128 protein-coding genes, 1 tRNA gene, 1 pseudogene and 1 riboswitch are annotated in these 168,411 nt (G+C 54.5%); of the genes and pseudogenes, 73 read left to right on the top strand and 57 right to left on the bottom strand.

Features of this window, described 5'->3' with window-relative positions; translation table 11 throughout:
• Positions 1-441 precede the first annotated feature (441 nt).
• The 3 genes from BR04_RS06465 to msrA all read left to right on the top strand — a co-directional run bounded on the left by BR04_RS06465 (position 442) and on the right by msrA (position 2,463).
• Positions 442-1,329 (top strand): AbiJ-NTD4 domain-containing protein, encoded by an 888-nt coding sequence (locus tag BR04_RS06465; RefSeq protein WP_496355186.1) that lies wholly within the window; start codon positions 442-444, stop codon positions 1,327-1,329.
• Between the two features lie 181 nt (positions 1,330-1,510).
• Positions 1,511-1,960 carry a peptide-methionine (R)-S-oxide reductase MsrB gene (msrB, locus tag BR04_RS06460; protein ID WP_496355185.1) on the top strand — a complete coding sequence of 150 codons (450 nt, stop codon included), beginning with the start codon at positions 1,511-1,513 and terminating at the stop codon, positions 1,958-1,960.
• Positions 1,957-2,463: a peptide-methionine (S)-S-oxide reductase MsrA gene (gene msrA / locus BR04_RS06455; RefSeq protein ID WP_496355184.1), complete on the top strand. Its 507-nt coding sequence runs from the start codon at positions 1,957-1,959 to the stop codon at positions 2,461-2,463. Before msrB ends, msrA begins: the two co-directional genes overlap by 4 nt.
• Before the next feature lie 191 nt (positions 2,464-2,654).
• Here the strand turns inward: msrA and BR04_RS06450 are convergent, their stop codons facing one another.
• A complete protein-coding gene (locus tag BR04_RS06450; protein ID WP_496355183.1) occupies positions 2,655-4,220 on the bottom strand; it encodes a sigma-54 interaction domain-containing protein in 1,566 nt (521 codons plus the stop codon).
• A gap of 247 nt (positions 4,221-4,467) precedes the next feature.
• On the opposite strand from BR04_RS06450, the gene BR04_RS06445 reads away from it, so the two are divergent.
• The 4 genes from BR04_RS06445 to BR04_RS06430 all read left to right on the top strand — a co-directional run bounded on the left by BR04_RS06445 (position 4,468) and on the right by BR04_RS06430 (position 10,748).
• Complete coding sequence (locus tag BR04_RS06445) at positions 4,468-4,920, top strand: hypothetical protein (protein ID WP_496355182.1); 453 nt, start codon at positions 4,468-4,470, stop codon at positions 4,918-4,920.
• A 138-nt stretch (positions 4,921-5,058) separates the two neighbouring features.
• Entirely contained in the window at positions 5,059-6,174 is a 1,116-nt protein-coding gene (locus BR04_RS06440; protein WP_496355181.1) for an efflux RND transporter periplasmic adaptor subunit, read from the top strand.
• A 21-nt stretch (positions 6,175-6,195) separates the two neighbouring features.
• Positions 6,196-9,228: an efflux RND transporter permease subunit gene (locus BR04_RS06435; protein ID WP_496355180.1), complete on the top strand. Its 3,033-nt coding sequence runs from the start codon at positions 6,196-6,198 to the stop codon at positions 9,226-9,228.
• 248 nt (positions 9,229-9,476) lie between these two features.
• Positions 9,477-10,748 carry a TolC family protein gene (locus BR04_RS06430; RefSeq protein ID WP_496355179.1) on the top strand — a complete coding sequence of 424 codons (1,272 nt, stop codon included), beginning with the start codon at positions 9,477-9,479 and terminating at the stop codon, positions 10,746-10,748.
• 132 nt (positions 10,749-10,880) lie between these two features.
• Here BR04_RS06430 and BR04_RS06425 read toward each other — a convergent pair whose 3' ends face one another.
• From BR04_RS06425 to BR04_RS06400, 6 genes are all read right to left on the bottom strand, one after another.
• The gene (locus tag BR04_RS06425) at positions 10,881-11,648 is read right to left on the bottom strand and encodes a 4'-phosphopantetheinyl transferase family protein (RefSeq protein WP_496355178.1); all 768 of its coding nucleotides are present in this window, start codon (positions 11,646-11,648) and stop codon (positions 10,881-10,883) included.
• Positions 11,649-11,730: 82 nt separating this feature from the next.
• Positions 11,731-13,938: a putative bifunctional diguanylate cyclase/phosphodiesterase gene (locus BR04_RS06420; RefSeq protein WP_496355177.1), complete on the bottom strand. Its 2,208-nt coding sequence runs from the start codon at positions 13,936-13,938 to the stop codon at positions 11,731-11,733.
• 91 nt (positions 13,939-14,029) lie between these two features.
• Complete coding sequence (locus BR04_RS06415) at positions 14,030-15,286, bottom strand: ATP-binding protein (RefSeq protein ID WP_496355176.1); 1,257 nt, start codon at positions 15,284-15,286, stop codon at positions 14,030-14,032.
• A 2-nt stretch (positions 15,287-15,288) separates the two neighbouring features.
• Entirely contained in the window at positions 15,289-18,063 is a 2,775-nt protein-coding gene (locus BR04_RS06410) for a TrlF family AAA-like ATPase (RefSeq protein ID WP_496355175.1), read from the bottom strand.
• A gap of 87 nt (positions 18,064-18,150) precedes the next feature.
• The gene (locus BR04_RS06405) at positions 18,151-20,253 is read right to left on the bottom strand and encodes a hybrid sensor histidine kinase/response regulator (RefSeq protein ID WP_496355174.1); all 2,103 of its coding nucleotides are present in this window, start codon (positions 20,251-20,253) and stop codon (positions 18,151-18,153) included.
• A 115-nt stretch (positions 20,254-20,368) separates the two neighbouring features.
• On the bottom strand, positions 20,369-21,058 hold the full coding sequence (locus tag BR04_RS06400; RefSeq protein ID WP_496355173.1) for a metal-dependent hydrolase: 690 nt from the start codon (positions 21,056-21,058) through the stop codon (positions 20,369-20,371).
• Between the two features lie 173 nt (positions 21,059-21,231).
• Between BR04_RS06400 and mnmL the strand changes: the two genes are divergently transcribed.
• Positions 21,232-22,158, top strand: a complete 927-nt coding sequence (gene mnmL / locus BR04_RS06395; protein ID WP_496355172.1) for a tRNA modification radical SAM protein MnmL/YtqA — start codon at positions 21,232-21,234, stop codon at positions 22,156-22,158.
• A 124-nt stretch (positions 22,159-22,282) separates the two neighbouring features.
• Positions 22,283-22,693 carry a rhodanese-like domain-containing protein gene (locus BR04_RS06390; protein WP_496355171.1) on the top strand — a complete coding sequence of 137 codons (411 nt, stop codon included), beginning with the start codon at positions 22,283-22,285 and terminating at the stop codon, positions 22,691-22,693.
• A gap of 52 nt (positions 22,694-22,745) precedes the next feature.
• Here BR04_RS06390 and BR04_RS06385 read toward each other — a convergent pair whose 3' ends face one another.
• The 4 genes from BR04_RS06385 to dnaJ all read right to left on the bottom strand — a co-directional run bounded on the left by BR04_RS06385 (position 22,746) and on the right by dnaJ (position 26,908).
• On the bottom strand, positions 22,746-23,693 hold the full coding sequence (locus tag BR04_RS06385; RefSeq protein WP_496355170.1) for a DMT family transporter: 948 nt from the start codon (positions 23,691-23,693) through the stop codon (positions 22,746-22,748).
• A gap of 71 nt (positions 23,694-23,764) precedes the next feature.
• Complete coding sequence (locus BR04_RS06380) at positions 23,765-25,204, bottom strand: aminotransferase-like domain-containing protein (RefSeq protein ID WP_496355169.1); 1,440 nt, start codon at positions 25,202-25,204, stop codon at positions 23,765-23,767.
• Between the two features lie 203 nt (positions 25,205-25,407).
• Complete coding sequence (gene queD, locus BR04_RS06375; RefSeq protein ID WP_496355168.1) at positions 25,408-25,809, bottom strand: 6-carboxytetrahydropterin synthase QueD; 402 nt, start codon at positions 25,807-25,809, stop codon at positions 25,408-25,410.
• Between the two features lies 1 nt (position 25,810).
• Entirely contained in the window at positions 25,811-26,908 is a 1,098-nt protein-coding gene (gene dnaJ, locus BR04_RS06370) for a molecular chaperone DnaJ (protein ID WP_496355167.1), read from the bottom strand.
• A 222-nt stretch (positions 26,909-27,130) separates the two neighbouring features.
• Between dnaJ and ubiE the strand changes: the two genes are divergently transcribed.
• On the top strand, positions 27,131-27,832 hold the full coding sequence (gene ubiE / locus BR04_RS06365; RefSeq protein WP_496355166.1) for a bifunctional demethylmenaquinone methyltransferase/2-methoxy-6-polyprenyl-1,4-benzoquinol methylase UbiE: 702 nt from the start codon (positions 27,131-27,133) through the stop codon (positions 27,830-27,832).
• Positions 27,833-27,895: 63 nt separating this feature from the next.
• Here ubiE and BR04_RS06360 read toward each other — a convergent pair whose 3' ends face one another.
• Entirely contained in the window at positions 27,896-28,231 is a 336-nt protein-coding gene (locus BR04_RS06360; RefSeq protein ID WP_496355165.1) for a hypothetical protein, read from the bottom strand.
• Between the two features lie 15 nt (positions 28,232-28,246).
• Here BR04_RS06360 and BR04_RS06355 point away from each other — a divergent pair, with 15 nt between their 5' ends.
• The 6 genes from BR04_RS06355 to purF all read left to right on the top strand — a co-directional run bounded on the left by BR04_RS06355 (position 28,247) and on the right by purF (position 39,447).
• A complete protein-coding gene (locus BR04_RS06355) occupies positions 28,247-29,377 on the top strand; it encodes a class II glutamine amidotransferase domain-containing protein (protein WP_496355164.1) in 1,131 nt (376 codons plus the stop codon).
• Entirely contained in the window at positions 29,341-30,975 is a 1,635-nt protein-coding gene (locus BR04_RS06350) for a glutamate synthase-related protein (protein WP_496355163.1), read from the top strand. Before BR04_RS06355 ends, BR04_RS06350 begins: the two co-directional genes overlap by 37 nt.
• A 9-nt stretch (positions 30,976-30,984) precedes the next feature.
• Complete coding sequence (locus BR04_RS06345) at positions 30,985-33,315, top strand: FAD-dependent oxidoreductase (RefSeq protein ID WP_496355162.1); 2,331 nt, start codon at positions 30,985-30,987, stop codon at positions 33,313-33,315.
• Positions 33,316-33,606: 291 nt separating this feature from the next.
• Positions 33,607-34,749: a glutamine-hydrolyzing carbamoyl-phosphate synthase small subunit gene (gene carA, locus BR04_RS06340; RefSeq protein ID WP_496355161.1), complete on the top strand. Its 1,143-nt coding sequence runs from the start codon at positions 33,607-33,609 to the stop codon at positions 34,747-34,749.
• A 52-nt stretch (positions 34,750-34,801) separates the two neighbouring features.
• Positions 34,802-38,029, top strand: coding sequence for a carbamoyl-phosphate synthase large subunit (gene carB, locus BR04_RS06335; RefSeq protein WP_496355160.1), 3,228 nt, complete (start codon positions 34,802-34,804; stop codon positions 38,027-38,029).
• Positions 38,030-38,040: 11 nt separating this feature from the next.
• On the top strand, positions 38,041-39,447 hold the full coding sequence (gene purF / locus BR04_RS06330; protein WP_496355159.1) for an amidophosphoribosyltransferase: 1,407 nt from the start codon (positions 38,041-38,043) through the stop codon (positions 39,445-39,447).
• 214 nt (positions 39,448-39,661) lie between these two features.
• Here purF and BR04_RS06325 read toward each other — a convergent pair whose 3' ends face one another.
• The 3 genes from BR04_RS06325 to BR04_RS06315 all read right to left on the bottom strand — a co-directional run bounded on the left by BR04_RS06325 (position 39,662) and on the right by BR04_RS06315 (position 45,225).
• The gene (locus tag BR04_RS06325; RefSeq protein ID WP_496355158.1) at positions 39,662-41,341 is read right to left on the bottom strand and encodes a GTPase; all 1,680 of its coding nucleotides are present in this window, start codon (positions 41,339-41,341) and stop codon (positions 39,662-39,664) included.
• Between the two features lie 9 nt (positions 41,342-41,350).
• Positions 41,351-43,813 carry a GTPase gene (locus BR04_RS06320; RefSeq protein ID WP_496355157.1) on the bottom strand — a complete coding sequence of 821 codons (2,463 nt, stop codon included), beginning with the start codon at positions 43,811-43,813 and terminating at the stop codon, positions 41,351-41,353.
• A 404-nt stretch (positions 43,814-44,217) separates the two neighbouring features.
• Positions 44,218-45,225, bottom strand: a complete 1,008-nt coding sequence (locus tag BR04_RS06315) for a helix-turn-helix transcriptional regulator (protein WP_496355156.1) — start codon at positions 45,223-45,225, stop codon at positions 44,218-44,220.
• Between the two features lie 524 nt (positions 45,226-45,749).
• On the opposite strand from BR04_RS06315, the pseudogene BR04_RS06310 reads away from it, so the two are divergent.
• A pseudogene (locus BR04_RS06310) lies at positions 45,750-45,931 on the top strand (amidophosphoribosyltransferase); the annotation flags it as partial.
• Between the two features lie 791 nt (positions 45,932-46,722).
• Here BR04_RS06310 and fic read toward each other — a convergent pair.
• Entirely contained in the window at positions 46,723-47,835 is a 1,113-nt protein-coding gene (fic, locus tag BR04_RS06305) for a protein adenylyltransferase Fic (RefSeq protein ID WP_496355155.1), read from the bottom strand.
• 271 nt (positions 47,836-48,106) lie between these two features.
• On the opposite strand from fic, the gene BR04_RS06300 reads away from it, so the two are divergent.
• The 7 genes from BR04_RS06300 (at position 48,107) to BR04_RS06270 (ending at position 54,819) form a co-directional block, all read left to right on the top strand.
• Complete coding sequence (locus BR04_RS06300; RefSeq protein ID WP_496355154.1) at positions 48,107-48,463, top strand: hypothetical protein; 357 nt, start codon at positions 48,107-48,109, stop codon at positions 48,461-48,463.
• 125 nt (positions 48,464-48,588) lie between these two features.
• The gene (locus BR04_RS06295) at positions 48,589-49,110 is read left to right on the top strand and encodes a cyclic nucleotide-binding domain-containing protein (RefSeq protein ID WP_496355153.1); all 522 of its coding nucleotides are present in this window, start codon (positions 48,589-48,591) and stop codon (positions 49,108-49,110) included.
• The gene (locus BR04_RS06290) at positions 49,107-50,102 is read left to right on the top strand and encodes a radical SAM protein (protein WP_496355152.1); all 996 of its coding nucleotides are present in this window, start codon (positions 49,107-49,109) and stop codon (positions 50,100-50,102) included. The genes BR04_RS06295 and BR04_RS06290 overlap by 4 nt, the downstream gene beginning before the upstream one ends.
• Before the next feature lie 310 nt (positions 50,103-50,412).
• Positions 50,413-50,694, top strand: a complete 282-nt coding sequence (locus BR04_RS06285; protein ID WP_496355151.1) for a FeoA family protein — start codon at positions 50,413-50,415, stop codon at positions 50,692-50,694.
• Positions 50,695-50,787: 93 nt separating this feature from the next.
• Positions 50,788-53,295, top strand: a complete 2,508-nt coding sequence (gene feoB, locus BR04_RS06280) for a ferrous iron transport protein B (RefSeq protein ID WP_496355150.1) — start codon at positions 50,788-50,790, stop codon at positions 53,293-53,295.
• 349 nt (positions 53,296-53,644) lie between these two features.
• Positions 53,645-53,962 carry a hypothetical protein gene (locus BR04_RS06275; RefSeq protein ID WP_496355148.1) on the top strand — a complete coding sequence of 106 codons (318 nt, stop codon included), beginning with the start codon at positions 53,645-53,647 and terminating at the stop codon, positions 53,960-53,962.
• Positions 53,963-54,096: 134 nt separating this feature from the next.
• Positions 54,097-54,819 (top strand): hypothetical protein, encoded by a 723-nt coding sequence (locus BR04_RS06270; RefSeq protein ID WP_496355147.1) that lies wholly within the window; start codon positions 54,097-54,099, stop codon positions 54,817-54,819.
• 128 nt (positions 54,820-54,947) lie between these two features.
• On the opposite strand, the gene BR04_RS06265 is transcribed toward BR04_RS06270, so the two are convergent.
• From BR04_RS06265 to BR04_RS06245, 5 genes are all read right to left on the bottom strand, one after another.
• On the bottom strand, positions 54,948-66,518 hold the full coding sequence (locus BR04_RS06265; protein ID WP_496355146.1) for an SDR family NAD(P)-dependent oxidoreductase: 11,571 nt from the start codon (positions 66,516-66,518) through the stop codon (positions 54,948-54,950).
• 488 nt (positions 66,519-67,006) lie between these two features.
• Positions 67,007-67,657, bottom strand: a complete 651-nt coding sequence (locus BR04_RS06260; protein ID WP_496355145.1) for a lysophospholipid acyltransferase family protein — start codon at positions 67,655-67,657, stop codon at positions 67,007-67,009.
• Positions 67,658-67,712: 55 nt separating this feature from the next.
• Positions 67,713-68,723, bottom strand: coding sequence for an MlaD family protein (locus tag BR04_RS06255; protein WP_496355144.1), 1,011 nt, complete (start codon positions 68,721-68,723; stop codon positions 67,713-67,715).
• 6 nt (positions 68,724-68,729) lie between these two features.
• Positions 68,730-69,428: a P-loop NTPase family protein gene (locus BR04_RS06250; RefSeq protein WP_496355143.1), complete on the bottom strand. Its 699-nt coding sequence runs from the start codon at positions 69,426-69,428 to the stop codon at positions 68,730-68,732.
• Positions 69,421-70,200, bottom strand: a complete 780-nt coding sequence (locus BR04_RS06245; RefSeq protein ID WP_496355142.1) for an ABC transporter permease — start codon at positions 70,198-70,200, stop codon at positions 69,421-69,423. Before BR04_RS06245 ends, BR04_RS06250 begins: the two co-directional genes overlap by 8 nt.
• 211 nt (positions 70,201-70,411) lie before the next feature.
• On the opposite strand from BR04_RS06245, the gene BR04_RS06240 reads away from it, so the two are divergent.
• Both BR04_RS06240 and BR04_RS06235 read left to right on the top strand, forming a co-directional pair.
• Entirely contained in the window at positions 70,412-71,917 is a 1,506-nt protein-coding gene (locus BR04_RS06240; RefSeq protein ID WP_496355141.1) for a SpoIID/LytB domain-containing protein, read from the top strand.
• 331 nt (positions 71,918-72,248) lie between these two features.
• Positions 72,249-72,956, top strand: a complete 708-nt coding sequence (locus BR04_RS06235; RefSeq protein WP_496355140.1) for a SinI family restriction endonuclease — start codon at positions 72,249-72,251, stop codon at positions 72,954-72,956.
• Between the two features lie 167 nt (positions 72,957-73,123).
• On the opposite strand, the gene BR04_RS06230 is transcribed toward BR04_RS06235, so the two are convergent.
• A complete protein-coding gene (locus BR04_RS06230; RefSeq protein ID WP_496355139.1) occupies positions 73,124-74,692 on the bottom strand; it encodes a DNA cytosine methyltransferase in 1,569 nt (522 codons plus the stop codon).
• Positions 74,693-74,848: 156 nt separating this feature from the next.
• On the bottom strand, positions 74,849-76,765 hold the full coding sequence (htpG, locus tag BR04_RS06225) for a molecular chaperone HtpG (RefSeq protein ID WP_496355138.1): 1,917 nt from the start codon (positions 76,763-76,765) through the stop codon (positions 74,849-74,851).
• A 300-nt stretch (positions 76,766-77,065) separates the two neighbouring features.
• Between htpG and BR04_RS06220 the strand changes: the two genes are divergently transcribed.
• From BR04_RS06220 to BR04_RS06200, 5 genes are all read left to right on the top strand, one after another.
• Positions 77,066-77,935: a radical SAM protein gene (locus BR04_RS06220; RefSeq protein WP_496355137.1), complete on the top strand. Its 870-nt coding sequence runs from the start codon at positions 77,066-77,068 to the stop codon at positions 77,933-77,935.
• 149 nt (positions 77,936-78,084) lie between these two features.
• Positions 78,085-80,088 (top strand): transketolase, encoded by a 2,004-nt coding sequence (tkt, locus tag BR04_RS06215; RefSeq protein WP_496355136.1) that lies wholly within the window; start codon positions 78,085-78,087, stop codon positions 80,086-80,088.
• 412 nt (positions 80,089-80,500) lie between these two features.
• Positions 80,501-82,132 (top strand): PAS domain-containing sensor histidine kinase, encoded by a 1,632-nt coding sequence (locus BR04_RS06210; protein WP_496355135.1) that lies wholly within the window; start codon positions 80,501-80,503, stop codon positions 82,130-82,132.
• The gene (locus BR04_RS06205; RefSeq protein ID WP_496355134.1) at positions 82,129-82,629 is read left to right on the top strand and encodes a response regulator; all 501 of its coding nucleotides are present in this window, start codon (positions 82,129-82,131) and stop codon (positions 82,627-82,629) included. Before BR04_RS06210 ends, BR04_RS06205 begins: the two co-directional genes overlap by 4 nt.
• Positions 82,630-82,647: 18 nt before the next feature.
• Entirely contained in the window at positions 82,648-84,246 is a 1,599-nt protein-coding gene (locus tag BR04_RS06200) for a response regulator (RefSeq protein ID WP_496355133.1), read from the top strand.
• Between the two features lie 182 nt (positions 84,247-84,428).
• On the opposite strand, the gene ahbB is transcribed toward BR04_RS06200, so the two are convergent.
• Positions 84,429-84,926 carry a siroheme decarboxylase subunit beta gene (gene ahbB / locus BR04_RS06195; RefSeq protein ID WP_496355132.1) on the bottom strand — a complete coding sequence of 166 codons (498 nt, stop codon included), beginning with the start codon at positions 84,924-84,926 and terminating at the stop codon, positions 84,429-84,431.
• A 19-nt stretch (positions 84,927-84,945) separates the two neighbouring features.
• Positions 84,946-85,764 (bottom strand): class I SAM-dependent methyltransferase, encoded by an 819-nt coding sequence (locus BR04_RS06190; RefSeq protein ID WP_496355131.1) that lies wholly within the window; start codon positions 85,762-85,764, stop codon positions 84,946-84,948.
• A 480-nt stretch (positions 85,765-86,244) separates the two neighbouring features.
• On the opposite strand from BR04_RS06190, the gene BR04_RS06185 reads away from it, so the two are divergent.
• Positions 86,245-88,020, top strand: coding sequence for a PHA/PHB synthase family protein (locus BR04_RS06185; RefSeq protein ID WP_496355130.1), 1,776 nt, complete (start codon positions 86,245-86,247; stop codon positions 88,018-88,020).
• Positions 88,021-88,118: 98 nt separating this feature from the next.
• Here the strand turns inward: BR04_RS06185 and BR04_RS06180 are convergent, their stop codons facing one another.
• On the bottom strand, positions 88,119-89,513 hold the full coding sequence (locus BR04_RS06180; protein WP_496355129.1) for a radical SAM family protein: 1,395 nt from the start codon (positions 89,511-89,513) through the stop codon (positions 88,119-88,121).
• Positions 89,514-89,692: 179 nt separating this feature from the next.
• Here BR04_RS06180 and BR04_RS06175 point away from each other — a divergent pair, with 179 nt between their 5' ends.
• Together BR04_RS06175 and pabB are read left to right on the top strand one after the other, a co-directional pair.
• Positions 89,693-90,262 (top strand): anthranilate synthase component II, encoded by a 570-nt coding sequence (locus tag BR04_RS06175; protein WP_496355128.1) that lies wholly within the window; start codon positions 89,693-89,695, stop codon positions 90,260-90,262.
• On the top strand, positions 90,259-92,493 hold the full coding sequence (gene pabB / locus BR04_RS06170; RefSeq protein WP_496355127.1) for an aminodeoxychorismate synthase component I: 2,235 nt from the start codon (positions 90,259-90,261) through the stop codon (positions 92,491-92,493). The genes BR04_RS06175 and pabB overlap by 4 nt, the downstream gene beginning before the upstream one ends.
• Positions 92,494-92,496: 3 nt before the next feature.
• On the opposite strand, the gene BR04_RS06165 is transcribed toward pabB, so the two are convergent.
• Positions 92,497-93,471 carry a pentapeptide repeat-containing protein gene (locus tag BR04_RS06165; protein WP_496355126.1) on the bottom strand — a complete coding sequence of 325 codons (975 nt, stop codon included), beginning with the start codon at positions 93,469-93,471 and terminating at the stop codon, positions 92,497-92,499.
• Positions 93,472-93,659: 188 nt separating this feature from the next.
• Between BR04_RS06165 and BR04_RS06160 the strand changes: the two genes are divergently transcribed.
• A complete protein-coding gene (locus BR04_RS06160; protein WP_496355125.1) occupies positions 93,660-93,992 on the top strand; it encodes a YhbY family RNA-binding protein in 333 nt (110 codons plus the stop codon).
• 77 nt (positions 93,993-94,069) lie between these two features.
• On the opposite strand, the gene BR04_RS06155 is transcribed toward BR04_RS06160, so the two are convergent.
• The 7 genes from BR04_RS06155 to BR04_RS06125 form a co-directional block, all read right to left on the bottom strand.
• Positions 94,070-94,654, bottom strand: coding sequence for a CBS domain-containing protein (locus BR04_RS06155; RefSeq protein WP_496355124.1), 585 nt, complete (start codon positions 94,652-94,654; stop codon positions 94,070-94,072).
• Between the two features lie 147 nt (positions 94,655-94,801).
• Entirely contained in the window at positions 94,802-94,954 is a 153-nt protein-coding gene (locus tag BR04_RS06150; RefSeq protein ID WP_496355123.1) for a hypothetical protein, read from the bottom strand.
• Between the two features lie 43 nt (positions 94,955-94,997).
• Positions 94,998-95,321 (bottom strand): hypothetical protein, encoded by a 324-nt coding sequence (locus BR04_RS06145; RefSeq protein ID WP_496355122.1) that lies wholly within the window; start codon positions 95,319-95,321, stop codon positions 94,998-95,000.
• Positions 95,322-95,530: 209 nt separating this feature from the next.
• On the bottom strand, positions 95,531-95,938 hold the full coding sequence (locus BR04_RS06140; RefSeq protein ID WP_496355121.1) for a hypothetical protein: 408 nt from the start codon (positions 95,936-95,938) through the stop codon (positions 95,531-95,533).
• Positions 95,939-96,002: 64 nt separating this feature from the next.
• Positions 96,003-96,509: a MogA/MoaB family molybdenum cofactor biosynthesis protein gene (locus BR04_RS06135; RefSeq protein WP_496355120.1), complete on the bottom strand. Its 507-nt coding sequence runs from the start codon at positions 96,507-96,509 to the stop codon at positions 96,003-96,005.
• A complete protein-coding gene (gene pyrR / locus BR04_RS06130; RefSeq protein ID WP_496355119.1) occupies positions 96,506-97,036 on the bottom strand; it encodes a bifunctional pyr operon transcriptional regulator/uracil phosphoribosyltransferase PyrR in 531 nt (176 codons plus the stop codon). The genes BR04_RS06135 and pyrR overlap by 4 nt, the downstream gene beginning before the upstream one ends.
• 136 nt (positions 97,037-97,172) lie before the next feature.
• Positions 97,173-97,706 carry a shikimate kinase gene (locus BR04_RS06125; RefSeq protein WP_496355118.1) on the bottom strand — a complete coding sequence of 178 codons (534 nt, stop codon included), beginning with the start codon at positions 97,704-97,706 and terminating at the stop codon, positions 97,173-97,175.
• Positions 97,707-98,343: 637 nt separating this feature from the next.
• Between BR04_RS06125 and BR04_RS06120 the strand changes: the two genes are divergently transcribed.
• The 3 genes from BR04_RS06120 (at position 98,344) to BR04_RS06110 (ending at position 100,312) form a co-directional block, all read left to right on the top strand.
• On the top strand, positions 98,344-98,931 hold the full coding sequence (locus BR04_RS06120; RefSeq protein WP_496355117.1) for a DUF4402 domain-containing protein: 588 nt from the start codon (positions 98,344-98,346) through the stop codon (positions 98,929-98,931).
• A gap of 88 nt (positions 98,932-99,019) precedes the next feature.
• The gene (locus BR04_RS06115) at positions 99,020-99,493 is read left to right on the top strand and encodes a hypothetical protein (RefSeq protein WP_496355116.1); all 474 of its coding nucleotides are present in this window, start codon (positions 99,020-99,022) and stop codon (positions 99,491-99,493) included.
• A gap of 21 nt (positions 99,494-99,514) precedes the next feature.
• On the top strand, positions 99,515-100,312 hold the full coding sequence (locus BR04_RS06110; RefSeq protein ID WP_496355115.1) for a fimbrial biogenesis chaperone: 798 nt from the start codon (positions 99,515-99,517) through the stop codon (positions 100,310-100,312).
• Positions 100,313-100,514: 202 nt separating this feature from the next.
• Here BR04_RS06110 and BR04_RS06105 read toward each other — a convergent pair whose 3' ends face one another.
• Positions 100,515-103,568, bottom strand: a complete 3,054-nt coding sequence (locus tag BR04_RS06105; RefSeq protein ID WP_496355114.1) for an SPOR domain-containing protein — start codon at positions 103,566-103,568, stop codon at positions 100,515-100,517.
• Between the two features lie 397 nt (positions 103,569-103,965).
• On the opposite strand from BR04_RS06105, the gene BR04_RS06100 reads away from it, so the two are divergent.
• The 15 genes from BR04_RS06100 to BR04_RS06030 all read left to right on the top strand — a co-directional run bounded on the left by BR04_RS06100 (position 103,966) and on the right by BR04_RS06030 (position 118,123).
• Positions 103,966-104,238, top strand: coding sequence for a hypothetical protein (locus BR04_RS06100; RefSeq protein ID WP_496355113.1), 273 nt, complete (start codon positions 103,966-103,968; stop codon positions 104,236-104,238).
• Between the two features lie 527 nt (positions 104,239-104,765).
• Complete coding sequence (locus tag BR04_RS06095; RefSeq protein ID WP_496355112.1) at positions 104,766-105,545, top strand: DUF3450 domain-containing protein; 780 nt, start codon at positions 104,766-104,768, stop codon at positions 105,543-105,545.
• A complete protein-coding gene (locus BR04_RS06090; RefSeq protein ID WP_496355111.1) occupies positions 105,542-106,981 on the top strand; it encodes a MotA/TolQ/ExbB proton channel family protein in 1,440 nt (479 codons plus the stop codon). The genes BR04_RS06095 and BR04_RS06090 overlap by 4 nt, the downstream gene beginning before the upstream one ends.
• An 8-nt stretch (positions 106,982-106,989) precedes the next feature.
• Complete coding sequence (locus BR04_RS06085; protein ID WP_496355110.1) at positions 106,990-107,574, top strand: MotA/TolQ/ExbB proton channel family protein; 585 nt, start codon at positions 106,990-106,992, stop codon at positions 107,572-107,574.
• Entirely contained in the window at positions 107,574-107,984 is a 411-nt protein-coding gene (locus tag BR04_RS06080; protein WP_496355109.1) for an ExbD/TolR family protein, read from the top strand. The genes BR04_RS06085 and BR04_RS06080 overlap by 1 nt, the downstream gene beginning before the upstream one ends.
• Positions 107,965-108,669 (top strand): energy transducer TonB, encoded by a 705-nt coding sequence (locus tag BR04_RS06075; protein WP_496355108.1) that lies wholly within the window; start codon positions 107,965-107,967, stop codon positions 108,667-108,669. Before BR04_RS06080 ends, BR04_RS06075 begins: the two co-directional genes overlap by 20 nt.
• Positions 108,666-109,880, top strand: coding sequence for a tetratricopeptide repeat protein (locus BR04_RS06070; RefSeq protein WP_496355107.1), 1,215 nt, complete (start codon positions 108,666-108,668; stop codon positions 109,878-109,880). The genes BR04_RS06075 and BR04_RS06070 overlap by 4 nt, the downstream gene beginning before the upstream one ends.
• A 370-nt stretch (positions 109,881-110,250) precedes the next feature.
• Positions 110,251-110,356: riboswitch (TPP riboswitch) on the top strand.
• 209 nt (positions 110,357-110,565) lie between these two features.
• Entirely contained in the window at positions 110,566-110,766 is a 201-nt protein-coding gene (thiS, locus tag BR04_RS06065) for a sulfur carrier protein ThiS (protein ID WP_496355106.1), read from the top strand.
• A 2-nt stretch (positions 110,767-110,768) separates the two neighbouring features.
• Positions 110,769-111,578, top strand: a complete 810-nt coding sequence (locus BR04_RS06060) for a thiazole synthase (protein WP_496355105.1) — start codon at positions 110,769-110,771, stop codon at positions 111,576-111,578.
• Between the two features lie 12 nt (positions 111,579-111,590).
• On the top strand, positions 111,591-112,697 hold the full coding sequence (thiH, locus tag BR04_RS06055) for a 2-iminoacetate synthase ThiH (protein ID WP_496355104.1): 1,107 nt from the start codon (positions 111,591-111,593) through the stop codon (positions 112,695-112,697).
• 23 nt (positions 112,698-112,720) lie between these two features.
• Positions 112,721-113,503 (top strand): sulfur carrier protein ThiS adenylyltransferase ThiF, encoded by a 783-nt coding sequence (gene thiF, locus BR04_RS06050; protein ID WP_496355103.1) that lies wholly within the window; start codon positions 112,721-112,723, stop codon positions 113,501-113,503.
• Positions 113,500-114,561: a thiamine phosphate synthase gene (gene thiE / locus BR04_RS06045; RefSeq protein WP_496355102.1), complete on the top strand. Its 1,062-nt coding sequence runs from the start codon at positions 113,500-113,502 to the stop codon at positions 114,559-114,561. Before thiF ends, thiE begins: the two co-directional genes overlap by 4 nt.
• A complete protein-coding gene (gene thiC / locus BR04_RS06040) occupies positions 114,558-115,862 on the top strand; it encodes a phosphomethylpyrimidine synthase ThiC (protein WP_496355101.1) in 1,305 nt (434 codons plus the stop codon). The genes thiE and thiC overlap by 4 nt, the downstream gene beginning before the upstream one ends.
• 49 nt (positions 115,863-115,911) lie before the next feature.
• Positions 115,912-116,301, top strand: a complete 390-nt coding sequence (locus BR04_RS06035) for an AraC family transcriptional regulator (protein ID WP_496355187.1) — start codon at positions 115,912-115,914, stop codon at positions 116,299-116,301.
• Between the two features lie 208 nt (positions 116,302-116,509).
• Positions 116,510-118,123, top strand: coding sequence for a C1 family peptidase (locus BR04_RS06030; protein ID WP_496355100.1), 1,614 nt, complete (start codon positions 116,510-116,512; stop codon positions 118,121-118,123).
• A gap of 116 nt (positions 118,124-118,239) precedes the next feature.
• Here the strand turns inward: BR04_RS06030 and BR04_RS06025 are convergent, their stop codons facing one another.
• Both BR04_RS06025 and BR04_RS06020 read right to left on the bottom strand, forming a co-directional pair.
• Entirely contained in the window at positions 118,240-119,580 is a 1,341-nt protein-coding gene (locus tag BR04_RS06025; RefSeq protein ID WP_496355099.1) for an FAD-dependent oxidoreductase, read from the bottom strand.
• Between the two features lie 127 nt (positions 119,581-119,707).
• Positions 119,708-121,405 carry an FAD-dependent oxidoreductase gene (locus tag BR04_RS06020; RefSeq protein WP_496355098.1) on the bottom strand — a complete coding sequence of 566 codons (1,698 nt, stop codon included), beginning with the start codon at positions 121,403-121,405 and terminating at the stop codon, positions 119,708-119,710.
• Positions 121,406-121,641: 236 nt separating this feature from the next.
• On the opposite strand from BR04_RS06020, the gene BR04_RS06015 reads away from it, so the two are divergent.
• Positions 121,642-122,325 carry a 4Fe-4S binding protein gene (locus BR04_RS06015; RefSeq protein ID WP_496355097.1) on the top strand — a complete coding sequence of 228 codons (684 nt, stop codon included), beginning with the start codon at positions 121,642-121,644 and terminating at the stop codon, positions 122,323-122,325.
• A gap of 79 nt (positions 122,326-122,404) precedes the next feature.
• Here the strand turns inward: BR04_RS06015 and BR04_RS06010 are convergent, their stop codons facing one another.
• The 3 genes from BR04_RS06010 to BR04_RS06000 all read right to left on the bottom strand — a co-directional run bounded on the left by BR04_RS06010 (position 122,405) and on the right by BR04_RS06000 (position 125,940).
• Positions 122,405-124,150, bottom strand: a complete 1,746-nt coding sequence (locus BR04_RS06010; RefSeq protein WP_496355096.1) for a DEAD/DEAH box helicase — start codon at positions 124,148-124,150, stop codon at positions 122,405-122,407.
• Between the two features lie 141 nt (positions 124,151-124,291).
• Entirely contained in the window at positions 124,292-124,834 is a 543-nt protein-coding gene (locus BR04_RS06005) for an isochorismatase family protein (protein ID WP_496355095.1), read from the bottom strand.
• A complete protein-coding gene (locus BR04_RS06000; protein WP_496355094.1) occupies positions 124,831-125,940 on the bottom strand; it encodes a M20 family metallopeptidase in 1,110 nt (369 codons plus the stop codon). Before BR04_RS06000 ends, BR04_RS06005 begins: the two co-directional genes overlap by 4 nt.
• A 372-nt stretch (positions 125,941-126,312) precedes the next feature.
• On the opposite strand from BR04_RS06000, the gene BR04_RS05995 reads away from it, so the two are divergent.
• From BR04_RS05995 to BR04_RS05960, 8 genes are all read left to right on the top strand, one after another.
• Positions 126,313-126,765, top strand: a complete 453-nt coding sequence (locus tag BR04_RS05995) for an Hsp20/alpha crystallin family protein (protein WP_496355093.1) — start codon at positions 126,313-126,315, stop codon at positions 126,763-126,765.
• A 251-nt stretch (positions 126,766-127,016) separates the two neighbouring features.
• The gene (dapF, locus tag BR04_RS05990; RefSeq protein WP_496355092.1) at positions 127,017-128,963 is read left to right on the top strand and encodes a diaminopimelate epimerase; all 1,947 of its coding nucleotides are present in this window, start codon (positions 127,017-127,019) and stop codon (positions 128,961-128,963) included.
• 8 nt (positions 128,964-128,971) lie between these two features.
• Positions 128,972-129,808 carry a purine-nucleoside phosphorylase gene (locus BR04_RS05985; protein ID WP_496355091.1) on the top strand — a complete coding sequence of 279 codons (837 nt, stop codon included), beginning with the start codon at positions 128,972-128,974 and terminating at the stop codon, positions 129,806-129,808.
• The gene (locus BR04_RS05980; RefSeq protein WP_496355090.1) at positions 129,808-131,118 is read left to right on the top strand and encodes an amidohydrolase; all 1,311 of its coding nucleotides are present in this window, start codon (positions 129,808-129,810) and stop codon (positions 131,116-131,118) included. The genes BR04_RS05985 and BR04_RS05980 overlap by 1 nt, the downstream gene beginning before the upstream one ends.
• Before the next feature lie 266 nt (positions 131,119-131,384).
• Positions 131,385-133,688 (top strand): response regulator, encoded by a 2,304-nt coding sequence (locus BR04_RS05975; protein ID WP_496355089.1) that lies wholly within the window; start codon positions 131,385-131,387, stop codon positions 133,686-133,688.
• A gap of 48 nt (positions 133,689-133,736) precedes the next feature.
• Entirely contained in the window at positions 133,737-135,455 is a 1,719-nt protein-coding gene (ade, locus tag BR04_RS05970) for an adenine deaminase (protein WP_496355088.1), read from the top strand.
• 395 nt (positions 135,456-135,850) lie between these two features.
• Positions 135,851-136,318: a cache domain-containing protein gene (locus BR04_RS05965; RefSeq protein ID WP_496355087.1), complete on the top strand. Its 468-nt coding sequence runs from the start codon at positions 135,851-135,853 to the stop codon at positions 136,316-136,318.
• 59 nt (positions 136,319-136,377) lie between these two features.
• On the top strand, positions 136,378-137,889 hold the full coding sequence (locus tag BR04_RS05960; protein WP_496355086.1) for a methyl-accepting chemotaxis protein: 1,512 nt from the start codon (positions 136,378-136,380) through the stop codon (positions 137,887-137,889).
• On the opposite strand, the gene thiL is transcribed toward BR04_RS05960, so the two are convergent.
• The 3 genes from thiL to lnt form a co-directional block, all read right to left on the bottom strand.
• Entirely contained in the window at positions 137,863-139,377 is a 1,515-nt protein-coding gene (thiL, locus tag BR04_RS05955; RefSeq protein WP_496355085.1) for a thiamine-phosphate kinase, read from the bottom strand. The two genes, BR04_RS05960 and thiL, sit on opposite strands and share 27 nt — an antisense overlap.
• Positions 139,374-140,487, bottom strand: a protein-coding gene (gene prfB / locus BR04_RS05950) for a peptide chain release factor 2 (RefSeq protein ID WP_496355084.1) whose coding sequence is annotated in 2 segments (ribosomal slippage) — positions 139,374-140,429 and positions 140,431-140,487 — 1,113 coding nt in all. Because the reading frame shifts where the segments join, the coding sequence is not laid out codon by codon here. Before prfB ends, thiL begins: the two co-directional genes overlap by 4 nt.
• A 2-nt stretch (positions 140,488-140,489) precedes the next feature.
• Complete coding sequence (gene lnt, locus BR04_RS05945) at positions 140,490-142,061, bottom strand: apolipoprotein N-acyltransferase (RefSeq protein ID WP_496355083.1); 1,572 nt, start codon at positions 142,059-142,061, stop codon at positions 140,490-140,492.
• 138 nt (positions 142,062-142,199) lie between these two features.
• Between lnt and BR04_RS05940 the strand changes: the two genes are divergently transcribed.
• Positions 142,200-142,508 (top strand): STAS domain-containing protein, encoded by a 309-nt coding sequence (locus BR04_RS05940; protein ID WP_496355082.1) that lies wholly within the window; start codon positions 142,200-142,202, stop codon positions 142,506-142,508.
• A 119-nt stretch (positions 142,509-142,627) separates the two neighbouring features.
• On the opposite strand, the gene BR04_RS05935 is transcribed toward BR04_RS05940, so the two are convergent.
• Together BR04_RS05935 and BR04_RS05930 are read right to left on the bottom strand one after the other, a co-directional pair.
• A tRNA-Pro gene (locus BR04_RS05935) sits at positions 142,628-142,704 on the bottom strand.
• Positions 142,705-142,875: 171 nt separating this feature from the next.
• The gene (locus tag BR04_RS05930; RefSeq protein WP_496355081.1) at positions 142,876-144,513 is read right to left on the bottom strand and encodes an ABC-F family ATP-binding cassette domain-containing protein; all 1,638 of its coding nucleotides are present in this window, start codon (positions 144,511-144,513) and stop codon (positions 142,876-142,878) included.
• Between the two features lie 297 nt (positions 144,514-144,810).
• Between BR04_RS05930 and BR04_RS05925 the strand changes: the two genes are divergently transcribed.
• From BR04_RS05925 to BR04_RS05905, 5 genes are all read left to right on the top strand, one after another.
• A complete protein-coding gene (locus tag BR04_RS05925) occupies positions 144,811-145,431 on the top strand; it encodes a 1-acyl-sn-glycerol-3-phosphate acyltransferase (protein WP_496355080.1) in 621 nt (206 codons plus the stop codon).
• Between the two features lie 90 nt (positions 145,432-145,521).
• Positions 145,522-147,138 carry a DUF6880 family protein gene (locus BR04_RS05920; RefSeq protein WP_496355079.1) on the top strand — a complete coding sequence of 539 codons (1,617 nt, stop codon included), beginning with the start codon at positions 145,522-145,524 and terminating at the stop codon, positions 147,136-147,138.
• A gap of 107 nt (positions 147,139-147,245) precedes the next feature.
• Positions 147,246-147,920 (top strand): YkgJ family cysteine cluster protein, encoded by a 675-nt coding sequence (locus tag BR04_RS05915; protein WP_496355078.1) that lies wholly within the window; start codon positions 147,246-147,248, stop codon positions 147,918-147,920.
• Positions 147,920-148,312, top strand: coding sequence for a hypothetical protein (locus tag BR04_RS05910; RefSeq protein ID WP_496355077.1), 393 nt, complete (start codon positions 147,920-147,922; stop codon positions 148,310-148,312). Before BR04_RS05915 ends, BR04_RS05910 begins: the two co-directional genes overlap by 1 nt.
• 80 nt (positions 148,313-148,392) lie before the next feature.
• Complete coding sequence (locus BR04_RS05905) at positions 148,393-149,193, top strand: 50S ribosomal protein L11 methyltransferase (protein WP_496355076.1); 801 nt, start codon at positions 148,393-148,395, stop codon at positions 149,191-149,193.
• A gap of 234 nt (positions 149,194-149,427) precedes the next feature.
• Here the strand turns inward: BR04_RS05905 and BR04_RS05900 are convergent, their stop codons facing one another.
• A complete protein-coding gene (locus BR04_RS05900) occupies positions 149,428-150,225 on the bottom strand; it encodes a rubredoxin-like domain-containing protein (protein ID WP_496355075.1) in 798 nt (265 codons plus the stop codon).
• 464 nt (positions 150,226-150,689) lie between these two features.
• On the opposite strand from BR04_RS05900, the gene BR04_RS05895 reads away from it, so the two are divergent.
• From BR04_RS05895 to BR04_RS05885, 3 genes are all read left to right on the top strand, one after another.
• Positions 150,690-150,956, top strand: a complete 267-nt coding sequence (locus BR04_RS05895) for a hypothetical protein (RefSeq protein WP_496355074.1) — start codon at positions 150,690-150,692, stop codon at positions 150,954-150,956.
• 271 nt (positions 150,957-151,227) lie between these two features.
• Positions 151,228-151,674, top strand: coding sequence for a hypothetical protein (locus BR04_RS05890; protein WP_496355073.1), 447 nt, complete (start codon positions 151,228-151,230; stop codon positions 151,672-151,674).
• Between the two features lie 228 nt (positions 151,675-151,902).
• Positions 151,903-152,367 carry a hypothetical protein gene (locus BR04_RS05885; RefSeq protein ID WP_496355072.1) on the top strand — a complete coding sequence of 155 codons (465 nt, stop codon included), beginning with the start codon at positions 151,903-151,905 and terminating at the stop codon, positions 152,365-152,367.
• Between the two features lie 266 nt (positions 152,368-152,633).
• On the opposite strand, the gene BR04_RS05880 is transcribed toward BR04_RS05885, so the two are convergent.
• The 6 genes from BR04_RS05880 to BR04_RS05855 are packed head-to-tail and all read right to left on the bottom strand — an operon-like array spanning position 152,634 to position 159,752.
• The gene (locus BR04_RS05880; RefSeq protein ID WP_496355071.1) at positions 152,634-154,412 is read right to left on the bottom strand and encodes a carbohydrate-binding domain-containing protein; all 1,779 of its coding nucleotides are present in this window, start codon (positions 154,410-154,412) and stop codon (positions 152,634-152,636) included.
• 41 nt (positions 154,413-154,453) lie between these two features.
• Positions 154,454-155,137, bottom strand: coding sequence for a DUF4956 domain-containing protein (locus tag BR04_RS05875; RefSeq protein WP_496355070.1), 684 nt, complete (start codon positions 155,135-155,137; stop codon positions 154,454-154,456).
• The gene (locus BR04_RS05870; protein WP_496355069.1) at positions 155,131-155,955 is read right to left on the bottom strand and encodes a polyphosphate polymerase domain-containing protein; all 825 of its coding nucleotides are present in this window, start codon (positions 155,953-155,955) and stop codon (positions 155,131-155,133) included. The genes BR04_RS05875 and BR04_RS05870 overlap by 7 nt, the downstream gene beginning before the upstream one ends.
• Positions 155,952-157,220, bottom strand: a complete 1,269-nt coding sequence (locus BR04_RS05865) for a TolC family protein (RefSeq protein WP_496355068.1) — start codon at positions 157,218-157,220, stop codon at positions 155,952-155,954. Before BR04_RS05865 ends, BR04_RS05870 begins: the two co-directional genes overlap by 4 nt.
• Entirely contained in the window at positions 157,217-159,232 is a 2,016-nt protein-coding gene (locus tag BR04_RS05860; RefSeq protein ID WP_496355067.1) for an HlyD family secretion protein, read from the bottom strand. The genes BR04_RS05865 and BR04_RS05860 overlap by 4 nt, the downstream gene beginning before the upstream one ends.
• 58 nt (positions 159,233-159,290) lie before the next feature.
• Positions 159,291-159,752 (bottom strand): hypothetical protein, encoded by a 462-nt coding sequence (locus BR04_RS05855; protein WP_496355066.1) that lies wholly within the window; start codon positions 159,750-159,752, stop codon positions 159,291-159,293.
• A 169-nt stretch (positions 159,753-159,921) separates the two neighbouring features.
• Between BR04_RS05855 and BR04_RS05850 the strand changes: the two genes are divergently transcribed.
• Both BR04_RS05850 and BR04_RS05845 read left to right on the top strand, forming a co-directional pair.
• On the top strand, positions 159,922-161,481 hold the full coding sequence (locus BR04_RS05850; RefSeq protein WP_496355065.1) for an ATP-binding protein: 1,560 nt from the start codon (positions 159,922-159,924) through the stop codon (positions 161,479-161,481).
• Between the two features lie 24 nt (positions 161,482-161,505).
• Positions 161,506-162,195, top strand: a complete 690-nt coding sequence (locus BR04_RS05845) for a response regulator (RefSeq protein WP_496355064.1) — start codon at positions 161,506-161,508, stop codon at positions 162,193-162,195.
• Between the two features lie 52 nt (positions 162,196-162,247).
• Here BR04_RS05845 and BR04_RS05840 read toward each other — a convergent pair whose 3' ends face one another.
• The 5 genes from BR04_RS05840 to BR04_RS05820 all read right to left on the bottom strand — a co-directional run bounded on the left by BR04_RS05840 (position 162,248) and on the right by BR04_RS05820 (position 168,278).
• A complete protein-coding gene (locus BR04_RS05840; protein WP_496355063.1) occupies positions 162,248-163,063 on the bottom strand; it encodes an EF-hand domain-containing protein in 816 nt (271 codons plus the stop codon).
• Between the two features lie 322 nt (positions 163,064-163,385).
• The gene (locus tag BR04_RS05835; protein WP_496355062.1) at positions 163,386-163,646 is read right to left on the bottom strand and encodes a hypothetical protein; all 261 of its coding nucleotides are present in this window, start codon (positions 163,644-163,646) and stop codon (positions 163,386-163,388) included.
• A 90-nt stretch (positions 163,647-163,736) separates the two neighbouring features.
• Positions 163,737-165,851 (bottom strand): dynamin family protein, encoded by a 2,115-nt coding sequence (locus BR04_RS05830; RefSeq protein WP_496355061.1) that lies wholly within the window; start codon positions 165,849-165,851, stop codon positions 163,737-163,739.
• 126 nt (positions 165,852-165,977) lie between these two features.
• Positions 165,978-167,054: an Lcl C-terminal domain-containing protein gene (locus BR04_RS05825; protein ID WP_496355060.1), complete on the bottom strand. Its 1,077-nt coding sequence runs from the start codon at positions 167,052-167,054 to the stop codon at positions 165,978-165,980.
• A 75-nt stretch (positions 167,055-167,129) separates the two neighbouring features.
• A complete protein-coding gene (locus tag BR04_RS05820) occupies positions 167,130-168,278 on the bottom strand; it encodes a dynamin family protein (protein ID WP_496355059.1) in 1,149 nt (382 codons plus the stop codon).
• Positions 168,279-168,411 lie beyond the last annotated feature (133 nt).

Here is a 168,411-nt window from a genome sequence, read left to right as displayed (position 1 = left end):
AGGATCGACGGACGGAGCTTCGGCCTCGGGGGCTGCCCCTTCAGTCGGGCAATTTCATCTTTGAGCCGGGAGATTTCTTCCTGCTGATTGTAAATGATCTCGATCAAAAGCATGATCGTGGGATTTTCGAGATCAGAGGCCGATAGTGATTTGAGTATGGCGTCGTGTGTTAACATGCTTCTTGCTTTATCAGATCAGGCTGAGAATGTTTAGCTTCTTTTACCAATGCCCGGACTTTTGGAGTAGTTACCCTTTTTCCATGTTTTGGCCTCTGATATCAGGATAAATGGAAACTTTGATTTTTTTCTTGATAGGCGGAGAAAGGCGGGATACGGTTTTCCATGTTTTACCCTTGAATACCAGAATAAACGGAAAATTATCCGGATATAGGGACGGATAACATAGAAAATTTTTACTTATTGCACTGTTGGGTGTCTACAAATGGAATATTTTAGCGATAAAGAAGGAAAAACAAAGGCACAGACTGTTGATTCTGTGACACCCGTAGCCTGGGGAGGGATTGTTGCTCTCATTCAAAGCCTGATATCAACCGGGGCTTTTGGCAAGCAATATCCTGAGATGTGTCCCGATGGAGAAGGTCCAACTGGAACAGATGAGCAGTCATTTAAACTTGCACTTAAAGCAGAGGTGCCAAATATCGAATGGCCGTTGAAAACTGAGGAAGGAGATCATTGGTCAAAAGAGCCTTGGGCACCCGAGACTCTGGTGGCTTTAGATTTGATTCAATTCTGTTACTATGCAGTAGCAAAACCTATACAAGGAGGCTATCACAGCTTCTTCCGTCATTACCATCTATCATTTGATGAAGAATCAGGGAAAGATTCTTTTCGGGATAAAATCAACACGATTTTTCGAAGAAATAGCATAGCATTTTGCTTAGAAAATGATGGTACCATAAAGCGAATAATCCCCAAAGAATTCAAAAAGATCGTTTCTACTCATATCCGAACGGGCGATAGCGTCTTGGACAGTATGTTTGATGACGCTCAAAAGAAAATATTAAATCCTGATACAAAAATTAGGAAAGAGGCCGTTGAACGTTTATGGGATTGCTGGGAGAGGACTAAAACACTTGAAAACCCATCAAACAAGAAAAATTCTATTTCGGCACTTTTAGATAAAACGTCTACTGATCCTAATACCAAGTCTATGCTGGAAGATGAGGCTCGCAAATTAACTGAGATTGGCAATACATTTCATATTCGTCATAGTGAGGTAACACAAATTGTAATTTCTAATAATAGCATAATCGATTATTTGTTTTACCGGCTATTTGCCTTTATTCAGATGCTATTATCATCGAGGTAAGAAGGGACACCCAACAAAAAAATGCACGTGACCGGGCGGGAGCGTGCAGTGATCGAAGGCAGTCTTTTTTCAATCACTTTCGTTTATTTACGGGTTTCGTGATTCGGCCCGGCCCGTGATTTTGGCGTTATATTTCAGGAGCACCCGTGAATACCCACAGCAGTCCATCAAGGAGGATCGAATGAATCCTTACAATAAATCCGATGCCGCCATCGCCGCCCTGACTCCGGAACAGTTCCGTGTGACCCAGCAAAACGGCACCGAGAAACCAGGATCGGGCGAGTACCTTGATAATACCGAGCCGGGTATCTATGTGGATGTCGTGTCGGGCGAACCACTGTTTGCGTCATCAGACAAGTTTGAGTCAGGTTGCGGTTGGCCAAGCTTTACCAAACCCATCGAGCCTGCGTATATTCATGAGCTACAGGATGTCAGCCATGGCATGGTGCGAACCGAAGTTCGCTCGGTTCATGGCGACAGCCACCTGGGGCACGTGTTTCCGGACGGCCCCAGGGATCGCGGTGGTTTGCGTTACTGCATCAATTCGGCTTCGCTGCGCTTCATCCATCGCAATGCCATGGAAGCAGCGGGCTATGGGGACTACCTCAATCAGGTGGAGGACAGGTCATGACACAGGAACGCGCTGTTCTGGCGGGCGGCTGCTTTTGGGGGATGCAGGATCTGTTTCGCAAGTTACCGGGGATTGAGGCCACCCGGGTGGGTTACACCGGCGGCGATGTCCCCAACGCCACCTACCGCAACCACGGCACCCACGCCGAGGCCCTTGAGATTCTTTTCGATCCGGAGAAAATTTCCTATCGCCGTATTCTGGAATTCTTTTTCCAGATACACGATCCCACAACCACTCACCGGCAGGGCAATGACCGGGGACCGTCCTACCGATCGGCAATTTACTATGTGAACGAGACGCAGAAGAAAGTTGCCCTTGACACCATCATGGATGTGAATGCCTCGGGATTATGGCCGGGCAAGGTGGTAACGGAACTCGAACCTGCAGGGGATTTCTGGGAAGCAGAGCCCGAGCATCAGGATTATCTTGTGCACTATCCCAACGGCTACACCTGCCATTACCCACGTCCGGACTGGATACTGCCAAAGCGCACGCGTGGGTGAACCGTTCAATCCTGACGGAGGGTGTATGGAGTTACAATCCTGTCAATTCCTCCACCACCTTCACCCCAAACCTTGAACAATCACATCCAGACATCTTTTCGCAGGCTTTCTTTATGCCCCGCCCCTCCTGAAAAAACCAGGCCCCGGATGAGTGAAGCCCCCCTTGTCCTTTTCAGCCCTGTCCGGAACTTTTACAAAGAACATCCCCCCCTTGCCTTCCCCAACGTCCCGCCTGCTTTGCCCTTTTGATAAATGCCCAGCCTGCGCATGCGGCTGCGGAGGGTATTGGGGTTGATGCCCAGCAGCTCCGCAGCCCCACCGGCTCCGTGAATCTGGCCACCTGAGTGTTCCAGCGCCTTCCGGATATGACGGACCGCCACCATGTCCAGGCTGGGAAAGGGCGTATCGCTGGCCACAGTTCCCGGCTCTTCGCCCATGGGCAGATCAAATATGACACGTCCTCCCCGGCTGCGGCTCTGGATCAAAGCACGTTCCACAATATTTTCAAGCTCCCGCACATTTCCCGGCCAGTGCCATCCACCGAGACGATTCATCTCCCCTTCCTGAACCTGAGGTGCCGGGTGAATTTTGAGATCCATGGATTTTTTTTTCAGAAAATAGCGAACCAGCTCGGGGATATCATTTTTACGGTACCGGAGGGGAGGAATGGTAATGGGGAAAATATTCAGCCGGAACCAGAGATCCTCCCGGAACTGGCCGGTCTGTATCCTTTTTTCCAGATTTCTGTGGGTGGCGGAGATGATCCGGACGTCCACGGGAATCATCTCGCTGCCTCCCACGCGCTCAATTTCTCTGTGCTGCAAGACCCGTAACAGCCGGATCTGGGCTGCGGGCGGCAGCTCACCAACCTCATCCAGAAAAAGGGTTCCCCCATGGGCGCGTTCAAACTTTCCCCTTTTACGGGAAAAGGCTCCGGTAAAGGCCCCTTTTTCATGTCCAAAAAGCTCTGAATCCATCAGACCTTCGGGAATAGCACCGCAGTTGACCTTGATAAAAGGCCCGTCACTGCGGGAAGAAGCCCCATGGATAGCATTGGCGATCACTTCCTTTCCCACCCCCGTTTCCCCCAGAAGCAAAACAGGACTGTCCAGCGAGGCCACCTGCACCACCATCTCCATCACCCCTTTCAGGCCGGAAGTGGAGCCGATGATGGCATCCCCTTTCAGGTGGCGTATTTCCTGGAATAAGGCCTTGTTTTCCTCATCCAGAGAATCCTTCAGCTGGATCAGTTCCTGATAATGGAGAGAATTGAACCATGCAAGGGAGAGGGGTTCCTGAATCTGGCGTATATAACCCGCATGGCCTTCATTGAATTCATTCCGGTTTTTACTGAGAAAAACCAGCATGCCGTTCCAGCTTGTCTCTATTTTCATGGGGACGACGATACAGGAAGAATTCCAGACTTCTGGATCAATTTCCAGCCAGCCCCGGCCGATGGGATCTGTTTCCGGGCCGTCCATAATCAAAATACCTGCCTCCAACGAAAACACTTCCTCAACATGGGACACCATATCCGGGTTCAGTTCCAGCTCTTGAAATACCCTAAATTTTTTGCCCAGAGACGCATGATCAAAAACCCTTATTACCTTTTGCTCACGCATATGACGTGTTGCAAAAACAGCTTCGACAGGCATAACCTTTACCAGCAGTTCAAGGAGCCTTTTCAGCGCTATACCAAAATCAAGGCTGCTGGAAATCCGCAGCACAGCTTCCCGGAAAAATTCATTATTATCCATCCCTCTCTCCATTGTTTTATTCAACAATGCAACATAGCTTTGTTAAATAAAATGACAATATTTGTTTTATTTAACAACAATTTTATACCTATCATTAAAAAATGCTGTTCTTTCTAATGCTTAGATGTGGCACGATTTTCGCTTCGGGTTTTGAAAGGTAGATTAAGATTCGTTCTTCACATGATCTATCCGTATCGCTCATGTTTCCCTAAAAACAAGTAGGGGCAAATCATTAAAGGAGAACACCATGAATACTTCCAAAAATTTACTCCTATTCGCCGGTGCAGCATGCTTTATTCTTTCAATATTTCAGATTGCAATTGGATTCTCACCTTCTTTAAGCCTTTATTTTGGAGCACCAGAATTTTTAATCAAAAGTACCAGCGCCTTAGTTATCACCAGCATAATTATTGGGGTAATCCTCGCTTTGTTCGGATTATACGCATTTTCAGGTGCAGGTAAATTTGTCAGGCTGCCGTGGTTAAAGCAAATACTTTTAGGTATTGGCATTCTTTTTCTATTAAGAAGTCTTCTGTTACTCCCTGAACTTCTTGTTGTTTTTAATGTTATCGAAAGTCCTGTGCCCGTTGTCCCAAGATTCATCACTTTCTCGGCAGGGGCATTTATCATTGGTTTTATCTTTATAAAAGGCACCATGGGTGAGTGGAGAACTCTCTCTGTAACAAGCGTAAACAAATAAAAAAATTAACTTCGAATCTGCACACTGGAATCCATACCAGTTCTCTTCAATGGGTGAGATATAAAGCCCATAGTGAAAAACCCGCACAGAGCTTTTTCATCTGTAGTGTTTTGATTTTTTTAATGAAAGGAAATCATTGTGATTTTTTTAAGAAGCAGTTTTTTTATCCTTTTCCTTGCCATCTGCGTCCTTGCGACGGGATGCAGCAGGGCAGAGGGTACCCCCAAAAATGAATCTTCCATGATCCCCCGGCCCGTACGCACCCAGATTCTTTCTGAACCGGACAAGGGGACAGAGCGGATTCTTCCGGGAATTGCCCGGTCTGCCGAGGAAACGGTTCTGTCCTTCCGGGTTTCCGGCCTGATCGTTACCTACACCGCAGAAACGGGAAAAGTCGTACAAAAGGGAGACATCATCGCCCGGATGGATGACCGGGACTTTACAGTCCGTCTCCGTCAGGCAGAAGCCAGACTTGTTGCCGCAGAAGCCAGAGCCAAAGAAGCGGAACAGCAGTTCCGGCGGCACGAGGCCCTTTTTAAAAAAGAGGCCATGGCCAAAGCGGAATTTGATAAAACCACCGCCCTTTATCACACCACACAGGCAGATCTTGATAACAGCAGGGCCAGTCTGAATGAGGCGAAAAACCAGCTGGCAGACACCCTCCTCCGCGCTCCCTTTGACGGTGTGATTCATGAAAAATTCGTGGAAAACCACCACCATGTGAATGCAGGTCAACCCGTTGCCAGTCTCATCAATCCAAACGCCATTGAAGTGGTGGTGGGGCTTCCCGCCTCCATGCTGGGGGATGTTGAAAAAATCACCGGTATCCGCTGCCAGTTTGCTTCTTTGCACGGCAGATCCTTTTCCGCCTTCATCAAAGAAATCGGGCAGCAGGCAGATAAGGGCAGCCGCACCTATCCCCTCCTGCTGACTCCGGAAAAACCGGAAGAAATCCGGCCGGGCATGACAGCGGAGGTGCGCCTTCACTTTGCAGGAGCCGCCAGTTACACCCTTCCCATGGCAGCACTGGTCCCCTTTCCCGGAGAGGATGCGGGTATTTTTATGGTGAAAGAAGGTCGGGTTTTCCTGAAACCCGTACAAACCGGCACGCTTTCCAGTCAGGGTATCACGGTCTACGGAATGTTACAGCAGGGAGACATCATCGTTACGGCTGGGGCCAGTTATCTGAAAGAAGGGCAGGCAGTCCGTCTTTTACCGGAACCCTCTTCAACCAATGTTGGCAGGCAACTGTAATATTTAAGGAGTCCCCCTTCCATGCGTATCTCTTCTTACTCTGTCCGCCACAAAAGCGTGATCTTTTTTTTCATCCTCTGTCTCAGCATCAGCGGTTTCATGGCCTATGAAAAACTTGGCAAGCTTGAAGATCCGGAATTCACCATCAAGACGGCCATCGTGGTAACTCCCTATCCCGGTGCTTCCCCCCATGAGGTTGAGCTGCAGGTGACCGACCTCATCGAGCAGGCAGCCCAGAGCACGGAGCATGTGGTGGAAATCCGGTCCGAATCCCGTGCAGGGCTTTCACTGGTCTATGTGGACGTGGACGAAAGCATGCGTTCCCATGCCATTTCCCATACATGGGAAAGTCTGAGGAAAAAAATCACTGCCATGCAGGCAGAACTCCCCCCCGGCGTTCTGCCTTCCACCGTACAGGATGACTACGGCGACATCTATGGGATTTTTGTGGCCCTTTCCGGAGAGGGGTACAGCGAAAAAGAACTTGCGGACTATGCGGATTATCTCCGGAGGGAACTGCTGAAAGTTGCGGATGTAAGCCGGATTCAGATTTACGGCGACCGGACGGAAACCATAGAAATCCTCATCCCCGAAGAGCAGATGGCCCTTCAGGGGATCCGGCCGGACATCCTCACCATGGCGCTTTCCCGGCAGAATACCGTGGTGGACAGCGGAGCGCTGGATTCCGGAACCCGGCGGGTCAGGCTGGAAACCACGGGAGTGCTGACCGACCTTTCCACCATTGAAAACCTGATCCTTCTGGGCATGGACGGCCGCACCTTTCGTCTGGGAGACATTGCCACCATCCAGCGAAGCTACCGGACTCCCAGGGAAAAGAGCCTCAGCATCAATGGAAAAACCGCCATCGGCATCACCATTTCTGCCAGACAGGGGGCCAATGTGGTGGCCATGGGCGAGGCCGTGAGGCTTCGGATGAATCAGCTCATGGCAGACATGCCCTTAGGCATGGAGCTGCATGATGTGTACTACCAGTCCGAATCCGTTCAGAAAGCCATTGGCAAATTCATGACCAGCCTGATTCAGTCCGTGGGTATCGTGGTTCTCGTTCTTCTTTTTGCCATGGGTGTGCGAAGCGGCCTCATCATTGCCTCCGGGCTGGTTCTTTCCATACTGGCCACCTTTCTCGTCATGCTGGCCTGGGGCATTGATCTGCAGCGGATCTCTCTGGCAGCGCTGATTCTTGTCATGGGTATGATCGTGGACAATGCCATTGTTGTGGTGGACGGCACCCTGACAAAACTGAATCAGGGCATGGACCGGGAATCTGCCGCTGTCCAGCCCGTGAAAGAAACGGCATGGCCCCTCCTTGGTGCCACAATCATTGCCGTGCTGGCTTTTTTTCCCATTTACATGGCCCCCTCCAATACAGGGGAGTATTGCGCCAGCCTCTTTCAGGTGGTGGCCATTTCCCTGCTGGTGAGCTGGGTGCTGGCCATTACCCAGACCCCTGCCTTTTGCCACCAGTTTTTAAAAAATCCTGCCCCTTTATCGCTGAAAAACGGGGAAATAGCCCCCCCTGAGTCCAGAGGATACAGACTCTACAGAAAATTTCTTTTTTTCTGCCTCCGCCACCGTTTCCTGACCCTGATCACCATGACGGGGGTTCTCCTGTCCGCCCTTGCTGCCTTCCAGCATGTGCCCCAGAACTTCTTTGCCGACTCCGACCGCGACATGTTCATGATAGACTTCTGGATGCCCGATGGCACCCGCACCGAAACGCTTGCCCATGAAATGGGACGTCTGGAGCAGCAGCTCACCACCATGCCGGAGATAGAAAGCTTTGCGGGTTTCATCGGTTCCGGACCCGTTCGCTACGAAGCTTCCCAAAATCCCGAACCTGCCACGGAACACTATGGTCACTTCCTTGTTCAGGTGAAAGATTACAGGGAGATTCCGGCAATCCGGACAAGTTTATACACATGGTTCAACGAAAACATTGCGGACGCCGCACCCAGAATCCGGCTATATCGCTCCGGCCCACCCGTTGATTTCAAGGTGGAAGCCCGCTTTACGGGGCCGGACCCGGCCATACTCAGGGATCTGGCTGATCAGGCAAAAGGCATCATGGAAGCCCACCCCAATGCCTATGATGTACGGGACGACTGGCGCAACCAGGTTCCGGTTTTATCCTCTTCCTTTAATCAGGCGGAAGGCCGCATGGCGGGTGTGGAGCGGACGGATCTCGGAGCCTCCATGCTCCGCCGCACGGACGGAGAACCCATGGGTGGCTTCCGGGACGGAAATGACATCCTGCCCATTCTCTTAAAAACCATCGCCTCTCCGGATGCTTCTCTGGAAGGCCTTCCTGTATGGGGCAGGGACACGGAATCCCGCCCCCTGCGTCAGGTGACAGGGGAGATGACCATTCAGTGGGAAAATCCTGTGATCCGCAGAATTGACCGCACAAGAGCCATTAAGGCCCAGTGTGACCCCATGGATATCACCGGAGAAAGCCTGAGAAAGGACATCGCCCCGGCCATCGAGGCCATCCCACTTCCTCCCGGCTACAGACTGGAATGGGCAGGGGACTACGACCTGTCCGTCAAAGGCCAGGAAAGCACCAACAAGTATCTGCCCTTATCCCTTTTTCTCATGGCCTGTATCCTTGTGCTGCTCTTCGGACAGCTCCGGCCCCTTCTGATCATCATGCTGACCCTTCCCCTTTCCGTCATCGGAATCGCCTTTGGGCTTCTTGTAACCCAGGAGACATTCGGCTTTCTTGCCATACTCGGCGTATACAGCCTCATTGGCATGCTCATCAAGAATGCCGTGGTGCTTCTGGATCAGATTCAACAGGAAATGGCCGCAGGCAAAGCACCCCTTCTGGCAGTGATGGATGCCTCCCTGAGCCGCCTCAGACCCGTGACCATGGCGGCTCTCACCACCATTCTGGGCATGATCCCCCTTTTGTCGGATCCCCTGTTCAGTTCCATGGCCGTTACCATCATGTCCGGCCTTCTGGTTGCAACGGTTTTAACCCTCATGGTGGTTCCGGTATTGTTTACGCTGCTGTATCGCATTAAAGCCACGTAGCCTGAAGACCCTATAGACTTTATATATTTTTGTTTTCACGGATATTTCTCATTCCCGGCCATCGTTTCTTCCCTGAAGCGGAAAAGCCGTCCACAGGGCTTTTTTCTCATCTCTTCCACCAGGAGAAGGGCCGGGGTGAGGGATCCTTCGGGCAGTATCCGCCCCGGAAACCGCCTGAAACCCTCTTCCGGCCATCCAGTAACCCAAAGGGCAGAAGGAATGGTTTCTGCCATGCCAAAGGATAAGATATGAAAATGATTCAGACAGGGGCCGTCCTGATCCTGCTCTCCCTGCTTCTTCCGGGGATGACGACCGCCAGCAGCTACGACCTTGGCCGGATTATGGAAGCCTCCCTTTCAAACCGGGATATTCTCCGCATGTATGAAATTTCCCGCCGTCAGGCCGAAGAAGGGGTGCGGGAAAGCCGGGCCGCCTTCATGCCCGGCGTGGATGCCAGCTACACGGCCAACCACCTTGAAGACAGCACCCTCTTTGAAAATGAGGAGAATGCTTCCTGGAAAATCGCCGCTCGCTGGAACCTCTTTGCAGGTTTCGGGGATCAGGCCGCTCTGGATACGGCCAGAAGGAAGGTGGAAGTACAAGAGGCCCTTATGGAGGGGTTGCGGCAGGATGTGCGTCTGGAAACTGCTCTGGCCTTTCTCGGTGTGTATCAGGCACTGGCCGAAAGGGAGGTGGCAGACCGTACACGCGCCCTTTACCGAAAAGAGTATGAGCAGGCCGGAACCCGCCATGGGGTAGGGGTGATCCGAAGGGCGGATTATCTCAAAATCAAAGTGGTTCTGGATGACGCGGAACAGTCCTGGACAAGGGCGGATGCTGCTGTGAACAAAGCCATGAACCAGCTTTCCCGAACATCGGGCCTTATCCTCACCCTTTCGGATCTGGATTTTTCAGACTTTCAGAACCTGCCCCGGCTGGAGGATGTCCACCTTCTTTCAGAACAGATGCGGCAGCGCCACAGCGAGCTGAAAATTCTGGATCTGAAAAGAACCATGGCAGAAGACAGCGTGCGCGTGGCCCAAAGTGCCTATCTGCCCAGAACGGATCTCGCCCTTTCCCATGGGCAGTCCGCTGACAACTACCAACTTTCCGACAATGTGGAAGAGGAAACCCGGCTGACCCTTTCCTTGTCCGTGAATCTCTTTGACGGCATGAGAAAACCGGCTCTGGTTCAGAAAAGCCGCCTTGAGACCCGCCGCATGGAACACGAAAGGCGGGAAATTCTCGACAATCTGGATGTGCAGCTCAAAAACCTGCTTCTGGACGCAGAAGTTGCTAAAAACAACCTCCATGTGGCCGAGGCCGGTATGGATGAGGCCGAAGAACATCTCAGGGTTACGGAGTACAGCTACAGGGAAGGGGTATCCACCACCACAGACCTTCTGGATGCCATCACCTACCTTTCAAGGGCCTGGGCGAACCGCATCACAGCCCGGACCACCTGTCAGGAAACCACCCTCCGGGTGCGCCACCTCGTGGCGGGGCTTGGGCAAGAATAAGGAAAGGCTTTCCTCTCCATGGGATTCAATGCATCCGGAAAGGCCTATCTCCTTCGCGTCTCTTCTTCAAAAAACGCGAAGGAAAATATCGAGGAGAAGCGGATTTCTTTGCCATATGGTTCCGCTGCGTTCTTACCTGCTTTCCACCTTCCCGTACAAAAGACTCAAAAGATACCCGCCTTCGATATCGCCTGTCCAGCAGGACACCCCCGCCACATCCTTTCCGTGAACCCGCATCCCTCCCGGCAGAATTTCAAGCCTTTTCAGGGGCAGATGAAAGCCCTGGCCCACAAGCTTCAGTCCCGCCTCCTTCAGTGTCCAGTGCCGGAGGATCTCCCGCTCCGGCTTTCCGGAAAGAAAGGCCCATTCCTCTTCGGAAAAGGCCATGCGCCTTAAAGCTTCTATGTCCCGCTTTTTGTCCGGCTCCAGATCCAGACCCAGCGCCCCCCTTTTTTCAAGGACGATGCCCGCCACGGCATAATCGCCGCCATGGCTGATGGAAAGGGTATAGTCCGGAAAGTCCGGCAGAAAAGGAACGCCTTTTTCCGTATTCTCCACCCCGATAAACGCCATCGGCCTGTCCGGGCATAAAAAAGTCTGCACGAGTTTTTTCACGGCCATACGGCCACAAAGCCACTCCATCTGCCGTTTGACAACGGCAAACCCCTGAAAACGGGCCTTCTCTTTTTCCGAAAACCCTTCAGGAAAGTGCTCTTCAGGAAGAAAAAGGGCTTTTTTCGTTTTAAGTGCATCCCAACTCCCCTCGTCGGGAAAAAGCCCTGCCAGCACCTCCGGAATAGAGATGAGATGCAGGGCCACGGGGAGAGGCGCCAGATGGAAGGGAAAGGCGGACAGGTTCAGGATCTGGGGATCGGCCTGGCAAAAAGCTCCGGATTTCATAGGCTCTGTTCTTCTTGGGGTATGTGCAGAATGGGGGAACATTCGCCAGCCCCCTGAAAAAAGGGACAGGCCGCGACGTTTCTCAGCGACACAGCAAAAAAAACTCGGATGCGGGCATGGGCCGGTAAAAGAAAAACCCCTGAAAAAGGTCACATCCCTTATCCCGAAGGTAGTCCAGCTGCTGGAGGGTTTCAACACCTTCGGCGACAATTTCAAAATCCAGCTGTCGTCCCAGGGTAAGAATGGTCTGGGTAATACTGGCATGACGCGTGTTGTCGGGCAGGCCGGATACAAAACTGCGATCCAGTTTCAAGGTGGTGATGGGCAGCTCTGCCAGCAGTTTCAGGGAGGAATAGCCTACCCCGAAATCATCCATGGCAATGCCGTGACCGTTTTTCCTGAGTTTTTCCAGCTCCGTACAGGCCAGATCCCCTGCGGACATGAAACAGGTTTCCGTCAGCTCAATCTGAAGCCATTCGGGCTGAATGGCATGCCGTTTCACCATAAGGCCGATATGCTCGGCAATGCCAGGTTTCAGAAAATGCAGGGGAGAAAGGTTGACACTGATGGCAAGGGGGGCTTCCCGGTGAAGATTGATGTTTCTGACCAGTGCCACAGCGTCTTCCATGACCTGAAGATCGATCTCGTAAATAAGACCGCTGTCTTCTGCCACGGGAATGAACTGGGCCGGAGAGGCATAGGGCTGATCCGTCAGCCAGCGCACCAGGGCCTCGCCTCCCACAATCTCTCCGGCACGGTTGACCTTGGGCTGAATAAAGGTTGTGAACTCACGGGCATTGAGGGCAGAGCGGAGATGGATTTCAATATCCCGCCTGAGAATCTGTTTTTCAGCCAGACCTTCCGGATAAATCTGCACATCGCCCAGGGTCTGCTGCTGTTGCTGTAGAACCATTTCGGCTCGCTGCACACCGGATACGGCATTTCTTCCTTCTTCCATCGCCAGGCCAAAGCCGTATTCAACGGCAAGATCCCTGCCATGGATCCGGATACGCTCCGGCAGGCTGCTGCGTAAAGACTCTATGTTTCCGTACTCCCGTGAAGCCACAATGAACATGCTTCCCCGCAGGCGGCCATAGACCATCTGCCGGTGTGCCGCTGCCACACAGAGGGCTTCAGCGATATGGCGGAGCAGTGCATCTCCGGTGGGAAGGCCGTATTTGTTATTGATGTAGCGCAGGTGGGCGATGCGGATACACAGAAAATGGATGCGTGTATGGTCGAACTGTTCCGCCGTCACCCTGCAGAAGTGTTCGTGGTTGTAAAGCCCGGTCAGATGGTCATGGCTGCTCAGAAAAAGGGCTTTTTCCTGAACTTCCTGAAGCTGGTGCATCATGCGCTTCAGCTCCGTCACATCCCGCAGGGAGTAGAGCAGGCTGTCATTGCGGACATCCGCAACTTCCACCACCACCTCAATCCATTCCTCAGCCGATAACCGGAAACGGGCCTTGCAGGTCTCACCGCTTCGGGGAGACGGATTCCTCTCTGTCTGAAAATCGAGAAGCTGGTGCAGCAGTTCCCCAAGATGCTGCCCTGCCCTGAAAAGGGTCTGGGCCTGATGATTGACCTGCTGAATCCGGCCTTCCCTGTCGCACTGGATGAGGGCAACCGTGTAGTTCTGGAAAATCTCCGCGTACATGGTTTTCATCTCACGCATCCGCTCATACGCCTCTTTATGGCGCAGGGCATTTTCTTCAAGGGAGGTGTAAATCCGGAAGGCAGAGAGCGGTACACAGAAATTGAAAAAAAGAAAAATGAGGGAAGAGATATAGAGGTGACTGTCCTCCAGGGTCATGTCAATGCCGAAAATATTGGGGAATTCGTATTTTGCGGCGATAATGAGAAAGGGAATAAAATTGCAGATCATGGCCCATACGGCAGCACGCATCCCAAAATAGACCCGTATGGTCAACGGGGCCATGTACAGAAAAACCACGCCCATCCTTGCGACTTCCGGAATCCGGATAAAAAGCAGGATACAAAGGGCGGCGAGGTAGATCAGAAGGACAAAAATCTTTGCCCCGGAACGGCTGCTGTGGCGCAGACCCAGCAGAATCCAGGCAAGCAGGCCGTAAAAACCGAAAACAATGAGGGGAATGTGGTACATCTCCCCGGAGATCGCCTGCCAGCTGCTGTGGATGCCAATCCAGCCGACAAGACAAAGCCCGCTCAGGGTAAGGATGCGCAGCGCACTCTGACGCCAGATTTCCGGATCGCTCTGGCGATAATATTCTTCCCCCACCATCAGATAATGACGCAGCCGGGTGATCAAGGACAGCTTCCTTTCTTTTGTATCAGGATTTCCAGGGGTGCTGGAATCCCAGCGATATCTCCCCTGACGGCCCTCCATTTCCCGTATCCAATCAGTCCCCGCCATGGGGGGGCTGCGCCGCAAAAATCGTCAGCTTTAACTCCGCATCGTTGATCAATATGTACTCCGGTTTCTTTCCGGACAGTTTCTCACTTTCAAGGATGATAACCGGAACCCCTTCGCCCCGCTTGTCCATGATGAACTCCCGGCCACCGGTATATTCTGCAAGGGAAATAGGACAACGGGCGAGCAGGCTTGTGAGCAGTTCATTGCGTGCCGCCTGACGAAGCGGTAGGGTGTCAATCGTCATCGTATTGGGAATAGTACCTGGGGAAAAGATCTCCAGGCGGTCAGCAAACATATGCAGTCGAATTTTTGATCCATACACGGAGTAATCCCTATGGGCCACGGCATTGACCAATGCCTCAAAGACGGCCTGCATGGCGTATTGCGGGATGTCACGTCGTGCCGGTTCCTTGACAGCGTATACCCGCATATTTTTTTCAACAAACTTGTAGGCCTCAACGATTTGAACATCCAAAGGCCCGACAATATCTCTTGCGTCCAGCTGGTAGGCCGCATTGCGCTCCATACCACGATAGGCGACTGCCTGAATAAAAGCATTTGTTATTATGTCATGCGGTTGACGTGTTGCCATCAATACACCACTGACACTCGGACAGATATTTCCATCCTCATCTTTTGTCAGGAGCTTAAGTTTGAGCAAAAATTCTTCATCTTCTTTGGGAGACAAGGCTGTCTTGAACTTTTCCCAGAAGGTTTTATCAAGGCACTCCCGAGAAGCCGTGGTGACCGACTGCTCATCAAAACGAATGATTCTCGCCTGACTGCGCTGTTGTGCCAATCTGAACAAAACTTCCGGGGACATCTCCCGTTTTGAACTTCCAATTCGATGGAAATAACCTGTTGGACTTTTATGAACATAAAGACTCCTGGGCACATCGACACGAATAAGAACCCGCTCTGCCCCATCGTCCGTGATCACCGGAACCATTCGAATCCGGCAGAAAAGCGGAGGCGTAATGAGATCGTTGCATATCCCCCGTATCCAGGTCTCTACCATGCTCAGTTTGTCTTCAGGAATACCGACAACCGTTCTCGATTTGTCATCAACCCCTAAGACAAAAACACCATTGGCCGTATTGGCCATCGCAGCCAGCTCATCCGCCATGCTGTTCCGGTGCGGGTCATTCACCTGGTTCCCTTTGTATCTCAGATCCTTCAACTCAAGAGAGGAATCCTCACCCAGCCGGATCTGCTTCAACAGTTCGTCCGTGGTTTCAAACACGCCTACCCCTCCAAGATCATTCGTCTGTAGCGTTTATCAAAGGCTTGTCGTCCGCCTTCCATAATGGTGCAAACACCCTCCCGGATGCCTGATTCCTCAAGACCTCCCTGCTGATCCATCTGCACCTGACCCTTTTCAAATTTTAAGACATGTACCAGCTCAGAATCCCCGTTAACAACAATATTGGGATTGTGGGTTACGATGATAAGCTGACGTCTGTTTTTGTTCTTGTGTATCTGGTTGACGATGAGGTCATAGATCAGGGCATTATCAAGATCGTCTTCCGGCTGGTCAATGACCAGAGGTTCATTGCCGTGACTTAACAGGAAAGCCATAATTGCGGCAGCCTTTTGCCCGGCAGACCCTTTCTCCAGATCCTCAAATTTTCCAGAAGACGGATCTTTTGAGTACCTGACACGCAGCATATCTTCAGGCCACCACGCATCGAGCTGATCGAAGACAGCAGCTTGTGTTTCAAGGAGATTCTTCAGACGATTGGCAAAAGCACCATGGTTGCCGGAAACATGCCCTCTGGCGATCTCCAGTGTTGTGCGTTTGATGGTTGCAATAAGCTGCGGCAAATCAGCTTCAGGCGTTTTTGCATCTTCCCATTTGCTGAACGCCCAGAGGAGACCCTGCCCGCTTTCTTGATCATATACCGAGCTGGCAAACTTCCCGTCTCCAAGATTGAGCAAAGAACGGTAGTCTTCTTCCAGGGTGCTCACATCTCCATAGGGTATCAATTCCATCCGCACAAAAGCACTTGTACCAATAACCTTGTCAAGAAAGGCTTTTCTCTTTTGAAACAACTCCCTGCGCAATTCCTGGAGCTTTTCCAGGGACTCAGCGATCTGCTTTTCCGTTGACGCCGTTTCTTTCCGGACGGAATCCAGTTTCTTCAAGTGCTGTTGCAATTGATACCGTTGCTGAACCCAGTCACCGTAAAGGGAAATACTTAATGGACTCTTTTTTTCCTCATACGCTTTGACCAGTCCGGCATATGCGGCAATGCCTGCCTGTACCGACTGGTGCCAGGTGCTTGAGGAAATCTTTTTTTCCCTTTCAACTTTTAGTGCGTCAACACTGGCGGCAAGTTTGCCAAGTGTTTCACTGACTTTTTTCAGCTCTTGCGCTGTCTCTTCGTGAATCGCCCGGATCTCGGCGGTGGTTTCATCCTGCCCGTCGAATAAATGTGAGGGAAAATCAGACAAGTCGGCGCTGGATGCAAGCGCCCTTATGCCAGAAGAAAGGTCGTCAAAAATCTGGTCATCGGGCAGACCGTTCTTCTGCTGACTTCGCTTCTGATACTGTTTAAGCACCTCACCATGACCTTTTTCTTCATATTGCTTCAGGTCACTCTCAACGTCTTCCAGCTTCGCACGAATTTGCTGCTCGCCAGCCACTTGCCGTAAAAGCTCTCTTCTTCTCTCCCTCAACTGAAGGAACTTGCTTTTAGCGTTTTCCCAGCGCAGCTTCCATTCTGCCCGATCCACTTCGGGTGAACGGTCAACCACCTCCAGGAGTCCTCGCGGATTTAATGCAAGTTCATTGATCTGTTTTTGGCTGAAAATGCTTATCGGGAACCGTCCTTGAAGATCAGCCGCCTCGACTTCCTCCCAAATGCTGCGGACTTCCTCCTCCAGTACCGGACCCTGCCCGTCAAATCTCCAGCGCAACCGGTAATTTTTGCCACGCCGGTGAAGCTCCAGCAGAATTTCCGTCTCATTCAGCATGACGCCTTTGTTCTGCGACAGCTTCATGAACTTATCCAGCTCATCCTTTACCCTGGGGGCTTCGATCTCCAGATTCTGATCACGGCGTGAAACAATACGGATGGATTCAATAAGGGTGGATTTTCCGGTTCCTCGTCCGCCGATGACAGCATTAAAATGGGGATGCAAGGGGGTGACGAAGGGTTGACCAGGGATACGGCCGCAGTGGCACATGGCCTTGATCGTAAGCTTCGACAAGAAGAGATCAGGCAGGTGATTCGGGTTTTCAGCCTGGTTTTTTACGCACAACTCGTGATCCATCAATGCCAGTCGCAAACCCTCGATGGACGGACGGCTCATCTTGAGCCAGCTGAAATACCTCCCGATATGGTCTGGCTGATGGGCATCGGAACCGGCCACCTTTGCAAGACGCTCAACCGCCTTTTTCAAGGTGGGTTCCGCATTGTCGTATTTGTGAAGATCACATAATTCTGCGGCAGATACAGCTTTCAGGCTTTTTTCAAGCTCAGGTGTCAGGGCTGTGACACCCTCAAGCAAGCCCTTTGGGCCATCGACGTGCGCCGGGATGGCAATCCCTTTTGCCTCGGCAATCTTGCGAACCGTATCGACAAAACCCTTCATCGTGGATGTGGTCTTATCATTTCCAAACCCTTCGTCGATCCCGCATTTTCCTAAAACCGCCGTTATTTTCTGACTGTCGCAAGCAGGGTCAAAAACCGCAAGCAGATGCACCCGGCTGCTGCTGTTGGCAACCGTAATCTCAACCCCAGGAAAAAGGGTCAGGTCCCTGTACCAGTCAGGTTTGGTATCGCGATCTCGAAGTTCCCTGTTTTTAGCCTTTAAGTCATCAATCCAGCCCCCTGTGTTGTGGTCGGTCACCACCACACAATCAAGGCCGGATTCCATGGCTTTCCGCAGCCAGTCCTCAGCTGTGATGTTCTTAAGGGAGGCATTATCCCCACCGTAATCATCGGATCTGGGGGTATGGGTGTGGAAATCAACCTTCCACCATCGGCTTCCCGGAAAATTCCATTTGTCGTGCATCTCCCTTCCCTTCCATGCTTGTTACCGCCTGAAGTACCACATGAGCCTGGAATTTTCTTTCAGGATCTTGCTGGGGATTTTATCCGCTTAGGGTGAGGCATCCAGCAGTTCACGGATTTTTGCCGCCAGATCCCTTGCCGTAATGGGTTTGATCAGAACCCCCCGGATCCCCAGGGCAGCCAGTGTCTCCGGTGAGGTGTGCTCACTGAAGCCCGTGCAGAGGAGGATGGGAATTTCCGGACGTATGGCAAGAAGGGCCTGGGCCAGTTTGTCGCCGGACATTCCCGGCATATGCATGTCCGTGAGAACAAGGTCATAGGTCTGGGGATTTTCGTGAAAAAGGGCCAGTGCCCGATGGCTGTCCGTGCAGGCCGAAATCCGGTATCCCAGGGACTCCAGGATTTTTTCCTGAAGGGTCACGATGGCCTTTTCATCATCCACCAGCAGAATATGTTCCCTGCCCCGCTGAAGCCCCTCCTGCACCGGGGGACGTTCCATGGAGACAGCACTCTGAACCACAGGAAAATAGAGATGAAAGGTACTGCCCTTTCCCTCCTCACTGTCCACGGCAATGAATCCTCCGCAGCGCTGCACAATACTCCGAACCACAGACAGCCCCATCCCCGTACCCTTGCCCCTGGGTTTGGTGGTAAAAAAGGGATCAAAAATTTTATCCAGACAGACCCTGGAAATACCGATACCCGTATCCGAAACACTGAGCCGGACATAGTTTCCCTGGGGCATCTCCGGATGCACACGGTGGGGATGGTCAACCTGAACCTCCTGAAGATAAACGCAGATTTCGCCCCCTCGGTCTTCCAGGGCATGAAAGGCATTGGTGACAAGGTTCATGACAATCTGGTGAATCTGGGTGGGATCCGCATTGACCGGACGGCAGTCGTTCTGAATATAGGGGCGGATTTCAATGGAGCTGGGAATGGTGGCACGAACAAACTTCAGCACCTCCTTGACAATGGGCTGCATTTTCAAAGCCCGGGTCTCATGACTTTCCTTTCTGGAAAACATGAGAATCTGCTGGGTCAGATCCCTGGCCCTCAGGGCGGCCCTGTAGATTTCTTCCAGCTTTTTATGCTGGGGCTGGTCTTCCCCGACTTCCGTCAGAAGCATTTCCGCATAGCCCATGATGGGAAAAAGAATATTGTTGAAATCATGGGCTATGCCTCCGGCGAGCATACCGATGGACTCCATGCGCTGGGCATCCATGAGCTGGGTCTCCAGACATTCTTTTTCCTGAACCTTCTGGCGCAGCTCCGTCACATCATGGGAAATCCCGGCAATGGAACGGATGTCTCCGTGACCATCAAAAAGGGGAAAAAGAACGGTTTCATAGGATCGCTCCCCACGGGGGGTTTCAAGGGTATCTTCCACAAAAAGCGGGGCTTTACTGCGCCGGATCTCGGCCATGCGCTCCATGAAACGTTCCGCAACCTCCCGGGGAAACAGTTCCTGAAAACTTTTGCCTGTGAGGGATCCCAGATCTCTACCAAAAAACTGGACGGTTTTTTCGTTACAGAGCAGGTAACGACCGGAAAGATCCATCTCTGAAATCAGCATGGGGCTGTGATCCAGAATGGCCCGCAGCCTTTCCTCCGCCTGCTTACGCTTCTGACGGCTTCTGAACAGCATAAGAATCAGCAAAAACTGAAAAAAAAGACCCGAAGAAATGAGCATACGGATGAAAAAATCCTTCTGCCGAAGGGCCTTTTCCGCACGCATACGCTCCGTCACATCCACAACAATGGAAAACAGAAGATCCTTCTGCTGAAAGGTCACGGGATAGGAAGACACCTCCACATCCCGGATACGGCCATCCGCGAGAAGATGCCTGAAAGTGAAAAAATTCTGATTCCGCTTCCGGGCCTTTTCCATTTCCGTCTGCACCTCTTTGGGCGTAAGCTGGTTGATCTCCTTGATATTTTTCCCAACAAGATCCGGATAGGCATAAAATGCGACAGCCGCCGCATTGGCGTCCAGGATGCTGCCTGTTACCGGATCGATAAGCAGCATGATGCTGCCGTGTTTCAGCAGAAGCTGACTCGCACAGCCGCTCTGCTGAAAATAGGACGCCTGAAAAGCAGGCGCAGGAGAATCACAGAACCCCGGCCTGGGAAAAAACAGCATGGGGCTGCACAGAATCCAAAACAGTACTTTAAGGAAAAAATCCTTCATGGATACGCCTTGCAAAGGACATTGTGGAGTAAAATTCGGATCAACAGGAAGGTTCGGCCTGCCCCCTCATTCTTCTTTTCCGTTCCGCCTTCCCTGGGGCAGCCTTCTCAGGAATCTAGCGTTTTTCAAGGGTGAGGGGAATCCCCGGCGTCATGGCAAGAAAACGGGTGGCAGGCACCTTTTCCCGAAGCGCTTTTTCAAAGGCACGGGTATCGGCTGCCAGAACGGGAAAGGTACCCCAGTGCATGGCCATGACCTGGCGACATGCGAGAAGGCGGCAGGCTTCCGCCGCATCTTCTGCATCCATATTGAAGCGACCGTCCATGGGCAGCATGGCCAGATCCAGGGACTGCCGCCTGCCGATGAGGGCCATGTCACTGAAAAGGGCCGTATCCCCTGCATGGTAGAAGGTGAAGCCATCGGGAAGGGTGACCACAAATCCCGCAGGAGCACCAATCCCTGCGGAATGAAGGGCGGGGGTCATGCGAATCCGGATACCGTCCACGCTCAGACTGCCGCCGATGTTCATGCCAAAGGCTTTCTCCGCTGCAAGTCCCTGGCGCACAAGGTGGCAGATGAGGTCATAGATGGCAATGACGGCCGCACCGGTTCGTTTTGCGATGGCAAGGGCATCTCCCAGATGATCGTCATGATCATGGGTAATGAGGATGCAATCAGCATGGGTAATGCTCTTCGGGTCGATGGGGGCTGAAGGATTGCCCTTAAAAAAGGGATCGATCAGCAGTCGTTTTCCTGAAGATTCAACCTGAACACTGGCATGACCATACCAGGTGATGGTGGGCATGGGATTTTCCTTTCAGATCCTGTTTTTCTGATACGCTAAAGTAGACAAAGCAGGCGGGATAAGTCAAATGATAAGCGCATCAGGCCAAAGGACGGCACCCCGGGGCATGTCCGGAAGGTGGTGCTTATCCTTCCGTTTTCCGTTTTTCATATCCGTAGGGGAGTGTGCAGCATATGCGTCAGAACCATGAACGTTTTTATGATCTCAACGCATTTTTACGTCGGCATTTCGGAGAAAGGGTACAGAAAATCAGTGTGGATGCGGGCATGACCTGCCCCAACCGGGACGGGCTTCTCGGTACAGGAGGCTGCATCTACTGCAATCCCAAAGGATCGGGAACAGGAGCCGCCGGTACAGGCCGTTCCGTGACCGAGCAGATCCTGGAAGGCAAACGCAACATGGGCAGGCGCTACAAGGCCAGAAAATTCATTGCCTACTTTCAGAGCTACACCAATACCTATGCCCCCCTGGAACGGCTGAAGGCCCTCTGGGATGAGGCCCTGGCCGTAGAAGGCGTGGTGGGACTTTCCATCGGCACCCGGCCGGACTGCGTGAATGACGCCATCCTCGATCTTCTGGAAAGCTATGTGCGCCGGGGGATCCTCGTCTGGATCGAATACGGCTTGCAGAGTGTACACGATGACACCCTGAACCGCATCGGCAGGGGCCATGATTTTGCAGCCTTTGAGCGGGCGGTAACCCTCACCCGGAACCGGGGAATTTTCATCTGTGTGCATGTCATTCTCGGTCTGCCCGGAGAAGATCCGGAAAAAATGCGGGAAACAGCCCGAATCCTGGCCGCCATGGGCATTGACGGTGTGAAGATCCACCTGCTCTATGTGGTAAAAGGGACGGCTCTGGAAGCGCTTTATCGCAGCGGACAGTATAACTGCATGGAAGAAGAGGCCTATGTGGAGGCGGTCTGTGACTTTCTGGAGCTGCTGCCACCGGAGATGGTGATCCAGCGCCTGACCGGCGATCCCCATGTGGACGAGCTGGTGGCCCCGCTCTGGGCCATGGAAAAGGAGGGAACCCGCAAACGCATTCTGGCCCTTCTGGAAACACGGGACAGCCGTCAGGGCAGCCGTTTCAGGGGATGATGGCCTGTCTTTTGCTTTGTTTTCCGCAGACCGCTTTTTTCCGGTTTACCGGACAGAAGCCTGAAAATGCAGGATACAGCCCCTGCCTGCTCCGGAAACGAGACCAAAAGAAGGGAGATCCATGATGGGTACGCCGCTTTTATCGGAAAACGAACCCCTGTCCCTGGGGGATGTGCTGCGGGAGATGGACATTGATTTCATTGTGGCGGGTGAATACGGTATCACGGTGGATGAAGCTGCAAAATTCATTCACCACCCCCATTTTATCTTTCTGGATCTGAGAACCCGGGAAGAGCGGGATCATCTGACTTTTCCCTTTTCCCGGCACATTCCCCTGCACGAACTGCCGGATCGGGTAGAGGAGCTCCCCAGGGACAAATTCATCATCACCTTCTGTCTTTCGGGTTTCCGTGCGGCCATGGGCTACGCCTTTTTGCGCACCCGGGGGTTCGATGAGGTCAAGGCCCTGAAGGGGCGGCTGGATGAACTGGCAGGGGCCATGAAGCCTGAACGCTTTTACAGATTGCTGCCCTGAAAAGAACAGCGTCCTTCCGGATGTCAGAACCGGAAAAACGCTGCTCTCTGGATCATGCCGCCTGTTTTTCCAGGACAGCGGTTTCCGGCAGTGACGGGGAGAGGCTTGCGGGAGTTTCTGCGCTTTCCGGTTTTTTTCTTCGCATCATGAGAAAATTCCCTCCGAGAATCAGGACAACACCGCAGGCTGCGGAAAGCGTCCACTGATAGCCCTCAAAGAAGGTGGAAAAAAACAGGGCCACAATGGGAAAAAGCAGGGTGGCATAGGCCGCCCGCTCCGGGCCGATGCTGCCCACAAGGCTGAGATAGCAGCCAAAGGCAACGATGGAGCCAAAAAGCGCAAGATATCCCAAAGCTCCCAGATAGGAAAACGTGAGGGGCGGCATCAGGTTTTTTCCCAAAACAAGGGAAAGAAACAGCATGAACAGCCCCCCATAGGCCATGCCAAAGGCATTGGTCTGAAGAATGGGCAGCCCCTTTTTCTGGTTACGGGCGGAAAGAATATTCCCGATGGAAGCCAGCCAGGTACCGGCAAGGCAGAGCAGAACACCGACAAAGCCCTTGTCCGACAGGTGAAAGGCCTGAAGTTCCGGACGAAACACCAGTACAATACCGCAAAGGCCCAGGACACCGGCCCAGATCACCTGCATATCCACCCGGTTTTTAAGAAACAGGGCGGCATTCACCACATTCATCAGCACAATGGTGGAAAAGAGCACGGCGGCAAGACCGCTGGGGATGAAAAGTTCACAGCGATAAAAACACCAGTAATTGAGTGCAAAAAGAAAAAATCCCTGAACAGCCATGGCCAGATGGGCCTTTAGGGAAAATTTCAGATTGATCCGGGCAAGGACGCAGAAAGTGAGCAGCATCAGGGCCGCCAGGGTGAAACGCAGGGCCACGGAAACCATGGGATCAACGTCACCCAGCTGAAAGGTGATGGCAATCCAGGTAGAACCCCAGATCAGAACGGTAAGGGCATAAAAAAGGATGTTGCGCATGGTGAACTCCGAAAGAGAAAAATAGGAAAAAAAGACGGTTCCGGACGCTGGCCTGAGCTGTGACGGTCTTTTCAGGAGCTGTTCAGGGAGGCCGCCAGTCTGCCAAGACACTCCACCGCCCAGGCCTTTTCTTCAGCCCAGGCCGCCGCATTGAGGCGCACATAGTGACGGTAATGGTCTGTGGTGGAAAAAAGGGTACCCGGCGCAATGCTGATCTTGGCACTCAGGGCCTTCTCATAAAGCACCATGGCATCACAGGCTTCCGGCATTTCCACCCAGAGGGTAAACCCGCCCTCCGGCCTTGTGATGCGTGTACCGTCAGGAAAGTAACGGAGGATGGCTTCGGTCATGTCCACCGTTTTTTTTGCGTAAAGCTTACGGATATGACGCAGGTGATGGTCATAGCCCCCGGAATGAAGAAATTCCGCCACCGCAAGCTGGGTGGGGGTGGCCGAGGCCAGAGTGGAAATCATCTTGAGTCTTGCCGCCTTTTCCCGAAACTGGCCTGCGGCCAGCCATCCCACCCGGTATCCGGGAGCCAGAGTTTTGGAAAAAGAGCCGCAGAGCAGCACCCGCCCTTCCCTGTCCCAGGCTTTGGCCACCGAGGGCCTTGTCGTGGCAAAGGCAAGGTCTCCGTTGATGTCATCCTCCACAAGGGGAACGCCATGGCGGGCAAGAAGGGCCACAAGTGCGGCCTTCTTCGCATCCGTGAGGGTGACTCCAAGGGGGTTGTTGAAATTGGAAATCACCAGACAGGCGGCAATTTTACGGGTCTGCAACCCCCTCTCCAGGGTATGAAGGCAGAGCCCGGTTTCCGGCGAGGAGGGAATTTCAAGAATTTTTAGCGAAAGCTCCCGGAACATCTCCAGAAAATTGAAATAGATGGGAGATCCGATGGCGAGGGTATCCCCGGGACGGCACAAAGCCCGGAGAGCCAGAAAGACAGCCTCACAGGCACCGGAAGTGATGAGAATTTCTTCAGGATCCAGGTCGCAGCCTGCAAGGGTGAGCCTGCGGGCAATCTGCACCCGCAGCTTCAGACTCCCCGGCGGCATGGCGTAGGCCGTGCTTTCGGTTTTGCTTTTACGGCACTGGGCCGCCATTATGGCCGAAAGCTTTGCCGAAGGGATGCACTCCTCTGCGGGAATGGCAGCTCCGAACTGCACCATGCGGGGATCGGATACATGGTGCAGGATCTGGGAGGCAATGTGATCCGAAGGCACGGCCGCAGGGGACAGATCCGGCCCGGAAAAGGCGGGCTGGCGGGGCAGATCAAAGCCCCTTGGCCGCACATAATAACCGGACTGGGGACGGGATTCGAGAATACGCTGATCCTCCAGCAGGAGATAGGCCTGCTTGACCGTATTCAGGCTGACCCCCATGCTGCGGCTGGTCTCCCGTATGGAAGGCACCCGCTCTCCAGGCCGGTACACCCCCTTGGCCACCATGCGCACCATACGTTCATGGATTTCTTCGTAACGGTATTTTTTATCCTGCGTTTCCGTTTTCATGAACCCTACCCTATGCCTTTGGCAGAAAAAAAACAGATACAGTTTTTTTCTTTTTCAATGGGTACAGTTTTTTTCAGGGCAGGAGACAGGTCAAACCTCAAAAGGGTCAGCCCCCCAAAAAAACAGGGCAGGATGTCCTTTTAAGGATCCCGCCCTGCCGTATATTTCAGATTTGTTTTTTACCTTGACACAAGGGCCTGAGGTCAGCCGTCAAGGCCTGACATTGACCACTCCGGATAGTAGGCCGCGCTGGCCTTGGAAGATTCCCATACCCGGATACGCCTGACCCGCAACGCCCCATCATGGGAAAGGAGTTTTTCCTGAAGATTTTCGGCAATGAATCTGGCAAGCTTCTCGGAAGAAGCATTGCTCCCCGCAAAAGCGGGATGGTCGTTTAAAAAACAATGATCCAGAGAGGAAAGAATTTCCCGCAGCCAGGTCTTCAGCAGGCCAAAATCCAGGAGGACATCGGCTTCGTTCAGCGCCTCTCCCACCACAGCAGCTTCCACCTGAAAATTGTGACCATGAAGGTTCTCACATTTTTCCGTCACATTGCGCAACTGGTGGGCCGCCGCAAAATCCCCCATTACCCGAAGCTCATACATGTTAGATGCCCTTAAAAAGGTTTTTCAGCTTGTTGGTAAACTTTTCCTCATCCAGTTTGGCAAATTCCCGTAAAAGCTTTTCCTGCTTTTTGTTCACATGGGTGGGGGTCTTCACATGAACCTGGATGATCTGGTCTCCCCGCTGTCCCGTGCGCAGGGAGGGAATCCCCTCCCCTTTCAGGCGGAAGGTATCTCCATACTGGGCACCCCTGGGGATTTCCAGTTCTTTTTCACCCTTCAGGGTCTCCACCGTTATCGTATCCCCAAGGGCCGCCTGCACCATGGAAATGTCCACAAAACAGAGAACGTCATTGCCTTCTCTCTGGAAAAACTTATGGTCTTTCACATGAATGAACACATAAAGATCCCCGTTGGTTCCCCCGTTAGGCCCAGGTTCGCCCTCCCCCGTAAGGCGCAGGCGCGAGCCATTGTCCACGCCTGCGGGAATCCGTACGGAAACCGTCTTTTTGGTGGGAATACGGCCACGCCCATGGCATTTGGAACAGGGATTCCGGATAATCTTTCCCGCCCCCTTGCAATAGGGACAGGTGCTGCGTACCGTGAAAAAGCCCTGGGTCTGGGCATACTGGCCCGTTCCCCGGCAATGCGGGCAGACTTCGGGGCCGGATCCCGGCTCACAGCCATCACCGGCGCAGGCTTTGCAGTTGTCCAGCTTTTCAAATTCCAGCTCCCGCTCGGCCCCAAAGGCCGCTTCGGAAAACTCGATTTCCAGGTCATAGCGGAGATCCGATCCCCTGCGGCTGCGCTGGCCCCCGCCCCTGCGTCCCCCGAAGCCAAAAAATTCCTCGAAAATATCCCCAAAATTGGAGAAGATGTCGTCAAACCCACCTGCGCCGGAAAACCCTGTGTTTTCAAGACCCTTATGACCATACTGGTCATAAATTTTCCGTTTTTCCAGATCGGAAAGCACGGCATAGGCCTCCGAGGCCTCCTTGAAACGGTCTTCGGCTTCCTTGTCCCCCGGATTTTTGTCCGGATGATATTTCATGGCCAGTTTGCGGTAGCTCTTTTTAATGGTATCCGCATCCGCCTCCCGGCTCACCCCGAGAACCTCGTAATAATCTCGTTTTTCCGCCATCATTTACCCGCTCGTCAGGCCGGGCCAAAGGCCCAGGTATGTTTGTTTTGCATATCCCCATGGAATATGCTAGGTGCTGAATCTTCAGCTTTTCACGTATTTTTGTACAGGCCCGGGCTGCATCTGCTGTAAGGACAGACAGACAAACCATCCTTATTTTTACCGTACAGCCTTCCACACCCGATAACGATGCCCAAACTAATACGCATGGCGGTCTTGTCAATGAAAAAGAAAGAAATTCCCTTTGTCCAGAGCATGTTCGATACCATTGCCCCCCGATATGATTTTCTGAACCGGCTTTTAAGTCTGCGTCAGGATACCCTGTGGCGACGCAAAACCGTTCATGCCCTCGCCCTTCCCAGGAAAGGGCAGGTACTGGATGTGGCCTGCGGTACGGCGGATGTGGCCATGGAAGTGCTGCGCCAGCATTCCGATGCCCGGGTGACGGGCCTGGATTTTTCAGAAAAAATGCTGGAGATCGGCCGGGAAAAAATCCGCGCCGCAGGCATGGAGGCCTCCATCATGCTACAGGCCGGGAATGCCCTGGCGCTTCCCTTCGGGGAGGGGACATTTGACGCCATCACCATTGCCTTTGGCATCCGCAACATTCAGGACAGGGAAAAGGCCCTTCAGGAATTTTTCCGTTGCCTGAAACCCGGTGGCCGTCTGGCGGTTCTGGAACTGGCCACCCCGCCGGAAGGTTTCCTCCGCAGGCTCTATCTTCTGTACTTTCAGACCCTTCTCCCTTTTATCGGGGGGCTTTTTTCCAGTAATTTCGCCTATCGTTACCTGCCGGACTCGGTTCTCGCCTTTCCCCGACCCGCTGCCTTCTCACGGATTCTGGAGGAAACAGGCTTCAAAAGTGTCAGCTACAAGGCCCTGACTCTGGGGGTGGCCACCCTGTATACCGGGAAAAAAGCCTGAACCCTGAGCCCCGGAAATTCTGTTGCTTCCCTTAAAAAAACCCGAACGCCCCAGGGACAGACCTTAAAAGAGTCTAAGCCTTTGCGCCGTTCGGGTTCGTGCATCCACCCGTCCCCTTGCTGTCTTCATCGCCCCAGCACCCTGCTCCTGTCCGGCACATGTTTCAAGAAATAACATTTTTGTAGCCGATATCACAAAAACAGCGTTTTTTGCAAAAAAGGCCGCTTTATCTTTCCTGAAAAAACGGACATTCAGATCCGAATCTTTCATATAAAAACTTGTTTTTATTAAAATAAAATCATAAAAATAAACCAGAGCAAGGTTTTGGCACCGTTCATGCAATATCGCCAGAAACCAGGCAAGGCCTGGAGAAGCGACAGGCCACAAAGCCTTTTTCATGAAGGAGACCCCCATATGTGCCGTTTATTTGCCATAACCAGTGACACCCCCCTTTCTCCCATGAAGGCCCTGGAAGCCCTGGACACCATGCGGGAAGGACACGACGGTTCCGGCGTGGGACTGTTCCTCCGGGATCTCGGAGGACCCCTTGCCGCCGTTAAAGGCGCACCCATTCTTTCAGGTATTTTCACGGATGCAGGACTGAAAAAACTTGATGCCCTGATGATGGACATCGGGTTCATGACCAAATACCGCATGGGCATCCGGCTTCCCGCCACCCCGCCTGCGGGCACCCCGAAGCGGGATATCTATCTCATCCGGGCCTATGATTATCCCAGCACCTGGGAAAATCTCTCCGAGACGGAAAAACACCGCCGCCTCATGGAAACCCGCCTCCGCCTCCGGCAGATGGGCGAGGCCGAAGGCGATATGATCGTCTTTTCCTTCTGGCCCGATGTCATCATGATCAAGGAGATCGGAGATCCCCTCACCGTAGGCCGGTATCTCGATCTCGACCGCCACGGCATCACGGCCCGCATCATCCTGGCCCAGGGACGGCAGAACACCAACTATGCCATCAACCTTTACGCCTGCCATCCCTTTTTCCTGGAAGGCTTTGCCACCATGACCAACGGGGAGAACACGGCCTTCATTCCCGTAAAGGAGTTTCTCGAATCCCGGGGCTTTGAGGGCTACATGGGCTTCCAGTCAGATTCCGAGGTTTTTGTCCATATCCTGCATTATATGGAAAAATTTCTGAACCTGCCCCTGGATGCCTACAAACACATCATCACCCCCCTTCCCGATGCGGCCATGGACAAGCATCCCAATGCAAAACTGCTGCGGGTACTCAAGCAGAGCTGCCGCAAACTCATCATTGACGGGCCCAACTGCGTCATCGGCAACCTGCCGGACGGCACCCTCTTCATGGCCCAGGACAGCAAGAAGCTCCGCCCCGGCATTGTGGGCGGCAAACCCGGTATCTGGGCCTTTTCCTCGGAAGTCTGCGGCCTGGACGCGGTGATCCCGGATCGGGACAAAACCAAGGATTTTCAACCCATGCACCTCGATATGGCCATGGTGGGCCCGGATCGCAAGGAGGTTTCGGTATGTCGGCAAACGGACAGATTCTCCCGTCAAGCTTAAGCATTGCGGATCTCCCCTGGCAGATCCGCTGGGATCAGGACAAGTGCACCCTCTGCGGCAGCTGCACCGCTGTCTGCCCGGTCAACGCCATTGAAATGGGCATTTTCCGTAAACGGGAAATCACCGCAGGCCTTGGCCTTACGGAAAAACCCGCTTCTTCCCAGACCATCCGCTACGGCATCCGCCAGCGTACCAGCCCGGCCTATGCCTGTGTGGGCTGCGCCATGTGTTCCATGGTCTGTCCCAATGATGCCATCCTCCCCGAACGCAATGAAGGCGGAGACAAGCTGCGCTTTCACATCAACCAGGGAGGCCAGCCGAGAAGCCGGGGCGGTCGGCGCAACGATCCCGCAGGGCTTCTCGATCAGATCAAATTCATCCGCATCTCCATGCTCACAGACCCGGCGCTGGATGCCGGTCGCCACACCTTTGAGCTGAACACCCTGCTGGGCCGGGTGCTGGAACCGCAGCAGGCGCTGAAACACCAGAGAGAACATGGATGGATGCCGCCCGTACGGGAAATCTACCCTCTGGTCATCGGCGGCATGAGCTTCGGTGCCCTGTCACCGCCCATGTGGGAGGGACTTCAGATGGGGGTGGCCTACCTCAACGAGGAGCTGGGCATGCCTGTCCGCATGTGTACGGGCGAAGGCGGCTGTCCGCCCCGGCTGCTCCGCTCCCGCTTTCTCAAATATGTGATCCTTCAGATCGCCTCCGGCTACTTCGGCTGGGATGAGATCATCCATGCCATTCCGGAAATGAAGGAGGATCCCTGCGCCATCGAGATCAAGTACGGCCAGGGCGCCAAGCCCGGTGACGGGGGGCTGCTCATGTGGCACAAGGTGAACAAGCTCATCGCCGCCATCCGGGGGGTTCCCGAACGGGTGAGCCTGCCCAGCCCGCCCACCCATCAGACCCAGTATTCCATCGAGGAATCCGTGGCCAAGATGATCCAGAGCATGAGCATGGCCTGGGGCTTCCGGGTACCGGTCTATCCCAAGATCTCCGCCACCTCGACGAGCCTTGCCGTACTGAACAACCTCACCCGCAACCCCTATGCGGCGGGTCTTGCCATCGACGGGGAAGACGGCGGCACCGGAGCCGCCTACAACGTGTCCATGAACCACATGGGCCATCCCATCGCCTCCAATGTCCGGGACTGCTATCTCAACCTGGTGAAGGTGGGCAAACAGAACGAAATCCCCCTCTTTGCCGGAGGTGGTGTGGGCAAGAACGGCAACCTTGCCGCCAATGCGGCGGCCCTCATCATGCTGGGTGCTTCCGGTGTCCAGACGGGCAAATACATCATGCAGGCCGCCGCAGGCTGCCTCGGATCCGAACAGGATCGCTGCAACATCTGCAACATCGGTCTCTGTCCCAAGGGCATTGCCTCCCAGGATCCGAGAATCTACCGCAGGCTGGATGCGGAAAAGGTAGCCGAACGGGTGGTGGATCTGTATCTGGCCTTTGACATGGAACTGCGCAAGATCCTGGCACCCCTGGGCCGCTCCACCTCCCTGCCCATCGGCATGTCCGACGCCCTGGGTATCAACGACTTCCATGCTGCCGAACGCCTCGGCATCCGGTATGTGGTGTAGGAGAAAACCATGCAGAAACCCAAAACGCTCATCATAGAAGGCAAGGATGCCGACGGCATCCGTATCGAATCCCGGCTGCTGGAAGAGCATGTCCAGGAAGCCGTTGAGGCGGGTATCCGCAGGCTCGACATCCGGGCCGCAGGCCAGCACGGCATCGGCGGCAGGCTCTGGAAAGCAAAGGAAACCGTCCACATCCGGGTAAAGGGCACACCGGGCCAGCGCCTGGGCAGCCTCGGCTATCCCAACACAGAGATTGAGGTCATGGGACCGGCCTCCGAGGATACGGGCTGGCTCAATGCCGGAGCCAGCATTCTCATCCACGGGAACGCGGGCAACGGCACCTGCAACGGCATGGCCCAGGGCAAGGTCTGGGTGGCGGGTTCCGTAGGTTCCCGCAGCATGACCATGACCAAACGCAACCCCCGCTTTGCCCCGCCGGAACTCTGGGTGCTGGGTTCCGCAGGCGATTTTTTCGGGGAATTCATGGCAGGCGGCAGGGCCGTGATCTGCGGATGGCAGCCCCAGAATGCGGGCAACATTCTCGGCCACAGACCCCTTGTGGGCATGGTGGGCGGTCAGGTCTTTTTCCGGGGCCCCATGGCGGGCTTCAGTCAGGCCGACGCCCGCATGGCGGTGATTGAGGACGAAGACTGGCTCTGGCTTAAAAAGGGCCTTTCCGATTTTCTCCTGAAGATCCAGAAACCCGAACTCTACGACAAGCTGGCCATACGGGAAGACTGGCAGTGCCTCACGGCCCGCTCTCCCATGGAAAAACGGGAGCTTTCCCGCCGCTCCATGGCGGATTTCAGATCCGGCATCTGGGACAGCGAGCTGGGCAAAGGGGGGCTGATCGGCGATCTCACCGATCTCGACATGAGCCCCATTCCCCTGATCACCACCGGTATACTGCGCCGCTTTGTTCCGGTCTGGGAAAACCGGAAATTCAAGGCTCCCTGCGAAGGCACCTGCCCCACGGGCATTCCCGTGCAGCAGCGCTGGCAGCTCATCCGGGAAGGCCGCATGGACGAGGCGGTGAACATGGCCCTGAGCTACACCCCCTTTCCCGCCACGGTCTGCGGCTATCTCTGTCCCAATCCCTGCATGGGAGCCTGCACACGGGGCAGCGCCCTCATGGCGCCTGTGGATGTCCGGCCCCTGGGCAGGGCCTCCATTGCCGCAAGCCTGCCCGTTTTTCCGCCCCTTTCCGGGAAAAAGATCGCCGTCATCGGTGGGGGGCCTGCGGGTATTTCCGTGGCCTGGCAGCTTCGGGTCAAAGGGCACGATGTGGTGGTGCTGGATCAGAGCAAGGAGCTGGGTGGCAAAATGCGCTCCGTGATTCCCGAGTCCCGCATTCCCAAAGAGGTGCTGGCCAAGGAACTGAAACGGGCCGCATCGGTGCTGCCCCATATCCACATCAAGCAGGATCTCACCCGCAAGGATGTGGAACGGCTCCGGGCGGATCATGATTATGTGATTCTTGCAACGGGCGCGTCCAGACCGAGGCTTCTTCCTGTGGACGGCGGGGAGCGCCAGATCTCCTCCCTGGAGTTTCTGGAAAAGGCCAAGGCCAACAGCATCCGTCCCGGAAAAACCGTGGTGATTATCGGTGCGGGCAATGTGGGCTGTGACGTGGCCACGGAAGCCAAAAGACTGGGAGCGGAAAGCATTACCCTCATCGACATCCAGAAGCCTGCCGCCTTTGGTGTGGAACGGGAAGAGGCGGAAAAGGCCGGTGCCGTATTCCGCTGGCCCTGCTTCACACGGGCCTTCACCCAGAAAGGCGTGCTGCTGGAAGACGGGGAACTGATTCCTGCGGACACCATTGTGGCCGCCATCGGCGATGTTCCGGTACTGGATTTTCTGCCGGAGAGTGTGGTGGTGGAAAAGGGGCGGGTGACGGTCAATGAATATGGTCAGACCACGGATCCGAGGATTTTTGCCATCGGCGACATGGTGGGCCAGGGACTGATTACCGATGCCATCGGTGCAGGCCGCAAGGCGGCCCAGGCCATCTGCGACATGACCGAAGGCCGGCTTCCGGAAATGGATTCCCGGGAAATCCTCAAACTGGAGAGGGTGCATCTGGAGTACTTCGATCCCCGCATCGGGCCCAAGGAAGATCTGGGCGGCTGCGGCTCCCAGTGTGCCTCCTGCGGCAACTGCCGGGACTGCGGCATCTGTGTGGCGGTCTGCCCCAGAGGTGCCATCTCCAGAAAAGAGGAGGGAAAGGGCGCCTTTTCCTATATCGTGAACGCTGACACCTGCATTGGCTGCGGATTCTGTGCCGGTGCCTGCCCCTGTGGCGTCTGGGATCTGCATCCCAATACCCCCATGGGATAACCAGGCAGAAAGTCCAAAAAAAATACCTGCTCACGCAAAGCCCCGGGTCTCATGCCAGCTCCTGCGCAAACCCGAAACGCCTGAACCGTTTTTGCCCCGGTCTTTGCGTGACAGGTAAAATTATTTTCAAGACACCAGAATTCCATACTTTACACAGATATTTTTTGGTGCTAACCATGTTAGGTTTTTCTTTATGGCATGATCCTTTCTGCCCAAAAATACTTTTTCTGTGAACAATGGCGCCTTTTTCCTTCAGGGAAACAGTGCGCCGTTTCCACGCAAGGGGGTTCCATGAAAGCACTGCTGGCCCTGGAAGATGGCCGCGTCTTTGCCTGTAAAAGCTTTACAGGTGCGGGCGAGATCGGCGGCGAAGTGGTATTCAATACCAGTATGACCGGATACCAGGAAGTTCTCACAGACCCTTCCTACAGAGGACAGATGGTTACCATGACCTGCCCGCTCATGGGCAATTATGGCGTGAACCCCGAAGACGTGGAGTCCGACCGCATTCAGGTATCGGCCCTCATTGTCAAGGAGTACCAGGATTTTTACAGCAACCACCGCGCCACGTCCTCTCTGGCGGCCTACCTGAAATCCCAGGGCGTAATGGGCATTGAAGGGCTGGATACCCGTGCCCTGACCCGGCATCTGCGGGAAAAAGGCGCCATGCGGGCCGTCCTCTCCACAAAGGAAAGTGACGCCAGTCTTCTCGTGGAAAAGGCCCGTGCCCTGCCTTCCATGGCCGGCCAGGATCTTGCCAGGGAAGTTTCCACCCAGATGCCCTATTTCTGGCGGGACGGGCGGCGCATCTCCATCCCTCCCGGAAAAAATCTGGATACCGCTCTCTGGAAAAACAACAAGGCCCATACCGTGGTGGCCTTTGATTTTGGGGTAAAATACAATATTCTCCGTTCTCTGGACACCGCAGGCTTTGAGGTGCTGGTACTGCCCGCAGACACTTCCGCCGCCACGGTGAAAGCCCTGAATCCCGACGGCATCTTTCTTTCCAACGGCCCCGGAGACCCTGAACCCGTCACCTATGCCGTCTCCACCATCCGGGAACTGCTGGGCTTTAAACCCATCTTCGGCATCTGCCTCGGCAACCAGCTTCTGGGGCTGGCCATGGGCGGCAAAACCTTCAAGCTCAAATTCGGCCACAGGGGCGGCAACCAGCCCGTACGCAACGAAGCCACAGGCCGTATTGAAATCACCAGCCAGAACCATGGCTTTGCCGTGGATCTCACCACCCTGGATCCTTCTCTGGTCACGATCACCCATGTGAATCTCAATGATGGTACCCTGGAAGGCTTCCGCCACAACCATCTTCCCGTTTTCACGGTGCAGTACCATCCCGAAGCCTCCCCCGGTCCCCATGATGCCCACTATCTCTTCAGGGATTTTTTTGAGATGGTTACGGAATGGAAACAACGGTAAAACAATCAACTGAAGGGGTCTGCCCCCTTTTATGAAAACGGAGAAGACTTCCATGCCCAGAAGGACGGATATCCATAAAATCATGATCATCGGCGCAGGCCCCATCATCATCAGCCAGGCCTGCGAATTTGACTACTCCGGCACCCAGGCCTGCAAGGCCCTGCGGGAAGAAGGCTACGAGGTGGTGCTGGTGAACTCCAACCCCGCCACCATCATGACAGATCCGGACACAGCGGATCGCACCTATATCGAGCCTGTAACCCCCGATGCCGTGGCCCGCATCATCGAAAAGGAAAGACCGGATGCCATCCTGCCCACCCTGGGCGGACAGACCGGACTCAACACCGCCTTAAGCCTTGCCCGCATGGGCGTTCTCGAAAAATACAAGGTAGAGATGATCGGTGCCTCCATAGAGGCCATTGAAAAGGCCGAAGACCGGGAACGTTTCCGGGATGCCATGAACAAAATCGGCCTGCGTATCCCCCGAAGCGGCTTTGCCCACACCCTGGACGAGGTGCGCCGCATCGGAGAGGAAATCGGCTTTCCCATCATCGTGCGTCCGAGCTTCACCCTGGGCGGTACGGGCGGGGGCGTGGCCTACCACATGGAAGAGCTGGAAAAGATCGCCAAGGCGGGGCTGGATGCCAGCCACATCACCCAGGTCATGCTCGAGGAATCCGTTCTCGGATGGAAGGAATACGAGCTGGAGGTGGTGCGGGACAGGGCCGACAACGTGGTCATCATCTGCTCCATTGAAAACATCGACCCCATGGGCGTGCACACGGGGGACTCCATCACCGTGGCGCCGGCCCAGACCCTGTCCGACCGGGAATACCAGGTCATGCGGGATGCGGCCATTGCCATCATCCGGGAAATCGGCGTGGACACGGGTGGCTCCAACGTGCAGTTTGCCGTGAACCCGGAAAACGGGGACATGATCATCGTGGAGATGAACCCCAGGGTGTCCCGCAGCTCGGCCCTGGCCTCCAAGGCAACGGGCTATCCCATTGCCAAAATCGCGGCCAAGCTGGCCGTGGGCTACACCCTGGATGAGCTGAAAAACGACATCACCGGCGAAACCCTCGCCGCCTTTGAACCCAGCCTGGACTACTGTGTGGTCAAAATTCCCCGCTGGACCTTTGAGAAATTCCCGGAAAGCCCGGACGTGCTCTCAACGGCGATGAAGAGCGTCGGGGAAACCATGTCCATCGGCCGCACCTTCAAGGAAGCGTTGCAGAAAGCCCTGAGAAGCCTTGAGATCGGCCGTTTCGGCCTCGGTGCCGATGGCCGGGACATGGAAGACCTTGAAGGCAGAAATCCCAGTCAGGCCGAACTTTATCACAAGCTCTCCACCCCCAACTCCCGTCGCCTTTTCTTCATCCGGGAAGCCTTCCGTCAGAAAATGAGTGTGGAGGCCATCCATGAACTGACCGCCATTGATCCCTGGTTTCTTCATCAGATCCGTCAGCTGGTTTCCTTTGAAGGAGAAATCCGCAGCGCAGGTTCCGCCATGGACAGGGCACTGCTCCTTCAGGCCAAGGAAATGGGCTTTTCCGACGTACAGATCGCCTGGCTGACGGGCGTGAAGGAAAAGGAGATCTCAGAAAAACGCAAAGCCCTGGGCCTTGCACCGGTATACAAACTGGTGGACACCTGTGCCGCAGAATTCCGGGCCGCCACACCCTATTATTATTCTACCTGGGAGACGGAATGCGAAGCCCGGATTTCAGAGAAAAAAAAGGTCATGATCCTGGGCGGAGGCCCCAACCGCATCGGGCAGGGCATTGAGTTCGACTACTGCTGCGTCCATGCGGCCTTTGCCCTGCGGGAGCTGGGAGTGGAATCCATCATGGTGAACTCCAACCCGGAGACCGTCTCCACGGACTACGACACCTCGGACAAGCTCTATTTTGAGCCCCTCACCCGGGAAGACGTACTGCACATCATTGCCAAGGAAAAACCCGACGGGGTTATCGTGCAGTTCGGCGGTCAGACCCCCCTCAACCTTTCCGCAGCCCTCCATGCCGAAGGCGTGCCCATCCTCGGCACCCAGCCGGAAAGCATCGACCGGGCCGAAGACCGGGAACTTTTCCAGGCCATGCTGCACAAGCTCGGTCTGCGGCAGCCGCCCAACGGCACGGCCACGTCTCCTGAAGCCGCCCTGAAAGTGGCCCATACCATCGGCTATCCCGTTGTGGTGCGGCCCTCCTATGTACTGGGCGGCAGGGCCATGAAAATCGTATATGATGATGAGGCCCTGCTCTCCTTTGCCCGCATGGCCATGGAGGCCTCCCCCGGCCATCCCGTACTCATCGACAAATTTGTCTCCGACGCGGTGGAGCTGGATGTGGATGCCCTCTGCGATGGTGACATGACCGTTATCGGCGGCATCATGGAGCATATCGAAGAAGCGGGTGTGCATTCCGGAGACTCGGCCTGCGTGCTGCCTCCCTACAGCATCAGCGCCGCCATGATCGAAGAGGTGACCCTCGCCACCAAGGCCATGGCGAAAGAGCTGAAGGTGGTGGGACTCATGAACGTGCAGTATGCCATTCAGGGAGAGGATCTCTATGTTCTGGAGGTAAACCCCAGGGCTTCGCGCACCATTCCCTTTGTGAGCAAGGCCACGGGTGTCCCCCTGGCCAAGCTCGCCACACGGGTGATGCTGGGAGAAAAACTGAGCGATATCGGCTTTACGAAAGAGGTGATTCCCGTCCATTATTCCGTCAAGGAAGTGGTGCTGCCCTTTGACCGCTTCCCCGAGGTGGACACCCTGCTCGGCCCTGAAATGAAATCCACGGGTGAGGTCATGGGGATGGACAGGGATCTCGGCATGGCCTTTGCCAAGGCCATGTTCGGTGTGGGGCAGAAAATTCCCTCTTCGGGCTGTGTCTTCATCAGTGTGAAGGATGCGGACAAGCCTGCGGCTTTAAAGCTTGCCAAAGAATTTGCCTCTTTAGGCTTCTCCATCACCGCCACCCGTGGAACCTCCGCCTGGTTCAAGGAAAATGGCGTGGAAAACCGCATGATCAAAAAGGTTTCCATCGGCAGACCCCATGTGGTGGACGCCATCAAGAACGGAGAAATTCAGCTCATTGTGAACACGGCCAGCAACGACACCCGTATTCAGGAGGACGGCTACCAGATCCGCAGAGCGGCCCTCCAGTTCAAGGTGCCCTATACCACCACCATGGCAGGCGCACGCTCCATCCGCCATGCCGTAACGGTCTTGCAGCAGGGAGCGCCGGATGTCCGCGCCCTGCAGGATTATCATCAATAAGGAAAAATGCCATGACCTGCCATCGCCCAAAGGAAGCCTGCGGCATCTTCGGTGTCCATCAGCATCCGGACGCCGCCCAGCTCTGTTATTTCGGACTCTATGCCCTGCAGCACAGGGGCCAGGAAAGCGGCGGCATCGCCGTCAGCCGGGACAAGACCATCCTCTGCCACAAGGGTATGGGGCTGGTTCCGGATATCTTCAAAAAACAGGACATCCTCTCTTTGGGCGGTGGCACGGGCATCGGCCATGTACGCTACTCCACCACCGGCGGCTCCAACATTCTTAATGCCCAGCCCTTTGTGGTGCAGCACAAGGGCAGACACTATGCCCTGGCCCACAACGGCAACCTCGTCAACGCCCATATCCTGAAGCGGGAACTGGAGGATGAAGGCTCCATCTTCCAGACCACCATGGATTCGGAAATCGCCATCCATCTTTTCATCAAAAACCTGAAAAATGCCACCCTGGAAGAGGCCCTGTGCCGTACGGCCTTACGACTGGAAGGGGCCTACGCCTTTGTGGCCGCCACCAGCCACGGGGAGCTGATCGGCATGAAAGACCCCAACGGCTTCAGGCCCTTATGTCTCGGAAAACTCAACGACCGCTATGTGCTGGCTTCGGAAACCTGCGCTCTGGATCTTGTGCAGGCGGAGTTCATCCGGGAGCTGGATCCCGGCGAGATTGTCATCATCCATGAGGACGGCATCCGCTCCTTCAATCCCCACCCCGCACCCAAAAGGCATTTCTGCATTTTCGAGTACATTTATTTCGCCCGGCCGGACTCCACCATCTTTGAAAAGAATGTGTACGAAACCCGCAAGGCCCACGGCAGGGCTTTGGCCCTGGAAGCGCCGGTCAAGGCCGATCTTGTCATGCCCTTTCCCGATTCCGGCATGTATGCGGCCATCGGCTATGCCGAAGCCTCGGGCATTCCCTTTGAAATGGGCATGATCCGCAACCACTATGTGGGCCGCACCTTTATCCAGCCCACCCAGGAGATGCGGGATTTCGGGGTGCGGGTGAAGCTCAACCCCGTCAAAGAAGTGCTCCGGGGAAAGGACATCATTATCATTGAAGATTCCATCATCCGGGGCACCACGGCCAAAACCCGCGTAAAGGCCCTGCGGGAGCTGGGGGTGAGGAAGGTGCACATGCGCATCAGCTGCCCGCCCCACCGCTTCCCCTGCGTCTATGGCATCGATTTTTCCAGCAAGGGAGAATTGATCGCTGCCAGCAAAACCGTGGAGGAGCTGCGGGATTATCTGGGGCTGGATTCCCTGCATTATCTTTCCATCGAGGGCCTTGTAAAGGCCACGGGCATTGAGAAGCAGGGGGAGGGATTCTGCATGGCCTGCTTTGACGGGAAGTACCCTGTGAATTTTGATGCCAGTCTTACCAAGGGGTGTCTGGAGGGGTAAAAAGGCGTTTTGGGGCGGTAAAAAGAGACCCCAGGCGGTGTCAGCTCCATGGGCCTGATAGGCGGAGCGCGTGAGCGCGACGTCTGTCAGGGCTATGAGAGCGAAGCGCATCCGGCTTTCGATAGGTCGGAGCGCAAAGCGGTCCGACCTATCGGCTTTCTGAACACCTCCGTTGGTGTGTCCGCATAGCGGTCGCACCAACGGAAAGGTTATTTCACTTCACAAGTTCCTTCAAAAGATCTATCTGTCTTTTAAGCTTTTTAGCTGTATCGGATAGTTTTTTAGTTGAGGATATTTTGGACTTTCTTAACTGAGATATTTCATATAATTTAGCCTCAAAAAGTGCCTGCTGTACATTCCCGAAATTTTCTTTAAACTGAGAAACAACAGTTTCAGCATTATCATTAAACAGTTTTTTTATCTCAATCTGAGCATTTTTAATTAACCTTTCAGCGTCTTTTTCTTTTTGTGCATCCATAACCTCCATAGCAATACCAAGAAAAGCAGTAACAGGGCCGAGAACCTTAGCAACATTACCAATATTCTTTGCTATATTTACTGCACCCCAAGGTTTAAAGGTAACACCAAAAAATTTTCCAACAGATAAGACTGCTGAGTGCAATTGGCTACCTGCTGCACCTGTAGGAGTAAGCAGTCCAGAACCAGCCTTAACACCATTTGCAGCATTTCCGACAAGCTTTGATCCAGCCCCCAAAATATTTTTCAGAGAATTAATTTGTTCACTACCAATTGTTGCACTTCGATTTTTAGCATTGTATAAAATATTTTCCCCCGAAACATCCTTAAAGCAGATAGAAGCTGTTTCGCTTTTGCTTATTTTTGCTAATTCATCAATCAATTGCTCTTCATAAGCCTCGAGACGTATTTGTATCTGTTTACTTATCTCATCGCACCACATTGAAATTTCATCAGAAGAACTCTTGATTCTGTTTTCAATCTCACTCACATCAGCCCCACCTACCATAGTAGCACATTCAATACCTCTTCTTTGAATTCTACTTTTCAATGAGTTGATTTCATTTCGAAAAAAATATTCAGAAGAAACTTTAATTTTTTTAATTTCTCTTTCAGCTCTTGAAAGAAGATCGAAAAAAAGCTTGTCTTCTGAAAAATTTACATCAATTATGCCACGCTCCATATTGTCAATCAGTATATGTGCGGGTGTTGTAATTTTTGAAAGTGCACCTTTATTTGTAATAAAACTGTTTAGATTTGCAATAAGATCTCCAAAATGACTCAACTCTTGAATCTCATGATCTTCATCTCTTTGGAATTGTGCAGCTATGAAACTTGTTGGAAATATATCTAGCGAATGTGAGCTGCCCAATTGTTTTTGCAAAGAGAACCTATAATTATGCACCAATTCATTATATTCACCCTCTTCACTATACATCTTATTAACCACAAGAAGCATTTTTGAAACATATCCTCTTTCAAATGCAAGATTGAGGAAATTATCGAGTAAGATATTGTCAAAGAGAGAGTATGTTAAGCAGAAAACTAAAATATCAGCTTTTTTGATTTTTTCTTCTGTAATACGATCATGATCTTTACGACCAGTATAAAGTCCAGGTGTGTCAATAAGAACGACATCATTCCATTCGTATTCAGATGTTGTATCCGTAGCAATATCACTATCAATTTTAATGTGGTTATTACCTGTAAGTGCTGAAATAATAGTTGATTTTCCAGCACTGTATTGTCCAACAAATGCAACTGTCAGTTTCGTTTCTTTCTGAACTTCATCTAGCTCACTTCTTATTTTTTTACCCAGCTCAACATAAGAGTCATCAGAGTCAAGAATACGAAAAGATACATCTTTAATTTCTTGCAATCGTAGTGATTTTTCCGGGAATTCAAATTTTTGTTTCATTTTGTGCTCCTATTTTGTAATGGTTATATTGCTGTTTTGAAGGAGGTCTTTCAAATTATCAAGATCTTTTTGAGCGATAGTTTTATTTGATTTGATGGTGAAATATTTTCCATAAACACGATCAACAGAAATTTCTTTTCCGTAACTACTGCTAATATCACTACACTCATTATCCGTTAAATAATCGACGACTCTCTGGGCAAAGTATATATCAAGGGTACGACATTTTCCATTTAAGGTATTCACAAACTCTGAAGCTATATTTATTGACTCCGAAAGCGTCTTTTTTATAACTTCCAAAGTTGTGTTTACGTTATTTTGAATACTCTCTGTGCCCTTTTTCGTATAATCGTCAATCTTCTCTAAAATATCCGATTTCTGCTTGTCTAACGAGTTATACAGAGAATTGCGGACTTTTTCTTTGGCTTCTGCAATTTTCTTTGCTTTTGATTTAAACAGCGATGAAAGAAGTCCGACAAAAGCCCCAACGCCTATTACAACCCAACCAATTGGATTAGATGCACCAAGGAAAAGAGTTAAAACAGTACCAACAGCCCCCAACCCAGCCGATAATCCACTCATAAGTCTCTTTGAGTTAAAAGTATCTCCACCAGAACCAATATCGTCAAAATTACTTGAAATAAAATTTCCAAGATCGTTTATCAGGTCACTCATATCATCATTAATATCTTCTAAGAGTGCAATAAATGGTTGTTTCGTAGCATTTTTAAGTTTTTGGTCAATATCAAATTCGTTTTTACAAACATTGCTCCATCTATTACTAAGTGAATCACCTGCATCGTAGTTAGTTTCAGAAAAACCAGCCGCAAACTCTCTCAATTCATCAAAAAGAACTTTGATATTTCTATTGATTTTATTCTTAATATCTGTCTCAGATTTTTCAATTTTATCGTTAAGCCCTCTTTGCTTATCCTCAACCTTATTGTTTAGAGCTTCTAATTTTTTTAAGTGCTCTGTTGCTGCCAACAATATTTTGCTAAAATTACTGCTTGCACCATCAATAATTGTTTGAGACCGTCGAATACTACTTGAAGCAAGAATTCCTTCACGAAGATAATCAAGAAATTCATTAAGATGAGATCCTTCAAACAGGATGTCCGAATCTTTTTCAAATTCTTTCAGTTTTGACATTTTAGCGGCAAGAAGATGAACAGGTATAATCTTCAGACACTTGCTATCATAGTATTCATTTACATACTGGGTAATTCTGTGAATATGTCCATCAATTTTACTCCGATTTATATTTTCACTATCCTTGCTGTTGAACCACTCATGAGGATCATTAATGAACTTTTTATAGAAAGGAAGAGGCTGGATGTTTTTCTTATTGTTAAGAAGAATAATAACCGGCTTATTTTTATCTCGTATCTGTTTTAAAAATGCAAACTCTGTTGCTTGAATAGAATCATCTGTTACCACATAACAAATAATATCTGATTCATCAACAATACTGAGTGCAATTTCTTCGTCACTTCTTCCTCCAATTTCAGCAGCAGCAATTCCTGGAGTATCAATAATACGAAGATTATCCCATTCATATACCCTATTGTATCTGGTAGTCCTTTCCAATCCTTTACCTATGAAATTTTTCCCTTCGTCTGTGAGAACATAGTGCAAAGTACTTTTCCCTGCTTTTGTCCGTCCTAAGAAGGAAATAGTAAAAAAATTCATCGCTCTTTTCTTTGCATTAAGAACAGCTTCATTTTCTTGTAGAGAAGCCTGAGCATCCGTTTTGATAAACTTGTAAAATTCATTTAATGAGTCAAGAACCTCCTTTTTTTCATTGGTAGAGCTTTCATTTTTAGCAATAATTTTTTCAATAGAAGAAATGATCGTAGCAATTTTAGACTTGTCATTGATGACAATATTTTCTAAAAATCGAGCATCAGCTTCAGCGATAGTCGCACTTTTTAAAATTGCATTAGTATACTCCGGGCCAGTCAAGGTCATTCGACGAACTTCTTTTTTTAACTGAGTTCTTTTTTTACCCGTTGCAAAAGTAGCTTTGAATTGCGTTTTAAATCGTTTCCAATTATCAACAGATCGGAACTGTGCCCGATTTTTTTCAATTGAACTCATAACTTCATCGTAATAGACTCGCTGTAAATTTTGCATTTCTGTAACATCCCATTTTAAATATTCCGTAGCTTTTTTAATTAGTTTGCTCGCAGCTGTATCTATATGTGCATTCACACAAAAAATTTTCATTGTCTTATGTTTCAATATATAGTGTTCATCGATAGTGATATCTTTCAGCTGTTTAAGTGTTTCTTCAAAAGGTTTTTGATCATCTGCATCACCAAGGATTTTATATATGCCTTCTCTATGGAATGGCTCAAACTCATAATTTACCATAAACTCTTCAAGAATTGTCATCTCGCTTGAATGGATCTGTTTGTCTACAACTATTAGATGGGCAAGAAATTCAGCTATTGAAATTTTTGTATTCATATTTATACCTTAAAATTGAAGGAAAGAGTAATGGCTTTCGAAAATTTTATCGAGTTTTCTCTGTACGTGTTAGGCTCTGTTTACATTTCGTTTTTTTAATTTGATTAACCACATTGATTACAAGAAGTTACACCCACCTACACAGTCGCAAGCTATTGATAACTATCTGAAATGGCTTGCTATCTGATCAAATGTCAACAGAGACTAGGTACTGCATCTATAAATTTCTCACTCAGCTCGTTTTTTTTCGGACAGCATCTTTACCCCCTTTACTAAAAAGATCGGCCAAAAAATTTTAAATCGCTACCAGAGATATCCAAAACCAGCAATATTCCCAAAATACCCAGAATGATAATGCCCAACAAAAGTGCGAGATAAAATTTCATCTTCTCTGACCTCCCGCTTTAAGCCGTATAAGATGCAGCCATTTTCAGGGCTTTTCCCCGAAACTCCTCCCTCAGGCACTCCGGCCCCAGCACTTCCACCTGGGGGCCGAAACCCAAAAGCCACCAGCGGATCTGGGCCGTGTCCAGCACCGTGGCCTCAACCTTCACCCGTGTTTCATCATGAATCGTGATGCGCTGATTTTCGGAAAGGGGGCTTTCAAAGAGGTGCGTTGCCACGGATTTTTCCATCAGAAACTCAAGGGCCATGGGCTGGTTTCCCTGAAGGTATGTGAAGGCTCCGCTGTCAATGTAGCCCTGCATGGAAAACCCTTCGGGAACAAGGCCCGGTTCCTCCAGAAGGGTCGCGGAAAGAAAGCGGTGAAGAGCAAGCTGACGCACGTCCTCCATGCGCTGGTAGTTCCGCATGGTGCAGACAAGGTAAATCACCGAATCCAGCAGTACGATGCCCAGGGGGTTGATGGTGTACTCCACCGGCGCTTTTTCACCCCGCTTTCTGTAGCTGGCCTGAATACGCTTTCCTTCCATGAGGCCTTCATACACCGTATCAAGGATGGTGGCATCAATGTGGGGCGATTTCAGGGGCTGGGTGCGGCTTAAAATCTTCACCTTGTCTGGCCAGGCGCGGAAGGATTCGGCCCGGAAAGCCTCCAGGACTTTGGACGCCATACGGAAATGGGGCTCCAGAGTTTTCAGGGCCGCAGGGGGCATGGCCGCATACAGAAAGGCCTCGATCATGCGGAAGGAAAAGGCCGTCACCGGATCCATCTGGGGAAAATGAAGGGTTTCGCCTTCTTTCGTCCAGTACCAGCCGTAGGGTTTGTCGCTGTCATCACAGCCGATGGGAAAGAATTCTGACAGTCCTTCGAGATCCCGCTGTATGGTTCTGCGATGAATGTTTATCCCTCTGTCCCTGAGTTTCTGTTCCAGGCTTGCGGTGTCCGTTTTTCTCGGCTCACGGGGAAGCATCTGCAAAATAAGACACTGACGACTGGTGGCGTTGCTCATGGATAACGCTCCTTGGAATCAAAACACGGAGACAGCAGAAAGTCCGCCCCATGTGCAGGTGTGAATGTTTTCTGTTTATACGGGAGTCTCAAAAAAGCCAAGGGAAAAGTGGGGCTGGCACCTTCTTAAAAAACCCGTACAGCCCAGGCTTTATGCTGAGTTTTTTTGGTTCTAAAAATAAGTTTTGGGACAAACGCATCACCAGCACAGAATGGGAATGGGTACTCTGGGAAGGCGGGTGGCCCGTTCATCCTTATGGATAGAAATCATTACAGGATCGAAAGAAAGCTTAAAGCAGGGCTTTCTCCATGAAGCGGTATTTCGTCATCATCGCCCTCCATGCATCCATTGCCGGAGGATGCGGTGGGCTTCCTTCAGTGAAGTGGCAAGCCCGGAAAGGATATGGAATGCCTTCTTTTTTAAACGTCCACAAAAAGGTTCCGGCCTTTTTCCGGTACAGGCCAGAACCGCTTTTGAAGACAGTTTACAGGAAGGCTGCGACAATTCCTGACAGATCATTTTTCAACGGCAGGGCTTTGGCACTTGAAGCACCGGTTAAGGCCGATCTCGTCATGCCCTTTCCCGATTCCGGCATGTATGCGGCCATCAGCTACACGGAAGCTTCAGGTATTCCCTTTGAATTGGCATGATCCGCAAGCACTACGTGGGCCGCACCTTCATCCAGCCCACCCAGGAAATACGGGATGATCTGGGGCTGGATTCCCGCACTGTCTTTCCTTAGAGGGCCTTGGAAGGCCACAGGCATGAGAAAAAGGTGGATGGTTTCTGTATGGTCTGCTTTGACGGGAAGTATCCTTCGAATTTTCTGATTACCATCTTTCTTCAGCTATCGTTCCCATGCTCCAGCGTGGGAACGCCCTACCGGGCGCTCCTGCGCCCAGGGCCAGTATCCTCGGCAATCCTTTCTCTGGGAAAGAGGTATGATCGAAGCACCGGGACAACCCAGACCAAAACATGAAGCGTATCCGGTTTCTGGACGCCCTACAGGCTTTTGGGTCATGGCAGTGTTCCGGGACTCAAGACGCTGGAGCGTCTCAAGATGCATTCCCACGCTGGAGCGTGGGAACGATGGGTTCAATGCTGCATGGGCAAAATCTGGGATTGCATGGCTGAGGTAAGGTGGTAATCAAATTGAATTTTGACACCAGCCTGACCAAGGGGTGCCTGGAGGGGTAGGAAAATTTCTAAAAAAACGGTGTTTTGCTTTTCAAGGGAAAAATACATGGCATGACACAATGGTACTGAAAATGCTGACGTATCTGTTCAAAAGCATTCTGACTGCCCTGCCTATGATAATCAGTACGACAACAGCAACAATAAGCTTGATCAGCGGGCTTGCAGTCCAGAATAGGGCCTGAAAAATGATCACGCCCAAAGGGACATAGAGAAACCCTTTACGGCTGCCCACTGGCAAATATAAAATCTGATCATACAACCTCCCTGACCTGAAGCGATCCGCCAGAAAAATGAAGCAGCTCATGATGCCGGATAGGGGAGGATCCTGTTGCTGTCCTGGGACATCAGCCGTACCAGCTTGGTATGCATGAATACTTTCTCCTTGCCACAGGTCTCTTCTTCCAGAACACCGATGTCCACCAGTTGCTTCAGATAAACCGATGCCGTCTGCCGCTTGGCGATATTCCGCTCCACCAGCGAGCTGATCCGGCAATAGGGCTGTTCGAAAAGCAGCTGCATCAACTCGTGGCTGTAGATCTTTGGCAGCTTTTCTTTAACGTGGCACCTTGTTCGCTCCATCAATGACCGCACAGCGGCAATCTTCAGGCAGGTCCAGCGGGATACCTGCTCAACCCCTTTGAGCATGAAAAGAATCCATTCTTCCCACTCTGCCTTCTGCGTCACCTGATTCAGGAGATGGTAGTATGCGGATTTATTCTGCACAATATAGCGGCTCAGATAGAGTATGGGCAAGGTCAGCAGCCCCTGTTCGATCAGATAAAGAACATTGAGGATGCGCCCGGTACGGCCATTCCCATCATAAAAGGGATGAATGGCCTCGAACTGGTAGTGGCTGATGGCCATTTTGATCAGGGGATCCAGGTCATCTTCCGCATGGATAAAGCGTTCCCAGTTGCTCAAGAGATCCCGGATGAGGGTTTCGCCTGCGGGCGGCGTATAGATCACCTCGCCTGTGACCTGACTGCCAATCACAGTTCCCGGCAAGCGGCGAAGCCCCATCTCCTGATTCTTCAGGGTGCTGCAAACCTCGATGGCGGTTGACGTAGACAGGGGGCGATCCTGGAGCTTCCTGAACCCCTGGTGCAGAGCGGTTCGGTAATGCAGTGCCTCACGGGTGGCCGCATCGGCTCCGCTTTCCCGATGGGCATGGCGGAATAGTTTGTCCGTGGTGGTCAGGATATTTTCGATTTCCGAGCTGTCTCTGGCTTCAAGCAAAGGAAGCAGATTGATCAGCAAACCCTGATCCGGCAACAATTCCCCCGCCTGTTTCAGTTCTGCAAGGGCGGCCCTGGCCGGAATGCAGGCCTTGAGAATCGTTATGGTTTCGATCACTTCCACCGAAGGCGGCAAGGGGGGCAGGTCGTTGTAGGGCTGGTCCGCATGCCATTTCATGTTTACAAGTACTCCTTTTATCGACAAATAAGGACGGATCAGCCAAAATAGGTCAAGATTTTGAATATGTCAATTGCTTGATGTCGAAATAAGACCATATTATCGACACGTAATAAGCCTTTGAGGGATTGATGTTTACACCATCGACATGGGTAAGCGGCAATGTCGCTATTTCTGAATTTTATCGACACATAAACGCCATCATGGCACACGCCAGGGTTAGTCCGCACAGCCAACCAACCGTGGAGGCTGCGGATTCAGGATTGGATCTGTGCATAAAGAGGCGGCACAAGGCGATTCCAGTGAAAATGATGTGTGTGTGGATGCCCGTCTCTGGAAACTCCTGGAGAAAAAAGAAGAAGGGCTTCGCCTGACGGCGGGTGAGGCTTATCCCCATGCCCTGAGGACACTTCTTGGAAAAAAATACATTTTCCTGCTTCGGGGAAAAACCCTGATGGCTCTGCTGATCCGGAACCTCTCAAGCCAGAAAATTCAGAATAACGATAAAGCCTTACTGCACAGCGTCTCCATCAGACCCGGCAAGTTTTTGAAGAGACTCTTTTCCCGTGTTGAAGACTGCTTTGAGACCATGGGCCTTGAAAAAGACCTCGGAAAACGGAGGGGCTGATGAAGGCCAGGGACAGGGCCAAAGACCGCTTTGTTTCTGGACAGTTCCGGCTTTAGAGGCTATGGTTGCAGAAGTTTTTTGAAGGGGCTTTAAAGAAAAAATTCTGAAAAAAGGAGCCTTTTTCCATGATCGAAAGCCGCTACCTGAAAGACAATATCGAAAATATCCAGAAGCTCATGCAGATCCCGGCGCTGCGTCACTTTGAGGTACGCAGCCTTTCAAGACTCCTGAGGCTCAGCAAAATCCGGGAGTATGTCGATGGCGAATTCATTATCCGGGATGGCGATCAGGATGCCTGGCTGTACTTTCTGCTTTCCGGCAGTGTTCGCATTGAAAAAAACGGGCATGAGATCTCCCAGATTCACAGGATGGGTGAAATTTTCGGTGAAATGCGGCTCATCGACAAACGGGATCGCAGTGCGGATGTGCGGGCCTTTGGCCCTGTGGTCTGCCTTGCCGTGGATACCAGCGCCGGAAACCGTATGGCAGGAGAAGAAAGCGGGGATGCGCAGGTGGATTTTCTGCTGCTCCTGTACAGAATTTTTGCGGAATACCTTTCCGCACGCCTGCGGCTGGCCAATGAAGAACTGGTCAAGGCCAAGGAAGAAACGGAAACCCTGAGAACCCGTCTGGATCAGAAAAAATGAAACAGAAAACCGTCGCCTTTCAGGCCCAGGCCACCAACCTCTTTTTCCACATTCTCACCGCCTGCAACCTTTCCTGCCGTCACTGCTACATCCGCAAAGATCAGCACGGCGCAAACACACTTCCCCTGGAAACCATAGAAGCCTGGCTGGCTCTTTTTGCCGAACGCAAAAAAACGGCCAATGTCATTTTCCTTGGCGGCGAACCCACCCTGCATCCGGATCTCAGCCGGGCCGTAAAAACGGCCAAAGCCATGGGCTATGCCTCTGTCACCATCGATTCCAACGGCTATCTCTTTCACGACATTCTGGACAGGGTGAGCCCTCAGGATGTGGATTTCTTCAGTTTCAGCCTGGACGGGGCCACAGCGAAAACCTGTGATGCCATCCGCGGGCAGGGTGTGTTTGAGATCTGCACAAAAAATGCCCGCAGAGCCGCAGAAAAGGGCTTTGCCACCAGCCTCATCTATACGGTCAGCGAAGAAAACATTCATGAACTGGAAAACATGCCCCGGCTTTTAAAGGATCTGGGAATCCGCCGTTTTTTCATTCAGGTTCTGGGAATGCGGGGCAATTCCGTGCAGGATCCCGGACAAAGGCAGGTGACACGGGAAATCTGGACATCCCTCGTGCCCCAGGTGGCCCGTGAGGTGGCATCCTCCGGCATCAGCGTGACCTGGCCCAGGGTCTTTCTTGCTCCCGAAGATCCGTTTGAATGCGCAGGCCTTGTGGCGGACAATTTTTTTGTTTTTCCCAACGGCCGGGTTTACCGCTGCCCTCTCTGCGAAGATTATCCCATCCACGCCTTTGAGATCCGGGACAATACCCTGATACAAAGGCCCCCCCTCCATGAGGCTGATTTTTTCTCTCTCCGGATTCCCGAAGGCTGTGTCATGAACCGCCTCGTACAACCGGAAAATCTTCGCTACCTGGAAGACGGAAGCCCTGCCTACCGCATTGCCTGCTGCCTTCTCAAGGAAGAAATTCTGGTCTGAAGATTCCCCCCCCTCCTGAATCCCACCCGCTCCGGCTTCCACCGGAGCTTCCTCTGAATCAGCACGCCCGAATGACATCTGCCCTGAATCCCCTGCCTCCGCCCCCCTTCCCCTGCTGAAGCGCGGGAAGGGGAGCGATGTCGTAAAAAGCGGCTGTTCTCACCTTCAGCGGAATGGTGCAGGATCAGGGGGGCAGGATCGTACTCCGGGTCTAAAATCCTCCCGGCTCAAAAAGCCTTGACTTTTCGTCTTCCCTAAATTAGCCTCTCCGTACTTTTGTCTGGTGTAAAAAACTAAAGAGGAATGACAAATGATATATCCTGAGAATAAAAATACATGTGCTTGCAAACCTGCTTCAGAAAACCTTGGCCCCCTCTCCCAGGTGGGCAGGGGCTGCCGCTGCCGTATCCGCAAACACAGGGCCAGCGGGGCCGTCCGCCAGCGGCTCCTGGATCTCGGCTTTGTACCCAACATGGAAGTGGAAATGGTGCGCTGCGCTACCCTGGGGGATCCCCTGGAACTGCGCCTTGGGGAGTACTACGTCACCCTGCGCAGGCGGGAGGCCGCCCTCATTGAAGTGCAGGGCCTCTGATGCAGCAGCGCCTGATCCGACCCATGTCCGGCAGCCAGCTTCCGGCTTTCATCTTTTTGTTATCATGCGGTTTTTCCGCCACTGAAGGTTTCCATGGCATCCAGCACAAGCCCCATCCTCGTCGCCCTCGCCGGACAGCAGAACGCAGGTAAATCCACCCTGTTCAACATGCTCACCGGAGCCAGTCAGCACATCGCCAACTATCCCGGTGTCACGGTGGATAAGAAGGCGGGCAGTTACAAAGACCCAAACGGCCGAGTCGAGGTGGTGGATCTCCCCGGCACCTACAGCCTCACCTCCTTTTCGCTGGAAGAAAGGGTGGCACGGGATTTTCTGCTTCAGGAAAAGCCGGAAGTGCTTGTGAACGTCATTGATGCCTCCAGCCTGAGACGGGGACTGTATTTCACCCTCCAGGCCATGGAAATGGGCTTTCCCGTGGTCATGGCCCTCAACATGGTGGATGTGGCAAAGGCCAGGGGGCAGGAAATGGATGTGGAAAAGCTCTCCCGGAAACTGGGGATTCCCGTCATTCCCACCATAGGCCGCAGGGGAAAGGGCAAGGCGGAACTGCGGGAGGCCATTCGCCAGACCGCAGGCTCAGGACAGACAGCCCCTGTCATGCACTACGGCTCTCTGGAAACAGAGATCGAAAGCCTCCTCAGTCTCCTTGCCGCCTCTCCTGCCCTGGAAGGCAGGCTGCCCTTACGCTGGCTGGCCCTGAAACTCCTGGAGGAAGACAGGGAAGCGGTGAAACTGCTGCGCCACTACCATGAAACAGCAGAAGCCGTACTGATCCGGGCACGGATGGCTTCCCGAAACTTTGAGGCCATCAACGGACTCTCCCCTGCGGATCATATGGTGAGCTGCCGGGATCAGTATGCCGCAGAGCTTGTGGCAGACTGCGTGGAAAGCCGGGACAGAAACACGATCCATGCCTCTGAAAAAATTGACCGCATCCTCCTGAACAGGGCACTGGCTCCCCTCTTTCTCGTGTTCACCGTGTATCTCATCTATGAACTCTCCATTGTGCAGGGCTACAAGCTCACCCACATCACCTGGCCGGTTCTGGCCTGGGTGCGGGCCACGGTGGCGGGCCTGCTGCCCGACCCCGGCCTTTTGCAGGATACCCTCATCCGCTCCCTGTGCCTCTGGATGCTGGACAGTGTCAACACCCTGTTAAACTACGTGCCCATCTTTCTCATTCTCTTTGCCCTCATCGCCATTCTGGAAGATTCGGGCTACATGGCCCGCATCGCCTTCATCATCGACCGCGTGTTCCAGAGCTTCGGCCTTCATGGTCAGTCCACCCTGCCCTTCATCCTGGGCGGGGTGTTCACCGGAGGCTGCGCCGTTCCCGGCATCATGGCCACCAAAGGCATTCCCGATGAACGCTCCCGCATGGCCACCATCCTCACCGTGCCCTACATGAACTGTCTGGCCAAGATCCCCCTCTACACCCTGCTGGTGAACATCTACTTTGCCGCCCACGCATCCTGGGTGATGCTCTTCATCTCCACCATCACGATTGTCATGGCCCTGATCGTGGCCAAACTGCTGACCCTCACCCTTCTCCGGGGACGGGAGACCGCACCCTTTGTCATGGAGATGCCCCCCTATCACCTGCCCACTCTCACGGGTGTGTTACGCAGAACCCTTGACCGCACCTGGGAATACATCAGGAAGGTCGGCACCATCGTCATTGCCGTGGCAGTATGCGTCTATGTGCTGCTACAGTTTCCCGGCGTTCCCGAAGACCACAGGATCCGCTATGAAGCGGACATGGGAAAGGCCATGGCGGAATTCAAAACAACGGTGGCAGGTACGGATTTTTCAATCCACTTTGAAACGGAAAGCCAGGTGCTCTCCTTTCTCAACCTCGCAGACACCTACCGGGAAGCCAAGCTGGCCGCTTCTTCCCAGAAGGCTTCCCAGGCTGTGGATGTCCGGTACGAAGCCCTGCATCCCGAGCTTTTCCCTCTCCTGCGCCCCAGAACCGGAGAAGCCCGGGCCATCAGCCGGGAGCTCCGCAATCTCACCCGAGAGCGGGGAAGACTCCGGGCCGCCATCCGGGAAGACACCATTGTATACAGTTACTTTGGCCGTCTGGGCCGGGCACTGGAACCCGTCACCCGCTTTGCCGGGTTTGACTGGAAGGTGAACGTCGCCCTCATCAGCTCCTTTGCAGCAAGGGAATCCAGTGTCGCCACCCTGGGCGTTCTCTTTCAACAGGGCGTGGATGAAAATCTCGCCCTGGAAACCCGTATGGGACAGGAAGGGAAAGATACGGGCAATACGCCGTTACATGCCCTTGCCCTCATCCTCTTCTTTGCCCTGTATCCCCCCTGTCTTGCGGCGACCATCATGATCCGGGTGCAGACCGGCTCCTACAAATGGATGGTCTTTTCCATCGTCTTCCCAACGGCCTTCGGCCTTGCCATTGCAAGTGCCGTGTTCACCCTGGGCTCCGCCTTCGGACTCAGTGGCATTCAGGCCATGGCGGCCTTTTACATCCTCGCCCTGCTCACGGCCATCGCCCTTTCCTGTGTGAAAGACCCGGCATGGACGGAGGCGGAAGTGGCGCTGAAGGAAGGGGGACTCTGAAATGTTCTGGGAATACCTGATTCTTTTTCTTCTCATTGCCTGGGCCTGTTTTTACCTCTGGCGAACTTTTTTCCGGAAAAAGGGCTGTGCCTGCGACTCCTGCCCTTCTGCCGGAAACGGATCCTGCGGCCACAGGAAACTGGGCATTGTCCTGCCGGAGGAAAGGGGAGGGGAAACGAAAAAGAGGGATCGTCCGGAATCCGATAAGCAGACAGGGAAAGAGCATGGGAACAAAGGCAGGAGATGAGACGGCATGGCTGGATCAGAGAAGAATCAGAGTATTCTTTGGCTCTGCAAAAATATTTTTAAGGATAAATTCTGAACCATAAAAAACGGAGGATCACCGCACATGAAAAAGTTTTTTGCCCTTCCTTTAACCCTGGGACTTCTGGCCCTGCCCTTCTCTGCCCTGGCCCATACCCCCCTCTTTTCCTGCTTTGACAACGGGGACGGCACCCTTTTCTGCGAAGGGGGCTTTTCCGACGGATCTTCCGCAGCAGGCACGACCCTCATTGTCAAAAACGGAGACGGAAAGGAAATCCAGCGACTGACCCTGTCCCGCACCAGCGACATTGTTTTCAAAAAACCCGCAGGCCCCTATTCCGTGGTGTTTGATGGCGGAGAAGGGCATCAGATTGAAATCCAGGGCTCCCAGATTTTTGAATGAGGCTACCTTTCCGCACCCTGTATTACCGTTCTCAGGGACGTGGCAACAATGCTTCCGCGTCCCTGAAAACCGGAACATTTTTATCCATGCACCCGAAAAATCCGGATGCATGGGCCTGAAAAAAAGGAAACCCCATGACACGCATCCGCTCATGTAAAATCATTCTCACCACAGTCCTGCTCTGCCTTTGGGCGGCGCCCCCTCTTCTGGCAACAGAAAACCCCAGGTATCCCGAAAGCCTTCAGAAAGTTCCCCCGCTTACGGTTCTGCAGAAGGGAGAAAAACATACCATTCATCTCACCGATGTGCTGGCTTTTTATAAAAAAACATGCCCCGGTACCGTTTTGAGCTTCATTGGCATCCGCTATGGCATTGAAACTCTCTTTGGAAAAGAGACTCCGGATCTTGATGATCTTGTGGTCATGAGCCGGATAGGCGGCGGCCCTCTGGATACTCTGGACTACATTATAAAAGGAGGAGATCCCGCCAACCGCACCTGGCCGCCTGCAGGTATGAACAAGGGCATGGAAAACTATACCTTGCAATTTTTCCGCAAATCGACCCTGCAAGGACTGACGGTCAGCCTGAGAAAGGACATCTCTTCCACTGCGGATTCCTACTGTTCATCCGCAGCACCCGCAGGAGAAGCCGAGCAACAGCGCCGCACGGCTTTACGCCACTATATTTTCCAGACCCTGCCCCAGAATCCGCCTTCGGAGGCCTTTGAAATCAGCGAAGTGTTCACCTTCATTCCCTGGGGAAGCATGACAGAACCGGAAATGAAGAAAAAGATCCGCAACCAGCGGCGTCAGCATGCAGCCCGAACTCCTGAAGACAGCAGCCCTTCCACCCCATAAAGCAGACAAGATATCCAAAACCGTTCTGCCGGAAGTTCTGCTCCGCCACTGTCTTGAAAACTGAATCCGCCATACTGAAAAAGAAGGGGCAGGCCCGGCAATCCCGGAAACCCGCCCCTGTTCACCCCTTACGAAACCTTCTTCACCCCAAAAGCCTCCACCTCCCCCTCCAGGGAGAATCCCGCCGCCGCAGGAATGCGGATCATCTGAAAATCCTCCACCCGCACCATGAGGCGGCCGTTGGCATCCACAAGGGCCATGTCAAAGAGATCCGTCTTTTCCAGTTCCGCCTTTTTCTCCGTCACACAGACATAGGTGGTGCGGGCTTCGGGCATGTCAAAAATCCGCATGCGGCTGAAGGAAGAGGGCAGCACAGGGGTACCTTTTCCCAGCATGTTGAACAGGCCTCCGGTCTGGAACATGGCGTCCAGCAGCACCACGGGGATTCTGAAATCCGGCCCCCTGACACCGGCAAAGAAAAAGCCCTGCCCCGGATCCCGCATCAGGGTGACAAGCTGCCGGCCGTCAAAACCCGCCACGGACTCAATGCTGCGGAAGACCCCGTCCATGAAAAGCCGCGTAGGCCGGTAGATGAGATCCCCGAGGCTGCCCTTATGGCGCAGGCCCATAAGATCGGGAATGGCCATGAGCTGCACGCCGGGCCGCAGATCCGCCGTCTGCACCCTGCCCGTATAATGCAGGGTTTCCGTGCTTTCCGAAGAGCCGGGCCGTGTGAAGGAAGAGAGCATTTCTACAGTCACGCTATCCGCTTCAGGGCCTTTGGCCCGGATTTCCAGCCGTTTGGGCCTGTTTTTTAAGAGCTTGATTCCATAGGGAATGGAAAATTCCTCGATTTCCGTCACATAGCGCCTGCCGCTCACCTGAAGGGCCGCCTCGGCCAGGGTTTCAAGGCCCGTGGCTCCGAGGAAGAGGGGAACGCCGTCCAGGCTGTGATCTTTGAGGAAAAGATCCCGCTCCAGGGTCAGGGTGCGGACAAAGCGGGCCGTTTCGCCGTCCGGCTCCAGCCCTGCATCCAGAAAGGCGTCCAGTACCGGACCCTGACCGGCAAGGGGCAGGAGGCCATCGGGATCAAAGGCCCGGTCTTTGCCCGTGAACACGGCCTCGCAGGGTTCAGGGCTGCGGCACTCCCCAAGGAAGAAGCGGATTCCCGCCTCAAGGGGCAGGAAGGTGAGGCCCCGGCTTTCCAGCACGGTTTTCACCGAGCCCCGCGTGGCCATGCCCGTTCCTTCCCAGGCTGTCCAGGCCAGCACCTTGGTGACGCAGTGGGGCCGCTTCACCTGCTCCGCCAGCACCATCTTGCCCAGCATGTCGTTGGCCGCGGTGTAATCGCACTGACCGGCATTGCCAAAACGGGCCGTGACCGAGGAAAAGGCGAAAATCGCCTTGAGATCATGGCCGGAGAAGGCTTGCAGCAGATGGGCCATGCCCCTGACCTTGGGCGTGAAGACCCGAAGGAAGGAATCCAGGGTTTTCTTGTCAAAGACCTGGGATTCCTCCACACCTGCCCCGTGGATGATGGCATCCACCTCCGGGAAGCTTTCGGCCAGTTGCTGAACGGCGGCAGCATCCGTCACATCCGCAGACACATAGCGCACGGAAACGCCCTTTTCCTCCAGAAGACGGAGACGCTCCGCCGTGCGGTGCAGGCCCAGCATGCGTTCTGCGTTTTTTTTCAGGTGCAGGGGAGACAACCCCGGCATGTTCTCCGCCAGACGGGCCATGAGATCCTTTAAGGAAAGCCCTGCGGTATCCGGGGTGAAATCCTTTAAATCCGAACGGCCCACAAGGATAAAAGCCACATCCTTTTCTTCCTCCGCAAGGGCCTTCACCATCTCAAAGGTGATGCCTCCTGCCCCGCCGGTGACAAGGACGGTGCAGCCGGAAAGAATGTTCTTCTGCCCCTGGGCCTTTTTTTCAAGGAGGGTGGGCAGAAAGCGGATATCGCCCACAAAGCCCGTTTCCACCCGGCCATCGCCGGTGAGGAGTTCCTTCACAAAGCGGCTGGCCATGGAGGGGGCGTCAAAGCGCCTGTCTCCGAAATCCGTAACCTTGATGCGGGTATGGGGAAATTCCCGGGCAAGACTCTTCAGAAAGCCGGAAAAGGCCGCCTGTACCGGATCCGGACGCATTTCGCCTTCCCGGATACCCATGGCCGTGGGAAAGATCACGGACTGGAAGGCGGGCATGGCAATGAAGGCTCCCTGCCGGTTTAAAGACTCCCGCAGGGCGTGGATGGCGGTAAAAAGGACGGCGGGCATGTGCTCTCTGCCCTCTTCCCCACCATGGTTGAAGGGATGGAGCAGCACAAGGCCGCAGAGATCCGGATGGGTCTCAGCGATTTCTCCAAAGAGCAGGGCGCTTTTTTCCGCATCCCGGTCTTCAAAAAGATAATCCCCCCAGTTCCGGCCTGCTGTGAGAATCACGGCCCCTGCGGCTTCAAGGGCTTCCACTACCGGTGCGGCAAGACCCTGATCGTCTAAGGTCACCAGCACCTTGCGGCCGGAAATGCCAAAGCGGAGGCCTGCTTCCGCAGGAGCCTGGCGTACATCCGGAACAAAGCGGAAGAGTCCTTTTTCATTCTCGGTGTGATCTGGCGGATTGTTCCTGTGGCTTTCTTCGCTTCCGGGAATCTCAGAAAGGAGGTTCGCCTCCCTTCCGTCTTCTTCCGGGGCGCTGGCCCCCTTCTGTGCCGCAATGTAGTCCGCGATTTTCCCCAGGGTGGAAAGCTCCCGCAAAGGCGCGTCCTCTTCGGCTCCAAGGCCGAAATGGCCCATGACTTTAGAGAAAATCTCCACCTGTTTCACCGTATCAATGCCAAGATCCGCCTCAAGGTCGAGATCTTCGGCCAGCATGTCCGTGCCGTAGCCCGTCTGCTCGGAGAGGATGTCCCGGATTGCCGTAAGGATGGCTTCCCTTCCGGAAGCGCCTGCGGAAGAGATTGCTGCCTCTTCCTTTTCTTCAAGGGGCAGCGTTCCCGACTGTGCGGCAATGTAGTCCGCGATTTTCCCTAGGGTGGAAAGCTCCCGCAAAGGCGCATCCTCTTCGGCTCCAAGGCCGAAATGCCCCATGACTTTAGAGAAAATCTCCACCTGTTTCACCGTATCAATGCCGAGATCCGCCTCAAGATCGAGATCTTCGGCCAGCATGTCCGCGCCATAGCCCGTCTGCTCGGAGAGGATGTCCCGAATTGCCGTAAGGATGGCCTCCCTTCCGGAAGCGCCTGCGGTGCTGGCCTTCTCCCTTACGTCCAGGGATACCGCTCCCGACTGTGCGGCAATGTAGTCCGCGATTTTCCCCAAGGTGGAAAGCTCCCGCAGGGGCGCATCCTCTTCGGCTCCAAGGCCGAAATGGCCCATGACCTTGGAGAAAATCTCCACCTGTTTCACCGTATCAATGCCAAGATCCGCCTCAAGGTCGAGATCTTCGGCCAGCATGTCCGTGCCGTAGCCCGTCTGCTCGGAGAGGATGTCCCGGATTGCCGTAAGGATGGCTTCCCTTCCGGAAGCACCTGCGGTGCTGGCCTTCTCCTTTACGTCCAGGGATACCACTCCCGACTGTGCCACAATGTAGTCCGCGATTTTCCCTAAAGTGGAAAGCTCCCGCAAAGGCGCGTCCTCTTCGGCCCCAAGGCCAAAATGCCCCATGACCTTGGAGAAAATCTCCACCTGTTTTACCGTATCAATGCCGAGATCCGCCTCAAGGTCGAGATCTTCGGCCAGCATGTCCGTGCCATAGCCCGTCTGCTCGGAAAGGATGTTCCGGATCTCTTCCAGAATCTTCACGCGGGAGGAGGCCTTCGGCTCCGCCTTTACCGTTTTGGCCTTCACAGGGGGGGCGGACGCTTTTTCCCCGGCAGCAGCGGGAAGGCTTTCTCCGGAAAAACCCGGAGCCGTTGCCAGAACCAGCACCCGGTTTTTCATCCTGAGAGCGGGCTTTTCCAGGCCGGAGATGGCGGAAAGCCAGGCCTCATAGGCGGCATTGTTCTCCGTGGCCCGTTCTTCCGTGCGTTTCACCATGAGCAGGGCAAAATGGGAGCCAAAACCTGCGGAAAAATGCAGGCCATACTGGAAGTCTCCCTTTTCTCCACGGCTGAACTTCAGATCGCTGAAATGCTCCGGCACCTTCTTCAGATGGGCCACGGGCGGGGTCTGGCCCTTTTGCAGGGCTTTCACCATCACCGCGTCTTCAATGGCCGCCCCCAGGGTATGGCCCGTGAGGCCCTTGGTGTTGGTGATGGTGATTTTAGCCGCATCCCGGCCATAGGCCGCACGCAGGGCCTCAATTTCCGCATCCGCACTGCCGCCCCGCGCAGGGGTGAAGGTTTCGTGGGACATGAACACCATGCGGGAGGCGTAACTTTCCGGATCAAGACCATGGCGGGCCTCCACCTGCCGAACGAAACGGGCCATGGTTCCTGCCAGATAAGGCACATCAATGCGGGTGGTGTGGAAGGCCGCATTGGCAAGGAAGGTGCCGAGGATTTCTGCCTGCCCCTCAAGGCCGCGTGCCCGGAGAAGATCCCTTCTTTCCACCACAAGGGCTGTGGCTCCGGCGCCCAGCAGGGTGCCGTTGCGATCCGCATCAAAGGGTTTGGCCGCCCTGGAAATTTCCTTTTCAATGGAGGCCGCTCCCAGACTTAAAAATCCCGCACTGATCCAGGGCCCCTGACCCGAGGCCGTGGCGGTTTCCGAACCAATCACCACCACCCGCTCACAGCGGCCGCTGCGAATCCAGTCTTCGGCCACGGCAATGGCCTGGGTGGTGGAAGCACAGGCGCCGCTGAGATGCACATTGGGGCCACGGGCCCGGATCAGCCTGGCAAAGTGGGCCGAGGCAAGGGGGGTGATTTTGTCGAGGAAGGTGCTGTCAAAGCGGTAGGGTTCCTTTTTCTCCCAAAGGGGACGGATGGCGTGGAACCAGCCCGCCACCCTTTCCTTAAGATTACGCTCGCCGATGTTTTCCATGAGATCATAGTAGAGGCTTTCAAGGGCCCGACCCGGCCCGTCCTGATAGCGGTGCTGCTGGAAGGCCTCCATTTCATGGATGAGGGTTTCCCATCCGGGGAAAAGGCCGGTGAAGATGACGCCGGTCATCTCCTGCATGGATGCAGGCAGGGCCAGTTCCTCTCCGGCAAGGCGGGAGCCTGCCCTGCTCTGGCCTTCCAGCAGGGGAATACGGGCATCCTTCAGGGCTTCCAGACCTGCGGCCATGGCAAGGGCGATGCTGATGTCCTGGCCCTTTTCCAGGCCGTATTGCCCTTCCGGATCAAAGAAGCCGAGTTTCCCCGCAAGGTGGATCACCTCGTCCGTGGAGGCGATGTCCACAAAACGGGCATTGCCTTCCGGTGTTTTGTGCAGCCTGCGGATGTTGCGCTGGAACATGGCGTCCTTTTCTTCCTGTCCCAGGGCTTCAATGAAATTCTGCCCCTGTATGAGGCTGTCAAAATGATCGTCGGAAAAAACGGCCCTGCCGCTTCCGGGAAGACCCACGGAAACCCCTGCAATGGAAACGGCACCCGTGTAGAAACCAAAATTTTCATAGGCTTTCAGGCGAAGGCCTTCCTGTTCTTTCTCATATTCCTCCAAAAGGGCGGCTTCCATGCGGCTGCGATTGGCCTCTAAAAATGCGGCAAAGCCTTTGTCTTCATCTTTTTTCATGGCGGCATTCCCCCTGATTGGGGCCTGATTTCCGGTGGTATGGTTCTTCGGCTGTGGCGGCGTCTCTCTTTTTTCCGAAAGGGAATTTTTACTGCCAAGGCTTGTGAGCAGGGTCTCCATGCTGGCGGTTTCACCCTTTTTGGGATCAATGGCAGAGCGCAGAGTCACCCCTTCGAGACGGTGGCTTTCGACCAGACGGGCCAGAAGATTGCCCGGCCCCACCTCAAGGAAGGAGCGGCAGCCCTGATCATAAAGATGACGCACCCCTTCCATGAACTCCACGGGAGAAACCATCTGCCGGGTAAGGAGTTCCTTCACCGCGTTCTCATCTTCGGGATAGGGTTTTGCCGTGACATTGGAGATGATGCGGGGCAAGGCCTGGGTTTGAAAACGCAGGGGAGAGAGGGCCTTGGCCATGCCCTTGGCGGCATCGGCAAAGAGCGGCGTGTGAAAGGCTCCGGAAAGGTTCAGCTTGCGGAAAAGCACACTTTTCTGGGTAAGAAACTCCCCGAAACGCAGCATGGCCGTTTTTTCACCGGAAACCACGGTCTGGCCGGGGGCGTTCTTGTTGGCGATGTACACCCCTTCGGCATTAAAGGCAGCAATCAGATCCGCCACCTCCTGCGGCCCCTTGAACACGGCCATGATGCTGCCGGGAAAATCCCCTGCGGCCCGCTGCATCAGCGAAGAACGGGTGAGCACCAGAGAAAAGGCCGCATCAAAATCTAAAGCACCCGAGGCAAAGAGGGCCGTATATTCCCCAAGGCTGTGGCCCAGCCAGGCATCGGGTTTCAGGCCCTTTTTCACAAGCAGGCTGTGGATGGCGGCAGAGGCGAGAAATACCGCAGGCTGGGTGTTTTCCGTGTGGTTGAGATCCCCGCCCTTTCCTTCAAACATCAGGTTTAAGAGACTTTTTCCCCGTTTTGCCTGAAAGAGCCTTTCCGCCTGATCCCCGAGGCTGCGGATTTCAGGATACGCTCCGTAGAGTTCTCTCATCATGCCCACCTTCTGGGCTCCCTGACCGGAAAGAAGCACGGACATCCCGCTAAGGGTGGCTGGCAGAACCAGAGAGGGCCGCAGGGAATCGGTTCTCCTTTCTTCTTTTTCCGCCTCTTCTTTCCGGAGGAAGGGCGGCAGGGCGGAGACCACCATATGCCCATGGTTGCCCCCAAAGCCATGAAGGTTGGTGGCAAGGGCCGGTCTTCGCATCTGGCCGAGGTCTTCAGCCGCATCCGGATGCACCAGAGGGCCGCCCGCTTCCATGAGGGTGGTTTCCGGATCAAAGCTGTGATGGGGCAGCCTTCTTCTGGTTTTTTGCATGAGAAGGAGCCGGGAAAGGATGATGGCGGGATTGGCCCCTTTGTAATACCCGTATTCCGGCTTGATGTTGCCAAAGGAAATGCCGGAGGCGCCGTCAAGGCCCATGTGCACGGCCCGCTTTTCCATGCTGTCCGGAATTCTGTGGCCAAAGCCGAAGGGATCGAGATGGTGCAGATCCGAAGGCAGCATGCCCGCTTCCCGACAGGCCGCCTGAATCTCCCTTGCCAGCAGGGTTTCTGAAAGGGCGAAAACACTTTCTCCCGCTCTGGAAGCCATGGCGATGCTGCGGATCTCGCCTAAGATGGGAAGGCCCTTTTCCCTGGCTTTTCCATAGGTGGTCAGCACCTGCACCGCAGCCCCTTCAGAGAGGTTCACGCCCTGGGATTTGCCCTTGTCCCAGAACCGGGTGCCGTCTTTGGAGAGCAGGCCCAGACGTTTGAAAACGAGAAGGGCCGCAGGGTAAAAGGCCGAATCCACCCCGCCACTGATCACATAATCACAGCGGCCGGAAACAAGGTGCATCATGGCCGTGCGCAGGGCAAAGGCCGAGGAGGCGCAGGCCGCATCCACGGTGAAGTTGGGGCCGTTGCAGTTCAGCACATTGGCCACCCTGCCGGACACAATATTGGTAAGCAGTCCCGGCGTGGTGTCTTCGGTGTTGGGCGGCAGGCGTTTGCGGAAGACGGCGGTCAGGGCTTCCGCCAGCCTTGCGCTTTTTTCCGGAGAAAGCCCCTTTGTTTTTTCCATGCAGGCCGCCACAAAATCGAGACGGACGCGGAGGATGTTTTCCACGTGCCGGGTGCTGGAGATGGTTCCCAGCATCACCCCGACCCGGTTGGCGGGGGTTTTCAGCTCCTCTTCCAGACCCGCCGCACGGATGGCCCGGTCCGCCGCCGTAAGGGCCATGAGCTGCCCTCTGTCGATGAAGGCAAGGCTTTTGGGTGGAATGCGGAAACGCATGGCGTCAAAGGTGAAATCCCTGCACAGACCGGCTTTGAGAAAGGGAATGCGGTATTCCCTGTCTTCTTCCGCATAGGTTTTTGCATCAAAGCCCAGATGGGCTTTTTCCGTAAGAAGGCTTTTCCCGGAAGCCATGGTTGCCATGAAGGTCTCTTCATCCGCGGTTTCGGGCAGCACCAGCCCCATGCCCGCCACCACGATACGCTGATCATTGGGATCAAAGGAAAGGTCGGGAAACACCTCCCTCTGAAGGGGCCTGTAGTCTGAGGTCGGGGCTTCCAGCACGCAGTGGTAGTTGATGCCCCCGAAGCCATAGGCGCTGACGGCGGCCAGTAGCGGCTGGTCTTTTTCTGAAGGCCAGGGCGAGGCCTCCTTCACCACAAAGATGCCCGTTCCCGAAAGATCGTGCACCGGCCCCAGTTCCTCAAAATCCCCGTTGGGAGGGAGAACGCCGTGATTCAGGGCGAGAAGGGCCTTTAAAAGTCCCGTGGCTCCGGCCCCTCCCAGAAGGTGGCCCACCTGGCTTTTGGCGGAACTCACCCCAAGACGGGGGTTTTTGCCGTAAAATCCCTTCACACTTTCAAGCTCCGCCGCATCCCCCATGCGGGTGGAGGTGCCGTGGGCTTCAAGGAAGGTGATGGCTTCGGGCGAAGCGGGCCGTTTCATGTTTTCAAAGGCCCGGCCCATGGCCAGCATCTGCCCCTTCACATTGGGAGCGGCAATGGCCTTTCCCTTGCCGTCGGAGCTGGCACCCATGCCCCGGATCACGCCAAGGATGCGATCCCCGTCGGCCAGGGCATCCCGCATCCGTTTCAGGATAAAGACCACAGCCCCTTCGCCCAGTACAAAGCCGTCAGCCCGGCCGTCAAAGGGCCAGGAGCCTTTGGCGGACAAAGCGCCCATCTTGGAAAAGCCCACAAAGGTTTCCGGAGCAAGGTTGGTGTTGATGCCGCCCACCACGGCCGCATGGGCCCTGCCGGAAAGAAGCTCCTGCATGGCGCAGTCTAAAGCCGCAAAGCTGGTGGCGCAGGCCGCGTCCACCAGATAATTGGGGCCTTCCACCCCCAGAAGGGCCGATACCCGGCTGGCCTCGATGTTGAGGACAGCCGTATCCGGCGGTTCGTTTCTGTGATCCCCTGCAAGGCTTTCCCGGATCTCTTTCACCAGAGCGGTCTTTTCGTCTTCCCCAAGGGCCTCGAACTCTGGCAAGTCTTTCAGAACAGAAAGAATCTCCGGCGTCCAGTATTTCATGTGCAGGGCATGGGTCAGCTCATTGCCAAGACAGGAGGCGAGAATCACCGGGGTTTCCAGGGGAAGGGCCTTGCCCTCTCCATGGGGGCTCACGGAAAACCCGCCGGATCGGGCTGCCTGATGCGCAGCTTCCAGAACCAGCTGCTGACTGCGGGAAAGGCGGGCTCCGGTTTTTACGTCCAGCCCGTATTTTACGGGATCAAAGGTAAAATCCCTTACCTCTGCGGCCATGCAGGTATAGCTTTTATCTTCCGCACCTTTATCCTCGCTCACATAGAGAGTCGGCAGGCGGTTTTCATCCATCTTCCGGACGGAAACATGGCGGTTTAAGATATTTTCCCAGAAAGCCTCAGGCGAAGGGGCGTCCGGCAGCACGCAGCCCATGCCCACCACGGCGATTTCGTCATGGATTTCCCCATCGGGCCGGGTGAGCCGCTCCAGACTGTCGAGATGCCGCCGCAGGGCGGTCTTGTTCTCAAAAAGACGGCCATGGATGGCCTTCACCGTGCAGGTGTCTTTGAAAAAGACCAGGGAGTCGCCCACGCAAAAGTTGCCCTTTTCAAAGATATCCTCTTCCTCCAGCATCCGGCATTCAAGGCTCTTGCCGGAAAAATCCGGCACCATGCCCTTGGCTGCAATGAGAAGGGAACCCATGTTGTCCTTTTCAAAGGCATCCTTGCGGCCGGAAAGGGGGTCGCCCTTTTCCATGCGGCTGTGCTCCAGCTCCCGCATCCTGACGGAAAAGGGGCTTTCCACGGTGCGGCAGGGAAGGCCCACGGTGCGGCCAATCACCTGGGTTTCCTTCTGGTGCAGCACTTCCTTCTGATACCGGATATGCAGAGCGCCAGTTTCCACGATCTCCCGGGTGAAGAGATAGGCTGTTCCCACCTGAATGCCGATCTTAAGGCCCCTCCGGGAAAGACCTGCGGCCATGCCGGAGATGAAATGGGAGGCCGCTTCCGTGGACACGCCGCCGGCATAGATCAGGGTTTTTTCCTGCAATGCGCTGTCCTCCAGCCGGGAGAGCAGCTCCGTTCCCATTTCCCAGAGCACAAGGCTTGAGAGGGAGCCCACATGACCACCGCACTCCGTGCCTTCCAGAATAAAACGGGACACGCCGCCAGCGAGGGCGTTTTCCAGCATGCGGGTGGCAGGGGTGTGCAGGTAGGTGCGGGTTCCTGAGGCTTCCAGCTCCCGCACCTGGGCGGGGGTGCCCCCTGCGATGAGGGCAAAGGGAATGCTGAATTTGCGGGTAAGCTCCATGTGTTCGGGAAGGCGGCGGTTAAAGGCCTCAATGCCGATAAGCCCCGCACCGCAGGGAATGCCCTTTTCCGAAGCCTTTTCCAGCATGGTTTCCGCCAGCGGAACAGGCAGGCTGCCCATGGCAAAAAAGGGAAGGCCCCCGGCCTCCACCACCTTCTGGGCAAAGTCCGCGTTGTCGCTGATGTTGGCCATGGGCCCCTGCATGATGGGGTACTTCACCCCGTGCTCCCGTGCCAGGGGGGTGTCCGCCCGCAGGGGATCGGCCGCCTCCAGGGCGGCAAGACTTTTTCCCACTTCCTCAAAAAGCCCGTGGATCATGGCTTCCACACCTTCGCCCCTGCGAAGGAAATGCCTTGCGAATACGGCGTCCTGGCCCAGATAGAAAAGACTCTGCACGCTTTCCGCAGCCGTATCGGAAAGATCCGCCATTTTTCCCTTCAGGGTTTCGGAAAGGATACGGGCTTCTTCGCTTTTCTGATCCGCGCCCAGCACAAAGCGGGCTTCCAGTTTTTTCAGCTCATGGGCTGCCCGGGTACCGAGCCTTGCAAAAAAGCGGTAGCGGGAACCTTCCGGGCCTTCAAGCAGCAGGGTATCGAGATCCTCAATGCCGTTCAGGAGCTTGCGGAAATTCTCCCCAAGGGGGGATTCCCGACAGAGCCAGAGCTGGGCATCCAGCACAAGGCCGCTGGCTCCTGCGCTGAAAAAACCCGCCGCCGTGTGCATGCCCACCCCACCGTGGATGAACAGGGGAAGATCACTTGTCTTCAGATATTCCTGCATGAGAATGAGGGCCGTGTGCCGGGAAACGGAGCCTCCGGCCTCAAGGCCCTTCAGCACCAGCCCATGGACGCCCATGCGGGAAAGCTCCGGGCCGTGGCCCGTGTGTTTGATCTCCAGAAGGCGTTTGGCGGGCCAGGCTTTCAGATCCAGATTGTTTAAGGCATCCTCAAAATCATAGGAAAAAATAAGGGCTTCCAGATGGCGGGGGGAATTTTTTTTGAGCTTTTCCAGCAGGTCTTTTCGGAAAAGGGGAACCCGGATGGCAAAGAGGATTTTTTTTTCGTCCAGCGTCCTGCCTGCCTCCAGAAGGGTTTCGGTGTCCATGAACTCCGCATCCAGCACCGGAAGGGCCCCTGCCCTGTGCAGGCTTTCCATGTAGCTGAGATTGAAAATTTTCTGGGGCAGACAGGCAAGCAGGGGAAGGCGGGAATCCAGTAGTCTCTGCATGGGCTTTTTTTCTCCTTTATGGCGGGGCCTTAAACCGTTTTAAGGCCCGTGTCTTGCGGAAGGACAGGTAAAAATAAAGGTGCCCTGTTCACGGGGAACCGGAACAGGGCCTTCAGCAGGATATATGCCAGAAGAAAAAAAGAGAGGCTCAGAGGAAAGGGACTGAAAGGATAACAATTTAAAATGAAAGGCTTTACAGATAAAAAGAGTCTTCCGGATCTCCCGGAACCTAAAGATTATCCCTGTTTTTCCATGTGCATTTTATGCATACACACCATCATAATACGACCAAAAAAGGCTTTGCTCTTGTTACCACACCCCGAAAATCGCATACGGACTACCATCTTGTTTCAGCTATCGTTCCCATGCTCCAGCGTGGGAAGGCAATACCGGGCACGCCTGCGCCCAGAGCCAGTATCCTTGGGAATCCATTCTCTGGGAAAGGGGTAACTTCAAAGCGCCGGTCTGATCCATGTTGTGCCCCGTGTTCAATACAGATCCGGCTGCATCCGCTTTTCCAGGGTGCTGCGCACTTCCTCAAAAGCATTTTCATCCGCATCCATGGCCGGAGGCAGAAGGGGAGATTCAAAGGAAAGAATGACCGTAGAAAAAGGTTTGGGAATCACAAAACGATCCCAGCTCCGGGCCTGCCAGCGTTTTTCCGCCGTGAGGATCATGGGAACCAGGAGAGCGCCGCTCTGCTGAGCGATACGGATGCCACCGGGTTTCACCACACCAATGGGGCCTGTGGGGCCATCGAGAATATGGGCACCCAGCCCCTTTTCCCGGACATGATCAATCATTTCCGTCATGGCTTCTCTGCCTCCCCGGGTGGAGGATCCCCGGGCCGTATGCCAGCCCACACGGTTGGCCACATTGGCGATAATCTGACCGTCCTCACTGCGGCTGATCATAAGGCCGGGACGAAAACGGCCAAACCACCGGCCATAGCGGGCGATGGCCGGAAAAAACTGCTGGTGCCAGTGACAGAGAAGGATTTTTTCTCCGGATTCCAGCCTTGCCAGCACCCCATCCAGCCCCCTTACCCGGTACCGGTAGGTGGCGCTGATCAGGCGGATTATCAAAAGCAGCACAATGGCCACGGCGGGATTTCCCATCTGTTTTCTCAAGGCTTTCATGGTGTCTTCCTCATTAAGAGTGGTTTAACGCTTCTTATCCCTTATCGTCCATCCACTATCTTCCATCCGCATCCAGGGCCTCGGCGGGAGCCTCTTCGGGAAGATTGCCCCGGATGAGAATGTTTTTCTGTACGGAGGTGACGACCTTATCAATTTCCCGAATGCCTTCCCGGATTTCCTGAATACCGGATCGGGTACTGCGGGTAATGGCAGGGACATCCTTGCCTGCGGCTTCGATGTCATCCACCATACGGGAGATTTTCGCCAGTTCCTGACGCAGGCTTGCCAGCACCTCCTCCACCGCACCGCTGACGTTTTCGCCCACAACCGTCACCTGTTCCAGGTTCTGATTGACCAGATCCACGGTTTTCGGGGTTTTGGCAGCGGCCTCTTCCACATGGGCAAGAATACGGCTCACTTCCGTCATCCGGATATGGATCTCTTCCATGAGTTCCCGGGATTTAAGAAGGGATCCCAGGGTACCCTTGCCTTCCTGAAGATCCAGAAGAATCTGGTTCACCGTATCCATGGCCGTAAAAACAGGGCCTTTGGGGTCTTTTAAGGTCTCGGTCATTTCCGCAAGATCCTGCACCGCACCGATCACCATTTTAGCCGTTTTTTCCACCTGAAATTCCGCCAGAATATCCGCAATGGATTTTTTTTCCTGGGAGAAAATTTCCCCCTCTGGTGGAATCAGTTCCGCATCGCTGCGACCGCCTGTGCGGATGGCCACAAATTCCGACCCGATGAGGGTGGGGCTTTCCACGGTGGCAATGGTATCTTCCCGGATACGGGAGCTGTAGGTTTCCAGAATATCCAGATCCACCCGTACATGGTTCCCCGTTACGGTGACCCGCCTGACCTTGCCCACATCCGTATTGTACAGCTTGACCGCCGCCCCCCGCTGGAGATTGTAGCTTTCCTCAAATACGGTGTAGTAGGGGATATAACGCTCAAACCAGCCCTTACCTTTACCAAGAATAAAAAGGGTGGAGAGCAGCAGGGCGATGATCACCACCATGAAGGTTCCCACAATACGCTCTCTGCGGCTGAATTCCAGATCCATGGGGGCTTACTCCTTTCCGTCCGGGGGAAATTCCTGGAAACGGTCTTCTTCCAGCAGCCATTTCCGGGTACACCATCCTCTTCCGATTTCCGGATCATCGGTCCAGAAAACAATGGTCGCCCCTTCTCTGCTGCATTCTTTCAGGGTTCGCAGAAAGACGTCTCTGCGGTTTTTCCCCACAAAATCCTCGGGCCTTTCCACAAGAATGAGATCCGGATGCTTGGCAAGGCCCCGAACCACCACCACAGCCCGCCGTCCCATGGGGCCGATGGCTGCCGGACGCAGGTGAAGCTTGTCCTCCAGACAGAAAAGACGGCAGAGCTCGGTACAGCGGGCATCCATTTCTGGATGCATGGTGTTGTTGTACCAGGCATCACCGATGAGGATATTTTCCTGAAGACTTCGGTTGGTGATAAGGGCCGCTTCTGTCGTAATATAGGCAATGCGGCGTTTAACGGGCAAAAGGGACTGGTAGGCGGAAAAATCCAGGAGCTGCTCATTCCATATAAACTGACCGCTCAGGGGTTTCAGGAGGGTGGCCAGAAAACGCAGAAAAAACCGCACCCTGTCCGAAGCGGCAGACTGAATTTCGCAAACGTCTCCAGACGCCAGAGAAAAGGTCAGAGGCCCCATACGCCCCCTGTCCACAGGCAGCACAATATTTTCAAGACGGAGGGAAAAGCCCTGCTTTCTGACCTCAGACATAAAAAACCACCGTGATGAAAATGTTGGTGAGCAGACAGAAAAAGAAGCTTTCCATGCAGGCCTTGGAGGTATTGATGGCAATCCAGGTGAAGTTGCCGTGGCAGGAAAGTCCCCGGAACATGCAGATAACGGAAATAATGATACCAAAACTAAAGGCCTTGATGAAACTGACGACAATATCAAGCCCTGTGATGGCCTGGGTGAAGCTGAAAAGGAAAGCAGAGACCTGAACGTCGCTGAAGCTCAGAATCAGTGCGGAACTGCCCAGGATGGCCACAAGATTGAAGACCACAAAAAGGCAGACAATGGCCATGGTGATCCCCACAAGCCGGGGCAGACAGATGAGCCGCAGGGGATCAATCCCCGCCATTTCCAGGGCCTCAATTTCACGGAGCACACTCATGTAACCGAGTTCAATGGTCACCGCCGTTGCCGAGCGCAGGGTCACAATGAGGGCGGTGAGAATGGGCCCCATCTCCCGCACCACAAGGATGACGGCAATCTGACCCGTATCGTGCTGGCCTGCCAGGAGAGACAGTTGCAGTATCAGGGGAATACCGATGATGAGTGCGATGGGGATGATGACGGGAAGGGCCTGCACCGCCGTAAAATACACCTGCTCCACGACACCTCGCCGCACCATGATCCGCCCTTCCCTCTGCATGGAAAACACCAGAAGGAAAAGCCGCCAGGTCAGGGCGAAGATCCGGGTATTGTAGTCAAGAAAGGCAAGGGTCTGCCGTCCTGTACGGCCCATTATGGATACGGGCATCACATCTTCCTTTTTTCGGTGCCTTGCTTGTCAAAGGCGTGAAAAACCATTATCCCTGACGCTCTGTACAGGCCTGCCTGCATAGGCATCCGGCAGATTCTGCACAGACAATGACCGAACTCCGTACCCATTTCCTACATGAAACACAAGGACTAGGCAATGCTGCACACCCGCTCTTTTCATCTGCCTGGCCGGAAGGACAATACGGTTCATGCTGTGTCTCAAGCTGCGTTACCTCTGTCTTCTTTTCTCTGTTTGCTGTTTCTGCCTACCACCTTCCATGGCCCGGTCCTGGCCGGGAGAGGTTTCCTGGGCTCTGGACGAAGACCGTCCGGCACTGGCTCTTCATATTCTGAAATCCTGGAGTCAGCTCACGCCCAATACGGAAGACCGGGCCATGGCCCTCTGGATGGAAGCCCGGATTCTGGCCCTGCACATGGGAGATCTTCAGGGTGCGGAAACCGCTCTGGATACCCTGCTGCGGGTCTATCCGGGGAGCCGTATCCAGGGAGACGCCCGCTTTGAAAAGGGGCTGCTGGCTTTTCAGAAAGGGGAAAAAGAACGGGCATCCCGGGAATTTGCCGCCTTTGTGACCGCCTTTCCCGATCATGACCGCCGCCAGAGTGCGGGGGATATGCTGCGCCATATACGGGGAGAATCAACACCTGTCTTTCTGAAGACCGCCGACCGGATCCGGGTGGCCCTTTCCCTGTCGGAAAAGCGTATCCGTCTTTCTTCAGAAAAGCTGCGGGTGAAGGATATGGCAACGGGCGGGCAGCTTTTTTCAGGAGCTTCGCTGGAACTGTTTCTTGATGAAGAAAACCGGATGCGGCTCAACGGCGAGGTCGTCGGCCAGCCCCTGATGGTGGAAAACGGAGAAGCCGACCTGCTCATCAACGGCATACAGCATCGGGGCAGCCTTCAGGTACATGGGACGGGGGGCCGCCTCCTGCTGGTCAATGTCCTGGATCTGGAAACCTACCTGCGGGGCGTGGTTCCTGCGGAAATGCCTTCCTCCTGGCCCCTGGAAGCCCTCAAGGCCCAGGCCGTGGCCGCCCGGACCTATGCCCTGCATCATATGCAGAACCGAAGCTATGCCGTCTATGATGTCAAGGCCGATACCCGCTCCCAGATGTACACACCGGAGAGGGAAAATCCCGCAACCAATGCCGCTGTGGCCGCCACCCGGGGCGAGGTGCTCACCTGGGCGGGACAGGCGGCTTTTACGGCCTTTCATGCGGACAGCGGCGGAGCCACGGAGGCTGCGGAAACGGTCTGGGGAGGAGAATTTCCCTATCTTACGGCTTTTTCCGATCCCTGGACACGCAATACGCCCAACGCCTTCTGGGAGTGCCTGCTGACGGAAAGGGACTTACAGCAGGCCTTGCCGGAGCTGAAGGGGAAAGGCCGGATTCTGGATCTGCGGGCCGAAGGCCGGACCTCATCAGGCAGGGTGGAGGTTCTGGTAGCGAAAACCCGAAAGGGAGAGGTTCGGATACCCGCCCCCCGTTTCCGAAGCCTTGTGGGCCCCATGGTAATGAAAAGCACGGATTTTTCCCTGCGACCTGCAAGGGAAGGATTTCATTTTCAGGGCAGGGGCTTTGGTCATGGTGTGGGCATGAGCCAGTGGGGAGCCAGAAAAATGGCGGAAGAGGGGAAGAACTATCCGGATATTCTGAGCTTTTACTATCCCCTCCTGCACAGGCAGCGCATGTGAATAAAACGGGCCAGGAAGATGAACCTCCCTGACCCGTTCTAACGGAGGTACTGGATTTCTTTCGGGAAATGACAGAAGCAAAGTTCCGTTTTCAAAGGGAAAGAGGATTCTCTACCGCAGCGAAGATGGCATAGGTAAAATCTGTCTTCCGGCGCTGGAACAGAGCCTGGCTCACCCGGCAGCAAATAGCCACGCTTTTTGCCACTACCAAGCAGAATGTCAGCCTGCATATCCGGAAAATAGACTCAAAGAGAACAAACTCATGGTGGCAGTTGTCAAGGATCTCTTGACAACTGCCACCGACGGTAAACCTCTTAAGGAGAATAACAAAATGGCATTTGTTGAAAATGCGGCTGTTATCGCTCGACAAGCGATGACACTTATCAATCCTGCCTTAGCCGATAAGTATGCTGGGGTTATAGAGTTTCTTTCCGCAGAGCCCGAAACGGCTTCGGCCATGCGTGGCTCTTCAGCTCCAGAAATTGGCAGCAAAGAATATATTCTAAAGCAGGCACAAAATTTCGCTGCTGGCCGTGTTCCAAAAGCACCAGAACCCCCTTCGACGGTTCCAGACGAGATGGTGTCTTTCATACTTTTCCATTATTTTGACATTCCTGAAGACCATCTGACGCGTGCGGAACACCAGCACCGTCTCGCCATGGGAGCAGAGAATATGGTTGGAGATCTTCTTGAACGCTACCTTGCCAGCGTCCTGGAACCCATGGGCTGGATCTGGTGCAGCGGCTCCATGGTTAAAGCTGTGGATTTCATCAAACCGCCTTCTGGAAATGTCGGGTGGCGCTTGCTACAAGTTAAGAACAGGAATAATTCTGAAAACTCATCATCAAGTGCAATCCGCGCCGGGACAAAGATAGAGAAGTGGTTCAGGACATTTAGCCGCAAACCGGGTTCGAACTGGGCAGCTTTTCCAGACATAACTCTGAAACAGCACCTTTCCGAGGAAGATTTCCGAACCTATGTAGCACAATACCTGCACGCACTACGTGAAGACAAAAAACGTTCTAAATCTGGTAATTAAGCGGGCTTTAGTCAATCTGAAGTCCCAATGCAAAACCGAAATAAAAAACCTTCGAATAAAATCTTGCGGAACAAAACGGAGGACAGCAACGATAAAACATCGTTCCTGCAAAACATCAGAAAATTCAAAACACCGACTTTTTAGACGAAGAAGGCCGTTCCCAATCTTCAAACAGTTTCCGTTTCAAAAAGAGCCATCTGCTGCATTGGCGTGTTTTGAGCCTTTTTCAACGTCTGATCCACTTTTTGAGGTCTCTTGACGAGGGGGGACTTCTTTCGGGACTCCGCTTTACACTCATCCTCAAGCCCCATGATGGCTTTTGTGCGTTTCTCCCATGAGACCTCATCCGTGTTCTTATACCGGCTGAAAGGGAAACCAGCGGGTGGATGCACAACTTTACCTTCGATATGCGAGAGAATGGCCCGGCCAACAGCCTCGCCAAGGCCAACGGGAACGGCATTGCCAATCTGCTTGTACCGATCACCAAGATTCCCACAGAAAATCCAGTCGTCAGGAAACTGCTGTATCCTTGCATATTCCTGCACAGAAAGCGGACGATGCGCAACAGGATGACAAATATCCGTGGCTGGCATGGTCGGGGATGTGACAAGAGTACAGGAAGGCTTATCCCAATCCAGTCTGCGCAGAAATCCGGTTTTCCCCCCTCCAGAACTGTAAGACCCGCCAAGAGCCTCACGTTGAAGATCTTTAGGAAGATGTTTCCAGTACTGCCCAGGGCCGAGCATGCGGTAAAACCGCAGCCTGTCTTCCGGAAACTCCTCATGGTCGCCGGTATTGGGATCAATACCTTCAAGAGCCTCTCGCAGTGTTCGCCATTTTGGAAGCCCGAAAGATCCGTCCTGTGAATGTGTCGGCATGAGGTGTGACAGTTTTTCCCCATCCCTTGAACACAGAAGGATAACACGCTCACGAGACTGTGGCACACCGAAGTTGGCGGCATTGTAGAGATTAAAGGATACCCCATACCCTGCCCCCCGGAGCACTCCAAGAATGTGCAGTAAAGCACCTCCGGGCAATTCTTCGGGCAGAGGCTTCCAGTTCTCACCCCGTTCAGCGTGTGGCGTGTGGGTCATTGGGGCGGATAAGAAACCTCGAACATTCTCGATGACAGCGAACCTCGGGCGCAATGCAAGAATCAGATCCAGATACCGAATCAAAGCATTTCCACGATCATCCTTAAACCCGCGTCTTGCTCCAGCGGTTGAAAAGGGCTGGCAGGGAGGGCCACCTACCATGACGTCGATCTCGTCATTTGGATTCAACCCCGCTGCTGCACGGATTTGCCCTGCATCATACTTCCAGACATCGCCTAGCAGGGCGATATCGGGTCTATTAGCCGTTATCGTGCGACGGCATGTTTTGTCGAGTTCACAAGCAAGGAGGAGATGAATCCCCGCTTTTTCAAGCCCGAGATCCAGCCCCATCGCACCGGAAAAAAAGGAAAGTGCCTTAATCTCTGGAAGTGGGCCTGGTTTTCTTGATCGATCCTCGGGAGGCTTTGCAGCCCCATCGGACAGATACGCATTCACAGCAGCATCACTCGTAATCCATTGCTTCCCAATCTGACGGCCTTCAATAGCACCACATCGCAATAATGTGCGTACACGCTGCTCGGAAATTCCCAAGAGAACTCCCGCATCCTTCGTTGAAATCGCATCTGGTATTATCGCCATATCACCCTCGAAACCTGTTTTATACCCGCGCAATTCTGGCACAGTAATACTTTTAAATCAACGTTCATGTTGGCATTTTTCTATCGATCCGTTTTAAGCAGGGCAGGGTCAGGATAGAAGGAAAAGGCCAGAATATAAAACGGGCCAGGGAGATGAACATCCCTGACCCGCCTCACTTTTCACTTACCCCTTAAAAGCCTACAGGGTTTTTGCCATAAGCTCCCCCACCATCTTTGCAAAACGGGAGGGATTTTCGATCCTGCCCCCTTCGCTGACCACGGCCAGATCATGGAGCATGGCGGCCCAGTCCTTCATGGCAGGGTCTGCCGGGTCTTTGGCAAAGCGCTCTTTCAGTCCTGCCATGACCGGATGCCCGGTGTTCAGTTCCAGCACCCGCTTCTGCCTGGGCATGTCTTTTCCCGAAGCCTGCATCACCTTTTCCATGAAAGCACTCATGGCAAAGGCATCTGCGGAAAGGCAGGCCACGGAGTCCTTGAGCCGGGCCGAAGCCTTCACTTCCTTCACTTCCGCATCCAGTTCCTTCTGAATGAAGGTGAAGAGACCCTTGAAGCTTTCCGCCACCTCTTCCGAGGGTTTTTCCAGCTCCAGATCCCCCTTTTCCGCACTTTTGAGAGTTTTTCCCTCAAAATCCCTCAGGCTGTCCACCACCCACTCATCCACAGGATCGGTCATGAGCAGCACCTCATAGTCCTTGGCCTTCAGGGCTTCCAGATGGGGGCTGTTCATGAGGGCCGTAAGATTTTCTCCGGAAAGGTAGTAGATGGATTCCTGACCTTCGGGCATCCCCTCCACATAGGCCTTCAGGCTTTTAAGCTTGCCCTCGGATTTTGTGGTGGGATAGCGCAGAAGCTCTGCAATTCTGGTTTTGTTCTCATAGTCCGTGGGAATACCGGCCTTCAGCATGGGGCCGAATTCCTTCCAGAAGTCGAGGTATTTTTCCTCATCCATCTTGGAAAGAAGCTCAAAGACCCGTTTAACGATATTTTTCCGGATATTGCGCACAAGGCTGTTCTGCTGGAGAATTTCCCGGCTCACGTTGAGGTCGAGGTCCGGCGCATCCACCAAACCGTGGATGAAGCCTAGGTATTCGGGCAGAAGCTCCTTGCAGTCATCCATGACAAAGACCCGCTTGCAGTAGAGATGCAGGCCGTGCTTGCGATCCCGCTGGAAGAGATCAAAGGGGGCTTTGGAAGGGATGAAGAGCAGCACATCGTACTCCACGGCCCCTTCCAGATGCAGATGCAGTTTATCCGCAGGTTCATCCCAGTTTTTGGAGATGTGGCGGTAGAACTCCGTGTATTCCTCCTCCGTGACCTCCTCCTTCTTCCGGGTCCAGATGGCTTTCATGGAGTTTAAGGTTTCATCCTTGCGCACCTTGCGCATGGTTTCCCTGGGTTTTCCCTCCGCATCCTTTTCCTGCTCGTTTTCGGGAATGGGATCATACTTGTCCACTTCCATGAGAATGGGATAGGCGATGAAGTCTGAGTGGCGCTTGACGATATCCTTCAAAGTCCATTCTTCCGTGAAGTTGAGATCCCCTTCCTCGCCTTCCTTCAGAAAGAGGGTGATGCGGGTACCGCGCTGGGGTTTTTCCATTTCCTCCACGGAAAATTCCCCGCTGCCTTCGGATTCCCAGCGAACCCCTTTGTCCGAGGCTGCGGAACGGCTTTCCACCACCACCTTTTTCGCGACTATAAAAGAAGAATAAAAACCCACACCGAACTGACCGATCAGCTCCGGTGTGAGAAGCCCTTCCCTGCGGGAGGCTTCCAGGGCCGCCACAAAGCCTGCAGTACCGCTCCTTGCGATGGTGCCGAGGTTTTCCAGAGCCTCGTCATAGCTCATGCCAATGCCGTTATCTTCGATAACCAGGGTACCGGCTTCCTTGTCCGGCGTGATGCGGATATAAAAATCCGCATCTTTTCCAAGCAGTTCGGGATCGGTCTGGGCTTTGAACCTGAGCTTGTCAATGGCATCCGAGGCGTTGGAGATCAGCTCTCTTAAAAAAATCTCCTGATTGGAGTAGAGGGAATGGATGATGAGGTGAAGCATCTGCTTCACTTCCGTTTGAAAGGCGCGGGTTTCCTGCTTCATGACCAGTTTTCTCCTTCATATGAAATCTTGAATCAAAACAAAGAACACGGAACAAAAAATAAGGATCGAGGATCGAACAATTCCGTCAAAAAATGGGATGAAAAATGTCCTTGTCAAGGGAAGGACTTGCAAGACGGCTTTACTGTTGTATGTTTTGAAAATTCCAAAGCCTCTCAGGAGCTCTGGAGACGCGGTTCGTAAAAAAATACAAGGCTCTTTAAGGTTCTGCCTTTTCCCGGGAGCCTGTGATATTTTTGCACCCTTACCCCCTATCTTTAAATACCCGGAAGGTAAATTTCTATGGATTATCAGGGCATGATCTTCAGGCCGCCCAGCGAGGCGGATTCCATTCTTCTCCAGGTAACCGTGGGCTGTTCCCACAACAAATGCCGTTTCTGTGAGATGTACAAGGCCAAACGCTTTTCCATCAAAAGTGATGAACAGATCTTTAAAGACATCGACCATGCGGCAAGGCATTACCGTTTCATCAAGCGCCTCTTCCTCTGCGACGGCGATGCCCTGATCCTGCCCATGAAGCGCCTTGTGCCCATCATGGAAAGAATCAAAGAAAAGCTGCCCTGGCTGGAACGGGTGGGCACCTATGCCAACACCAAGAGCATTGCCTCCAAAAGTGTGGAGGAGCTGAAACAGCTCAAGGATCTGGGCTTGACCATCGCCTATTTGGGCCTGGAAAGCGGGGATGACGTGACCCTTGAGGCCATCTGCAAGGGAGCGGACAGCGCCCGCATGATCGAAATGGGCCGCAAGATCCGCTCTGCGGGCATCAAACTTTCCGTCACCGTGCTGAACGGGGTGGCAGGAAGGGAGCGCTCCATGATCCATGCCCAGGAGACGGGGCGTGTACTTTCGGCCATAGATCCGGAATTTGTGGGAGCCTTAAGCCTCATGCTCACGCCGGGAGCGCCTTTGAACAAGGATCATCAGGAGGGGCGGTTCCCCCTCATTGGTGCGGAGGAAATGCTCCAGGAGCTGGGGATGATGATCGCCACCACCCACCTTTCCAACGGTCTTTTCCACGCCAACCATGCTTCAAACTATCTGCCCATCCGGGCCCAGCTGCCAAGGGATCGGGACAAGACCCTCAAGATGATCAACGATGCCCTGGCAGGAAAGATCAAACTGAAACCCGAATATCTGAGAGCCCTTTAAAACAGGGACTCTTGTAAGATTTCCATGAGAAAGCCGTTCAGAAAAAGCTTTAGGAAAATTCTTGCATCCCTGGGACATCCGGTGTAACCAATGCCCGGACTCCCCCTGAAAAAGGGATGCTTTTTCTTTTTTTTCCAAGGAGATGACCCATGTGTTCCGCCCCGTCCACAGACGCGCTCTGCGTTACCACCCTCCGAACCCTGGCCATGGATGCCATTGAAAAGGCCAATTCCGGGCATCCCGGTGCTCCCATGGGTCTTGCTCCCGCAGCGTATGCGCTCTGGACCCGGGTGATGCACCACAACCCCAAAAACCCCGCATGGCTGGATCGGGATCGCTTTGTGCTGTCCGGCGGTCATGGCTCCATGCTGCTCTACGGCCTCCTCCACCTTTCCGGATACGGGGTTTCCCTGGAAGACCTGAAAAACTTCCGGCAGCTGGGATCGAAAACACCGGGGCATCCGGAATTCGGCCATACCCCCGGCGTGGAGACCACCACCGGCCCCTTGGGTCAGGGCATCGCCAATGCGGTGGGCATGGCCATGGCCGAGCGCCATCTGGCGGCCCGCTTCAACAGACCCGGTTTTGATCTGGTGGATCACTTCACCTATGTGATGTGCGGGGACGGGGATCTCATGGAAGGGGTGGCTGCGGAAGCCATGTCCCTGGCGGGGCATCTCAGACTGGGACGCCTTATCTGCCTTTATGATGCAAACGATATTTCCATTGAAGGGGCGACCTCCATCGCCTTTACGGAAAACGTGGCCGCCCGCATGGAAGCCTGCGGCTGGCACACCCAGACCGTGACGGACGGCAATGACCTGGACGCCATCACCTCGGCCCTGGAAACGGCCAGAACCGTGACGGACAAGCCCTCCCTCATTGTACTCAAAACCCGCATCGCCTATGGCAGCCCCAACAAGGAAGGCTCCGAGGACGCCCACGGTGCGCCCCTGGGAGCCGAAGAGGTGAGGCTCACCAAAAAGGCCTATGGCTGGCCCGAAGACGCAGACTTTCTCGTGCCCGACGCGGTCTATGACCACTTTAAAAACGTTCAGGCGAAGATGCAGGCAAAAGAAGACGCCTGGCTGGAGATGTTTCAGCGTTACGCCTCGGAACACAAGGATATGGCCAACCTCTGGCTGGATGCCATGACGGGCTTTCTCACCGAGGGCTGGGACAAGGATGTCCCCTGGTTTGCACCCGGAGAGAAAATCGCCACCCGTGCGGCTTCCGGCAAGGTGCTGAACGCCATTGCCAAAAGGGTGCCCACCCTCATGGGCGGTTCCGCCGATCTCGCTCCTTCCAACAAGACGTTTTTGAATGGCGAAGGCGAATTCCAGGCCGCAAGCCCCGAAGGCCGCAACATCCGCTTCGGTGTACGGGAACATGCCATGGGGGCCATTATGGCAGGCATGTTCCTCCATAACGGCATCCGGCCCTATGGGGCGACCTTCCTCGTCTTTGCCGATTACATGCGGCCTGCCATCCGTGTGGCCAGCCTCATGCGTCTGCCCCTCATCTATGTGTTCACCCACGACTCCATTGCCGTGGGCGAAGACGGCCCCACCCATCAGCCGGTGGAGCATCTCGCCTCTTTGCGCGCCATTCCCAACCTCACGGTCTTCCGTCCTGCGGATGCCAACGAAACGGCTGTGGGATGGAAGGTGGCCATGAAAAGCAATTCCAGCCCCACGGCCCTCATCCTGAGCCGCCAGAATCTTCCCGTTTTCAACACGGACGCGAAAAGGGGCAGGCCGGAGCGGGGAGCCTATATTCTGGAAGACGCCGCAGGCACACCGGATATCGTGCTCATTGCTTCAGGTTCCGAGGTGCATCTGGCGGTGGAGGCCCGGAAAATCCTTCTGGAAAAGGGCATCCAGGCCCGCGTGGTGAGCATGCCCTCCTGGGAGCTTTTTGAAAAGGACACGGAAGATTACAGAAAACGCATCCTGCCCCCTGCCCTGAAAAAGCGCCTGGTCATTGAGGCGGGGATCGCCATGGGCTGGCAGAAATATGCGGGCGATGAGGGCGACATTATTTCCATCGAAACCTTCGGAGCTTCGGGGCCGGATAAGGAAGTGCTGCGCCAGTTTGGCTTTATTGTGGAGAATGTGGTGAACCGGGCACTGATTCTGGCCCGGAAAAAATAGACGCATCTGGCTTCTGATACGGAAAGGTGCGTTTCCCGATACGGGGAAGCGCACCTCTTTTTTTCACAGGCCGGAAAACGCGCCGCTCTGCTTCCCTTTCCCCGGACACAGGGCAGGCCCAAAATCCGGGAGACGGTATCCCTGATGTTTCCACATTCCGCTGCCTGATTTCCTGTAACAGGAACTCCGTCCGAATGCCCCCCGCAAAGCACCAGAGAAGGTCTTCCTGAAGCCCCAGTCCCAAACGAAACCATGCCTGAAGCGTAAAAGCACATCCCATAAAAAACGTGTCTGGGACAAAAGACTGCGTCAGGAATATTCCCTAACTGTCAAAATCATGTCACAGTACTTCCGTATCCCCCGTATGACAAAACGGGAGACCATCCCTCCAGACCACCAAGGAGAACGGAACATGCTCCCCCTTTTTTCCGGACTGTCCCTCATCGCCCTCCTTGCCCTTCTCTTTTACCGCCTCTTCTACCGCAAACTCCAGGACAGTGAAGAACGCTTCCGACTGATCTTCAACCTCATGCCCTATGCCTGTTCTATCAATGATATGGACGGCCGTTTCCGCATGGTGAACCAGGCCTACTGCATAAAATCGGAACGGCGGGAAGAGGATATTCTTGGAAAAAACAATCAGGAAATGGGAGATGTCATTGATCCTGAAGCCTCAAAAAAAATCCGGGATGCCATTCTTGAAAAGGGAAGGGTGGAAAACCAGAAAATTCAGATGTACCGTAACGGTAAGGAATTTCACCTGATGTTTTCCAGTGCCCTGGTGAACATACACGGCGAAAAATGTTTCATTTCCTCCACCATCGATATTACGGAACAGGTTCACGCTGAAGAGGCCCTGAGGGAAAGTGAGGCCCGCTACCAGTCCGTTCTCACCGTATCCAATACGGGCGCCTGGGAATACCACAGGGACAGAAATCATGTCTGGTGCAGCCCGATGTACTTTGAAATCCTCGGCCTTGATCCCGGAAATTTCATCATGGATGGCAGGGAAAATCTCACGGAAGTCTGGCTGAATCTCCTGCACCCTGAAGACAGGGAAGGTGCACAGGAAACCTTCAGCCGCTATCTGGCCTCAGGTTGTGCGGGCATGTACGAGAATACCTTCCGTATGCGGCACAGAAACGGAAAATGGATCTGGATTTTTTCCAGAGGTCAGGCCCTCCGGGATGCAGACCATCGGGCTGGAAACCGGATTGTGGGTACCCACATCAACATCACGGATATCAAGGAAGCCCAGCAGCTTATTGTGGAAAAAAACCGGGAGCTGGAACAGATTGTCTATGTGACATCCCACGACCTCCGTTCTCCCCTCGTCAATGTAGACGGATATGGGAGGGAACTGGACTATTCGGTGCAGGCTCTGGAAACTGCCCTTGCAGATTCCGCTGTGCAGGATATGCTGCAAAACTCCCTGACCGCAGAGCTTCCCGCCATGAAGGAAGCCCTGGGGCACATCCGCAACAGCACCCGACAGATGGACAGCCTTCTTAAAGGCCTGCTGCGTCTTTCCCGGACAGGCCGGGCAAGACTTTCCATCGAAACCGTGAACATGGAAGCCCTGATGGGTACCCTGGTGTCTTCCTTTGAATTTCAGGTAAAAACAACGGGAGCGCGGATTGAGGTCGGCCCACTTCCCCCCTGCCGGGGAGATGCCGTTCAGCTGGGCCAGGTGTTTTCAAACCTCATCAGCAATGCCCTGAAATACCTTGAGCCAGGAAGACCGGGAAGGATAGAAATCCTGGGATTTCAGCAGGAGGGGCAGTGTCTCTACCGGGTAAAAGACAATGGCATTGGTATTGATCCCCGCCATCAGGAAAAAGTATTTGAGATTTTTCACCGCCTGAACCCTGCTGCCACGGAAGGGGAAGGGCTGGGACTCACCATTGTCCGGCAGATTCTGGGAAGGCTTGATGGAGAAGTCCGGCTTTCATCCCGTCCGGGAGAAGGAGCCTCCTTTGAGGTACGTCTTCCCGCAGCCATGAATTCTCAGGTAAACGCCTCCGAAAAAGGAAGTTCACCGTGACCCTGCCCCCCCATGACCGGAAGGGAAACATCGCCATGCATCAGGAAGTCATCATTCTTGTGGCGGAAGACAATGAAGGCCATGCGGGCCTGATCCGGAAAAATCTTACCCGTGCGGGCATCACCAATCCCATCCTTCATTTTCAGGACGGCCAGGAAATCCTCGATTTTCTCTTCCGGCAGGGATCGGGCCCCCACCGTGTCCCCGGAGACGCCCATGTGCTTCTCCTTGACATCCGTATGCCCAAGGTGGATGGCACGGAAGTGCTGCGCCGGGTAAAATCCGATCCTGCCCTCAGAAAACTGCCGGTTATCATGATCACCACAACGGACGACCCCAGGGAAATCAACCTCTGCCATGAGCTGGGATGCAACAACTACATCACCAAGCCCGTGGAATACGAAGCCTTTGTCAACGCCATCCGTCAGCTGGGTCTCTTTCTCACCGTTGTGCAGATCCCGGAAATCCATGAAAAAACGCCTTCCCCCATCCCCTGACCTGTAAGGATCTAGCCCATGCATAGAGCTGCCCCGATCCCTCCGCCCCTTACCGGCCCCATCCTGGTGGTGGATGACGATGATGCCCTCCGAAATCTCATCCTGCGGAGAATCCGGTCTCTGGGATACGAGGCTGCGGGATGTGCCTGCGGTAAAGAGGCCCTGAAGGCTGTCATGGCAAGGTCTCCCCGTCTGATGCTTCTGGATCAGCGCCTTCCGGACATGGAGGGAGCGGATATCGTCCGCACCCTCGATACCGGGGGCGTCCGCATCCCCTTCATCATCATGACAGGCCAGGGGGATGAACGCCTTGCCGTGGAGGTGATGAAGCTTGGGGCTGCCGACTATCTCGTAAAGGACATGGATTTTCTGGATCTTTTTCCCGGCGTGCTCCAGCGGGTTCTCCGGATTCTGGACACGGAACAGCGGCTGAAGGTCTCGGAAGCAGAAAAGGCAAAACTCCACATGCAGCTGGCCCAGGCCCAGAAAATGGAAGCCATCGGTCGCCTTGCGGGAGGGGTGGCCCACGATTTCAACAATATGCTGGGGGTTATTCTCGGCCATGCGGAACTGGCCATGGGAAAAACAGAACCGGAGACCCGGCTTTTTTCCCACCTTCAGGAAATCTTCAAGGCCGCAGAACGCTCCGCAGCCCTTACCAGCCAGCTGCTCGCCTTTGCCCGGAAACAGACGGTCAGCCCCAGATCCATGGATCTCAACCTTGCGGTGGAGGGGATGCTTTCCCTGCTCCACCGTCTCACCGGTGGTCATATCGAGCTTATCTGGCAGCCCTCAGTCCTGCCTGCCCGGGTAAAAATGGATCCCTCTCAGGTGGATCAGATTCTTGCCAATCTCTGTGTCAATGCGCGGGATGCCATCGGTGATACGGGGCAGATTGTCCTTTCCACGGAAGTCCTCTTCCTGGACGGAACATGGCCGGAAGGTTCGGGGACAGTGGAAGGGCTTCCTTCAGGAGAGTATGTCCTCCTTTCTGCAAGGGATACGGGATGCGGCATGACAGCGGATGTGCTGGAGCAGATTTTTGAACCCTTCTTTACCACCAAAGAAGGTAAAAAAGGAACAGGGCTGGGGCTGGCCACCCTCTATGGCATCGTTGCCCAGAACGGTGGGGGTATCCGTGTTGAGAGCCAGCCGGGAAAAGGCTCCCTGTTCCGCATTTATCTCCCGCTGGACAGGGAGCCCGGCATTCCCGCTCTCCGGCTGGAAAACCAGGCCGCCGGTACCGCTCCGGGAAAAACCATCCTTCTCGTGGAGGACGAGACCATGATCCTTGATATCACACGGGAAATGCTGGAATCTATGGGCCATACCGTTCTGGCCGCAGGCAGCCCGGAAGAGGCCCTCTCCATGGCTGAAAAACAGACAGAGCCTCTTTCTCTTCTCCTGAGCGATGTGATGATGCCTCAAATGAACGGCCATGTGCTTGCCGCACAACTCAAACGCCGTCATCCGGAACTGAAGGTACTTTTCATGTCGGGGTACACCAGCGACGCACTTTCCAGGGGCAGCACTCTGGATACCGGAATTCGTTTTATTCAGAAACCCTTCTCCATGAAAACCCTGACGGAAAAAATCCGGGAAGCATTTCAGGACTGAGGCAGAGCGAACCTGTGACAGAAGACCGGAATGTCCGGTTCTGTGGGCATGGAAGGGCTGTTTCCCGTGCGGGAGGGATACGGATTCTGGCAGGTACAAATGAGAATATAAGCAAATTCGCAAAAATGAGACTGGGGATACGGCATGCCGCATCCCCATCTCATTTGTATGCCAGGGCCATGTCAGTCGTCCATGTCTTCCATGGCGTCCCGTTCGTCAAAGTACCGCATGGAGGTTTTTTTCAGCTCCCGGATACTGAACAGCATGGTGTAGTCCTGAAGGCCTGCGGTTTGTGCCATATCCGCCACGGTGTCACGGCAGGATTCCTGGGTTCTGGCATGCACCATGGTGTAAAGGTTGTAGGGCCAGCCCGGCTTGGGATCCCTGCGGTAACAATGGGAAACAGCCTCAAACCCGGACATGATTTCCCCAATGGCCAGAATCCGGTCTTCCGGAGCCTTCCAGGCCACCATGGCATTGGCGGCAAAACCGGATTTCTGATGCCGAAGCGTCGCCCCATACCGTCGGATCAGTTTTCTGTCATTGAGGCTTTTAAGAATGGCAAGAAAATCTTCCTCCTCCATTCCCATACCTTCGGCAAGAATTTTGTAAGGCCTCGGATCCAGAGGAATATCGCCCTGGATCGCGGCAATCACTTTTTTTTCATCATCGCTCAGCATGGCAGCTCCGCAGAAAAGATCAGGAAGATGCTCCGGATTTCCCCAGGGTATAGCCCTGCACGGAAAATCCGAAACGCACCGCAGGATGGAGATGAAAAATATTCATCCACCCCAGGCGGGAATCGGGTTGATCCAGATAATGACGGCTTTCACACAGCCTGATGTCCTCGCCCCAGTTTTCCAGCTCTCCGGGAAAGGAAAGCCCCCAGCAGAAACGGGCCCCCGTGAGCCAGAGTGTGGGATTAAAAGCGCTCATCACCACCTGCAAGGGGCTGACGGCATCAAAAATCAGAAAGGCGGGTGAAAAATCTTCCCGGATTTTATGGACAAACCGACGCACACAGTCTTCGGTAAGGTACATCAGTACCCCTTCAGCAAGGATAAGAAGGGGACGCCCTCTGCGCACCACTTTCCGATACCAGTCCGGTTCATCCAAAGAGGCATCAATCATGTGGTAACGATCGCTTTCTTCAAAAAAATAACGCCGAATGTACATGACCTCCGGCAGATCCATCTCATACCAGTCCAGCTCTCCTGTGTCCATGCGGAAAAAACGGGTATCCAGACCTGCCCCCACATTGACCACCACGGCATCAGGATAGGAAGCCAGAAAGGCCCTTACCATGCGATCCACGGCCGCCACACGCATAAGAGTTGCGGTCTGCATGAGAATATGCCCGTCAAACTTTTTGAAATTATAGGGCAACCGTTCAACAAGAGCCCTGGCCATGGGATCCCGGACAAGGGGAGACGGCGCACTGCACTCCTGGGCTCGAAAATACAGGGGAAGCATGAGGGTTTCTGAAATGGCGTCCAGAGGGGGAATTGAGGCTAGCATGGCACATACCTCCCGGGGAAAAGACAGCGGGCTGGGCAGGATTGGGGCAACCGGATCGGGATGTCCGTACACAAAAGTGTACAGATACACGGGTGTATCAGGATGGATTGTCTGACACGGATCTCATGTTTACACAGGGAACCTTATTTTGAATTCCGGATCGTACTCCGTAAACAGATCTTTGACTCCTTAGCACAGGCATCCGAAAAAGTCTTTCTTAAAAAGACAACACTTTTGTCATTTTTATTCCCCACAAAAAAATCCCGGATTTCTGATTGCCAGGGACATGCGCTTGACGCCCCTCCCCTGCGGGAAAACCGTATTCTCTTCCCGGTATGCCGTCTTTCTTTTCGCAGTGCACAACTGCGCATTGCCCCCGATGCTTGAACCATGGTATAGAAAAATACTTTTTACTGTTTTCTGCAAAGATCCGCCCGCCGTCCAGGACTCCCACCCAAGTCATACCAGCCAGGAGGATGCATGAAAGCCCAGAAAAAGCCCATCATACGCAACCCCAAACCCGCTCCACAGAATCCCTCTGTGCCGGAAGCTCCCGAATCTGAAAAAAAAGATATGATTCTGGACGCCGCGCATATCATTGACCGGAACTTTCGCAACAGTATGGTTCGTTTTACGGGGCCCATTGATGTACCCGCCTTCAGCCGCGCCTATTTTGATGCCATGGTGCATCTGGCCTGGAGTCCGGGAACCCGGTTCCGCATGATGCTGGAAAGCATGAATGTCCTGGTGGACATGGCCTGTATTCAGGCTGGTCTTGCCCCGCCTGTGGTGGATCGCCGCTTCCGGGATCCCCAGTGGAACAACTGGCCCTTTTCCCTTTATAAAGATCTTTTCCTGCGTCATGAAGCCTATCTGGAAAGCCGCCTGCAAGGCATCCGGGGGGTTTCCGAGCATTCCAACCTCCTGATCCAGTTCCTCACCCATCAGATTACGGCGATGATGAATCCCCTGAATTTTCCAACAACGAATCCGGAAGTCATCCGCACCACCATGGAAAAGGGAGGCCAGAACCTTGTCAAGGGGATACAGAACCTCATCGACACCCTCAGCACCCACGGCGGTGAACTGGTGGTACGTCACAGCCGGGAGGATTTCCATCAGGTGGGCAAAACCCTGGCCTGCACACCGGGCAAGGTGGTCTACCGCAACCGTCTCATCGAGCTGATCCAGTACGCACCGGTGACAGACAAGGTCTGCGGCACCCCCATTCTGCTGGTACCGGCATGGATCAACAAATTTTATGTCCTGGATTTAAGCCCTCACAACAGCATGGTGCGTTATCTTGTGGAGCAGGGTTTTACAGTATTTATTCTGAGCTGGAAAAACGTGGATGGCACGTACCGCCACGACGGCATTGACAGCTATGTGAAAAACGGTCTCCTTGAGTCCATTGCCGAAATCCGTAAAATTACGGGCAGTGACGGGGTTCACCTTGCGGGGTACTGCATGGGCGCCATCCTCTGTTCCATTGCCGCCGCCTACCTTCGGGGGCAGGAGGATACGTCCATCAAAACCCTTTCCTGCTTTGCCGCCCAGCTGGATTTCAGCGATGCCGGGGATCTGCGAAGTTTCATTGACGAAAGTCAGATCACCTTCCTGAAGGATCTCATGGAGGAAAAGGGCTACCTCGCCAAGTCCAACATGATGCAGACCTACAGCCTCCTCAGACCCAGGGATCTGTACTGGAATTACCTCATTGATGAATTTTTCCTGGGCAAGGAGCCTTTTAATCTGGATTTCCTTTTCTGGAACGATGACGGTACCCGTATGCCCATGGCGCTGCACATTGATATCCTGGAAAGGCTGTACCTGGAAGACCAGCTTACCGAAGGCAAATTCCGTATGGCCGATGGCCGCAGCATTGACTTAAGAAACATTGACATGGATCTGTATTCCGTGGGCACCCTGAAGGATCATATTGCCCCCTGGAAATCGGTGTACCGCATTCCCCACTTTGTCACCTCACCCATCAAATTCATCCTGGCTTCCAGCGGTCATATCGCGGGGATCATCAATCCGCCCGGAGAAAAGGGACACTACCATACGGATGGCATTCTGGGGCAGGGGGCGGAACACTGGCTGGCTACGGCCCAGATGCACGAAGGCACCTGGTGGCCGGACTGGACAGACTGGATGCGGGAGCGGAGTCAGCCGGAACCGGCGAAACTTCCCTGGCCTCCCGAGAAGGAAAGGGATCTGGGAGCTGCACCGGGAAGTTATGTGATGGAAAAATAAGGCAATCTTCAGGAAGGTCTCCCTTTTTCCTTATCGGATCCTTCCCTGTCCCCACCTACCTGGAAAAAAGCGCTGCTTCATGCAGCGCTTTTTTCCTTTCAGGGGGACAGTATGGACAATGAAGGTGCCGCCCCGCCGGACGGCTCAAACGTATTGCAGGAGGGGCGTGTGGCAAACCGCTTTCTTGGGGGATTGAAGTAACCGTGTTTCAGCTCCGGAAAGAGCCTGCGCATATGCCGGATCAGAACAGGCATCCCCATACCGGAACCACAGGGAGCCACAGCCGAAACCAGTCTGTGGTAACGCAGGGGGTCAAAATTGAGGTTACGCCACTGGATCAGATGCACCCCATGATGTTGCAGAAAATGCTCCATGGCGGCCGCTTCTTCCGGCGCATCGGTAACACCGGGGGCATTCAGATAATTGATGGCCACGTGGCGGCCCCATTTCCCAGCCACATCCACACTGCGGAGTACATCGCTGAACGCATAGCCCCTGGGCTGAAAATAGGCCTGGTATACCGCTTCCCGGCCACTGTTCAGGCTCACCCGGATGGAATCCAGCCCCGCCTCAAACAGGCCATCAAGTACGGCGGGAAGACTGGCGTTGGTATTCATGTTCAAGGTGCCCCTGTCCGTTTTTTCCCGGATAAGGCGCAGGGCAGGTTCGATGACATGGGCCGCCAGCAGAGGGTCGCCCTCGCAGCCCTGTCCGAAACTCACCACCGCATCCGGTACCCGCTCAATATGAAAAAGGGCAATCTCCGCAATTTCCCTGGGGCTGGGGGTGAAGGCAATACGGTTCTGGCAGCTTTGCAGCTCCGGATTGTTCTGAAGGGAAATACAGCCGAGGCAACGGGCATTGCAGGCTCTCGATGTGGGAAGCGGGGCTTCGTAGCGGCCCAGAAAAAAATTTTTGGCCGCAGGGCAGCCATAAATCAGGGCGCAGTTCTTGATATGCACCAGAAGCCGGTTTCTGGGTAAAAGGGTACGGACTTCCCGCACCCCGGCCTGCACCTGTTCCACAGGCATACAACGCAGATCCTGACGGTCTTCCGCATCCACCTGAAACACGGCGGAAGCAAATCCCTTTGAAGACCAGCCCACGGCCCCATAGGCGAAAAGGGGCAGGATACGGGCATCTGCCCTTTCCGCATAGGCCGGATGATGGGTAATGACATAGCCCGGAGAATTGAAGGCCGCCACGGGAAAAAGGGGTTCCCCGGGTGCCCAGGGATTTTCCGTCAGCACTTCCGCACGGTTTTTACGGATATTCCACAATACGGGAAAACGATCCGGCAGGAGCAGGGTTTCACTGCCATGGGGCAGGGGTACCATATCCCCTTCCCTCAGAGGGATCATGCGGTCGCCACACATCCCTAAGGCCGCGTAGCCGTCGAGGTCAAAAATTTCGCCTGCTCTGTTGGCCACAAGGCCCAGCACATAGGGAGAGGTTTGGGGACGTGATTTTGGGGCGTGTTTTTTCCGGGCCATGGCTCCGTCTTCCTTGCAGACCGCCTTGTGGTTGACAGAAAAAGGAGATCTGGGGTATCGCTTCACAGCAGTAAAGGGGGGTTATTTCAAGCGTAATGCCAGGCGCACCGCCATCCAGACGCTTCTGGGTAGCCTGCGCCTTTTGCATATCTGAAAAACGTCAAAGCGGAAAGTCTTTCATGAAATCCCTTGTGCTCATCGATCATTTTGATTCCTTCACCTTCAACCTTGTCCAGCTGTTTGCCCTTGCGGGACTGAAACCCAGGGTAGTACGCAGTCATGTCTCCCTGGATGAGATCAAAAAAGAAAATCCGGCAGGACTGATCCTTGGGCCAGGCCCCGATGACCCCTCCCGCTGCGGGCTTGCCATGGCCGCCATCGCCCACTTTTCAGACCGTATCCCCATTCTCGGGATCTGCCTGGGAATGCAGTGTCTCGCCGAAGCCTTTGGGGGAAAAACCCTCCGGGCGAAAACCCCTGTCCACGGAAAAACCAGCCGGGTGTTCCATGACGGGAGCGGTGTGCTCAAGGATGTTCCCAGCCCCTTCACAGCCTGCCGGTACCACTCCCTTGCCGTCAGCCTTCCGGAAGAAAGTGCCCTTCTGCTCTGCGCCAGAGCCGAGGATGGCACGGCCATGGCACTTCGGCACACAACACTTCCCCTCCACGGCCTTCAGTTTCATCCGGAAAGTTTTTTAAGCGAGTCCGGTCATCGCATGGCCCAAAATTTCCTGGGAGAGCTGGCATGACGGATCTCGCAACGCTGAAAAAACCGGCCGGTTTCCGCCGCCGCAGCCTTTCTTTTGACAAGGATTTTAAAGACCTTGTCCCCCTCTTTGAAGCAGAAAGGGGAAGCATGGTTCTCCTTTCCGGCGGGGATCACCCCGAAGCCCGTATGCAGGGGATGGCACTCTGGCCCTTTCTGGAACTTTCCTGTCAGGAGACGGAAGCCACGCTCTCTCAGGGGGAACTGCTGCTGCGCAGCCCGGATCTGCTGGGGCTTCTGGATGCTGTCCTGCACGCCTGCACCTTTCCGGAGGAAAGGGAAGGGCTTCCCTTCGGGCTTTTTGGCTTTTTTTCCTATGATCTGAAACACCATGTGGAGAATCTTCCCGACACGGTGCTGGATGATCTCTTCCTGCCTCTGTACCGGCTCTTTGCCCCAAGGCTTGTCCTCTGGCAGAAGCCTGGGGAAAAAATGCTGCATATGAAGGCCCTTTTTCTCGACGATGAAGGCCCGGCTGAGGCGGAAGCCCTGCTGGACGCCATGGAAAAAAGGATGGAGACTCTTTCCCCCTGGCCCTGGGAAAAAAAAGAGCTTCCGGCTCCCGGCCCCCTTCTTTCCACCTTCACGCCTCCAGACTATCACGGGGCGGTAAACCGTATCCGGGAACACATTCTGCGGGGGGAAGTCTATCAGGTCAACCTTTCCCAGCGTTTCAGCGTGAGCTTCCCGGGTTCCGCCTGTGCCCTTTTTCTGAAGATGTTTGAAACCGCCCCCCAGCCTTTTTCCGCCTTTCTCCAGGCAGGAGACTTTCAGCTGGCCTCCCTGTCTCCGGAACGTTTTCTGCGTGTGGAAGGCAGAAAAATCGAAAGCCATCCCATCAAGGGCACCCGTCCCAGGGGAGAAACTCCGGAAGCGGATGCCCGTCTGAAAAAGGAGCTGGAGACCAGCGAAAAGGACGGGGCTGAACTGGCCATGATTGTGGATCTGGTTCGCAATGATCTCGGTCGCATTGCGGTGACAGGCAGTGTGCACGTGGAAGTGGCCGCACGGACGGAAATCTGGCCCCACCTGTTTCACCGGGTGGCGGTGGTTTCCGCTGTACTGGAAGAGGGACTGGGCATCGGCGATATTCTGAAGGCCACTTTTCCGCCCGGCTCTGTGACAGGCTGTCCCAGAATCCGGGCCATGGAACTTATTGATGAACTGGAACCCGGACGCCGCCATGCCTATACCGGTGCCCTGGGCTATCTGGGGTTTGATGGCCGTCTGGATCTCAATGTGGCCATCCGAACGGTGATTGTCCGTGACGGCAAGGCCCACTACGCCACAGGCGGCGGTGTGGTCTGGGATTCGGATCCGGAAGAGGAATACCGGGAGACCCTGCACAAGGCGGCCCCCTTCTTCAGGGCGCTGGGGGTAAAAGCGGGTGAAGTGAAAATGGGGCCAGCCCCCCTGATCTGGCAGGATGGCCGCTTTCTGCCCCTGTCGTCCTGTTCTGTTCCTCTGGACAGTCCGGCCCTGCGCCACGGACGGGGACTGTTTGAAACCCTGAGGGTGGAGGCGGGAAAGGCCCTGCACCTTGAGGCCCATGTCCAGCGGCTCGCCTCTTCCGTTTCCGAGGTTACGGGAAAAACCCTGCCCGGTGTACGCTGGGAACACATCGTGGCAAGACTCTGCAAGGAAAATCCGGAAGCCGCTGCAAGGGGGCAGCTCCATCTTCTGGCCCTGGATCAGGGGGAAAGGATGCTCTCCCTGGCTGCCGTGCTGCGCCCTTTACAGCTTTCCCACACAACAGAGGGGCTTATTCTGAGCTGCCATCCTGAACCTTTCTGCTCACCCATGGCCCGGCACAAAAGTCTTGCCTATGTCTTTTTTGCAAGGGCCAGGGAGGAAGCCCAAAAAAAAGGGGCGGACGAGGCCCTCATTGTCGCACCGGATGGCCGTATTCTGGAAGGCTCCTTTTCCAGTCTGCTGCTTTTTTCCGGCAGGCGGGTGCTGGTACCCGAAGGCCCCTCTCTTCCCGGAATCACCCGGCAACAGCTGCTTTGCCATCTGAAGGCAGAGGGCTGGAAGGTGGAAAAGAAAGCTCTTTTCATGGAGGATCTTCAAAGGGGGGATTGTCTTTTCTGCTGTTCCAGCCTCCGGGGTCCCATGTGGGTGAAGGCCGTGGAGAAGGTGGGGTTCAACAAACCAGAAGCCTCCTGGTTTGCTGCCCTGCGCCGGGCCATCGGCTATCCGGTCACAGCCGAATGAAGGTTACCAGTCTTCCGTGGCATCAGGTGGCAGAAAAACATCGGGAAGGCGTTTTCTGAGGTCTGCTTCCAGTAGCGGATCCATAAGAACCCCTTCCAGGGTACGCACCCGGATAAAAAGGTCGGGGGAAAGACCTGAGGTGTGTTCCAGATTGGCGTAACGCAGATCCGCACCATCGAGACGGGCATACTCAAGGTTGGCAAAGGAAAGATCCGCCCCCATGAGGTTGGCTTCTTCAAGGATGGCTCCGGACAGATCCGCATGCATAAGCTTGGCGCCGGACAGATCCGCCTTGGACAGACGCGATTCCCGGAGAAGGGCGCTTTCCAGGTTGGCGTTCTGGAGATCCACACTTTCCAGATTGGTTTTCCACAGATAGGCCCGGCAGAGATTGGCCCCCGTGAGGTTGGCGGCTTCCAGATTCACATTTTCAAGATTGGCATCACTGAAGGTGCTTTCCCGCAAATCGGTCCAGCTCAGGTCTGCCCCCCAGATATAGCTTTCCGAAAGATCCACGCCCCGGAGATCCATGCTGCGAAGGTAGCAGTTGCTTAAATCCATACGGGTAACACCAAAGCTGTTCAATCTCCTGATATTGCCACGGATTCTCCTCGCAGCCTCCTCACTCTCCCAGCTCCGGAAATCATCGATCTCATCCCTGTAATGGCTTTTTTCCGTAAGCTGTTTTCCCTTCTGCTGCAACCAGACAATCACCACCCCCAGCAGCAGGATATCCAGAAGCACACCATGGGCTTCCACAAGAACGGCTTCCCGGAAGGCATCGGAGTAATAGTCCCAGTAGCAGGTCATGCCAATGACAAGGGCCATGCTTGCCGAAAAGACAATGGCTGTCATGAGAATGGGGTTCGTGATGATTCTGTCAAAAATCTGCCGCGTACGCCCCAGATTTTTGGCTCTCTTGTTTTTTCTGTTCGCTTTGGGATTCCAGGGGGGCGGGGACGGAAGGAGGCTCGGCATGGCTACGATCTTCCTTGGATAGGGCGTAAAGCAAAACAATGCGGGAAGCCTTGACGACGATACGGAAGGCAGGGTAACAAAAATTCTTGTCATTTAAAAGGGATTGGTGCAAAAGGAGTCCTTCGGGCTTTTTAAAAGCCGTCCGTTCCATGCAGCAGCATGCCTGATCCGTTATAAGGAAAATATTGATGCTTGAACTCAAAGGATTTCAGAAGCAGTATCTCAAGGGCCTCGCCCATCACCTCAAACCCCTGGTTCTCATCGGTCAGCAGGGACTCACGCCTGCCCTCCTGGCCTCCATAGAGGAAGCCCTGTTTTGCCATGAGCTGATCAAGATTCATTTCAATGATTTCAAGGAGAAGGAGGCCAAAGATGCCCTGACCCTGGAAATCCTTGCCCACAGCCATGCCGCCCATGTGGGCAGTATCGGCCACACCCTGATTCTGTACAAGCCCTGTAAGGTCACGGAAAAACGAAAAATACGGTTACCCAGAACCTCTTCTGAAATCCCTTCCAGATAGCGCCATGAAAAGCTTCCGGAAACGGGAAAAACCGCCCTATTCCGGAAGCAAGGGGACAGATGAAAATTTCCGGATTTTCAGATGCTCTCTTCCTGTTTTTCCTTAATGGCTTCCACAGCCTTCATGAAAACATCTCCAAGGCGCAGAATGCCCACCACCACCTGTTCTTCTCCACGGGTGACCAGCAGGGACTGATGCTGCCCCAGCAGGAGCTGATGAATCCCTTCATCCAGAGAGGCCTCTTCCCGCACATATTCCCCCGCAGACGGGGTGTACATGACATCCTTCACCTTGATCCGGTTGGTCTTTTTCGCAATGTCCTTAAGGGGTTTGTCCCAGAGCCGGAACTGATCCAGCAGCCCTTTCATGAATTTGGGACTGAGTCCGAAGCGTGAAAGCCCGAGACTCATGGGACTGCCATCCCCCACATCAAAATACTTGGGTTCCAGGGCACGCAGCACATCCAGATGGCTGAGTTTTCCCACAATCTCATTGTTTTCATTATAAACGAGTACGGCACGGTGTCCCTCACCACAGGTGCTTTTCATGCGGTTCAGGGCTTCTTCCAGCATGAGCATGGCCTCATACAGGGTCTTTTCACCAGAAATGGTACTGTACTCGCTCAAGGGGATCATGACATCTTTGACAGGAATACTTTTCATGGGGCTGCCTCCTTTGCTGGGGTGGGAAGAGCCGTCTCAGAACGGATGGCTCCGGGAAAGGAATGGGGGGCTTTGAACCATCAAAGAACTTCATCCCGCAGCATGTGCGGGATGAAGCATGAAGCCATATTGTTCCTGCGTATATTTCTATTCAAATCTGAAGTCATCTGCATTGATATGACCCCATCCGCCGCTGGAGGCATCCACCATGCGGATCTGGGCCTTTTTTCCCATAAAGGCGGTCGTATCCCATGAAACCCGCTTCATGGTTTCGTTGCACTCTCCCGTAGTCTTACGCACAGCTTCACCCTGAATGAGCAGTTCAACACGCTGGGAGGCAAGATCACAGCCCCCCCCCAACGAGAAAACTTATCCGGGAATTCCGGAGGATGAAGGGCGTCGAGGTGAGGGTTCCCTGGGGGGCGTCTCCCTGAACAGCTCCCGCAGGATCTGAAGACTGATGCCGGTTTTCATAGGTACCGATCCAGTACTGCCCCTGATGGTTTGAGGCCTGCCCCCGGTTACGGGCTGTAGGATTGTCACCAAAGGTCGGCTGGTTTTTAAAGGCCTCTCCGGTTTGCGTCCATCCTGTAAGACCACCGGTTTCAAAATCCCAGCTGAGGTTCTGCAAAGAATCATCCTCACCTTTTTCAAAGGACAACCCCATAAAGTCTTCCTTGCTTACATTTACCTTAAGGATCCGACCGTCTTTGAGGTGGATCAGGAGACCAGCCCCAGCAGTGGAGGCAATCGAGAGTCCCAGCACACAAATAAAACCCAATATACCGTATTTTTTCACTTTACCCACGACATATCTCCTGATCCAGAGCAGAGAACCTGTGACTTCCTGATTTCAGGATGCGGCATTTTTTTTACTTATTCCAGACCTGCGGCTTTACAGGCCTCCTGAAGACGCTCCCGTATGTAGGAAGCATTCTCAGGATCTTCCAGATCAAAACAGTAGCCGTCTTCTCCCAGAAGTCCACCGGGAACCAGATCCCCCACCTCTTCGGGATCTGTCACCATGTCGCCGTAAAAACAGACGGAAAGCCAGCGGTTTTCCGGATCGTCATCAATAATATCCACCATGGCAAAAAGGCTGCGTTTTTTCTGGTTTTCATGCTTTGCCCGGAGAGAATAGCTCACTCCCGGCCTGGCGTTGAAGTCCAGAACAACGCCTTCCTGAGCGGATAAAAAGGCTGCAAAATCTTCAACAACGGGTTTCATCCCCGCATTGTCTGTCTGCCAGCTGTCCAGAAAACTTTGAAAGGGCGTCAGGCTCATCGTTTGGGTATACCTTCCTTAAAAGAGGTTGGAATAGGTTAAAATGCGGCACCGTACCGCATCTTCAGGTTCGCAGATGGGTCACAAGATGGCCCGCTTCCATAAAAATCAGCTCTCTGCACGCCAGCTTGCAGGCCTTGAGACTGCCAGGGATACAAAACACCGCACTTTCTCCGATACTGCCTGCTGTGGCACGGGACAGCATGGCCGCAGCTCCGATCTCCTCAAAGGAAAGCTTGGCGAAAAGAGGGCCAAAAGCGGTCAGCTCCTTATGAAAAAGGGGGCGGCAGGCCTCAATGGTAACATCCTGACGGGTAAGGCCCGTGCCCCCGCTGACAATGAGGGCGTCAACCCTGTCTTCCCGCACCGCATCCAGCACCGCCCCACCAATGGCGAGAAAATCATCGGGAATGATCCTCCGGAACAGCAGGGTGTGGCCTTCCTTTTTAAGTTCACGGGCCATCCACTGGCCACTTTTGTCCGTTTCCAGGGTGCGGGTGCCGGAGATGGTCAAAATCCCCATTCTCAGATTTTTTGCGGACGGATGGTCTTTTTTTCCCAAAAAAATCACTTTGCCTCCAGAAGCACCAGGTCTTCGCCGTCCTGTTCCTTCACCTTCACATTGATGGTATGGCTTTTATCCGTTTCCACATGGCGGCCCACAAAATCCGCGTGAATGGGAAGCTCCCTGTCACCCCGATCCACCAGAACGGCAAGACCGATGCAGCGAGGCCTGCCAAAGTCGATGAGGGCATCCATACCGGCCCGTGTGGTACGGCCCGTATAGAGCACATCATCCACAAGCACCACATCCATCCCATCCACATCAAAGGGGATATTGGTGGAGCGCAGTACGGGGTGGTGGGAAATGCGGGTCCAGTCGTCCCGGTACAGGGTGATATCCAGGGCACCCAGCATGACGGGCAGTTCCGCAATTTCCTGGATACGCTGTGCCAGCCTTCTTGCCAGAAAGACCCCCCGGGTGTGGATACCCACCAGGGCCAGACGATCCGTGTCCGGATAGCGTTCCAGAATTTCATAGGCCATGCGGGTGAGGATGCGATCCATATCCCGCGCTTCAAGGATTCTCTTTTCCATACTTTCCTCCTGATTGTGCACTGCCTGAAACTTTAGCGGAATCCTTCCTCCCTTACAAGGCGGGAGCGTAAAAATGAGGCCGCAGAGGCTCCCCCCCTCCATTGTCGGCGGAAGGCCGGAAAGCCTGAAAAGACCGTTACAAGGCAGGGGGAAAAATCTGCCGTATCCGGGCAAGAAGTGCATCCGGAGAAAGGGCATCACAGACAAGCCTTGCATCGGCCCAGGCCTCATAGAGAGGACTGCGCTCTTCCAGAAGGGCTGCAAGGCTCTGGCCCGGTCGGCATACCACTCCCCGTTCATCGAGATTTCCCAGACGTTCTTCAAGGAATGGCAGAGAAAGTGCAAGGTGCAGTATAAAGCCCTGGGCGGCAAGGCTCTCCATGGCTTTTCCACTGTAGATCACACTGCCCCCCGTGGCGATGACCGTATGGGATACCTGAACATCCCCCACATGACGGGCTTCGATTTCCCTGAAGGCCTCAAGGCCTTTTTGCTGAATGATTTCAGAAAGCCTCATTTTTTCAAGGGATTGAATGAGAAGATCCGTATCCAGAAAATCCATGCCCAGCATTTTTGCGGCAAGTACGCCCAGGGTGCTTTTACCCGCACCGGGCATACCGATGAGGACGAGGTTGATGTCGGAAAAATTCCGGGATGACACATTTCTCATGAAGGACTCCGTACACGAATGTGCTGTCTTTTTTCAAAAAAGCAGCATAAAAATCTTTTAAGGTTTGTCCTCGTAAATCCGATACACTTTTTGAGACAAAAATATTTTTTTGCACAGCAAGATTTCTGTATCGCCTCCGGCCCGTACCATCAATACTTTTCTTTCGGGAATCAGAGGCGCTGTTTTGGGGCAAGACCGCCATTTTGCTACCGCAGATGTTGCCAACATTACCATTGCCCCGTATCCTTCAGCAGGGCATAAACATGCCTGTACCCATCCAAAAGTAAAAAATCTTAAAGAAAGTCGATGATCCTACAATAAATCAAACAACATTTTTTATGGATGGCACGCAAATTGCTAAAATTTTCTGGCTATGCGTATACAGCGTCTTCATCATAAAGATGACGCAGAAAATTAAAACCCTCTGAAAAAGAAACAAACTTATTTGGAACCCTGTTTGTTGGGGCCATAACCACTGCCGCCCGGAAAGGAGGAAAGAAAAAAGGGGCTGAAGATTGACAGAACATGGCTTGGTATGTTGTCTGTTGTCGTATGGATGCCTGCTGAGATATCATGTCCAAAAAAGATACATGCAGCAGGCGATGGTTGTAGATTTTAAGAATATAAGGGAGGCTTTATGAAAACGAAAATGCTTGCACTTTTATTCGCCGGGGCAATGAGCCTTGTTGGATGTTTGTCGGCTCTAGCATTCACAAGAGCGGATGGCCCTCAAACGCTTGATTTGCCGGTTTCTGTAAATGTCGTTGAAATTGATGTGGATGCGCAGGTCATGGGACCGATGTCATTCGGTACCATTGTACCGGGAGATACGGGAGGTGCCCTCACACTGGATGCCGCTATAGCTAACGCTCCTGTTGCTTCCTTGAACTCGGGGGTTGTCGCAGATCTTGCGGTAGCTTCCAACCATACCCTGCAAGGAACGTCAAGACCCGGAACGATTCGCCTTGTGGCAAGCCATGCGACCAGCGTGACCGTCCTGTTAGAAGATACGCTTACCTTGCCCCATGCCACGGAACCCTTTGTCTCTTTGCCTTTATCGGCAATCCGGATCAATTCCAATGTCGCAGGTGATGGCACGACAGGTGAGGCTCTTCCCGGGGCCGCTCCCTTTTATATCCATATCGGCGGTGTGTTGACACTTCCCGACAACCTTACGGGCGGTGCCTATGCTGCGAATCTTCCCGTAATCATAGATTTTGAGTAATGAACTGTGGATTGTCTGCTTTGTTTTTACCGGGAAGCTCCTCAAACATTGGGGCTTTTCAGAATAGTGTGAGTGCAAAGGGGATGACATGGCACGCAATCCACAAAGATTTCTTTTATCAGTCGCCTTCTGTGTTTTCTGGCTCATAGGCCAGAAAACACAGGCGGCTTCCCTTGAAATTAGGAATGGTTTGAATTTTGGCTCCTTTGTAGCTGTGGCCCATGGGGGACGTTTTACCCTGAATACGATCACACAGAACCAGCCTCTGGGAACTGGCGCTGTAGATGGTTTGATTCGGATTTCAAGAGGAAGCCTGGGCAGGATCCGTTATGTTCCGGGATCCCAGAATGAACACATTCTGATACATTACCAGGATGTTTCCCTCGCTGATGGCAAAGTACGCATTGAGGATATGGGGCTGCATTCCACGCTGGAAATAAATGTGGCCATGGATGAGCCTCCCTATGAAATCGTGATTGGTGCTGTGCTGGTTGTGGGGTCTGGTTTCAGTGGTTTGCTTGAGGGTTCTTTGCCCGTTTCCATTGTGGTGATCAATGAGTGAAAAGGATGGGAGAAGGCTGGAATGAAGAAGTTTTTCTGCGGATTTTATCTGTTTTTTTTGTGGGGGCTTTTTTTCACCCCCATGGTCATGGCGCAAGAGGCTGTAGAGATGATTCCCATGCGCATCATCATGGAAGGCCGGGATCGTTCCGAGACCCTTAGCCTTATCAACCGGAATTCCGTTCCTGTTACCTACAGAATGGAAACCCTTATTATTCGTCAGAAGGTTTCCGGTGGTAAAGAGCGGGTAAAGGAGCCTACACCAGAAGAACAGCGGATCTTGGATATGGTTCGTTTTTCACCCCGTAAGGTACGTATCGAGCCCAATACCATACAAACCGTACGCATCATGACGAGAAAGCCCGCCAATCTTCCTGCTGGAGAATACCGCGTGCATATTCAGGCAACCCCCGTACCCGAAAAAAAGGATTCTCCCCCCCAGGAAAACGGTATTTTCCTGGATATTGTGGTTTCAACCTCAATCCCTCTCATCATCCGTCATGGAGAAACCCATGTAGCGCTGAAGGCTGAAGGCTTGGTCTTTGAGACTCGTCCTAATGGGAAGAAAGTCTTGAAAACACGTATCATTGCAGATGGAAACCGGTCTGCCTACATAAATGCGGCCCTCTATCACGGCAATACCCTGCTGGGTGAAGCAAAGGGCTTTGCCGTGTACCAGCCCAATGGGCAGCGGGATGTATTCTTTCCCCTTCAAGGCAACCTGCCGCCCTCCGGCAGCACCCTGCGCCTTCTTCTTCATGACAGAGAGAAGGAGACGTTACCCTTTTTAAAAGAAATTCCCCTTGTTTTGAGCTATTGAAAAAACAGTAGGGCCGGTTCAAACTCTTCTGCAAAGAATACCAGCGTTTTGCAGGGGAGTTTTTTATTCTACCTCTGGGGCAGTACTCCTTATTTGTCATACCTGCGCAGGCGGGTATCCAGCATTAAAAGCACTGGCTATCCTCCAGCAAATAAGAAACTCCCGGTATAGCCTTATCTTTACATACGATTCTCCCCTTTTTTTACCCGAGAATCCTCGCATACCCCCCCATTTTTGCCACTTTTTCCCTGAACTGCTCTGCATCTTCCATAGTCTTAAAATTCTGCACAAGCGCCCTGTAGGTGCTGCCTTCCCTGATAATGGACATGGCAAGATCTTTTCCCATGAGGGAGCGGAACTGCTTTTCAAGGTTGGCAATGCCTTTTTCCGCATCTCTAATATTCCCATAGCTTGCCAGATGCACGTCAGTCTCTTTTCTGCTTCCCGCAGTTAAGACTCTGCCGTATCCGCTTTTTTCTGCCATAATGGCCGCCAAACGATCCGCATCAGCCTTGTTTTCAAAATCGCCCAGAATCACCCTGTACCAGAGGCCCTTCTCCCCAAGATCCACGGGCTGAATTTTTGCTCCCTCAAGATTTTTCAATTCCAGCATCTGGTCTTTGGCCCATTGTATGCCCTTAAGAGCTTTTTCCCGACTTCTGTATGAACCTGCATGCAGTCCATAATGAGCAGGCCTGTTGGAAGCGGGAGTTTCATGAGGGACGTCGGAACTTGTAACAGCAGGTTCAGCTTTTTTTATCGGCTTGGCTGACTTTTCAGCCTCAAAAAGAATTCTGGTTTCTGTGACTGAGGGTTTTTCTTTTGGCATGGCAGCACCGAGAGCTTCGGGAACCCATCTGCCCTGCTGATAGAGTACAGCCTCCTGCCCTTCAAAAATTTTTCTTTCAGCAGTACTTGTTATTCCACCTTCTGTATCTGTCCATCCGCCTTTGCCGTACAGTATAAATTCTTCTTCTTTTATAGGACGAGCAGGTACTTTGCCTGCAACAACAGGAGCTTTTTCTTCCTTATCCGTCATTACCAGATCAATGCCGCTTGCAATGCTGCCCGTATCATCTACATTGACGCTTATACTTTTTCTTATTTCTTCACCACCACCATCACCAGTCCATGCAGCCTCCACAGTGTAATTACCGGGAGGAACCCGCTCAAAAAGATAAAAGCCGTCATATTCAGAGAGTACACGACTTATAACCTCTCCCTTTTCATTTTTAAGCAGTACTTCCACTTGCCTCAGTATGACAGATTCTCCCGCGCCATTTATACTGTAAAGAGTGCCGTCTATTTCTCCTGTTCGAATTACAGCGAAGGATAAAGGCCTTATATCTCCTGGTTTTGGAGTAACGGCCTCCCCTGAATCCAAAAGAGAATGGGAGGCATCTTGCAGGCTGGTTTCTTCAATTTCGATATCCGTTTTGAGATGCGCAGATAAAGGAAGCAGGGCGATACCGTGTTCATCGGTCACCCCTGTGCTGCCAGACTGCAAAGCTCTGACACGGACACCTTCAAGTCCTTTTTCTTCTTCGTCCAGTACGCCATTGAGATTATTATCTTCAAAAACCCGTACAGAGGCATGCCCCTCATAGCTTGAATAGGCAGGGAGAGAGCGCAGTGTTTTTCTGTGCGGTTCCAAACCGAAGGAGGTGTTCAGGTTAATGTTGACAGAAGCCTCCCAGTTACCGTCGTCGTCCCCCGAAAATTTAGGGCTGATGGTCAGATCCCTGTACTTCCAGTTAAGCTGAGTTTCTATGTCCGCAGTTTCATCTCCTATAAAGTTTTTTCTCAGATTAGCCTGAACATCCAGATTTCGTGAGAGCCTGCGGGAAAGGGAGATACCTGTTTCGGTGAGTCCACTGTCTTTTTCATTAAAGTCATAGCTTCCAAAGGCACGCAGGCGAATACTCTTCAACATGGCAGAGGCATCAAGCCGCCCCCTTGTACTTTCAGGTTGAGATCTGCTGCTGTCATATCCGTAATGAATATTGTGACTCCAGTTAATCGGGCCTGTACGCAGGCTGTTAAGAAGGCTGATACGGGAGGAATATTCTTTCTCCCGATCCGTATAGCTGGCAGATAGCGTATACGGAATTTGGAAGCCCTCCTTTTTTCCCATTCTTCCAGAAAGAGAAAGGTCACTTACACTACGTACAGGATTGGATACATACTCCCCCTCAAGTCTATCCTGAAATTCCTGATTGGCACGGATGCGTGTATCGCCAAGGGCTGTCTGAAGAGAAAAACGCAGGGCGCGCCCTCCCATTTCCAGATCCTGAACCCCATCCATACGTAAGGATGCCCCGGTCAGGGCCGTTTCCATACCCGCATTGAGACGATAACGGCGTTCATTATCACGTGTATCTGTGGTTAAACCGCCCAAAAGGGTGGTGCGTTCACCAAGACCATACTCCATAAGTCCAGTGGCTCTGATATTACCAGTATCGTGGCCGGGATAAAGGGTTTCCTCATAGCTAATGGTTTCCTGGCGTGTCAGGCTGGCTGCATAGGAGAAACTGCCTTTGGGCAACATTTCAGTTCCTACTTCAAGGCGGCGCTTTTCTTCTCTTTGTTGTCCTTCCGGGCCATAAAATACGAGGCGGAAATCATTGACGCCATAATAAAGGGGGATATCCTCAAAAAGATAACGGCCCTCATGATCCGCTTTGCTGGCATTCAGCAGCGTATTCCCCCTGTAAAGTTCAACTTCCCAGCCCGGAGCCAGATCTCCATCCAGGCGAGTGGTGTCGAAATCCCGCTGTCTGTATAAGGCCCTGTTTTCGACAAGAAGTCCCTGCTCATTGCCAGGACGTCCCACTATGGGAATTAAGGGAGAAGGTACGTCTCCGACTGCCATACGTGTAGCTCCTAAAGGCAGAGCTCCTTCGATATCAGTTTTTTCAAGGCGGGCTTCAAGACGGTTCAGTTTTTTCTCATCATTACCTGTGGCATAAAAATGACTGGTTGCATTTGCAAGATTGCCTGAACCTGAAAGGGTATAATTACCTTTGTTGGTTTTTTTGCCACTAATGTTGTGCGATGTGGATACGGAAAGATCCACAACAGGCATGCTTGCAAAGGCGGGCTTGGTTTTTTCTTCCAGTACAGAAGGGCCTGTAACGATTCGGGGAGCAGACAAACGGTTCCAGCGCTGCTGACGTTCCATGCGTTCTTCAAAGGGTAGCCTCTCTCTGGGGCTGAAGGAGACCTGCATCTCATTGAATATAAAATCAAAATCCACGGGCAACCATTCCCGGAGAACAGACGTGTTTACATAGATATCCTCCTCATCCACAAGAAAAGCCTTTTCATGTATAGCAATGCTTTCATTCCCAAGGGTAAGGGTTTTGGCATTCAGATCCAGAGAAAAGACTTTACCCTGAACCTCTCCTTCCGCCTTCCCTGCTTTCTGATCTACCCGTATGGGTACTTCCAGAATGGCTGCCAGAGCACCAAGAGGCATAAAGAGCTGATCCGGACTGCCATAAGCCCCAAGGCCGGAAGCCAGGGTGTAGTTTTCCCACCTGGCATCGAGAATCAAAAAGTCTGTGTCTCCTGCGGCTGGTGGCTCTGAGTCAGAAATTTTTATGCCTGCTATGGGTATGTCTTCTTCAGTTGTTGCAAGGGGCAGAGCTTTTTTGCTGTCCGAAGGTAAAGGCTGTTTACTCTCCGCAGCCGCCCTTTCTGCCGGGAAGATGCTTGCAACAGAAGCCCCCTCCTGTCCGGTAAGACCCGTTGCAGGCTGTGACGGAACGGGAGGGGAAGCCGTTGGGATTTCCAGAGCGTGGGAGGCTGCTTTTGGGGCAGGCCCATCGGACATCCTGGCGGCTTGTACGGGGAAAGGACGGGAGGACGCAGCCCCCGATGTGGATCTGCTCTGCTGCGCAGCTTCGGTCATCAGCCTTTTATGATCCCAGAGATGAATCCCCTCCCTGGAAAGCTTTGCTGTCAGGCCGTCAAAATGCTTCCCGTCCACCTGTTTTTGGGCCCTTGCCTTCTGCACCAGGCCGTTACGTTCCAGAATCATGGCCGCAAGGGTTCTGGCGCGTTCGTCATTTTGTTGGCGGATCTGCTGCCAGCGCTGCCACTGCCCCGTATTTTTTAACAGCGCATCCACCGCCGCCAGAGCGTAGGCATCCTGTTTCCCTGAAGGAGAAGGGGCTTCTCCACTGGGGATATTCAGTTGCCTTGGGCTGGGGAAAACGGCGGATACCATGGCAGATCCTTCAAGGATACAGGTATGGGCTTGGAAAACCCGGACACCGGGCAAACCCTGAATTGCAATATGGATGCCATCTCCAGATCCAACCACCCCGATATTTTGTCTATCCTAAAAAAAATAATATGCCTGAATTTTTCCCTTGACCCTGAAAAAAACCATGCTATATGTCGGACAAAAACAAGAAGGCAGCACAATCTTTTTAGAAAAGACTAAAAAATGCATACACCCAAAAAGATTTCATTCCTGCTCATACTCTGGGGGTTTTTTATCCTTTCTGTTCAGCCCCTGGCTGCAGAAACGCAGCCCAGCCTGATCCGCCAGACTCTGGAAGAACATGAAAAGGGGATGGCCGCCGAAGGTCAGGCCCAGAAAACCCGGGAATCCTGGGCCGAGGAAAGGGGGCGCCTCCTTTCACGGCTGGAAGCTCTGGAACGGGAGCATCGGGATCTGGAAATACAGAAAGGGCGGCAGCTCCGGGCCCGGAACCACCTTTCAGGCGAGGTGGCTGACATCCGGCGGGAGCTGGCGGAAGCCCGGCGTCTGGAAAAGGATCTGGACGGCAGACTGGAGAGCCTGGTGCAGCGTCTTGAAGAGGCTGTGGCACTGGATCTGCCCTTTCTGAGGGAAGAGCGCAGCCAGCGGCTTTCCATGCTCAAACGACTCCTTGTGGATCCCGATGCCCCGCCTGCGGAGCGCCTGAGACGGGTACTGGAAGCCCTGCGTATTGAGGCGGATTACGGATTCACCACGGAAGTGAGGCGGGAAATTATCGAAACGGATCAGGGTGAGGTGACAGCCCAGGTGCTGCGGGTGGGTCGTCTTGCCCTTTTTTACAGAACCGAGGATGGCCGGACAGGCCAGTATGATCCGGCCGAAGGTCGTTGGATAAGTCTTGAAAAAAGCTGGGAAGGGCCCATGGCCCGGACGCTGGATGTGGCGACCCGCAGACGGGCGCCGGAGCTGGTGGTCTTGCCCTTGGGAAGGATAGCCCCATGAAAAGGATTGCTCTTCTGGGAGGGATGGCCCTCCTTGTCGTTTTGCTGCTGACATCCGGCCCTGCTTTGGCAACGGACATGCGGGAAGCTGCCCGCAGGGCGAAGGAAAGCAGGCTGGCTGCGGAAGCAACGGCCCAGGCTGCACGGGAGGCCATGCTTTCTGACCGGGGAAAACTTCTTGGCCGCATCGCGGAGCTGGAAAGGAGCCGGAATCAGCTTCAGGCAGAGACCAAGGCCCTGGATACGGAGATCAGCGGCCTTGAAGAAGAGAAAAACAGCCTTGGCAGGGAGCGGGATCTCAGCCTTTTGGCCATGAAGGCCGTATCCGGAACCCTGCGCACCGCAGCGCGGGAGCTGGACGGCATGCTCACAGAATCTCCCCTTACGGCAAAAAATCCGGAAAAACTGGCCCCTGTGCGGGATATCCTCAATCCCGGACGTTTTGCGGGTATCGATGATCTCGACCTTCTTGCCGAAGGATTTCTTGGGGAAATGGCGGATACGGGGGCCGTCCGTCTGGAAAAGGGGGAGGTGTTCGGGCCGGGGGGCAGTCTCGTTCCTGCGGAGATCCTTAGCCTGGGTCCCCTGACCACAGCCTTCCGCACGGAAAAAGGGGAAGTGGGCTTTTTGCGCTACCTTCCGGAGAACGGAAAATTCCAGATGCTGGGCCGGGAACCCTCCCGCTCCGTGAAGAAAAGCCTTGAAAGCTACATGCAGGGCTTACGTCCTTCCCTGCCCATGGATATTTCCGGAGGTGCCGCCCTTCAGCAGGTGCTGCACCGCACCACCCTGAAAAGCCAGGTTGAAAGCGGAGGCCTTCTGGTCTGGCCCATTCTCTTCATCGGTCTTGTGGCCCTTCTCATCACCTGTGAGCGCATCTGGTTTCTCAACCGGGTACACACCAACGCGGACAAGGTCATGGGCCGGGTGAACGCCCTGGCTGCGGAAAAACAGTGGGAAGCCTGTGAAAATACGGTGCGTCCCGGTGTGGGCAAGCCCGTCTTCAATATCCTCATGGCCGGTCTTTCCGGAAGAAAGGAAGACCGCCAGACCCTGGAGAGCATCCTTCAGGAGGCCATCCTGCGGGAGCTTCCCCGGCTGGAGCGCTTTCTTCCCATGCTCAACGTCATGGCGGGTGTGGCCCCCCTCATCGGCCTTCTCGGAACGGTGACGGGCATGATTTCCACCTTCCATACCATCACCCTCTTTGGCACGGGGGATCCGCGGATGATGTCCGGCGGGATTTCCGAAGCCCTGGCCACCACCATGTTCGGTCTCGCCGTAGCCATTCCCATCACCCTTATCCATACCTTCCTCACCCGCCGGGTGGAGCACATCGTGGGAGACATGGAGGAAAAGGCCGTGGCACTCTGCAACATCCTCACCCGGGAGCACAGCAGCTTTCCCGCCTGCTGCAAGGGAAGGCTTGCGGGATGACGGGGGGGATGCAGGAGATTCTGAGTCATCTGGCCACAGGCGGCGGCATTCTCTGGCCCCTGGCCCTGCTCTGTTTTGTCATGTGGGCGGGAATTTTCGAGCGTCTCTTTTTTTTCCGCAGCCTTCTTAAAAAAGACCTGCCTCCGGAAACCGCCGTGCGCATGGCCCTTGGGACAACAGAATCCCTGCCCGAAGGAGAGGGCCTTTCCCTGAGGCTTGTGCGGGATTTCCGGGAGCGCCGCTGTGGCTACTGTGTACTGGATCGCAGCATTCTGAGGGAATGCGGGCTCCGCATCCGGAAAGACCTGAACCGGGGTATCCCCCTCATTCAGGTGCTGGCGGGGGTTGCCCCCCTTTTCGGGCTTCTCGGCACGGTGACGGGCATGATCGCCACCTTTGATGTCATGGCCCTGTCCGGAACCGGGGATGCGCGGGGCATGGCCGCAGGCATTTCCGAGGCCCTGGTCACCACCCAGTGCGGACTCATGGTGGCCATTCCCGGCGTTCTCATGGCTGTTTACCTCAGCCGTCAGGCGAAAAGGGCCACCCACAGACTGGATCAGCTTTACGCCACCCTGGAAAGGCAGCTTTGATGATCAACGTAAGACAGAGTATGAGGGCGAAAAATCAGGGCAGTGAACTCAACATGACCCCCCTCATCGACCTCATCTTCCTCCTTCTGATTTTTTTTATCGTCACCACCAGCTTTGTGAAGGAGACGGGTATTTCCGTGGACCGGCCCACGGCCAGCACCGGCGACCTCAAGGACAAGGGCAGCATTCTTGTGGGCGTGGATGCTGCCGGTCAGATCTTCATGGACAAGGAGTCCATTGATATCCGGAGTGTGCGGGCCAGGGTGGAAAGGGCACTGGCGGAGATGCCCGAAGCCTCGGTGGTGATTGTTGCGGACAGGAAAACGGACACGGGTATTGTGGTGGAGATCCTTGACCACTGCCGTCTGGCCCGTGCAAAGGATGTGAGCATTGCCACCAAAAGCCCCTGAAATACGGAGCGGTTCGCCACCGTCGGAGATACGGGGAGCCAGAGTCACACGGCATCTGGCGTCCATGGTGCTGGCCCTTCTGATAACCGCAGGACTTTTTGCCATGGTGCCCTGGATGATCGGAACCGCACCCGGCAGGGAGGATCTGGAGCATCTTGTTTCCGTACAGCTCCGGGAGTTGAGACCTCCGGAGCCTGAAAAAAAGGAGCCGGAACCGCCCAGGGTGGAGGAAGAGAAACCACCGGAGCCGGAAATCCCCATGGAGCGCATGGTGCAGAAGCTCCCGGAGGTGCAGCCTCTGGATCTGCCCGCCTTCCGGCCGGATCTTTCCCTTTCCGCCGTGGCAGGCCCGAGGCTGACCCCGCCTCCGCCCCCCGGCCCCATGACCTATGAAGCCGGAGAAGTGGATCAGACGCCCCGTACCCTGGTGCAGATGCCGCCCGTGTATCCTTTCCGTGCCCGGCGCATGGGCATAGAAGGCTGGGTTCGGGTGCGTTTTCTTGTGGATACGGAGGGACGGCCCGGCAGCATACAGATTCTGGAGGCAGAGCCCGCAGGCGTCTTTGAAGACGCCGTTGTCCAGGCCATCTCGGGATGGCGCTTTGAGGCGGCTGTCAAGGATGGCCGGAAGGTGGCCTCCTGGGTGGTGACCCCCATTCGTTTTCAGTTAGGAGGTGCGTCATGATAAGGATAAAAACAATAAAATTCAAAGATATGAGCTTTTTGCTGTTTGTGATTTTTCTGATTTTTTTCTTCTGTCCGGTCAATGCCTTTGCATCGGGCGGGGCCGACCTTCCCCGGGCCGTGCAGCAGGTGCTGGCGGAAGCCGGACAGGAAATGGCCGAAGGCCGTGTACCCGAGGCCCTGGAACGGATGTCGCGTTTCTGTGACCGGCATCCGGATATGCGGCATCCGCTCCTCCTTTTTTTCATGGCCAACGCCCATCTGCAACAACGTGCGCCGGAAAAGGCCCTGCCCCTTTACCGGGAAGCTGCAACCCTTTCACCTGAGGATACCCGCATCTGGCAGAATCTCGCCATTGCCGCCTACGAGACCCAGGCCCTGGGAGAGGCAGCTCTTGCCATGGAAAAAGCCTGGGAAAGCTGTCCGCAGAAAAAGCCCTCCCTTCTCTACCACAGCGGTCTTTTTCATCTGATGGATCAAAAACCCGAAGCCGCCTGGAAAAAACTCAGCCTTCTCATGACAAGTGTGGAAAAACCGGAGCGGGAATGGGTTCGGGCCTATGTGCAGGCAGCCATGGAAACGGGCAACGAAAAAAAAGGACTCGGGGTTCTGGAGAAGGGACTTGAAAGGGCTCCTGAGGATACCCTCCTCTGGGAGCTGGCCACCCACCTCTATCTGCGGATCAGGGATTATAAAAAAGCTGCGGCGGCCATGGAAATCCGTATGGATGTGGCGGGCGAAGCCGGGCCGGAGGCTTATCGCCTCTTGGGGGATCTCTACGCCAATCTCAACCTGCCCGCCCGTGCGGCCGAGTCCTATCAGCAGGCAAGAAAAAGGGGAGATACAGGCCCCGATCTTCTTCTCCGGGAAGTGCAGATGCTCCATGCGGCCCGCCTCCATGAAAAGGCCCTCGCCCGCATCGCAGAGGCGGAAAGCGCAGAGCCTGATCCCGCCCTCGCTGAGCTGGCCATGGCCATCCACATGGCGGAAAACCGTTATAAGGAAGCTCTGGAGGCCGGGAGGCGCTCCCTTGAAGCCGGAAACCGGGAAAAGCCCCAGCTTCTCCTTACCTTAGGCTACTGTGCCTACAAGGCAGGGGATCTGAAAAAGGCCGAATCCCTCCTTTCACGCGTTCCATCCAGAGACAAAAACCGGCACAGGGAAGCCTCCCGGCTTCTTGCCCATCTGAAAGGGGAAAGCCAGGGGCTTTGATTTTTTTGATTGCCACCTTACCTCAGCTATCGTTCCCATGCTCCAGCGTGGGAACGCACTACCGGGCGCTCCTGCGCCCAGGGCCAGTATCCTCGGGAATTTCTTCTTTGGGAACTGGGTATTGCCGAAGCGCCGGGATGATCCAGGCCAAAAAATGACGAGTATCCAGTTTCTGGATGCCTTACAGGCTTTTGGGTAATGGCCGTGTTCCGGGATTCAAGACACTGGAGCGTGGGAACGATGGGTTTAATGCTGTATGGCTGAGGCAGGGGGGCAATCAGATTTTCTTTTTAGAAAACCACTTCCTTCGACCCATCCAGAAAAACCTTTACTTTCCCTTCCGTCTTTGCCTATAGAAACTCCCGACAATTTAGACAGCTGGGGGAGCCCGGACGGGCTGAGAGGGATCTTCAAAGATCCGACCCTTGGAACCTGAAGCAGTTCGTACTGCCGTAGGGAAGCGATGAAAGATCCTTGAAAAGCACCCTTTTTTTAGGGTGCCTGGCGAGGAGGAAACTTCAGGGCTTGCCGCGGGCAGGCCTTTTTTGTTTCCTTTTTTCCCTTAAAAGGAATTTTTTAAAGGCCGCCGCGCCCCCCTCTCCTCCAGGCCCCTTTCCATCCCCTTCTCCCCCCTGTCTCTTCCTCCCCTGAACCCTTAACGGGGAAAACCCCATGGAGAGACGCCATGCACATCCTTCTCAATGGCAGGGAGGCCCCCTTCGAAACGGGACTCCATCTGCTCGGCCTCCTTGAAGCCAGAAACCTTTCGCCGGACACCGTGGTGGTGGAGCTGAACGGCCTCATCATCGAAAAGGCCCGCTACGGCCAGACCCTTTTACAGGACAAAGACCAGGTGGAAATCCTGCGCTTTGTGGGAGGCGGATGACCATGGAAATTCCCGCACAGGATCAAGCTTTTTCCCCAAAAGACACCCTCCTTCTGGGGGGGATTTCCCTCACAAGCCGCCTCTTTACGGGCACGGGCAAGTATCCCGCAGACAGCCTCATCCCCAAGGTGCTGGAGGCCTCGGGCAGCGAGGTCATCACCGTGGCCCTGAGGCGGATGGATTTTGAGGCGAAGACGGACAACGTCATGCGCCACATTCCCCAAACCGTGCGCCTCCTGCCCAATACCTCAGGGGCCAGAACAGCAGAAGAGGCCGTGCGCATCGCCCGGCTGGCAAAGGCCATGGGCTGCGGCAACTGGATCAAGATCGAGGTGATCTCAGACAACAAATACCTCCTTCCCGACGGCTACGAGACGGCAAAAGCCACGGAAATTCTCGCTAAGGAAGACTTTGTGGTGCTCCCCTACGTGAATGCGGATCTGATGATTGCAAGAAGCCTTGTCTCCGCAGGCGCGGCGGCGGTCATGCCCCTTGGTGCGCCCATCGGCAGCAACCGGGGGCTTCAGACAAAAGAAATGCTCCGCATCCTCATCGAGGAAATTCCCCTGCCCATCATCGTGGATGCGGGCATCGGCAAGCCCTCCCAGGCCTGTGAGGCCATGGAGATGGGCGCTGCGGCCTGCCTTGTGAACACGGCCATTGCAGGGGCCGCCGATCCCGTGGCCATGGCAAAAGCCTTTGGCGAAGCCGTGCGTGCGGGAAGACGGGCCTTTCTTGCGGGCGAGGCCCCGGTTTCCGATGGCAGGGCCTCGGCCTCTTCGCCCCTTACGGGCTTTCTTTTCGAAAAATGAAAGGAGGGCTGCATGGGATTCCATGACCTGCTCTGCACCTTTGATCCGAAAAGCCTTTCCGAAAAAACCGCAGCCTTCACCGAAAGGGAGGTGAAGCGGGCCCTTTCCGGGGAAAGCTTCGACCGGGAAGGCTTTCTTGCCCTGCTCTCTCCTGCGGCACGGCCCTTTCTTGAAACCATGGCCGTGAAGGCAAGGGAGATTTCCTTAAGAAACTTCGGAAGAACCCTCCAGCTTTTCACGCCCATGTACCTTTCCAACTTCTGCACCAACGGCTGTGTGTACTGCGGCTTCGGATGCAAAAACGCCATTCCCCGAAAACAGCTTTCCATGGCGGAGGTGGAGAAGGAAGCCTCGCTCATCGCGGCCACGGGCCTGCGCCACATCCTCATTCTCACAGGGGATGCCCCGAAGATCGCCACACCGGAATACCTCGAAGCCTGCTGTCAGATCCTGAGGAAGCATTTCAGTTCCATCGCCATCGAGATCTACGCCATGGACACGCCCACCTACCGCCGCATGGTGGACGCAGGGGTGGACGGCCTGACCCTCTATCAGGAAACCTACAACGAGGGCCTCTATGAAAGCCTCCACCCCTTCGGGCCCAAGCGGGATTTTCATTTCCGTCTGGACGCGCCGGAGCGGGGCTGCATGGCGGGGATGCGCATGGTGAACGTGGGGGCTTTGCTGGGGCTGGACGACTGGCGGCAGGACAGCTTTTTCACCGGCCTGCACGCGGCCTGGCTTCAGGAACGCTATCCGGAGGTGGAAATCAGCATCTCTTTGCCCAGAATGCGGCCCCACGCGGGAAGCTATGCCCCGGCCTTTGAGGTGACGGACGCGGATTTTGTCCAGATTCTTCTGGCCCTACGCCTCTTTCTGCCCAGATGCGGCATTTCCGTTTCGACACGGGAGCAGGCGGAATTCCGCAACCACCTCATGCCCTTAGGGGTCACCCGTATGTCCGCAGGGGTGACCACGGCCGTGGGCGGGCACAGTGAAAAGGATTCGGGCACAGGCCAGTTCGATATTTCCGATGAACGCTCCGTGGAAGAAATGGCCGCGGCCATCATCCAAAGGGGCTACCAGCCCGTGTATCAGGACTGGCGGGCCATCGCATGATGCCATCGGAAAACGGAAAATCCATGCGCCCCATGGCCGATACGGAAAAGGGTTCTGAAAAAGCGTTTCCGGAATCCCTCCCCCCGGGGGAGAGGGAGAAAAATGCCTCAGGGAACGACGCCTTCACCCCCAGGGGAAAAAAGGAGGCCGCCGCCTCCGGAGAAAACCCTGAGACCGGCGCCTTTGAAACCGGCCTTCGCACCCACCTGCCGCTAGAAACCCTTGCCCGCCTGAAAAAGGCCCGCATCGGCATCGCCGGAGCCGGAGGGCTGGGCTCCAATGTGGCCCAGCACCTCACCCGCTCGGGCATTGGTGCGCTGGTGGTGGCGGACTTCGATACGGTTTCCGCTTCCAACCTCAACCGCCAGTTCTACTTTCCGGATCAGATCGGTCAGCCCAAGGTGGAGGCCCTGAAGGCCAACCTCCTGCGTATCCATCCGCAGCTGGTCTTTACGGGCCACGCCCTGAGGCTTGACCGGGAAACCCTGCTTTCCGTGTTTCAGGACTGCGATCTTGTGGTGGAAGCCCTGGATGAGGCCAAAACCAAGGCTCTCTTCGTGGAAACACTCGCCGCAAAGGGCATTCCCCTTGTGGCCGCCTCCGGCATCGGCGGGTACGGCGCTCCGGACAGCCTCTCCGTCCGGCGTTTCGGCAGAAACCTTGTGGTGGTGGGCGATGGCCGGACGCCCTCGGACACCCGTATCCCGCCCATGTCCCCCCGTGTGGGCATTGCCGCGGCCATGCAGGCGGATCTTGTGCTCTTTCACCTCATCGGAACCCTCATTTCAACGGAGGACATGCCATGACCTCTTCCCATCGTATTCTTGACGCCAACCTGAACCGCTGCTGCGAAGGCCTGCGGGTTCTGGAAGACCTTTTCCGCTTCATCCCGGAAAACGCCTCCCTTGCCGAAGCCCTGAGAAGCCTCCGCCACCGCCTGCGTCAGGAGACGGCGGGTTTAAGCCGGGAACTCCTGAAGGCAAGAAACAGCGAAAGGGATCCCGGCCTTGCCCTTTCGCGAACCATGGAAACCGCCTTACCCCGGAACCTCGGGGATCTCACAGCAGCCAACTGCAAGCGGGTGCAGGAGGGACTCCGCAGTCTGGAGGAACAGGCAAAGGTGCTTGGAAAAGAGGGGCTTTCCCGCTTCTTTGAAGCCTGCCGCTACGAGACCTACACCCTGGAACAGAAGCTTCTTGCAGCCCTGATCCCGGAAAACCGGAAGACCCTTCTCGATACGGATCTGTACGCCATCACCGCTTCGGAGCATTCAAGGGGCCGCTCCAACCTTCTGGTGGTGCGGGAGATGCTGGAGGCGGGCATCCGCCTTGTGCAGTACAGGGAAAAGGACAAAACCCTGGCCGAAAAATATGCCGAATGCCGTGAAATCCGCAACATGACGGCGGATTTCGGGGCAAGGCTTGTGGTGAACGATGATGTGGATCTGGCCCTCATGGTGGGCGCGGACGGGGTGCACATCGGTCAGGACGACTGGCCCGTTCCTGCGGTGCGCGGCCTGATCGGTGAAACCATGGCCATCGGCCTTTCCACCCACAGCCCGGAACAGGCCGCAGCCGCCCTTGCATCCGGTGTGGACTACATCGGCGTCGGCCCCATTTTTGAAACCCGCACGAAAAAAGATGTCTGCGATCCCGTGGGGCTTTCCTATCTCGATCATGTGCTGCGGGAAATTCCCCTTCCCTTTGTGGCCATCGGCGGGATCAAGGCCCACAACATCCATGAGGTGGCAAAGCACGGGGCAAAATGCATCTGCCTTGTCACGGAAATCACGGGGGCGGACAACATTGGCGGAAAAATAAGAGAAATCCGAAACATCCTGTCTGAAAAAGGAAAAACATCATGACCTATACCACCCAGATGGACGCAGCGCGAAAGGGCATCCTCACCCCGGAAATCCGTACGGTTTCCGAAAAGGAGGGCATGGCCCCGGAACGTCTCATGGCCCTGATGGCCCAAGGCCGGATCATCATTCCCGCCAACAAGAACCACAAGAATTTAAGTGCCGAAGGTGTGGGGGAAGGGCTTCGCACCAAGATCAACGTGAATCTCGGCATCTCCAAGGACTGCTCCGATGTGGAGCAGGAGATGGAAAAGGTGAGGCTTGCCCTGAAGCTCAAAGCCGAAGCCATCATGGATCTGTCCTGCTTCGGCAAGACGCAGGAATTCCGGAAACGCCTTGTGGAGATGTCCCCCGCCATGATCGGCACGGTACCTATTTATGATGCCGTGGGCTTTTACGATAAGAACATCAAGGACATCACCGTGGAGGAGTTTTTCCGGGTGGTGGAGACCCATGTGGAAGACGGGGTGGACTTTCTCACCATCCACGCGGGTCTCAACCGGGAAACCGCAGAAAAGATCAAAAGAAATGAGCGCATCACCAGCATTGTGTCCCGGGGCGGCTCCCTCCTTTACACCTGGATGCAGCTCAATGACGCGGAAAACCCCTTTTACGAGCATTACGACAGACTCCTTGACATCTGCGAGGCCCATGACGTGACCTTGAGCCTTGGGGACGCCTGCCGCCCCGGCTGTCTGCATGACGCCACGGATGCCTGTCAGGTGCAGGAACTCATCACCCTGGGCGAGCTGACCCGAAGGGCCTGGGAGCGCAATGTGCAGGTCATGATCGAAGGCCCCGGTCACATGGCCATGGACGAGATCGCCGGCAACATGATGCTGGAAAAACGCCTCTGCCACGGTGCGCCCTTCTATGTGCTGGGGCCGCTGGTAACCGACATCGCACCGGGCTACGACCATATCACCAGCGCCATCGGCGGAGCCATCGCCGCAGCCAGCGGCGCGGATTTCCTCTGCTATGTCACCCCTGCGGAGCACCTGCGCCTTCCGGATCTGGAAGACATGAAAGAAGGCATCATCGCCTCCCGCATCGCTGCCCATGCGGGAGACATTGCCAAAAAAATTCCCGGAGCACGGAAATGGGATGACGCCATGAGCCGGGCGAGGGCGGCTCTGGACTGGGAAGGCATGTTCCGTCTGGCCCTCGATCCGGACAAGGCAAAAGCCTACCGGGCCTCCTCCATGCCGGAACATGAGGATTCCTGCAGCATGTGCGGCCGCATGTGCGCGGTGCGGAACATGAAGCGCATCCGGGAAGGCAAGGACATCCAGCTTCAGGACTGAGGACAGGAAATGAAAAAGAGCCGCAGGGAAGAAAAAACAATCCTCTTGCCTGCGGCCCGGAAAAACCGCGCAGAATCCCGATTTCAGAGGCCTCCGCCCTGCTTCAGGGCCGGAACATCACAGGGCGGCCCTGCTGAAACATGTCCCTGAAATTCCCGATGGGCCGTCCCCGTCCCGGCTTGACGGCGTACTCCTCTTTCAGGAAACCGGTCATATCCAGAGAAAACCCATGGTGTACACTCCCGGTGTCTGCATCGTTGTTCAGGGCCACAAGATCGGCTATCTGGGATCCCAGACCTTCCGGTATGACGCACGTTATTATCTGGTGACCTCCGTGACCATGCCCTTTGAATGCGAGACCTTTGCAAGCCCGAAGGCACCCCTGCGGGAGCTTCGGCCCGGAAATACCTGCCTGTCAGCCACGGGAAAACCCGTCTGAAGATCCGCTCCTGCTGAAACAACGAAGGAATCCGCAGGAAAATTGACGTCATACGAATCTGGGATCCCGGGGAGACATGCCGAAAAGTATTCTTCTGCGGAAAACGTTTCGGGAAAAAAGGAAAAGCCGTTTGAAATCGATAAGAATCCATGACAGACTTCTTGTCCGTTCTCAATGCTTTCACCCCCACACATTCAGAGGAGTGCCCATGCGCAGATGTCTTTATTGTGTGCTTGTTCTGGCTACCGTACTTGGATTGCCCGCCGCATATGCGGAGGGATCCGGCGGTAAAGCCCCCTTGAACCCAGCCTTTGAAGCCTGGCGTAAGAATCAGGCAAACCGCAGGGATCTTGATGTTTTTCGTTCTCCTGCGGCCCGGAAACCATCTCCCTTCCGCATCACCGGTAAACGGCCTGCCCCCCTGAATCTGCGGCATCTGTACAATCAATCCATTGTGCCTGTGACAAGAAAGGCCATGGATACCGGAGGCAGCCTGCCGGAACGCTTTGATCTCCGGGAAAGCCACCGGATTACGGAAGTAAAGGATCAGGCTCCATGGGGCACCTGCTGGTCTTTTGCCGCTCTGGGTTCTGCGGAGTCTTCTGCCCTGGGACAGGGATGGCAGACCGCAGATTTCTCCGAGAAGCACCTGGCCTATTTTGCTTATACGGACATCAATGATCGGCTTGTCGGTTTTGATCTGAATCCAGAAGACTCCCTCTACGAGCAGGGAGCCAATGCACCGGTACCCATTGCCATGCTCAGTCGCTGGACAGGTATTGTTGCGGAACAGGATGCACCCTACAAAGATTTTGACACCGCGCCTTCTGCAACCAGCCCCAATACCGCCCTGCTGCACAAAACACTCTTTGCCCCTTCGGGAGAGCATTTTGTAAAAAATGTCAAATATCTGATCCACACAGGGGGGGCTGCCAATATCGATGTTTATATTGACCGGGATGTCGATGCGGAAGATGGCGACCCCACCCTGCAGGGAAGTTTTAACCCGGAGACAGGAGCCTTTTACTATACCGGCGATGCTACGGGAGGCAATCATGCCGTACTGGCCGTCGGCTGGGATGATCATTATTCGAAGGATAATTTCTTGCAGCCCCCCCCGGAGAACGGTGCCTGGATTGTCCAGAACTCCTGGGGTGAAGAATGGGGAGACGATGGCTACTTTTATGTCTCCTATTATGATGCCTATACGGGAAAGCATGAAGGGGAAGATGCCTATGCCTATGGCATCACATCAATAGAAAACTATGATATAATTCATTTTTATGATGTACTCGGCATAACGGGTACCTATGCAAAAGGTGGCGACAACAGCTCTCAGTGGTACAGCAATATTTTTCTGGCAGAAGAAGATCAGAATATCAAAGCGGCAGGTATTTATGTGCTGAATCCGAATACCCAGCTGAGTTTTTCCGTGTATACGGGTACAGAGGCCGGACGGCCCATCAGTGGGAACCCGGTCTTTGGGCCATGGGAAATCACAAAGGAAATTCCGGGTTACTATGTTGTGGACTTTGAAAGGGATATCCTGGTGGAGAAAAATCAATCCTTTTCCATTGTGGTACACGCCCGGACGCCAGCAGGAGAATTTCCCATTGCCATTGAAGGCCCGGAGGAAAAATACTCCAGCAAGGCCCAGGCAGAGAAGGGACAGAGTTTTGTCAGTGCCGATGGCCAGATCTGGCAGGATATGACGGAGATCACAGAACATACCAATGTCTGCCTTAAGGCCCTTGGTACACGGAAGGCACCACCGGAACCAGATCCCCCCACAGACTGTTTTATCCGCACCCTTATTCCGTGACAGGAGCAGCGGACTTTCCGGGTACAGGGGCCGCCTTCATGATTCTGGTGGTGCCGGATCCGGTTATCGCCAACAAAACAGCATGGGCGGAGAGGACTCCTCTCCGCCCTGATGCATTACATGGCTTTAAGCAGTTGATTGGCCGCCACGAGCAGGGGATCCCAGACCGGGCTGAAAGGCGGCGCATAGGCCAGGTCCGCGGTACTGAAATCCGCCACCCGCATCCGGCTGTGCAGGGCCACCGCTGCGGCATTGATGCGGCGGGCCTCATTGTCCTGGCCCACCATGAACACCCCAAGCAGCCGTCCGCTCTTCCGGTCTCCCACCATCTGCACCCATACGGGTCTGGAGCCGGAAACGGTTTTGGCCCTGGAATAGGATTTCACCACCACCTCCACCGCATCAAAGCCCGCAGAAAGGGCTTCTTTCAGGGTGAGTCCCGTGCGGGCCACCTCCACATCAAAAATCTTGAACACCCCCGTTCCCGCCACCCCTTCCATGCGCACGGGTTTTCCCGTGAGGTGATCCGCAACGGCCCAGCCCGCACGGTTGGCCGTAAGAGCCATGGGAATCCAGGTTTTTTCCCCTGTTACCACATGGGCAGATTCGGCACAGTCACCTGCTGCGTAGATGTCCGGATGGCTGGTCTGAAGGCAGCAGCTGACGGCAATGGCACCGGATGCGCCCAGGGCCAGTCCGGCTTCCCTGGCCAGAAAACTGTTGGGCCTCACCCCAATGGCCATGAGCACCATATCCGCATCAAAGCAGGCTTCCCGACAGCAGATGTCAAGCCGCTCTCCCTGGGCTTCAATGCGCTCCGTGGTGCAGCCATTGTTGATAAGAACGCCCTTTTCCCGCAGACTCTTTTCCACCACAGAGGCAAGCTCCGGAGCCAGCCAGGGCAGAAGTTCCGGTGCATTGCGGATGAGCTGAACGGTGATGCCCCTTTCCGTGAGAGCCTCACACATCTCAAGACCGATATACCCCGCACCGATGATGGCGACTTTTTCCACCTTTTTTTCAGCGATAAAGGCTGTGATTCTGCGACCATCCTCCAGACTTTTCAGCACAAAAACCTGGGGCAGGTTATGACCGGGAATAAGGGGCATGTTGGCCGTGGAACCGGTGGCGATGAGAAGCTTGTCAAAGGGAATCTCAAAGGCCTGTCCTTCGGCGTTCTCTCCCAGAACCCGCTTTCCCGCCGGATCAATGGATGTCACCCTGTGCCCCAGCCGCAGGTCAATGTTCTGTTTTTCCCGAAACACCGCAGGGGCCCGCATGATGAGGGCATCCATATCGCCTTCCTCGTCCGCAATGACATAGGGCATGGAGCAGGCGCTGTAGGAAACATCCCCTGTCATTTCAAGAACCGTGATCTTCATGTCCGGTGCATTGCGCCGTGCCCGGCTGGCAGCGCTCATGCCTGCGGCATCGCCTCCGATGATGACAAAGTGCATGGGGACTCCTTTCAGAAGCCAAAGGCCGGGAACCTTTATTTGAGGAATTCCGGCCTTTGCAGGAAGCCCATCCCGAGCCTTTGTGAACAAGGCCAGAATGGGCGGTTATAAAACGGAAAGGTCTTTTTCAGGAAGCAACAAACTTTTTATAGGGCCAGCCCACAACCCCGCCGTCCATATAGCGGACATCCGGGAAATCCGCACCATCCAGAATACGCTGGGCCTCGTAGCCCCTCAGGGAAATCTTGCAGAAGGCGACCACTTCCTTGTCTTTTGGAATTTCCTCCATGCGCTCCCGGAGTTTCCCCAGAGGGACAAGGCGCACGCGCTCATCCTCGATGCGCATCTGTTCAAATTCCACAGGAGAACGGACATCCAGAAAGACAAAGTCCTCTCCCGCATCCATACGGGCTTTGACCTCCCCGGGGCTGAGGCTTCTGCCGATACCGCTGATCTTGTTTTCTGCGATGTTGGCCGCCACAATGATATTGTCCATGGCCGGGCTGAAGGGCGGAGCATAGGCCAGATCATAGCTGCCAAGATCATAGACCGTGCCCCTGTGACTCATGGAAACCACGGCGACCTCAATGCGCTTGGCCACATCCCCATAGCCCACCACCTGACAGCCAAGGATTCTGCCCGAAGGATTTTCCACCACAAGCTTGATGATGATGAGCTTTGCCGAAGGCAGGAAGTGGGCCTTGTCCGGTGCAGGCGTAAGGGCTGTCACGACAGAAAAGCCCTCGGCCTTTGCCTCCTTTTCTGTCAGGCCTGTACGGCCAAGGGAAATATCGAAAACCCGCACAATGGCTGTCCCCAGAACACCGGGAAAAGCCGTTGGCCTGCCGCAGATATTGTCTGCAATCACCCTGCCATGCTTGTTTGCCGTGGATCCCATGGGCGCATACAGGGGTTTTTCCGTCACCCGGCTGAGGCTTTCCACACAGTCCCCGCCCGCATAGATGGACGGATCGCTGGTACGCATATGGCTGTCCACCACAATACCGCCCAGGCTGCCAATGGCAAGCCCTGCTTCTGCGGCAAGCCGGACTTCGGGCCGAACCCCCACGGCAATGAGCACCATGTCCGCAGGATAGGTTCCCTGCTCCGTTACCACGGCCCGCACCCGGCCCTGATCGTCTCCCAGAATCTCCTTTGCCCTGTCCTTAAGATTCAGGGCCACCCCGTTTTTCAGCATTTCATTTTTCAGATGAAAGGCGATTTCCGGATCCACCAGATTTTCCAGGAGATGCTCGGTCTGTTCCACGATACGAACCTGCATGCCCTGCTTCACAAAGGCTTCGGTCACCTCAACACCGATGAGTCCGGCACCGATGATCACCGCATGCTTGCCTGCAAGAGTGCCCTCCTGATCCCGGATTCTGCGGGCATCCTCCACCGTGGAAAGAAAATTCACGCCTTTAAAATCCGCACCGGGAATGGGGGGTTTTACCGTATGGCTGCCCACACCCAGCACCAGCGCATCATAGGGAAAAACAAGATGCTCGCCCGTGAGAATGGAAAGGGCATGAACCTCTTTTTTCTCCCGGTCAATGCGCTCCGCCACGGTATGGTTCTTCACGGTGATATCCTTCACCGCACGGAAAAAGTGGGTATCCCGCACCACACCGGCAGGTGTGCTCATCAGCTCGGAATACTCCCGCACTTCACCGGAGATATAGTAGGGCAGACCACAACCGGCATAGGACAGCAGTTCGCCCTTTTCAATAAGGGTCACTTCCGCCTGGGGCATGAGACGTTTGATACGGCTGGCCGCTTTGGGGCCGCAGGCCACACCACCGATAACCACAACACGCTTTTTCATCCGGACTCCTTTTTTCTTAGGGAGATGCATTGAAAAAAATACAGGAATTCTACCAGGGCATAATGAGCACATACCCATAAGTCAGGTTACAGAATTTTCCTCCGGATGACATGAAAATCCCTCATTCGTATTTTTTTTGTAACGCTTTGGGGTGAAGAACCTCTATGGGAAAGCGGCGAAAGAGAAGGCTCCGATCCTTTTTTAAAGACCCCAACCTGTTCTGTAAGGATATGCACATGAAAAAAATTCAGGAAAAAGCCCTTCGCAGACGTCTTCAGTATGGTCTTGCAGCTCTGGTGCCCCTTGTCATCCTTGGCGGTTATTTTTTCCCCTACCTGGGATATCTGGCCCTGTCCATGATGGTCACCATGATGGTGATGATGGTTTTCTGGGGAAGGTGGTACTGTGGCTGGCTCTGCGCCATGGGGGCTTTTCATGAGCGAATCACCGCAAAATTCAGCATGAACCGGGAAATGCCGGAACTGTTCAAGAAAACGGGATTCCGAGCCCTCTTCTTTATCCTGCTCATGGGACTGATGACAAGCCGACTTCTTCTTTCAGGAGGCGATCCGGAAAAGATCGGTGCTGTTTTTGTGATGATGTGGACGGTGGCCACGGTCATTGCCATCGCCTTTGGCCTGTATTTCAAGCCCCGTTCCTGGTGTACCTTCTGCCCCATGGGTTCCATGCAGGGCGTGCTGTCTCCAAAAACCTTTCTGCTGAAGGTGGGATCCGATTGCAGAGGCTGCGGTCTCTGCCGGAAAGTCTGTCCCGTTCAGACCTATCCCGGCGCTTTTAAAGAGGAAGGTGTTGTCCCCAGCCTCGAATGCATGCGCTGCAAGACCTGCGTCTCACACTGCCCCGTCCAATGCCTCACCCTGCCCCCCATGCTTCAAAAACAGAAGCAGCAGAGGTTCTGAAATGACACAAGGAGGGGAATCCGATCCTTCCCCCCCTCCTTGCTGACCTTTCTTTACAATTCCACAGGCCATCCCCTGTTCAGATCTCTTCCCCTGTCCCGGCTGTTTGGTTTTCAGGAGCAGAAGTGGCTCCCGAAGGCCTGCGACGTCTGCGCCGCTTGCGGGGAGGAGCCGCTGGAGGCGTCTCTCCAGAATTTTCTGCGGCTGGATGTCCCTCTCCTTTTTCTCCGGGATTCTCCTGCCCCGACTCTTTTCCCTGGGGACGGGGTTTACGGCGGCGCTTTCGGGCCGGCCTGGGGCCATCTGTGCCATCGGAACCGGGGATCGGAGGCTCACTGCGTACCGGACGGGCTTTGGGCGGTGGGGGCGGTAGCTCCAGAAACTCTTCGTCCGGATATTCACATTCAAAGGGGGCACCAATATATTCCTCAATGGCAGGAATATAAAAGGAGTCTTCCTCATCGGCAAAGCTTACGGAAATACCCGAAGCCCCCGCCCTTCCCGTACGGCCAATGCGGTGAACAAACTGCTCCGGATCCTGGGAAAGATTGTAGTTCACCACATGGCTGATGCCGTCAATGTGAATGCCCCTGGCTGCCACATCCGTTGCCACCAGTACCCGGAAACGGCCTTCCCGGAAGTCTTCCAATGCCCGGATACGCTTGTTCTGGGGCACATCCCCTGTGAGCATGGCCGCAGAAATATTGTAGCGCATAAGGCGTTCGCTCAGGTTGCGGGCTTCACTTTTACGGTTGGTGAAGACCATGACCCGCTCCAGATTCTGACGGGTGAGGATGTTCCAGAGCAGGGCAAATTTCTGGTCTGCGGTGACAATGTAGTTTTTGCGATCCACGGTTTCCGTGGCAATGACCTCTGGCTCAATCTCCACATTCACGGGATCCAGGGTCCACTGCCGGGCCAGACGCATCACATCATCGGAGAGGGTGGCACTGAAAAAAAGGGTCTGACGCTGTTCCTTGCGGGGGGTTTCATAGACAATCTGCCGTACATCCGGGATAAAACCCATGTCCAGCATACGATCCGCTTCGTCAATGACCAGCATCTCCACCTTGTAAAGACGGACGAGGCCCTGCTTTTTAAAATCCAGCAGACGCCCCGGTGTGGCCACGATGATATCAATCACCTGCTCGGCAAGGATGCGTTTCTGCTGTTCGTAGCCCATGCCCCCGAAAATGGCAGCCACCTTGATGGGGGTGTATTTCCCGATGGCTTTAGCGTCCTTTTCAATCTGAAGGGCCAGCTCACGGGTTGGGGCCAGAATCAGGGCACGGGGAACGCCGGGCCTGCGGTTCTCCCTGGGGTTTTTCATCATCCGGGAATACAGGGCCAGAAGAAAGGCGGCACTCTTGCCCGTACCGGTCTGGGCCTTGCCTGTGGCATCCCGGCCTTCCAGGGTTCCGGGAAGAATGCCTGCCTGGATGGGGGTGCAGTACTGAAATCCCAGTTCATGAACCCCCCGCATCAGTTTGGCCGGAAGCCCGAGATCATGGAACCGGGTTTTACCCTCCTCTTCCGGAACCTCAAAAAGTTCCGGTGTCCATTCCGGTGTTTCGGCCAGGGGAGACCCCTCGGACTTCCGGGATTTAACCCGTCGTTTTTCCATCCCGCTGACGGGTGTTTCTGCGGACTCTTCGGTTTTCCGTCCCTTTACCTTTTCCCGGAGGGCTTCAGAGCGCAGATGATCCCGTGCCGCCTTTTCAGAGGCCGGAGAAGCCAGCGGTTCTGCGGTGGTTTCCGGGCGGCCTTTGGCCTTGCCTTTTCCAAAAATACGGTCTTTCAGTTTGACAAAAATAGCTCGAATCAAAAGTATACCTTCTGCATAAGGATTAAAATGCCAGCCTACGCACCCCTTTTCAGAAGTCCCCACACCTCAGTGCGCAGGATTTTTTTTAAGGGGTACACCTTTTTCTGTTCAGATCCGCACAAAAAACAGATCTTATAAAGATCACCTTACAATCTCAAGGAAATCTTTAAATTCCGGTACATCGGCCCGATCCAGAACTTCAAAAAGCAGTCCTTCCACGGAGGCGGGAAAAACCCCAAAAGCCTGAAGACGTAAAAGACCGGCCTCCCTGTCAGCCTGCCTGCGGGAAGCCACGGCATCCCTGGCCACATGCACCCGGAATCCCTCACGGGTAAGGCCCATGGCGGTCTGGGCAACACAGACATGGGCTTCGATACCACAGATCAGCACATCCAGGGCTCCGGTATCAGCCAGCCAGGAACGGAAAGCCGCTTCCCGATGTCCGGAAAAATGTTGCTTGGTAAAGAGGGGGGCTTCATCAGCGAGGGCACGCAATCCGGGCAGTACGGGGCCGAGACCTGCAGGATTCTGCTGAAAAAAACAAAGGGGAAGTCCCAGAAACCGGGCACCCCGGATAAGGCAGGTGCAACGCTCCACAAGGCTTTCCGGATTTTCCATGGCTTTCAGCAGCCGTTCCTGCACATCCACCACCACGAGGGCCGGAGGGTTCAGAAAAAAACTCATGTGCCTTCTCTCCCATCCAGACATTCCAGGGCTTCGAGTATCCCCAGCAGAAAACGCCAGCCCTTTTCCAGACTGTCCCGCTCAAGAAATTCATCGGGTCTGTGGATATTGCCGCAGCGACAGATGCCAAAGGTGACGGAAGGCCAGCCTGCGGCCAGGGTCGCATTGGCATTGCTGCTGATGGGCCGTTCCCGGAGACTCATACCTTCGGAGGTCGCAGCCTTTCTCAGGGCAAGGCGGAGAAGATTGGGCTGTACCGGCCCCGCCGCAGGCCTGTGGCCGATATTTTCCAGCACGGGGGCCAGAGGAAAACCGGGAGCCATGGCCTTCAGTCTGCGATCCAGACGATCCAGACGCAGGGGATCCGTGCTGCGAAACTCCATTTTTGCCTCTGCCCTTCTCGCAATGGCATTGATTCCCTCCCCGCCTTCAATGGTACCGATATTAAAGGTGAGACGGCCTTCCAGGGAGGCATCCCTGTCATCGGCCATGGTTTCTGCCTTTTGCAGAAAATTCATGAGCGCGGAGATGGCACTTTCCCGTCCCCAGTGTTCCCAGGAATGCCCCCCCTGTCCCTCTACCCGTACCCGATAACGCCGGGAACCCGTACCGGAGAGGGCAAAATTTTCCATGCCCAGATCCAGACAGAGAAAGGCCTGGGGAGGCTCAAGGGTACGGCGGATAAAATGTTTGATTCCCATGAGATTGCCCTCGCCCTCCTCACATACGGAAAAAAGCAGGTGCAGAGGTCGTTTCGGGGACAGACGCTTTTCATGAAGACACCGGGCCAGCAGGGCAAGAAAGGTGACCGCAGCAAGGTTGTCTGCCACCCCCGGCCCCCTCAGACGGCCCTCTTCCACGATGAGAACACCGCAGCCAGCACCAACTACATCCATATGGGCATCCAGAACCACAGCCCCCAGAGCTTCGCATCCCGGAAACACCACTTCAAGGTTGCCCACTTCATCACAGAAAAAAGGAATGCCAAGGTTTTCAAAATATTTTTCAAGAACCCTGCGCCGTGCCTCCTCCTGCCCCGTTGCACCGGGAGTGGCCATCAGATGGCGGAGAAGACTTAAAAAGGCTTTTTCATCCAGAAAGTACATGGAAACTCCTTTTCAGGAAGAAGGGCTGCCGAATGTTGTACCCATTTGGAATCCCATGGCTTTTAAGCATACGCCCATCTTTACTTTTTTGCAAAAATCCTTTTGCTGGAAGAAGCCTTCCCCTTGACAGAGAATTCACTATGCTTAAATTTCAGCCATAAAAGAGCTTGCCATGGCAATGCAAGACTTTATAGTTAAAAATATAAGTAAACGGATAAAAAAATTATGCTGCTTGTATTTATGGCCTATTTATTTAAAATGTAACATGATTAGACAATGAATTTTGCATCGCAAAAATACAGGCAAAAAATAACCTTCTTTATTTAAGAGATACTTATTCCTGTAAAAATATACTTACCAAGGAGGTGCATCATGACACTTGTACGCTGGGAACCCTTCCGCAATGCCGCCAGCCTTCAGGAACGGATTAACCGCATGTTTGACGAAGCGTTTAACAAAGCCAGGGATATGGAAGAAAATGCCATGGGTACATGGCGGCCCTCCGTAGATATCTTTGAAACGGAACACGCCATCATTCTGGAAGCCGAGCTTCCCGGTGTGATCCGGGAGGATATCAATGTGGAAGTGGAAAACAATGTCCTGACCCTGAAGGGAGAACGTAAAGACATCCGTGAGGTGGAGGAAGACTGCTATTATCGCAGGGAACGTATCGTTGGCCGTTTTCACAGGGCATTTACCCTGCCCATGGATATAAACCATGATCAGATCAAGGCGAATTTCCAGAATGGCATTCTCCGTCTGGAAGTGCCTAAGCCTGAGGAGAAAAAACCAAAGAAAATCGCCATTGCCGTAGAAAACAGATAAACGCTTTCCGGCTTTCCCCAAAGGGATAGAGGTACTTTGGAAAAGCTGGTTTACCGGAAAAGCCGTTCCCCTCTTCTGAAAGACCCTGCATATTCATGCAGGGTCTTGTTTTTTGGAAAAAAAGAAGTTTTTTGCCCGAATGAATTTACAGAAGGAGGTCTTTCGGTCTAAAAAAACAAAGACAGAACATCGGGAGTCTGCTGGCTGTGCTGGCAGCTTCTTTCCTGAAATTTTTTCCCATAAAGTGACCTGTGAACATTTCTCCCCCCCAAACCTGGCAGCAGCTCCTTCAGAACAGACTGGAAAGTCCCGAGGCCATTGCCTCGGCCTTTCACCTGAATCCGGAAGACGTGGCCCGTGTCACAGCCCGCTATCCTGCCCGCATCAATACCTATTACCGGGATCTGATCCGCCAGCATGGCAGCCCCCTCTTTCTCCAGGCCGTTCCCCATGAGGAAGAGCTGGAGGATGTCCCCGGACTTCTCCCCGATACCCTCTGCGAAGAAGCCCAGTCTCCGGTTCCGGGGCTTTTCCACCGCTACCCGGATCGGGTGATTCTCGCCGTATCTTCGGAATGCGCCCTCTTCTGCCGCCACTGCATGCGCAAAAGGGATCTGGGGAAAAAAACGGTCTTTGACCAGAAAGCCGCCCTTCGCTATCTTGCAGGCCATCCAGAGATCAAAGATGTCATCCTCTCCGGCGGCGATCCCCTCATGCTTTCCGACGAGCGGCTTGAAGAACTTCTCAGCGCCCTCCGGAGTATTCCCCATGTGGAAAGCCTGCGCATCCACACCCGTATGCCCTGCACCCTGCCCCAGCGCATCACACCGGAACTTACCGCCATGCTGCGCCGTTTTGCCCCCCTTTTTGTCAACACCCACTTCAACCATCCGGCAGAAATCACGGAAGAAAGCCGCAGAGCCTGCGGTCTTCTCATCGACAGCGGCATTCCCGTTGGCTGCCAGTCCGTACTTCTCCGGGGAGTCAATGACGACAGCCGGATTCTCGCCACCCTTTTCCGCAAGCTGCTCTCCATGCGGGTGAAGCCCTATTACCTGCACCATCCTGACCCGGTGGCGGGTATCCTGCCCTTCCGCATGGATCTGGAAAAGGGACTGAATCTCTACAGAACGCTCAGGGGGCATGTTTCCGGTATGGCCGTCCCGCCCTATATGATAGATTTGCCCGGAGGCGGGGGCAAGGTGGCCCTGCATCCGGACTTTCCCTACGAAATCGGGAAAGACGGCTGGATGCGGGTCTTGAATTTTGAGGGGAAAGTCCATTATTATCCGGCGAAGATTCACCCTTCTGGCCCTGTGCCCTGCCCATTCACCAAGGAGATCCCCATGGAGCTTAGCCTTACCAAGATGCACGGTCTCGGAAATGATTTTCTTCTCATGGATGACCGGGATGGCCGTATTGCCGGGAAACGGGACTACGCGGATCTGGCCAGACAGCTCTGCGACCGGCATTTTGGTATCGGTGCCGATGGCCTTATTCTGGTACTGCCTTCCAGGGACTGTGATATGGCCTTCCGCATTTTCAATGCCGATGGCTCTGAGGCGGGGATGTGCGGTAATGGTATGCGCTGTTTTGCGAAATTTCTTTATGAAAGCTCCCGGCTGCGTCAGAAAAGCATGGATATCGAAACCCTCTCCGGCCCTGTGACCTGTATTCTGGAAAACGACGGGGAAGACAGGGTCCAGCAGGTGCGTGTGGATATGGGGCCTCCCCGTCTGCTTCCCGGTGAAATCCCTTTTCTCTTTACGGGAAAGGAAGCCCTGGAAGTTCCCCTCCAGGCCATGGGTCAGACCTTTCAGGTGACCCCCGTTTCCATGGGAAATCCCCATGCCGTGATTTTCATGGATCATATCGAAGAGATTCCCCTTGAAATCTGGGGCTCCGCTGTGGAAAAACATGAAGCTTTTCCGGAAAAAACCAATGTGGAGTTTGTGCAGGTACTTTCTCCGGAAAAGGTGAAGGTACGGGTATGGGAAAGGGGAGCTGGCCTGACCCTGGCCTGTGGTACCGGAGCCTGTGCCGTTCTTGTGGCGGGTGTGCTCACGGGGAGACTGGAGCGCAAAGCCGAAGTGCAGCTTCCCGGTGGCTCTCTTTTTGTGGAATGGAACGAAAAGACAGGCCATGTGTACAAAACCGGGCCTGCCGTCACTGTTTTTGAAACCCGGATCCCCCTCTGAGGAAAACCATGCCAAGCCCTTCCCATAATATGCTCCAGGAAGCCGTCAGCCTTGCTGCGGACTATATCCGTACCCACAGTGCCCTTATACCCGAAATCCTCATCATGACCGGAACGGGGCTGGGAGACAGTGCCGGCAGCCTTGAGACCTGCACCACCCTTTCCTATGCTGAAATTCCGGGTTTTCCGATTTCAACCGTTGCCAGCCATGCCGGAGAACTGGTGCTGGGCCACCTTTCCGGAAAAAACGTGGCCGTCATGCGGGGCCGTTTCCACCTCTATGAGGGCTACAGCCCCGGAGAAATCGCCTTTCCCCTGAGGGTTTTCCGCAGTCTCGGCGTACAGATCCTCATCCTCACCAATGCCGCAGGGGGCGTGGGGCCAGGGTTTAACGTGGGCGACCTCATGCTCATCCGGGATCACATCAACCTGACGGGGGAGAATCCCCTGATCGGCCCCAATGTGGATGTCTGGGGTCCCCGTTTTCCCGATATGTCCTGCGTCTATGATGCGGATCTGCGAAGCCTTGCCCTTGCCGTTTCAAAGGATCTGGGATTTTCCCTTCGTGAAGGCGTGTACGTGGGGCTGAAAGGGCCTTCCTTTGAAACCCCCTCGGAAATCCGCTTTCTGAAAAGCATCGGTGCCCAGGCTGTGGGCATGTCCACCATCATGGAAGTAATCGCGGCCCGCCATGGGGGGATGCGGGTTCTGGGGATTTCCACCATTACCAACATCAATGATCCGGATCATCCTGAAATGGCTACCCTTGAGGCTGTTGTGGAAGCTGCTGGCAAGGCGTCTTCACGGCTGGAACAGCTGATGACAACCCTTATCGGGAGGCTCTGATGCAGGCGGATATACTCATTGAAAATGCCTGGGTTCTCACCATGGATGCGGAAAACAGGGTCTTCCGCAAAGGCGGTCTTGCCATTCTGGGAGACAAAATTCTCGCCACAGGCCCCATGGAATCCCTTTCCCACATCCGGGCTGAAGAACGGCTGGATGCAGAAGAGGGGATTCTCATGCCGGGCTTTGTCAATGTCCATACCCACGCCTCCATGACCCTTTTCCGGGGCCTTGCCGACGATCTGCCCCTGATGCGCTGGCTGGAAGATCATATTTTTCCTGCGGAATCCCGGCTCTCGAAGGATCTTGTGCGCCAGGGCGCGGATCTGGCCTGTCTGGAAATGATAGCCTCAGGCACCACAACCTTCTGCGACATGTATCTCTTTGAGGAAGGTGTTGCCGAAGCTGCCCGGGATGCGGGGATGCGGGCTGTGGTAGGAGAAGTCCTCTACGATTTCCCCTCTCCGTCCTACGGTTGCCTGGAACAGGGATTCGCGCATGTGGAAGCCATGGCCCTGGCCTGGAAGGATCACCCCCGCATCACCATTGCGGTGAAACCCCATTCGCCCTATCTCTGTGCGCCGGAGCTTCTCGTCCGGGCCTTTGAACTTGCGGAAAAGCACAACCTTCCCTTTGTCATCCATCTGGCGGAAACCCTTTCCGAGGAACAGCGCATCCAGGCCGCCTACGGCAAAAGCCCCACGGCCCATCTCGCTGGCCTCGGGACACTTTCCCCAAGAACCCTCGCGGCCCACTGTGTGGTCATGAGCGAAAACGACATCGCCCTTTTTGCCGAAAAAGGTGCCCATGTGGCCCACAACCCCCAAAGCAATATGAAACTCGCTTCAGGCATCGCTCCGGTTCCGGATATGCTGGCTGCGGGAATTTCCGTAGGCCTGGGAACGGATGGGGCCGCATCGAACAATGACCTCAACATGCTCTCGGAAATCCGGGCCGCAGCCCTGATTCACAAGGTGACCCGCAAGGATCCCACGGTGATGAATGCCCGTACCGTACTGCGCATGGCCACCATCGAAGGGGCAAGATGTCTGGGGCTGGAAGACCGCATCGGCTCTCTGGAAGCGGGCAAAGAGGCGGATCTCATCCTGATCCGTACGGACAGCCCCCACATGACCCCCCTCTACCATCCCTGTTCCCATGTGGTCTATGCCGCTGGTCGCCATGACATCTCCGATGTCTTTATTGCGGGAAAAAGGGTTTACCGAAACCGGGTTTTCACCACCCTGGATGGAAAAGCGGTCTGCGCACGGGCAAGGGAGGCGGCCCTTCAGATCCGGCAGGGCCTGTAAAAGGCTTTTAACGATTGAAGATCCCGGATTCTTGTTCACTGGGACAGGAAGGAAGCCGTCCCTCCCTGTCCGTTATACCTGTACCTGCCCCCTTTGTTTCCGTGAACCATTTTTACAGCTTCATCCGTAGTGGAAGCGATAGTCCTTGTCCTGCCCCAGGACAGATACGCTTGTCCTGAAATCCATGATGCCTGTATGATTGTGATCGTTCTCCAGTCATGCAGTTCTTCCTCCTTTTCTGCTCTCTAATGTTTATGGAGGTACCTGTGCCACCCTCCTTTCTCCTGAGACTCCCCTGGATGGCCTCCAGGCTTTCCCCATCCTTTCATGCGGATATGAAGGCCTTTCTGCCCTATTTTGATGAGAGAAATCTCCATGCCAGACGTCTGGCCCTGATGGTGGGCATCTTTTTTTTCGCGATTTTCGGCTTTCATGATGCGGTTTTTCTTTCAGGAAAAAAACTCTATATTCTCTGGGGGATACGGTATCTTCTCATGATTCCCCTCGGTCTTTTTTTTCTCCTGTGGAGTTTCCGCAGCAAAGGAATCCAGAAGTACCTGGAACCCATTGTGGCCACCCTGACCTGTATGTGTGCCTTCAGCATGATCTATATGCTGGCCATTGCCCCCGATACCATGGCTGCGGCCAACTTCATGATCGGGATTCTTCTCGTCACCTTTGTGGGCTACAGTATTTTCCGTCTTTCCTTTTTCTGGGCAAGTGTAACAGGAATGGTGATTTTCCTGGCCTATCTGGGGGCACTGCCCTGGCTGCCCCTGGAGATCGGCTATGCGACCTCCTATGCCCTGCAGCTGCTCTGCGGCAACATTGCCTTCATGATGGGCGCCTTTGTAACGGAAAATGTTTTTTATCGGGAGTTTCTGTCCTTAAAAAAACTGGAGGCACAACGAGAAGAAATTGAAACCCTGAATACGGATCTGGAAAAACGGGTGGAGGAAAGAACCCGTACTTACAATGAAAAGGCCCTTGAAGCCGAAAGCCTGATACTGAAGCAGCAGGCAGTGGAAAGAACCCTGCGCATGACGGAAAAGCAGCACCGGGATCTTCTGGAGGTGGTGGAAGATGCCTGTTTTGAAATGGACAGGGAGGGCCGTATTCTCTTTTTCAATACCGCCCTCTGCCGGATCACGGGGCGGCAGCCTGCGGAAATCCGGGCCAACCGGTTTTACTGCTGGCTCAATGTGGAAGATGCCACCCTGCTCCGAAAGCTCATGGAAACCATGGGACGCACCGGAGGTACCCGTATGCTTTCCCTTTCTCTGGAAAATCCCGAAGGAGAACTCCTTTCCATCCGACTCAGCGTCTCTCCCATTGAAGACGGGCAGAGCCATATTTCAGGATTCCGCTGTGTGGGCAGGGATATGAGTCGGGAAGCGCGGCTGAAAACGGATCTTCAGAAAATCCAGGAGTACCGGGATCAGGCGGATTCCCGGCATTTTTACTTTCTGCGCAGTCTGGCCTTCAGTCTTCGCACTCCCCTGAACGCCCTTGTGGGGGGGCTGCATCTTCTTATGGAAAATGGTTTTGAGAGTACAAAACAGGTCGGCCCCCTGGGAGAGGCCGCTGAACGGATGCAGCGGGTGCTGGATGACATACAGGATTATGCCCAGATGGCTGAAGGTCGCTGGGCTCCCCTGGCTTCCGGAAGTTTTTCCCCGGAAAGCACAGGCCGGGACGTCTGTCAGGCCTATGCAAGACTGGCTGAAATCCGGGGGCTGGCCTTTCTTTTTGAAACCAAAAAACTTCCCGACTTTTTACAGGGGGATGCCCGTTTTCTGTCCAGAATTCTCACCAAACTTCTGGACAATGCCCTGCGCTTTACGGACAGGGGAAAGATTGAGATTTTCATGGGATGCCGCGAAATTGCCGGTGTCCTCTGGCTGACCCTTGAAGTATCCGATACGGGCTGCGGTATGGATGCGGAACAGATTGCAAAGGCCTTTGAAGCGCCCTACCGCATGGACAGCAGTTACGGTATGGAAAAGGACGGGCCGGGGCTGGGATTGGGTCTGGCCTTTATCCGTCTTATGATGGAAGAAATGGAGGGCCATATCCGCATCCACAGCCAGCCGGGAAAGGGGACACGGGTACTCTGTGAGCTGCCCGTACACCCCTCCCATGAAAAAAAACCTGAATATCCCTTTGTGTCTCAGAAAAAGGAGGAGAGCATACGGGTTCTGCTGGTGGAAGACAACCTGATCAATCAAAAAATCACCCTCAAACTGCTGGAAAAAAACGGCTACATCCCGGATCTTGCTGAAAATGGTCTGGAAGCACTGGAAAAACTGGCACTTCAGACCTATGATCTCGTTCTGATGGATGTGCAGATGCCGGAGATGGACGGGCTTACCGCCACACGTAAGATCCGGGAAGGGGCCTGCGGTGATCTGGTTCGCATGCTTCCCATTGTGGCGTTTACGGCCCACACCACGTTACAGGACAGGGAAGCCTGTCTTCAGGCGGGCATGGATGAAGTCATCACCAAGCCCGTGAAACCGGATGTGCTGCATGCCACAGTGGAAAAATGGGCACGGACAAAGACTCCGTAAAAAGCCCCCTTCCCGCACCAAGCCACCACCATATCAGGGGAGTACCGGATGGAAACAGTCAGGGAGTTTATGGCGGTCGCCAGGGGAGAGACCCTGGTGGATCTGCTTCTTGTCAATGGAAAATTTGTGAATGTGTATGCCGGAGACATCCAGGAAGGTTCCCTTGCCATCCATGGGGGACGTTTTGTGGGATTTGGGGACTATGCGGCAAAGGAGATTCTCGATCTCAAAGGAAGGCACGTTGCACCGGGTTTTATTGACGCCCACCTTCATCTGGAAAGCAGCATGGCCTCCCCTTCAGAATTTGTAAAAGCCGTACTGCCGAGAGGCACCACCACCGTGGTGGCAGATCCCCATGAAATTGCCAATGTGCTGGGTACAGCGGGCATTCGTTACATGCTGGAAGCCAGCGAGAACCAGCCCATGGATCTCTTCTTCACCCTGCCTTCCTGTGTGCCCGCCACCCATATGGAAACCTCAGGAGCCCGTCTTGAAGCCGAAGATCTGCTCCCCCTCTTTGATCACCCCCGGGTGCTGGCCCTGGCGGAGATGATGAATTTTCCCGGGGTTATTTTCGGGGATACCGGGGTTCATGCCAAGATCCGGGCCGCCCATGAGAGACAGAAACCCGTGGATGGTCATGCACCGGGACTTTCGGGAAAGGCCCTCAATGCTTATCTGGCTGCGGGTATGGCTTCAGATCATGAGTGCACCACACCGGAGGAGGCTCTTGAAAAAATACGCGGCGGCATGCACATCATGGTACGGGAAGGCACCTGTGCCCAGAACCTTGACGCCCTGCTGCCCGCCCTGAATGAACAGACCTGCCGCCGCATGATGTGGTGTACCGATGACCGGCATCCCCATGATCTCCTCCATGAAGGGCATATCGACGATATTGTCCGCAGAGCCATTGCCGCAGGCGTGGATCCCGTCACCGCCATACAGATGGCGACCCTCAACCCGGCCGAATATTTCGGCCTCAAGGACAGGGGGGGGATTGCGCCGGGAAGACGAGCAGACTTTGTGGTCATCGGAGATCTGGATGGTTTACGCATTGAGGCCGTATATGTCAGGGGAGAGCGGGTGGCCGAAAAAGGAAGACTGGCAGAGACCGTGGTGCTGCCCCGAACCCCGATCCCTCCGGAATCCATGCATCTTCTGCCGGAGCAGATCAGTTTTTCCCTGAAGGCGGAGGGAAAGAAAATCCGTGTCATTGATGTGGTTCCCGGTCAGGTGGTGACGGGAAGTCTCGTGTTGGAGGCAGCTGTCCGGGATGGCATGGCAGTGGCGGATACGAACCGGGATCTTGTCAAGATTGCCGTTGTGGAGCGCTATACGGGAAAGGCGGGCTGCGGCATTGCTTTTGTCCGGGGGCTGGGGATCCGGGGAGGGGCCATCGCTTCAAGTGTGGGGCATGATTCCCATAACCTCATTGTGGCAGGGGATACGGACAGGGATATGGAGATGGCAGCGCGGGAAATCATCACCATGAAGGGCGGCATGGTGGTGGTAAAGGAAGGCCGGGTGGCTGCGGCCCTGCCCCTTGCCATTGCGGGACTGATGTCCACCGCAGCCATGGAATCCATTGAAAAGGCCATGGCTGCCCTGATCCGGGAAGCCCATTCTCTGGGCTGTACCCTGGCCGATCCCTTCATGACCCTGGGCTTTCTTTCTCTGCCCGTCATTCCATCCCTGAAACTGACGGATAAGGGGCTTGTGGATGTGGATCGTTTTGAACAGGTTCCGGTTTTTATCGGGGAATAAAACCTTGGCATTCTAAAGAAACCGTGCTGTTTTCGTCCCATCCCGTAAACAGCACGGTCTTTCGCTTTTAGGAGAACCAGAAACCTGCTCCCGCCTCTTTACGTCTGTACGTCTTTCAGAATCTTTCCTTCTCTGAAAGCCAGATTTTCCTGTCTGGCTGCCCTGTCTCCCTGAATTTCCACCTTGCATGTGCAAAAACCATTTGATACACTTCTGATCAACCAGCCAATATCAATAGATCTTGCAGTTTTTATCCTCTTGTGCATCGCAATATCCACCTGTCATGGCTCCGGATTCATTTGAAGCCCTTTAGCCTGAATTTTTTCAACATAGCGGGAAAAGTTTTTTTTAGGGACACTGGGGGGATCCAATACATTTCCATAAGGAGAAAAACAATGAAAAAAGAAATAATTACAATATTTTTTATCGCTTTTTTTCTGCTGCCCCACGCGGTTCTGGCCGAAGAGTTCACAATGGAGGATGCCAAAGCCCTGACCCTTAAGGCTCGGGGGCTGGTGGAAAGGGAGGGTATAGAAAAAGCCCGGCCTCTGCTCCATGATCTTCATGGGGAATACAGAAAGGGCGAAAAAGGGGAGTTGTATATTTCCGTTATCAATTGGGATGGCGTATGGCTGGCCTATCCTCCCAGACCGGAGGGTGTGGGAAAATCCGTTCTGAATGTCAAGGATTCGGATGGCAAGTACCTGGTAAAGGAAATGATCGAAATTGCCAAAACCAAGGGGGAGGGATGGTTTGAATACCGCTGGCTGGATCCGTCCACAGGAAAAATCCGCTTGAAAAATGCCTATGTTGCAAGGGTTCAGGGCCAGGATATGTATGTTTCTGCAGGTGTTTACAAGTAGTTCCAGACTATGCTGGAACCGCAGGCTTTTTTATCCGTTACCACTGCAGGAGATCTGTCATGGTTCCCTTTCAGCACTGGCCCATTTCGGTCAAGGTCTTTCTTGCTCCCGTGATTGTTATGTTTTTTCTGTCCATTACCGGAGCCATGTCCATTTCGGGTTCCATATCCCAGGAAAAAGCCTTGGGAAATGTTGTAATGATCGCCGGACTCAAAAAGCAGCTTGTCCAGGAAATCATGGGAGACGTGGGACTGGTCAACGGCAATCTTGCCCGCGTTGTGGCGCTCACGGATTCAGGGCTTGAGGATACAGTCATTGAATCCGTACGTCATGCTGTCCGTCAGGGGTTTGGTCTGGCAGAGAAAAAAATGGATCTTTTTGAAGAGAAGGGGAGTCCTTCAGATCTTGAAAAAATTCAGATACTGAAAATCCGTGACGCATTTGAAGCCTACAGGGAAAGTGCCGCGGGAGTGATGGAAATGGCAGATATTGACAGAATGCTGGCAATTCCCATGATGCCCCAGAACGATCTGCGTTTTGAGGATCTGAGCCACGCAATCAATGCATTGTCGGTTCATGCAACGGAAATGGCAGAAAAAACCTATGTGGATTCCGTTGCTGCGGCATCCTCTGGCCGTCGATGGTTTGTTGGGCTGAATGCTCTTGCCCTGGGACTTTCATTTCTGGCAACGGTTTTTATTTCCCTTGGAATTACAAGACCTCTAAAGGACATGATGGACAGTCTGACCCGAAGCGCCCTTGCCCTGGGAGAAACGGCCCAGAACATTTCCTCTTCAACGGAAATCCTGGAAGAAGGAACCAAAAGCCAGAGCGTCTCCCTGGAAGAGACCACACAGATGCTGGTCTCCATGACCTCCCTTGTTCATGAAACTGCCGCCCATGCGGAACTGGCTGAGAAAACCATGAAGCGTGCGGAAGGCGTTATTCAGGGAGCCGATACGGTGATTGCTTCCCTCACCCGGGCCATGGAAGAGCTGATTCAGGTGAGCCATGAGACGGCAGAAATTATCAAAACCATTGACGCCATTGCATTTCAAACCAATCTGCTGGCACTGAATGCCGCCGTTGAAGCGGCGAGGGCAGGGGAAGCCGGTGCAGGGTTTGCTGTGGTTGCCGGTGAGGTACGATCGCTGGCCCAGCGCTCTGCCCAGGCCGCCAAATCAACCGAAGGGCTGATTCAGAATTCACGGGCAAAGATTTCGGACAGCTCCACTCTTGTTGAGAGAACCCGGGAAAGCTTCATGGCCGTAACCCGAAATGCCAATGACGTTTCTGCAATTATTAAGAAAATCACTTCTGCTTCCCAGCATCAGAAACAGGGGATTGAAGATGTGAACCGGCAGATTCGGGGGATGGAAAAGGTTGTACAGGAAAATACAGAAAATGCAGGGGATTTTGCCGGAGCCTCAAAATTCATGGAGGAACAGTCCCTTTCCATGAATATCGTGGTCAAGGAACTCAGTACCCTGGCAGGTCACCACGGAACCCTGGAAAAAAGGGAGGGCTTGCAGCGGCCTGGAAGCTTAATCCTGTCCATGACAGAAACCTGATGTCGCCCATTCGGGCAAACCGCTCAGGGTATTGCTGGAAAGGCTCAAACAGGTGCCGATACGGAAAAAAAACGGCAGAAGGCCTTTCAGGCTTTTTGCTTTTTTTTCCGAAGCCGTAAAGAGCAGTTCATAATCTTCCCCCCCGGTGAGGGCAAAGCGCAAAGGATCTTCTCCATACTGGTGGCAATATGCCAGAAGTTCCGGGGAAAGGGGAAGGTGTTCAGGCCCAAGTGCCAGGGTCAGGGCTGAGGCCTTTGCCATGTGGGCAGCATCACCGGCCAGACCGTCGCTGATATCCATAACACAGGAAACCCCAGTCTTGAAAAGCAGACGAGCAGCATCAAAACGGGCCTTTGGGGTACAGAATTTTGCAACAAGGTGGGGATGTTCTTTTTCCCTTCCCCTGAACAGGGCATGGCAACCCGCCGCCGCGTCTCCCAAAAAGCCTGTCACATAAAGCCCTTCTCCTTCCCGTGCCAGGGATCGGCGGGGAAAGAGGCTTTCTCCTTCTCCTACAAAAAAAAGATCAAGGCACAGAACCTCCGCTTTGCAGATGTTGCCACCGGCAATACTGCCCCCCGTTTCCCGCAAGGCCTTCCGCATCCCCCCTTGCAGGGCGAGAATATCATCTTCCCTTTCCCATGCGGGAAGGCCAAGGTTGATAAAAAGGCCAACGGGCCGGGCAAAGGAGGCGGCAAGATCACTGGCTGCCGCCATGACAGCCTTGTACCCCAGAACCTCATGGGACATCCAGCCCCTGAGAAAATGAACCCCCTCCCGCTGGGTGTCCGTTGAGATGACGGGCCTTTGAAGGGAGGCCAGTAAGGCTGCATCATCCCCGGAACCCACCAGAATCCGGGGATCTTTTTTTGAGGATCGGAGCTTTTCAATAAGGGAAAACTCCTGCCACGCCGAAGGCCGGGAAGTCAGCTCGGAAGACCCGCCGAAGCGGTAATGCCAGGCATCAAAACGGGCTACCTGGTGCTCTCCAAAACCTGCCAGCTGTTTCCGGATTTTAGAAAGGGGCTTTTCCCTTCCCGCATCCCCCAGGTTTTTGGAAAAAAACTTATCCGCATAGCAGAGAATTTCCTCCTCAAGACTCTGGGGCCGCATGTCCCGCAGGGGCAGGGGAAGCTTTGCGTTCAGAATCTCTTCTTTTCCAAGCCCCGTTCCCGTATGGCGTTCACAGACCAGGGCATGTCGAAAAAGTCCTTCCTCCTCCAGCATTTCCCGGCCGAGAAAACCGTGACAGATATAAGGATGTTCCCCATGGCAGCCAATGTCCGGAGCATGGGTTTTTCCGATACCAATATCATGAAGAAGGGCGGCCTCGGCAATGAAATCCAGATCCGGCCCTTCCCCTGCCACACGAAGAGCTGCTTCCAGGGCTTTCTGGGCAACCATGCGGGAATGCTGGAGTAGAACATCCCTTGCCGGATGCCCTTCAGGGTAGTGGCGGTCAAAGACGTCAAGAATTTTCGGGTTCATGCCTTGCCCTTTACCTGGCTTTTTCTCAAAAGTTCCGCCTCAATGAAACCGTCGAGATTACCATCCAGTACGGACTGGCTGTTGCCCGTTTCATGCCCTGTTCTGTGATCCTTAATCATCTGGTAGGGATGGAGCACATAGGAGCGGATCTGGGAACCCCAGGCGATTTCCCCCTTGCTGTCGTGCATATCCTGAAGTTTTTCTTCCTGCTTCTGCTTTTCCATCTGGTACAGCCGGGATTGCAGCATCTTGAAGGCAATTTCCCGGTTTCTGTGCTGGGATTTTTCCTGCTGGCAGGAAACCACAACACCTGTGGGCTGATGGGTGATACGGATGGCAGAGCTGGTTTTGTTCACATGCTGGCCGCCTGCGCCAGAGGCCCGGAACACATCAATGCGCAGATCCTTTTCATCAATTTCGATTTCAATATCCTGGTTCAGTTCCGGATAGACAAAAACCGAGGCAAAGGAGGTCTGCCGCTTGCCATTGGCATTGAAGGGGGAAATCCGCACCAGACGGTGGACGCCGGATTCGCTTTTCAGGTAACCGAAGGCATATTCCCCCGTCACGGTGAAGGTCACCCCCTTGATCCCCGCTTCGTCTCCGGGCTGATAATCCACCATCTGCATGGTAAAGCCCTTGCGCTCCACCCAGCGGCTGTACATGCGAAACAGCATTTCCGCCCAGTCCTGGGCCTCGGTTCCCCCTGCACCGGCGTTAATGGAGACGATGGCTGTAGCCATGTCATCTTCGCCGTTCAGCATGAGTTTGAGGGAGAAATCACTGAGGGAAACATCCACGGCGTCCATCTGGAGGGCCACGTCCCGGACGGTTTCCTCATCCCCTTCTTCAACGGCCATTTCCAGAAGCATTTCCGTATCATCAATGGCAGTTTCGATTTTTTTATAGGCGTCAAGCTTTCCGGAAAGCAGACTGCGTTCCTGGAGGATGGGTTTGGCGGCATCGGGATTGTTCCAGAAATCCTTGTTGCCAATGATGGATTCTATCTCACTGAGACGATAGCTGAGGTGATCCAGGTCAAAGACACCCCTTTAACTGAAGGAGTTGAGCGCGGTGTTCTCTGGTGCGCTGCTTCAGTTCTGCGGACATGATCATTCTCCTGCATGGTTGTGAATGGAAACCCTCTTTTTCAGGAGGGGACAGCATATCAAAAAAACATAATATAATAGCACAAGAAGACAGATCCAGGCAAAAAAATCCCCCATTCGGGCATAAAGGGTCTGCCCCTTCAACAGGGGAGCCTCAGCTTTCAGAACAAAGGGGTGATCCATGGGACTTTCCAGTCCTATGCGCCCCGTTGGCAGGATCAGACTGCTGATGCCTGTATTGGCACTGCGGATAACGCTTCTTCGGAATTCCACAGCCCTGAAAACACTGAAATGAAGATGCTGACGGGGACCTCCGGTTTTTCCGAACCAGGCATCGTTGGTCTGAACGGCAAGAATCTCCGCCCCATTGACAACAGCTCTTCGGGAAATATGGGGAAAAACGCTTTCAAAGCAGATAAGAGGGGCCAGGGCGGTATTGGCAAAGCGCATGACAGGATACCGGATTCCCGGGGTGAAGTATCCGGCGGGAACAATAATGCGCTGCAAAAAGGGCAGGTAGTCTTTCAGGGGAACGTATTCTCCAAAGGGAACCAGATGGCTTTTATCGTAACGGGAAAGGATCTCCCCCGAAGGGTGGATGAGATAGCTGGTGTTGAAAAGAAGCACTCCCTTGTGCGCATCCACCGTATAGGCCGGACTCCCTATCAGATGGTAACCACCTGAATTTGATACAATGTCAAGAACTTTTCGGGTCTGGGTGTCTTCACTGAAAAGATAAAAAGGAGTTGCCGTTTCCGGCCAGAGAAACAGGTCTTGTTTTTCAGGGGCACTTTCCTGGACAAGGTTTTGGTAGCGTTGCAGGGTATAGGTCTGAAAGTCCGGATTCCATTTCTGATCCGGCGGCATGGATCCCTGAAGGATGGCAGTTGCCAGCACAGGAGCGTCGAGGAGTGTTTTCTCCACAGTCTCCATTCGCTCATATCCGTATCCCCCAAGGCCGCACCAGAGAAAGAGGGCAAGGAGAAGGTTTTTTCCCTTTTTTCCCGGAAAGGCCAGAGCCGTATTTGCCATCATGAGGGAAAAGGAAAGCAGATAAACACCGCCAAGATCTGCACCTTGAATGAGAAGAGGAACCTCTGCAAGCCCGTGTCCCAGTTGGGCCCATGGAAATCCCGTAAAAAGCTGCCCCCGGATATATTCAAGTCCCACCCAGCCTGAAGGAGCCAGCAGGAGAAGGTTGTACCTCTTCTGGTAGGCATGTCTGAGCAGCAGCAAAAAAAGGGCCGGGTACAGGGCAAGGTAAGCGGCCAGCAGCCCCAGTGCTCCCAGCGCCAGGGGCCAGGGCAGTCTGCCGAAGGTATGAACGGTATGCGCCAGCCAGTGCAGGATCAGGGCAAAATGTATAAAACCGAAACCAAAACCCAGACGAAAAATTCTGCCGGGACTTTGATTTTCTGCCACTGTACGCAGAAGAGGAACCAGGGCGATAAAGAGAAGGGGCCAGAGACCAAGGGGAGGAAAGGCCGCTGCTGTGGCAAAGGCAGACCCCATGACGGGAAAAAGGGGATGAAAGGGGACTGAAAATCCCTTTCCTGACACAAAGGGCAGATTCACATTGAGATTCCTTTTACCTTGTGCTACCTTTTTTATGTTTTCCTGTAAGGCTTCTTACCCAATCCCACCACATTTTTTGTATTTCCCGTTGTCGGAATCCCGGCATCTCTTTTTTCCAAAATATACGGAGTGCATGCCATGAGTCAGATTATTAAGGAACAGGACAGGATTGTTGTTATTCCCGGCGTGGATATTGTTGCATCCATGGCCAATGATTTCCGCACGGAATTACAGGGCCTGATTCAGGAGAGCAGTGGAGATATTGAACTTGATCTTGCCAGTGTGGAAATGGTGGATTCTGTGGGGATCGGTGTGATCATTGCCACCCATAATTCTCTGAACCGTCAGGGGCGTAAACTGAAAATTGTGAATGTTGCAAAGGATATTTTCAGTCTTTTCAGCACCATGCGCCTGGATCGGCATTTTTCTGTAGAGTCTCGTCCTTAAATTCTGATTTTTGGGGACTCCTTTTTGGGGACTCAAGGTATTCGATCCCTGGGTTTTACCGTCCCCAGTTCTTCATGCTAAAAAAAACGCCCTGTGAAAACAGGGCGTTTGATTTTATCTGGTCGGGGCGAGAGGATTCGAACCTCCGACATCCTGCTCCCAAAGCAGGCGCGCTACCAGGCTGCGCTACACCCCGATGAACAAGTATCCCCTTTAGCATGGCTTTTTTTTTTACGCAAGTCCGGTCTTCCGATCCATCAGGAAAAGACATCCACAAGCCCATCCAATCCCGCATAAAAACCGGGCCGAGGGGGAGCAGAATACGGCAATATTTTCAGCGCCCGGCATCCGTCTCTGTCATGCCGTCTTATGCCGCTCCCGTCTGCAGGGCCATCTGTTTCCTCAGGTAATACTCATAGCTGCCTTCATAGGGAATCATACGGCCATGGTCAATCTCAAAGACCCGGCTTACCAGAGATCGCAGGAAGTGACGGTCATGGCTGACGATCACCACCGTTCCCTGAAACCCCTGCAGGGCTTCCAGCAGAATTTCCCGGGACTGAATATCGAGATGGTTGGTCGGCTCATCCAGAATGAGAAAATTCAGGGGCCGTGCCAGGAGGGTGGCCAACACCACCCGGCTTTTTTCACCTCCGGAAAGCTTGTCAATCCTTTTATAGACATCATCCCCCTGGAACAGAAAGGCAGCACAGAGGTTGCGGATCACCCCAAGACCCGCAGAAGGCAGGGCATCCTGTACGGTATCCAGCACGCTTTTTTCCGGGCTGAGGATATCCATGGCATGCTGACTGAAATACCCCATATGCACACTGGCACCGATGGTGACCCTTCCCTCAGTGGGTGCTGTCCGACCCGCCAGCACCTGGAGGAAGGTGGACTTTCCTGCACCGTTTACCCCCACCACAGCCACCTTTTCGCCCCTGCGGATCATCCCGGAAATGCCTCCAAAAACGGAATGCACATCCCCTTCGGGGGTCTGCCAAACCTTCCCCAGCTGCTCCATGGACACCACATCGTCTCCGGATCGGGGGGGATCTGCGAATTCAAATCTCACCCTTTTCTGGTCTGGGGGAAGTACAATACGCTCAATTTTTTCCAGTTTTTTTACCCTGGACTGTACCTGAGCCGCATGGGAGGCCCGGGCTGCAAACCGGGCAATGAATTCCTCTTCTTTGGCCAGCATGTCCTGCTGACGTTTGAAGCTGGATTCCAGCTGTTCCCTTCGGATTTCACGTTCCTTTATATAAAAATCATAGTTGCCCGAATAGGTGGTGGCCGTACCGTTACCGATCTCTATGATGCGGGATACAATACGGTTCATGAAATCCTGGTCATGACAGGTCATGAGCAGGGCACCCTTGAAGGAAGAAACCAGCCAGTTTTCCAGCCAGAGAATGGATTCAAGATCCAGATGGTTGGTCGGCTCATCCAGAAGCAGGACATCGGGATGGGTGGTAAGGATTTTAGCCAGTGCAATACGCATTTTCCAACCACCGCTAAAAGCTTCCACAGGACGGTGATAGGCATCCGGCCCGATACCGAGACCGGTGAGTACAGTCTGGGCACGGGATTCCAGATCGTACCCCCCCTGATGTTCAAAACTTTCCACGGCCTCACCGTACCGTTCCAAAAGGCTGGCCAGGGCATCCTCGTCCATAGGCTCAGCCATGGCGGCTTCCATTTGGCGGATTTCCTCACCGAGAGCCATCACATCTCCCACGGCAGCCATGACTTCTTCCAGGGCACTGCGGCCCGCCATATCCCCAACATCCTGGGAAAAATAACCGATACGGATTTTGGGTCTGCGGGTAATTTCTCCGCCATCGGGTTTTTCCTCCCCCATGATCAGGCGGAAGATGGTGGTTTTTCCCGCTCCGTTAGGCCCCACAAGGCCGGTGCAGGTACCGGGCAGAATTTGCAGGCTGGCGTTATCAAAAAGAATTTGGCTGCCGTGCTGACGGGATATGCGGTTCAGATGAATCATTCAAAAACTCCTTCAAAACTGTGGCGGTACCCAGGGGGTACGGGGACAGAAAGATCACGGTTCTCTGGGATCCGGAACGCATGTGAGGGATAGCACGTCGGCCTTGTGCTTTCAAACAGATATGCATATTTTGCATCTCATCCTCCCTTTCTGAATCCGGTTTCAGGGAAAAAAGGGAAGACCCGGTTCCTGATACCTTGTGCGAAAGTTGCTTTTATATCCACTCTTCTCTATGGTGCGCCATTCTACGACCATGGGAGTGGTCTGACCGCAATCTTTCAGGTAAAAGGGGTGCAGATGGAAATCCAAAAGCACACGGTATTTGATACACCGGTTCTGAACATTGTTTTTTGGTTACTGGCCAGTCTGATTTTATGGGGATGCGGATGGAAGATCCGGGGAAAGGTTCCTGCTGAAGAAAAAAAACTGGTCATGATCGCTGCCCCCCACACATCGAACTGGGATTTTTTCTGGACCCTGATGCTGGCTTTAAAGCTCCGCTTAAAGGTGTATATGATGGGTAAAAAAGAACTGATGGAAAAACCCATGGGGTTTACCCTGAAGTGGCTTGGACTGATTCCCATTGACAGAAGCCAGAATCGGGACACCGTGGCGCATGCTGTGGAAATTTTCAGCTCTGCGGACAGGATGGTGCTGATTATCCCGCCTTCGGGAACACGCAGCAAGGTCTCCCAATGGAAAACAGGTTTTTATCACATTGCCGCAGGTGCGGGGGTTCCCATTGGTCTTGGATATCTGGACTATGCCAGAAAAACCGGGGGGATGGGTATGCTGGTGCATCCCTCCGGAGATTTTACCGCAGACATGGAAAAAATTCGTTTATTTTATGACGGAATCACAGGAAAATACCCGGAAAAAGCCTATGGGGATTTCCCCTCAGAAAAGCAAAAACCCTGAAGACGGGCCGGGGCATCAGAACGGTATGAATCAGACTCTCTTGTATTCTCCGGATCCGTGGTCATGGGGAAGAAAAAAGGAAAGACAGACATGACAGGTAGGATACACTCTGGGCAACCCTGCGGGGAGGGGGAAGGTGGGAAACCGTCCATTGCTTCCCTGAATCTTGAAACCGTATCCCGTTTTCTGGAAGATCTGGGGGAAAAGGACACCCGGATTCGGGAAAGGGTGGAAGCCCTTTTTTTATCTTCCGATGCCATGGCCTTGTCCGAATGTCTCAAGACCCGGCTGGATGGTTTTCATGCCCTCCCTGAAGTCCTGGGCTTTCGGGATCTTTTTCCCCTGGCCCGGGATTTCCGGGCCTTCCTTTCGGATACCCGAATCCTGATGACCCCCCTGGACTGGGGGGTTGCTCTGGATCTGGTAGATCGTTTTCTGGATCTGGACCGGGTTCTCGAAGGACTGGAAGATGGAGGAGGACCGCTGCCACCTGTTTTTGCCGAAGCCTGTGACCTGTGGCTGGAAATAGCCGCCAGGAGCGGGCTTGCCATGGACTGGGGAGAACGGATTCTGAACCATTTCCTGAAAGACCGTTTTGGCGTACGCGCCAATCTGATGCGCCATGCAGACCGCCTGCTTTCTGCGGAAGCCATGGCCCGGCTTGCCGACCGTATGATGGCCGATGCTGAGATCAAGGCCCTGGATGCAGGAGGGGAATGGCGACGGTATCGTCTTTCCATGGGGCTGCGGTATCTCTCCCAGGCTCTCCGGGATGCAGAACTCATGGCCCGGAGTGTCACCCTGGTGCAGGCAGAACCCAGTCTTCGGCAAATCGGAGATATTGTTCAGGCCTATCTCGATTATGAAGGACCGGAAGCGGCCCTGTCCTGGCTGGCCGGTGACTGGGGAGACCGTGAACTGGAAAGGCTGGATCTTCTGGATCAGGTCTATGCGGCCATGGAGGATCGGGAGATGCTGTTTCAGATTCGTCGGGAACGCTATGCGGCCCAGCCTTCGGCGGATTATCTTCTGGCGCTTCTTGAAGTGTGTGATGCGGAAGAACGGGAGGGGTTTCTGGCTTCGGCACCGGATACGGCCCGCCATACCAGCAGTCTGTATTCCGGTTTGAATCTGCTCCTTTCCGTGGAGGCTACGGCAGAAGCAGAAAATCTACTGATTGAAAGACAAGAGGCCCTGGGCAACTATGATTATACCGCCGTACTGCGCTTGCAGGAAAAATTTGAACATGCCGGAGCCCGCCTGGGGCAGATCGTCTGTTACCGGACTTTGGTAGAGGGAATTCTTGAAGAATCCCGTTTCCGTGCCTATGCCAAGGCTGTAGGATACTGTGAGATTCTGGCTGAGCTGAACGATCAGGTATCGAATTACCGGACACTGTCTTCCCATGAAGCCTATATGGCAGAGCTTCGTACACGCTATGCGGATAAGCGGGTTTTCTGGCAGCGCCTTGCCGGTGAAGAACCCGAAGAAAATGAGGATGCAGGAAACGGTTTCCGGGGGCAGGGCAGGGGGACAGATTGGCAGCATGACGTACTTTCACATGAAAATTCTGGAAGCCTTCGTGGGAAAAAGGTTCCACGTGAAACATCGGGCGAGTTGCGATCCAAAAAGGTTTCACGTGAAACCTCCAGTGTTACCCCTCCCAGAAAAATGCCCCGGGGTACACCGGGAGGTGTTCTGGGGTGAGGGAGGCATGTTCCAGCATCTCCTGTTGAATCCCTGTCTTTGGGATGGTATAGGAGATTTCTGTTGTGCAACTACCGACGACCCCGTGTCGTACAGGAAAGGATAGCATGGATTTTACACGGTTTTTTAAACAATATGAAGTGCTGGTGGCTTCTGCGGAAAAGGCTTTTGAACGGGTGAAGGAAATGCATCCGGAAGCGGTTCGCTGCTCCACCCGCTGTGCAGACTGCTGTCATGCGCTGTTTGATCTTTCCCTTGTGGAGGCCCTCTATATCCACGATAAGTTCAGCGCAGCCTTTTCCGGAGCGGAAAAACATGCCATTCTGGAACAGGCCAACCGGGCAGACAGAAAAATTTACCGGATTAAAAAGGATGCGGTCAAAGCACGGGATGAGGGAATTTCCGAAGTGGAGATTCTGGGCCGCATGTCCATGGAACGGGTGCGCTGTCCCTTGTTGGGAGAGGACGATACCTGCCAGCTCTATGCGTTCCGGCCCATCACCTGCCGACTGTATGGTATTCCCACCTCCAGCAACGGGATCAGCCATACCTGTGGGATGTCCGCCTTTGAACAGGGAAAGCCTTATCCCACAGTAAATATGGACGCCCTGCATGAAAAGCTCTATCAGGTCTCCAGGGACATGGTGGATTCCATGCACACTCGCTATACCCGCATGGCGGAAATGCTGATCCCCCTCTCCATGGCACTGCTCACGGATTTCAATGAGGACTATCTGGGAATCACACCGGATAAACCTGAAGGCGAAGAGGAGATCCCCTGATGCAAGGCCCGAAACCCAAGGCAGAAGCACCTCTTTTTTCTCCTGAGGAAATTGCTCAGAGGAAAAAAGCCATTTTTGACAGTATGGGAAAAAGGGGACAGCAGAAAATTCTGAAGGACGGATATGAGGAATGGGATCCCTTTGCCGAACCCAAGGAACCCATTGATATCCGTACAGAAGAAACCCAGAGAACCACCCATGACCTCATCCAGGAATTTTTGAAGACTCAGCCCCATGAGCGTTTTTCCACCCCCTATGGCAAAGCGGCCTATGAAATGGCCCTGGGGATTGTGAACGGTGATGACCGTATCCGGGGGCTGTACGACTTTTCTCTCTGGTACAGAGATCTGCTCATCCGTGAGGGAAAAAATCCGAATCTGTTGAAGTCCTAAAAAAGATCTTCTGTTGAGAACCTGAGGCCGGGGAGTTCCTGATGAACCCCGGCCTTTGTATTGGGATACGGGATTTAAAAATGGAAGAACAAGACCTTTCCAAGCTTATGATGCAACGGGTGCTGGAGGCGGAAGCTGCCTGGACACCGGCAGCCCTTCTGAAGGAAATGGCCCGGGAAAGCGGTGCCTCCCGTCGCGTCCTCCAAAATGTACTGGCTTCCCTGGTGGAGAGTGGAGATCTTGCCTACCTTATTCGTCATGGCCGTACCTGTGTACAGCGGGGCTGGCAAAAACCCTTGATGGTGGGCAAAAAAACCCAGCTCCTGGTTCCTGGCGTAGCCCCTCTTCCGGAGCGGGTTGCCGTAATCCTTCTACCCGGAGCCAGTTTTGGGGGGGGAGACCATCCCACCACCCGGCTCTGCATTGAAGGCATCGAAAAGATGGCCAGACCGGGAGGGAGAATGCTGGACGTGGGGACGGGTACGGGAGTTCTTGCAATTGCTGCGGTGCGTCATGGAATGGCCGAAGCCCTGGGGGTGGATAACGATCCTCTGGCCATTCATGAGTCCAGGGAAAACGTACGACGCAATGGCCTGGAAGAGAAAATTCGGATGGAGGCCACCTGGCCCCCGGAATCCCACTGGGATTTGGTGGCGGCGAATCTCAGACCCCCCACCCTGATGACCCTCACGGAGACCCTGGTAAACTGTCTGGCTCCCGGTGGGGGACTTGTTCTTTCGGGAATGCGGGAGGAAGAGATGGCCTTGCTGGCCCATCGCTATGCCGCCTTTCTCATGGAAAAAGAACGCAGAAGGGAAAGAGGCTGGGGAAGTCTTGTCTTTCAAAAACCGGTGGGACAGGAAATTGCAGGCGGATGCTAAGGCGGCTCTTTTCTGAGAGCACTTTATTTTTGTTCTGATCCCATTTTTTTCTATCCATACCTATGCCTTTGTTTTATGGAGATCGTCGATTCAGGATCGTTTTAAGAGTTCGTTTTTTTGCTCCGCCCGTAAAAAAATCCCTGTTTTCTCTTTTGGAGAAGGCAGGGATTTTTTATTTCCTTAATAGCATTCTGGTTTGTATTTTGGATCCGGGCCGTATGGCAGTACACCCTATCAGCTTCGTTTACCGAAAACCAGCTTACCGCCCAGATGACCGGCAATCCCTGCTGCTCCCAGAGCAACAAGATGCAACAGCACATAGAAAACCCCTCCGGCCTCCGTACTGAAACTGCGCCATACCACAAGAATGGCGACACAGACTGCCGTGACAGCGGCACAGGCTATTTTGATACGAAATACCGGCGTCATGGATGCGCGGTAACGATCCCGCCACTCTACAAAACCGGTATAAATTACCAGGGGCAGGGCGAGAAAGACCATGCTGAGGTTAAAGTAGGCCGCAAGCTTGAAGGCCTCGGCATTAAAAAGCACTCCTATGAGAACAAAAAAGACGGCAATGGGCAGTACACCATTGGGAATATGTACAGAAATCGGATGGGCATGGTGAAGAAGAATCTGTTCATCCATCCACTGTTTTGGGTGGATTTTGGGATTCAAACGGGGGCTTTCACCATAAGCGTCCTCTGCCTTTGCCGCTTTCCCCTTCTCCGTTTTTGGCTCCGGACGGTCTGCCTCTTCAGCGACAGGCTCAAAGGCACTGCGATCTGCACCGCATACAGGGCAGGTTTCCGGAGGCTCCATCCCCGCATGGACATAACCGCATACCGTACAGCGCCAGCGAGAGGCGGAAACATGTGATGCAGGTTCTGGTTTTTCCTGAACCGTTTCCACTGCTGTTTCAGCAACCATAGGGGTAAACACAGTTTTTCCCGCACCACATACGGGGCAGGCTTCCGGTGGATCCTCTTCCCTGTGCGTATACCCACATACCGCACATTTCCATTCCTGCATGGTTCCTCCTGCTGATGACAATGAGGGGTTTCAGAGATAGAATGAGACCATTCTCATACTTTTAAAACAGGGTACAATAAAGACTTTCCTTGTACCACATTTATGGTCTTTCGACAGGAACTGGTTACGGATTTTTCCAAATTCCCCAAAATTCCCCGCCCCTGCCTTTCCGACCCGGGCTTTGCCCTTATGACAAATACGGTTGACTTAGCGGACGTGATCCTGCACTTTATGGTTTTTCCACCCCAATTCCATGAAAAAATCTGATTGCTTCCCTGGATCAACCATGCCGTCTCAGGTGCTGCCTCTGCCTCCATATATTTTCCATGAGAAGTGAGAAGATGCTTAAAAAATACTGATTACTATCTTTTTTCAGCTATCGTTCCCATGCTCCAGCGTGGGAACGCCATACCGGGCGCTCCTGCGCCCAGAGCCAGTATCCCCGGGAATTCATTTTCCAGGAAATGGATATTGATGAAGCGCAGGGACGATCCAGATCAAAACATGGAGTGTATCCGGTTTCTGGACTTCCTACAGGCTTTGGGGGCATGACAGTGTTCCGGGATTCAAGACGCTGGAGCGTCTTAAGATTCATTCCCACGCTGGAGCGTGGGAACGATGAGTTTAGTGCTGCATGGGCAAAATCTGCGACTGAATGGCTGAGTCAGGGTGGTAATCAGATAAAAAATTACCTTTACAAGATGAAATCCATCCTTCCCTCGCTGGAGTGACAGCTGACGTAAGGTGGTGGTAATCAAATGAAAAAATGTCCCATGCTCGCCTGTCTGTATGGCATCTTCCCCTGCATTCTCGGGCCGACAAAGGACAACTGTTTTTCGTACACCCTGCCCATATTGCGGTCTTCCTGCCAACACTCCAGACACAAGCGTAGCAATGTAAGATCTGGAAAGGCCGTAAAAAGGAAACCTGTCTGCTGGCACAACCCTTGCTAATACATGATGCCAGCCAGCCTTCCCCTTCACCCTTGAAAAGGAACCTCACATGAAAACACCATCCAGCCGTTTCCTCATCCTTGTCGCCGGAGCCTGTCTTTTTCTTTCCATCCCCACGGCCTCCATGGCGGAGAACAGCTTCACCCTTTCCAATAAACTTTTCAAAATGGAACACGGCCTTTACGGCACCTGCCAGTCTGTAAAAGTCACCTGCTGGTCCAACGATGGAAACGGCTTCCGGAAGACACTGCCCCGCCCCCTTATCTGGTCATCCCCCCAGTCCTTAACCCTTGCTGGCTCCTGTGACTCCCTGGACGTGACGGTTACCTGCCATTATTTCAAAAGCACGCGGGCATCGGGCATCGGCCACATGGCCTGGGTGGATGAATCCAAAACCCAGACCTGTCCCGGAGGCAGCCACGGGGCGGAAATCGGCACCACCGAGGTGCGATCAGGCAGCAGCGTCTACGACACCCTGAAGATCACCTGCCAGTAGGATTACAGAAGCCGAATCGGAACGGCGGAATACCCTTGACCTGGCGGACGGTACTTTCCCCAAGTTCTGCCAATATTGCGATCCTCCTGCCAACAATCCGGGCACAGCCGTACCGGTGTAAGATCTGAAAAGGCCGTAAAAAAACTATCTGCCTGCTGGCATAGCCCTTGCTGTTTATGATAATGATGAAAACCTGTCTTCCCTTTCAAGCCTGAAAAGGAGCCTCACATGAAAACAAAATCCAGCCGTTTTCTCATCCTTGTCGCCGGAACCTGCTTTTTTCTTTCCATCCCCAAGGCATCCTTAGCGGACTACACCATGGACGTTTCCAACGGGATTCGCAAAACCACCAACGAAACAGGTTCCAGCTGTTCCCCCGTGAGTGTCATCTGCTGGTCGGCCAATGGAAATGCCACAAGGCAGCAGCAGTCAGACCGCCTCGGCCCCTATTCCCCCCATACCTTCTCTTTCAGAAACAGCAGCTGCACTTCACTGGACATCACAACATCCTGCCATTTTTTCAAAACCGTCTACACCAACAAGGGGCGTATGTCCGAAACAAGCTATGGTTCATGGGCGGATGAGTCCAAAACCCAGACCTGCCCCGGCGGCAGCCACAAAGCGGAAATCGGCCTCACCGAGGTGACCGCAGGCAATATCACCTACCAGGCCCTGAACATCACCTGCCAGTAGACGGGCGAAGAAGAAGACGTTACCCCTCACCTCTCTGCGGCTGGGCCTTGCGCCTTCTTTTGCTTCCTCTCCCCGCAGCGCTCGCCCCAAAAAACAGATTACCATCTTGCTTCAGCTATCGTTCCCATGCTCCAGCTTGGGAACGATGGGGTCAACTGCATGGGCAAAATCTGCGACTGCATGGCTGCGTCAGGGTGGTAATCAAAAAAAATCCCTTTTCAGAAGACAGAATCTTCCAAAAAGGGAAAAGGGCCCATCCGATCCACTCACTCGGATACGGTAAAACTCCCCGCCTGGGTTCCGGCGGTATAGCTTCCTCCCGTATACAACCCGTCTTTTTCCGAACCCGTGGCGCTTCCGCCGAAATACACCTCATAGCTTGCGCCCGCGGCAAGATCCGGAGAGGAAAAGGCCAGGGAGGCATAGGCCCTGGCCGGCGCAAAGGTGAGCAGGCTCTGTCCGCTCTTATCCTGAATATGGATCAGGGTTCCCGCCGGGCGGGTGGAAAAATTCAGCAGCGTTGATTTCTGCAAAGAGCTTCTGTCCGGCCCCATGGCCATGCCTGCGCTGCCTGCGGCCGCCAGCAGCCCGCCGGAAATGGTGAAGGAGGCGTCATAGTCCACCGCACTGTCCCTGTCGGAGGTGGGGCCGTGAACCAGCACCGTTCCACCGCTCATCTCCATGGCGCCGTTCACGTCAATGCCGTCGCCATCCGCATAAATGACAACAGATCCCCCATGAATCTTCAGACTGTCGCCTGTGCTGGTAGTGAAGCCGCCCTGGGGCGGCCCCGGCGGACGGTTCAGGCTGGAGCCGTCCATGCCTCCGGCGATGTTGATGCCGTCATCACTGGAGACAATCCGGAAATTTCCCCCATTCAGAACAATGCTGGCACTTTCAATCCCCTCATAGGATTTCGTGATATTGAAGTCTCCTCCGGAAATGAGGATGCGCGTATCCGCATGGATGCCGTCATCCCCGGAAGCCAGGGCAAAGGTGCCTCCGGTAATGCCGATCTCAGCGTTGGCGTGTAGGGCGTCATCGGCGGACTGGATGGAAAAATCCCCGCCGGAAATCACGATAGTGCTCCCCGCTTTCAGCCCCTTGGCCGAGGCCGAATCCGCAATCTTCCCGCTGCTGCCGCCTGCGGTGGTCACATCCACACTTCCTCCGCTTATGGAAAGGGTGGAAAAGGCCTGAAGGCCGTCGCCTCCCGCCTGGATATCAAAACTTCCCGCCTCAACGGAAATGATGCCGCAGTCCGTGTCTTCCTCATTGTCCGATTTCAGACCATCGCCTCCCGCCTGTACCGTGATGTCCCCCCCCTTCACCACAAGATAGTCCTTGCCCCGGATACCGTCGTCCGCAGCCTGAACCGAGATGCGGCCTCCGGCAATGATCAGACCGTCCTTGCTGCTGATGCCGTCGTTGTAACGGCCATGCACAAGAAGATCACCGGTTCCGGAAATGCTGAGGTCATCCTTGCTGAAAAGGGCGGCATTGGGCTCATCCTCCTCCGGATCCGGGAAAACATAGGTGAGGGCGTCCGTCAGCGTGTTGCGCGTGCCGTCTTCAAGGATCAGCACGGTTTTGGAAGCGCTTTTCACAAAAAAGGGGGCGCTGGTGGAAGAGCGGATGCTTATCCCCGCCAGAATCAGCTGAACGGTTTCTCCATCTTCCGCATCCACCACAAGCTGGCCGTCATCCAGGGTTCCGGTAACGCGGTAGACACCGCCCACGGTGACCGTCACCGTCGCGCCGGAAACCGTGGCCCCCACGCCGTGCACCGTTGCCGTATTTCCGTTCAGTACAATCTCCACCACGTTCCTGCTTTCCCAGACATAATCTTCCGGGGATTCATGGGTGGCAAGGGCAGGGGCTGCAATTTCGGTATCTGCTGCGGAAGTGGAAGAGGAATCTGCACTTTCTGTGGAAGCCGTCTGGCTTTCTGTACTGGAACCCTTAGAGGAACCGCCATTACAGGCGGCAAGGGCCACAGTAAGGATGAGGGCTCCGATTACGGGAAAAAGGATTGCAGGTCGCATGGGATCTCCTGTCTTGAGGGTGGGATAGGAGCCTTTCCGGCTCAGAGTTCGATGGTGGCTTCCTGAAGCATGAGTCCGATTCCCCTGGCCGAGGGAATCCCCGTGGAGAGGGCGGTGATCAGCTCCGCGCCTCCCGGCTTTTTCAGCCGGATCTGATAGGCATAATCGAGCCTTTCACCCTGCTGCATGTCCCGCAGGGTGATGAGCACGAAGGTCTTGCAGTATGTTTTCAGCAGATCTTCCAGAACCCTCTGGTTCCGGGGGCTGTTTTCGCAGCTGAAACGGAGCATGCCGTCAAAGGCCCGCGTCCGGCCCAGAGGAGAAACGTGAAGGATCAGGGCCACCCCCACGAAGGCAAGCGTTCCGATGACCGCCACCTTGTACGCCCCCACCCCGCACCCGATACCCGCGGCCAGGGAAGCGAACATGAAAAGGATGTCCCGCGCGTCCCGGAAGCTGGTACGGAAACGGATCATGGCCATGGCGCCGATCATCCCAAGCCCTCTGGCCAGACTGTCGCCGATGGCCAGCATGACCATGGCCGAAACGATGGCGCCCAGAATCAGGGCCTGCACGTAGTTGTGGGAATAGGAAAGCCCCCGGAAGGTTTTCACATAGGTGAGGCCCACAAGGGTGGACAGCAGAAAGGCGATCAGAACGAGACAGAAGGTATGGGCCAGCTCGGTATTGGGGGCCGCCACCCGGAACATCAGTTCACTCAGCATAAAAATTCCTTGATCCATCCGGCCTCACGCACCGGATTCCGTGGGCCGGGCATCCCCCGGCGGCTCTGAAACAGGGCCCGCGCGCCGTTCAGATATTTGGAAAAACTCCTGCGCTGGAGCTGAAAACACCGGATCATCTCGATCATCCAGAGGGGCACGCTGGCGGCGTGGCATTTCAGCTCCAGAATCACGCTGCATCCGGGATCAAAACAGCCCGCCTCGTCGCAGGGCCGCATATCCGCCTCCCTGGGCGCAAGTTCCCATCCTTCCTCCTCCATGTAGCGGAGGTTTCTGTCAAAGGTGACCCGCGCATAGGCATCCACCCGGCTGATCCAGGCGCTCCGGAGATACTGGGTCAAAATTTTCGGCTCCGCCTGATGGGTGAACACCACCCGCTCAAAGAGCCTCAGATTGCGGGCCTCTTCGGAATCTCCATCCTTTCCGGCCAGTCCGCAGCCGGGATGGGTGAAGGCCCGCTGCCAGTCCGAATCCTGGATCCCGGCCCTGTATTTCCGGATCACCTGCCCGTATTTCTGCTTGATTTCCAGAAAGGGCGGGCCGGGAGTCTCTCCGTAGGCCCGCACCCGGATGTTGAAACGGTTTTCCGCACCCTCCAGCCGCATACGGAGAAAAAGGGCCTGGGGGGAATCGAGGTAAAGGGTGGTGACCCGGTAGTATCCCGTATCCGAGGCAAGGGTGTGGGGATCCGGCGCGCAGTAGAGGGAAGCGAAGTCCGAGATGGGCTTCACCAGGGAAAGGGGAATCATGTATTTCAGTTCATAGCGTTCCAGAAAAAGCGGGGAGACGGTTTCCTTCATGGCAGGGCCTCTCCGGACGCCGCAAGGTGGTTGATGCGGGGTTCTGCGGCAAGCTGTCCCTGAAGATCCAGAAGATCGATGTAGCGGCGGAGAATCCCGAAACGGATTTCCGCCATGCCCATCCCGTTCCGGATCATGGCTTCACGGATTTTCAGCGTGTCCATGGGATTGCCACCGTCCATGCGCCGGCAGATCTCAAGGGAGGCGGCGATGCGGCCGCTTTCCCGGCCGGAGAGCAGGGCGTGCTGCTCCAGAAGACGCTTCAGCCCGGAACGCAGGGCTGTGACCTTTTCCATGCCCTCCCGCAGGGTTTCCTCATACTGACGGCTTTCCTCCATCCAGTCCTGCATCCTTTCCTGAACCACCTCCCGGTCCCGGTTCACAAAGGGCAGCCTCAGGCCCAGCTCCAGCCCCACCGCCCTCTCCGCATCACCGGAAGCGTCCGTGTCATAGCTCAGCTCGACAAAACTCAGGTAATCCCTGGATTTCGCCACTTCCAGAGCATAGTGTTCCCGTGCCAGATCCACCCTCTGACGGCCCGCCGCCAGCACCGGACTGTCCGCGGCAAGGGCCTCGGGCAGATGAAGGAGCCTTTCCGCCACCACCTCGGGGGAAATCAGAGGCTCCGTTTCAAGAACCAGCGCGCTTTCCCCCCCGGTGAGGACTCCGATGGCGGCGGCCAGACCGGAAAGCCGGTTTTCAAGCCGGATGATTTCCAGATGACGGGCCGTGTGCGCCTCCTGCACGGCAAGGAGATCGGTGACGCGGAAGTCCGGATCGCCCGACCCCAGGGTTTCCAGAATACGGATCTCGTCCTCCAGATGAACGCGCAGGGCCTTTTCAAACTCCATGCGCGTCTCCGTTTCCAGACTGTCGAGGATGAGATCGTAACGCGCCTTCAGGGTAGCGCCGTAGCGGCGGGCGCGGGAAAGGCCCACGGAGGCGGCCTTCATGTGCTTCAGGCGAAGTCCCGCTTCCGTCTCTCCCCAGCCTCTGGGGCTGAAACGCAGGGCGTATTGCTGCTTTTTATCGTCCATGTCTTCAAGGCGGGTGCGGATCTCCACCCTGTCGAGCCAGGGGGTGCTGGAAGGGGCGGATGCCACACAGGCTTCCAGCGCCTTCAGACGGGAAAGGGAGGCGTCCTTTTCCGCTGAAGCAAGGATTCCAGCCATGGGAATCCGCCGCAGCGTTTCTGTGGCCATGGCCTCCGTCACAGGTGACAGGCAGAAGAGCAGAAACGCCAGCAGGGCAGGGAAGGCGTTCATGGGGCAAGCTCCAGAAAGACGAACCGTGAGGGAGCCTGTCCGCCCTGATCAAAAACCACCGCAAGACGGCCCGCCTCCATGGCCGCGCAGAGGCCCTCGGCCGCAAGCCCCGCATACCGGGCAATCCGTACAGGCTCCCTGGCCCCGGCATCCAGCCGCCAGACCGATCCGGATCTTTTTCCGTCCCTGTCCCTTGGGGAAACGGTGGTGAAAAAGAAATGACCTCCGATCTGCTGCATATCGGAAATCCGCTCACTTTCGGCCCTGTCGTCCCCGGAAAAACGCAGGGTGCGCCATACCTTCACCTGATTTTCAAGGATCTCCCTTCCCGCAAAAAGTTCTTCCATTCCCGCCACTTCGAGAATCACGGCTTCTCCCTTTTCATTCAGCGGAGCCTTGAAGGCCAGAAACAGGCGGTCTCCGGAAACCGTCATGCCCTCCATGTCAAGGCTGCGGGCGGCCACTCCCCGCCGGAAAAAACCGGCCCAGGCCTCCTTCGGAAAGGCCTCCGCCGCCCTTTCCAGAAGACCGTACAGATCCAGCCTTCCGGAAACCCGGCAGACGTCTCCCTCCCTACGGAGCCTTGCCAGAACCCCACGGCCGGGTTTACGCCGCCCCTTTTTGTTCTCGCTTAAGGACGCCGCCACCAGCACATGGCCTGAAGCGTCCCGCGTGATGCTTTCCAGATCCGAAACCGGCCCCAGCCCTTCAATGGGGATTTCCCCCAGAGCCTCTCCCTGAACCGAGAGGATGTGAAGGCAGGGAGCGCTTTCCGGCGTTTCATCACTGATCACCGCGTACCCGCCCCATTCCGGCGCAAGGAGAATGCCCGAAGCCTCAAGGGGCGGATGGGTTTCCGCAAGAATGGGACGGGGCCGGGAAAAAGGGGAAGATGAAAAGACCGCCTTTCTGAGCCCCTCCGCCAGGCCAGAGCGCGGGGAAAACCAGTCCAGAGCGAGATCCAGCCAGTCCGGCGTATCCCGGATGACGGCGATACGCACCTTTTCCCCAAGGATGAAGGAGTTGTCTTCCGTGATGCGGATCAGCACCTCCCGCCCCCACATCCGGTCTTCGGGATGTCTGCGCAGCCGCAGGGGATATTCCACAATCCGCGCACCCACCCCCACGACCGTTCCGGTCAGGCCCGATGCCGCGCCGGAAACCGCAGCGACCCGGAGGCTGTCCCCCACCGCCACGGGAAAGGAGGCGTTTTCAAAAAGATAGCCCTTCACAAAGGAAGGGGTCTGGGGATGCAGGGTCAGGATGGGCGCAAAAGGAGCGGCCTTTTCTCCGGGCTTGAAGTGGATGGAACCGATGATTCCGGCAATCTCCGCATGGATGGCCAGACCGCCGCTTTCCGTGGTGAGCATTTCCAGCTCCCTGCGGAGACGTTCGGCCTCCACAGCCATGGGGCCCGCGGAAGCGCGGAGACTGTCCCGGTACTGACGGATCTCGATATCCAGCGGTGCAAGGGCGGCATCCCGCTCTTTTTTGAGATGGGCGATTCTCAGGGCGAGGGCATCCTGAGACCGCTCCGAAGCCGCTTCCGCTTCCACAGATCCCGTCTCCAGGCCTCTGAGACTTCCCGCAAGCTCCCGGTTCAGGCGACGCCGGGCTTCCAGCTGACGGATTTCATTGTCCATCTCCGTGGTTCGGGAGTGCCTTTCCGCTTCGAGCCTTGCGATTCTGGCTTTGAGATCCGCCGCTCCCATGTCCTGCTGGAGCGTGAGCGCTTCCAGCTGGTGGGCAATGCCGTTGATCCTCAGATCCAGTTCCGGGCTGGCCAGTTCCACCAGGTGCTGGCCCTTTTCAACACTTTGCCCCTCCACCACATGAATCCGCCGGATTTCCACGGGAATATCCGCATTCACAACCCGCTCCCGGCTTTCCGCCACACCGTAAAAGGCTTCCGTTTCCGCCCTGTCCTGAAGGCCCATGGCCACCACCAGGGCCAGACCTCCCACCCAGGCCGCCGCAAGGGGCCATGCACCCAGCCGTCCTGTTCCCGCCATTCCCGCTCTCCCGCTTTTTCTGTGATTGCCGCCGGTTTCCCCAAACCGACGGAGCATATCAGTCCAGCCGTCCCCTGTCCTCGTCAGGCGGCGGCTCCCCAAAGGGCACGGGGCCTCCCGCCTCCGGAGGCCCTTCCGGACGGGACTGTATCCATACCACGGCCTTTTCCACCTCCCTGCGGGTGAGCAGACCGTTTTTTTCCGCAGCACGAATCCTCTCCATGACCCGCAGATCCATGGCCTCACGGAAGGCCTCCCTGTCCACATCCAGCTCTCCGATGAGATCAAAGACAGGGTCATCGCCCAGCCTTTCCCAAAGGATTTCCTCCGCCTCTCCGCTCATGTCCGCCAGCACGGAGACGGCCATTGCGTCCATGGCGGAACGGTCCATCAGAAACTTCAGGGCTTCGGGAAGGCCCGGCGGTCTGCCCGGCCCCCGCTGCTCACGGGCCGAGGCCGAAACGCACACGCCCAGAGCAAGAATCAGAAACAAAAAAACAACAGCGCGGGTATTCCCCATGCGCCACCTCCTGATAAGGGGATGAATGAAAGGGCTCTTTTCTGTCAGCCGAACCAATCGTAGCGGGAAAATATGGAGAGACTGTGGAGAGCTGATGGGGATGCTGTGGGGGCTGCGGGAAGCATTTGAATTTCCGGGAAAGGCTGCGTACAGTACGAAAGGGAATCCGATGGCCCTTCCCCTATCCTTTTCATCCATCCAGAAAACATGGAGAAAAAAACTGAAACTCCCGCTCCGTTTCATGATTCTTTTCGGATGCTACGCCCTGGTGCTGGTGGGGGGGATGAGCCTTTCCATGATGGCGCTCTCCTACCACAACTTTTCCGATTACATGGCCCACACCCTGCTGGAAGGTATGGACGGTCTTGCCGAAGATCTGATCGCCTTCCATGAAAAGGAAGGCAGCTGGGAAAACCTGGGTCGGAATCCCGGTGCGTTCCACCGCATGGTCAGGCAAGCCCTGCATGAGAAGGGGCCTTCCATGCCCCTGGATCCCCCCAGGAATCCCGCGCCGCCCCGACCGCCTTTCCGGCCGGAATCCGGAGCACCCCATGGCGAGGCACCGGCACCCATGCCGCCTCCCCCCGGAGAGGGGGCACCGCGACCGCCTGTGACGACGGACATGCCCGGCCCCTTTCCCCGTCCCCTTTGGGACACGCTCACCGTATTCGATGCCGGACAACGTCCCGTGGCGGGACCGGCGCGCTCTTCCGAAGGGCAGGCCCTCAGGGAACTCACTTCCAAAGGGCGCACCATCGGCTGGCTGGGGCTCCGGAAAAACGAGAGTCTGCGCCATCCCCTGGACTTTGATTTCATAACCCGGCAGACGCGCGCCCTGTACGGTGTTGCGGCGGTGGTGCTTCTGCTCTCCGTCTTCATGGGCCTGCTGCTTTCAAGATGGCTTTTAACCCCCATACTCCGCCTCACGGAAGCCACCCGCGCCCTGTCCCTCCGCAGGTTTGACGCCCGGATTCCCGAAACCCGCAGGGATGAACTGGGCCAGCTCGCCGCAGACTTCAACCGCATGGCCGAGACCCTCAGCCGCTACGAAGCCATGCGCAGGCAGTGGCTTTCCGATATTTCCCACGAGCTCCGGACACCGCTGGCCATCCTCCGGGGGGAGATCGAAGCCCTCATCGACGGCATCCGTCCGTCCTCGCAGGAAAACCTCCGGTCCCTGGATCAGGAAGTGCGGCATCTTTCCAAGCTTGTGGAGGATCTGCACCAGATCGCCCAGACCGAATCCGGCGCCCTGACCTGCGATTTGCGGCCCCTGCGGCCTGCCGCCATTCTCACCCGGACAGTGGAGACTTTCCGGCCCCGGCTCATGAGCGCGGGATTCGAGCTGGATCTCCGGATGCAGGCTCCCGGTCACGAAACCCTGGGCGACGCCGACCGGCTCACCCAGCTTTTTTCCAACCTCATGGAAAACACCCTCCGCTACGCCACCCCCCCCGGCCCGGTTACGGCCTGGGAAGAAGAAGGGGAGGAAAGCTTCCGTCTCTTTCTTGAAGACGGAGGCCCCGGGGTGCCTCCGGACTCCCTTCCCCTGCTCTTTGACCGTCTTTACCGGGTGGACACGGCCCGAAGCCGCGCCATGGGCGGCAGTGGTCTCGGCCTGTCCATCTGCCGTCAGATCATGGAGACCCACCGGGGGGAAATCCGGGCCGAGGCCGGTACGCGGATGGGGCTTCGCATCGTGATGACCTTCAGAAAAAAAACCGTATAACGGCACAAAAAAAAAGGAGATGAGGTGGCGGAACAGCATATCCTTGTGGTGGAAGACGAGGAAAAGATTGCGGCCCTTCACCGGGACTATCTGGTGAACAGCGGGTTCCGGGTCACGGTGCTGCACAGGGGGGATACGGTGCTGGCCCGGCTGCGCCAGCATCCGCCGGATCTGGTGCTGCTGGATCTGATGCTGCCCGGCATGGACGGGGTGTCCCTCTGCCGGGAAATCCGCAGATTTTCCACCGTGCCCCTGATCATGGTCACAGCGCGGGTGGATGAGGTGGACCGGCTCGTCGGGCTGGAAATCGGGGCGGACGACTACATCTGCAAACCCTTCAACCCCAGGGAGGTCGTGGCCCGCGTAAAGGCCGTTCTCCGTCGCCTGCGGCCTCCGGAAAACCCCGAGATCCTCACCTGGGGCCCCCTCTCCCTCAGCACCGCCGCCCACGAAGCCGCGGTTTCGGGAACCGCCCTGAAGCTCACGCCCAGCGAGTTCGGTCTTCTTCAGATTTTCATACAACGGCCCGGCCGGGTTTTTTCCAGAAATGAGCTGCTTCAGCAGGTGCAGGGCTATGATTTTGAAGGCTATGACCGCACCATTGATTCCCATATCAAGAATCTGAGGAAAAAAATCGCCGTCCTGCTTCCGGATCAGGAAGTCATCGCCTCGGTGTACGGGGTGGGCTACAGGCTCAGTGAGATAAGGACGTGAAGACACCGGAACCGGCAATACGTCTCCGGCCCGGTGTAAAAAAAAAGCCCGTTCAGGCAAAAAGACCGGAAAGGGATCCCGAGCCTGCCGTTGCGGCATAAAGGCCCATGGACTGGGCCGCCATGGCCCCATAGGCCTGAAGCCCCGCCTGCCGGATTCCGGCGGAGACGGCGCTGTTCTCCCCTGAAGGCGGCATGGGAGGCATCCCGCCTTCACTTCTTCTGGATTCGGCGTGGGCCGTCAGCTCCGCAGAGCTGGCGTATCCGTCTCCGTCCTCATCCATGGAAGTCCAGAGTTCCTCGTCAAAACCCGATTCCTCAAGGCTCAACTGGCCGTCGCCATCGGCATCCCGCTCATCGATGAGGCTCGCCGCCATGTCCCCGGAAGAGGGGGGAGGCCCCATGCCTCCCGGAGGCCCGCCGCCCTCCCGGCTTCCTTCCGACGGAGGCGGAGGCGGAGGCTCCATGGCGGAACTGGCCAGGGTTTCCTCCAGCCCTCCGGCCACTTCCTCCGCAGACACCTGTCCGTCTCCGTCCGTATCCAGCGCACTCCAGACCTCTTCGGACAATCCTGATTCCTCAAGGGTGAGCAGGGCATCGCCATCCGCGTCCAGCCCGGCCATCACCTCTGCGGCCATGTCTTCCACAGAAGGAGACTCCGCCATGCTCCAGTCCACCCCGCCCATGGGCGGAGGCGGCCCCAGGGGCGGCCGCTGTCCTTTTTCCTGAACCTCCAGGGAGGTGCTGGCCGCTTCAGCCCCTCCGGTTCTCCCGCCGCCCGCTTCCGTCAGACCGGCAGAGGCGCTGCTTTCCGCATACCGGTTCTGAAGGCTGTAGGTATAGGAGCGGGTACCCAGACCACTGATCATCTCCGTATCCTTTCGTTACAGGTGATCTTTCCGCCCGCTTTCCAGCGGGCATCCCGTTTTTCACATGCAGGTTCGGCATCCCTCCTTCCGTTTCAGGGTGTGGATCAGATCTGCCGGGGATAAAAATCCCCATTTCACCCTAGAGGGAAAAGATGGAGGGAATGTGGAGGAAAGGTGGGGATACGGGGGGAGGGGGCGTTTTTCAGGTTTTGAGGCAGGCCGAAAGCCTTCCTCTCCACAGGGTATGGCGTCTATCGAAACTTTCCACAGCGTTTCACAACCTGACAAGACTCCAGCAGATCTCCGCCTTGTATGCAGTCTGTCACAAAGATCCGTATTTTCTCCATACCTCCACCGTGCAGCGCCCCACAGGCATGAAGAACGGTATCAGCTTCTGGGGAAGGGAAGATCCCGGCATTCCGGAAAAGGGAAGCACTTTCACAACAAGTTCTCTGGCAGGAATACCTGCTTCCCCATATTTTTCCTCCGCCGACTGCCTTACCATTTTCCGGATCTGATGCAGGGGCTGGGGAATGAGAAGGCAGAGAAGACTGCTTTCCAGAAGTTCCATTTTTTCTGTCATGGGATCTCCTTTTTCCGAAAGCCTGAAAAGGCTTTGTCCATGGCCCTTTCCCTGTGGGAAAAGGGCCTTTCATGGGTGCGTCATCAGATCTCAGCGGCCTTTTTTTCCCTCTTCTTCCAGACGGGCCAGAAGGTTTTTATAAGAGGCCATCTCCCTTTCCTTGTCCGCAAAGGCGGCTTCCACCATTTTCATCTCTTCGTGGAATTTTTGCGTGAGGGTATTCTCAAGGTTCCGCTGAACCCTTTCCAGCTGGGTGCAGACTTCCCTCACCGCAGGCTCAAAAACATCCCTGAGGCGGGCAAAGGTGCTGTGCAGCGTCTTGCTGAGAAGAATAAGGAGGCTGTCCATCTTATCGGAACGAATTTCCCCCTGAAACTGCCGGGTGATCACCTCGGTCATATCCCAGATATCCATCTTCAGGGCGGGGATACGCAGTTCCCGGATGGCCTGCTCAATGACACTGCGGAACCAGCCAGGGTCAAAATCGCGGCTCTCCGTACCCATTTTTTCTAAAAGGGCTTTACGAAGATCAATCTTGATCTGCTGAGGATCAAAGCTTGCACTGAATTTACGGTTGATGGATGCTGCCGTCTCATTGCCGTAGCCAGTCACCTTTTCCACGGCATCCGATACCCGCACATACTGATAGGAATGGCTATGGGTGGTGGCAATGTCCGTTGTGTCCCCCCATGTCCAGGGTTTATACCATTTGGAAGTGCTGACGGTTCTGTAGGAAGTGCTGGTTTCCGTGCCTGTCCGGGTATTGATTTTTGAAAAATCATTCATGGATTCCAGGGTATCCGCCAGAATTTCTGCTCTGGCCTTTTCAATGCCGGTGACCGTAGCCCCTATCACCTCGCTCAGCACCACAGCAATGAAACGGATTCGGTCTTCACAGGCCTTCCTCTGGGCCTGAATCGCGGAAAGATCGTTTCTGGTCATCATGTCCATACGTCTTGATACCCTGTCAGAAAGATCGTTTATCCGCTGACGGAGTTCCTCCAGGGATTCGGGCAGCATGCCCAGCTCCTGCTGGCGGAGGATGTCCTCCTTTTCTTCTCTGGCCTTCCCGTAATGGGCAAGGAGGAGGTCAAAGCCGGAGATGCGCTGCCAGTCTTCCTGCGTAAAGGTAGTGTTCCACTCCTCCTCTGCCAGTTCCTTGAGTTCATTATGGATATGGTTCATGGTTCTGCCCCATTTTTCCTGGGGCCAGGAGACGAACCCATGGGCAAAGGTGCTGGCCAGAACCGGGGTTTTCAGGGTGCGGATCAGGGAAGCCACAGCGGGCCTTTCCGAGGCATCACACTGACAAGCCAGTTTTTCCATTTCCTCTTCCGCCCTGCGGCAGAGGCGGGAATTCAGGTTCTCTTCACATGCCCCAAGGCTTTCCCGGTTAAAACCGTCTTCCAGAAGGGAGGCATCGTACTGACAGGCCACCAGCACCATGCGCTTCACCCCCCGGCCCGGAAGCTGGCGGGCCAGGAGATCCGTGTCTGAAACATCCAGAAACTGTCCGGCCCGGCTCAGGAAAAAGACCACATCGCAGCGGGCCATGTATTCCCTCGTTTTTTCCGTGCGGCTGAGAACGGGGTCGTTCATGCCCGGTGTATCCACAATCTCAAGGCCCTTCAGGGCTTCCATGGGAAGCTGGATGCGGATTATTTTGATGACCGGGGTGTAGCGCCCGTTTTCTCCGGCATAATCGTTGAGAACGGACACCAGATCCTCAGGGCCGCCAAAGGGGAGGGCTTCTTTTGCGATGCGGATTTTATCCATGGGGTTGAGGCCGGAGGCCTTTACCATGGCCATGATTTCCCCTGCCATTCTGGCTTCGGGGTGGGAGCCTTGGGATGCGGCCTCCCTTTCCAGGGCCTGCCATTCTTCTTCCGTGTAGTATTCCAGCTCCAGAAGGGGCGTTTCGCCCCAGGAGATGGCCGTGAGATTGGCGGTTTTGGGGGTGGCCGCCTCGGGCAGGACAGGAAGGCCGTCAAAGAGCAGGGCATTGACAAAGCTGCTTTTGCCCGCCTTCACCTGCCCCATAATGCCGATGCTCAGGCGCTTTTCCTCGCTGCGGAAGCGGTGCAGCCGGGTGCGGAATTCCCGCGACAGGGAGGCAAGGGAGTCGATGCCTTCGGGGAAGGATTCCCGCCAGGGGGCAAGGTCTGAGGCCAGGGTTTCAAGGCGAAGAAGATGGGAATCGGGCATGGAAACTCTCCTGTTTTTAAAAATATGGCGGGTGCGCTGCGCGCACCCAGATCAGAAAAAAAGAGGGACCGGAGCAGGCCTAAGCTTCAGGGCCTGATCCGGACATCCGGATGCCAAAAGCCAAAATCACTGTCCGCCGCGCACGAGGCGCACATGGCCGTAGTCGTGCTCGTCGCCGTCGCTGACATAGCCGTAGTCGAAATAGAGGTACCACGCATCGTCAGTACTGTCGGCAAAGGGCGAGGAAGACCAAAACCCGGAAGCCGGGGTATCGGGAAAGGCGACAAGGTTGATGGTCGGGCTTTGAAAATTTCCCTCACACTCCCCTCCTTCACTTCCCGGCTGCCAGTTTTTACGTTTACCGGAACTGCAATATACCAGGGTATTCAGTTCTTCTATGGTGGGAAGCCGCCAGTCCCTGTGACCGCAGTAGCCCCCTTCTGCATTGATTTTTTTTGCCGCCTCCATGGCGTTATCCCATGTAAATGTCCTGGCCTCTCCCGTACAGCCCCTGCCATTCCAAGTCTGGCCCAGGGAACAGCGCATCCACTCCAGGCCCGTTTTTTCATCCAGAACCGTAGCAGTAAGAGCCTGAAAAAGAGCAGGGTTCAGTAAAGTCGGCAAACCGGCTTCAATCCTCTGTATAGTCAATTTTTTTCCTCCTCCCAGCAAGACAGAATGCCAATGGCTGTAAAAGCTGTGATTCCATTCAAAGGGAATGGGCGTTTCATTCTGAATACCCAGAATATGACAGGACAGACCCACCAGAATTTTCAGCTCCTCTCCCTCCACGGCAAAAAGCTCGGCCAGATGGGCCAGCACCTCCAAGGCTCCGGGATTCAGGGGGCCATCCAGACGGCAGAGGATCAGGCCATCCAGAAGAAAGCTTTTGTGAAGATCTGCCTCTCCCATGGCCCGGAAAAAATCCTTCAAGCCTTCCTCATCGAGATTTCCCGCCTGTTCAAACAGGGCGGAAAGCCGCACCTCCAGCCCCAGGCTGTCCTGAAGGAGGCGGATCAGGCGGGATTCATTTTCCGAGACCTTCTTGTCCTGAAGGGCCAGGGCCGTCAGCAGGGTGAGGTAACGCTCCCGGGTGTGGGCATCACAGGCCCGGGCACTGTGTTCCGGAAGAGGAAAAAAATCCGGTTTCATGTTGTGAAGCATCTGAACCAGATTCTGGTGCAGGGGACTGGCCTGGGTCATGGCTGTATCTCCTCTGTTCAGGCAGACGGCCTGAAGGGTTTCAAAACCTCATGGTTTCCGTTGTTTTTTCTTTTCTCATGGAGAGGCCGGAGAAAGAAGAGGCTTCAGGTTTTCTGCCTCAGTTCTCATGATCCGGGCGAGATTTCCGCATACGGCCCTTACTTCCAGAGGCCCCAGGAATGCTTCAAGCCCCCTTTCCGGGGTCTTCTCCTTTTTTCTGTAGGTTCTCAGCAGCTCCAGAAGATCCGTCCTGTCCGGAGACAGAAGATCCATTTCCGAAGGCTCCGGGATCTCAATGCCCACCCTGCCCCCCACCCCTTTCAGCTCCCGGAAGAAGGTGGCGGAAAGGCCCAGGAGGATGTTTCTTTCTTCCTCAAGCTGTCGGTGTTCCCTCTGAATGCGGCTCTGAAGCTCTTCGATGTCTTTGCGGATGTCTCCGTCGTCCGCAAGGGTCAGCACACGGTTGAGGCTTCTTTCCGCGTCCCGCTTCCGCTCGTCCAGATAGCGGATGAAGCGGATGAAAAGCACCTTGAAGTTCCGGGCAAAAAGCACTTCCCGTGGCCGGGTGTTCCAGCGGTGAAAACAGGCGGTGATGGCTTCTTTGGGGTAAAGGCTCTTTTTTCTTGCGGAAAAGGGCAGGACATCCACAAAGGCAATGCCCCGTTTTTCAAGGGCATTCCGGATCAGGGACACAATGGCCCGCACATCTCCTTCCTCCCGCTTGTCCGCCTGGGAGAGGATGAAAAGCTTGGGAATTTCAGGACGTAAGGTAGCAAGGAAATTCAGATCCTTTTCCGGCAGGGTTCCGGCTTCGGCCCTTACTATCCAGACCATGAACTGGGCCGTATTGAGCTGGGAGCGGGCCACACGGGCATCCAGGCCATCTTCTTCCGCCCCATCCGCCCTGGAATAGCCGGGGGTATCGAGAAAGGCGAGGTTCTCCCAGCCAAAATCCGGCAGCAGCAGGTGGGCGGATTTCAGTACATGGCCCATGGGGGTGCCGTGGATTTTTTCATAATCATGGGTGAGGGCCACAAACTCTTCCGCAGACAGGAGAATTTTGCGGCCAAAGAGGTTGATGGCGCTGATGGCCTCTTCTTTGCCCCGAAGGATGAAGGCGGGCACCGTTGTGGTGGGGTCCACCTCCGCAGGAAGGATTTTCCGGCCGATCAGGGCATTGAGAAGCGAGGATTTGCCTGCGGAAAAGGCTCCGCCAAACCCCACAATCCCCTTGCGGGACAGCTCCGGAAATTCCGAGAACTGTAACTACTCCAAAAGTCCGGGCATTGGTAAAAGAAGCTAAACATTCTCAGCCTGATCTGATAAAGCAAGAAGCATGTTAACACACGACGCCATA

This window comes from Desulfobotulus sapovorans DSM 2055, assembly GCF_059569355.1.
The sequence above is the reverse complement of the archived record's forward strand: the minus strand, read 5'-3'. Positions and strand labels throughout refer to the sequence as shown.

Bases quoted from the DNA above. Each gene is read 5' to 3' on its own strand.
- BR04_RS06465 (WP_496355186.1), top strand. From the start codon at position 442: ATGGAATATTTTAGCGATAAAGAAGGAAAAACAAAGGCACAGACTGTT.
- msrB (WP_496355185.1), top strand. From the start codon at position 1,511: ATGAATCCTTACAATAAATCCGATGCCGCCATCGCCGCCCTGACTCCG.
- msrA (WP_496355184.1), top strand. From the start codon at position 1,957: ATGACACAGGAACGCGCTGTTCTGGCGGGCGGCTGCTTTTGGGGGATG.
- BR04_RS06450 (WP_496355183.1), bottom strand. From the start codon at position 4,220: ATGGATAATAATGAATTTTTCCGGGAAGCTGTGCTGCGGATTTCCAGC.
- BR04_RS06445 (WP_496355182.1), top strand. From the start codon at position 4,468: ATGAATACTTCCAAAAATTTACTCCTATTCGCCGGTGCAGCATGCTTT.
- BR04_RS06435 (WP_496355180.1), top strand. From the start codon at position 6,196: ATGCGTATCTCTTCTTACTCTGTCCGCCACAAAAGCGTGATCTTTTTT.
- BR04_RS06430 (WP_496355179.1), top strand. From the start codon at position 9,477: ATGAAAATGATTCAGACAGGGGCCGTCCTGATCCTGCTCTCCCTGCTT.
- BR04_RS06425 (WP_496355178.1), bottom strand. From the start codon at position 11,648: ATGAAATCCGGAGCTTTTTGCCAGGCCGATCCCCAGATCCTGAACCTG.
- BR04_RS06410 (WP_496355175.1), bottom strand. From the start codon at position 18,063: ATGCACGACAAATGGAATTTTCCGGGAAGCCGATGGTGGAAGGTTGAT.
- BR04_RS06405 (WP_496355174.1), bottom strand. From the start codon at position 20,253: ATGAAGGATTTTTTCCTTAAAGTACTGTTTTGGATTCTGTGCAGCCCC.
- BR04_RS06400 (WP_496355173.1), bottom strand. From the start codon at position 21,058: ATGCCCACCATCACCTGGTATGGTCATGCCAGTGTTCAGGTTGAATCT.
- mnmL (WP_496355172.1), top strand. From the start codon at position 21,232: ATGCGTCAGAACCATGAACGTTTTTATGATCTCAACGCATTTTTACGT.
- BR04_RS06390 (WP_496355171.1), top strand. From the start codon at position 22,283: ATGGGTACGCCGCTTTTATCGGAAAACGAACCCCTGTCCCTGGGGGAT.
- BR04_RS06385 (WP_496355170.1), bottom strand. From the start codon at position 23,693: ATGCGCAACATCCTTTTTTATGCCCTTACCGTTCTGATCTGGGGTTCT.
- BR04_RS06380 (WP_496355169.1), bottom strand. From the start codon at position 25,204: ATGAAAACGGAAACGCAGGATAAAAAATACCGTTACGAAGAAATCCAT.
- queD (WP_496355168.1), bottom strand. From the start codon at position 25,809: ATGTATGAGCTTCGGGTAATGGGGGATTTTGCGGCGGCCCACCAGTTG.
- dnaJ (WP_496355167.1), bottom strand. From the start codon at position 26,908: ATGGCGGAAAAACGAGATTATTACGAGGTTCTCGGGGTGAGCCGGGAG.
- ubiE (WP_496355166.1), top strand. From the start codon at position 27,131: ATGAAAAAGAAAGAAATTCCCTTTGTCCAGAGCATGTTCGATACCATT.
- BR04_RS06360 (WP_496355165.1), bottom strand. From the start codon at position 28,231: ATGAAAAAGGCTTTGTGGCCTGTCGCTTCTCCAGGCCTTGCCTGGTTT.
- BR04_RS06355 (WP_496355164.1), top strand. From the start codon at position 28,247: ATGTGCCGTTTATTTGCCATAACCAGTGACACCCCCCTTTCTCCCATG.
- BR04_RS06350 (WP_496355163.1), top strand. From the start codon at position 29,341: ATGTCGGCAAACGGACAGATTCTCCCGTCAAGCTTAAGCATTGCGGAT.
- BR04_RS06345 (WP_496355162.1), top strand. From the start codon at position 30,985: ATGCAGAAACCCAAAACGCTCATCATAGAAGGCAAGGATGCCGACGGC.
- carA (WP_496355161.1), top strand. From the start codon at position 33,607: ATGAAAGCACTGCTGGCCCTGGAAGATGGCCGCGTCTTTGCCTGTAAA.
- carB (WP_496355160.1), top strand. From the start codon at position 34,802: ATGCCCAGAAGGACGGATATCCATAAAATCATGATCATCGGCGCAGGC.
- purF (WP_496355159.1), top strand. From the start codon at position 38,041: ATGACCTGCCATCGCCCAAAGGAAGCCTGCGGCATCTTCGGTGTCCAT.
- BR04_RS06325 (WP_496355158.1), bottom strand. From the start codon at position 41,341: ATGAAACAAAAATTTGAATTCCCGGAAAAATCACTACGATTGCAAGAA.
- BR04_RS06320 (WP_496355157.1), bottom strand. From the start codon at position 43,813: ATGAATACAAAAATTTCAATAGCTGAATTTCTTGCCCATCTAATAGTT.
- BR04_RS06315 (WP_496355156.1), bottom strand. From the start codon at position 45,225: ATGAGCAACGCCACCAGTCGTCAGTGTCTTATTTTGCAGATGCTTCCC.
- fic (WP_496355155.1), bottom strand. From the start codon at position 47,835: ATGAAATGGCATGCGGACCAGCCCTACAACGACCTGCCCCCCTTGCCG.
- BR04_RS06295 (WP_496355153.1), top strand. From the start codon at position 48,589: ATGATCGAAAGCCGCTACCTGAAAGACAATATCGAAAATATCCAGAAG.
- BR04_RS06290 (WP_496355152.1), top strand. From the start codon at position 49,107: ATGAAACAGAAAACCGTCGCCTTTCAGGCCCAGGCCACCAACCTCTTT.
- BR04_RS06285 (WP_496355151.1), top strand. From the start codon at position 50,413: ATGATATATCCTGAGAATAAAAATACATGTGCTTGCAAACCTGCTTCA.
- feoB (WP_496355150.1), top strand. From the start codon at position 50,788: ATGGCATCCAGCACAAGCCCCATCCTCGTCGCCCTCGCCGGACAGCAG.
- BR04_RS06275 (WP_496355148.1), top strand. From the start codon at position 53,645: ATGAAAAAGTTTTTTGCCCTTCCTTTAACCCTGGGACTTCTGGCCCTG.
- BR04_RS06270 (WP_496355147.1), top strand. From the start codon at position 54,097: ATGACACGCATCCGCTCATGTAAAATCATTCTCACCACAGTCCTGCTC.
- BR04_RS06265 (WP_496355146.1), bottom strand. From the start codon at position 66,518: ATGCAGAGACTACTGGATTCCCGCCTTCCCCTGCTTGCCTGTCTGCCC.
- BR04_RS06260 (WP_496355145.1), bottom strand. From the start codon at position 67,657: ATGAAAGCCTTGAGAAAACAGATGGGAAATCCCGCCGTGGCCATTGTG.
- BR04_RS06255 (WP_496355144.1), bottom strand. From the start codon at position 68,723: ATGGATCTGGAATTCAGCCGCAGAGAGCGTATTGTGGGAACCTTCATG.
- BR04_RS06250 (WP_496355143.1), bottom strand. From the start codon at position 69,428: ATGTCTGAGGTCAGAAAGCAGGGCTTTTCCCTCCGTCTTGAAAATATT.
- BR04_RS06245 (WP_496355142.1), bottom strand. From the start codon at position 70,200: ATGCCCGTATCCATAATGGGCCGTACAGGACGGCAGACCCTTGCCTTT.
- BR04_RS06240 (WP_496355141.1), top strand. From the start codon at position 70,412: ATGCTGTGTCTCAAGCTGCGTTACCTCTGTCTTCTTTTCTCTGTTTGC.
- BR04_RS06235 (WP_496355140.1), top strand. From the start codon at position 72,249: ATGGCATTTGTTGAAAATGCGGCTGTTATCGCTCGACAAGCGATGACA.
- htpG (WP_496355138.1), bottom strand. From the start codon at position 76,765: ATGAAGCAGGAAACCCGCGCCTTTCAAACGGAAGTGAAGCAGATGCTT.
- BR04_RS06220 (WP_496355137.1), top strand. From the start codon at position 77,066: ATGGATTATCAGGGCATGATCTTCAGGCCGCCCAGCGAGGCGGATTCC.
- tkt (WP_496355136.1), top strand. From the start codon at position 78,085: ATGTGTTCCGCCCCGTCCACAGACGCGCTCTGCGTTACCACCCTCCGA.
- BR04_RS06210 (WP_496355135.1), top strand. From the start codon at position 80,501: ATGCTCCCCCTTTTTTCCGGACTGTCCCTCATCGCCCTCCTTGCCCTT.
- BR04_RS06200 (WP_496355133.1), top strand. From the start codon at position 82,648: ATGCATAGAGCTGCCCCGATCCCTCCGCCCCTTACCGGCCCCATCCTG.
- ahbB (WP_496355132.1), bottom strand. From the start codon at position 84,926: ATGCTGAGCGATGATGAAAAAAAAGTGATTGCCGCGATCCAGGGCGAT.
- BR04_RS06190 (WP_496355131.1), bottom strand. From the start codon at position 85,764: ATGCTAGCCTCAATTCCCCCTCTGGACGCCATTTCAGAAACCCTCATG.
- BR04_RS06185 (WP_496355130.1), top strand. From the start codon at position 86,245: ATGAAAGCCCAGAAAAAGCCCATCATACGCAACCCCAAACCCGCTCCA.
- BR04_RS06180 (WP_496355129.1), bottom strand. From the start codon at position 89,513: ATGGCCCGGAAAAAACACGCCCCAAAATCACGTCCCCAAACCTCTCCC.
- BR04_RS06175 (WP_496355128.1), top strand. From the start codon at position 89,693: ATGAAATCCCTTGTGCTCATCGATCATTTTGATTCCTTCACCTTCAAC.
- pabB (WP_496355127.1), top strand. From the start codon at position 90,259: ATGACGGATCTCGCAACGCTGAAAAAACCGGCCGGTTTCCGCCGCCGC.
- BR04_RS06165 (WP_496355126.1), bottom strand. From the start codon at position 93,471: ATGCCGAGCCTCCTTCCGTCCCCGCCCCCCTGGAATCCCAAAGCGAAC.
- BR04_RS06160 (WP_496355125.1), top strand. From the start codon at position 93,660: ATGCTTGAACTCAAAGGATTTCAGAAGCAGTATCTCAAGGGCCTCGCC.
- BR04_RS06155 (WP_496355124.1), bottom strand. From the start codon at position 94,654: ATGAAAAGTATTCCTGTCAAAGATGTCATGATCCCCTTGAGCGAGTAC.
- BR04_RS06145 (WP_496355122.1), bottom strand. From the start codon at position 95,321: ATGGGGTTGTCCTTTGAAAAAGGTGAGGATGATTCTTTGCAGAACCTC.
- BR04_RS06140 (WP_496355121.1), bottom strand. From the start codon at position 95,938: ATGAGCCTGACGCCCTTTCAAAGTTTTCTGGACAGCTGGCAGACAGAC.
- pyrR (WP_496355119.1), bottom strand. From the start codon at position 97,036: ATGGAAAAGAGAATCCTTGAAGCGCGGGATATGGATCGCATCCTCACC.
- BR04_RS06125 (WP_496355118.1), bottom strand. From the start codon at position 97,706: ATGAGAAATGTGTCATCCCGGAATTTTTCCGACATCAACCTCGTCCTC.
- BR04_RS06120 (WP_496355117.1), top strand. From the start codon at position 98,344: ATGAAAACGAAAATGCTTGCACTTTTATTCGCCGGGGCAATGAGCCTT.
- BR04_RS06115 (WP_496355116.1), top strand. From the start codon at position 99,020: ATGGCACGCAATCCACAAAGATTTCTTTTATCAGTCGCCTTCTGTGTT.
- BR04_RS06110 (WP_496355115.1), top strand. From the start codon at position 99,515: ATGAAGAAGTTTTTCTGCGGATTTTATCTGTTTTTTTTGTGGGGGCTT.
- BR04_RS06095 (WP_496355112.1), top strand. From the start codon at position 104,766: ATGCATACACCCAAAAAGATTTCATTCCTGCTCATACTCTGGGGGTTT.
- BR04_RS06090 (WP_496355111.1), top strand. From the start codon at position 105,542: ATGAAAAGGATTGCTCTTCTGGGAGGGATGGCCCTCCTTGTCGTTTTG.
- BR04_RS06085 (WP_496355110.1), top strand. From the start codon at position 106,990: ATGCAGGAGATTCTGAGTCATCTGGCCACAGGCGGCGGCATTCTCTGG.
- BR04_RS06080 (WP_496355109.1), top strand. From the start codon at position 107,574: ATGATCAACGTAAGACAGAGTATGAGGGCGAAAAATCAGGGCAGTGAA.
- BR04_RS06070 (WP_496355107.1), top strand. From the start codon at position 108,666: ATGATAAGGATAAAAACAATAAAATTCAAAGATATGAGCTTTTTGCTG.
- thiS (WP_496355106.1), top strand. From the start codon at position 110,566: ATGCACATCCTTCTCAATGGCAGGGAGGCCCCCTTCGAAACGGGACTC.
- BR04_RS06060 (WP_496355105.1), top strand. From the start codon at position 110,769: ATGGAAATTCCCGCACAGGATCAAGCTTTTTCCCCAAAAGACACCCTC.
- thiH (WP_496355104.1), top strand. From the start codon at position 111,591: ATGGGATTCCATGACCTGCTCTGCACCTTTGATCCGAAAAGCCTTTCC.
- thiF (WP_496355103.1), top strand. From the start codon at position 112,721: ATGCGCCCCATGGCCGATACGGAAAAGGGTTCTGAAAAAGCGTTTCCG.
- thiE (WP_496355102.1), top strand. From the start codon at position 113,500: ATGACCTCTTCCCATCGTATTCTTGACGCCAACCTGAACCGCTGCTGC.
- thiC (WP_496355101.1), top strand. From the start codon at position 114,558: ATGACCTATACCACCCAGATGGACGCAGCGCGAAAGGGCATCCTCACC.
- BR04_RS06030 (WP_496355100.1), top strand. From the start codon at position 116,510: ATGCGCAGATGTCTTTATTGTGTGCTTGTTCTGGCTACCGTACTTGGA.
- BR04_RS06025 (WP_496355099.1), bottom strand. From the start codon at position 119,580: ATGCACTTTGTCATCATCGGAGGCGATGCCGCAGGCATGAGCGCTGCC.
- BR04_RS06020 (WP_496355098.1), bottom strand. From the start codon at position 121,405: ATGAAAAAGCGTGTTGTGGTTATCGGTGGTGTGGCCTGCGGCCCCAAA.
- BR04_RS06015 (WP_496355097.1), top strand. From the start codon at position 121,642: ATGAAAAAAATTCAGGAAAAAGCCCTTCGCAGACGTCTTCAGTATGGT.
- BR04_RS06005 (WP_496355095.1), bottom strand. From the start codon at position 124,834: ATGAGTTTTTTTCTGAACCCTCCGGCCCTCGTGGTGGTGGATGTGCAG.
- BR04_RS06000 (WP_496355094.1), bottom strand. From the start codon at position 125,940: ATGTACTTTCTGGATGAAAAAGCCTTTTTAAGTCTTCTCCGCCATCTG.
- BR04_RS05995 (WP_496355093.1), top strand. From the start codon at position 126,313: ATGACACTTGTACGCTGGGAACCCTTCCGCAATGCCGCCAGCCTTCAG.
- BR04_RS05985 (WP_496355091.1), top strand. From the start codon at position 128,972: ATGCCAAGCCCTTCCCATAATATGCTCCAGGAAGCCGTCAGCCTTGCT.
- BR04_RS05980 (WP_496355090.1), top strand. From the start codon at position 129,808: ATGCAGGCGGATATACTCATTGAAAATGCCTGGGTTCTCACCATGGAT.
- ade (WP_496355088.1), top strand. From the start codon at position 133,737: ATGGAAACAGTCAGGGAGTTTATGGCGGTCGCCAGGGGAGAGACCCTG.
- BR04_RS05965 (WP_496355087.1), top strand. From the start codon at position 135,851: ATGAAAAAAGAAATAATTACAATATTTTTTATCGCTTTTTTTCTGCTG.
- BR04_RS05960 (WP_496355086.1), top strand. From the start codon at position 136,378: ATGGTTCCCTTTCAGCACTGGCCCATTTCGGTCAAGGTCTTTCTTGCT.
- thiL (WP_496355085.1), bottom strand. From the start codon at position 139,377: ATGAACCCGAAAATTCTTGACGTCTTTGACCGCCACTACCCTGAAGGG.
- BR04_RS05940 (WP_496355082.1), top strand. From the start codon at position 142,200: ATGAGTCAGATTATTAAGGAACAGGACAGGATTGTTGTTATTCCCGGC.
- BR04_RS05930 (WP_496355081.1), bottom strand. From the start codon at position 144,513: ATGATTCATCTGAACCGCATATCCCGTCAGCACGGCAGCCAAATTCTT.
- BR04_RS05925 (WP_496355080.1), top strand. From the start codon at position 144,811: ATGGAAATCCAAAAGCACACGGTATTTGATACACCGGTTCTGAACATT.
- BR04_RS05920 (WP_496355079.1), top strand. From the start codon at position 145,522: ATGACAGGTAGGATACACTCTGGGCAACCCTGCGGGGAGGGGGAAGGT.
- BR04_RS05915 (WP_496355078.1), top strand. From the start codon at position 147,246: ATGGATTTTACACGGTTTTTTAAACAATATGAAGTGCTGGTGGCTTCT.
- BR04_RS05910 (WP_496355077.1), top strand. From the start codon at position 147,920: ATGCAAGGCCCGAAACCCAAGGCAGAAGCACCTCTTTTTTCTCCTGAG.
- BR04_RS05905 (WP_496355076.1), top strand. From the start codon at position 148,393: ATGGAAGAACAAGACCTTTCCAAGCTTATGATGCAACGGGTGCTGGAG.
- BR04_RS05900 (WP_496355075.1), bottom strand. From the start codon at position 150,225: ATGCAGGAATGGAAATGTGCGGTATGTGGGTATACGCACAGGGAAGAG.
- BR04_RS05895 (WP_496355074.1), top strand. From the start codon at position 150,690: ATGGATATTGATGAAGCGCAGGGACGATCCAGATCAAAACATGGAGTG.
- BR04_RS05890 (WP_496355073.1), top strand. From the start codon at position 151,228: ATGAAAACACCATCCAGCCGTTTCCTCATCCTTGTCGCCGGAGCCTGT.
- BR04_RS05885 (WP_496355072.1), top strand. From the start codon at position 151,903: ATGAAAACAAAATCCAGCCGTTTTCTCATCCTTGTCGCCGGAACCTGC.
- BR04_RS05880 (WP_496355071.1), bottom strand. From the start codon at position 154,412: ATGCGACCTGCAATCCTTTTTCCCGTAATCGGAGCCCTCATCCTTACT.
- BR04_RS05875 (WP_496355070.1), bottom strand. From the start codon at position 155,137: ATGCTGAGTGAACTGATGTTCCGGGTGGCGGCCCCCAATACCGAGCTG.
- BR04_RS05870 (WP_496355069.1), bottom strand. From the start codon at position 155,955: ATGAAGGAAACCGTCTCCCCGCTTTTTCTGGAACGCTATGAACTGAAA.
- BR04_RS05865 (WP_496355068.1), bottom strand. From the start codon at position 157,220: ATGAACGCCTTCCCTGCCCTGCTGGCGTTTCTGCTCTTCTGCCTGTCA.
- BR04_RS05860 (WP_496355067.1), bottom strand. From the start codon at position 159,232: ATGGCGGGAACAGGACGGCTGGGTGCATGGCCCCTTGCGGCGGCCTGG.
- BR04_RS05855 (WP_496355066.1), bottom strand. From the start codon at position 159,752: ATGGGGAATACCCGCGCTGTTGTTTTTTTGTTTCTGATTCTTGCTCTG.
- BR04_RS05850 (WP_496355065.1), top strand. From the start codon at position 159,922: ATGGCCCTTCCCCTATCCTTTTCATCCATCCAGAAAACATGGAGAAAA.
- BR04_RS05840 (WP_496355063.1), bottom strand. From the start codon at position 163,063: ATGATCAGTGGTCTGGGTACCCGCTCCTATACCTACAGCCTTCAGAAC.
- BR04_RS05835 (WP_496355062.1), bottom strand. From the start codon at position 163,646: ATGACAGAAAAAATGGAACTTCTGGAAAGCAGTCTTCTCTGCCTTCTC.
- BR04_RS05830 (WP_496355061.1), bottom strand. From the start codon at position 165,851: ATGCCCGATTCCCATCTTCTTCGCCTTGAAACCCTGGCCTCAGACCTT.
- BR04_RS05825 (WP_496355060.1), bottom strand. From the start codon at position 167,054: ATGACCCAGGCCAGTCCCCTGCACCAGAATCTGGTTCAGATGCTTCAC.